At 64.5% G+C, this 230686-nt stretch carries 193 protein-coding genes, 1 tRNA gene and 2 pseudogenes (2 of these 196 only partly in view); 72 read left to right on the top strand and 124 right to left on the bottom strand.

Going from position 1 to position 230686, the window contains the following annotated elements; all coding sequences use genetic code 11:
• From I6F33_RS05950 to I6F33_RS05940, 3 genes are all read left to right on the top strand, one after another.
• Nucleotides 1–517, top strand: partial view of an acetyl-CoA C-acyltransferase gene (locus tag I6F33_RS05950; protein WP_225141521.1) — the end only. It extends 674 nt beyond the left edge of the window; 517 of the gene's 1191 nt are visible here — the last part of the coding sequence; the start codon falls outside the window, past its left edge; the stop codon is at nt 515–517.
• Between the two features lie 110 nt (nt 518–627).
• A complete protein-coding gene (locus I6F33_RS05945) occupies nt 628–1917 on the top strand; it encodes an MFS transporter (protein ID WP_225141519.1) in 1290 nt (429 codons plus the stop codon).
• Nucleotides 1918–2038: 121 nt separating this feature from the next.
• Nucleotides 2039–2824: a DUF72 domain-containing protein gene (locus tag I6F33_RS05940; RefSeq protein WP_249789841.1), complete on the top strand. Its 786-nt coding sequence runs from the start codon at nt 2039–2041 to the stop codon at nt 2822–2824.
• Here the strand turns inward: I6F33_RS05940 and I6F33_RS05935 are convergent.
• Entirely contained in the window at nt 2804–2971 is a 168-nt protein-coding gene (locus tag I6F33_RS05935; protein WP_081494475.1) for a DUF2934 domain-containing protein, read from the bottom strand. The two genes, I6F33_RS05940 and I6F33_RS05935, sit on opposite strands and share 21 nt — an antisense overlap.
• A 182-nt stretch (nt 2972–3153) precedes the next feature.
• Here I6F33_RS05935 and I6F33_RS05930 point away from each other — a divergent pair, with 182 nt between their 5' ends.
• Complete coding sequence (locus I6F33_RS05930; RefSeq protein WP_225141517.1) at nt 3154–4623, top strand: FAD-binding oxidoreductase; 1470 nt, start codon at nt 3154–3156, stop codon at nt 4621–4623.
• 78 nt (nt 4624–4701) lie between these two features.
• Here I6F33_RS05930 and I6F33_RS05925 read toward each other — a convergent pair whose 3' ends face one another.
• The 4 genes from I6F33_RS05925 to I6F33_RS05910 all read right to left on the bottom strand — a co-directional run bounded on the left by I6F33_RS05925 (nt 4702) and on the right by I6F33_RS05910 (nt 9993).
• The gene (locus I6F33_RS05925; RefSeq protein ID WP_085974346.1) at nt 4702–5295 is read right to left on the bottom strand and encodes a hypothetical protein; all 594 of its coding nucleotides are present in this window, start codon (nt 5293–5295) and stop codon (nt 4702–4704) included.
• A 260-nt stretch (nt 5296–5555) separates the two neighbouring features.
• Nucleotides 5556–7253 (bottom strand): GMC oxidoreductase, encoded by a 1698-nt coding sequence (locus I6F33_RS05920; protein ID WP_225141515.1) that lies wholly within the window; start codon nt 7251–7253, stop codon nt 5556–5558.
• A gap of 276 nt (nt 7254–7529) precedes the next feature.
• Nucleotides 7530–9089 carry an acyl-CoA carboxylase subunit beta gene (locus I6F33_RS05915; RefSeq protein ID WP_036001111.1) on the bottom strand — a complete coding sequence of 520 codons (1560 nt, stop codon included), beginning with the start codon at nt 9087–9089 and terminating at the stop codon, nt 7530–7532.
• A complete protein-coding gene (locus I6F33_RS05910) occupies nt 9019–9993 on the bottom strand; it encodes an IclR family transcriptional regulator (RefSeq protein ID WP_036034277.1) in 975 nt (324 codons plus the stop codon). Before I6F33_RS05910 ends, I6F33_RS05915 begins: the two co-directional genes overlap by 71 nt.
• Before the next feature lie 95 nt (nt 9994–10088).
• Between I6F33_RS05910 and I6F33_RS05905 the strand changes: the two genes are divergently transcribed.
• The 4 genes from I6F33_RS05905 (at nt 10089) to glsA (ending at nt 15825) form a co-directional block, all read left to right on the top strand.
• Nucleotides 10089–10310, top strand: coding sequence for a biotin/lipoyl-containing protein (locus I6F33_RS05905; protein ID WP_109144075.1), 222 nt, complete (start codon nt 10089–10091; stop codon nt 10308–10310).
• A 167-nt stretch (nt 10311–10477) separates the two neighbouring features.
• Complete coding sequence (locus tag I6F33_RS05900) at nt 10478–11644, top strand: TAXI family TRAP transporter solute-binding subunit (RefSeq protein WP_036001123.1); 1167 nt, start codon at nt 10478–10480, stop codon at nt 11642–11644.
• Nucleotides 11645–11880: 236 nt separating this feature from the next.
• The gene (locus tag I6F33_RS05895) at nt 11881–13956 is read left to right on the top strand and encodes a TRAP transporter permease (RefSeq protein WP_225141513.1); all 2076 of its coding nucleotides are present in this window, start codon (nt 11881–11883) and stop codon (nt 13954–13956) included.
• Between the two features lie 21 nt (nt 13957–13977).
• Nucleotides 13978–15825 carry a glutaminase A gene (gene glsA / locus I6F33_RS05890; protein WP_036001126.1) on the top strand — a complete coding sequence of 616 codons (1848 nt, stop codon included), beginning with the start codon at nt 13978–13980 and terminating at the stop codon, nt 15823–15825.
• 131 nt (nt 15826–15956) lie between these two features.
• Here glsA and I6F33_RS05885 read toward each other — a convergent pair whose 3' ends face one another.
• From I6F33_RS05885 to I6F33_RS05820, 14 genes are all read right to left on the bottom strand, one after another.
• The gene (locus I6F33_RS05885) at nt 15957–16259 is read right to left on the bottom strand and encodes a nucleoside triphosphate pyrophosphohydrolase family protein (RefSeq protein WP_036022497.1); all 303 of its coding nucleotides are present in this window, start codon (nt 16257–16259) and stop codon (nt 15957–15959) included.
• 28 nt (nt 16260–16287) lie between these two features.
• Complete coding sequence (locus tag I6F33_RS05880; RefSeq protein ID WP_225141511.1) at nt 16288–16815, bottom strand: carboxymuconolactone decarboxylase family protein; 528 nt, start codon at nt 16813–16815, stop codon at nt 16288–16290.
• Nucleotides 16816–17455: 640 nt separating this feature from the next.
• Nucleotides 17456–17815: a Zn-ribbon domain-containing OB-fold protein gene (locus I6F33_RS05875; RefSeq protein ID WP_225141509.1), complete on the bottom strand. Its 360-nt coding sequence runs from the start codon at nt 17813–17815 to the stop codon at nt 17456–17458.
• A complete protein-coding gene (locus I6F33_RS05870; protein WP_225141506.1) occupies nt 17812–18948 on the bottom strand; it encodes a thiolase family protein in 1137 nt (378 codons plus the stop codon). The genes I6F33_RS05875 and I6F33_RS05870 overlap by 4 nt, the downstream gene beginning before the upstream one ends.
• Before the next feature lie 148 nt (nt 18949–19096).
• A complete protein-coding gene (locus tag I6F33_RS05865; RefSeq protein ID WP_225141503.1) occupies nt 19097–20296 on the bottom strand; it encodes a CaiB/BaiF CoA-transferase family protein in 1200 nt (399 codons plus the stop codon).
• 124 nt (nt 20297–20420) lie between these two features.
• Nucleotides 20421–20627, bottom strand: a complete 207-nt coding sequence (locus I6F33_RS05860; RefSeq protein ID WP_036001140.1) for a hypothetical protein — start codon at nt 20625–20627, stop codon at nt 20421–20423.
• A gap of 122 nt (nt 20628–20749) precedes the next feature.
• Entirely contained in the window at nt 20750–21919 is a 1170-nt protein-coding gene (locus I6F33_RS05855; RefSeq protein WP_027571779.1) for an acetyl-CoA acetyltransferase, read from the bottom strand.
• Between the two features lie 60 nt (nt 21920–21979).
• The gene (eda, locus tag I6F33_RS05850) at nt 21980–22630 is read right to left on the bottom strand and encodes a bifunctional 4-hydroxy-2-oxoglutarate aldolase/2-dehydro-3-deoxy-phosphogluconate aldolase (protein ID WP_225141501.1); all 651 of its coding nucleotides are present in this window, start codon (nt 22628–22630) and stop codon (nt 21980–21982) included.
• Between the two features lie 25 nt (nt 22631–22655).
• Nucleotides 22656–23630: a sugar kinase gene (locus I6F33_RS05845; RefSeq protein ID WP_225142029.1), complete on the bottom strand. Its 975-nt coding sequence runs from the start codon at nt 23628–23630 to the stop codon at nt 22656–22658.
• Between the two features lie 24 nt (nt 23631–23654).
• The gene (gene denD / locus I6F33_RS05840) at nt 23655–24641 is read right to left on the bottom strand and encodes a D-erythronate dehydrogenase (protein WP_225125793.1); all 987 of its coding nucleotides are present in this window, start codon (nt 24639–24641) and stop codon (nt 23655–23657) included.
• Between the two features lie 87 nt (nt 24642–24728).
• A complete protein-coding gene (locus I6F33_RS05835) occupies nt 24729–25664 on the bottom strand; it encodes a carbohydrate ABC transporter permease (protein ID WP_036022472.1) in 936 nt (311 codons plus the stop codon).
• Nucleotides 25657–26610, bottom strand: coding sequence for a carbohydrate ABC transporter permease (locus tag I6F33_RS05830; protein WP_156447097.1), 954 nt, complete (start codon nt 26608–26610; stop codon nt 25657–25659). The genes I6F33_RS05835 and I6F33_RS05830 overlap by 8 nt, the downstream gene beginning before the upstream one ends.
• A 66-nt stretch (nt 26611–26676) precedes the next feature.
• Entirely contained in the window at nt 26677–27996 is a 1320-nt protein-coding gene (locus tag I6F33_RS05825) for an ABC transporter substrate-binding protein (protein WP_036001174.1), read from the bottom strand.
• A gap of 52 nt (nt 27997–28048) precedes the next feature.
• A complete protein-coding gene (locus tag I6F33_RS05820) occupies nt 28049–29116 on the bottom strand; it encodes an ABC transporter ATP-binding protein (protein ID WP_036001178.1) in 1068 nt (355 codons plus the stop codon).
• A 201-nt stretch (nt 29117–29317) separates the two neighbouring features.
• On the opposite strand from I6F33_RS05820, the gene I6F33_RS05815 reads away from it, so the two are divergent.
• The 7 genes from I6F33_RS05815 to I6F33_RS05785 all read left to right on the top strand — a co-directional run bounded on the left by I6F33_RS05815 (nt 29318) and on the right by I6F33_RS05785 (nt 35718).
• Nucleotides 29318–30418 (top strand): LacI family DNA-binding transcriptional regulator, encoded by a 1101-nt coding sequence (locus tag I6F33_RS05815; RefSeq protein WP_225124260.1) that lies wholly within the window; start codon nt 29318–29320, stop codon nt 30416–30418.
• Between the two features lie 123 nt (nt 30419–30541).
• Nucleotides 30542–32371: an IlvD/Edd family dehydratase gene (locus tag I6F33_RS05810; protein WP_036001184.1), complete on the top strand. Its 1830-nt coding sequence runs from the start codon at nt 30542–30544 to the stop codon at nt 32369–32371.
• A 136-nt stretch (nt 32372–32507) separates the two neighbouring features.
• Nucleotides 32508–33239, top strand: coding sequence for an SDR family oxidoreductase (locus I6F33_RS05805; protein ID WP_036001186.1), 732 nt, complete (start codon nt 32508–32510; stop codon nt 33237–33239).
• Between the two features lie 18 nt (nt 33240–33257).
• Entirely contained in the window at nt 33258–34004 is a 747-nt protein-coding gene (locus tag I6F33_RS05800) for an SDR family NAD(P)-dependent oxidoreductase (protein ID WP_036022452.1), read from the top strand.
• A 7-nt stretch (nt 34005–34011) separates the two neighbouring features.
• Nucleotides 34012–34404, top strand: a complete 393-nt coding sequence (locus I6F33_RS05795; RefSeq protein WP_036022450.1) for a GFA family protein — start codon at nt 34012–34014, stop codon at nt 34402–34404.
• Nucleotides 34405–34551: 147 nt separating this feature from the next.
• Nucleotides 34552–35232 carry a site-2 protease family protein gene (locus I6F33_RS05790; RefSeq protein WP_036022448.1) on the top strand — a complete coding sequence of 227 codons (681 nt, stop codon included), beginning with the start codon at nt 34552–34554 and terminating at the stop codon, nt 35230–35232.
• 63 nt (nt 35233–35295) lie between these two features.
• On the top strand, nt 35296–35718 hold the full coding sequence (locus I6F33_RS05785; RefSeq protein WP_036034307.1) for a hypothetical protein: 423 nt from the start codon (nt 35296–35298) through the stop codon (nt 35716–35718).
• Here I6F33_RS05785 and I6F33_RS05780 read toward each other — a convergent pair.
• The 5 genes and pseudogenes from I6F33_RS05780 to I6F33_RS05760 all read right to left on the bottom strand — a co-directional run bounded on the left by I6F33_RS05780 (nt 35706) and on the right by I6F33_RS05760 (nt 38579).
• Entirely contained in the window at nt 35706–36530 is an 825-nt protein-coding gene (locus tag I6F33_RS05780; RefSeq protein WP_036001198.1) for a TonB family protein, read from the bottom strand. The two genes, I6F33_RS05785 and I6F33_RS05780, sit on opposite strands and share 13 nt — an antisense overlap.
• Nucleotides 36531–36542: 12 nt before the next feature.
• Nucleotides 36543–36998: a TonB system transport protein ExbD gene (gene exbD / locus I6F33_RS05775; protein WP_036001202.1), complete on the bottom strand. Its 456-nt coding sequence runs from the start codon at nt 36996–36998 to the stop codon at nt 36543–36545.
• A gap of 3 nt (nt 36999–37001) precedes the next feature.
• Nucleotides 37002–37934, bottom strand: a complete 933-nt coding sequence (gene exbB / locus I6F33_RS05770) for a tonB-system energizer ExbB (RefSeq protein ID WP_225112193.1) — start codon at nt 37932–37934, stop codon at nt 37002–37004.
• Nucleotides 37931–38158: pseudogene (locus tag I6F33_RS05765) on the bottom strand (PKHD-type hydroxylase); the annotation flags it as partial. The gene exbB and the pseudogene I6F33_RS05765, both read right to left, overlap by 4 nt.
• Before the next feature lie 126 nt (nt 38159–38284).
• Nucleotides 38285–38579 (bottom strand): annotated as a pseudogene (locus I6F33_RS05760) (hypothetical protein).
• 374 nt (nt 38580–38953) lie between these two features.
• Between I6F33_RS05760 and I6F33_RS05755 the strand changes: the two are divergent.
• The 3 genes from I6F33_RS05755 to I6F33_RS05745 are packed head-to-tail and all read left to right on the top strand — an operon-like array spanning nt 38954 to nt 43893.
• The gene (locus I6F33_RS05755; RefSeq protein WP_225141499.1) at nt 38954–40126 is read left to right on the top strand and encodes an efflux RND transporter periplasmic adaptor subunit; all 1173 of its coding nucleotides are present in this window, start codon (nt 38954–38956) and stop codon (nt 40124–40126) included.
• Nucleotides 40123–43266 (top strand): multidrug efflux RND transporter permease subunit, encoded by a 3144-nt coding sequence (locus I6F33_RS05750; RefSeq protein ID WP_036022406.1) that lies wholly within the window; start codon nt 40123–40125, stop codon nt 43264–43266. Before I6F33_RS05755 ends, I6F33_RS05750 begins: the two co-directional genes overlap by 4 nt.
• Before the next feature lie 60 nt (nt 43267–43326).
• The gene (locus I6F33_RS05745; RefSeq protein ID WP_036001398.1) at nt 43327–43893 is read left to right on the top strand and encodes an invasion associated locus B family protein; all 567 of its coding nucleotides are present in this window, start codon (nt 43327–43329) and stop codon (nt 43891–43893) included.
• A 10-nt stretch (nt 43894–43903) separates the two neighbouring features.
• Here the strand turns inward: I6F33_RS05745 and I6F33_RS05740 are convergent, their stop codons facing one another.
• Nucleotides 43904–44266 carry a DUF1428 domain-containing protein gene (locus tag I6F33_RS05740; RefSeq protein ID WP_128262118.1) on the bottom strand — a complete coding sequence of 121 codons (363 nt, stop codon included), beginning with the start codon at nt 44264–44266 and terminating at the stop codon, nt 43904–43906.
• Between the two features lie 515 nt (nt 44267–44781).
• Entirely contained in the window at nt 44782–45723 is a 942-nt protein-coding gene (locus I6F33_RS05735) for a LysR substrate-binding domain-containing protein (RefSeq protein WP_225141498.1), read from the bottom strand.
• Between the two features lie 110 nt (nt 45724–45833).
• Between I6F33_RS05735 and I6F33_RS05730 the strand changes: the two genes are divergently transcribed.
• From I6F33_RS05730 to I6F33_RS05715, 4 genes are all read left to right on the top strand, one after another.
• Nucleotides 45834–46703 carry a pirin family protein gene (locus tag I6F33_RS05730; protein ID WP_225141496.1) on the top strand — a complete coding sequence of 290 codons (870 nt, stop codon included), beginning with the start codon at nt 45834–45836 and terminating at the stop codon, nt 46701–46703.
• A gap of 131 nt (nt 46704–46834) precedes the next feature.
• On the top strand, nt 46835–47473 hold the full coding sequence (locus tag I6F33_RS05725) for a hydrolase (RefSeq protein ID WP_225112189.1): 639 nt from the start codon (nt 46835–46837) through the stop codon (nt 47471–47473).
• Between the two features lie 165 nt (nt 47474–47638).
• Entirely contained in the window at nt 47639–48379 is a 741-nt protein-coding gene (locus I6F33_RS05720; protein ID WP_225141494.1) for an SDR family NAD(P)-dependent oxidoreductase, read from the top strand.
• A 64-nt stretch (nt 48380–48443) separates the two neighbouring features.
• Complete coding sequence (locus I6F33_RS05715) at nt 48444–48959, top strand: nuclear transport factor 2 family protein (RefSeq protein WP_225141492.1); 516 nt, start codon at nt 48444–48446, stop codon at nt 48957–48959.
• Between the two features lie 404 nt (nt 48960–49363).
• Here I6F33_RS05715 and I6F33_RS05710 read toward each other — a convergent pair.
• From I6F33_RS05710 to I6F33_RS05690, 5 genes are all read right to left on the bottom strand, one after another.
• Nucleotides 49364–49437: transfer RNA gene (locus tag I6F33_RS05710), tRNA-Gln, on the bottom strand.
• 158 nt (nt 49438–49595) lie between these two features.
• On the bottom strand, nt 49596–50498 hold the full coding sequence (gene rnz, locus I6F33_RS05705) for a ribonuclease Z (RefSeq protein WP_225141489.1): 903 nt from the start codon (nt 50496–50498) through the stop codon (nt 49596–49598).
• Nucleotides 50499–50550: 52 nt separating this feature from the next.
• The gene (locus tag I6F33_RS05700) at nt 50551–51534 is read right to left on the bottom strand and encodes an antibiotic biosynthesis monooxygenase (RefSeq protein ID WP_225141487.1); all 984 of its coding nucleotides are present in this window, start codon (nt 51532–51534) and stop codon (nt 50551–50553) included.
• A gap of 15 nt (nt 51535–51549) precedes the next feature.
• Complete coding sequence (gene guaD / locus I6F33_RS05695) at nt 51550–52947, bottom strand: guanine deaminase (protein ID WP_225125813.1); 1398 nt, start codon at nt 52945–52947, stop codon at nt 51550–51552.
• Nucleotides 52948–52962: 15 nt separating this feature from the next.
• Nucleotides 52963–54180: a multidrug effflux MFS transporter gene (locus tag I6F33_RS05690; protein WP_225141485.1), complete on the bottom strand. Its 1218-nt coding sequence runs from the start codon at nt 54178–54180 to the stop codon at nt 52963–52965.
• 509 nt (nt 54181–54689) lie between these two features.
• Here I6F33_RS05690 and I6F33_RS05685 point away from each other — a divergent pair.
• Nucleotides 54690–55274: a DUF1349 domain-containing protein gene (locus I6F33_RS05685; protein WP_225112182.1), complete on the top strand. Its 585-nt coding sequence runs from the start codon at nt 54690–54692 to the stop codon at nt 55272–55274.
• 44 nt (nt 55275–55318) lie between these two features.
• On the opposite strand, the gene I6F33_RS05680 is transcribed toward I6F33_RS05685, so the two are convergent.
• Entirely contained in the window at nt 55319–55948 is a 630-nt protein-coding gene (locus tag I6F33_RS05680; RefSeq protein WP_225141483.1) for a TetR/AcrR family transcriptional regulator, read from the bottom strand.
• A gap of 199 nt (nt 55949–56147) precedes the next feature.
• On the opposite strand from I6F33_RS05680, the gene I6F33_RS05675 reads away from it, so the two are divergent.
• Together I6F33_RS05675 and I6F33_RS05670 are read left to right on the top strand one after the other, a co-directional pair.
• Entirely contained in the window at nt 56148–57392 is a 1245-nt protein-coding gene (locus I6F33_RS05675) for an efflux RND transporter periplasmic adaptor subunit (RefSeq protein ID WP_036001246.1), read from the top strand.
• A gap of 182 nt (nt 57393–57574) precedes the next feature.
• Nucleotides 57575–60763 (top strand): efflux RND transporter permease subunit, encoded by a 3189-nt coding sequence (locus tag I6F33_RS05670; RefSeq protein ID WP_225141482.1) that lies wholly within the window; start codon nt 57575–57577, stop codon nt 60761–60763.
• A 36-nt stretch (nt 60764–60799) separates the two neighbouring features.
• Here the strand turns inward: I6F33_RS05670 and I6F33_RS05665 are convergent, their stop codons facing one another.
• The 6 genes from I6F33_RS05665 to I6F33_RS05640 form a co-directional block, all read right to left on the bottom strand.
• Entirely contained in the window at nt 60800–61312 is a 513-nt protein-coding gene (locus tag I6F33_RS05665) for a hypothetical protein (protein WP_036001249.1), read from the bottom strand.
• Between the two features lie 86 nt (nt 61313–61398).
• A complete protein-coding gene (locus I6F33_RS05660; protein WP_036001252.1) occupies nt 61399–61845 on the bottom strand; it encodes a MaoC family dehydratase in 447 nt (148 codons plus the stop codon).
• 484 nt (nt 61846–62329) lie between these two features.
• Nucleotides 62330–62752 carry a hypothetical protein gene (locus I6F33_RS05655; RefSeq protein WP_036001255.1) on the bottom strand — a complete coding sequence of 141 codons (423 nt, stop codon included), beginning with the start codon at nt 62750–62752 and terminating at the stop codon, nt 62330–62332.
• Between the two features lie 12 nt (nt 62753–62764).
• Nucleotides 62765–62986 (bottom strand): hypothetical protein, encoded by a 222-nt coding sequence (locus I6F33_RS05650; RefSeq protein ID WP_007592399.1) that lies wholly within the window; start codon nt 62984–62986, stop codon nt 62765–62767.
• A gap of 113 nt (nt 62987–63099) precedes the next feature.
• A complete protein-coding gene (locus tag I6F33_RS05645) occupies nt 63100–63918 on the bottom strand; it encodes a lytic transglycosylase domain-containing protein (protein ID WP_036001257.1) in 819 nt (272 codons plus the stop codon).
• Between the two features lie 40 nt (nt 63919–63958).
• Nucleotides 63959–65812, bottom strand: a complete 1854-nt coding sequence (locus tag I6F33_RS05640) for an NAD(P)/FAD-dependent oxidoreductase (protein WP_225141481.1) — start codon at nt 65810–65812, stop codon at nt 63959–63961.
• Between the two features lie 171 nt (nt 65813–65983).
• Here I6F33_RS05640 and I6F33_RS05635 point away from each other — a divergent pair, with 171 nt between their 5' ends.
• Both I6F33_RS05635 and I6F33_RS05630 read left to right on the top strand, forming a co-directional pair.
• Nucleotides 65984–67609, top strand: coding sequence for a long-chain fatty acid--CoA ligase (locus I6F33_RS05635; RefSeq protein ID WP_225141479.1), 1626 nt, complete (start codon nt 65984–65986; stop codon nt 67607–67609).
• 31 nt (nt 67610–67640) lie between these two features.
• A complete protein-coding gene (locus tag I6F33_RS05630) occupies nt 67641–68852 on the top strand; it encodes an acyl-CoA dehydrogenase family protein (protein WP_225141477.1) in 1212 nt (403 codons plus the stop codon).
• Between the two features lie 21 nt (nt 68853–68873).
• On the opposite strand, the gene I6F33_RS05625 is transcribed toward I6F33_RS05630, so the two are convergent.
• From I6F33_RS05625 to I6F33_RS05605, 5 genes are all read right to left on the bottom strand, one after another.
• Complete coding sequence (locus I6F33_RS05625) at nt 68874–69782, bottom strand: amino acid ABC transporter substrate-binding protein (RefSeq protein WP_225141475.1); 909 nt, start codon at nt 69780–69782, stop codon at nt 68874–68876.
• 136 nt (nt 69783–69918) lie between these two features.
• A complete protein-coding gene (locus I6F33_RS05620; RefSeq protein ID WP_225141473.1) occupies nt 69919–71352 on the bottom strand; it encodes an amidohydrolase family protein in 1434 nt (477 codons plus the stop codon).
• Between the two features lie 16 nt (nt 71353–71368).
• On the bottom strand, nt 71369–72394 hold the full coding sequence (locus tag I6F33_RS05615; protein WP_225141471.1) for an ABC transporter substrate-binding protein: 1026 nt from the start codon (nt 72392–72394) through the stop codon (nt 71369–71371).
• A gap of 39 nt (nt 72395–72433) precedes the next feature.
• Nucleotides 72434–73210 carry an ABC transporter permease gene (locus I6F33_RS05610; protein WP_036001283.1) on the bottom strand — a complete coding sequence of 259 codons (777 nt, stop codon included), beginning with the start codon at nt 73208–73210 and terminating at the stop codon, nt 72434–72436.
• Nucleotides 73210–74067 (bottom strand): ABC transporter ATP-binding protein, encoded by an 858-nt coding sequence (locus tag I6F33_RS05605; RefSeq protein ID WP_036001404.1) that lies wholly within the window; start codon nt 74065–74067, stop codon nt 73210–73212. Before I6F33_RS05605 ends, I6F33_RS05610 begins: the two co-directional genes overlap by 1 nt.
• Before the next feature lie 194 nt (nt 74068–74261).
• Here I6F33_RS05605 and I6F33_RS05600 point away from each other — a divergent pair, with 194 nt between their 5' ends.
• Nucleotides 74262–75020: a GntR family transcriptional regulator gene (locus I6F33_RS05600; protein ID WP_025035646.1), complete on the top strand. Its 759-nt coding sequence runs from the start codon at nt 74262–74264 to the stop codon at nt 75018–75020.
• Here the strand turns inward: I6F33_RS05600 and I6F33_RS05595 are convergent.
• Nucleotides 75017–75433 (bottom strand): nuclear transport factor 2 family protein, encoded by a 417-nt coding sequence (locus I6F33_RS05595; protein WP_225125826.1) that lies wholly within the window; start codon nt 75431–75433, stop codon nt 75017–75019. The genes I6F33_RS05600 and I6F33_RS05595 overlap by 4 nt on opposite strands.
• A gap of 150 nt (nt 75434–75583) precedes the next feature.
• Between I6F33_RS05595 and I6F33_RS05590 the strand changes: the two genes are divergently transcribed.
• Together I6F33_RS05590 and I6F33_RS05585 are read left to right on the top strand one after the other, a co-directional pair.
• Nucleotides 75584–76819: an amidohydrolase family protein gene (locus I6F33_RS05590; protein ID WP_225141469.1), complete on the top strand. Its 1236-nt coding sequence runs from the start codon at nt 75584–75586 to the stop codon at nt 76817–76819.
• A gap of 196 nt (nt 76820–77015) precedes the next feature.
• The gene (locus I6F33_RS05585) at nt 77016–77339 is read left to right on the top strand and encodes a hypothetical protein (protein WP_085968782.1); all 324 of its coding nucleotides are present in this window, start codon (nt 77016–77018) and stop codon (nt 77337–77339) included.
• On the opposite strand, the gene I6F33_RS05580 is transcribed toward I6F33_RS05585, so the two are convergent.
• The 6 genes from I6F33_RS05580 to I6F33_RS05555 form a co-directional block, all read right to left on the bottom strand.
• Nucleotides 77340–78263: an NAD(P)-dependent oxidoreductase gene (locus I6F33_RS05580; protein ID WP_109144107.1), complete on the bottom strand. Its 924-nt coding sequence runs from the start codon at nt 78261–78263 to the stop codon at nt 77340–77342.
• Complete coding sequence (locus I6F33_RS05575; RefSeq protein WP_225141467.1) at nt 78263–79141, bottom strand: hypothetical protein; 879 nt, start codon at nt 79139–79141, stop codon at nt 78263–78265. The genes I6F33_RS05580 and I6F33_RS05575 overlap by 1 nt, the downstream gene beginning before the upstream one ends.
• Entirely contained in the window at nt 79138–79851 is a 714-nt protein-coding gene (locus tag I6F33_RS05570) for a PIG-L deacetylase family protein (protein ID WP_225141465.1), read from the bottom strand. Before I6F33_RS05570 ends, I6F33_RS05575 begins: the two co-directional genes overlap by 4 nt.
• Before the next feature lie 75 nt (nt 79852–79926).
• On the bottom strand, nt 79927–80811 hold the full coding sequence (locus I6F33_RS05565; protein ID WP_225141463.1) for an amidohydrolase: 885 nt from the start codon (nt 80809–80811) through the stop codon (nt 79927–79929).
• Between the two features lie 31 nt (nt 80812–80842).
• On the bottom strand, nt 80843–81553 hold the full coding sequence (locus I6F33_RS05560) for a TetR/AcrR family transcriptional regulator (RefSeq protein ID WP_225141461.1): 711 nt from the start codon (nt 81551–81553) through the stop codon (nt 80843–80845).
• An 84-nt stretch (nt 81554–81637) separates the two neighbouring features.
• Complete coding sequence (locus I6F33_RS05555) at nt 81638–82780, bottom strand: mechanosensitive ion channel family protein (protein ID WP_036001308.1); 1143 nt, start codon at nt 82778–82780, stop codon at nt 81638–81640.
• 126 nt (nt 82781–82906) lie between these two features.
• Between I6F33_RS05555 and I6F33_RS05550 the strand changes: the two genes are divergently transcribed.
• Nucleotides 82907–84154, top strand: a complete 1248-nt coding sequence (locus I6F33_RS05550) for a DUF763 domain-containing protein (RefSeq protein ID WP_225141459.1) — start codon at nt 82907–82909, stop codon at nt 84152–84154.
• Between the two features lie 35 nt (nt 84155–84189).
• On the opposite strand, the gene I6F33_RS05545 is transcribed toward I6F33_RS05550, so the two are convergent.
• The 8 genes from I6F33_RS05545 to I6F33_RS05510 form a co-directional block, all read right to left on the bottom strand.
• On the bottom strand, nt 84190–84432 hold the full coding sequence (locus tag I6F33_RS05545) for a hypothetical protein (protein ID WP_036001316.1): 243 nt from the start codon (nt 84430–84432) through the stop codon (nt 84190–84192).
• 24 nt (nt 84433–84456) lie between these two features.
• Complete coding sequence (locus I6F33_RS05540) at nt 84457–84720, bottom strand: hypothetical protein (protein ID WP_036001319.1); 264 nt, start codon at nt 84718–84720, stop codon at nt 84457–84459.
• 15 nt (nt 84721–84735) lie between these two features.
• Complete coding sequence (locus I6F33_RS05535; RefSeq protein ID WP_036001323.1) at nt 84736–84963, bottom strand: hypothetical protein; 228 nt, start codon at nt 84961–84963, stop codon at nt 84736–84738.
• Between the two features lies 1 nt (nt 84964).
• Nucleotides 84965–85165, bottom strand: a complete 201-nt coding sequence (locus tag I6F33_RS05530; protein WP_036001325.1) for a hypothetical protein — start codon at nt 85163–85165, stop codon at nt 84965–84967.
• Between the two features lie 14 nt (nt 85166–85179).
• Nucleotides 85180–85365, bottom strand: a complete 186-nt coding sequence (locus I6F33_RS05525) for a hypothetical protein (protein WP_036001413.1) — start codon at nt 85363–85365, stop codon at nt 85180–85182.
• A 147-nt stretch (nt 85366–85512) separates the two neighbouring features.
• Nucleotides 85513–86784 (bottom strand): cytochrome P450, encoded by a 1272-nt coding sequence (locus I6F33_RS05520; protein ID WP_225141457.1) that lies wholly within the window; start codon nt 86782–86784, stop codon nt 85513–85515.
• A 101-nt stretch (nt 86785–86885) separates the two neighbouring features.
• On the bottom strand, nt 86886–87209 hold the full coding sequence (locus I6F33_RS05515; RefSeq protein ID WP_036001330.1) for a hypothetical protein: 324 nt from the start codon (nt 87207–87209) through the stop codon (nt 86886–86888).
• Nucleotides 87210–87400: 191 nt separating this feature from the next.
• The gene (locus tag I6F33_RS05510; RefSeq protein ID WP_225141455.1) at nt 87401–88174 is read right to left on the bottom strand and encodes a ferredoxin--NADP reductase; all 774 of its coding nucleotides are present in this window, start codon (nt 88172–88174) and stop codon (nt 87401–87403) included.
• Nucleotides 88175–88331: 157 nt separating this feature from the next.
• On the opposite strand from I6F33_RS05510, the gene I6F33_RS05505 reads away from it, so the two are divergent.
• Nucleotides 88332–89528 carry an amidohydrolase family protein gene (locus tag I6F33_RS05505; RefSeq protein WP_036001335.1) on the top strand — a complete coding sequence of 399 codons (1197 nt, stop codon included), beginning with the start codon at nt 88332–88334 and terminating at the stop codon, nt 89526–89528.
• 124 nt (nt 89529–89652) lie between these two features.
• The gene (locus I6F33_RS05500; protein WP_225141454.1) at nt 89653–90354 is read left to right on the top strand and encodes a hypothetical protein; all 702 of its coding nucleotides are present in this window, start codon (nt 89653–89655) and stop codon (nt 90352–90354) included.
• A 4-nt stretch (nt 90355–90358) separates the two neighbouring features.
• On the opposite strand, the gene I6F33_RS05495 is transcribed toward I6F33_RS05500, so the two are convergent.
• The 9 genes from I6F33_RS05495 to I6F33_RS05455 all read right to left on the bottom strand — a co-directional run bounded on the left by I6F33_RS05495 (nt 90359) and on the right by I6F33_RS05455 (nt 99117).
• Nucleotides 90359–90748, bottom strand: a complete 390-nt coding sequence (locus I6F33_RS05495; RefSeq protein WP_225171382.1) for a hypothetical protein — start codon at nt 90746–90748, stop codon at nt 90359–90361.
• Nucleotides 90749–90908: 160 nt separating this feature from the next.
• Nucleotides 90909–91364 carry a MarR family winged helix-turn-helix transcriptional regulator gene (locus I6F33_RS05490; RefSeq protein ID WP_036001344.1) on the bottom strand — a complete coding sequence of 152 codons (456 nt, stop codon included), beginning with the start codon at nt 91362–91364 and terminating at the stop codon, nt 90909–90911.
• Nucleotides 91365–91388: 24 nt separating this feature from the next.
• On the bottom strand, nt 91389–92093 hold the full coding sequence (locus I6F33_RS05485; RefSeq protein ID WP_036022338.1) for an ABC transporter ATP-binding protein: 705 nt from the start codon (nt 92091–92093) through the stop codon (nt 91389–91391).
• Nucleotides 92090–92881, bottom strand: coding sequence for an ABC transporter ATP-binding protein (locus I6F33_RS05480; protein WP_109144118.1), 792 nt, complete (start codon nt 92879–92881; stop codon nt 92090–92092). Before I6F33_RS05480 ends, I6F33_RS05485 begins: the two co-directional genes overlap by 4 nt.
• A complete protein-coding gene (locus I6F33_RS05475; RefSeq protein WP_225141450.1) occupies nt 92878–94767 on the bottom strand; it encodes an ABC transporter permease in 1890 nt (629 codons plus the stop codon). Before I6F33_RS05475 ends, I6F33_RS05480 begins: the two co-directional genes overlap by 4 nt.
• A 164-nt stretch (nt 94768–94931) precedes the next feature.
• Entirely contained in the window at nt 94932–96134 is a 1203-nt protein-coding gene (locus tag I6F33_RS05470) for an ABC transporter substrate-binding protein (protein WP_225140161.1), read from the bottom strand.
• A gap of 32 nt (nt 96135–96166) precedes the next feature.
• Nucleotides 96167–96751, bottom strand: coding sequence for an amino acid synthesis family protein (locus tag I6F33_RS05465; RefSeq protein ID WP_025035619.1), 585 nt, complete (start codon nt 96749–96751; stop codon nt 96167–96169).
• 15 nt (nt 96752–96766) lie between these two features.
• Nucleotides 96767–97663 (bottom strand): UPF0280 family protein, encoded by an 897-nt coding sequence (locus I6F33_RS05460; protein WP_225141448.1) that lies wholly within the window; start codon nt 97661–97663, stop codon nt 96767–96769.
• A complete protein-coding gene (locus tag I6F33_RS05455) occupies nt 97660–99117 on the bottom strand; it encodes a 6-hydroxynicotinate reductase (RefSeq protein WP_192893441.1) in 1458 nt (485 codons plus the stop codon). Before I6F33_RS05455 ends, I6F33_RS05460 begins: the two co-directional genes overlap by 4 nt.
• Before the next feature lie 265 nt (nt 99118–99382).
• Between I6F33_RS05455 and I6F33_RS05450 the strand changes: the two genes are divergently transcribed.
• Together I6F33_RS05450 and I6F33_RS05445 are read left to right on the top strand one after the other, a co-directional pair.
• The gene (locus tag I6F33_RS05450) at nt 99383–99865 is read left to right on the top strand and encodes a (2Fe-2S)-binding protein (RefSeq protein WP_225141445.1); all 483 of its coding nucleotides are present in this window, start codon (nt 99383–99385) and stop codon (nt 99863–99865) included.
• Nucleotides 99865–103389, top strand: coding sequence for a molybdopterin cofactor-binding domain-containing protein (locus I6F33_RS05445; protein ID WP_225141444.1), 3525 nt, complete (start codon nt 99865–99867; stop codon nt 103387–103389). The genes I6F33_RS05450 and I6F33_RS05445 overlap by 1 nt, the downstream gene beginning before the upstream one ends.
• Before the next feature lie 116 nt (nt 103390–103505).
• On the opposite strand, the gene I6F33_RS05440 is transcribed toward I6F33_RS05445, so the two are convergent.
• Nucleotides 103506–104471, bottom strand: coding sequence for a catechol 2,3-dioxygenase (locus I6F33_RS05440; protein ID WP_225141443.1), 966 nt, complete (start codon nt 104469–104471; stop codon nt 103506–103508).
• A gap of 369 nt (nt 104472–104840) precedes the next feature.
• Here I6F33_RS05440 and I6F33_RS05435 point away from each other — a divergent pair, with 369 nt between their 5' ends.
• The 3 genes from I6F33_RS05435 (at nt 104841) to I6F33_RS05425 (ending at nt 107889) form a co-directional block, all read left to right on the top strand.
• A complete protein-coding gene (locus tag I6F33_RS05435) occupies nt 104841–106580 on the top strand; it encodes an ATP-binding protein (RefSeq protein ID WP_036001369.1) in 1740 nt (579 codons plus the stop codon).
• Nucleotides 106581–106793: 213 nt separating this feature from the next.
• A complete protein-coding gene (locus tag I6F33_RS05430; RefSeq protein WP_057029295.1) occupies nt 106794–107375 on the top strand; it encodes a peroxidase-related enzyme in 582 nt (193 codons plus the stop codon).
• A gap of 10 nt (nt 107376–107385) precedes the next feature.
• Nucleotides 107386–107889 (top strand): MgtC/SapB family protein, encoded by a 504-nt coding sequence (locus I6F33_RS05425; protein WP_036001373.1) that lies wholly within the window; start codon nt 107386–107388, stop codon nt 107887–107889.
• On the opposite strand, the gene I6F33_RS05420 is transcribed toward I6F33_RS05425, so the two are convergent.
• The 3 genes from I6F33_RS05420 to I6F33_RS05410 all read right to left on the bottom strand — a co-directional run bounded on the left by I6F33_RS05420 (nt 107886) and on the right by I6F33_RS05410 (nt 110980).
• Nucleotides 107886–110438 (bottom strand): cation-translocating P-type ATPase, encoded by a 2553-nt coding sequence (locus I6F33_RS05420; RefSeq protein WP_225141440.1) that lies wholly within the window; start codon nt 110436–110438, stop codon nt 107886–107888. The genes I6F33_RS05425 and I6F33_RS05420 overlap by 4 nt on opposite strands.
• Nucleotides 110435–110602 carry a hypothetical protein gene (locus I6F33_RS05415; RefSeq protein ID WP_167361653.1) on the bottom strand — a complete coding sequence of 56 codons (168 nt, stop codon included), beginning with the start codon at nt 110600–110602 and terminating at the stop codon, nt 110435–110437. The genes I6F33_RS05420 and I6F33_RS05415 overlap by 4 nt, the downstream gene beginning before the upstream one ends.
• Before the next feature lie 234 nt (nt 110603–110836).
• On the bottom strand, nt 110837–110980 hold the full coding sequence (locus I6F33_RS05410; RefSeq protein ID WP_167361652.1) for a hypothetical protein: 144 nt from the start codon (nt 110978–110980) through the stop codon (nt 110837–110839).
• 262 nt (nt 110981–111242) lie between these two features.
• Here I6F33_RS05410 and I6F33_RS05405 point away from each other — a divergent pair, with 262 nt between their 5' ends.
• Nucleotides 111243–111398 carry a hypothetical protein gene (locus I6F33_RS05405; RefSeq protein ID WP_165637160.1) on the top strand — a complete coding sequence of 52 codons (156 nt, stop codon included), beginning with the start codon at nt 111243–111245 and terminating at the stop codon, nt 111396–111398.
• Nucleotides 111399–111409: 11 nt separating this feature from the next.
• On the opposite strand, the gene I6F33_RS05400 is transcribed toward I6F33_RS05405, so the two are convergent.
• A complete protein-coding gene (locus I6F33_RS05400) occupies nt 111410–112039 on the bottom strand; it encodes a ParB-like protein (protein WP_225112808.1) in 630 nt (209 codons plus the stop codon).
• A 324-nt stretch (nt 112040–112363) separates the two neighbouring features.
• Between I6F33_RS05400 and I6F33_RS05395 the strand changes: the two genes are divergently transcribed.
• The 6 genes from I6F33_RS05395 (at nt 112364) to I6F33_RS05370 (ending at nt 117150) form a co-directional block, all read left to right on the top strand.
• Nucleotides 112364–112705 (top strand): hypothetical protein, encoded by a 342-nt coding sequence (locus tag I6F33_RS05395; RefSeq protein ID WP_036001385.1) that lies wholly within the window; start codon nt 112364–112366, stop codon nt 112703–112705.
• Between the two features lie 234 nt (nt 112706–112939).
• A complete protein-coding gene (locus I6F33_RS05390; protein ID WP_007592476.1) occupies nt 112940–113227 on the top strand; it encodes an acyl carrier protein in 288 nt (95 codons plus the stop codon).
• 10 nt (nt 113228–113237) lie between these two features.
• Nucleotides 113238–113708, top strand: a complete 471-nt coding sequence (locus tag I6F33_RS05385; protein WP_036001387.1) for a 3-hydroxyacyl-ACP dehydratase FabZ family protein — start codon at nt 113238–113240, stop codon at nt 113706–113708.
• Nucleotides 113705–114910 carry a beta-ketoacyl-ACP synthase gene (locus I6F33_RS05380; RefSeq protein ID WP_225112806.1) on the top strand — a complete coding sequence of 402 codons (1206 nt, stop codon included), beginning with the start codon at nt 113705–113707 and terminating at the stop codon, nt 114908–114910. The genes I6F33_RS05385 and I6F33_RS05380 overlap by 4 nt, the downstream gene beginning before the upstream one ends.
• A 21-nt stretch (nt 114911–114931) precedes the next feature.
• Nucleotides 114932–116209, top strand: a complete 1278-nt coding sequence (locus tag I6F33_RS05375) for a beta-ketoacyl-ACP synthase (RefSeq protein ID WP_036001392.1) — start codon at nt 114932–114934, stop codon at nt 116207–116209.
• Nucleotides 116210–116217: 8 nt separating this feature from the next.
• Complete coding sequence (locus tag I6F33_RS05370; protein WP_225141438.1) at nt 116218–117150, top strand: lipid A biosynthesis lauroyl acyltransferase; 933 nt, start codon at nt 116218–116220, stop codon at nt 117148–117150.
• A 99-nt stretch (nt 117151–117249) separates the two neighbouring features.
• Here I6F33_RS05370 and I6F33_RS05365 read toward each other — a convergent pair whose 3' ends face one another.
• The 7 genes from I6F33_RS05365 to I6F33_RS05335 form a co-directional block, all read right to left on the bottom strand.
• Nucleotides 117250–118362, bottom strand: coding sequence for a polyamine ABC transporter substrate-binding protein (locus tag I6F33_RS05365; protein ID WP_225141436.1), 1113 nt, complete (start codon nt 118360–118362; stop codon nt 117250–117252).
• Between the two features lie 6 nt (nt 118363–118368).
• Nucleotides 118369–119550, bottom strand: coding sequence for an aminotransferase (locus I6F33_RS05360; protein ID WP_042336240.1), 1182 nt, complete (start codon nt 119548–119550; stop codon nt 118369–118371).
• Between the two features lie 7 nt (nt 119551–119557).
• Nucleotides 119558–119884 (bottom strand): rhodanese-like domain-containing protein, encoded by a 327-nt coding sequence (locus tag I6F33_RS05355; protein WP_036001486.1) that lies wholly within the window; start codon nt 119882–119884, stop codon nt 119558–119560.
• A 173-nt stretch (nt 119885–120057) separates the two neighbouring features.
• Complete coding sequence (locus I6F33_RS05350; protein WP_225141434.1) at nt 120058–121992, bottom strand: potassium transporter Kup; 1935 nt, start codon at nt 121990–121992, stop codon at nt 120058–120060.
• Between the two features lie 140 nt (nt 121993–122132).
• Complete coding sequence (locus I6F33_RS05345) at nt 122133–124031, bottom strand: potassium transporter Kup (protein WP_036001442.1); 1899 nt, start codon at nt 124029–124031, stop codon at nt 122133–122135.
• Nucleotides 124032–124204: 173 nt separating this feature from the next.
• Entirely contained in the window at nt 124205–125035 is an 831-nt protein-coding gene (locus I6F33_RS05340) for a flagellar motor protein MotB (protein WP_036001445.1), read from the bottom strand.
• A gap of 23 nt (nt 125036–125058) precedes the next feature.
• Nucleotides 125059–125832: a motility protein A gene (locus I6F33_RS05335; protein ID WP_036001447.1), complete on the bottom strand. Its 774-nt coding sequence runs from the start codon at nt 125830–125832 to the stop codon at nt 125059–125061.
• Nucleotides 125833–126128: 296 nt separating this feature from the next.
• On the opposite strand from I6F33_RS05335, the gene I6F33_RS05330 reads away from it, so the two are divergent.
• Nucleotides 126129–126422, top strand: coding sequence for a hypothetical protein (locus I6F33_RS05330; RefSeq protein WP_036001448.1), 294 nt, complete (start codon nt 126129–126131; stop codon nt 126420–126422).
• 117 nt (nt 126423–126539) lie between these two features.
• On the opposite strand, the gene I6F33_RS05325 is transcribed toward I6F33_RS05330, so the two are convergent.
• From I6F33_RS05325 to I6F33_RS05310, 4 genes are all read right to left on the bottom strand, one after another.
• Nucleotides 126540–127259 carry an RraA family protein gene (locus I6F33_RS05325; RefSeq protein ID WP_036034447.1) on the bottom strand — a complete coding sequence of 240 codons (720 nt, stop codon included), beginning with the start codon at nt 127257–127259 and terminating at the stop codon, nt 126540–126542.
• A gap of 123 nt (nt 127260–127382) precedes the next feature.
• Complete coding sequence (locus tag I6F33_RS05320; protein ID WP_036001453.1) at nt 127383–128264, bottom strand: phosphatidylcholine/phosphatidylserine synthase; 882 nt, start codon at nt 128262–128264, stop codon at nt 127383–127385.
• Between the two features lie 86 nt (nt 128265–128350).
• A complete protein-coding gene (locus tag I6F33_RS05315) occupies nt 128351–129073 on the bottom strand; it encodes a phosphatidylserine decarboxylase (RefSeq protein ID WP_225112817.1) in 723 nt (240 codons plus the stop codon).
• A 55-nt stretch (nt 129074–129128) separates the two neighbouring features.
• A complete protein-coding gene (locus I6F33_RS05310) occupies nt 129129–131087 on the bottom strand; it encodes an ABC transporter ATP-binding protein/permease (RefSeq protein ID WP_225141432.1) in 1959 nt (652 codons plus the stop codon).
• Nucleotides 131088–131287: 200 nt separating this feature from the next.
• On the opposite strand from I6F33_RS05310, the gene I6F33_RS05305 reads away from it, so the two are divergent.
• A complete protein-coding gene (locus tag I6F33_RS05305) occupies nt 131288–131893 on the top strand; it encodes a TIGR00730 family Rossman fold protein (protein WP_025035586.1) in 606 nt (201 codons plus the stop codon).
• A gap of 108 nt (nt 131894–132001) precedes the next feature.
• On the opposite strand, the gene I6F33_RS05300 is transcribed toward I6F33_RS05305, so the two are convergent.
• The 4 genes from I6F33_RS05300 to cysS all read right to left on the bottom strand — a co-directional run bounded on the left by I6F33_RS05300 (nt 132002) and on the right by cysS (nt 136105).
• On the bottom strand, nt 132002–132379 hold the full coding sequence (locus tag I6F33_RS05300; protein ID WP_157282317.1) for a VOC family protein: 378 nt from the start codon (nt 132377–132379) through the stop codon (nt 132002–132004).
• Nucleotides 132380–132520: 141 nt separating this feature from the next.
• Nucleotides 132521–134119, bottom strand: coding sequence for a citramalate synthase (cimA, locus tag I6F33_RS05295; RefSeq protein ID WP_225141430.1), 1599 nt, complete (start codon nt 134117–134119; stop codon nt 132521–132523).
• Entirely contained in the window at nt 134116–134607 is a 492-nt protein-coding gene (locus I6F33_RS05290) for a GNAT family N-acetyltransferase (protein ID WP_036001471.1), read from the bottom strand. The genes cimA and I6F33_RS05290 overlap by 4 nt, the downstream gene beginning before the upstream one ends.
• 115 nt (nt 134608–134722) lie before the next feature.
• Nucleotides 134723–136105 (bottom strand): cysteine--tRNA ligase, encoded by a 1383-nt coding sequence (gene cysS / locus I6F33_RS05285; RefSeq protein ID WP_225141428.1) that lies wholly within the window; start codon nt 136103–136105, stop codon nt 134723–134725.
• A 288-nt stretch (nt 136106–136393) separates the two neighbouring features.
• On the opposite strand from cysS, the gene I6F33_RS05280 reads away from it, so the two are divergent.
• Together I6F33_RS05280 and I6F33_RS05275 are read left to right on the top strand one after the other, a co-directional pair.
• Entirely contained in the window at nt 136394–136687 is a 294-nt protein-coding gene (locus I6F33_RS05280; RefSeq protein WP_225141425.1) for a hypothetical protein, read from the top strand.
• A gap of 140 nt (nt 136688–136827) precedes the next feature.
• Entirely contained in the window at nt 136828–137997 is a 1170-nt protein-coding gene (locus tag I6F33_RS05275) for a DUF2865 domain-containing protein (protein ID WP_225112797.1), read from the top strand.
• 52 nt (nt 137998–138049) lie between these two features.
• On the opposite strand, the gene I6F33_RS05270 is transcribed toward I6F33_RS05275, so the two are convergent.
• Nucleotides 138050–138955 (bottom strand): DUF2189 domain-containing protein, encoded by a 906-nt coding sequence (locus I6F33_RS05270; RefSeq protein WP_036001493.1) that lies wholly within the window; start codon nt 138953–138955, stop codon nt 138050–138052.
• 526 nt (nt 138956–139481) lie between these two features.
• Here I6F33_RS05270 and I6F33_RS05265 point away from each other — a divergent pair.
• The 5 genes from I6F33_RS05265 (at nt 139482) to I6F33_RS05245 (ending at nt 144006) form a co-directional block, all read left to right on the top strand.
• Nucleotides 139482–140315, top strand: coding sequence for a cytochrome c oxidase subunit II (locus tag I6F33_RS05265; protein WP_109144140.1), 834 nt, complete (start codon nt 139482–139484; stop codon nt 140313–140315).
• 73 nt (nt 140316–140388) lie between these two features.
• A complete protein-coding gene (locus tag I6F33_RS05260) occupies nt 140389–142167 on the top strand; it encodes a cbb3-type cytochrome c oxidase subunit I (RefSeq protein WP_036001499.1) in 1779 nt (592 codons plus the stop codon).
• Nucleotides 142164–142868 (top strand): cytochrome c oxidase subunit 3, encoded by a 705-nt coding sequence (locus I6F33_RS05255; protein ID WP_225141423.1) that lies wholly within the window; start codon nt 142164–142166, stop codon nt 142866–142868. The genes I6F33_RS05260 and I6F33_RS05255 overlap by 4 nt, the downstream gene beginning before the upstream one ends.
• Before the next feature lie 13 nt (nt 142869–142881).
• Nucleotides 142882–143604: a heme-copper oxidase subunit III family protein gene (locus I6F33_RS05250; RefSeq protein ID WP_036001504.1), complete on the top strand. Its 723-nt coding sequence runs from the start codon at nt 142882–142884 to the stop codon at nt 143602–143604.
• Nucleotides 143605–143613: 9 nt separating this feature from the next.
• Nucleotides 143614–144006 (top strand): cytochrome C oxidase subunit IV family protein, encoded by a 393-nt coding sequence (locus I6F33_RS05245; protein WP_036001507.1) that lies wholly within the window; start codon nt 143614–143616, stop codon nt 144004–144006.
• 25 nt (nt 144007–144031) lie between these two features.
• Here the strand turns inward: I6F33_RS05245 and I6F33_RS05240 are convergent, their stop codons facing one another.
• The 3 genes from I6F33_RS05240 to I6F33_RS05230 all read right to left on the bottom strand — a co-directional run bounded on the left by I6F33_RS05240 (nt 144032) and on the right by I6F33_RS05230 (nt 147750).
• Nucleotides 144032–145789 (bottom strand): NAD+ synthase, encoded by a 1758-nt coding sequence (locus I6F33_RS05240; RefSeq protein ID WP_225141421.1) that lies wholly within the window; start codon nt 145787–145789, stop codon nt 144032–144034.
• A gap of 214 nt (nt 145790–146003) precedes the next feature.
• The gene (locus I6F33_RS05235; protein ID WP_036001513.1) at nt 146004–146357 is read right to left on the bottom strand and encodes a diacylglycerol kinase; all 354 of its coding nucleotides are present in this window, start codon (nt 146355–146357) and stop codon (nt 146004–146006) included.
• A 4-nt stretch (nt 146358–146361) separates the two neighbouring features.
• Nucleotides 146362–147750, bottom strand: coding sequence for a class II 3-deoxy-7-phosphoheptulonate synthase (locus I6F33_RS05230; RefSeq protein WP_225141419.1), 1389 nt, complete (start codon nt 147748–147750; stop codon nt 146362–146364).
• A 181-nt stretch (nt 147751–147931) separates the two neighbouring features.
• Between I6F33_RS05230 and I6F33_RS05225 the strand changes: the two genes are divergently transcribed.
• Nucleotides 147932–148828 (top strand): alpha/beta fold hydrolase, encoded by an 897-nt coding sequence (locus tag I6F33_RS05225; protein ID WP_225112793.1) that lies wholly within the window; start codon nt 147932–147934, stop codon nt 148826–148828.
• Nucleotides 148829–148835: 7 nt separating this feature from the next.
• On the opposite strand, the gene I6F33_RS05220 is transcribed toward I6F33_RS05225, so the two are convergent.
• From I6F33_RS05220 to I6F33_RS05200, 5 genes are all read right to left on the bottom strand, one after another.
• On the bottom strand, nt 148836–149099 hold the full coding sequence (locus I6F33_RS05220) for a hypothetical protein (RefSeq protein WP_036001521.1): 264 nt from the start codon (nt 149097–149099) through the stop codon (nt 148836–148838).
• A gap of 201 nt (nt 149100–149300) precedes the next feature.
• Nucleotides 149301–149885 carry a TIGR00645 family protein gene (locus I6F33_RS05215; RefSeq protein WP_036022249.1) on the bottom strand — a complete coding sequence of 195 codons (585 nt, stop codon included), beginning with the start codon at nt 149883–149885 and terminating at the stop codon, nt 149301–149303.
• Nucleotides 149886–149916: 31 nt separating this feature from the next.
• Nucleotides 149917–150564: a TerC family protein gene (locus tag I6F33_RS05210; RefSeq protein ID WP_036022248.1), complete on the bottom strand. Its 648-nt coding sequence runs from the start codon at nt 150562–150564 to the stop codon at nt 149917–149919.
• Entirely contained in the window at nt 150561–150923 is a 363-nt protein-coding gene (locus tag I6F33_RS05205; RefSeq protein ID WP_036022245.1) for a hypothetical protein, read from the bottom strand. The genes I6F33_RS05210 and I6F33_RS05205 overlap by 4 nt, the downstream gene beginning before the upstream one ends.
• A gap of 2 nt (nt 150924–150925) precedes the next feature.
• A complete protein-coding gene (locus tag I6F33_RS05200; RefSeq protein WP_109144143.1) occupies nt 150926–151393 on the bottom strand; it encodes a TerB family tellurite resistance protein in 468 nt (155 codons plus the stop codon).
• A 359-nt stretch (nt 151394–151752) separates the two neighbouring features.
• Between I6F33_RS05200 and I6F33_RS05195 the strand changes: the two genes are divergently transcribed.
• The 4 genes from I6F33_RS05195 (at nt 151753) to I6F33_RS05180 (ending at nt 155544) form a co-directional block, all read left to right on the top strand.
• Complete coding sequence (locus I6F33_RS05195) at nt 151753–152580, top strand: class II glutamine amidotransferase (RefSeq protein ID WP_225142027.1); 828 nt, start codon at nt 151753–151755, stop codon at nt 152578–152580.
• 18 nt (nt 152581–152598) lie between these two features.
• A complete protein-coding gene (locus I6F33_RS05190) occupies nt 152599–153828 on the top strand; it encodes a carboxylate-amine ligase (RefSeq protein WP_225141417.1) in 1230 nt (409 codons plus the stop codon).
• Nucleotides 153829–153893: 65 nt separating this feature from the next.
• Nucleotides 153894–154079: a hypothetical protein gene (locus tag I6F33_RS05185; protein ID WP_225141415.1), complete on the top strand. Its 186-nt coding sequence runs from the start codon at nt 153894–153896 to the stop codon at nt 154077–154079.
• 325 nt (nt 154080–154404) lie between these two features.
• Complete coding sequence (locus I6F33_RS05180; RefSeq protein ID WP_225141413.1) at nt 154405–155544, top strand: glucuronate isomerase; 1140 nt, start codon at nt 154405–154407, stop codon at nt 155542–155544.
• A gap of 212 nt (nt 155545–155756) precedes the next feature.
• On the opposite strand, the gene gor is transcribed toward I6F33_RS05180, so the two are convergent.
• The 3 genes from gor to rpiA are packed head-to-tail and all read right to left on the bottom strand — an operon-like array spanning nt 155757 to nt 158463.
• Entirely contained in the window at nt 155757–157145 is a 1389-nt protein-coding gene (gor, locus tag I6F33_RS05175; protein WP_225141411.1) for a glutathione-disulfide reductase, read from the bottom strand.
• A 47-nt stretch (nt 157146–157192) separates the two neighbouring features.
• Nucleotides 157193–157735: a DUF2059 domain-containing protein gene (locus tag I6F33_RS05170; protein WP_036022233.1), complete on the bottom strand. Its 543-nt coding sequence runs from the start codon at nt 157733–157735 to the stop codon at nt 157193–157195.
• The gene (gene rpiA / locus I6F33_RS05165; RefSeq protein WP_036001558.1) at nt 157732–158463 is read right to left on the bottom strand and encodes a ribose-5-phosphate isomerase RpiA; all 732 of its coding nucleotides are present in this window, start codon (nt 158461–158463) and stop codon (nt 157732–157734) included. The genes I6F33_RS05170 and rpiA overlap by 4 nt, the downstream gene beginning before the upstream one ends.
• Before the next feature lie 183 nt (nt 158464–158646).
• Here rpiA and I6F33_RS05160 point away from each other — a divergent pair, with 183 nt between their 5' ends.
• From I6F33_RS05160 to I6F33_RS05140, 5 genes are all read left to right on the top strand, one after another.
• The gene (locus I6F33_RS05160) at nt 158647–159354 is read left to right on the top strand and encodes an HAD family hydrolase (RefSeq protein WP_074447936.1); all 708 of its coding nucleotides are present in this window, start codon (nt 158647–158649) and stop codon (nt 159352–159354) included.
• A 266-nt stretch (nt 159355–159620) separates the two neighbouring features.
• On the top strand, nt 159621–160640 hold the full coding sequence (gene moaA, locus I6F33_RS05155) for a GTP 3',8-cyclase MoaA (protein WP_036001562.1): 1020 nt from the start codon (nt 159621–159623) through the stop codon (nt 160638–160640).
• Nucleotides 160641–160809: 169 nt separating this feature from the next.
• Nucleotides 160810–161391, top strand: a complete 582-nt coding sequence (locus I6F33_RS05150; protein ID WP_036001566.1) for a TRAP transporter small permease subunit — start codon at nt 160810–160812, stop codon at nt 161389–161391.
• A 27-nt stretch (nt 161392–161418) separates the two neighbouring features.
• Nucleotides 161419–163074 carry a TRAP transporter large permease subunit gene (locus I6F33_RS05145; protein ID WP_036001569.1) on the top strand — a complete coding sequence of 552 codons (1656 nt, stop codon included), beginning with the start codon at nt 161419–161421 and terminating at the stop codon, nt 163072–163074.
• 118 nt (nt 163075–163192) lie between these two features.
• Complete coding sequence (locus tag I6F33_RS05140; protein ID WP_225141409.1) at nt 163193–164482, top strand: M20/M25/M40 family metallo-hydrolase; 1290 nt, start codon at nt 163193–163195, stop codon at nt 164480–164482.
• A 90-nt stretch (nt 164483–164572) separates the two neighbouring features.
• Here I6F33_RS05140 and I6F33_RS05135 read toward each other — a convergent pair whose 3' ends face one another.
• The 4 genes from I6F33_RS05135 to I6F33_RS05120 form a co-directional block, all read right to left on the bottom strand.
• Entirely contained in the window at nt 164573–164767 is a 195-nt protein-coding gene (locus I6F33_RS05135; protein WP_346657201.1) for a type II toxin-antitoxin system RelE/ParE family toxin, read from the bottom strand.
• Nucleotides 164768–164858: 91 nt separating this feature from the next.
• Nucleotides 164859–165134 carry a type II toxin-antitoxin system ParD family antitoxin gene (locus I6F33_RS05130; RefSeq protein ID WP_036022224.1) on the bottom strand — a complete coding sequence of 92 codons (276 nt, stop codon included), beginning with the start codon at nt 165132–165134 and terminating at the stop codon, nt 164859–164861.
• Between the two features lie 103 nt (nt 165135–165237).
• A complete protein-coding gene (locus I6F33_RS05125) occupies nt 165238–166611 on the bottom strand; it encodes an ATP-binding protein (protein ID WP_225141407.1) in 1374 nt (457 codons plus the stop codon).
• A 1-nt stretch (nt 166612) separates the two neighbouring features.
• Nucleotides 166613–167287: a response regulator transcription factor gene (locus I6F33_RS05120; RefSeq protein ID WP_036034504.1), complete on the bottom strand. Its 675-nt coding sequence runs from the start codon at nt 167285–167287 to the stop codon at nt 166613–166615.
• A gap of 251 nt (nt 167288–167538) precedes the next feature.
• Here I6F33_RS05120 and I6F33_RS05115 point away from each other — a divergent pair, with 251 nt between their 5' ends.
• Nucleotides 167539–167748 (top strand): hypothetical protein, encoded by a 210-nt coding sequence (locus tag I6F33_RS05115; RefSeq protein WP_036001583.1) that lies wholly within the window; start codon nt 167539–167541, stop codon nt 167746–167748.
• 438 nt (nt 167749–168186) lie between these two features.
• On the opposite strand, the gene I6F33_RS05110 is transcribed toward I6F33_RS05115, so the two are convergent.
• From I6F33_RS05110 to I6F33_RS05095, 4 genes are all read right to left on the bottom strand, one after another.
• A complete protein-coding gene (locus I6F33_RS05110; protein ID WP_036001586.1) occupies nt 168187–169275 on the bottom strand; it encodes a TRAP transporter substrate-binding protein in 1089 nt (362 codons plus the stop codon).
• 165 nt (nt 169276–169440) lie between these two features.
• Entirely contained in the window at nt 169441–170529 is a 1089-nt protein-coding gene (locus I6F33_RS05105; protein ID WP_036001589.1) for a TRAP transporter substrate-binding protein, read from the bottom strand.
• A 207-nt stretch (nt 170530–170736) separates the two neighbouring features.
• A complete protein-coding gene (locus I6F33_RS05100) occupies nt 170737–171873 on the bottom strand; it encodes an Mrp/NBP35 family ATP-binding protein (RefSeq protein WP_036001591.1) in 1137 nt (378 codons plus the stop codon).
• A 53-nt stretch (nt 171874–171926) separates the two neighbouring features.
• On the bottom strand, nt 171927–172364 hold the full coding sequence (locus I6F33_RS05095; protein WP_036001594.1) for a VOC family protein: 438 nt from the start codon (nt 172362–172364) through the stop codon (nt 171927–171929).
• Nucleotides 172365–172546: 182 nt separating this feature from the next.
• On the opposite strand from I6F33_RS05095, the gene I6F33_RS05090 reads away from it, so the two are divergent.
• The 5 genes from I6F33_RS05090 (at nt 172547) to I6F33_RS05070 (ending at nt 177559) form a co-directional block, all read left to right on the top strand.
• Nucleotides 172547–173419 carry an NAD(P)-dependent oxidoreductase gene (locus tag I6F33_RS05090; protein WP_225141405.1) on the top strand — a complete coding sequence of 291 codons (873 nt, stop codon included), beginning with the start codon at nt 172547–172549 and terminating at the stop codon, nt 173417–173419.
• Nucleotides 173420–173545: 126 nt separating this feature from the next.
• Nucleotides 173546–174970, top strand: a complete 1425-nt coding sequence (locus I6F33_RS05085) for a sodium:proton antiporter (protein WP_225126023.1) — start codon at nt 173546–173548, stop codon at nt 174968–174970.
• Between the two features lie 162 nt (nt 174971–175132).
• On the top strand, nt 175133–176728 hold the full coding sequence (locus I6F33_RS05080) for a HAMP domain-containing sensor histidine kinase (RefSeq protein WP_036001601.1): 1596 nt from the start codon (nt 175133–175135) through the stop codon (nt 176726–176728).
• A gap of 44 nt (nt 176729–176772) precedes the next feature.
• Nucleotides 176773–176976 carry a DUF1289 domain-containing protein gene (locus I6F33_RS05075; RefSeq protein WP_036022214.1) on the top strand — a complete coding sequence of 68 codons (204 nt, stop codon included), beginning with the start codon at nt 176773–176775 and terminating at the stop codon, nt 176974–176976.
• Between the two features lie 28 nt (nt 176977–177004).
• Entirely contained in the window at nt 177005–177559 is a 555-nt protein-coding gene (locus I6F33_RS05070) for a TIGR02281 family clan AA aspartic protease (RefSeq protein ID WP_036001607.1), read from the top strand.
• Between the two features lie 105 nt (nt 177560–177664).
• Here I6F33_RS05070 and dusA read toward each other — a convergent pair whose 3' ends face one another.
• The 4 genes from dusA to I6F33_RS05050 form a co-directional block, all read right to left on the bottom strand.
• Entirely contained in the window at nt 177665–178651 is a 987-nt protein-coding gene (dusA, locus tag I6F33_RS05065; protein ID WP_225142023.1) for a tRNA dihydrouridine(20/20a) synthase DusA, read from the bottom strand.
• Between the two features lie 1250 nt (nt 178652–179901).
• A complete protein-coding gene (locus I6F33_RS05060) occupies nt 179902–181200 on the bottom strand; it encodes a lysine N(6)-hydroxylase/L-ornithine N(5)-oxygenase family protein (protein WP_225141403.1) in 1299 nt (432 codons plus the stop codon).
• A 22-nt stretch (nt 181201–181222) separates the two neighbouring features.
• Nucleotides 181223–182284, bottom strand: a complete 1062-nt coding sequence (locus tag I6F33_RS05055; protein WP_225141401.1) for a GNAT family N-acetyltransferase — start codon at nt 182282–182284, stop codon at nt 181223–181225.
• A 177-nt stretch (nt 182285–182461) separates the two neighbouring features.
• The gene (locus tag I6F33_RS05050) at nt 182462–184159 is read right to left on the bottom strand and encodes a cyclic peptide export ABC transporter (protein ID WP_225112786.1); all 1698 of its coding nucleotides are present in this window, start codon (nt 184157–184159) and stop codon (nt 182462–182464) included.
• Nucleotides 184160–184453: 294 nt separating this feature from the next.
• Between I6F33_RS05050 and I6F33_RS05045 the strand changes: the two genes are divergently transcribed.
• Together I6F33_RS05045 and I6F33_RS05040 are read left to right on the top strand one after the other, a co-directional pair.
• Nucleotides 184454–185515 (top strand): siderophore-interacting protein, encoded by a 1062-nt coding sequence (locus I6F33_RS05045; RefSeq protein WP_225141399.1) that lies wholly within the window; start codon nt 184454–184456, stop codon nt 185513–185515.
• Nucleotides 185512–186366 carry an ATP-binding cassette domain-containing protein gene (locus I6F33_RS05040; RefSeq protein ID WP_225141397.1) on the top strand — a complete coding sequence of 285 codons (855 nt, stop codon included), beginning with the start codon at nt 185512–185514 and terminating at the stop codon, nt 186364–186366. The genes I6F33_RS05045 and I6F33_RS05040 overlap by 4 nt, the downstream gene beginning before the upstream one ends.
• A 6-nt stretch (nt 186367–186372) precedes the next feature.
• Here the strand turns inward: I6F33_RS05040 and fhuB are convergent, their stop codons facing one another.
• From fhuB to I6F33_RS04975, 13 genes are all read right to left on the bottom strand, one after another.
• Nucleotides 186373–188379: a Fe(3+)-hydroxamate ABC transporter permease FhuB gene (gene fhuB / locus I6F33_RS05035; protein ID WP_225141395.1), complete on the bottom strand. Its 2007-nt coding sequence runs from the start codon at nt 188377–188379 to the stop codon at nt 186373–186375.
• Nucleotides 188366–189202, bottom strand: coding sequence for an ABC transporter substrate-binding protein (locus tag I6F33_RS05030; protein ID WP_225141393.1), 837 nt, complete (start codon nt 189200–189202; stop codon nt 188366–188368). The genes fhuB and I6F33_RS05030 overlap by 14 nt, the downstream gene beginning before the upstream one ends.
• Before the next feature lie 177 nt (nt 189203–189379).
• A complete protein-coding gene (locus I6F33_RS05025) occupies nt 189380–190360 on the bottom strand; it encodes an alpha/beta hydrolase (protein WP_225141381.1) in 981 nt (326 codons plus the stop codon).
• Nucleotides 190361–190364: 4 nt separating this feature from the next.
• The gene (locus I6F33_RS05020) at nt 190365–206801 is read right to left on the bottom strand and encodes a non-ribosomal peptide synthase/polyketide synthase (protein ID WP_225141379.1); all 16437 of its coding nucleotides are present in this window, start codon (nt 206799–206801) and stop codon (nt 190365–190367) included.
• Complete coding sequence (locus tag I6F33_RS05015; protein ID WP_225142021.1) at nt 206794–213279, bottom strand: non-ribosomal peptide synthetase; 6486 nt, start codon at nt 213277–213279, stop codon at nt 206794–206796. Before I6F33_RS05015 ends, I6F33_RS05020 begins: the two co-directional genes overlap by 8 nt.
• A gap of 50 nt (nt 213280–213329) precedes the next feature.
• Nucleotides 213330–223061 (bottom strand): non-ribosomal peptide synthetase, encoded by a 9732-nt coding sequence (locus tag I6F33_RS05010; protein ID WP_225141376.1) that lies wholly within the window; start codon nt 223059–223061, stop codon nt 213330–213332.
• A gap of 56 nt (nt 223062–223117) precedes the next feature.
• Nucleotides 223118–224086, bottom strand: coding sequence for a TauD/TfdA family dioxygenase (locus I6F33_RS05005; protein ID WP_225112780.1), 969 nt, complete (start codon nt 224084–224086; stop codon nt 223118–223120).
• Entirely contained in the window at nt 224055–224810 is a 756-nt protein-coding gene (locus I6F33_RS05000) for a thioesterase II family protein (protein ID WP_081494622.1), read from the bottom strand. The genes I6F33_RS05005 and I6F33_RS05000 overlap by 32 nt, the downstream gene beginning before the upstream one ends.
• Before the next feature lie 21 nt (nt 224811–224831).
• Nucleotides 224832–225059, bottom strand: coding sequence for an MbtH family protein (locus I6F33_RS04995; RefSeq protein WP_036013449.1), 228 nt, complete (start codon nt 225057–225059; stop codon nt 224832–224834).
• 349 nt (nt 225060–225408) lie between these two features.
• A complete protein-coding gene (locus I6F33_RS04990) occupies nt 225409–227784 on the bottom strand; it encodes a TonB-dependent siderophore receptor (protein ID WP_225141374.1) in 2376 nt (791 codons plus the stop codon).
• Nucleotides 227785–228033: 249 nt separating this feature from the next.
• The gene (locus I6F33_RS04985; RefSeq protein ID WP_225112778.1) at nt 228034–229182 is read right to left on the bottom strand and encodes an amidohydrolase; all 1149 of its coding nucleotides are present in this window, start codon (nt 229180–229182) and stop codon (nt 228034–228036) included.
• Nucleotides 229183–229453: 271 nt separating this feature from the next.
• Nucleotides 229454–229885 (bottom strand): RidA family protein, encoded by a 432-nt coding sequence (locus tag I6F33_RS04980; RefSeq protein WP_225112777.1) that lies wholly within the window; start codon nt 229883–229885, stop codon nt 229454–229456.
• An 18-nt stretch (nt 229886–229903) separates the two neighbouring features.
• Nucleotides 229904–230686, bottom strand: the 3' portion of a protein-coding gene (locus I6F33_RS04975; protein ID WP_225141372.1) for an acyl-CoA dehydrogenase family protein. The gene runs 396 nt beyond the window's last position; the window shows 783 of its 1179 coding nt (coding positions 397–1179); its start codon lies off the right edge, out of view — the gene reads right to left on this strand; it ends in the stop codon at nt 229904–229906.

The raw sequence follows: 230686 nt of genomic DNA, 5'->3' as shown, positions 1-230686 counted from the left end.
CAAGGTCGACCCCGCCAAGATCCCCGGATTGAAGCCGGCGTTCCGCGCCAACGGCACCATCACGCCGGCCGCCTCCTCCGCCAATGCCGACGGCGCCGCCGCGCTGGTGCTGACGAAGCGCGCGCTTGCCGACCGGGGCGGCCTGCCTGTTCTCGCCGAGATCAAGGGCCACGCCACCCATAGCCAGGAGCCGCAATGGTTCACCACGGCGCCGATCCCGGCGATCCGCAAGCTGCTGGACAAGGTCGGCTGGAGCGCGGGCGACGTCGACCTGTTCGAGATCAACGAGGCCTTTGCCGTGGTGGCGATGGCGGCGCAGCGCGACCTCGGCATTCCCCGCGACAAGCTGAACGTCAATGGCGGCGCCTGCGCGCTGGGCCACCCGATCGGCGCCACCGGCGCGCGGCTGATCGTGACGCTGCTGCATGCGCTGGAGGCCAACAACCTCAAGCGCGGCATCGCCGCACTCTGCATCGGCGGCGGTGAAGCCACGGCCATCGCGGTGGAACGCCGCTGACGCGGACGTCCGGAAACGAGGGAACTCTGTCATTTGCGACAGATACATCCCGTGTCATTCTCTAGACTGACGCAGGTCTGTCTCGGCCTGCCCATCAATGTTGAGGCCCAATGATCTCGAACTGGCTCGCGGCAGCACTGTCCCGCCGTAACATTCATTACGGTTGGGTGATGGTCGGCGTGACTTTCCTCACCGCGCTGATCAGCGCCGGCACGGTCGGCGCGCCCGGCGTGTTCATCGTTCCCCTGCAGAAGGAGTTCGGCTGGAGCACGGCGGAGATCTCGTCCGCGCTGTCGATCCGCTTCATCCTGTTCGGACTGATGGCGCCGTTCGCGGCCGCCCTGCTCAACCGCTATGGCCTGCGCAACGTCACGCTGGCCGCCCAGCTGATCGTGGTCTCGGCGCTCGTGCTCTCGCTCGGCATGACGGAGGTCTGGCAGCTCATTGCCCTCTGGGGCGTGGTGATCGGGATCGGCACCGGCATGACGGCCTTGGTGCTCGGCGCGACCATCGCCACGCGCTGGTTCGCGGCACGACGCGGCCTCGTCATCGGCATCATGACGGCGAGCGTTGCCACCGGCCAGCTCGTGTTCCTGCCGCTGCTGGCAAGCCTCACCGAGCGCTATGGCTGGCGCCTCGCGCTCGGTCTCGTCTGCATCATGCTCGGTGTTTCCGCGCTGGCCGTGCTGCTCGCGATGCGTGACCGCCCCAGCGACGTCGGCCTGAAGCCGTTCGGCGACGAAGGCACCGCACCCTTGCCCGCGCCGCCCGTCAGCCACGGCTCGATCACGGGCGTTGCACTCGGCACGCTGCGCGACGCCTCGACGTCGATGACGTTCTGGATCCTGTTCGCGACCTTCTTCATCTGCGGCGCCTCCACCAACGGGCTGGTGCAGGTGCACCTGATCCCGATGTGCCTCGATTTCGGCATCCCGCAGGTGCAGGCGGCGAGCCTGCTGGCGGCGATGGGCATCTTCGACTTCTTCGGCACGATCATGTCGGGCTGGCTGTCCGACCGCTACGACAATCGCTGGCTCCTGTTCTGGTACTACGGCCTGCGCGGGCTCTCGCTGATCTTCCTGCCGTTCAGCGATTTCTCCTTCTACGGCCTCTCGGTCTTCGCGATGTTCTATGGTCTCGACTGGATCGCGACGGTGCCGCCGACGGTGCGGCTCACCGCGCAAAAGTTCGGGCCCGAGCGCGCCAATCTGGTGTTCGGCTGGATATTCGCCGGCCATCAGCTCGGCGCCGGCGCCGCGGCGTTCGGCGCGGGGTTCTCGCGCACAGTCTACCAGAGCTACCTGCCCGCCTTCTTCATCGCCGGCGCGCTCTGCGCGTTCGCGGCCCTGATCGTGCTGGCGCTGTCGCGGCAGCCGAAGCCGCAAGTGGCGATGGCGTGAGAAGGAACCACGTCTTCTGCCTTCCGGTTTGACAGAAGAAACAGAGCCCCGCAGTGTCGTGAAGGCGGGCCAAATCGTTCCGACATGACCACGCCGCAAAGATGCCTCCTATGCTGTGGCGATGACAGACAGGCCTGGACGGACGCGCAAGCATGCCCTTCGGATTGGCACGGCGGGATGGAACGTGCCGTCCCAGCATGCGGATGCGTTCAAGGCCGAGGGCTCCCACCTTGAGCGCTACGCCTCAGTGCTGAACTGCACCGAGATCAACACGTCGTTCTATCGTCCGCATCGGCGCACGACATATGAGCGATGGAGCGCTGCGGTGCCGGCCGGCTTCCGTTTTGCGGTCAAGGTCCCGCAATCGATCAGCCATGCGCCGGAGCTGAGGTTCGATCGCGCGGACGTCGATCGGTTCTGCGAGGAGATTTCCGGCCTTGGGCAAAAGCTCGGCGTGCTGCTGCTGCAATTGCCTTCGTCGACAATCTTCGCAAGGCGCGGCGCCGGGAAGCTCGTAATAGCGCTGCAGAAAGGGGGGCAGGTGCCGGTGGTTTGCGAGCCACGGCACGCGAGCTGGTTCACCAGGCCGGCCGACGACTGGCTGGCGCAACGAGGCGTCGCGCGGGTGGCCGCGGATCCACCGCGTGCCGCCAATGGCGCTGCGCCCGGCGGCTGGACCGGGCTGGCCTATTTTCGGCTTCACGGTTCACCGAGGGTCTATTATTCCAGCTATGACGCGGCTGCCTTGGCGGCGCTCAAGGTGCGGCTGGCCGGAGCGCGGCGGCCTCGGTCTGGTGCATTTTCGACAACACCGCTTCGGGCGCAGCCATGGCCAATGCCCGCCAGCTGGTTGAAGCCCGATAGCGCGAGACCGTTCGCTCGCGGATTACTCCGTGAAAGTCTTTGAGGATTCTTCGGCATTTGCGCCGGCGTCGTTTGATAATTCGCGCTCGGCTTCTCGCCAGAACTCGTCCTGGCGGCCCTCCGGCTTGCCTGCGAGTTCCCAAAGCTGGTGGGCTCTCACCCGGATGAGCTCCTCGTCAACCTTCGCCATGCGGCTCTCCTGTTGTGCCGAGAAGCAAACGTCGTGCTGCTGCGGACCGTTCCAAGCGGTCAGGCCGACCCAAACTCCCCACACGCGTGGCGCATTGCCGTTAGACTCGGCAGCCTAAACGTGGACAATGGCTGCGGCGCTTCGCGCGCTCAGTACACACAAAGATGTGCCAGAGGAAACAAATGCCGCTCCCGACGTCCCTGCCCACCATCCCGACCGCTCCCGTGACCGAACCATTGCGCGATGCGTTGCGCGCGATCGTCGGCGACAAAGGCCTGATCGAGGACGAGCATGGCAAGCAGCCGTTTGTGACGGATTGGCGGGGATTGCTGGTCGGCAACGCCGGAGCCGTCGTTCGCCCTGGCAGCACCGAGGAGGTCTCGAAAGTGGTCCGGCTCTGCCACGAGCACGGCGTCGCGATCGTGCCGCAGGGCGGCAACACCGGCCTGATGGGCGGGGCGACGCCCTGGCCTGCGCACACCGGCATCGTGCTGTCGCTCGGCCGGATGAACCGCGTGCTGGATGTCGATCCCGTCGGCTATTCGATGACGGTCGAGGCCGGCTGCGTGTTACAGACGCTTCAGGAGACCGCAAGCGAGCACGACCGCTTCCTGCCGCTGAGCCTCGGTGCCCAGGGCTCCTGCATGATCGGCGGCAATCTCTCCACCAACGCCGGCGGCGTGCAGGTGCTGCGCTACGGCAATGCCCGCAATCTCGTGCTGGGGCTCGAGGTCGTGCTGCCGAATGGCGAGGTCTGGGACGGATTGCGCGCGCTCAAGAAGGACAACACCGGCTACGACCTCAAGCACCTGTTCATGGGCGCCGAGGGGACGCTGGGCATCATCACCAAGGCCGTGCTCAAGCTGTGGCCGGCACCGAAGGACGTCTGCACGGCGTGGCTGGCAATCCGCGATCCCCGCGCGGCGCTGGAAATCCTGTCCGAGGCGCACGCGGCATCCGAGGACAATGTCGGCTCCTGCGAGCTGCTCAGCCGGGCGGCCATCGACCTTTCCCTGCGCCACATTCCCGGGACGCAGGATCCGCTGAAGGCGGATACGCCCTGGTACCTGCTGCTGGAATGGTCGTCGGCGCGCCCGCGGCAGGACGGAACCGAGGGCATGTCCGGCAAGATGGAGCAGTTTCTCGCCGATCAACTCGAGGCCGGCCGCGTGCTGGATGCGGCGATCGCGCACACATTCGGTCAATCGCGCAACATGTGGCGCATCCGCGAAGCAATGGCGGAGGCCTCACGCGCCGAGGGACCGGGGATCAGTTTCGACGTGTCGGTGGCGATTTCAGGGATTCCGGAGTTCATCGACAAGGGCCTCAAGGCCGTGCTCGACATTCTCCCGACCATCCGGCCCTATCCGCTCGGCCATATCGGCGACGGCAATCTGCATTTCTCGTTCATGGGACCGAAGGGCATGGACCAGCAGACGCTGAACCAATACGCGCCCGCCATCACGCGCGCCGTGAACGATCTCGTCACCTCCATGGGCGGCTCGATCTCGGCGGAGCACGGCATCGGCATCGACAAGCTCGACGAGCTCAGCCACTACCGTTCCAAGACCGAGCTCGACATCATGCGCACCATCAAACGCGCGCTCGATCCGCACAACATCATGAATCCCGGCAAGGTGCTCCGGCTGTGATCGGCTCGGCGTTCGGCGTTGGCGGGTCGCAAAGATGTTGCGACCCGTCCGCCGTTTTTGGAGCGCTATCCGCTGCCCTCAAGCCACCGAGCCGCCGCGCGGGTTGACAATCGTATACCCTCGCAGCGAACGCGCGTGGATTCGCGTCGCGCGCCCACCCGAGTTGGCGTCATAGGCCATCCAGACGTCGCCTCCGAGGTGCTGTTCAAGGACGAAAACGTGTCCTCGTCGCGCAGCAACCATTCCCGGTGCGGGTGATGTCCTGGGAAAGCGGAGCCAATTGGACGCAAGATTCAATTCCGGCACGATACGGCCGAACACGCGCAGAGCCGCGCCGCAGCCGCAGAACGACGAAGGGCAACCGGCCGGACGGCCACCGACAATGCGAGCGCCGTGGGCACCGGAGACGGCCGCCGGCGTGGTCGTGCTCCCAGCATCAGTCACCGTCAGTTGTGTCGAGCGGTACGCTTGCAGTGTGGACCTGGAAATCAGCGAAGATCTGGAAGCCAGTGAGGGCCTGGCAACCCGCTCGCGTCGCGTCTGCGAATACGAGAAGTCGCAGGGCATGGTGACGTTGCATTCAGGAGCTTGATGAATGCGATAAGGGCGCGCTTCCGAAGCGACAGAACCCAGGGCAACGAAGACGCACGCAGAAAATACTCGCTTGAACATTGCAGGACTCCAAATGAGAGACCCTGCCCCGGGCAAAGAGACCAATAACAGTTTGGCTGAAATGGGCCTAAAGCGCGGCTGAAACTGGCTGCGATCGCGCGCCACGACTGCACGATCTCATAGCCTACACGTAGCGCCTGAGATGATTAACTCGCAGCGCTCGAATGCTCGATCAGCGCGTCAAGCTGGCGGCATGCAACCAAGTATCCATCAGCGCTCCTCCTCACCGCACTGCCCGGATCGCCAGAACTCGCTGCCGCTCATTGCATCATTGCGGCCGCGATCTTCTCCGCCGACATCAACACCGGAAAGTTGGTGTTGGCGCATGGCACCACCGGGAAGATCGAGGCATCGACGACGCGCAGGCCCTGCACGCCCTTGACGCGGCCCTGATTGTCGACCACCGCCATCGGATCCTCAGTGCGGCCCATGCGGCACGAGCACGAGGCGTGCCAGACGCCGATCGTCGCCTTGCGCACGAAGGCTTCCAGCGCCTCGTCATCGTTCATCACCTGATCGAAGGTGAAGCCTTCGACGACGAAATTGTCGATCATGTAGTGACGCAGCGCCGCCGGCCCGTCCATCAGGGCCGCGGCGATCGTGGTGAGAATCTTGTTCCTGGTGTTGACCACGCCGATCTTGCGGACGCGATCGGTATAGGCGGCCGGAAACGGCTTGTCCGTCACCTTCCTGACTACCTCGCTCATCTGGATCGCTGCCATCTTGCGGAAACCGCTCATCAGGCGATCGAGATCGCGGCGGTCGGACAGCAGGTTGAACTCGACGATCGGCTCTGCCGAGGGATCGCGCGAGGCGAGCTTGACCTGTCCGGTCTCGGAATAGGTCTTGTTGACGAAGGTCAGGAGCGAGCCGATCTGCGCGCCGACGGCGTGCCAGGCTGATTTGCTGATGACGACGACGAACATGTCGCCCTTGGGCACATCAGGCAGCCCGGAGGAGTAGCGCAGGCCCAGCTGCATGTGCCGCCTGGTGTGCTCGTTCATGCGCGCGCCGCGGCGGACAAAGGAGGACAGCGAGATCGAGGGATGATCCATCAAGCGTTGGCCCACCCCCGGCAAGGCCGCCAGCACGGGAATGCCCAGCTCCTTGAGGTGACCGACGGGGCCGATGCCGGCGCGGAGCAGATGCGCCGGCGAATGAATGGCGCCGCTGGAGAGGATGATCTCGCGTCCGCGGAATTCCTGCTCGCGGCCGTCGACCATCGCCTTCACGCCGACGCAGCGCGTGCCTTCGAACAGCAGCTCTCGCACCTGCGTGTTGGTCGAAATCGCAAGGTTCGCACGCGCGCGGGTGTCGCGATCGAGATACCCCATCGCGGCCGAGACGCGCTGCTCGGCCTGATTGGAATGCGTCACCGGGAAGAAGCCGTCGACGAATTCGCCGTTCTGGTCGGCCACGAATTGATGGCCGGCCTGCTGGAAGGCCTGCGCGAACGCCTCCGAATGCCGCGTCCAGTGCTCGCGCGGGATGCGGCGGACAGGGATCCTTCCGTCCTTGCCGTGATACGGTCCGTCGAAATCGAGGTCGCGCTCCACCTTCTTGAAGAACGGCAGCACGTCAGCCCACGACCACCCCTCGGCGCCGCGCGCCTCCCATTCATCGTAGTCGGTCGGCGCGCCGCGGTTGGCCATCTGCCCGTTGATCGACGAGCCCCCGCCCAGCACGCGCGCCTGCTCGTATTTGCGCAAAGGAGGCCGCGACTCCTCGGGATTGTTGTGGCTGACGACCTGGGTCGTCACCTTGAGCTCGGTCCAGTGAAAGCGCGGATCGAAATAGGCGGTGCCGGGATAGCTGTCCCTGATTTCGGCTGGCTCGTTGCCGGGTGGCGTGTCCTGACCGGCTTCGCAGAGCAGGACCTTGTTGGCGCTCCTGGCGGAGAGCCGGTGGGCCAGCACGGACCCCGCCGAGCCGCCGCCCACGATGATGAAGTCGTACACGATTGGCGCTTCCTCTTGTTCTTGTTGGCGGAGCTTAGCGCGTTATTGTTTTGCCGTGGAAGTGTCTTGGATTGTGTCGATGCCGCACCTCGTGTCCCGGACGCACTGCAACGCTTCAAGCGTTGCGGCGCTGAGCCGGGACCCAGGAGGCTCCAGATTCGCTGTGGCATGGGCCCCAGCTCTGCAGCGCACCGCTGAACTGGACGATGCTTCGCATCGCCAGGGCAGCGGCGCGCTGCGTCCGGGGCACGAGCGTCATGACTTGGCACAAGGATGCTACGGCCTGATCGTCATATTCTCCGGCGGCCCCGGCTTTCGCAGCGGCTCCGCGAGCCGGGCAAACTCGCACAGGAGCGATCGCGTCTTCCTCGGATCGATGATCTCCTCGACCCAGAATTTTTCGGCCGAGCGGAACGGCGAGCGGAGCTTGTTGAGCCGCTCCTCGATCTCCTTCAGCTTCGCCGCCTTGTCTTCCGCCGCGTCGATGTCGGCGCGGTAGGCGGCTTCGATGCCGCCTTCGAGCGGCAGCGAGCCCCAATAGGCCGAGGGCCAGGCATAGCGGATCGAGAAGCGGTCGGCCGGCTGGTGCACGACACCGGCGACGCCGAACGCGTTGCGCAGGATCACGGTGCACCAGGGCACGGTGGTCTGGTTCACCGCCGCCATGGCACGCACGCCGTGGCGAATGGTGGCCGCCTTCTCCGCATCGAGGCCGATCATGAAGCCGGGGCAATCCATGAGATAGACGACCGGCAGGTGGAAGGTCTCGGCGAAGTCGACCCAGCGCACCACTTTCTGGCAGGCATCCGCGGTCCAGGATCCGCCATAGTGGAAGCTATCGCTGGCGAGCAGCAGCACCGCCCTGCCCTCGAGCCGCGCGAGGCCGACGATGATCGGCTTGCCGAAGTTTTTTGCGACCTCGAAGAACGAGCCCTTGTCGACGACGGACTCGATGATGGGCCGCATCTTGTAGACCTGCTTGCGGTTGCGCGGCACCGCGTTCATCAGCGCTTCGTCGCTGCGTTCAGGACTGTCCGTGCAGGGCAAGGTCGGCGGCAGCTCGTAGACCGATGACGGCAGGTAGGAGAGGAAGCGCCGCGCGCAGGCGAACGCCTCCTCCTCGGTGTCGACCGCATGATCCACCGCGCCGGCGCGGGTCTGGATGTCGGCGCCGCCGAGCTCCTCCTTGGTAAGGTCCTGCCCCAGCGCCTTCACCACCGGCGGACCCGCGACGAACATCGCGGACTTCCGCGTCATGATGGAATAGTGGCTGGCGGCAAGACGCGCGGCGCCCAGGCCCGCCACCGAGCCGAGGCCGAGCGCGACCACCGGCACGCGCGACAGATTCTCCGTCGTGAAGCGATACCAGCGCGTGCCGCCGATGCCGCCGGGCAGATTGGCCGCGCCCTTGGTCTCGATGGTCTTGACCGAGCCGCCGCCGCCGGAGCCTTCGATGATGCGGACGATGGGCAGCCGGAAATCGTGCGCCATCTCCTCCGCCATCAGCGGCTTGGCCGAGATCGACGCATCCGCCGAGCCGCCGCGCACGGTGAAATCGTCGCCGACCACGACCAATGTGCGGCCGTCGACGCGCGCGCGGCCGAACACGCAATTGGCCGGCGTGAGCTTCTTCAGATCGCCGCTGGAATCGTACTCGCCGATGCCGGAGACGGCACCGATCTCGTGAAAGCTGCCTTTGTCGATCAGCTTGTCGATACGCTCCCGAACAGTCAGCCGGCCCTGGTCATGCTGTCGCTTGACCTTGTCAACGCCGCCCATCTCCCGCGCGAAGGCTTCGCGCCGGGCGAGCTCGTCGAGTTCCGGCTTCCAGTTCATTCACTCCCTCCGAATGGATCGGCTTGTTATTGTTGTGCACGGCCATGGCGACCGGCTTACGCGAGATACGGTTGTTGAAGGCGTCGCCTTCCGCGCCTTCCATCAGGCTGCCGAGCGAGCGGCCAAGCTGGAGCATCAGCGGTGCGACTTCGTCGTGCAGACGCTGCTCGTCATACATCGCCGACAGAAGACCGATCGTGATGACCACGAAGGTCTGGTACTGCGGCGACCAGATCGGCACCGCGAGACCGTTGATGTGCGGGCTCCAGAGGCCGCAGGCGACGACATAGCCGCGCTCGCGCAACATCTGCCGGTTGGCCTCGATGCGGGGCTTGAGAATCTTCGCAGCTTCGGGGGCTTCCCGCTCCATGTCCGCGACGAAGGCATCACCGACTTCCGGCGCGAGCGCCGCGGTGTAGGCCGCGCCCGCGGCGGTCGAGGCCATCGAGATGCGGCTGCCGGTGCCCTCGTGCAAGCCGAGCGCCGTCGCCGAACGCGCGAACTGGAGATAGACGAGATGGAAGCGGTCGGGGACGACGAACCCGACCGTGCCCGGCAGCTGCTCGGCGACTTCCTGCAGCCGCTGGCGAATCATGCTGCGCAGCTGCGCGCCCTTCATCATCGAAGCACTCATCGCCACCGCGCTGGGGCCGATGCGATACTTCTGGTCGCGCGGGAGATACACGAGCTGGCCCATGCGGGTCAGCGTATGCGTGAGCCGCGATACCGTCGAGCGCGGCAGACCGCAGCGATTTGAAATCTCGAGATTGCCGAGTCGCGCCTCGTGGCCCTCGAAGCATCGCAATACGTCGAACGCGCGCGACACCACCTGGATCACATCACCCTCACCGGCTTCGCCAGCGAGCGCACCTTGCCTGCTCAACCGCTCCGAACGTCGTCCCATGATCCCTACCGTTGTGTTCCGCTATGCGGAATTAAATTCCACTTGCAGACGACGCTACCTCAGGCATTTTGCGACGACAACAAAAAGGCGATGGCATGCCAGAAATTAAGATCGTCACGGAGGTCGCGGGACGCATCTGCGCAACTCCCGTGCAAGTTGGAGGAACCGTCGCGGATGGCGATGACGTTGTGGTGGTCGAAGCGATGAAGATGGAGATCCCAGTGCCCTCGCCCGCAAACGGCACCATCACATCGCTTCTGGTAAAGGTCGATGACTTCGTTGCGGAGGGACAGGCGATAGCGATCGTCGCGAGCTGAGCGTCTTATCCGGTCTTTTCCGCGACAATGTGTCAGTCGCATTCCCACGCGCGCTGTATGGCGTTGCCATCGCTTGATCGCGGTGACATGATCGGTTTCAAACAAAACGTTGTTTCAAACAAAGAATGAAAATCTTCGCGGCAAAGCGAAGATCATTGGAGGGAAACATGCTTCGTGGGCTGCTCGTGCTCGCGCCTGCTCTGGTGGCGGGCATTTCTTTTGCGTCTACACGCTATTCGTTCGCCGAAGACATCAAGCTGCCGGCGACATTGACCTTCACCGCCTATGACACCGGCACCGCCGGATTCAACATCGCGGTCGGCGTCGGCAAGATGATGAAGGACAAGTACGGCACCGACGTGCGCGTGCTCCCCGCAGGCAACGACGTCGCGCGCCTCGCGCCTCTGCGCGCCAAGCGCGCGGTTTCCGCGGCGATGGGGTCGGGCACCTACTTCGCGCAGGAAGGCGTGTTCGAGTTCGGCTCGAAGGAATGGGGTCCGCAGCCGCTGCAGACCCTGCTCTCGACCGTCGACTGCAATTGCGCCTCGCTTGCGGTGGCCGCCGACACCGGCGTGAAGGAGCTGAAGGACCTCAAGGGCAAGCGCGTCGGCTTCGTGGTCGGCTCACCCGCGCTGAACCAGAACTCGCTCGCGGTGCTCGCCTTCGCCGGGCTGACGCAAAAGGACGTCAAGGCTGTCGAATTCGCCAGCTACGGCGCGATGTGGAAAGGGCTGATCAATAACGACGTCGATGCCGCCTTCGGCACCACCATCACCGGTCCCGCCAAGGAGGCCGAGGCTTCGCCGCGCGGGTTGATCTGGCCGCCGCTGCCTGCCAAGGACAAGGAGGGTTGGGCGCGGATGCAGAAGGTCGGCTCGTTCTTCTTCCCGCAGCTGGCGACCTGCGGTGCCGGCATCTCGCCGGAGAAGCCGATCGAGCTCGGCAATTATCCCTACCCGATCTTCGTCGCCTACGCCTCGCAACCGGCCGACCAGGTCTATGCGATCACCAAGGCGATGATCGTCAACTACGACGCTTATAAGGACTCCGCGCCCGGCGCCGGCGGACTCGCGGCCAACCGCCAGACCAAGAACTGGGTGGTGCCGGTGCATCCCGGCGCGGTGAAGGCGTTGAAAGAGGCCGGCCAATGGAGCGACGCTCAGGAGGCACACAACAACCAGCTGATCAAGCGGCAGGAGGTGCTGGCGGCCGCCTGGGCCGATTACGGCAAGTCCAATCCGCCGTCGGACGACAAGGCGTTCCTCGAAGGCTGGACGAAGGCGCGTGCCGCGGCGCTAGCGAAAGCGGGCATGCCGAACGGGTTCGAGGAATAGAGCGAGGTGTTGTTAGGCGTGATCGTTGCCTCGCGAGAAGTGCGCCCCCTCTCCCGCTTGCGGGAGAGGGTTGGGGAGAGGGTGCCTCCGCGGTGGGATTCCCCCAGAGGAGAAAGCCCTCACCCGGCGCTTCGCGCCGACCTCTCCCGCACGCGGGAGAGGTTGAGCGCGCGGCCAGAGCGGTTCAAACAACTGCCGTTTGCCTGATTGCGTTCACCAGCCCACGCGCGGGATCGATGATGTCCTCTCCCACTTCCACCGTCCCGCAAGACGAGCCCAAGCGCGTCGTGTTCGATGATCCCCATGGCGCCGCCGGCAACATGCAGGAAGCGGAAGTCACGCGCGTTCGCACGTTGCGCGGCGCGTGGCGCTGGACGCTGATCGTTGCGACCGCCGCGACGATCCTGCTCTGCATCAACCAGCAATTCTCGCTGCGCTTCTTCGTCGGATACACCCAGCTCAACACGGAATATTTCTATCTCCTGATCGCGTTGATGCTGCCGTTCACCTTCCTGATCTTTCCGGGCACCGAACGCGCGCCGCTCGACCGCATGCCCTGGTATGACCTCGTCCTGTTCGTCGTGACCTTCGCGGCGGCGATCATACTGATGGTTAACGTGCGCAAGGCGGCGGAGGCCGGCTGGGAATTCGGCGGCGCGCCCAACACGGTGATCGCCGCAGGCCTCGTGATGTGGGTGATGCTGATGGAAGCGTTGCGCCGCACCGGCGGCTGGAGCCTGCTCCTCAGCGTTCTGCCCTTCACTGTCTATCCCCTGTTCGCCGAAGCCCGCTGGCTCGGGCCGTTTCGTGGCACGCAATCGACGCTCGAACAGGCGACCGCCTATCACGTGCTCTCGGGCGAGAGCCTGCTCGGCATCCCCATCCAGGCCTTCGCCGACACCGTGATCGGCTTTTTGGTGTTCGGCACCGCGCTGATGATGACGGGCGCCGGAAAGTTCTTCATCAACCTGGCCTTCGCGCTGTGTGGCACCTTTCGCGGCGGCGCGGCAAAAGTCTGTATCTTTGCCAGCGGCCTGCTCGGCATGATGTCGGGTTCGATCATCTCCAACGTGCTCACCGCCGGCACCATGACCATCCCGGTGATGAAGAAGAGCGGCTTTCGCGCCTCCTATGCCGCCGCGATCGAGGCCTGCGCCTCGACCGGCGCCGTGCTGGCGCCGCCAGTGATGGGTGCGACCGCCTTCGTGATCGCCCAGTTCCTCAACGTCAGCTACGCCGATGTCGCCCTCGCCGCAATCATTCCGGCCGTGCTCTACTACGTCGGCCTCTTCATGCAGGTCGACGCTTACGCGGCGCGCCACAAGCTGAAAGGTATTCCCCGCGCCGAGCTGCCGCGGATCATGGATACGATCAAGGACGGCTGGTACTACGTCTTCGTCATCGCGCTTCTGATCGTGATGCTGCTCTACTTCAAGCGCGAGAGCCACGCGCCGTTCTACGCCACCGCGCTGCTTCTCGTGCTCAACCAGTTCTTCTCGAAGGACACGCGCTGGACATTTGCGACGATCGGCAAGTTCCTGGAGGTCAACGGCCGCACCTTCGTCGAGCTGGTCGGCATCCTCGCCGGCTGCGGCCTGCTGATCGGCGCGTTCTCGATGACGGGCGTGGTGTCGAGCCTTGCCAACGACCTCCTGCACATCGCCGGCGACAATGCCTTCCTGCTGCTCGGCATGTGCGCCCTCACCAGCCTCATTCTCGGCCTTGGGCTGACGACGACGGCCTGCTACATCTTCCTCGCCATCCTGGTCGCGCCTGCGCTGGAGAAGCTCGGGCTCAACCGCATGGCGGTGCACATGTTCATCTTCTATTGGGGCATGCTGTCGTCGATCACCCCGCCGGTCGCGATCGCTTCCTTCGCAGCTGCCGGCATCGCCGGATCGCCGGCCATGAAGACCGGCTGGGAATCGATGTGGGTCGGCAGCATCATCTATTTCCTGCCGTTCTTCTTCGTGCTCAATCCGGCGCTGGTGCTGCAGGGTTCGAGCCCATACCTCGCCGGGCTCGGCCTGATGGGCCTCGCCGCCTTCGGTACGCTGTTCATCTGCGGCGGCATCCAGGGCTACCAGCCTTTCGTCGGGGACTTGCGCGGCACAGGCAGCCTGGAATGGCCCATCCGTGTGCTGCTGGTGATCGGCGGCTTCGTGGTGGCGACCCCCGGCGGCGGCATCATGCCGCTGTCGCAGATGCAAGTGACGCTGCTCGGCCTTGGCATCCTGCTGCCGACGATCCTGATCGCGCTTCTCTTGGTCCGGCGCCCGCCTGTGATGCCGGACGGGTTGCGCGTGCTCTGATTGCGTTGCACAAGGGAGGCGATGAAACCGCTCTCGCCTCTCGCCACCGCCTGGACTCGCTCGAAGCCGCCCTTGCTGCGGTTTTTGGACAATTGCCTCAGCGAATTCTCCGCCGAAACGTCGGGCCATGTCGCCGATTACATTCCCGAGCTCGGCAAGGCGGACCCTGCCTATTTCGGCATCAGCCTGGCGACGCTTGACGGCCATGTCTATGAAGTCGGGGACAGCCGGGTGCCCTTCACCATCCAGTCGATGTCGAAACCCTTCGTGTTCGCGCTGGCGCTGGACCTGCTCGGCGCCGGCAAGGTCGAAGGTGCGATCGGCGTCGAGCCCTCCGGCGATCCGTTCAACTCGATCCGGCTCAATTCCGAGAACCATCCGTTCAACCCGATGGTCAATGCCGGCGCGATCGCCTGCACCGGGTTGATCTACGACAGCAAGGGCGCGGAGGCTTTCGAGCAGATCCGCCTTGCGCTCAGCCGTTTTGCAGGCCGCGACCTTTCCGTCGACGACGCCGTCTATTCTTCCGAGAGCCAGACCGGCGACCGCAACCGCGCCATCGGCTATCTGCTCAAGACCAACGCGGTGATCTCGGACAACGTCGCCGGCGTGCTCGACGTCTATTTCCGGCAATGCGCCGTGCTGGTGACCGCGCGCGATATCGCGGTGATGGCAGCAACGCTCGCCAATCGCGGCATCAATCCGGTCACCGGCGAGCAGGTGCTGAGCGCCTACGCGATCTCGCGCACACTTTCGGTGATGACGTCGTCGGGCATGTACGACTATGCCGGCGAGTGGATCTACCGCATCGGCATCCCCGCCAAGAGCGGCGTCGGCGGCGGCATCCTGGCCGCGCTCCCTGCCCGCCTCGGCCTCGGCAGCTATTCGCCAAAGCTCGACAAGCACGGCAACAGCGTGCGCGGCATCAAGGTCTGCGAGGCGCTGTCCTCGCATTACGACCTGCACATGCTCAACCGCAGCGACGACGCACGCAACGCCGTCATCGCCGACTACGACATCGGCAAGAGCCCGTCGCGCCGCGTGCGCCGCCCGCAGGAGCGCGAGATCCTGGCGGCCCACGAGCAGGAGGTGCGCATCATCGAACTGGTCGGCACGCTGTCGCTGTCGGCGGTGGATTACGTCTCGCGCCGGCTCGCGGGACGACCGCGGCCGCAATTCGTGATCTTCGATCTCCACCGCGTGACCTCGACTACGCGGGCCGGCGCACGACTTGTGGCCGAAGCGTTCGAGGAATTGGCCGCGCTGAATGTCACGGTGGTCTTGTCGGGCGTCCGGCGCGCCTCCAAGGAATGGAATACGTTACGCGAATGGACCGCTGAGCTGAAGAACGTGCGCGATTTCTATCTGCTCGACACTGCGATCGAATGGGCCGAAGACCAGATCGTCTATCGCTACGGCGGCTCGATCGATTTTCACGAGACCACCGAGCTAGCCGAACAGCCGCTGTTGACCGGGCTGAGCGAGGAAGAGCTGACGGATCTCGCCTCGCTCTGCACCATCAGGACCTATCAATCCGGCGCCAAAATCCTCACGGCCGGCGACCCCGCCGATGCCCTGTACTTCCTGCGCAGCGGCGCTGTGCACGTCACCTTGCCCGATGGCGTCAGGCTGGCGACGCTCACCGCCGGCATGGCGTTCGGCGAGATGGCGCTGCTGGAACAAACCCGCTCCGCCGACGTGTTCGCCGACATGGCAGCGACGGCATGCGAGGTCCCGCTGAAGGATTTCGAGCGCTTCCGCAAGCAGCACCCCCGCGCCAGCGAATGCATCATGCGTAACCTGGCCCAGCTTCTGGCCGATCGCCTGATCGTCGCCAACGCCAAGGTGGATATTCTGACCTCGACGTGAGCGGTTCATGCGCAACAGATCGTCATGCCCGGGCTTGTCCCGGGCATCAACGTTCTTCGTGCTGCGCGGCAAGTCGTGGATGGCCGGGACAAGCCCGGCCATGACGCCGGAGCTCCCAGCTTTCACTTGCTCTACCGGCTCGCCGCTTCGCTGATGCGTCGCCTGATCTTGGCGGCACTGGCGTTGAGCAGCGCGGACGGCTGCTGGCCGGTGGCGGCGCACAGGCAGGCCCAGTAGTAGACGACATCGCCAAGCTCTTCGACGAGACCGGCCTTGTCGAGCCAGTCGTCGCGCAGGAGCTTCTTGATGTGCTCGGCGACCTCGCCCGCCTCAGCGGCAAGGCCCAGCCCGAGATAAGACAACCGCTCGTTCGACGGATGCTCGTCGACTTTGGCAATGGTTGCGGCCCAGGCCGCATATTCATCGATTGTCATGAGCATCCCTCGCAAGCCGAGCTTTGGATCAGCCCACCACTTCGGTGACGGGCTGGAGGTCGATCTCGAACGTCTCCAGGAATTTTGACGTCATGATGTAGAAGCCGACCGAGAGCTGGAGCTCGACCAGCGCCGCTGGCGTCAGCTTCGATGCGATCGCCTTGAAGGTCGCATCCGTCGGCTTCGTCAGCTTCACGATCTCGTCGGTGAAGGCGAGCGCGGCGCGCTGCACCTCGTTGAAGCAGGATGCGGCCTGCCAGTTCTCGAGCGCCTCGTTCTGCTCGTCGGTGACGCCGACATTCTTGCCGATGCGCTTGTGCGCGACGATCTCATAGGGTGCCTCGCACAGAATGCCGGTACGGGTGATCGCAAGCTCGCGCACGACGGGGTCGAGCTCGCCCTTGTGCCTGATTGCGCCCCCGAGGCGGCAATATTGCTCAAAGTAACTCGGCGAATGCGCCATCATCCGGAAGATGTTGGCATGGCGGTTCTTGTCGAGGATTTCGCGGGTGCGGTCGGATGCCTTGGACGGGTCGCTGTACTGAATGCGGGCCATGATTTTCCTGAAGTTTTCCCTGATCTTTTGATGCTTTTTGTCGCCATTGGCGAAGGTTCCCGAAGACTCTATTCGCGTGGGGACGCACGAGCAACATCATCGAGTCAAATTGCCGCCGCATTGCTGATCGACCCTGGCACAGTCGATATTCGCCGCGGGGGGACAAATCGCGGCGGATACTCGCAAGGGGTGTTCCGAGTAAAAACAATTGGCCGGCGTATGCGCTCACCGCGCAACGATGAGTCATGCCCAAGTCTAGGGAGAAAACGGCATGAAGGAAGCCACCAAGGGGGCAGCCTCGGGAGCGCTCGCGCATATGCTGGCGGTGACGGCGATGCTCGTCATCGCCAGCATCTTGTTCTACGGGCGTTAGAGTATTTCGATTGCGCATGATCTTTTCGGAAAACCGCTTCACACTTTTCCGGATCAGGCGCTCAGCGTTCTCGTCATTCCGGGGTGGCTCTCGCACAAGCCAAGCCCAGAATTCCCGTTCCAGGCTCGGTCGCATGACCGCCCCCGAATGACGGATCCCTCGGTTGGCGTGTAGCCCGGATGAAGCGCAGCGCAATCCGGGAAGTCTGTCCGCGAGGTGCGAATCCCGGATTTCGCTGCGCGCCATCCGGGCTACATTCACGTTTCCCTATTTGGTTTTGGCAAAGAACGGCACCAGCTTGCCGGCAAAGGGCTTGAAGCTCGCAATGACCGAATCGCCGATGGCGAGGTCATTCTCGCCGTGGGCCATCATGCGAAAACCCTCGGCGCAATCGACCAGCAGGATGTTGTAGGGCACGTGCGCGCGCGTCTCGGGCGTTGCCGCGCGGCAGACCAGCGAGGTCGCATACACCCTGCCCTTGCCACTGGCGCGCTGCTCGCGCGTGTCCGATTCGCCACAAGCTGCGCAGAAGGCCCGATGAAAATACTGCACATGCCCGCATGCGGTGCAGGCCTGGTAGGTGATGCCCGCTTCGCCCTTGATCCAGTCCGCTAGACGCTCACTCATCGCACCCGCTCCAGGAACATGCTGACGTGAGACGACAGCACGCCGCCATCGCCGTGCAGCAGTACAATCGAGGCGTCGCGCACCTGGCGGGTGGCCGCCCGTTCCGTCATCTGCAAATGCGCCTCGACGAGATGCGCCATGGCGCCGCCGACGCCGCAATGGCCGTAACTGAGCAGACCGCCATGGGTATTCAGCGGCATCGCGCCATCACGGCTGAAATGGCCGGCGCGCACGCGCGCGGCCGCCTCGCCGCGGCCGGCGAGACCGAGGTCTTCCAGCAGCATCGCGAGCGTGATCGTAAAGCTGTCATAGATCGCGGCGTAGCGCACGTCGGAGATCGCGAGACCCGTGGCCGCCTTTGCACGCGCGATGGAGATCTCGGCGCCAAGCTCGCTGAGGGCGGGCGCTGCCGTGACATGCTGATGCGTGTGGGCCTGGGCGCAGCCGCGGATACGCACGCCCGCTTCCCCGGTTCGCTCGCGGCTGACAACGAACGCCGCGCCGCCGTCGGAGACCGGGCAGCAATCGAGCAGCTTGAGCGGCAGCGCCACTGGCTTGGAGGCCATGACGTCGGCGACATTGATGGGATCGTGGAATTGCGCGCCGGGATGGGTGCAGGCGTGGGCACGCATCAGCACCGCGAATTCGGCGAGATCCTCTTCGGTCACGCCGTATTCGTGCATGTATCGGTTGGCAACGAGGCCGTAATAAGCGGGAATGGTCGGTCCTAACGGCACCTCGTAGTCGGGATGGCCGACCTGCGCCAGCGCCTGGATCGAGGCATCGCGGCTCTGCCCGGTGAGCCGGTTCTCGCCAGCGACCACCAGAACGTTCCGGCAGACACCTGACGCGACGAGATGATGTGCAAGCATCGTCATCGCAAGACCCGTGGCGCCGCCGACCTGCACGGCATGAGCGTAGGACGGGCGGATGCCGAAATGCTCGGCAAAGACGGTGGCGAGCATGATGTGCGGGGAGACCGTGGAATAGCCGCAGAGGATGCCGTCGATGTCGGTGCGCTCTAGGCCGGCATCGTCGAGCGCGGCTTGCGCGGCCTCGCTCATCAGGTCGAGCGAGGACGAGCCTTCATGCTTGCCGAACGACGTGAGGCCGACGCCGGTGATGAAGCTCATGGCGTTCTCTCTCCACTGTCATTCCGGGGCGGCCCTAAGGGCCGAGCCCGGAATCCATAACCACCATCGTGAGTATGGATTCCGGGCTCGCGCCAAGAGGCGCGATCCGGAATGACGGATGAGAGAAGCGTGGTCATCTCCACTCTCCCTACTCCGGCGCCACGCGCGTGACGCCGTCGCGCACCATGGCTGCGATCTCGTCAGCGGAATAGCCGATCTCGCGCAAGATCTCGGCGCCGTGCTCGTTGAGCCGCGGCGCCAGGCGTACCGGCTCGGCTTCGGTCTCGGACCAGGTCGCCGTCACTTTCATGCTGCGGATCGGACCTTCGGTCGGATGGGTCACCACCGGGAAAAAGCCGGTCGCCTCCAGATGCTCATCGTGCAGGATCGAGGCGAGATCGTGCATCGGCATGACAGGCACGTCGGCTTTCGTCAGCAGGTCGATCCATTCCGCCGTGGTCCGCGTCTCGAAGATGCGGGCGAGCTCGGCATACACCACATTGATATTGGCGGCCCGGCCGGCGAAGGTTGCAAATTTGGGATCGGCGCGCAGGTCGTCGCGCCCCGTGGCCTGGAAGAAGTTCTCCCACTGCTTGTCGTTGTAGACGATGACGCTGAGATAGCCGTCCGAGGTCTTGTAGGGCCTGCGGTCGCGCGAGAGATGGCGGGCATAGCCGCCCTTGTCGAGCGGCGGCTCGAACGTGAGCCCGCCCATGTGATCACCCATGACGAAGCCGGCCATGGTCTCGAACATCGGAATGTCCAGACGCTGGCCGCGGCCGGTGCGGTCGCGGTGCACGAGGCTGGCGCAGATCGCGCCGACCGCGGTGAGGCCGACGATACGGTCGACGAGCGCATTCGGCACGTAGCGCGGCACGCCGTCGCCGGTCTGCGCCATCAGCGCCGGCAGCGCCGTGGCGCCCTGGATCAGGTCGTCGTAAGCGGGTTTTGCGGCATAGGGCCCGTCCTGGCCGAAGCCGAACACGCCGGCATAGACCAGGCGCGGGTTGATGGCGGAGACGACGTCGTAGCCGAGCTGAAGCCGCGCCATCGCCTGCGGGCGGACGTTGTAGACCAGGACGTCGGCGTCCTTCAAAAGCCGCAGCACGGCTTCGCGCCCCGCAGCCTTCTTCAGATCGAGGCAGATCGAGCGCTTGCTGCGGTTGGTGTTGAGAAACACCGGCCCCATGCCGGCGTGACGCATCGGGCCGATCAGGCGGGTGACGTCGCCGTCCAGCGATTCCACCTTGACGACGTCGGCACCGTAATCGCCGAGCATTTGGGTCGCATAAGGGCCCATCAGCACGGTGGTCATGTCGACGACCTTGATGCCTTTCAGCGGCCCCATCGTTCGCTCCCGATTGCGCCGAGCCCAACTGCCCACGCGATTTCGGTCCAGCTAACGGCAGTGCCGCCGCTCGCGCAAGGGCGGGCGGCGTATGGCGGCATGCGCCGCGGGGCGACGTCGGCCGCTATTTCTTCTGACGGGATTCCCGGATCTTCAGGAGCCGGTCGAGTTCGTCATTCTGCTGATTGATCCGGTCGGCGATGCGCGACTCGTTCTGCTCGCCGGAGGCGGCAGCGGCCTGCTCGATGAGCTGGCGGATATTGTCTTCGAGGATCGCGATACGATCGTTGAGTGCGTCCATCGACAGTGAATCTTCGTAGTTAGTGCTCATGATGCATTTCCCGCAAAATCAATCAGAGCATTAAGGGGGGCCGCGCGAGCCCACCATGATCTAACGCAAAGAAATAAGGCGGGCATGGCGTATGGCGCCTTTGCCCACCCTACAGGATCAAACTACTTCAGCGGCTCCAGGACGGAGACGTAGTTGGCGACGGCCGCACCACCCATGTTGAAGATGCCGCCGAGCTTGGCGTTCTTGAGCTGCATGCCCTCGGGCGCCTGGCCCGCGAGCTGCATCGCGGTCATCACATGCATTGAGACGCCGGTGGCACCGATCGGATGGCCCTTGGCCTTGAGGCCGCCGGACGGATTGACCGGCAGCTTGCCGTCCTTGAGCGTCCAGCCTTCTTTGATGGCGCGGGCGCCCTGCCCCTTCGGCGTCAGACCCATCGCTTCGTACTCGATCAGCTCGGCGACGGTGAAGCAGTCATGGGTCTCGACGAAGGAGAGATCGGACAGCGTGACACCGGCCTTCTCCAGCGCCCGCTGCCAGGCGACCGTGCAGCCCTCGAACTGCAGGATGTCGCGCTTACTCATCGGCAGGAAGTCCTGGGCGTGCGCAGTGGCGCGGAAGCCGATCGACTTGGTCATGCCCTTGGCCGTCTCGGCATCGGCCAGCACCAGCGCAGCGGCGCCGTCGGAGACCAGCGAGCAGTCCGTCCGCTTCAGCGGGCCGGCGACATAGGGGTTCTTCTCGCTCTCGGCGCGGCAGAAGTCGAAGCCAAAGTCCTTGCGCATCTGGGCGAAGGGATTGGCGACGCCGTTCTTGTGGTTCTTGGCCGCGATCAGCGCCAGCGCATCGGACTGGTCGCCGTATTTCTGGAAGTAGGAGCTGGCGATCTTGCCGAAAACGCCGGCGAAACCGCCGACCGTGTCGCCGTCCTCAGGGAGGTAGGAAGCCTTGAGCAGGTTCTTGCCGATCTCGGCGCTCGGCGTGCGCGTCATCTGCTCGACGCCGACGACCAGCACAATCTTGGCCGCCCCTGCGGCAATCGCGCGCAGGCCCTGATGCACGGCGGCAGATCCCGTGGCGCAGGCGTTCTCGACACGGGTCGCCGGCTTGAAGCGCAGCTTGGGATCGGCCTGCAGTACCAGCGACGCCGTGAAATCCTGCGGCGAGAAGCCGGCGTTGAAATGGCCGAGCACGATCTCGTCGACATCACCGGCCGAGATGCCGGCATCCGCCAGCGCCTCATTGGCGACGCGGGTGACGAGGCTTTCGACGGTTTCGGTGTCGAACTTGCCGAACGGCGTATGCGCCCATCCGACGATGCTGGCGGTCATGGTCATTTCTCCCTGGAGGCCTCTTCCTGAGCTAAGTCTTAGCCCAGGGATGGCAAGACTTCACGCGGCTTTCAGCGCCTTGAGGGTCCGCTCGCAGATGGCAGTTATGCCGGCCCAGTTCCCGGCCCGGATTTCCGCCGTCGGGCACAGCCAGGACCCGCCAACCGCAACGACATTGGGTTCAGCCAGCCAGGTCGCGGCATTGGCCTCGCCCACCCCGCCGGTCGGGCAGAACCGCACGTTCGGGAACGGCCCGCCGAGGGCGCGCAGGCCCTTGATGCCGCCGGCCTGCTCCGCCGGGAAGAGCTTTGCGACGTCGAAACCGTAGGACAGCGCCATCATCAGTTCCGAGGCCGTGGCAATCCCCGGCGCGAACGGCAATGAGCTGTCGGTCGCGGCCTTGAGCAGATCGGGGGTCAGGCCCGGGCTGATGCCGAACGCGACGCCGAGCTTCTCGACGCGGCTGAAGTCGGACGGGTTGAGAATGGTCCCGATGCCGACGACCGCCTCGGGGACCTCGGTCATCATCGCGCGCGCCGCCTCGATCGCAACGGGGGTGCGCAAGGTCACCTCCAGCGTGCGGACCCCGCCGGCAACCAGCGCGCGCGCCAGCGGCACCGCATCCTGGATGCGCTCGATGGTGAGGACGGGAATGACAGTCGCAGCCTTGAACAGCGCGACGAGGTGGTTCTGTTGGGCAGCCGTGGTCATGGGTCTCGATTCATTTGGTCGCTGTCTAATTGTTGGCCTGGCGGGACGCCGCCGGCCGGTGCCGCTTCTTCGGCGGCATGGCATAGCCCGGAATGATGGCGCCGGGATAGCAGATCACGAGGCTGGCGAGCCGATGTCCTGATAGGGCCGCCTCCACCGGCTCGGCGCCGGCGAGCCGGGCCGCGATATAGGCCGCGGCGAAGCTGTCGCCGGCGGCGGTGGTATCGACCACGGGCTTGGTCATGGGCTCGGCGCGGACCTCGCTGGCGCCGCCGGGGTAGCGCAACAGGCTCACCGGCTCGGGCAGACGGAACACCAGTTCCGGGGTTGGGATGCGCGCCATCAGCTGGTCGTGACTTTCGCCGGGATGGAGCGCGAGCAGATCCTCAGTCGAGGTCAGCACGATGTCGGCGGCCGCGAAGGCGGTCGCAAACACCTCCCGCGCGATATCGCGGTCCGGCCAGCCGCGCGCGCGGAAATTGGTGTCGAACACGAAGCGAGTGCCGAGCAGGCGCGCGCGCTTGATGGCGCCGAACAGGCGCTCGCGCCCGGCCGCGTCGTAGATCGAGAGCGTGATCGCAGAGAGATAGACGACGTCGTAGCTCATCAGCGAGTTGAGCAGCTCGTCCGTCTCCGGCAGGCTCATCAGCTGGCGCGCGGCCGCACTGTCGCGCCAATGGAAGAACTGGCGCTCGCCCTCCGCATCCGTCTGGATGATGTAGAGGCCGGGCAGCTTGCCCGCGAGCCGCACGACACGCCGCGTGCCGACGCCTTCCGCATTCCAGGCCGCGACCATCTCGTCGCTCAGGGCGTCATCGCCGAGCGCGGTGAGATAATCGACCTTGACGTCCAGCCGCGCCAGATACACCGCCGTGTTGAGGGTGTCGCCGCCGAAGCCGCGTGAGTACAGGCCACCGCCCTGCCCCTGCCCGGCGGACGCGCCGCCCTGGGCCTGCCGCAGCTCGACCATGCATTCGCCGATGCAAGCAACGCTCGCCATCATCAGGGCCCGCTCAGTCCGAGCTCAGGCGACGAAATTGCCGCCGAGCTCGTCTTCGATGTGAATGCGGATGATATCGTCGAACGTCTTCTCGGCGGTGGTGAAGCCGAGTTCGCGCGACCGCCTGGCATCGAAATTGCGCGGCCAGCCGCCGACGATGCCGACGATGAAGGGATCGGGCTCGCGCTTGATGCGCGCGGCGACCTTCTCGCCCGCAACCCGCTTCAAGGCGGCGATCTGCTCGCCGACCGTGGCCGACAGGCCCGGCATGGTCAGGTTGCGGCGCGGGCCGACAGTGGCGAGATCCATGGTGCCGGCGTGAAGCAGGAAGCCGACGGCCGAGCGAGGCGTCGCGTGCCAGTGGCGGACGTCCTCGGAGACCGGGAGGATCGCTTCCTTGCCGGCGAGCGGTTCGCGCAGAATGTTGGAGAAGAAGCCCGATGCCGCCTTGTTAGGCAGGCCCGGCCGGATGCAGATGGTCGGCAGGCGGATGCCGATGCCGTCGAGGAAGCCGCGGCGGGAATAATCGGCGAGCAGAAGTTCGCCGATCGCCTTCTGCGTGCCGTAGCTGAGCAGCGGGGTATGGAAGAACTCGTCGCTGATCGCATCGGGAAACGGCGCGCCGAACACTGCGATCGAGGACGTGAACACCACGCGCGGCTTGTAGCCGCCGCCCGCAAGGCGGATCGCATCGAGCAGCATCCGCGTGCCGTCGAGATTGATGCGATAGCCCTTGTCGAAGTCGAGCTCGGCCTCGCCGGAGACGATCGCGGCGAGATGGAAGATCACGTCGGGGCGACCTGCGATCAGTTTCTCGGCCGCGCCCGGGACGGCGAAATCGCCCGAGACGGTCTCGACGGCAAAACCGGCCTGCTCCGGCTTCTTCGGCTCGACCACGTCATGCATGGTCAGCTTGGTGATATCGCTCTTGCCGAGCCGGCCGTCGCGCAGCAGCCGTTCACAGAGCTTGCGGCCGACCATGCCGGCGGCGCCGAGAACCAGAATGTGCAAGAGCTCAACTCCTTCTTATTGGCCGGACTTATTGGCCGGAGCGCGCCGCTCTTGAAACCATTGGCGCGCCCTCGGCAAGCCCCGCGATCATTCCTTCACGGCGCCGGTCATCGCCGACACATAATGCTCCACGAAGAAGGCGTAAAGGATCACGAGCGGCAGCGAGCCGGCCAGCGCGCCCGCCATCAGCGAGCCCCAGCGGTAGATGTCACCGTCCACGAACTCGTTCACGATCGCGACCGGCACCGTCTTGTTGCTGGTCGATTGCAGGAAGGTCAGGGCGTAGATGAACTCGTTCCAGCACAGCGTGAAGCAGAAGATGAAGGCCGAGATCAGGCCGGGAATGGCCAGCGGCACGACGATCTTGATCAGGATCTGCCAGCGGCTCGCCCCGTCGATCAGCGCGCATTCCTCGAGCTCGAAGGGGATGGTCTTGAAATAGCCCATCAACAGCCAGGTCGAGAACGGGATCAGGATGGTCGGATAGGTCAGGATCAGCGCCAGCGGCGAATCGAACAGGCCGTACTGATACACGACCGTGGCGAGCGGAATGAACAGGATCGACGGCGGCACCAGATAGGCGAGGAAGATCAGCCCGCCGACGAGATTGGCGCCCTTGTAACGCAAGCGCACGATGGCGTAGGCGGCGAACACCGAGGCGATGATCGAGAGCACCGTCGCGCAGATCGCCACATACATCGTGTTCCAGAGCCAGTACGGATAGTAGCTCTCGAACAGCAGCTTGTGGAAGTGCTTGAAGGTCGGATTCCAGGTCCAGAACGGATTGTACTTGTCGAGGTCGAGCAGCTGCTCGTCGGGTTTCACCGAGGTCAGCGCCATCCAGTAGAACGGGAACAGCAGGACGACGACGATGATCGCGAGCGGCAGATACAGCGTCACCAGCCTGCGCGGCACCGACTGCAGATAGCTCATGCCCTCGCTGTGATCATCCTTCGCGACTGTCGGAGCCGAGCTATGCAGGACGGCCTTGAGATCGATCCGCGAGGTGGGGAGATCAGTCATTGTTTTCTCCCTGCTGCCACTTGCGGCGCTGCAATCCGAACCAGGACACCATGATCGCGGCGAGCAGGAACGGAATCATCGCGCTGGAGATCGCGGCCCCCTCGCCGAGCTGCCCGGCGATGATCGCACGCTGATAGGACAGGGTCGCCATCAGATGAGTGGCGTTGACGGGGCCGCCACGCGTCATCGCCCAGATCAGCTGGAAATCGGTGAAGGTGAACAGCACCGAGAAGGTCATCACGACGGCGATGATCGGCGTCAAGAGCGGATAGGTGATGTAGCGGAAATTCTGCCAGCGCGTGGCGCCGTCGAGCGTCGCGGCTTCATAGAGCGACGGCGAGACGGTCTGGAGGCCTGCGAGCAGCGTGATCGCGACGAACGGCACGCCGCGCCAGATATTGGCGAAGATCACGCAAATGCGTGCCCAGGTCGTGTCGCCGAGGAAGTTGATGTTTTGGTTGATGATCCCGAGATGCTTCAGCGACCAGGAGATGATCGAGAATTGCGAGTCGAAGATCCACCAGAAAGCGAGCGCGGAGAGCACCGTCGGAACGATGAAGGGGATGAGCACCATCGCGCGCAGCATCGCCTTGAACGGCATGTGCTCGTTGAGCAGCAGCGCAAGGTAGAGGCCGATGCCGAATTTGAAGGCGCTGGCGACGAAGGTGTAGAGCAGCGTATTGAACACCGACAGCCAGAAGATGGAATCGTCCCACAGCCACTCGTAGTTCTCGAAGGCGATGAACTGTCCGACCCTGCCGATGCGCGTGTCCGTGAAGGACAGCCAGATGCCCAGCCCAAGCGGATAGGCCAGGAAGAAGATCAGGAACACCATGGCCGGCACCATGAACCAGAAGCCGAGCCAGTTGCGATTGTATTTGAGCTGGGTCCAGGCGCCAGCCTCGGTCATCTGAGGCTTGGCCCGGGGAATTGCGACATCAGCCATGCCCGATATCCCTGATCGAAATGTTGACGAGCGGGCGACCCCAAGAGCCGCCCGCTCCGTGACTGTTCAGCGATAGATGCGCTTCAGCTGGCGCTCGGCTTCCGCCATCGCGCCCTTCACATCCTTGGCGCCGGTGCAGTAATTGGCGAACATGTCGACGACGATGAAGTCGGCGATCGCGGTTGCCGCCTTCTCGCCGACGGTGCCGATGCCGGACGCCGGTAGCGTGCGCTTGGAGGCCTGCGAGAACACGGCGTTCTTGGGATCGGCCGTCCAGATCGGCGCCGATTCATAGGCGTTCAGGGTCTGCGTCAGATAACCTTGCGCGCCGGCCAGCCACTTCTCGTAGTTCTCCTTCTCCAGCATGAAGGCGACGAAGGCCTTTGCCGCATTCGGATATTTGGTGAAGTTGAAGGCGAGGATCGGCAGCGCCAGCTGCAGCTCGGTCGGCTTGCCGACAGGACCGACCGGCCAGAGCGCGTGATAGGTGTCCTCGGTGAGCTCCTTCTTGCTGGCATCGGTCTTGGCGGCAACGTAGATCGAGATGCCGTTCGCCGTGCAATAGAGCTCGCCGGCGAGGTACGCCTTGTTGTTGGAGGAATCGTTCCAGGACGCCGTGCCCGGAATGAAGCTGTCGTACAGCGCCTTGCAATATTCCAGCGCCTTCGCCGTCTCCGGCGAATTGATGACGATCTTGTCGTTCTGGTCGACCGTGTAGGCACCGTGGCCCCACAGCACCCAGTGCAGCCAGGAATTGCCGTCGCCCGAGGCGTGACCGAGCGCAAAGCCGGCCGGCGTATTGTTGGCCTTGAGCGCCTTGCACATCTCGAGGAAGCCGGGAAAGTCCTTCGGGAATTCCTTGAAGCCAGCCTTGTCGAGCGCCGACTTGCGGTAGGTCATGTAACCGCCGTTGGTGGCGACGGGAATGCCGAGCCAGTCGTTGCCGAGCTTGCAGGTCTTGGCCGCCGCATCGGTCCAGCCGCCGTATTTGTTGCCGAGATAATCGGCGACATCGTTCATCTTCAGCACTTTGGTCGGGAACAGCTGCGGCAGGGTGTGCAGACCCCAGGCGAGATCGAGGCCGGAGCCGGTGTTGGCCGCAACCGAGGCCTTCGGCTGCACGTCCTCGAAGGACTCGCTGAAGGTGTTCATCTCGGTGCCGGTCGCGGCCTTGAACGCCGCCACCATCGCGTTGAACGCATCGTCCTCCGCCGGCACGAAGCGCTTCCAGCGCATCACCGTCAGCTTGGCGCCGGGCTCGGCCTTCCAGGGCGCGCTCTGCGCCCAGGCCTTGGCGAAGTCGAACAGTGCCGGCCCCGTCAGCATGCCGGTCGCAGCCAAAGCGGTGCCGCCTTGAAGCAGAGACCGGCGGGTAAAGTCTTGCATGTTGTCCTCCCTGTGATGCTTTTTGTCGTCTTATGCCTTGTCGTCTGATGCGTTAGGCGTTCATGCGTTTGCCCGTCGCATCGTCGAACAGATGGACCAGCGATGGCTCGGGCTTCAGCCGCACCTTGTCGCCCGGATTGAACTGGTGACGCTCGCGGAAGACCGCGACGACCTGCTCGCCGCCGAGCTTGGCAAACACCTGCGTCTCCGAGCCGGTCGGCTCGACGACGATGATCTCGGCCTCGGCGCCGTCATCGGCGATGGTGAAGTGCTCCGGCCGCACGCCATAGACCGCAGGACGGCCGTCGGAATTGGCGGGCGCGGTCTTGAGCGGGAGCTTGACGCCGTTCGGTCCTTCGAAGCTCGCAACGCCGTTGACGCGCACATGGCCTTTGAGGAAGTTCATGGCAGGCGAGCCGATGAAGCCGGCGACGAACTGGTTGTCGGGCTTGTCGTAGAGCTCGAGCGGGGTGCCCATCTGCTCGACGATGCCGTCATGCATGACAACGATCTTGTCGGCCATGGTCATGGCCTCGATCTGGTCGTGGGTGACGTAGACGGTCGTCGTCTTCAGCCGCTGGTGCAGCTCCTTGATCTCGGTGCGCATGGCCACGCGCAGCTTGGCGTCCAGGTTCGACAACGGCTCGTCGAACAGGAACACCTGCGGATCGCGCACGATGGCGCGGCCCATGGCGACGCGCTGGCGCTGACCGCCGGAGAGCTGTCGCGGATAGCGGTCGAGCAGCGGCGACAGCGCGAGGATCTCGGCGGCGCGCTTGACGCGCTTGTTGATCTCGTCCGAGCTGGCATTCCGCAGCTTGAGCGAGAAGCCCATGTTGTCGGCGACCGTCATGTGCGGATAGAGCGCGTAGTTCTGGAAGACCATCGCAATGTCCCGCTCCTTGGGCTGGACATTGTTGACGACGCGGTCGCCGATCGAGATCGTCCCGGAAGTGATGTTCTCGAGGCCGGCGAGCATGCGCAGAAGCGTCGACTTGCCGCAGCCGGAGGGGCCGACCAGGACGACGAACTGGCCGTCCTCGATCGGAATCGTCACGCCGTGCAGGACTTCAAAATTGCCGAACGATTTCCGCACGTCGCGGATTTGCACAGACGACATCTAGCTCCCTCCTCGAAAGTCCACGGCGCCTCTCGCGCCGCGACCGTCTTGTTTTTCGGACTTTACCGAACCAGGCCCGATATTAGCGGGCAACATTGTCGGTAGTTTGTGCGGTTTTGGCAATTTGTCTTTGGTTAGTCGTTGCTGGTAGCGCTGTCAACGTTCCTTTGTTTGCGGGACTGACTGTGTTAAGAGCAGCAAATGGGTCGAAAACGCACCAAGTCAGGCAAAATCCGGCTGGCCGAAGTGGCCGAGCTCGCCGGCGTCAGCCCGATTACCGCGTCGCGCTTTTTCCGCAATCCGGAGGCCCTGTCGGTCGCCAAGCGGACGCGGGTCGAGAGCGCCGCCAAGGAGCTCGGCTATGTGCCCAACCTTGCCGCGCGCGCCCTCGCCTCGCAACGCACCGAGGTCATCGGTGTCCTGATCCCATCGCTCACCAACAACGTGTTCTCGGACGTGCTGCGCGGCATCTATGACGCCTCCGAAGGCAGCCGCTACTCGATCCAGTTGTCCAACACGCGCTACAGCATTCTCCAGGAAGAGAAGTTGCTGCGTCTGTTTCTGGCACAGAAGCCGGCCGGGCTGATCGTCACCGGCATCGACCAGACCGCGGAGTCCCGCGCGATGCTTCAGGCCGCGGACTGTCCGATCGTGCAGATCATGGAGATCGGCCCGGACCCGGTCGACATGATGATCGGCTTTTCGCACTATGATGCGGCCCGCGCGGCGATCGCGCATCTGTTCGAGCAAGGTCACCGCAAGGTCGGCTTCGTCGGCGCGAGGATGGATCCCAGGGTGCAGCGGCGGCTGGACGGATATGTCTCGGCCATGAAGGACGCCGGATCGTTCGACCAGCGCCTGGTGGTCACGACGGCGACGCCGACCTCGGTGACGCTCGGCGGCGCCCTGTTCACCGATCTGCTGGCGCGCGAGCCGGACATCGATGCGGTGTTCTGCGCCAACGACGACCTCGCGCTCGGCGTGCTGTTCGAATGCCGGCGCCGGGAGATCACAGTCCCCGGGCAGATCGCGATCGTCGGCTTCAACGATCTCGAATTCATGGCCGCCGCCGTCCCCACCCTCACCAGCGTCCGCACCAACCGCTATGAGATGGGCAAGACGGCCGCCACCATGCTGATCGACGCGATCGAGGGCCGCCGCCCGGAGCAGCCGGTGCTCGATCTCGGCTTCAAGGTGATCGAGCGGCAAAGCTCGTCGGCGCGACGTTCGGACAGCAGGCCAGCCGTATCAGGCGCGGGCGCGGCGAACAAAATGATAGCGTTACCAAGCAGCCACGACTAGTATCGGAATCGTGAGGAAACGACCCGCCAGCGGGAAGGCAGATCATCGCGCGCGCCGTTGGGCACCGCACATGCCGACACCATGAGACGGACGGTAGTCGCGTTTGCATTGCAGGAGAAACCAATGACAAAGAAACCAACCAACGGGCATGCCGCCGGCAGCAACGGTACCCGCCGCCATCTTCGCTCGCAGGAATGGTTCAACAACCCGCACAATCCGGGCATGACCGCGCTCTACATGGAGCGTTACCTGAATTACGGCCTCACCCGCGCCGAGCTGCAATCCGGCAAGCCGATCATCGGCATCGCCCAGACCGGCAACGATCTGTCCCCCTGCAACCGCCATCATCTCGAGCTCGCGCACCGCGTCCGCGAAGGCATCCGCGAGGCCGGCGGCATCGCGATGGAATTCCCGACCCATCCCATTCAGGAGACCGGCAAGCGACCGACCGCGGCGCTCGACCGTAACCTCGCTTATCTCGGCCTCGTCGAAATTCTCTACGGCTATCCGCTCGACGGCGTGGTGCTGACCACCGGCTGCGACAAGACCACGCCGGCCTGCATGATGGCGGCGGCGACGGTGAACCTGCCCGCGATCGTGCTGTCGGGCGGCCCGATGCTGAACGGCTGGCACAATGGCGAGCGCACCGGCTCCGGCACCATCGTCTGGAAATCGCGCGAGCGGCTCGCGGCCGGCGAGATCGACTATGAAGAGTTCATGGAGATCGTGGCCTCCTCGGCGCCCTCGGTCGGCCATTGCAACACCATGGGGACGGCCTCGACCATGAACGGGCTTGCCGAAGCGCTCGGCTTCTCGCTGCCGGGCTGCGCGGCGATCCCGGCGCCCTATCGCGAGCGCGGCCAGATCGCTTACGAGACCGGAAAACGCATCGTCGAGATGGTCTGGGAGGATTTGAAGCCTTCCGACATCCTGACCCGCAAGGCGTTCGAGAACTGCATCGTGATCAATTCGGCGATCGGCGGCTCGACCAACGCGCCGATCCACATCAACGCCCTCGCCCGCCATATCGGCGTCGAGCTGTCGATCGAGGACTGGCAGAAGTTCGGCCACGACGTGCCGCTCCTGGTCAACATGCAGCCGGCCGGCTTCTATCTCGGCGAGGAATTTCACCGCGCCGGCGGCGTGCCCGCCGTGGTGCGCGAGTTGATGAAGCACAAGCGCATCCATGAGGACGCGGTCACGGTCAACGGCCGCGGCATCGGCGAGAACTGCAAGAACGCGCCCGCTCCCGACAACGACGTGATCTGGGCTTACGACAAGCCGCTGGTGAAGGACGCCGGCTTCCTGGTGCTGAAGGGCAATCTGTTCGATTCCGCGATCATGAAGACAAGCGTGATCTCCAAGGAATTCCGCGACCGCTACCTCAGCAACCCGAAGGACCTCAATGCCTTCGAGGGCCGCGCCATCGTGTTCGAGGGGCCGGAGGATTATCACGAGCGGATCGACGATCCCTCGCTCGACATCGACGAGCGCTGCGTGCTGTTCATCCGCGGCACCGGCCCGATCGGCTACCCCGGTGGCGCCGAGGTTGTGAACATGCAGCCGCCGGCGGCGCTGATCAAACGCGGCATCCTGTCCCTGCCCTGCATCGGCGACGGTCGCCAGTCCGGCACCTCGGGCTCGCCCTCGATCCTGAACGCCTCGCCGGAAGCTGCCGCCAATGGCGGTCTTGCCGTCCTAAAGACCGGCGACAAGGTGCGCATCGACCTCAACAAGGGCAGCGCCAACATCCTGATCTCGGACGAGGAGCTGAAGAAGCGCCATGCCGAGCTCAAGGCCAGCGGCGGCTTCAAGCATCCGCCGAACCAGACGCCGTGGCAGGAGATCTATCGCAACACCGTCGGCCAGCAATCGACCGGCGCCTGCATGGAGCTCGCCACGCGCTACCAGAACGTCGCCGGTACGTTCGGTGTGGCGCGGGACAATCACTGACACGGTCATTCCGGGGCGCGACGCAGTCGCGAGCCCGGAATCCATTCATCCACCGGCGCTGTGGCGCGATGGATTCCGGGTTCGCGCCAAGAGGCGCGCCCCGGAATGACGAAGGAAAATTCGCAGGAGAAACAACATGGCAGACCGCCTCAAGGGAAAGCGCGCCGTCGTCACGGCTGCCGCGGCAGGCATTGGGCGCGCTTGCGCCATCGCGTTCGCGCGTGAAGGCGCAACCGTCATCGCCACCGACATCAACGAAGCCGGCATCGCGAGCCTGACGAAGGAAGGCATCGCCGAGGTCGCAAAGCTCGACGTCCGCAACACCGCCGACGTCAACGCCTTCGCCAAGCGCGTCGGCAAGATCGACATCCTGCTCAACGCCGCCGGCTTCGTGCATCACGGCACCATCCTGGAATGTTCGGAAGAGGACTTCGACTTCTCGTTCGACCTCAACGTCAAGTCGATGCACCGGACCATCAAGGCTTTCCTGCCCGACATGATCGCCGGCGGCGGCGGCAGCATCGTCAACATCTCGTCCTGCGCAGCCTTGCGGCCGCCGGCGAACCGCTACGTCTACAGCTCGTCGAAGGCGGCGGTGTCGCTGCTGTCGCGCGCGGTCGCGCTCGACTTCATCACCAAGGGCATCCGCTGCAACTCGATCTGTCCCGGCACCGTCGAGACGCCTTCGATGCTCGACCGCGCGGCAGCCCAGGGCCCGCAGGGCAAGGAGATGTTCATCTCGCGCCAGAAGATGGGCCGGCTCGGCACCGCCGAGGAGATCGCCGCGATGGCGGTCTATCTCGGCAGCGACGAGAGCGCCTTCACCACCGGCGTCGATCTCGTCGTCGACGGCGGCTACATGCTCTGACGCAGGAAGGCCTCCGGCATGAACAAGATCGATCTCAACGGCCGCATCGCTATCGTCACCGGCGGCGCGCAGGGCTTTGGCCGCGCCATCACCGAGCGCTTCGTCGCCTCCGGCGCCAAGGTCGCGATCTGGGACTTTGACGCCGCGCTGGCCGAGAAGACGGCAAAGGAGATCGGCGGCGAAACGAAAGTCTTCAAGGTCGACGTCACCGACACGGCGGCCGTCGAGCAGGCACGCGATGCGACGCTCAAGGCCTTCGGCAAGATCGACATTCTCGTCAACAACGCCGGCATCGCCGGCGTCAACAAGCCGGTCTGGGAGACCGACCTGGAGGAATGGCGCAAGGTGCTGCGCATCAACCTCGACGGCCCCTTCATCGTCTCCAAGGCGATCGTGCCCGAAATGCTCAAGCAGAAATACGGGCGGATCGTGAACATCGCCTCGATCGCCGGCAAGGAAGGCAACCCGAACGCCGCGCATTATTCGGCGTCCAAGGCCGGCCTGATCGCGCTGACGAAGTCGCTCGGCAAGGAGCTCGCCGCCCATGACATCCTCGTCAACGCGGTGACACCGGCGGCGGCGAAGACGGCGATCTTCGACCAGATGACGCAGCAGCATATCGACTTCATGCTGTCGAAGATCCCGAAGGGGCGCTTCGTGCTGGTGGAAGAGCTCGCCGCGATGGTGAGCTGGCTCGCATCCCAGGATTGCGCCTTCTCGACCGGTGCGGTGTTCGACATCTCGGGCGGGCGCGCGACCTATTGAGGACATCATGATCCGGGAAGGTGGTTGCCTGTGCGGCGCGGTGCGTTTTAAGGCGGAGGGCGAGCCGCTCAACGTCCGCATCTGCCATTGCCGCATCTGCCAGAAGGCGATGGGCTCGCCCTACTTCGCCCGCGCCCAGTTCGACCAGCGCGCGCTCAGCGTCGAGGGCGAGACTGCACGCTACGCCTCCTCGGAGAATATCGATCGCGTGTTCTGCAAGCGCTGCGGCACGCGGCTTTTCGCCTGGCGCCGCAACGGCACGCTAGCGGGCGTTGCGCTCGCCACCTTCGATGATCGTAACGCCTTTGCGCCGACCGAGCACATCTGGGTGTCGGAAAAGCTCGCCTGGGTGAAGCTCGACGACGGCTTGGTGCAATATCCCGGGACGATCCCGGCGTGACTTTGCGCGACTGCACGGCGGCCGGCCGAAGCATCCATCTGCAGCGTGGCAATTCGGAACCGGCCACCCTATGTTGAGCCGAAGCGTTGCTGCGCCGGTTTGGTCAGGACGGTTGCAAGGCCGCTAGCTAACCGAAATGGATGAGCTGTGAACATTTCCTTGTACGACCTGTCGGTGTGGGTGCTTCCCCTCGTGCTCGCCATCACCTTCCATGAGGCCGCGCATGCCTTCGTCGCGGACCGGCTCGGGGACAACACGGCCGCGCAGCTCGGCCGCGTCAGCTTCAATCCTATCAGGCATATCGACCCGTTCGGCACCGTCATCCTGCCGGCGATGCTGCTGTTCGCGCATTCGCCGTTCCTGTTCGGCTACGCCAAGCCGGTGCCGGTAAACTTCCGCAAGCTGAACAATCCCAGGCTCGACATGGTCTGGGTAGCGCTGGCCGGACCCGCCACCAACATCCTGCTGGCGCTCGCCACCGCCCTCGCCTTCCATGCCCTGCCGCTGGTGCCCGCGAGCGCGGCGAAATGGGTTGCCGACAACCTCAAGAATGCCCTCATCATCAACGCCATCCTGGCCGTCTTCAACATGATGCCGATCCCGCCGCTGGACGGCGGCCGCGTCGCGGTCGGGCTGCTGCCGCGCCCCCTGGCCTTGCCGCTCGCCCGGCTCGAGCCGTTCGGTATGTTGATCCTGATCGGGCTCTTGATCCTGCTGCCGCTGGCGGGCTCGCAGTTAGGTCTAAATCTTGATGTTATTTCAGCAATACTGCGGACGTTGACCGGTTATGTGATTCAGGCTGTTCTCTTCCTGACCGGCAATGCGTAGTTGAACCGGAACACCCGAACACGAGCCGAAAGGCCAGAGGCCGACTTGGTCAAAGCTGCCGATATGCTGATCGCGCGACGCGCCGACACCCGCGCCCGCGCCGATTTTGCCACCTGGAAGATGATGGCTAAGCTCAACGGGGCGTCCGCGCTGCCTCCGGAGGCCCAGGAGTTCCTGAGCAGCTACAGGAACCTGCTGGCGCAGATGAGCGAAGGCGAAGCCACCGAGGCCACCATCGGTGCGATCTACAAGGCCTATTACGTCGAGATGGGTGGCGCTGGAACGCCGCCCGACGTGCGTCCGCGCGAGGCCGAGCCGGCAGCGGATAATGTTACCGCTTTCCGGCGCCCGGCGCCGAAGCCGAAAAGCGCTGGTTTCTTCGGGACAGGCGCGGCCAGCGGAGCCCAGAAACGGCCCCTGCCCGTGGCGCTGATCTTCGCCTGCCTGGTGGTGGTCTATGTCGGGATCCGGCTCTACTGGCGTTGAGCCGACTTCTTGTTGGCGGTCTTCTTCGATTTCTCAGGGGCGAAGCTGATCTCGAGGGTGCGCTCGAAACGCTCCTCGGTCAGTTGAACCGGAGGCGGCTCGAAAGGATCCGCCTTGCGAACCATCGAGATCGCAGCTGCATCGTAGGCGGCGTCGCCGGACGACGCGATCACGTCGACCGAGACCACATTTCCCTTTCGGTTGAGCGCGAAACTCACCGTGACCTTCTGATTGGCGTTCTCTCTGCCTTCCGGATTGATCTGGTGCTGCTTGATACGCGCACTGATTTTCTTGTTCCAGTCCACCGTGATCTTCAGGATGTCCTTGCCGAGCCCAACCACCGGCGCCAGGGCCTTTTCGGCCTCGCGCGTTGCGTCCTCGAACGTTTGCCGGGCCATATCAACCTGCTTTGGGGCAGCCTCCATGGCGGGCGTTTCAACGGCAGCCGCCTTCGGATCGTCGTCCTGCTCCTTCTTCGCAACCTTTTCGCTGACAATGCGATCGGGATCCTCGGCCTCTTGCGGTCGATCTTGAGGAAGTTCCGTCTCCTTCAGTTCGGCCTTCTGCTCTGGAAGCTCCGGGCGCTCCTCTTGTGCCGCGGAGTCGTTTGGTCCGGTCGGCAAATCGGATTCCTGAGCCTCCGGCGAAGCCATCTCGACGGCGAACTCGGCTCCGGCCGCGCCGAGACCATCGCCGTCGTCGTCGCCGTGCAAATGCGCCAGCGCGAGCGCAGCACCGCCGAGATGCAGGGCGAGCGCGGCCGCCGCCGCCAGGATCCAGAGCTTCCGGGATGGTCTCGGTTCGTCCGCCATCGTTCCGTCTTCTTAAGGCTGGGCGGCGCCTGCCACAGGCGCCCCCGGTGCGCCTTCCAGCGCGACCAGCTTCACCCGCGTATAGCCGCCCGAGCGCAAGAGCTCCATCACGCCCATCAACTCGCCATAGGGCACCGAGCGATCAGCGCGCAGGAAAACGTACTTATCCTTGCTCATCTCGGAAAGGCCGTCGAGGGTTCCGATCAACTCGGCCCGGTGAACGGCGTTCTCCCCGATCGCGAGCGTCAGATCGGGCTTGATGCTGAGATAAGTCGGCTTGTCCGGCTTCTTCTGCGGCGTCGCACTCGACGTCGGCAGATCGATCGGCAGGTCGACCGTGGACAGCGGCGCGGCGACCATGAAGATGATCAGCAGCACCAGGATGACGTCGATGAACGGCGTGACGTTGATGTCATGCGTTTCCGAGAAATCGTCGTCGTCATCATTGTCAGCGAGCGAAACGGCCATGGTCTACTCCGCCGCGCGCGAATGCACGCTGCCGTGGCTGCGGTCGAGATCACGCGACAGCAGTCGCCCCGCCGCGCCCGAGGCGCGGCTGACGAGCTCGAGATAGCCTTTCGTCACGCGCGAGAAGTGGTTGTAGATGATGACGGCGGGAATGGCGGCGACGAGGCCGATCGCGGTGGCGAGCAGCGCCTCGGCGATGCCGGGCGCGACCACGGCGAGGTTCGTGGTCTGCGACTTCGAGATGCCGATGAAGCTGTTCATGATGCCCCAGACCGTGCCGAACAGGCCGACGAAGGGCGAGGTCGAGCCGATGGTCGCGAGCACGCCCATGCCGATCCGGATGCGCCGTTGCTCCGCGCGCACGATCTCGGAAAAGCTCGAGGCGGCGCGTTCCTTGATGCCGGCATCGCTGGACAGGCCAGCCGACATCCGCGCTTCGCGCAACGCCGCCGCAAGGAACGACGGCAGGATGCCCTCCTTGGTGCCGAGCGCCATCTGCGCTTCGGCAAGCGAGCGCGCCTCCGCAATCTTCTTCAACGCCGCACGCAGCTTGCCGGAGGCGACCGACAGCTCGATCGACTTGGCGATGAAGACGGTCCAGGTCATCAGCGAAGCGAAGGCGAGCCCGATCATCACCGCCTTCACGATGACGTCCGCCGACATGAACATCACCCAGGGCGACAATTCCTTCATGGCCGCAGCCTCGGGCTTCGCACCCGCGGGATTGGCGGCCACCGGGGCGGCGCCCACGACGGCGGGAGCCGTCGAGGCCGCAGGCGCAGCTGCCGGGGGGACGGTCCCGGCAGCGGACGGCTGAGCCGTCGATGGGGCCGGTGCCGGCGGGCTCTGCGTCTGGGCGGAAACGGGGGATGCGAGCCAGGCAGACGCCAGCATCAAGGCTGCGGCAAGGCTTGCTTGGAAGGAGATGGTCTTCATACTTCGGCCCAGTAGCGAATGAGATTGTGATAGATACCCGTCAATTTGACCGTTTCGGGATCGTCACGCCCGAGCCGTTCCACCAGCGCCTGTATCGCGGTGTCGAGGCCATAGATCATGCTCCGGGCTTGATCGTCCCGTATCATGCTCTGAAGCCAGAAGAAAGACGCAACCCGCGTCCCCCTGGTCACGGGGGCGACGAGAGGTGCTGGAGGATAGAGCACAAGGCCCTCCAATTCCTGTCGTTCACACGCGTCGAACGAATGTCGCCTGTTGGTATCGGCCACACAATTGCGGGTCAATGCGTGCCGTTCGCGAGAACCCTTGAATAGATCAAGATCAAAACGATTCTAAACTGCCCCGCTCTCTGAGCGAAGGATGCGTCCTAAACGCAAATCGATTGCTGGCCACTCGATCGCCGCTCTGGGTTTCATCAGCCACAGCAACTCGTCGACGGTCTTCGCAACGGCGCGCACGCGATCGGTGCTGTCCATGCCGGCGATGTTGGCGCCGTTGACAACGGCTTTGATCTCGTCGCGAAAGTCGGTGAGGAAGCACAAGGGATCGCGCTGCTCGTTGGTGACACGCGATCAATCCCTCGATCAGCATCTGGCACGCGATCAGCTTGCCGTTCAGCTCGTCCATGCTTTGCTCCGTCGCTGCGGCGCCGAAATGGACGATGCCGAAATCCATGGTAACCGAAACGGCTACGAGGCGACTTAGAACCGTTCTTGCGGCAGATCCGAAAGGCAGCGCGGCGCGGGGCCGATCGGTCCCGAGCACACTGCTCCGCGTGCTACGCAAGACTTGCACGCCGGCCGATCGCGGCGGGAAAACGCGGCATTGCACGTCGCCGCGCCAACGAGCTGCCTACACGGTGCAAAGCTTTCCAATTGTTTAGGATTCTCACCCGATAGTGCTGTTTACTCTGGAAGTTGGCGTGTATTATACATCATGCTGGAACCGTACGATTGCCCCGATATTCGTAGCCGAGGGCATACGAGCCGACACGAGACGACATGAACAAGTCCCGGCCGATCCTTTGGCTTCTGATCATCGCGGCCGTGGCTTCTGCGAGCTATTATGGTTGGCAGAAATTCGGCACGTCCGAGGCGGGAAAAACCCAGACCGCACAAAAAGGCCCGCCTCGCCCCTCCGCCGTCCCGGTCAGCGTTGCGCCGGTTCAGAAGACCGACTTTCCGGTCTATCTCACTGGTCTCGGCACGGTTCAGGGCTTTAACACGGTCCAGGTCCGAAGCCGTGTGGATGGCCAGATCGACAAGCTCGAATTCAGGGAAGGCCAGATCGTCAAGCAGGGCGATCTCCTGGTTTCGATCGATCCCCGTCCCTATCAGGCCGCGCTTGACCAGGCCAAGGCCAAGAAGGCGCAGGACGAGGCCAGTCTCGCCAACGCCAATCTCGAGCTCCAGCGCGCCACGAAGCTCGGCGAATTCGCCACCGCCCAGCGCGTCGACACACAGCGCTCCACCGTCGCTCAGCTCACCGCCCAGATCGCCGCCGACGATGCCGCGATCTCCAACGCCCAGACCCAGCTCGATTACACCCAGATCAAGGCGCCGATCACCGGCGTGGCAGGCCTGCGTCAGGTCGACATCGGCAACATCGTCAACGCTTCGTCGCAGACCGCCATCGTCACGATCTCGCAGGTCGAGCCGATCGCGGTGATCTTCACCGCGCCGGAAGACCAGCTCCCCTATATCAGCGAAGGCCACAAGGCCGGCGCGCTCAAGGTGATCGCCTTCACCACCGACGGCAAGAGGACGCTGGCCGAGGGCAAGCTCGCGGTGATCAACAACCAGGTCGACGCGACCAGCGGCACGATCCGGCTCAAGGCGGTGTTCGACAACAAGGAAAGAACGCTGTGGCCGGGGCAATCGGTCTCGACGCGGCTCCTGGTGCGAACGCTGAAGGATGCGACGGTCGTTCCGGATGACGCGGTCCAGCGCTCCACCAACGGACTCTATGCCTATACGGTCAACCAGGACAACAAGGCCGAACTGCACAAGATCAAGGTCAGCTATGGCATCGACGGTCATTCGGTCATCGAGGAAGGATTGAGCCCCGGTCAGCAGGTGATCGTCGGCGGACAGTTCAAGGTGCAGCCCGGAAGCCTGGTGTCGACGGCGGTAGCAAGCTCGGATCCGACCCAGAACAAGGTTCGACAGCAATGATCGGGGGCGGGATTTCGGCGCCTTTCATCCGATATCCCATCGGCACCTCGCTGCTGATGGCCGGCATTCTCTTCGTCGGCCTGGTCGCCTATCCCCTGCTCCCGGTCGCGCCCCTGCCGCAGGTGGACTTTCCGACCATTCAGGTCACCGCCAATTTGCCCGGCGGCAGCCCCGAGACCATGGCTTCGTCGGTGGCGCAGCCGCTCGAGCGGCAATTCGCCCAGATTCCTGGCATCGCGCAGATGACCTCGACGAGCTATCTGGGCACGGCGTCGATCACCATCCAATTCGACCTCAACCGCAACATCGACGGCGCCGCCAACGACGTACAGGGTGCCATCAACGCGGCCAGCGGCCAGTTGCCGAGGAACCTGCCGTCGCCCCCGACCTACCGCAAGGTCAACCCCGCCGACGCGCCGATCCTGCTACTGTCGGCGACATCGGAGACGCTGCCGCTGACCAGCGTCAGCGATGCCGTCGACACCCAGCTCGCCCAGCAGATCAGCCAGCTCTCGGGCGTCGCCCAGGTCTTCATCGGCGGCCAGCAGAAACCCTCGATCCGCATTCAGGTCGATCCCGCAAAGCTGGTCGCCAAGGGCTTGTCGATGGAGGATATCCGCAGCCAGATCGCGATCACCACGGTCGACAGCCCCAAGGGCAATATCGACGGCGAGAAGCGGGCCTATACGATCTACGCCAACGACCAGCTCACCCACGCGAAGGACTGGAACGACGTCATCATCGCCTATCGCAACGGCGCTCCGTTGCGAATCCGCGATATCGGCCAAGCGGTCACCGCTGCCGAAGACGCCAAGCAGGCGGCGTGGGCCAACGGCAAGCGCGGCGTGTTCCTGGTGATCTTCAAGCAGCCCGGCGCCAACGTCATCGAAACCGTCGACAGGATCAAGGCGACCCTCCCTCGTCTCGTGGCGGCGATCCCGCCCGCGATCAAGATCGAGCTCATCAGCGACCGCACCGCGACCATCCGTGCCGCGGTCGAGGACGTCCAGTTCACGCTGCTCTTGACCATTGTGCTCGTGGTCATGGTCATCTTCATCTTCCTGCGCAGCTTCTGGGCGACGGTCATTCCCACCGTCACGGTTCCGCTGGCGTTGCTGGGCGCGTGCGCCCTGATGTGGCCGGTCGGCTATTCGCTCGACAATCTGTCGCTGATGGCACTCACCATCGCGGTCGGTTTCGTGGTGGACGACGCCATCGTGATGCTCGAGAACATCACGCGCTACATCGAGGAAGGCGACTCGCCGATGGAGGCCGCCTTCAAGGGTTCCAAGGAAATCGGCTTCACGATCGTCTCCATCAGCATCTCGCTGGTCGCGGTGCTGATCCCGCTGCTCCTGATGGGCGGCATTATCGGGCGCCTGTTCCGCGAATTCGCCGTGGTGCTGGCGATGACGATCTTCGTTTCGATGTTCGTATCGCTGACGCTGACGCCGATGATGGCCTCACGCTTCCTGCGCGCCCATGGTGAGGTGCAGCACGGCCGCTTCTATCAATGGAGCGAGCGCGCCTTCGACGCGATGCTGCGCGGCTACGAATATGTGCTCGATCACGCCCTCGCCTGGCGGCGCACCACGCTCGCGATCTTCTTCGTCACGCTCGGCCTGTCGATCTACCTGTTCGTGCTGATCCCCAAGGGCTTCTTCCCGCAGCAGGACGTCGGCCTGATCACGGCCACGTCCGAAGCCTCGCAGGACATCTCGTTCAAGGAGATGGTGAGACGCCAGGAGCAACTCGGCAAGATCATCCTGGCCGATCCCGACGTTGCCAGCGTTGCCATGTCGATCGGTGGCAGCGGCCGTGCCGGCAACAACGGCAACCTGTTCATCACGCTGAAGCCGCGCAATGAGCGTGACGCTTCGGCCCAGCAGATCATCGCGCGTCTGCGTCCGCAGTTCGACAAGGTCCAGGGCGCCCGCCTCTACATGCAGGCGGCCCAGGACGTGCGGCTCGGCGGTCGACCCACGCGCACTCAGTTCGAATTCACGCTGCAAGACGCCAATCTGGACGAGCTGAACGAATGGGCGCCGAAGATCCTTGGCAAGATGCAGACACTGCCGGAGCTGCGCGACGTCGCGACCGACCAGCAGACGCAGGGCACGACGGTCCAGCTCAAGATCAACCGCGACACCGCCGCCCGCTACGGCATCCAGCCCCAGCTGATCGACGATACGCTGTATGATTCCTTCGGACAGCGGCAGGTCACGCAATATTTCACGCAGCTCAACACCTACAAGGTGATCCTGGAAGTCCTGCCGGAGATGCAGGGCGATCTCGAGACGCTGAACAAGCTCTACGTGAAATCGCCGCTGACCGGCGACCAGGTGCCGCTGTCGACCTTCGCGAGCTGGACCACCGATCCGGTCCGCCCGCTCTCGATCAGCCATCAAGGCCAGTTCCCGTCGATCACGATCAGCTTCAATCTCGCGCAAGGCGTCGCGCTCGGCCAGGCCACCGAGGCCGTGCAGAAGGCGATGGCGGAGCTCGGGACGCCGCCCACGCTGAATTCGAGCTTCCAGGGCACCGCGCAGGCGTTCCAGCAATCGCTCGGCACCGTGCCGCTCCTGATCCTCGCCGCGCTGGTCGTGGTCTATCTGATCCTTGGCATTCTCTACGAGAGCTACATCCATCCGATCACGATTTTGTCGACGCTACCCTCGGCCGGCGTCGGCGCGCTCGCGATCCTGATGGCGGCCGGATTCGACTTCAGCCTGATCGCGCTGATCGGCATCATTCTCCTGATCGGCATCGTGAAGAAGAACGGCATCATGATGGTGGACTTCGCGATTGCCGCCGAGCGCGACGAGCACAAGACGCCGGAGGAATCGATCCGCCAGGCCGCACTGCTGCGCTTCCGCCCGATCATGATGACGACGATGGCGGCCCTGCTCGGCGGCGTGCCCCTCATGCTCGGCCACGGCACCGGCGCCGAAATCCGCCAGCCGCTCGGCTACGCCATGGTCGGCGGCCTGATCGTCAGCCAGGCGCTGACGCTGTTCACCACGCCGGTCGTCTATCTCTACCTCGACAAGCTCAACAACTGGTTCTCGACCTGGGGCCGTTCGGACGACGAAGGCGAGGAGACGCCCGAGCACGGCAGCGTCAAGGAAGCCGCCGAGTAAGCTTGCGCCGCGCCTGCCGCGACGCTACAGCGAGACCCCGGTTCGCAAATGCGGTTTCCCATGCCTGTGCAATCCAGACTTGTCGCCCTTGTCGCTGCTGTCCTGTTGTCAGCGGGCGCAGCACACGCCCAGCAGGGCGCCAAGAAGAACGCCGCGCCCGCCCCGGCCGCGCAGCCCGCGCCTGCCCCGACACAGGCGCAGGCTGACGGGGCTTCCGGACAGCCCGGCTGGATCGTCCGCTGCACCAGCGCAAACCGCGACGCGCCGCTCGAATGCGCGATGGAGCAGAACGCGGTGCTGACCAAGACGGGCCAGACCGTCGTCCTGATCAACATCCGCATCGCGCCCGACACCCGCACGCCGATCGCGCTTCTGCAATTGCCGCTCGGCCTCAACCTTCCGGTCGGGGCCAAGCTCCAGATCGACGAAGGCAAGACGTTCGATCTCCAGATCCAGACCTGCGAGAATCGCGGCTGCTACGCCTCGACCCCGGTTGCGCCGGACCTGCTCGCCGCCTTGCGGTCGGGCAAGCAGCTGAAGGTCTCTTTTCAGAACATGGCCAAGGAGACCATCGCGATCCCGATGCCGCTCGGCGATTTCGCGGCGGCCTACGACAAGATCAAGTAGCGGGCACGCCTCACGTCACGATGTCACTCGCCCGAAGCAGCGTTGTGAAGCCGCCATAGATCATGCGCTTGCCGTCGAACGGCATGCCCTCGAATTTGATGCGCGGGTCCGCCATCACCTTCTTGTTGATGGCATCGCGGCTCTCGCGGTCCCGATAGACGATCCAGGCGAACACCACGATCTCGTCCTCCTTCGCGATCACCGCGCGCGGAAACGAGGTGAGCTCTCCATAGGGAACGTCGTCGCCGATGCATTCGACGTAGTCGAGCGCGCCGTGCTCCATCCAGATGGCGCAGGCTTGCGTCGCCAGCGCCTTGTAGGCCTCGATATTGTCCTTCGGCACGGCGAGAACGAAACCATCGACATAGGGCATTTGCGGATCTCCTTGGGTTGTCCAGCCCAAGGACGATACAGCGCGCGGCGTTCCGACATTGAAATGCAAATGTCAGGTGAGGCAAACCGCCGCGTGTGGTGAGATGGCGATGCATGCCCCGAACGCCTCGCAAGCAAACCCTGGGAACGCGCTCGGAACTGGCTGCCCTTCGTGGATGATTGCGGATATCGGCTGCCCCCATCTCAATATTGACCTTGACCGTGCCACGTCGCTCCGCTGCTGAGCGAGCGCGGCGGTTCATAGCCCGCGAGGTGGAACCTGCGGAAGAACTCAATGGACTCCGCGCGCTGCAGTGACGTGCCCAGCATCGGGGGATCAGGCCTGATGACCTGCGAATTCCGGCGCTTGACGCGGAGCAAACAGGCCGGCCTGGGCGGCGCGCAGATAGCGCATTTCGCGGGGCCCGACAGCTAAAAATATGCCGATGACGGGCTTCTCGATGCGGGCAGCGTGTGAAACCGCGCCTGTGCTCGACCGTTGCCGGCGCCCGGCGCTCAATCCAGCCTGTCGCTGACGATTGGCGGGACGATCTTGTCGGCCTGGGCGCGTTGGATCGCGCATTCGCGGACGAAAAAGTCGATCAGCGCGCGAACCGAGGGGAGAAGTCCCCGGCGCGACGGGAATACGGCGTGCACGATGCCCGAACGGGGCCTCCAGTCAGGAAGGACGTGGACGAGGCGTCCCGCCTTGATGTCGTCGGCGACAAAGATGGTCGGGAGTTGGACAGCCCCTGCGCCGGCAATCGCCGCATCGCGGAGGACTGACATGTCGTCGGTGATCAGGCGCGGTGTATGCGGCACCAAGGTCGCTAGGCCATCTGCATGGTGCAGGTCCCAGGCATGGACCCGATCCGGTCGCTCCTGGTCGAGGCTGGGAAGGCCGTGGAGATCCGCGGGCGATTTTATTGCGCCGTGGATGAGTGAGGATGCAGCCACGAGACACTGGCTGCTTTCATCGAGCCAGCGCATCACGAGATCGCTGGTCTCAAGCGGCGGAAATCGCACACGGATCGAGAGGTCGAATCCTTCGGCGATCACATCGACGCGGCGGTTCGTGCTCTCCAGCCGCACCTGCACGCCGCGCTGCTGCATCATGAAGCGCGCGATCAGTTCGCCGAACTGGAAGGAGAGCAGGCCGCTCGGGCAACTCATGCGCACCACGCCGCGCGGCTCCGCCTGCACCGCGGCGACAATCTGCTCGGCCGCCTCGGCTTCGACGATCATCGCGACGCAGCGCTCATAAAAGTCCTGCCCGATGTCGGTCACCGAGAAGCGACGCGACGAGCGATTGAGGAGGCGAACGCCAAGGCGCTCCTCAAGCAGAAGGATACGGCGGCTCAGTTTCGATTTCTGAATCCCGAGGGCACGGCCCGCCGGCGCGAAGCCCCCATGCTCGACGACGGAGGCGAAATAGTAGAGGTCATTGAAGTCCTGCATCGTCCTAAGCATAGGACGCGGCGTCCCGTATGGCAATCTTTGAGCTTCATCGTCGCGCTTTTAGTCTTTTGTGGTGAAGCGACGCAGCTCGACCGCGTCAGGAGGGCAACATGGCCAAGACGGTACTCGGCCGGTACGGCAATGACCGGCAGCATTGGGTGGGCGACGGTTTTCCAGTGCGCTCGCTCTTTTCGTACAACACACTGGGCGCGCATATTAGCCCGTTCCTCCTGCTCGACTATGCGGGACCGTATACCTTCGCGCCGACCATGCATCGGCGAGGCGTGAGCGAGCATCCCCATCGCGGCTTCGAAACCGTCACCATCGTTTACGAAGGCGAGGTCGAGCACCGTGATTCCGCCGGCAATGGCGGGGTGATCGGGCCCGGCGATGTGCAATGGATGACGGCCGCAGGCGGCATTCTCCATGAGGAATATCACTCGGCGGGCTTTGCCAAGGCGGGTGGACCGCTCCGCATGGTGCAGCTCTGGGTCAACCTGCCGGCCAAGGACAAGATGGCACCGGGCGGGTATCAGGGCATCGCGAAGGCGGACATTCCCAACGTCTCGCTCCCGCATGGTGCGGGGAAGGCGCGGGTCATCGCCGGCGCGTATCGCGGCATCAAAGGACCGGCCCGCACGTTCACGCCGATCAATGTGTGGGACCTGAGCCTGAAGGCCGATGCGGACCTCACGCTCGACCTGCCCCAGGGGCATACCGCGATGATCGTGGTGTTGACCGGGCATGTCACGGTCGGCCGCAGTCTGGACGCGGGTGCGGCGGAAATGCTGCTGCTCGACCGCAAGGGCAGCGATGTCGCCATTCACGCGAACGGAGTGGCGAAGCTGCTGGTCCTCACCGGCGATCCGATCGACGAGCCGATCGTGGGCTACGGGCCATTCGTCATGAACAGCGAGGCGGAAATCCGCCAAGCCATCGACGACCTCAACAGCGGGCGCTTCGTCACCGCCGCGGCGTGACTGTGGGGCCGGACTCACGTGTGGGTCCGGCCCCTTTTCCTTGCGGAAGGGTGTGCGCTCACTCGTCCGCGCGATCCCGGGCTCCGGCCCATTCCCAGCGCAGAACCCCGACCGATAAGAGAGGCCCAGCAATGGCCAGTGAACCGATCCGCAATCCGCAGACCGACCATCTTCTGACGCCGCAGAACGCGGCATTCATCATCATCGACTATCAGCCGATTCAGGTGTCCTCGATCCGCTCGATTCCGCGCGACGAGCTGGTGTTCAACATCGTGAGCACCGCCAAGGCGGCCGTGCATTACAAGCTTCCGATCGTCCATTCGACGGTCAATGTTGCAACCGGCCGCAACAAGCCACCCATTCAGGAACTGCAGGCCGTCCTCGGGCACCTGCCGACATACGACCGGACCTCGATCAACAGCTGGGAGGACACAGCGTTCAAGCAGGCGGTGAAGGCGATCGGCCGCCACAAGCTGATCATGACCGCGCTCTGGACCGAAGCCTGCCTGACGTTCCCGGCGCTGGACGCAATCCAGGAGGGCTATGAGGTCTATGTGCCGGTCGACGCGGTCGGCGGGACGTCGCTGGCCGCGCATGAGGCGGCGCTGCGCCGCATCGAGCAGGCCGGTGCCAAGCTGATCAGCCGGGTGCAGATGTATTGCGAGCTCCAGCGCGACTGGGCGCGCGAAGCGACCGTCCCGGGATTCATGGGCGTCTTCGAAAGCTTCGACGGGTTCAACCCCGAGAAAGCTGCGGGAGCAGTTCGATAGCAGGCTACGACCAAGGGGCTTCGCCCTCAAGGGCCCGTGTCGCAGAGAGACACGGGCCGCGCCTGGACGGGACCAGATGAGCCGCCCTGCCCATACAAGGCGGAGCATATCGGGCGCCTGATATGAGGCCGTGCTCAAATTCGAAGATGAAAGAAAAGGACAACGATGATCCATCTGGACGGGAAGCGTGCGTTGGTGACTGGCGGGGCGCGGGGCATCGGAGCCGCAATTACCTTGGCGCTGGCTGAGAACGGCGCGCACGTGGCGTTCACCTTTCAGCGTTCGGTCGAACAAGCCAACGCGGTGGTCAAGTCCGTGGAGGCGACAGGACGGCGCTCGGTCGCAATCCAGGCCGACAGCGCGGACCCGGGCGCCATCGTACGCTCCGTGCAAGAAGCCGTCTCGGGGCTCGGCGGACTCGACATCCTCGTCAACAATGCGGCGATCGGTCAGTACGGACTGATCGCTGATCTTGACGTGGCCAAATACCAAACTCTGATGGACGTCAACGTGCGAGCGCCAGTTCTGTTTGCCAAGGCTGTCATTACCCATCTTTCCGCAGGAGGTCGCATCATCTCGATCGGATCGGATCTCGGCGAGCGCGTCCCGTTTCCCGGAGTGACCGCCTATGCGATGTCCAAGGCTGCCTTGATCTCCTTTACGCGCGGCTTGTCGCGTGAACTTGGCCCTAGGGGCATCACCGTGAATCTTGTCCAACCCGGGTCGGTAGACACGGATGCCAATCCGGCGGACGGGCCGACTTCCGCTGTCCAGAAGAGTCTTACATCGCTGGGGCGATTCGCTGAGCCGCGCGAAATCGCGAATGCTGTGGTCTTTCTGGCCAGCCCTTCGGCAAGCGTGATCACTGGCGCCACCCTGACCGTTGATGCAGGCGCAATCGCGTAAGGGAGGTCAATTGAAGCAACACTGACGCCTCGATTCCTAGAATTTCCTAAAGGAGGAACCCACCATGTCCACTCGTGCGCCCGCTCTTGCCCAGAGGTCGTCTACAGCCGAACCCGCCTCGACGGCATCGCCTTTGGCGGTACTGCGGTCGATTTTGTCGAATCCGACCGATCTGGATTTCGTCAAACAATTTACGACTGATGACTTCATCTATGTATCGCTCAACTATGAACACGCGGAACTGAAGCAGATCATGCCTTGGGCCGGAACAAACAAAGGCACCGAGGGACTGGTTCAGACCTTTATCGACGTCAGTCGTTATTGGACGATAGACGACTTCCAAATTCAGGACAGTTTTGAAAATAAGAACGGCGCCGCGATCTTTGGCTCCTTTACTTACACGTCAAACATTCTGGGTAAAACCGTCACATCACCTTTCGCGGTTCTGGCGCGCGGCGAGAACGGCAAGCTGTCCTACGTGCAGTTTATGGAAGATACCTTTGCAACAGTTCGCAGTTTCAGAGAAAGCGGCGAGTATCTCATCAAAGCAAGTCCAGACGGATCGGAAACCCTCGTCTGACAGCTTATAGCTGCCTACGCGACGTGATCATCGCATTCCCGTTCAGCTGGCGCGCCAAGCGGCGGGCGCCCCGGCGTCGATCGGGCGATTCTTCCTGCCGAGCTAGGCCGAGCATGTGAGCCAGCACGAGCGGGCGACGAAGCACGATCATGATGTTCACGCCCGGACGCACCGATTTCGCGGTCAACTCCTCCATCGCGCAGATGTCTAGTCCGGTTTGGCAAAGCTGCCATTCGCGCGTCGAGCGAACCTCTCCGCGAGGGCTCGGATTGGCTTACGCTTGGCTCTTGGCTGTCCCCATCCGGAGAAAATTGTCGGACAGATCGCTGAGGTCATCTCAAAGTGAGCAGAATCGACCGGGTGCCGGGAATAGTAGATCGTAGATGTGCGTACGTGGGAGTGCGTGGCTGGGGAACCTGGATTCGAACCAAGACAAACAGAGTCAGAGTCTGTTGTGCTACCGTTACACCATTCCCCAACGGAATAGTCGAGCAAATTCAAAGACTTAACCGATTTGCTCGACTGTGGCCGGGAAGCGCATCGCGCCAATCGCGGCTCAGGCGTGGCAGCCTTCTACCCGCTCGCATCTGGGCTGGCAAGCGCTGCGGTGGACGGATCGGGTCAGGGCGCGTTTGATCAGACGACGATGTGGTCGAAGTCTGCGGCGATCCGGGTGTTCGGGAAGATTTTTGCCGCCTCGGCGAGAATCTCTGCGTCTTCGTAGCGTCCCGACATATGCGTCAGCACGAGCTGTCCGACCTCGTTCGCGGCGGCAAAGGAGGCCGCTTCTGCCGCGGTGAGATGGCCGTAATTCCGCGCGGTCGGCGCGTCGCGATCGAGGAACGTCGCCTCGATCATCAGCATGTCGGCGCCGGCCACGTATTGCGACAATCCATCGGTGGTCTCGGTGTCGCCGATCACGACGAGCTTGCTGCCGCCGCTCGGCGGACCGAGGACGTCTTCCGGATCGATAGTTCGGTCGGCAAGCACGATCGGTCGGCCGGCGGCCAACTCGCCGCGCAACGGACCGTCGGGGACACCCAGCGCGATGAGGCGATCAGGCCGCAGATGACGGCGCGCGGGGCTTTGGAAGATGAAGCCGAAGCTGTCGGTGTCGCGGTGGCGGACCGGAAAACAGTCAACGGCGAATTCACCGGTATCGATAGCTCGTCCCTCGGTCAGCGCTTCGAACTGGACGGCGATCGGCGCCCTCCCCGCGCCCCACAGGCCGGCGAGCATGCGGGTGACGAGGTCGAGCGTGCCCGCGCCGCCGTGAACGGTCATTATCTCGGACGTCTGCCGCAAGCCGAGGGTCGAGAACAATCCGGGGATGCCGAGCACGTGGTCGAGATGGGCGTGGGTGAGCAGGATGCGGTCGAGCCGCCGGAAGCCGGCGCCGCTGCGCAGCAGCTGGCGCTGCGTGCCCTCGCCGCAATCGACCAGGACGCGCTTGCCTGCGGCTTCCACAAGGAGTGCCGGATGGTTGCGCTCCGCCGAGGGAACGCTCGCCGATGTCCCGAGAAACGTCAGGGCGAACATGGTCGTCGATGTCCAGCGACCGTCCTTCTCCGCGTCGATACGGTTGACGGTCTCACCGTCCCCAATGCCACGCGAGCAGCAGCGCGTACAGGCCCATCGACGCGGCATAGAGCACGGCAAGCAGCACGTACCCCGCGATCTGGCGACCGAGCGTCGCCTTCGGCGTCACCCACCAGTCGAGCGCCTTGAAGGCGGCGGGCACCAGCCACCAGCCGAGCAGCTGCGTGCTGACGAGATTGCCGATGAACAGCGACAGCCAGACCGGCACGCCGTTTCTGTCGATCAGGGGCGCGCTGATGAAATAGCCCCAGAGGTAGACCACGGGATAAAGCACCAGGAGAACGATCAGGTTGCTCTTCCAGATGAAACCGGACCCTTGCTCGGGCGCCGACGTCTTGCCGGCCGGGAACCAGAAATTGAAGCCGTAGCTCGCCCGTTTCACGTTCATGCCGGCGTTGAAGCGCGCGCCCTCCTTCAGCAGCGTCTGCCGCAACGGCGAGTCGAGCCAGGCATTGAGGTTGGCATCAGAATCGAACGACAGGATGATGATCCATTCGTCATGAAGGCCCGGAATCGGCCGCTCGATCTTGTGCCGCAGAAATCCCTTGAACTCGGCCTCCGCTGCCTGGATGCGCTGCTGCCATTTCAGGAACGCGTCCTCGAGTCCATCAGGGACTTTGAATGAGATGACGGCCGAGACCGCGCTGTCGCGCGGGACGCCGGTGTCGGGCAGGATATGGACGTCCTCCGAACCGACGAAGAAGCGCTGCACCTCCGCGATCAACTTCGCCCGCACCTCGCTCTGCAGCCAGGCACGTGCCGCAGCCGGGCTCGCGAAACGCAGGATCGTCACCCAGTCCACATGCGCCGGCGGTTGCGGCGGCACCACTTCAAGGCTGAGGAAGCCTGGCCAGGCCTTGAGCACCTCGCCGACCTCACCGTTCCACCGGGCGAACGCAGCAAAGCCGTCGTCGGCGATGCGGCGCTGAATGACAAGAGCGACCGGCTGGCCGGTTGTTTCAGGAGATGCGCTCATTGGCAGCGGTCCGCCTCAGCCTTTCTTGTAGAGCCGCTTGCCCATCACCCAGGTCTCGTCGACGCAGCGATCGTCGCCGACCATCATGACGGCGAACAGCATGCTCGCGGCCTCGTCCATCGTGCGCGGGCCGGCGCCGTCGGCGATCAGCGATTGATGCCACGCTTGCGCGACCTGCCCGCCGTTCGGATCGAGCGCGACGAAATCGGCCTCCTTGCCCGGCTCGAAGTTGCCGAGCTTGTCGTCGATGTAGAGGCCTTCGGCGCCGCCGAGCGTGATCGACCAGAAACCGCGATAGGGCGAGAGCTTGTTGCGCTCGGCTTCCGCGAGGTCCTTGCGCGCGGGATCGATGCTGCCGTCGAGCAGCGTGTTGTTGCACATGCCGACCTTGTAGGCGTCGTCGAGCACGGAGATCATCGAGAAGCGGTTGCCGCCGCCGACATCGGTGCCGAACGACATCTTGACGCGATGCTCGGGATCGGTGGCGCGGCCGAGGCGGAACAGGCCACTGCCGAGGAACAGATTCGAGCACGGGCAGAACACCACCGCCGCGCCCTTCTTCGACATGCGGCGGAACTCGTTGTTGGAGAGATAGACGCCGTGGCCGCCGGAGAATTTCGGACCGACCAGGTCGAACTTCTCGTAGACACCGAGATAATCCTGGCAGTCCGGATGCTCGACCAGCACGCCGCTGCATTCGGCCGGATTCTCGGAGATGTGAGTGTTGACCCAGCAATCCGGATGCTCGTGCTTGAGGCGCTGACACGCTCTCAGCAATTCCGGCGAGGCACCAAAGGCGAAGCGCGGCGTGATGGCGTAGAGATTGCGGCCCTTGTTGTGGTACTGCGCGATCAGCCGCTTGCTGTCGCGATAGAAATTCTCCGGTGTATCGATGAAATCGGCCGGCGCGTTGCGATCGATTCCGGTGAGGCCCGCGATGACGCGCATGTTGCGCCTGCTCGCTTCCTCGAACAACTCCTCGGTCGAAACGGGCGAGGAGCTCGTGAAGGCCTGGCAGGTGGTGGTGCCTGAGGCGAGCAGCGCATCGAGGAAACGCTTCACGCCCTCGCGCGCGTAATCGCGATCCCGGTATTTGAGCTCTTCCGGGTAGACCCATTTCTGCAGCCACGGCAGGAGCTGCTCACCATAGGCCCCTAACACGCGCGTCTGCGGCAGATGGATGTGTCCGTCGATGAAGCCGGGAACGATGATGCGGTCCTTGATGTGGGTGACCTCGACGCCCGGATGGGCGGCGGCAATCTTGTCATAAGGACCGAACGCCTTGATCACGCCGTCAGTGACGACCATGAGACCATCCTGGTGAAAGCGCGCGGCGGCCGGCTCGTTGCCGACGTGCTTCCAGGGATCGTCGACGAAATCGAAGAACGTGCCGCGAATTCCGACCGTGGTCATGATTTGGTTCCTTATTTAACTATGTGTCGCTTGCCGCGCCGACGGCAGCGAGATCGCGAGCAGCGTCCCCGCAATGGCGCAGAGCCCGAGATAAAGCCATCCGATCGGCGCCTGCGTCGCTTCGGGCAACACCGCCGTGATCGCCATGGCACCGCTCACGGCGAGATAGCAGAGCGCGCTGATGAGGCCGCCAACCAGGCCATGGTCGCGTTCGAACAGGCCAAGCGCCATGCCGTACATCATCGGGCACAGCACGCCGCAGCCGCCGAGCACCAGCGCGCCGCCGATCGTGATCGACGTAAAATCCAGACCTAGGGTCATGCCCGTTACGCTCAGGACCGCAGAGCCGGCGAGGAACAGCGCGAAGGCGCCGAAGCCCAGCATGCGCGCCGGCATGAAGCGTGCGAAATGCGCGCAGCCGAGCTCGCCGGCGAGATTGACCCCGCCAAGGCCGAGTGCGACGAGGCCGTAGATGGCCGCCGAATAGCCGAGCCCAGTCTGGTAGAAGAACGGCGCGACGACGCCGAACGCCAGCTGCGCGCTGGCCGCCGCGGCAAACACCAGCACGAAGGCGAGGAAGCCCGGGCGGACCAGCGCATCGCGCAAGATACCGGCAGTGCGGCGCGGATCGAACGGCGCGCGCCGCTCTGCCGGCAATGTTTCGGGCAGAAGAAATGCGACGATCACGGCGACGATCGCCGCGGCGACGGCAATGACGACGAAGACGCCGCGCCACGAGGTCAGCTCGACGATGAAGCCACCGGCTGCCGGCGCCAGCACCGGCGCAAGGCCCCAGGCGGCACCCAACAAGCCGGAGATCGCGGTGAGCTCGCGGCCGCGGAAACAATCGGCTGCGACCGCATAGGCGACGACGAGACAAGTGCAGCCGCCGATGCCTTGCAGGAAGCGCAAGCCGAGCAGCAGCGAGGCGCTGGTGGCCATCGCACAGGCGATGCTCATCGCGATCAGGACCGACAGGCCTGCGAGCAGCACGTTGCGGCGGCCGAGAGTGTCCGAGGCGATACCGACCGGCACCAGCGCCAGAGACATGCCGAGCATGTAAGCGGTGACGGTGTTCTGCATCGACGCCGCGTCAGCTGCGAGATCCACCACCATCTGCGGCAGGCCCGGCGTATAGGCATCGAGCGGAATCTGGCTGAACGGCACGACGCACAACAGGATCGGCACGATCCCACTCCTGGCGCGACCGGCGTCCGAAGCAAGTGCAGTCATGGCTTACGGCCCCTCGACTCCCGCCGGCTCCGTCTTTTCGTGCGCGCAATGAGACACGATGCAGGCTGCGGATATTGACGCGCGGAACGTGCCAGAACTGTATGTAAAAACTCTTAGGGGTTCCCGTATCGATACGGTTTGCGGCGCTGGATGATCAGGCTCCGGGCACGCTCAAACAAAAATGCGAAAACAACCCCATGCACAGTACGAATCATTGAAGAATTTCGCGCCGCATGGTGCGGGTCCTGCCGGCGAAGGCCGTTTGACACGTCGGGCAGAACAGGCGCAAAGTTGCATGATCGCCGATCGTGAATCCGCAACTCGCGCCGACGCCGTTAACCGGTCGGAAGCCATGGCTGCTATGAAACGTGAGCCGGCCTCGACATCGGCACCACTGTCGATGGCGCGAGGCTGAACTCTATGCACGCGCCCGATCGCAGTTTGCACGAGGCCATGCTTGTCCGGCAGATGGATCGAGCCACGGCAGGCATCGGCAATCGAGGTTGGAAATGACTCTCCTCAGAAGTGACGGCGTGTGGTTGAACGAACCGAAACGATGGACGGCAGAGGACGATCGCCTCCAGGTCGTGACGGACAAAGGCACCGATTTCTGGCGCGAAACCTACTACGGCTTTAATCGTGACAGCGGGCATTTCCTGGGCTTTCCAACCCGCGAGGCATTCACCGCCAGCTTACGTGTACAGGGCGACTTCCAGACGCTCTACGATCAGGCGGGCATCATGGTGCGCATCGACGCGCGACATTGGGTCAAGGCCGGCATCGAACTGTCGGACGGCCGCGCCATGCTTGCAAGCGTGCTAACCGACGGGCGATCGGACTGGGCAACGGCACCCTATGAGCATGATGCCGGAGACTTCTGGGTCCGCGCAACCGTCGCCGACGGCGTCCTTCGTCTACAAGTCTCGGCCGATGGCAAGACCTGGCCTCTCATGCGGCTAGCGCCGTTTCCGGCAGCAAGCTCCTATCTTGTGGGCCCGATGGCCTGCACGCCCGAGCGGGCGGGACTGGAAGTCGTGTTCTCGAACTTTCGTCTGACACCGCCGCTTGGAAAGGACCTTCACGATCTGAGCTAAGCGGCCTTGCGATCTATCGCGCTCCCGAGCGGGCAGATCGTCGTTCAGCGCAGCGCCCTGCCACTCGTCTCTATCGCCTCCGCCGACTGCGCCTCGACCGCCTGCACGGCGACATCAGCGACCTGCCGCAGCGCTTCACGATCCGCGCCCGAAGATGCCATCACGCCCATGCCGACCGACACCGCCGAGATATAGCGCGCGAGCGCGGCCGGATCGGCGCTCTCCTTGAGATCGCCCTCCGCCTTGGCGCGGATGAAGCGGTCGCGGAGCTGGTCCTCGTTCTGGGCGCGGCGGGCGGCGAGCTCGAAGGGGACGTTTTCTGAGCCGGTGCCGCAGGCGATGCCGCCCTGCACGAGCAGGCAGCCGGGCGGATTGGCGGGATCGGTCTGCTTGTCGGCGATGCCCATCAGCATCCGCTCCGCCACCTGGCGAGCGGTGGGCGCTGCGACCACCTCGTCCATCCAGATGTTGCGCAGCGTGGTGTAGCGGTCGAGCGCAGCCTTCAGCAGGCCTTCCTTGTTGCCGAAGCAGGCGTAGAGACTGGGCGGATTGATGCCCATGGCCTCCGTGAGCTGGGCAATGGTCGCGCCCTCATAGCCATGGCGCCAAAACACTTCCATCGCCTGGTCCAACGCCGTTTCGGCGTCGAATTCGCGGGGGCGTCCCATGCCCATGTGCCTGTCTCCTCGGATTCGGCGTGCTGTCTCAGCCTAACGCCGGATCCTATCTATTTGTTCTAGCTTTCTTTTTCTTGTGTCTTCCAATCGTCGCGGTATCGGCGTACAATTTTCTTAGTGATTGGTACATAAGTATCTTGCACTGCGGTATCCAGCTCCACATCTGTAGTGAACACTACATATCTGGAGCGCGCAAATGCATCCCTCCCAAAATACCTCCCGCACCGGCCATTTCCGCCGCCTTCTGGGCGGCGTCGCCATCGTGGGCGCCCTCGCCGCGGCCGGCTCGATCGTGACCGGCCGCTATTTTCATGCGGCGCAAGCGACCGCACCGGCGGCCGCAGCTGAACAAGCCGTTTCCGTCACCGTCGCGATGATCGAGCCGCGGCAGACCGTGCTGTGGGACGATTTCTCCGGCCGGCTCGAGGCGATCAACCGTGTCGAGCTCCGCCCCCGCGTTGCGGGTGCGATCATGTCGGCGAACTTCACCGAGGGCGCGCTGGTGAAGGCCGGCGACGTGCTGTTCAAGATTGATCCCGCCCCCTATGCGGCCGAGGTCGACAAAGCTGCCGCCCAGCTCGAGGCCGCCAAAGCGCGCGTCGTCTTCACCCAAAGCGAGCTCGAGCGTGGCGCACAGCTCGTCGGCAACGCCGTGGTCACCCGGCGGGACTACGACCAGCGCGACAACGCCAATCGCGAAGCAATCGCCAACGTCAAGGCGGCCGAGGCGACGCTGCAGACCGCAAAGCTCAATCTCGACTACACCGAAGTGCGCGCCCCCGTGGATGGCCGCGTCGGCAAGATCGAGGTCACCGTCGGCAATCTCGTCGCCGCCGGCACCGCCTCGCCGGTGTTGACCTCGCTGGTCTCGGTCAATCCGATCTACGCCTCGTTCGATGCGGACGAAGAGGTGGTGCTGCGCGCGCTGAACTCGATCGCCGATGCTTCCGGCCAACGCGGCAAGCTCGACCAGATCCCGGTCGAGATGACGACCTCGGGCGGCTTGTCCGCGAAGGGCAACATCCAGCTCATCGACAACCAGGTCAACGGCCAGAGCGGCACCATCCGTGTCCGCGCGGTGTTCCGCAACGACGATGGGCGTCTCATCCCCGGCCAGTTCGCGCGCGTGCGCATGGGCCAGCCGAAGCAACAGGCGCTGGTGATGATCGACGAGCGCGCGATCGGCACCGACCAGGACAAGAAGTTCGTGATGGCAGTCGGCGACGACAGCCGCGCCGTCTACCGGCCGGTCACGCTCGGCGGCGCGGTCGATGGGCTTCGCATCGTCACCTCGGGCCTGAAGTCCGGCGACCGCATCGTCGTCAATGGTCTGCAACGCGTGCGTCCGGGAGCCCTGCTCAAGACGGAGGTGGCGGCGATGGGCGCACGGGGGCCGCAGCAGGCGTCGAACCACAGCAACCAGGACGTGGTGCAGCGTTAATGCACCCCGTCATCCCGGGGCGCGCATCGCGCGAACTACGGTGCGCAATTGCGCACCTGAGAATCTCGAGCGTACGAAACTCCGAACACATCACCTCTGGATTCCGGGTTCGCGCTTCGCGCGCCCCGGAATGACGAGTGGCGGTCTCGGAGAACATCAGGATATTGCCCAGGGGCAAGGCCATGAATCTGTCAAAGTTCTTCATCGATCGTCCGATTTTCGCCGGCGTGCTGTCGGTCCTGATCTTCCTTGCCGGCCTGATCTCGCTGTTCGCGATGCCGATCTCGGAATATCCGGACGTCGTGCCGCCCTCCGTCGTGGTGCGCGCAACCTATCCCGGCGCCAACCCCAAGGTTATCGCGGAGACAGTGGCGACCCCGATCGAGGAGCAGATCAACGGCGTCGAGAACATGCTCTACATGTCGAGCCAGGCGACCACCGACGGCGCGATGACGCTGACGGTGACGTTCCGGCTCGGCACCGATCCCGACAAGGCGACGCAGCTGGTGCAGAACCGCGTGCAGCAGGCCGAGCCGCGCCTGCCGGCCGTGGTGCGCCAGCTCGGCATCATCACCAAGAAGTCCTCGCCCGACCTCACCATGGTGGTGCATCTGTTGTCGCCGAACGGCCGCTACGACATGACGTATTTGCGCAACTATGCCGTGCTCAACGTCAAGGACCGGCTGGCGCGGATCGACGGCGTCGGCGACGTCCAGCTCTATGGCGCCGGCGACTATTCGATGCGGGTCTGGGTCGATCCGCAGAAGGCGGCCGAGCACGGCCTGACCGCAAGCGACATCGTGCGCGCCATCCAGGCGCAGAACGTCGAGGCTGCCGCCGGCGTGGTCGGCGCCTCTCCGAACGTCAAAGGCATCGATCTCCAGCTCTCGGTCAATGCCGAAGGCCGGCTCGCCAACGAGGAGCAGTTCGGCGACATCGTGGTCAAGACCGGCCCGCGCGGCGAGGTCGTTCGTCTGCGCGATGTCGCGCGCATCGAGCTCGGCGCGTCCGAATACGGCCTGCGCTCGCTGCTCGACAACAAGCATGCGGTGGCAATCCCGATCTCCCAGGCGCCCGGCTCCAACGCGCTGCAGATCTCCGACAACGTCCGCGCCACCATGGCGGAGATCAAGAAGAACATGCCGGAGGGCGTGTCCTACCAGATCGTCTACGACCCGACTCAGTTCGTTCGCTCCTCGATCGAAGCCGTCATCCACACGCTGTTGGAAGCCATCGCTCTCGTGGTGCTGGTGGTGATCCTGTTCCTCCAGACCTGGCGGGCTTCGATCATCCCCCTGCTGGCCGTGCCGGTGTCGATCGTCGGCACCTTCGCCGTGATGCACGTGTTCGGCTTCTCGATCAACGCGCTCACCCTGTTCGGCCTGGTGCTCGCCATCGGCATCGTCGTCGACGACGCCATCGTCGTGGTCGAGAACGTGGAGCGCAACATCGAGTCCGGGCTGTCGCCGCGCGATGCCACCTATCAGGCCATGCGCGAGGTCTCGGGCCCGATCATCGCGATCGCGCTGGTGCTGATCGCGGTGTTCGTGCCGCTCGCCTTCATCTCCGGCCTCACGGGACAGTTCTACAAGCAGTTCGCGCTGACGATCGCGATCTCGACGGTGATCTCGGCCATCAATTCGTTGACGCTGTCTCCGGCATTGTCGGCGCTGCTGCTCAAGGGCCACAACGAGCCGAAGGACCGGCTGACGCTGATCATGGAGAAGAGCCTCGGCTGGTTCTTCCGCGGCTTCAACAAGGCGTTTACGCGGTCCTCGGAGAACTACAGCGGCAGCGTCGGCAAGGTGATCTCGCGTAAGTCCGCGATGATGGGTCTTTATGTGGTCCTCGTCGGGCTCACCGCATTTCTGTTCCAGCAGGTGCCGAGCGGCTTCGTGCCGGGCCAGGACAAGCAATATCTGGTCGGCTTCGCCCGCCTGCCCGACGGCGCCACGCTCGACCGCAGCGAAGAGGTGATCCGCAGGATGAGCGACATCGCGCTGACCCAGCCCGGTGTCGAGAGCTCGGTAGCCTTCCCGGGCCTGTCGATCTCCGGTTTCACCAACTCATCCAATGCCGGCATCGTGTTCTCGACGCTGAAGCCGTTCGACGAGCGCAAGGATCCCTCGCTCAGCGGCCCTGCGATCGCGGCCGAGCTGAACAAGAAATATGCCGGCATCCAGGAAGCCTTCATCGCCATGTTCCCGCCGCCGCCGGTCAACGGCCTCGGCACCATCGGCGGCTTCAAGCTGCAGATCGAGGACCGCGCCGGTCTCGGCTATGACGCCCTGAATGAGGCCACCAACGCCTTCATGGCGGCGATGCAGAAGGCGCCGGAGATCGCCGGCGTGTTCTCCAGCTTCCAGGTCAACGTGCCGCAGCTGTTCGCCGACATCGACCGCACCAAAGCGCTGCAGCTGGGCGTGCCCGTCACCGAGGTGTTCAACACGCTGCAAATCTACCTCGGCTCCTACTACGTCAACGACTTCAACAAGTTCGGCCGCACCTATTCGGTCCGCGTCCAGGCCGACGCACCGTTCCGCGCCCGCGCCGACGACATCAGGCAGTTGAAGGTGCGCTCGTCGTCCGGCGACATGGTGCCATTGTCGGCGCTGCTCAACATCCGCCAGAGCGCGGGGCCGGAGCGCGCGATCCGCTACAACGGCTTCCTGTCGTCCGACATCAACGCGGCGGCTGCGCCGGGCTTTTCATCGGGCCAGGCGCAGGAAGCGGCGACGCGGATCGCGGCGGAGGTGCTGCCGCCGGGCTTTGCCTTCGAATGGACCGACCTGACCTATCAGGAGTTCATCGCCGGCAATTCCGGCATCTGGGTGTTTCCGCTGGCGATCCTGCTGGTGTTCCTGGTGCTGGCCGCGCTCTATGAGAGCCTGACCCTGCCGCTATCGATCATCATGATCGTGCCGATGGGCTTGCTCGCCGCGATGTTCGGCGTCTGGATCTCCAAGGGCGACAACAACGTCTTCACCCAGATCGGCCTCATCGTGCTGGTCGGCCTCTCCGCCAAGAACGCGATCCTGATCGTCGAATTCGCGCGCGAGCTCGAATTCGCCGGGCGCACGCCGATCCGGGCTGCGATCGAAGCCAGCCGCTTGCGGCTACGCCCGATCCTGATGACGTCGATGGCGTTCATCATGGGCGTGCTGCCGCTGGTGCTCTCGACCGGCGCGGGCTCGGAGATGCGGCGCGCCATGGGCGTTGCCGTGTTCTCGGGCATGATCGGCGTCACCGTGTTCGGCCTGTTCCTGACGCCGGTGTTCTATGTGCTGCTTAGAACCGTCACCGGCATGAAGCCGCTGGTTCATCACGGCAGCGACATCAGCGCAGCGCCGGTCCAGGGGCCTGCCGAGTGAACAGCGTCCCGCCGCGGCACGCCCCCGGCGGGACCATCATTTCCGGTTCTCCTCGCAGAATTTCAGCGCCGCCAGCGCCTCGCCGGCCCGCGGGATCTGCATCTCGATGCTGTCATCGTCGTCGTCCTCGAAGTCCAGCGTGAGGCGCTTGGCCTTCGCGAGGCGGTCCATGATCGACTGGTCGTAGGCGAAGATGCCGCGCACCGTCGTCTTGTCCATGACCTCCCACTTGGCCTTCTTCATGATGTCGGCATCGTCGGTGCCGACATCGGCCCGGAGGATCTCACCGGCCTTGTCCCATTCCCAACCGTCGTAGATCATCACGATCACGATCGCCTGCTCGGAATAGGTGATCACGATGACGTAGTCGCGGTTCTCGTCATCCTTGTCCTTGTAGCCGCGGCTGGCATTGCAATGGGTGTCCTGCGCCCGCTTCTCGATGGTCCAGTCGCCGACTTTGGATTGTTGCGCAAGCGCGGGCCTCGAGCTCGAGGCGGTTGCGCTCAAGACGCAAGCGAGAATTCCGGCGGCAAGAAGAGATCGTTTCATGTCGGCCTCCAGCGCGTTCCCCGCGCCGAGATGACCACCTCTCCCGGCGGCTCGCAAGAGGGCGAGGCGAACGGCCGGCGGCCGTCCTATCCCCGCCGCGGCACGATCGCGATCGGAGTGAAGGTGTAAACCTCCTCGCCGTTCTGGTTGAACATGGTCCATTTCACCAGCGCGATGCCTTGCGGCTTCGATTTCGACGGCGTCAGGCTCATGACCTCGCCGACCAGATGCAGGCGGTCGTTGGGCCGCACCGGCATGGTCCAGCGCAGGCCGTCCACACCGGCGCCGATCAGCGGATGCGGGCCGAACGGACGGGTCTGGATCGCAAGGTTCATCGCGATCGCGGCGGTGTGCCATCCCGAGGCGGCAAGCCCCTTGAACAGGGTCTGCTTCGCCGCCTCGTGGTCGAGATGCATCGGCTGCGGATCGAACTCGGCGGCAAAGCGCTTGATGTCGGCCTCGGTGACCACGACTTCGGGGGATTTGAACTGCATTCCGATGGTGAGATCGTCGAACCACTCGACCTGCGCCATGATTTTGCCTCGCAAAATGACGTGCCGCTCCCGAAGAGACGGCTCAAAATCGACTGAGCCATGAGGGATATAGCGGGCCCGCAGCGCACAAACCAGCGCAAGGTTCCTGACGAAACCCCTTTCCCGATGCGACGAAACACGCCTGAAACAGATGGCCGCTTAAGTAGTTGTCAAAATAAATACAGGGACGGCCACCATGCAGTTCATCCTCGACCTGATCTACGAATATTCGTGCTGCCAGAATCTCGTTGCCCAGCCGCTGCGGGAGGACGAGCTATGATCGAGCTGATCTCAGCCCTGCTCGCGCTGTGCAGCATCGGCGTCTTCGCGGCGCATGCGTTCGACGCTTACCGCACTACGCATTCCTGACCGTTCTGACGCTAAAGCGCGATGCGATTAGGATAAATCGTCATCGCGCTTTAGGCTGTTGTTTGAGCATGATCTTTTTGGAAAACCGCTCCGCACTTTTCCTCCGGATCATGCTCTAGAAAGGTCGCCGGTAGAAGTGCTCGGAATGCGTCGCCGGCGGAAACCGGTTGGCGAGCGCAAGCGCCCCTCTCTCGTCCGTCTCGAGCGCGATCTTCTGCGCCAACATCACATCGCCCGGTACCAGGAAGCCTGACGGGACGAAGCACCACCCCATCGTCGCGCGCCCCTCACTATCGACCTCGTGGACGTTGGCGGCTGTGCCGTAGTGGATGCGATAGGTCCGGCCGGTGTCGCAACCGACGACGTCGAAATACCGAAACTGCTCGAATTGAGCGCGCTGCGCCGGTGACAGCCATTCGGCCAGAAGCCGGCGGCCGCGCGCATCCGGCGTGTTCTCGCCGAAGAAGCGGCGATAGAGTTCACGCAGCGCATGCAGGCGCGCACGCGCCGGCGCGCGGAGCCAAACTGCCGCGATCATGAGCAGCTCAGATCAACCGCCGACCAGGCGGGGATAGAACAGCGTTTCCTGCGCGGTCGGATCGAACGATCGGATCCGGGTCACTTCGCCGGGTCCGGTTCGAAGCGCGGCGGTAAAGCCCGCTCCGGTCAGCTCACGAAAGCGCCGTTCGGCTCGCGCCAGCGCCTCGGCGTTGCCAGGATCAAACTCGTGGCGCGTATCGCCAGTTTGGTCCATCACGATCTGGGTAGCCATGTTGAGTCTCCTCATGCCCAGCCCTGAACTTGATCAAAGCAAACCTCGTGCCGTCGGTTCCAGAAGGCAACAACTTTCTCTCGCCGTCGCATCACACGTCGCTGAGCAAGAGCTCAGCGTGAGGCCGCGGCACTCCCGCCCTCGTCGATCTGCCGGCCCATCAGCGCGATCGCCTTTTGATAGACACCAGCGGCATTCCAAGCCTCGATGGCAGCGAAATTGGGCTCGCCCGGCTGGTATCCGGCTCCCGCACGCCAACCATGGGCTTTGAGGAAATTCGCGGTCGAGTTCAGCGCATTGGCCGCAACTTCGAGATTGCCGGTGCCGTAGGCCAGAATGCTCTTGGGCATGAACTGGGTCTGGCCGACCTCGCCATGCATGGAGCCGCGGGTCGATCCCGACAGCGTACCGCGGTCGATCAGCTTCAGGGCGGCATAGAGCTGGTCGGTGAAGAATTCGGGACGGCGGCAGTCATAGGCGAGGGTCGCAATCGACGACAGCATGTTCTGGTTGCCGCGCTGGCTGCCGAAGCCGGTCTCCATGCCCCAGATCGCGATCAGCGGCCCGGGCGGGACGCCATAGCGCTGCTCGATCGAGGCGAACAAAGCGGCCTGCGACTGCTTGAGCTGCCGGCCCTTGGCGACGATGGTGGTGGCGCCGCGCTTGGCCAGGAACTGGTCCAGCGTCAGCGAGAAGCTGCGCTGGCCGCGGTCGGCCGCGATCGTGGCGCTGGCATAGTTCGTTTGCATCAGCGCCGACAGCGCGGTGGGGCCGATGCCCTTGCCCTGCGCCTCCGCGCTGAACTCGCGCTTCCAGGCCTCGAAGCCGGCCGGCGAGCTGCCGCATTGCGCAGCCTCGGCGGAGGATGCCAGGCAACCGAGCAGCGTCATTGCGCCAAGAACCGCTCCCGCAACAGCCCTGCCCCTGATCATGCCCGACCTCTCCTGTCCTGTACCGCTCGGCGGCGCAATCTTACCCGCTGGAATGCGCCGACTCCATGGCCCGATCATAGGACAATTCGAGGCCTTCCAGGTTGCCCTCTTTGCGCCATTTGTCGAGCAGCCGCAGGAATGCCACCGGCCCGCGCCAATATTGGCTGTTTCTTGCCGCGATCGGATCGAACACGCCTTCGTTATTGTAGTAGCCCGGCGTGCATTCGGCGAGATAGGTCTGCCGACCGAGCGCGGCCTTGACGACCTCCTCGACCCAGGCGTTCTCGGCCGCAAGCGTCGGCTCCAGGGTGCGTGCGTTGCGCTCGCGCGCCTGCTTGATGACATAGGCGATGTGCTGCGACTGCTCGTCGATGATGTGCGGAAAATTGGCGCTCTGGCCGGCCTGCACGGTGACGATCAGGAAGCAGTTCGGAAAGCCGCGGCTGTAGAAGCCGTGCAGCGTCTTGACGCCGTCCTGCCAGCGCTCGGACAGGCTCATGCCGTCGCGGCCATAGACCTCGAAGCCCATTCGGCGCGCGTAATCGGTGCCGACCTCGAAGCCGCTGGCATAGATCAGGCAGTCGAGCTCGTAGGCCTTGCCGCCGGCGACGACGGCATTCTCGGTGATGCGTTCGACGCCCTTCCCCCCGGTATCGACGAGATGCACATTGGGACGGTTGAAGGTGTCCAGATATTCGTCGTGGAAGCAGGGCCGCTTGCAGAACGCCTTGTACCACGGCTTGAGCGCAGCCGCGGTCGCCTCGTCCTTGACCACGGTGTCGACGCGCGCGCGGATCTCCTCCATCTTGCGGTAGTCGGCCTGCTCGATGACCTTCAGCGCTTCCTCAATCGAGGTCACCGGCTGCTTTTGCCGGCGCGGTGCCAGCAGGATTTCGCCGAGCAGGCCGGTCCAGCCGTCCTGCACCAGGTCCTGCTCGAACGGCTCGCCTGAAATCACGGCGGTAAAATTGTCCATGCGCTCGCGCTGCCAGCCTGGCTTGAGGCTCTGCGCCCAGGTCGGGTCCGTCGGACGATCGTCGCGAACGCCGATTGCGGACGGCGTGCGCTGGAACACATAGAGCTCCTTGGCGGAGCGGCCGAGATGCGGCACGCATTGCACGGCGGTGGCGCCGGTGCCGATGATGCCGACGCGCTTGCCGGCAAGACCGGTAAGGCCACCATCCGCGTTGCCGCCGGTGTAGCCGTAATCCCAGCGGCTGGTATGAAAGCTGTGACCTCTGAACGTCTCGATGCCGGCAATCCCCGGCAGCTTCGGACGGCTCAGCGGACCGCCGGCGAGGATGACGAAGCGCGCGCGGATCTGGTCGCCCCTGTTGGTCTCGACCAGCCACCGCGCCTCATGCTCCTGCCAGGTCATCCGCGAGATGACGGTCTGAAACAGCGCGCGCTCGTACAGGTCGAAATGACGGCCGATGCGGCGCGAGTGCTCGTAGATCTCCGGCGCCCGGGCATATTTGCGCACGGGCATGTAACCGGTCTCTTCCAGCAACGGCAGGTAGATATAGCTCTCGGTATCGCAGGCGGCGCCGGGATAACGATTCCAGTACCAGGTGCCGCCGAAGTCGGCGGCCTTTTCCACGATACGAAAATCCGCGATGCCGGCCTCGCGCAATCGCGCGCCACACAGCAGGCCGCCGAAGCCACCGCCGACGATGAGCACTTCGGTCGCTTCGTTGACGGCCGCGCGCGCAAATCCGGGATCGGCCCAGGGGTCGTCGAGATAACGGCCGAACTCGCCCGCAACCTCGACATACTGCGCCTTGCCCTCGGCGCGCAGACGGCGGTCGCGCTCGTCGCGATAACGGGCACGGAGGGCGGAAATATCGACCGTAGAAGCGCCGCTTGCATCGGTCTTGTGTCTTTCCGCTGACATTCGATTCCTCCCGGGCATGCTGCTTCGCCGGCAGCTCACCGCACGTTAGCGCCGAAAAAGCGCGGCATGCAATCACGCTGATTGTTTTTTGCGTGAACGCTGCGTGACGTTCCGCTAACCTCGAGCGCAAATCACGAGCCACGCAACGACGTGACCATCCGGAGGGAGACCATGCAGGGATTGATGATGGACATGCCGCTGCTGATCAGCGGCCTGATCCAGTATGCGGCCGATTATCATGGCGAAGCCGAGATCGTCGCACGCGAGATCGAGGGCGACATTCATCGCTACACCTACGCCGACGCCCATCCGCGCATCAAGCGCATGGCGCTGGCGCTGAAGCGGCTAGGCATGAAGCAAGGCGACCGCGTCGGAACGCTGGCCTGGAATACACACCGGCATTTCGAGATGTTCTACGCCGCGCCGGGCATGGGCTACGTGCTGCACACGGTCAATCCCAGGCTGTTTCCCGAGCAGCTCGTCTACATCATCAACCATGCCGAGGACCGCCTGCTCTACATCGACCGCGCCACGCTGCCGATCGTGGAGGCGATCGCGCCCCAGCTAACGACGGTCGAAGCCTATGTCGTGATGTCCTCGCGCGAGCGGATGCCGGAGACGAAGCTCGCGAACGTGCATTGTTACGAAGAGCTTCTGGAACGCGAGAACGATGCCGGCTTCGCCTGGCCGGAGTTCGACGAGAAGTCTGCCTCGACGATCTGCTACACGTCGGGCACGACGGGCAATCCAAAGGGCGTAATCTACTCGCACCGCGCCGCGATCCTGCAGACCATGACCTGCTGCAATTTCGACTTCCTGCCGGGACATGTCGAAGGTGTGCGCGAGGTGATGATGCCGATGGCGCCGCTCTTCCACGGCAATGGCTGGAACATGCCGTTCACAGCGCCCTATACGGGATCGAAGCTCGTGCTGCCCGGCCGCAACTACGAGCCGGACAAGCTCTATGAATTGCTGGAAGGCGAGAAGGTGACGCTGTCGGCGGGCGTGCCGAGCTTCTGGCTGATCCTGCTCGATTGGCTCGGGCGGACCGGCAACAAATTCTCGACCTTGCGCGCGACGTTGTCGTCGGGCTCGGCCCCGCCGCGCGCGATGGTGGAGAAGCTCAAGCGCGAGTACAATGTCGATTACATCCAGGCCTGGGGCATGACCGAGGCGCTGGGCTGCTCGATGCCGGGCCTGCGGCCGGGCTCGGAGCATCTCAGCGAGAAGGAGAAATTCGACCGCCGCCAGGTCTCCGGCCGCGCCTGCTTCGGCACGCATTTGCGCATCGTCGACGACGCCGGCATTGAGCTGCCACGCGACGGCAAGACGGTCGGCCATTTGCGCGCCCGCGGGCCCTGGGTTGCCTCCGGCTACATGAAGCTGGACGAAGGCCTCGACCGCGACGGCTGGCTGATCACCGGCGACATGGCCGTGATCGACCCACAAGGCCACGTCACGCTGACCGACCGTTCCAAGGACGTGATCAAGTCCGGCGGCGAGTGGATCTCCTCGATCCAGCTCGAGGACATCGCCCTGTCCCACCCCGACGTGCTGCAAGCGGCCGTCGTCGCGATCAGCCACGAGAAATGGCAGGAGCGCCCCCTGCTCCTCGTCGTCCGCAAGAAGGGCGCGACCGTCGACGGCAAGGCGCTGCTCGAGCACATGCGTCCGAAGATCGCGAGCTGGTGGCTGCCGGACGCCGTCGAATTCCTCGACGAATTCCCGATGACCGGCACCGGCAAGGTGCTGAAATCCGCTCTGCGCGATAGGTTCAAAGAGTACCGGGTCGCGTGACCCGCTCGCCGTCGATCAAGGAGACCAGAAAATGCTCTATCCGATGTCGCCGAAAGTCGTCGAGCTCAAGCGCAGGCTCGAAAGCTTCATGGACCGGCACATCTATCCGAACGAGGAGCGCTTCTACCGCGAGGCTGAAGAGCTCGGGCCGTGGAAGGTCTATCCGGTCGTCGAGGAGCTTAAGCCGCTGGCGCGCGCGGAGGGGCTGTGGAATCTGTTTCTGCCCGAGAGCGATCACGGCGCGGGCCTCTCCAATCTCGAATACGCGCCACTGTGCGAGGTGATGGGCCGTTCGCACCTTGCTCCTGAAGTCTTCAACTGCTCGGCGCCCGACACCGGCAACATGGAGGTGCTGGAGCGTTACGGCAGCGAGCAGGACAAGGAGCGCTGGCTGAAGCCGCTGCTCGCGGGCGAAATCCGCTCCTGCTTCGCCATGACCGAGCCGGCGGTCGCATCATCCGATGCGACCAACATCGAGAGCTCGATCGTACGCGACGGGGACCATTACGTCATCAACGGGCGCAAATGGTACACCACCAACGCGACCGACCCGCGCTGCAAGATCTGCATCTTCATGGGCAAGACCGACCCCGACAATCCCGACCGTCACAAGCAGCAATCCATGATCCTGGTGCCGATGGACACGCCGGGCATCGAGGTCAAGCGTCCCCTGCCCGTGTTCGGCTTCTACGGAGTGCCCGACCGCGCCTCCGAAGTGGTGTTCACCAATGTGCGCGTGCCCAAGGAGAACATGCTGCTCGGCGAGGGCCGCGGCTTCGAGATTGCGCAGGGCCGTCTCGGGCCCGGCCGCATCCATCATTGCATGCGGCTGATCGGCCTTTCCGAACGCACGCTGGAGAAGATGTGCCGCCGCGCGCGGAGCCGGGTCGCCTTCGGCAAGCCGGTCTCGGAGCAGACGGTGACGCAGGAGCGCATTGCGGAGGCGCGCATCATGATCGAGCAGGCGCGGCTACTGACGCTGAACGCGGCCCATGCGATGGACACGGTCGGCAACAAGGTGGCGAAGGCAGAGATCGCAATGATCAAGGTCGCCGTGCCCAACATGGCCTGTCAGATCATCGACTGGGCCATTCAGGCCCATGGCGGCGGCGGCACCTCGAACGATTTCGGCCTGACGCAGGCCTACGCCACCGCGCGCTTGCTGCGACTTGCCGATGGACCCGATGAGGTCCATCGCAACCAGATCGCGCGGCTCGAGCTGAAGAAATACTCGAACGCCTAAGAAAGGCGCTCTTCCTTCGCTTCAGTTCACCACATAGACGTCAGGATCGGCGCTCGAGCTCGGTTTCTTGAAGGCGTTGCGCAAGGCTGATGACATCGGGACGTTGTAGTTGAGGCCGTTCGGCGGCGTCGGCGATTGCAGCCACTTCTTGTAGAGCACCTCGATCTCGGGGCTGGCATAAAGCTCCGCGGTGGCGCGATCGGCGAGCGCCTTGAACGGCGCATCCTCCCGCCGCAGCATGATGCCGTAGGGCTCAGGCTTGGAGAACGCTTCTTCGCTGATCATGTAAGCTTGCGGCTCCTTCGACCGCGCGATCGCGACCGCGAGCTGGACGTCGTCGAGCGCATAGGCCTGGGCGCGGTCGGTCTCCAGCAGCAGGAAGGCCTCGGCCTGGTCCTTGGCCGGCATGATGTTGATGCCGAGATTGCGCTCGGTGTTGACCTTGGCGAGCTGCGTCAAGTTCACGGATCCCGCGACCGCCGTGACCGCCTTGCCCTTGAGATCGTCGATGGTCTTGATGCTCGCCGCCTTCCTGGCCGCGAACCGCGTCGCGCTGAGGAAGTGCGTGTTGGTGAAGGCGACCTGCTTCTGGCGGTCGGCATTGTTGGTGGTCGCCGAGCAATGCAGGTCGAGCGTGCCGTTGACCATCAAGGGAATCCGGTTCGACGACGTCACCGCGAGCGTCTCGACCGAAATGTCTGATATGCCGAGCTGCTTCTTCACAGCATCGACGATACGGAGGCAGATGTCCATGGCAAAGCCGACCGGCTTCTGGTTGCCGTCGAGATAGCTGAATGGGACGGAGGCCTCCTGATAGCCCAGCGTGATCTTCTTGGTCTCCTTGACCTTCTGAAGCGTGCCCGTGAGCTCTTCGGCCGAAGCTGCGCCGGCAAGACATGTCAGGGCCAGGAGAATGGTCGGTAGGCGCATCAGGGGCTCCTCGAAGGGGATGGGTCTCGAGCTATCGAGGAGCTGATAGCCGACGGGCCGGTCAAGCGCCAGACGAGGCTGCGTCTACCTGCTATCGCTCTTTGATATGCGTTCCGTCGCGGCGCCCACCGGCACGTCACTCGCAGGTCAGCTGCTGCTCGAACCAGCCGCTCAACCGATCCGACAGGGACGGCCACATCCGCCGGAAGCTGTCGAGCTTGCCGACATTGGCGCGGTACATCGCCCGCAATTCCCGCTCGACGGCCACCAGGTCGACGCTCGTGCAGCCCCCTTCCCTCACGATGGTCTTGCCGGCGACGACGACCTCCTTCACCAGCGACGCATTGCCGCGCGCGAACAGCAGCGCCATGGGATCGACCGGCATGATCTGGTCTCGATCGAGCCGGTCAAGATCGATCACGACGTAGTCGGCGGGATTGCCCGCCGCGAGCTCACCATTCCCGGGCGCCCCGGTCGCATGGCGTCCGTTGCGGATGGCGAGCGAAAACATCTCGGCCGGCGTCCATGTCGCCTTGAAGCCGAGGCCGCCGTGGACCATCTGCACCAGCCGCATCTCGCGCAAAATGTCGTCGTCCTCGTCCAAAGCCAGCCCGTCGACGCCGACGGCGATGGCACAGCCGCATCCGTGCGCGGCGGCGATCGGGGCGAGGCCCGAACGCAGGTGCATGTTCGAGCTGAAATTGGTGACGATGCGCGCGCCGGAGGCCGCGATCATCTCGAGCTCTTCGGGACGGGCGTGAATGCAATGCGCCAGCGTCAGCCGCTCGGAGAGAAAGCCGACGTCGCGAAGCCAGCGCACCATGTCCGGAAAGTGCTGGTCGGCCCAGGCGCGCTGATAAACTGTTTCCAACAGATGCATGTGAATGCGGCGACCGGTCCGCGCGGAGTTCTCCGCGACGGCCTCCAGCAGCGGCTTCGAGCACCATTGCACACCGGCCGGCCCGAGCTGCACGTCGACCATCGGTCCGGCGATGGCTGCGGCAATTGCGTCGGTCAGCTCGATATAGACCTTCGGCGACAGCGGCGCGCGAACGAAGAGATCCTCGATCGTCTTGCGATCGTCCCCGGGAAGCCCTGAAAGCACCGGCTCGGCATCACCGTAGACGATGGGGTTCTGGTCGCGCACCGCCATTGCAAACGCCATGCGAATCCCGACGTCGGATGCGGCCTTCGCGATGGCCTTGGCCTCGTCCAGCAGCGGCATCGTCCCGCTCGGACGCGTGTAATGGACCATCATCGCCGCGCAGCCTGCCTTGGCGGAACGGGCCAATGCCGAGACGGCTGTCAGATAGGGATCGACCGGCGAGCCCAGCGCGGTGCGCAAAATCCAGCTTTCCAGGGGCATGCCGACCGCACCGAAGGACGACGCCGTGGCACGGGCATGATCATGGGCGTTGACGAAGGCGGGGATGACGAAGGAGCGAGGCGCCGGCCCCGCTCCTTCCGAGATTTCGGTGATGACGCCCTCGTCGTGCCGCAGCACGACGTTCTCGCTGACGCCACGGTCAGGGCCACGGAACAGGCTGGTTGCCGAGATCTCCGTGGCCATGGCTGTTCCTCCAATCTCAGTTGGCAGTGTACACCAGTTCCCGCTCCGCGCGCGGCGGCAGGAATTCGCGCGAGAACACCTCCGCCGGCGTCGGCGCACGGGCGAGCTGGTAGCCCTCGACCACGATGCCGATCGCGCGCGTCATCCGGTCGTCCTTGATGTCGCCGATGCCGATCTCCTTCATCTCGGACGAGACGATCAGCTTCTCGAAGGAATATTGCAGCCGGCGCTTCTCCACCTCGGCGTTGATGAGGTTGTCGTAGTTCAGTGCCGCCTTCATGCCGGCATTCTGGTCCTTGGCGATCGCGATCGCACCCTTGTTGACGGCGCGCACCAGGCCCGCCACGGCCTTCGGATTCGAGGCGATCAGCTTGCGGGAGACCATCACGCCGTTGGAGTAGAGATCGAGGCCATATTCACCGAAGGAGAACCATTTGAAGTCCTTGTCCGGATCCTGGCGGTTGAGCACCAGATTGAAATAGCTGGTGATGTTGAAGACGAGGGCCGCATCGATGTCGCCCTTGATCAGCATCGGCTCCTGCAGGTTCGGCGCCATGTTGGAGATCTTGATCTTCTCGCCGTCGAGCCCGTTCTTGCGGGTGAACACCGGCAACAAGCGCGTGGTCGGCGTGCCCTGCGCACCGCCGAGCGTGCGGCCTTCGAAATCCTTGATGGTGTTGATGCCGCTGCTCTTCTTGGCGACGATGGCAAACGGCGGCTGATTCCACATCATGTAGACCATGACGGGCGCCTCCTGCGGCTTGGTCGAGGCGTTCTGGATGATGGCGTTGACGTCGCCGAAGCCGGCGTCATAGGCGCCCGACATCACGCGCGTGACGGTGGCGCCGGAGCCCTCGCCCTGATCGATGACGACGTTGAGGCCTTCCTCTTTGAAGAATCCGTTGTCCTTGGCATAGAAGAAGGCAGCGTCGCTGCCCTGGGTTTTCCAGCCTAGCGTGAACTTGATCGTGGTCTCCTGCGCGGTGGCAGCGCCTGCGGACAGCGCCAATCCCAGCAGCGCGGCGGTTAACTTCCTCAACATCGAGACCTCCTCAGCTTCGTTGCGTGACGGTTCAAGAAATCAGGTGGCGATCACGTCGTTCTTGCGCGTGGCCCAGCCGGTGACCTGCCCTTCGATCAGCGAGAACACGACGTAGAGCGCGACACCGAGCCCGGCGAGCACGAACAAGCCCGCGAACACCAGCGGCACGTTGAAATTGGAGGACGCGGTCATCATGACGTTGCCGATGCCGCGGTTGGAGGCGACCGTCTCCGACAGCACCGCGCCGACGAAGGCGTAGGAGATCGCGACCTTCAGCGAAGCAAAGAAGAACGGCATGGTGCGCGGCAGACCGACATTCCAGAGGATGTCGAGCTTGCTGGCGCCGAGCGCCTTCAAGACGTCCTCGAGCTCGGGCTCGGTGGTGGCAAGGCCGGTCGCGATGTTGACCACGATCGGGAAGAAGCAGATCGACAGCGCGGTCAGCACCGCCGGCACCGTGCCGGAGCCGAACCACAGCACGAAGATCGGCACCACCGCGACCTTGGGGATCGAGGAGAAGCCGATCAGCAGCGGATAGCAGGTGTCGTAGGCCGTCTTCGACACGCCGATGATCGCGCCGAGGGCGACGCCGAGCGCGACGCCAAGCACGAAGCCGAGCATGGTGGTGGCGAGCGTCTGCACGATGTGCGGCCACAGCACCGGGAAGCGCTGGACCAGCGTCACGAAGACCTGCGAGGGCCGCGGCAGCACCAGGTCGGACATGCCGGTCATCAGGCAGAACAGCTCCCAGGCGACGAAGAACAGCACGATCAGCCCCGCCGACCACGCTTTCTGCCTGACATCGATCCCGAACATCAGCCTGCCCCCTGCTCAGCGGCGCTGCGCGCATCCTCGATGAAGGCGCGCAGCTTCTGGTTCAGCGCGACGAAATCCGGCTCGAACGTCATCGCGACCGTGCGCGGCCGCGCGAACTCCACGCGGCTGTCGTCGAGGATGCGGCCGGGACGCGCGCTCATCACACAGATGCGGCTGGCAAGGAAGCCGGCTTCGCGCAGATCGTGCGTGACCAGCAGCACCGTCGGCTTGTGCGTCATCCAGAGATTCTGGAGGATCGCCCAAAGCTCCTCGCGCGTGAACTGGTCGAGCGCACCGAAGGGCTCATCCAGCAGCAGCATGCGCGGCTCGTGGATCAGCGCACGGCAAAGATTGGCGCGCTGGAGCATGCCGCCGGAGAGCTGCCAGGGATAGCGGTTGCCGAACCCTTTGAGGCCGACCTGCTCCAGCAGCGCATTGGCCTTGTCGCGGAATTCGGTCTTGCGCAGCTTGCGGAACTTCGAGCGGAACGGCTCGACGATCTTCAGCGGCAGCATGATGTTCCGCTCGATCGTCATCCACGGCAGCATGGTCGGGTTCTGGAAGGCCATGCCGACCCGCATCGCCCGTGCCGCCACCTCGCGGCCGCCGACGATGACGACGCCGCTGGTCGGCTGCACCAGGCCGCTGACCAGCCGCAAAATGGTCGATTTGCCGCATCCGGATGGGCCGACCAATGCGACAAACTCGCCGTCGGCGATCTTGAGCGTGGTCTTCGACAAAGCAGGCACGGCGCGGTCGCCGCGCCCGAAGGTCACCGAGGCCTCCGACAGCTCGATCGCGATCGTCGCAGAGCCTTCGGGAACGGGCTGGCCGTCGAACTGGGCGTTGGGTTGCATGCGCATCACGGAAAAAAGTGCATGCAAGCTGGATGCCAGCGATCGAGCCCCGCGAAATCAAAGGCCTAGCCGAAACCCGCGCCAAACCGCCGGATTCGATTTAGGCAGTCCGAAGGCCAAACTGCATGCAATTGGAGCGCTGAATCGGCGCGAGCCTGTGCTAAAGAGAGATATCACTCCCATGGGATTCGCCGATGGCGGCGCGCGCCAGCAGCAAGACTTCTGAATCGTCGGACAAGGTCAGCGTAATCTGCCGCGCGCTCCGGCGCGCCATCATCGAGCAGGCGCTGGAGCCCGGCGCCAAGCTGCCGGAAGATGCGCTCGGCGAACGTTTCGGCGTCAGCCGCACCATTGCCCGCCATGCGCTGGGTCAACTCGCCGCCGAAGGCCTGGTCGAGCTCCGCCGCAACCGGATCGCCGTGGTGGCGACGCCGAGCTGGCAGGAGGCGCGCGATGCCTTCGACATCCGCATCGAGCTCGAACGCCTCGTCGTGCGCCAGCTCGCGGGCAAGCTGACCAAGGCGCAGATCGCCGAGCTGAACGCCCATGTCGACGCCGAGGATCGCGCCCGCGGCGGCACGGATGCGGTGTCGATCCGACTCGCGACCGAATTCCACATTCTGCTCGCCCATATGACGAACAGCCCGATTCTGGTGCGCTATGTCAGCGAGGTCGCCTATCGCTGCTGCCTGACGCTGTCGCTGTACAGCCGGCCGCATTCCACCGAATGCGCCATCAACGAGCACCGCGCCATCATCGCGGCGCTTGCCAAGGGCGATGCGGCCAAGGTGATGGAATTGATGCATCATCACCTGGATTCGGTGGCCAATCGTGCGCTGGTCGCTCCCACTCCGCAGCGTGGCCGCGATCTGCTCGACATCCTCGCACCCTATGCGGACGAGGTGACGAGCAATCGCGTCGTCAAGCTGCCGAAAATCGCGCGGAGGGGCTAAGCCTCGATGCCGCGCTGGACGAGGATGCGCTCGGCGCTGTCGTTCCAGACATCCATCTTCACGATCTGCCCGTCCCTCACGACGAAGCGATCGACGTAGCGGTTGCCCTCGAACGGCGTGCCGTCCATCCACTCGCCATAGAGCGTGCCGACGCTGTAGACGACGGTCTCGTCCGCGCCCGGGCAGACGTCGAACCGGTCCATCTTCTTCTTGACCCAGCGATAGCGTTTCGCGTTGAAGCCGGTCGGCCCGCGCGGATGGTCGAACGCGCGCCCGCCGGTGAACGTGATCACCGTGCCCGGCTTCATATAGGCCGCAGCGGCGTCGGGATCCGGTATCATCGAAGCGGTGAGATAGGCTTCGACAATCTCGGCGTCGGTCATCGGGCTTTCGGCTTTTGCGGCAGTAGACATCGCGGGATTCTCTCCGGATGCCGCTATCTTACAATCTGGGCCTCGAAGTGCATGCACAATTTTTGGACAATCCAGCCCCAACCTTGCACACAATCTGGAGCTGCCCGCCCCCACGGCTTCCGCTAGGCTGCCACGGCTGAATCCAACGCCATGACCACCCAAGCCACCTTCGACCTGGTCTTCCGCAACGCGCTGTTGCGCTCTTCCGCCGCACCGGTCGATATCGGGGTGAAGGACGGCCGCATCGCCGCGATCGCGCCAAAGCTGGCCTGCGAGGCCGCCGACGTCGATCTCGGCGGCCTCCTCGCCCTGCCCGGCTTCGTCGACACCCACATCCATCTCGACAAGGCCTGCCTGCTCGGCCGCTGCGGCCACGATCACGGCAGCGTCTCGGAGGCGATCCGCGCCGTCGCCGCGATGAAGAAGGATTTCACGATCGAGGACGTCTACGCACGCGGCGCAAGAGTGCTCGAACGCGCCATCGTCAACGGCACGACGCGCATGCGCACGCATGTCGAGATCGACCCTCGCATCGGCCTCCGCGGCTACGAGGCGGTCAAGGCGCTGAAGCGCGATTACGCCTGGGCGATCGATCTCGAGCTCTGCGTCTTCCCGCAGGAAGGCCTCACCAATGATCCCGGAGCGGAGGAGCTGCTGATCCAGGCGCTTCGCGAGGGTGGTGAAGCCATCGGCGGCTGCCCCTACATGGACACCGACCCGAACGCGCACCTTGCGCGCATCTTCGACCTTGCCGGGGAATTCGACATCGACGTCGACCTCCATCTCGACTTCGACCTCGATCCCTCCTGGTGGCATCTCGACGAGGTCTGTCGCCAGACCGAGCAGCGCAATTATGGCGGACGCGTCGCGATCGGCCATGCCACGAAACTGTCGGCCTTGCCCCGCGAACGGATGAAGGCGGCCACTGCGCAACTGGCAAGGTCAGGCGTTGCGGTCACCGTCCTGCCCGCGACCGATCTCTATCTGATGGGGCGCGAGGCCACGCACAACGCGCCGCGCGGGCTGACCCTCGCCCACAAGCTTGCCGGCGACGGCGTGCTCTGCTCGGTCGCGACCAACAACGTGCTCAATCCCTTCACGCCGTTCGGCGATGCCTCGCTGCTGCGGATGGCGAACTTCTACGCCAACGTCGCGCACGCCTCTGTCAGCGACTTCGACACCTGCCTGGACCTCGTGACCGAGCTGCCGGCCCGGCTGATGAACCTCGCCGACTACGGCATCGAGGTCGGCAATCCCGCCGATCTGATCGTGCTCGATACCAGGGACAGCCGACTCGCGATCGCCGAGCTGCCCGACGTCCTGATGGGCTTCAAGCGCGGCCGGCAGACATTTGCACGGCCGCGGCCGACCCTGTTCAAGAGCTGAGCGCGTTTCGCGGCCGATATTTCGGGCATCGCGCGCACGACCTGATCGGCCGCGGGGCCACGGCAGTTCGATTTTACCGCCGGTCCGCGCCGACCCGAGTTCGGTAGAATCCCGGACCGTAGCTCAACGCATTGCGAGGCAGGCCGCGCCGCCGTAACTAGGACGTGCACTGACAATCTGCGTTCAGTGGGGAAGTATGAGTCTGTTCAGCGCATTCAGCAGCATCGATGATTCCGTCCACGCCCGAACGCCGACCGATACGGCGGTGAAGCGGCTGGACGGCATCGGCCACGTTCTCTCGGGCCTCGACATCTCGGCCATCCAGACGCAGGCCGACGTGAACCGTACGCTCTGGACGCTCGATGCCGCCAGCAAGTGCGTTCGCGCCGTGCTGGCGGAGTTCCGCACCCAGCCGGCCACCGAGCAGCTCGTCCGTAAATCCCGCAATCTGATCGACCTCATCGAACGCGCGCGTGACCAGGTCGGGAGCTTCGAATCCCGCGACCCGGTCCTGAGCTGACTATTTCGTCCGATTGATCTTCGCCAGGATCCGGTCCGCCTCGGTGCGCCAGTCCGCACTGCGGGCGAATTCGCTGCTGCCCCTCAACCCGAACAGCCCCTCATCGGCGAGATCAGCCATCCAGGCCTGCCGCTCGGCCGTGCCTTGCGCCGACCATGGCGTCAGCCCCGCCTCGCGCACGGTCTCGGCAACCTCCCGCACCTCTTCGGCCCGGCGGCGGCCGTGCTCGATCACGCGCTGGAAGCAATAGGCGCCCAGCTCCTCCCAATCGATCCCGGGGAACGTTTCCGCAAGCGAAGGCAGCACCGCATCCTCGACGCCATAGGCACGCGCCGTCGTGAAGCTCTCGATGACCATGGCCTCCAGGCCCTTGATCATGATGCTGCGGCACATTTTGACGGCCGAGGACACGCCGAGCTTGTCACTGGCAACCTTGGCCGCGAAACCGATCGTATTCAGAAGCGGCTCGAGCTCCCTCGCGCCGGGTCCGCCGAGCAGCAAAGGCACCTTGATGCGATAAGGCGGCACCGAGGTCATCACCGCGCCCTCGACATAACGCCCGGCGGCACCGTCGATCAGCCCTGCCGCGCGCTGCTTGGCGCCGGGAGAGGCCGAGTTGAAATCGAGAAACCAGGTGCCCTGATTGATCGCTGCCGCACAGGCCTTTGCGACCGGCACGGCCTGGCTCGCCGTGACGGCGGAGATGATGAAGTCGGATTTCGCGGTCAGCTCCGCGTGGGAAGTTGCAAGAGCGACACCGAATTTCGCCGCATGCTCTTGCAGCGACGCGCCCTGCTCGCCTCCGAGCTTGATGTCGTAGGCTGAGACCTTGATGTCCTGCTGGCGCAAATCCTCGGCCAAAATCCTGCCGACCTCGCCATAGCCGACCAACCCGATCTGCCAGCGCCTGGGATCACCTGCCATCAGTTCAGTCCTCGTGTCGTCTCGTCAAAGAGCTCATCGACCGCATAGCGGCGCGGGATCAGCGCCTGCTGGAATGCGTAGTCGATGATCAGCTCGAGCGGTTTTCTGTTGGCCTCGATCCCGAACGGAACGAGGTCGGGCGTTGCCGCCGGCCCTGCCTGCGCCTTGCTCCGCTTCAAGAGATCATAAACGCCGGCGACCACGTCGGGGCGCGCCTTCGCGAGCTGCTCGGTCACGACCACGAGATGGTTGACCGGGACCACGCCACGTCGCGCATACCATCTGGCGGCCTCCGTGGCCGGATCGGGAAACAGCGGCTTCAGCTTGGGATCATCGGAGGTCTCGCCGAGGACGGCATCGAGCTCGCCGTCGCGCAGCATCTGCAGGATCTTCTTGTCCTTCGGCGCGCGCTCCGTGGTGTCGACATATTCGGCGACATGCGGATCCTCGAAGGTGATCCAGCGGATCCTGTCGAGATCGACGCCGTAGTCGTTGGCGAGGATACCCCTGATCCAGGCGCCCGTCGTGGTCGTGAAGGAGCGGATACCGACGCGCTTGCCTTCGAGATCGGTGGGCCCGAGCGTCCCATGCGCGGGATTATAGAGAGCGTAGGAATGCTGGAAGCGGCCGAGCATGGTCGCCGGCAGCAGCACCAGCGGCTTGCCGTGCGCTTTCGCCATCAAATAGGTGACGATCGCCATCTCGCAGACGTCAAAGGCCCGTTCGCGCACCATCGGCTTGAACGCCGTGTTGGTCGGCGTGTATTCGATGAAATCGAGATCGAACAGGTCGGAACGGAGCGCCCCGCTCTTCACCGCCTGCACATGGTGGTGACTGCCGAGTACGGCTTTCAGCTTGATTGTGCGGACCGGCTTCATGCCAGCTCGTCCGCAACCGTCGGGAATAGGCGCTGATAGGCCTCGCCATAGGTCATGGGAACACCGGTGTTGCGGCTGCCCTGGATGCCGCGGTTGAGCGCGACGCGCTCGTAATAGCCCCAGAGATGTTTTTGCGCGGCGAGAATCTGGAACGCCTCGTGTTTCTCCTTCCAGACCTCGTCGATCTTGAGAATGGTGTCGGGCTTGTAGTTACACTGCTCGGGCTGGTGCGGCTCGAACAGGAACACCGGCGGCGCCGAATATTTGTACGGCACGCCGGGCTTGTGGCCCATGGCCTGCGCGACCACGCGCGTCTCCTGCGCGAAATGCGCCGCGTTCGGATGGTCGAAATTATAGGGGTCTTCCAGCGCATGCGTCAGGACGAAGCTCGGATTGAGCTCGCGGTAGATATCCACCATGCGGTCGAAATGCGCCTCGGTGAGCTTCAGCGGATAGTCACCGCAATCGAAGAACTCGATTTCGGCGCCAAGCAGCCTGGCCGCCCGCTCCGCTTCGTCCTTGCGGCCGGCCTTGACCGATTCCAGCGTCGCACCCTGCTCCTTCCAGGCGAACTGGCTCTCGCCGCGCTCCCCGAAGGACAGGCACACGATCTTCACGCGATAACCTTTGTTCGCATGCAGCGCGATGGCGCCGCCGGCGCGCCAGACGAAATCGCCGGGATGGGCGGTGACGACGAGGCCTGTTTTCATGGGCTACTCCTTTTTGTTTCGTATGCATGCGTCCACAGCACATGTCCTCCCAGCGTGCCGGTCGCGATGACGTCGTCACGCCTCGAACCCGAACAGGCGCGCGGGATTGTCGACCAGAATCTTCGTCTGCAGCTCCGGCTCCGGCGCGAACAGCGGGATCAAATCGACGAGATCGCCGTCATTCGGCATCACCTTGACGTTGGGATGCGGCCAGTCCGTACCCCAGATGACGCGATCCGGCGCGGTCTCGACGATCTTTCGCGCGAACGGCACCGCATCGGTGAACGGCGGACCGATAGAGGACACCCGCTCCGAGCCGCAGATCTTCACCCAGCACTTGTCATCGCGCTGCATCAGCTTGATCAGGATCTTGAACGGCAGCTGGTCGAGCCCGTCCCCTGCCTTCACCCGGCCCATATGGTCGATGGTGTAGCTCAGCGGCAGGCTTGTCAGCATGTCGGCATATTCGGGCAAATCGACCGCATCGAAATGCAGGTCGACGTGCCAGCCGAGCGGCGTGACCATCGCGACGATGCGGTCGAACACGCGCTTGTCGGGGACGCCGCCGAGATGGCGGACGAAATTGAAGCGGCAGCCGCGAAAACCGCCCTCGTGCAGCACGCGCAGGTCGGGCTCCGTGATGGTGCCATCGATATTGGCGACGGCACGGTAGGCGCCATTGCTCTCAGCGATCGCATCGAGCGCCACCCTGTTGTCGGTGCCGTGCACGCTGGCATTGACGATGACGGCCCGCTCCACGCCGAGCTTGGCATGCAGCGCGCGAAAATCCTCCAGCGGCGCATCCGGCGGCGTGTAGGAACGCTCCGGCGCGTAAGGGTATTTCGCGCCGGGCCCGAAGATGTGGCAATGCGCGTCACACGACAGCTTCGGCAGCCTGAACTTCGGCGTGCGCGTGTTCGGGTCGGGCGGTGGAATGGTCGGCGTGTACATCATCGTCATGAGGTGAACCGCCGAGGCGAGATTTCTTGCTTCACGCCTTGCCGGCGACGACGGGCCGCCGCCGCGCCGGCGCGGCCTGGTCCAGCGCCGGCGCCTGGAAAGCCGCGACGGTGGCCTGCACCAATTGCTCGATGGCGCAAGCGGCATCGCTGCCGTCGGCCTCGCCGCGCGACAGGCGCGACACGCGCTCCGGCGTCACCAGCGAATAATAGAGTGCGCCGAGCAGGAAGTGACTGCGCCAGACGATGTCCGTGCGCGGAATGTGCGGCAGGCTCTCGTGCACCGCGTCGATGAAGGCGTGGCTGGTGTCGTCGAAGGTCTGCGCGATGATCTTTCGCGCGACCTCGTTACCTTCCGCCGACATCACCGCGCGCAGCCGCGTGAAACGCGCCCCGCCGCCGGCGAGATCGCTGCCCGAGGTGAAGGCCGGCACCACATAGGCCCGAACGATCGCCTCCAGCCGGTCCTGGAGATCGCGCACGCGCTTTGCGGCCGCGAGCAGCTCGGAACGGCGCAGATTCATCGGCCCGCAATGACGCCGGTAGATCTCCAGCAGCAAACCGTCCTTGGTCTTGAAATGATAGGTCACGCTGCCCGGATTTGCCCCGGCAGCTTGCGCAATGTCGCGCACCGATACGGCATTGAAGCCGTTGGTGGCGAACAGCTCCTCCGCGGCGGCGAGGATCGCCTCGCGCATGTTCGGCTTGCGGGCCGCTTCCTTGCTGGTGGGCTTGCGTACCATGAGATTTGTACTATCGTACAAAAGATCAGGTCTCGTCAACAAGAACGTGGCAATGGCGGGACGGCGCAGGCGCGTAAGCGCCGTTCAGTGACTGGCGCTCGCCCGCATCTTCTCCGGCGGTGCGGGACGCAGTCCGAGATCGCCCTCTCCGTCTCCCGACGGGATCAGGATGGCGCGGTCGCGCGGCAGCGCCTCCGGCATCTCGTCGCGGATGAAGGCGATGAGCTTCTCCCTGATCTCGCAGCGCAGGTCCCACGACTGCGGTGCGTTCCTGGCACTGACCAGCGCCCGAAGCTCGATGGTGCGCGAATCGGCATCGATCACCTGGAGATTCACCACCTCCCCGTCCCACAGCTTCGACTGCTTCACCGCCTCCTCCAGCCAGCGTCGGATGCGCGGGACGTCGGCGCGATAGTCGACATGCAGCGCGACGACGCCGATGAGGGATGCGGTGTCGCGCGTCCAGTTCTGGAACGGCTTTTCGATGAAGTAGGACAGCGGCACCACCATGCGGCGCCAATCCCACAGCCGGATCACGACATAGGTCGAGGCGATATCCTCGATCCAGCCCCATTCGTTCTCGATGATCACGGCATCCTCGATGCGGATCGGCTGGGTGATCGCGATCTGCAGGCCGGCGATCAGATTGCTCAGCAGCGGGCGCGCGGCAAGGCCGACGATGATGCCGGCAGCACCTGCGGAGGCGAACAGGCTGACTCCGTATTGCTTCACGGAGTCGAACGTCATCAGCGCGGCGGAGACCGTGATGATGACGATGATGGTGTCGGTGACGCGCTTGAACACGCGCACCTGCGTGACGTGCTTGCGCGCGACGAAATTCTCGGTGACATCGCGAAAGTTCTGCAAGTAGCGCGCCGCGCTCATGTCGACGATCCGGATCGAGATCCAGCCGATCAGCGCGATGAAGGCCACGACGAACAGCCGCGTCAGGGGGGTGCGGATCGTATCGTCGAGCGGCGCCAGCGGCAGCACCATTGCGACGGCGGCAAGGCAAAGCGCCATTTGCGCGGGACCTGCCGTGCGCTCGATGAACACGCTCAAGAGCGGAAGCCGCGTTCCGAAAGCGCGGTTGAGAAGCCATGTGGCAACCCGGTAGACGAGCAGGGCAAGAAGGATCGCGCCGGCAACCAGGGTGAGGCCGATGAACCATGACGGTATCCAGCCGAACATCCTGTCGATATCGGCCGTCAGAGCCTGCCAATCCATGGATCGTCCCCATCATTGCACTCACGCAACCCGCACAACGCATCCCGGCCGGCTTCGCTCCCCCGCCCCGTGCAATGCAGCATCCCGCAGGTGCAACCGTCGCTGAGCTGCGCTAGGCTTGTCGCCATGACTCGACGAACCGGCAGCGCCGATCTTCCTCTTCACACCGGGCGGGTTCCGCCCTGGCTGGCAAGTCGCATGTCCTCGCTCGGGGCGATCGTCACCCAGGCGATCGTGCATCATTACGGCCGCGACGCATTTCTACAGCGCCTGTCGCATCCATTCTGGTTCCAGTCGTTTGGCGCCGTGATGGGAATGGACTGGCACTCCTCCGGCATCACCACCTCCGTGATCGGCGCGCTGAAGCGCGGGCTCGGACCGCTCCAGGACGAGCTCGGGATTTACGTCTGTGGCGGTCGCGGTCAGCATTCGCGCAAGACGCCGGACGAGCTGTTGCAGCTCGGCGACCGCGTCGGATTCGACGGCGTCAAGCTGACCCGGGCCAGCCGTCTGGTCGCCAAGGTCGACAGCGCCGCAGTCCAGGACGGCTTTGACCTTTACCTGCACGGCTTCTTCGTCACCACTGAGGGCAAATGGACGGTGGTGCAGCAGGGCATGAACGGCGACAAGCGGCAGGCGCGGCGCTATCACTGGCACTCCGAGGCACTGAAGAGCTTTGTCGATACGCCGCACAGCGCAATCGACGGGCCGCAGCAGGGGGAGATCGTCAATCTCACCGATCATCGCGCCGATCTATCTCGGACGGCACAGCTCGAGCTGCTCTCCGACCTCGGTCCGGATCGCATCGTCTCCGAATTCGAGCGGCTCACGGGGACCCCGTCCACGCCGGCGCAAGGCATGCTGCCGCATCTGATCATGCCTGCGCATCATGATGTGCGGCCGAAGGACGTGTTCGCGCGCCGCCTGCACGGCACACTCGCCGCTGCAGCCGAACGCGGCCCGGCGGATTTTCCGGAGCTGCTGCTGACGCCGGGCGTCGGCGCGCGCACGGTGCGCTCGCTCGCGATGGTTGCCGAGGTCGTGCACGGCGCGCCCTATCGCTTCACCGACCCCGCCCGTTTCTCGCTCGCCCATGGCGGCAAGGACCGGCATCCCTACCCCGTTCCGATCAAGGTCTATGACGAGACCATCCGGGTGCTGAAGGGCGCGATCCACAACGCGAACCTCGGGCGAGAGGAAGAGATGCAGGCGATCAAGCGCCTCGACGACCAGGCGCGGCGGTTGGAGCGGACCGCGCGCGGGCCTTCGGTCGAGGCTTTCATCGCCGGTGAACGAGCGGCCTCACCGGATCTCGACGGCCGCTCGGTGTTCGGCTGGGAGCGCCTTGCGCCCACAAAAAAGCGGACCGGCTGAACACCGGTCCGCAAGTCGGCGGAAGGAACGCCCTCTCAGGTCTCGTCGGCCTCCGGCTTCTCATCGAGCCGGTTTGCTGCGTGGTCCTGATATTGTTCGGTCTGGATGGACTTGCCGTCCATGCCGCGAATGTCCGAATGCTGTTTCTTGTCTCGGTTGGACAGGACCATGTTGTCGCCGATCATCTCCTTCGGCACGTCGGTCAATGCGCCGGTGCCGTCGCCCTTGCCATGCATGCCCGATCTGAAGTGCGTCTTGCTGCCATGCCCACCAGGCATCAGTCTCTCCTCTCTTCCGATGATTTAGTGCTTCTGTTGTGCCGTCGTCGGTTTGGGCGGCTTGTGGCCGCTCTGGCCGGGATCGTTGTGCTTGTTGTGATCGCTCTCCTGGTTGAGACCGCCGCGGCTCACTGGAAACTCGCTGTGACGAGCTTCGGGGTTGGCACGATGGACGCGCGTGTCTTGCGGGTTATGACCGGCGGCCTGCTCGAGTTCTCGCGCATCCGGAACATCTGGCTTCCGCTCGAGGATGCGCACTTGCTGTTCGTGAGTCTTCTTGCCCTGCATTGTGGGCCTCCAATCTTACCGGCCTCTTCGAGGCGAACCGCTCCGCGCGACATCCTTGTCGATACCGCCACCGGCGTTCACGTCGTTTTCGACGTCGCCTTCGATCGTGTTCTCGCCCAAGACGTCCTCGAGGTCGTCAGGCGAAACGCCTGCCCTGTTCACGCCCTTGGATCCGCCGATCAGGGGGTTGTCATGCAGGTCCTTCTCGGTCGGCGCGTACAGCTTGGGTTGCTTGTTGGCCATGTCACCTGCCTCCGCCCTTTCCGGCCTCGTCGTGCGTGTGATGGGAATCGCGCTCGCCACCGCCGCCGGAAACCCGGCTGTGGCTGCGCTGCGGATCGTCCGCCGGCGGCTTCTTCACCTGAAGCGGTGCCTTCGCGTTCTCATGCGAGGCGCCGGGTCCGCCCTGTCGAATGCTGTTCGGTGTCTTCGTGGATGTCGACATGAATGTCGTCCTCCTCAGCGATCTTGCTGATAGCCTTGGTTGGTCGTGTTCTGCTTGATGTTGCCCTGCTGTCCCTGCTGATCTGGATTCTGTACACGCTCCTGACCGTGCGGCATCTGATCGGCGGACATCTGCTTGCGATCGCCGGTTCCCTTGCGGCTCTGATTGTCCGGTGGAACAGGTGGCATCTTGCTGGCCATGATCTGGTCTCCCGTTAAGACGTCGATCTGCGACATGCGCCCCAAGGAACTCCCCTCCGCGTCATGTCGGGATGACAACAGCACGAACGGCACACCGTTCCTGGCCGATCACAACAGGCAAATATTTTCCGAAGGGCGCCGCCAACGTCAGTTTGCCGCGGTGAGGGAACGATCGCCCCTCGTTCCGCTGCGTGCAGTCGCCTCTGTTCCGCGGCCCTCTGCCGTGACAGGAAGCTTCGCGATCGCGCGCAAGCCCGGCCGCTTGCGCCAGCGGATTTCAGCGGCATCGACGGCAAGACTCAATTTCGGCCAACGCACGAACAGCGCCTCCAGCGCGCAGGCCGCCTCGATGCGCGCGAGCTGATGGCCGAGGCAGAAGTGGATTCCCGTGCCGAATGAGATATGGCGGTTCGGCTTGCGTTCGAGATCGAGGGTCTCGGGACGATCATGTACCGCGGGATCCATGTTCGCAGCGGCGAGCATCACCATGACGCGATCGCCCTTCTTCAGGCGCACGCCCTCGACCTCGACATCGCGCCGCACGTAGCGTGGCTTGGAGAATTGCACGGGCGAGACGAAGCGCAGAAACTCCTCGACCGCGAGCCCGACGCGGCTCCAATCCTGTTCCAGCCAGTCGCGCAGCTCGGGATTCCTGAGCAGCTCGTAGATGGAACCGCTGATGAGATGGGTGGTGGTTTCCGATCCCGCCCCGAGCAACAGAAACACCATCGAGACCATTTCATCCGGCGTGATCTGGCCGCCTTCGCGCTCGACCTGAATCAGCTCGGCAATCAGGCCCTCGCCGCCCTGGACACGCGCGATCTGCAACTGCTGCTCGAGGTAGGCGCGCATCTTGCGCACCGCGAACAGCAGGCGGAAGAAGCTGACGACATTCGTCAGCGAGGATATCGCGTTGGCCCAGGCGATGAACTTTGGACGATCTGCGAGCGGCAGGCCGAGCAGCTCCGAGATCACCGCGAGCGGCAGGATGCGCGCATAGCGCTGGACCAGATCGGCCGGGGATCCTTGCGCGAACAGCTCGTCGGCCAGACCGTCAGCGATGGCCCGGATGCGCGGCTCCATCGCAACGATCGCGCGGCGGCGAAACGCTTCGTCCACGATGCTGCGCAGCCGCGTGTGATCCGGCTCGTCCATCGTCAGCATGTTGTTGGCGATGGTCCTGACGAACCTCGGCATCCACCAGCGCAAGCCCGCGATATCGCCATCCTCCTTGCGCAAGGTGAAGGTCGCGCCGTCCTTCAGGACCTGCGCGGTGGCGTCATGGGTCGTGGTGATCCAGACATTGCCGACGATGGGAAACCGCGTCGCGACCACGGGTGCGGACATGCGCAATTTCGCGATCGCCTTGGGCGGATCGCGAAAGAAGGCCTCGCTGGTGAAATCGAGGCGCACTGTCATGGGATCACCGGAACGATTGGTGGCGTATCACCGAGATGGTGCGCGGCGCGGCCGGCGCAAGGGCGCGTCTGCTCGTCGGCCGCGGGCGTGGCGAGCCGCGGCTATCCGCGCCCGGAGGAGCGCTGGCCGCTCTTGCGCTGCTGTTGGGTGTAGGCGTCCCAATGGCTCCAGCTGCCGTTGCTGAGGCTCTGCAGGTCGGTTGCGAGTGGACGGCGCGTCCGTTTGTCGTGATCGGCGATAGCGCGCTCCGACTGTGCGATCTTGCGCTTGAGTTCCGCGATCGTCTTCTGCGTCTGGCCGTTGCGCTTCGAGGTGGCGATCTCGCCCATCGTGAAGCGCGCGGTCTCCAGCGCCTTCAGCTCGGCGCGGTTCTTCTTCAACTGAACCCGGTGCCAGGCGATGTTGCTGTCGCTGTCCGCAACCATGTGGGAACTCCGCTGATTCGGTCCCACATAGTATCGTGCGCCGAATCGGCGCCGCAACGCCCCGGCGGTGGCGAAAATGCGATCTTCTCGCGCAGAAATTCCGGATCTGGAGCCCCCGCAACGGGGCCCTAGATTCTTATTTGGGCGGGTCTTCTTGACGCGAACCGGTATCCACTTCGCTCGAAAACGCTTCAGCGCTCGGCGAAGGCCTTCTCTACCACGAACTGGGCAGGCTCGCCGTGATTGCCCTCGACGAAGCCGCGCTCACCCAGGAGGACACGGGTGTCCGCCACCAGGGCCGGGCTGCCGCAGATCATGACGCGGTCATGGGCGGCTTCCAGCACCGGCAGGCCGATATCGGCGAACAGCTTGCCTGAGGTGATGAGATCGGTGATGCGGCCGCGATTGCGGAAGGGATCGCGCGTCACGGTCGGATAGTAGATCAGCTGGTTCTGGATGTACTCGCCGAGCAGCTCGTCCTTCGGCAGATGCTCGGTGATCATCTCGCCATAGGCGAGCTCCTTGACGTGCCGGCAGCCGTGCAGCAGCACCACCTTCTCGAACCGCTCATAGGTCTCGGGATCCTTGATCACGCTCAGGAACGGCGCAAGGCCCGTGCCGGTGCCGACGAGGTAGAGGTTGCGGCCCTCTTCCAGATTGTCGATCACCAGCGTGCCGGTGGCCTTGCGGCTGACGATGATCTCGTCGCCTTCTTTCAAATGCTGGAGGCGCGAAGTCAGCGGGCCGTCCGGCACCTTGATCGAGAAGAACTCCAGCGTGTCCTCGTAATTGGCGCTGGCGACGCTGTAGGCCCGCAGCAGCGGCTTCTCGCCGACCTTGAGCCCGATCATGGTGAATTCGCCGTTGCGGAAGCGGAAGGTCGGGCTGCGGGTGGTCTTGAAGGAGAACAGCGTATCGGTCCAGTGGTGGACGCTCAAAACGCTTTCCTGATTGAAATTGCTCATTTCACCTTCCCTGTCGCGTCAATTGCGGTTCCGAGGCCGGCAGCTATGCGTCGTTTGTACACGATCATTCGTATACTAATGAATAATCCGGCTTGATCCCGCGGTCAAGGCTGCCCAAGATCGCAAGCGTTGCAGCTAGGAATAAGGAGCCCCTTCCATGGCGCATGACGCACCCCAGGCCACCGGACCCTCGAAGCTGGTGATCCGCAATATCGGCCTGATCCTGTCCGGCGCTTTGGAAAAGCCGATCCTGGACGGCGACACCATCGTCGCCGAGAACGGCAAGATCAGCGCGATCGGCCGCTTCAAGGAGGTCAATACCGAAGGCGCCACCACCATCGTCGACGCCAACGGCACCACGGTGGCGCCGGGCCTGATCGACAGCCACGTCCACCCTGTCGCCGGCGACTGGACGCCGCGGCAGAACCAGATCAACTGGATCGACAGCTATCTCCACGGCGGCGTCACCACCATGATCTCCGCCGGCGAGGTGCACATGCCTGGCCGCCCCCGCGACGTCGTCGGCCTCAAGGCCATGGCCGTGTTCGCCCAGCGCGCATTCTGGACCTTGCGTCCTGGCGGGGTGAAGGTTCACGCCGGCGCGCCGGTGATCGAATGCGAGATGGTGGAAGAGGACTTCAAGGAGATGGCGGCCAACGGCGTCAAGCTGCTCGGCGAGGTCGGCCTCGGCGGCGTCAAGGACGGCCCGACCGCGCGGAAGATGGTCGGCTGGGCGCGCAAATACGGTATCCAGAGCACCATCCACACCGGCGGCCCGTCGATCCCCGGCTCCGGCCTGATCGACAAGGACGTGGTGCTTGAGGCCGACACCGACGTGGTCGGCCACATCAACGGCGGCCACACTGCTCTGCCCGACGACCAGATCCGCTGCATCTGCGAGGGCTGCAAGCGCGGCCTCGAGCTCGTGCACAACGGCAATGAGCGCTCGGCCCTGTTCACGCTGCGCACCGCCCGCGAGATGGGCGACCTGCATCGCGTCATCCTTGGTACCGACGCGCCCGCCGGCTCCGGCGTGCAGCCGCTCGGCATTCTGCGCATGGTCTCGATGCTGTCCTCGCTCGGCGACCTCCCGGCCGAGATCGCATTCTGCCTTGCCACCGGCAACACCGCCCGGATGCGCCAGCTCGACTGCGGCCTGATCGAGGTCGGCCGCTCCGCCGACTTCGTCATCATGGACAAGGCCCAGCACTCGCCGGGCAAGAACATCCTTGAGAGCGTTCAGCTCGGCGATCTCCCCGGCATCGGAATGACCATCATCGACGGCATCGTGCGCACCCAGCGCAGCCGCAACACGCCGCCCGCCGGCAAGGTGCCGGAGGTGGTGGCGAAGTGATGCAGCCGGAGCGGCCCGCCGCTCGCACCGTCCCTCGAAGGCATTGAACAAGTCGCAAGCCTGTTGCGTCTAACGCAGGCAGCCCTCGGCGGCGGCAGTTCATTGTTCGACCATCGAGGCAGACATGAAGGACCCATCACGGATAGCCGTGGGCGTCGCTGGGGCGGTGGCGGGCTATATCGCGATCTTTGTGCTGTTTTCTCTGCTCGATGTCGGCAACCGTGCGGACCCGATCACATCGGGTCTGCTGGGACTGTTCGTCTACTCGCCCACCGGTGCAATCGCCGGCGCGGTCCTCGCCAATTGGCTCGTGACGCGTTCAGGCAAAAATGCAGGGCAGGACGCAGGCGTCGGCGGCGTCGCGCGGAACAGCTTGAAGTCGCTCGGCATCGTCGCCCTGCTCTGCACCGCCGGCCTCGGCGCCTACATTGCGTACGCATACGCGACCGCAACGCCCTGGCTCAACCGCAACGGCGCCAATCCCCTGCTCGTGTTCGAGGTCCGCTTTCCGGCGGGAGTAACGGTGCCAACATCGGCGCAGGACATCACCATCGAACTGCAAACCGACATCAACACCATGCCGGGCGAAGTCAGTCCGGCCGCGTTCTATTCCGATGGCGACCAGGCGGTTATCGCCGGCGAAGTCGAGCTGGCGTTTCGAACCTCGCACCGGCAGCTCGCCATCACCATCCAGGGCCAGCCGAGCCGGATCTATCCGATCGATTTGACGGCCCGGGCGCCGCATACGCCGGAATTCGGAACGTGGCGGCGGCTTGGTGACGGCAGCGAAATCCGCTACCGCGCCAAATGGCCGGGAAAGACGTAAGAGATCAGCGCTTCTTCGCAATCTCACAGCGCACATAGGTCTGGCGCTTGGCCCGCCCAACCGGACCGTTGTCCATCACCAGCCTGCCATCCGCAGCGACAGAGACGCGAGGATTGGAGCGAAATTTTTCGCCCTCGCCTTCGCAGGCCAGCTTCATTTTCCAGCCGAGCCTTCCGTCGGCCGTGATCTGGCTGGCGCGGCACCGCGTCTCATACCAGTACAGGCGATTGCCGCCCTCGATGCTCATGCGGTTGGGACTGTCGTCGTCGCGACAGTCCTTTTTGGTCGAGGCCCAGAAGCCTTCGTAAGGCTGCGCCGCCAAGGCGGGAGCGCATTGGCCGGCGAGCACGGCACCAAGACTCAAGACAACCGCAAAGCGCGTCGCAACTCTCATGACCAAAACCTCGATAAACCCTTCATCAAGGTTAGTCGCCAGTTCCGGCACCTTGTTCAACTGCCGTACGGTGGTCAACGCGCGAAGTGCCGTGCCCACGATTTTTGCGACTCGAGAAAGGATGGCGGGCACGCTTCGCATTGCCCGCCCTACGAAACCTTCACCTGAGCTTGTTCAGCAGCATCATCAGCGTCTCGCGCTCTTTCGCCTCGAGCGGCGCCAGCGTCTCGCGGGTGATCGCCAGCGCGTTCGGCGCCAGCTTTTCGGCAAGCTGCTGTCCGGCGCGGGTCAGGCTCACCAGCAGGCGGCGGCCGTCCTCGGGATCCTGGCTCGTCTCGGTGAGGCCGCGCGCGGTGAGACGATCGATCACGCCCTTGATGGTCGCGACGTCCATCGCCGTCAGGCGCCCGAGCTGATTCTGCGAGCACGGCCCGGTCTCGGCCAGTTTCGACAGCGCCGCCCATTGCGTCGGCGTCAGATTGGTGCCGATGTCGCGGGCGAAGATCGAGCTGTGGCGCTGCCAGACCTGGCGCAGGATGAAGCCGACCTGTTCGTCGAGCACGTAAGGCGGTTTCGCTGGTTTGACACTTTTCTTTGCCGCAACGCTTCTCGCCATCCGTTCGCAGCCCTTCCCCTTGCCTCACAACGACAGATGCGCGTCGCGGATATCCGGGCGCGCGTCGAGCTCGGCCATGGTGCCGCCGAAGCAGATGCGGCCGCGCTCGATGATGTAGGCGCGATCCGAAATCAGCCGCGCGAAATGCAGATTTTGCTCGGAGACGACGATGCTGACGCCTTCCTTCTTCATGGTCAGGATGGCGTCGACCATCTGCTCCACGATCTTCGGCGACAGGCCCTCCGACGGCTCGTCCAGCAGCACCAGCGAGGGATTGCCCATCAGCGTGCGCGCGATGGTGAGCATCTGCTGCTCGCCGCCGCTCATGCGTCCGCCCGGGCGGTTCTTCATCTCGCCGAGGTTAGGAAACAGCGCGAACAGCTTTTCGCGCGTCCAGTGCGGCGCGTTCGGACGCTTCGGCTGGCGGCCGACTTCGAGGTTTTCCTCGACGGTCAGGTCCGTGAAGATGCGACGCTCCTCCGGCACGTAGCCGAGGCCATCGCGCACGATCTCGTGTGTCGGCTTCGACGAGACGTCCTTGCCCTCGAACGTGATGCGGCCGGAGCGCTGCGCGACGAGGCCGACGATCGACCGGAACGTCGTCGACTTGCCGGCGCCGTTGCGTCCCAGCAGTGCCACCACCTCGCCCTCGCCGACCTCGAAGCCGATGTCGAACAGGATATGCGCCGGACCATAATGGCTGTTGAGGTCCTGCACCGTGAGCTTCATGTGGAGGCTCCCTCGCGGTGGCGGGAATCGTAGACCAGGCCCTCGCCGAGATAGACCGCCTGCACCTGGGGATTGCCGCGCACTTCCGCCGGCGAGCCCTCCGCGATCAACGTCCCGCGGTTGAGCACGAGGATGCGATCGGCATGCTCGAACACCACGTCCATGTCGTGCTCGGTGAAGAGCACGCCGATGGATTTTTCTCGGGCAATGCGCGCGGTCAGCCGCATCAATTCGACGCGCTCGCGCGGTGCCATTCCGGCCGTCGGCTCGTCCATCAGCAGCAGTTTGGGCTGGTTGGCGAGCGCAACCGCAAGCTCGAGCCGCTTGAGATCGCCATAGGCAAGCTCGCCGCAGGGCCGGTCCGCATAGCCGCCCATGCCGACCAGCTCGAGCAGGCGGCCGGCCTCGTCGCGATCGAACTTCGGCGCCGAGCCGAACAGATTGAACAGCTGCTTGCCGTGCGAGATCAGCGCGACCTGCACGTTCTCGCGCACGGTCATGGTGGCGAAGGTCGCGGTGATCTGGAAGGTGCGGCCGACGCCGAGCCGCCAGACCTCACGCGGCTTCCGGCCGGTGATCTCCTCGCCAAGCAGGCGAACGTGGCCGCTATCAGGCATGTTCTGGCCGTTGAGCATGTCGAAGCAGGTGCTTTTTCCGGCGCCGTTCGGCCCGATCAGCGCCAGGATCTCGCCGGCCCGCAGCGAGAACGAGACGCCTCGCACGGCATGGATGCCGCCATAAGATTTGGTCAGGCCTTCGACCGCGAGAAGTGGAGGTGCGACGCTCATTCGGCAGACTCGATCGGCTTGGCGAGCAAAGGTGATCCCGGCGGCGATGCTTTCTTGCGGCGCTGCGCCAGCATCTCCAGCGTGCCGACGATGCCCTTGGGGAAGACGACGACGATCAGCATGATGAAGCCGCCGAGCACGAGCTTCGACAGATCGGTCTGGCTCACCAGCCAGATGTTCAAAGCCTTGTAGACGATGGCGCCGATCACCGCGCCCGACACCGTCTCGACGCCGCCGAGCAGCACCATGACCAGCGCGTCGACCGACAGCGAGATGCCGAGATTGTCGGGGAACACGCTGCCCTTCAGGTAGGCAAACAGCGCACCGCCGATGCCGGCGGTCGTGCCGGCGATCACGAAGGCGGTCCACTGGATCCGCTTGGCATCGATGCCGATGGCTTCGCTGCGCAGAACCGAGTCACGCGTGGCACGAAGCGCGTAGCCGAACGGCGAGAACACCATGGCCCGCAGCGCGACAGTCACCAGCGCCGCGACGCCGAGCGAAAGCCAATAGAAGCGCGACGGACTTGCCACCCAGCTCGATGGCCAGAGGCCGAGAATGCCGTTGTCGCCGCCGGTCACGTCCACCCACTGGAACGCGATCGACCAGACGATCTGCGCGAAGGCGAGCGTCAGCATCGCGAAATAGACGCCGGAGAGCTGCACCGCGAAGAAGCCGAACACGGCCGCGCCCATGCAGCCGAGCAGCGGCCCGAGCAGGAGGCAGACGATCATCGGCAGTCCCGCCATCTTGGCGAGGAAGGCGATGCCATAGGCGCCCAGGCCAAAATAGGCGGCGTGACCGAACGATGCGAGGCCGCCGACCGACATCAGGAAGTGCAGGCTGACGGCGAAGATCACGAAAATCGCGATCTCCGAGCCCACGGTCAGCAGATAGTTGCCGGCGAACAGCGGCAGCATGGCCGCGACGATCAGCGCCGCAAGCGCCATCAGCCGCTCGTTCGAGGTCAGCGGCCGCCAGGGATTGACGGTGAGACCCGGCGTCTTGCGCGCGGCCGCCTCCGGCTTGCCGAACAGGCCCCAGGGACGCACGATCAGCACCACGGCCATCACCAGGAATACAAGGATGATGGAGATCTTCGGGAAGATCAGGATGCCGAAGGCATTCAGCTCGGAGACCAGCACCGCCGCGACGAAAGCGCCGACGATGCTGCCGAGGCCACCGATCACCACCACGACGAAGACTTCGACGATGATGCGCAGGTCCATGGCGTGGTGCACGGCATCGCGCGGGATCTGGAGCGCGCCGCCGAGCGCTGCCAGGAAGACACCGACAGCGAACACCGACGTGAACAGCCACTTTTGGTTGACGCCGAGCGCGGCCACCATGTCGCGATCCTGCGTCGCCGCGCGCACCAAGACGCCCCAGCGCGTGCGCTGGAACAGCAGCCAGAGAATGCCGAGCACGACGGGACCGAGCACGATCAGGAACAGGTCGTAGCTCGGAATGTTCTGGCCGAAGAAATCGATCGCGCCCCTGAAGCCCGGCGCGCGGCGGCCGACGAGATCGTCGGGCCCCCAGATCAGCACGACGAGATCCTCGACCATCAAGGTCAGGCCGAAGGTCGCGAGCAGCTGGAACAGCTCGGGCGCATGATAGATGCGCCGGAGCAGCACCATCTCGACGATGACGCCGATCAGCGCCACCGCTAACGCGGCCAGGACGATGCCGCCCCAGAAGCCGAACGCGCCGGACAAGCGCTCGGTCAGCGTGAAGGCGATGTAGGCGCCGATCATGTAGAAGGCGCCATGCGCGAAATTCACGATCCGGGTCACGCCGAAGATGATCGACAGGCCCGAGGCCACCAGAAACAGCGACGCTGCGCTGGCGAGACCGGTCAGAAACTGTACGACGTAAAAGGCCATCGGCGGTCCGGGTTGGGTTTGAAGTCACCTCTCCCCGCTCTTGCGGGGAGAGGTCGAATTGCGGAGCAATTCGGGTGAGGGGCTCTCTCCACCAGCGCGGGGCGTGGAGAGAGCCCCTCACCCCAACCCTCTCCCCGCGAAGAGCGGGGCGAGGGAGAAAGAACTCAATCCTTCGGACGCAACTTCGCGACTTCGGCATCGCTGGGCAGATAGTCCGCGCCTTTCTTGTAAGACGAGTCCACCATCACGCCCTTGCCGTCCTTCAGCGCGGTCTTGCCGACGAAGGCCCCGAGCGTCGACTGGTGATCGATCTTGCGGAAGGTGATCTCGCCGAACGGCGATGGCATCGTAAGCCCCTCCGCCGCGGCAATCAGCTTCTCCGGATCGGTCGATCCTGCCTTGGCCAGGATCGCGGCGGCCGACTTGATGGTCTGGTAGCCGACGATCGAGCCGAGACGCGGATAGTCGTTGTACTTGGCCTGGTACGCCTTCAGGAACGCGTCATGCTCGGGCGTCTTGATCGAGTACCAGGGATAGCCGGTGACGATCCAGCCCTCCGGCGTCTCGTCCTTGAGCGGGTCGAGATATTCGGGCTCGCCGGTGAGGAAGGAGACGACCTCACGCCCCTTGAACAGGCCGCGGGTGTTGCCTTCGCGCACGAGCTTGACGAGATCCGCGCCGAACGTGACGTTGAGGATCGCTTCCGGGTTGGCCGCGGCAACCGCCTGCACCACCGGGCCGGCGTCGATCTTGCCCTGCGGCGGCCATTGCTCGTCGACCCACTGGATGTCGGGCCGCTTCTCCGACATCAGCTTCTTGAACACCGCGACCGCCGACTGGCCGTATTCGTAGTTCGGCGCGATCGTCGCCCAGCGTTTCGCCGGCAGCTTGCTGGCAGCTTCCACCAGCATCGCCGCCTGCATGTAGTTGGAGGGACGCAGGCGGAAGGTGTATTTGTTGCCCTTGGACCAGGTGATGGCGTCCGTGAGCGGCTCGGCGGCCAGGAAGAACACCTTCTTCTGGTTGGCGAAGTCAGAGACCGCAAGACCGATGTTCGACAGGAACGTGCCGGCGAGCATCGCGACGCCCTCGCTCGAGACGAGCTCGTTGGCCGCGGTCTGCGCGTCCGCCGGCTTGCCGCCGTCGTCCTTGGAGATGACGACGAGCTTCTTGCCGTTGATGCCGCCGGCCGCGTTGACTTCCTCGACCGCAAGCTGCCAGCCCTTGCGATAGGGCTCGGTGAACGCCGGCAGCAGCGAATAGCTGTTGATCTCGCCGATCTTGATGTCCTGCGCCAGGGCCGAATGAGCCATGCCGCCTGCCAGAAGCGCGAAGGCCGCGCCGACGATAGTATTTCTTGCTCGCATCCCAACCTCCAATTTGAACTTGCTTACGACTTCTATCTCAGACCGTCTTCGCCCTTGATCTCCGCGACCGTGAGCCCGCCGACGCGCGGCAGCGGACGGCCGCTGTCGGTGACGGCGACCGCGACCATGATCTCGTTAGCGCGCGGCGCATCGTTGATCTGTACCTCCATCCCGTCGAAATGGCTGCGGACGAAGGCTGCGTCCTTGTGCCCCAGCGGAATGTCCAGGGTCGTGCCGGGGCCGCTGCGCTTCTTCGAGGACGGGATCAGCGCCGCGCCCTTGCCCAGAACTTTACGCACCGGCGCGCCCATCTTGGGGTGGAGGATGGCGGCGGCGTGCTCCAGCTCGCCGTTCTCGCCGACGGCCGCGGCCTTGCCGTAGCTGTGCGCCTTGGCACCATCGATGCCGAGCGCCGCCACCGCGCGCTTCGACAGGAGCTCGCCCAGCTCCTCGCCGATCGCGATCAGCGGCGAAAGATCCTCGACATATTTTCCGGCGAAAGGATTTTCGATCACGGCGATCGCGGCGGCACGCCGGGTCGGCGGCGACACCTGGCGTCCCATCTCCATCTGCGTCTCTTCGACGACGGTGACGATCTTGCGGATGATCGCGCTCATGTTTCGCTTCCCTGTTCAGGCATGGACCGCGTTCTCCAGCATACGCGGGCGCGATCGTTGCTCTTCTATATCCTTTGTTCCGATGACAAGCATATCACCACAAAGCCGCAGCACGGCACCTTCGATCAGTCCGCGATCGAACAATTGCCGTGCACATTCCGCGCCAGATTCAAGCGCGGCTGCGATCTCATCGTGAGACAGCTCGCCGACACCGCGCGTCACAAGGCGTGCGCCCAGATCGCTGTCGGGCTGAAGCTCGTTCGCAGGCTGTCGGATGATTGCGGGATGCCCGGGCAGATCGACGGCATTGGCGATCACGGTCGCGGCCGCATCGGCCTGCGAAGCGGTTGCGGCCAGCACGGTCACGGCATCGGCGATCCCGAGCGAAAAGCTGCGGCCGTGCCGACCGCTGGTCGCGACGCCCCGCACCGGATCGTCCGCATCGATCCGCATCCTCCGCATCACGCCGTCGTGGTCGGGACGATCCATCAGGCCGACCGAAAAATGCTCGCCCACACCGAGATGCAGCGCGATGTCGCCACCATTGTTGACGTAAATCCGATCGAGCGGTGCAGCGCGCAGCATCGCGGCCAGAATCTCCTCCGCGACGCTGCCGGCAACGGCCGCCATCGGCGTGATGAAGCAATCGGCGGCATAAGGCGCGACGGCAGCGTGCATGCGGCGGGCGACAACGCCCTTCAGCGAGGTCTTCTCCTCGACCGCCGTACGCAGCCCTGGCAATTCCGCGCAAAGCTCGTCGAGCAATCCAGTGAACCGCAGCGCCGCAGCCTCATAGGCGACGCGCACCGCATCCGTACGTCCCCTCGCCTCCACGATCAGATCGATCGGTCCATCCTGCAAATGCAGCCGCCGGCCATCAGACAGCAATGCGATTTGCGGGCGCCTGGTCATGTGCGAGGCCCCGGAATCGGGTTCTGCCAGGGCAATTGGCGGACATCGTCGCCGCTCTGCACCTCGGAGAGCGGCTTCACATAATCCATGTGGCCACCGAGCGCGGCATAGTCGGACAGCTTCATGGTGAATTCGATCGGCGCGACCAGGGCCGGTGTCGGCACATAGCCGAACGCGCCTGACGGCATCTGCGTCACGTCGACCATGTAGGTGATGCCGCCGCCGGGCCAGACATAGACCGGCGCGCCGCCGCTGGTGACGCGCGTCAGCGCATCCTTCACCGAGCGCGTCAGCCGCACCGGGTTGTCGGTGACGCCAGCGCGCAAGGAGCCGCCCGCGCCCGCCATGAACAGCACCGTGCACAGCGCGGGCTCGCAATTCTCCTGGATGCGCTCGACCGAGAACTTCAAGTCGTCAGGCATCTCGGTCTCGACCGGCTTCAAGGCCTCATCGAGCACGTAATAGGACGAATGCTCTCCGGTGGTGGAGACCATCAGCATGGTCAGACCGGGCTTTGCTTCCTTGGCATCGAACGGGCCAAGGATCGACAGGGGATCTGAGATGTTGGTGCCGCCCCAGCCCGTGCCTGGATCGGCCACCTGGAAATAGCGGCCGGGCGTCGAGCGACGGCCCTTCATCTTGATGCCGGTGTCGGCGATGTCGAGCAGCTTGCCCGCTTGATGCTCGCTGAGCACGCCGGTGATGTGGTCATCGACCACGACGACTTCGTCCACCTTGCCGTGCCATTGCTTGGCGAACATGCCGATCGTCGCCGAGCCGCAGCCGACGCGCATGCGCTCTTCCTTCACGCCGTTGACGATCGGCGGCTGCCCGGCCTGCACCACCACGGTGGCGCCGCCATCGATGGTGAGCTCGACCGCCTTGCAATTGGCGAGGTCCATCAGCGTGTCGCAGGTAACGCGGCCCTCCTTCTTGGAGCCGCCGGTGAGATGATGCACGCCGCCGAGCGAGAGCATCTGCGAGCCGTATTCGCTGGTCGTGACGTGGCCGACCGCCTCGCCCTGCGCGCGCACGGTCGCGGTCTCCGGGCCGAGATAGCGGTCGGTGTCGATCTTCACCTTGATGCCGCAATAGGAGAAGATGCCCTCGGTGACGACCGTCACCATGTCGACGCCGTCGACCTCCGCAGAGACGATGAACGGCGCCGGCTTGTAGTCGGGATAGGTCGTGCCTGCCCCGATCGCCGTCACGAAAGTCGAGGGCTCATGGACGATCTTGCCGTCCCAGTCCTCGGTGCGGCTGAACGGGACGAGCTTGCCGCCATGAGAAACGGTACGCTCCAGGATGACATGCGGATCGACGCGGACGAGCTTGCCGTCGTGATTGGCATAGCGATCGCAGGCGCCCGCCGCGCCCGGCTTGATGTAGCACATCACCGGACAAGCATCGCAGCGGATCTTGTCGATGACGGCGCTCGTCGTTTCTGTCACCATGTCGGAGCCGGCGGACATCGCAGTTATCATTCGTATACGAACGATGTTGCGCGCGCTGCCCCGGGGCTGTCAAGCGGCGGTGCAGCGCAAAAGATGCCACTGCCGCATAAAACCTCATTTGCCTATCCGCACTGTCCACAAAGAAGGCACCCGCGCTGCAGTGCGGCATGCACCGCTTGCACGTTTGTGTACAAACGGTATCGTCGCGGCGTCCGATTTTCGCGATTGCATGATCTTGGATATCGTCTTGGGCTTGGAAACGAGGATGACGCAGACACCGATCCGCCTCACCGTGAACGGCAGGATCCACGAGGTCACGGCAGCGCGCGACACGCCGCTGCTCTACGTGCTGCGCAATGATCTCGCGCTGAACGGCCCGAAATACGGCTGCGGCTTGGGGGAATGCGGCACCTGTACTGTCCTGATCAACGGAGTGGCGGCACGCTCCTGCGTGATTCCGGTGAGCGGCTGCGCCGGGCGCGACATCGTGACGCTCGAAGGCCTCGGCACGCGCGACAAGCCCGACGTCGTGCAGCAGGCCTTCATCGACGAGCAGGCCGCACAATGCGGCTATTGTCTCAACGGCATGATCATGACCACCAAGGCGTTGCTCGCGATCAACCCGCGGCCGACCGAACAGGAGGCGCTGGCGGCGCTGCGCTACAATCTCTGCCGCTGCGGCACGCATGTCGAGATCCTTCGCGCGGTGATGCGCGCATCGGGCCAGCTCACCGAGGCCGCAGATTGATGGCGTCCTTTGTTACGAACGGAGCTGAGCGCGGGGGTTCGCTCGTCGTCGCGCGCAGCGTGGACGAGGTCACGTCGGAGACCTTCGTCCGCATCACCGCGGACGGTTCGGTCACGGCCTATAACGGCCATGTCGATCTCGGCACCGGCATCCGCACTGCGCTGGGCCAGATCGTCGCCGAAGAGCTCGACGTCTCCTTTGCGCGCGTCGTCGTCGTGCTCGGCGACACGGCATTGGTGCCGAACCAGGGCGCGACGATCGCGAGCGAGACCATCCAGATCACGGCCGTGCCGCTGCGGAAGGCCGCGGCGCAAGCGCGGCACTTTCTGATCGCGCGCGCGGCGGAACGCCTGGACTTGCCCGAAGCCGAGCTCAAGATCGAGGACGGACTCGTTCGCGGCCACGACAATCGCAGCGTCAGCTATGGCGAGCTCATCGGCGACGAAGCGATCCGCCTCGAGCTCGCCGATGACGTCGAGCTCAAGCCTGTCGGCGATTACGCGATAGTCGGCCAGTCGGTGCCGCGCGTCGATCTACCTGCTAAAGCCACGGGCGAGCTGACTTTCGTGCACGACGTCCGAGTATCAGGAATGGTGCATGGCCGCGTGGTGCGGCCGCCCTATGCTGGCGTCGATGCCGGACCGTTCGTCGGCACCAGCCTCATTGCGGTCGACGAATCCTCCGTGCGCGACATTCCCGGCCTTGTCGCTGTCGTGCGGATCGGCGATTTCGTCGGCGTCGTCGCCGAGCGCGAGGAGAATGCGATCCGTGCGGCAGAGCAGCTCAAGGTGAGCTGGAAGCCGACGCCGACGCTGACCGATCTTGGCGATGTCGAGACCGCCCTGCGTGCCAATCCATCGACGCCGCGCACGCTGATCGACAAGGGCGAGGTCGACAAGGCGATATCAGCCGCGGCCAAGCCGATGCAGCGCACTTACCTCTGGCCGTATCAGATGCACGCCTCGATCGGCCCCTCCTGCGCCGTCGCCGACTTTCAGGACTGCAGCATCCGCGTCTGGTCGGGCACGCAGAACCCGCATGTGCTGCGCAACGACCTCGCGTTGCTGGTTGAGCGTCCCGAGAGCGAGATCGAGGTGATCCGGCTGGAGGCGGCCGGCTGCTACGGTCGCAACTGCGCCGACGACGTCACCGCCGATGCGCTGCTGCTGTCGCGCGCCGTCGGCCGTCCGGTCCGCGTGCAGCTGACGCGTGAGCAGGAGCATGCCTGGGAGCCCAAAGGCACGGCACAACTCATCGACGTCAATGGCGGCCTCGACGCTGACGGCGGCATTGCTGCTTACGACCTCGCCACGCGCTACCCCTCGAACGCCGCTCCGACGCTGGCGCTGCTGCTGACCGGTCGCATCTCCCCCGAGCCCACCGTGCTCCAGATGGGCGACCGCACCGCGATCCCTCCTTACGATTACGAGCACATGCGCGTCGTCGCCCACGACACGCCGCCGATCGTGCGGGCCTCCTGGTTCCGCGGCGTCTCGGCATTGCCGAACACCTTTGCGCATGAATCCTATATCGACGAGGCTGCAACCGAAGCCGGCGTCGATCCGATCGAATATCGTCTGCGCTATCTGAAGGATCAGCGCGCTGTCGATCTCGTCAATGCTGTGGCCGAGCGCGCGGGCTGGACGCCCCGCCCCGATCGCGAGGAGAAGGACGGCGACGTCTTGCACGGCCGCGGCTTTGCCTACGCGCTCTACGTCCACAGCAAGTTTCCGGGCTATGGCGCGGCGTGGTCGGCCTGGGTTGCCGACGTCGCGGTGAACAAGACGACCGGCGACGTCAGCGTGACGCGCGTCGTCGCGGGGCAGGATTCCGGGTTGATGATCAACCCGGACGGCGTGCGCCACCAGATCCAGGGCAACGTCATCCAATCCACCAGCCGCGCGCTGATGGAAGAGGTGTCGTTCGAGCGCGGCACGGTGGCCGCGCGCGAATGGGGCGCCTATCCCATCATCCCCTTCCCCGACGTACCCAAGATCGACGTCTTGATGCTGCCGCGGCAGGACCAGCCGCCGCTCGGCGTCGGCGAGTCTGCTTCGGTGCCGAGCGCAGCGGCGATCGCGAACGCCATCTTCGATGCCACCGGCGTGCGCTTCCGCGAGCCGCCGTTCACGCCTGAGCGAATCCTCAAGGGTCTGCGCGGCGATGCGGCGGTGACGCCGCAGGCTCTGCCCGCACCGGCGGCATCGCGGCCCTCCCGGGTCTGGGCGAATCCGTTCGCCAGGCGCGCCGGTATCGCTGCAGCGATCGCAGCCGTCTGCACCGCTGCCATCGGCATCGGTGCGGCGCTCCTTCCAGGTCGCGCGATTGCGCCGATCGCACGGCCCGACGCGTCGGTCTATTCCGCGGCGACCATCGCCCGCGGCGAGCAGCTTGCAGCGCTTGGCAATTGCGCGGAGTGCCATACCAGCATTGGCGGCGCGCTCAACGCCGGCGGCCGCGCATTGGAGACGCCATTCGGCACGATCTATTCGACCAACATCACGCCCGACGTCGAGACCGGGATCGGTGCCTGGTCCTATCCGGCCTTCGAGCGCGCCATGCGCGATGGCTTGCATCGCGACGGACGGCAGCTCTATCCCGCTTTTCCCTACACGCATTTTGCAAAGACCAGCGACGCGGACATGCAGGCGCTCTATGCGTATCTGATGGCGCAGCCTTCAGTGCGTGCGACGGCACCGCCGAACGAACTCGCCTTCCCTTACAATCTCCGCTCGTTGCTCGCGGGCTGGAATGCGCTGTTCCACGACACGAAGGAGTTCAAGCCTGATCCTGCCAAGTCCGATCAATGGAATCGCGGCGCCTATCTGGTCGAAGGTCTCGGCCATTGCAGCGGCTGTCATTCGCCGCGCAACGCGCTCGGCGCCGAGCAACGCAACGCTTATCTCGCCGGCGGCTTTGCCGAGGGCTGGGAAGCGCCGGCGCTGACCTCGCTCTCGCACGCGCCGATTCCGTGGAGCGAGGAGGAGCTCTACGCCTATTTGCGCACCGGCCATTCGCGTTACCACGGTGTCGCGGCCGGCCCGATGGCGCCTGTCGTCAGGGATCTCAAAGCCCTGCCCGACCAGGACATCCGCGCGATGGCGGTCTATCTGAACTCCTTCAACGACACGGCCGATACACCAGCGCCGGATGCGCTCGCCGCCAAGCTCGAGAGCGCAACGCAAGTGACCGTCGCCTCCTCCGCGGGCGCCCGCCTCTATCAAGGCGCCTGCGCCGTGTGCCACGAGGTCGGCGGCCTGCCGCTGTTCGGCACGCGGCCCTCGCTCGCGCTCAACAGCAACGTTCACAGCACGAAGGCGGATAATCTCGTGCAGGTGATCCTGCACGGCATTGCAGACCCAGTCTCCAGCGATCTCGGCTACATGCCCGCGTTCAGGAATAGCATGAGCGATGCACAGGTCGAGGAGCTCGTGACGTTTTTGCGCAAGCAGTTCGCGCCGGACAAGCCGGCCTGGACCGGCGTGCGCGAGACGATCTCGCGGGTGCGAAGTTCGACCCACTAACGTCATTCCGGGGCCCGAGCATAGCGAGGGAGCCCGGAATCCATAACCACCAGCCGGGGTTATGGATTCCGGGCTCGCCGCTTCGCGTCGCCCCGGAATGACACTGCGTGAATACGCTAGTCGTGCTTCACCTCCACCGGCGGCGTGCCGTGGGTGTGGAAGGACTCGATCGTCTTCAATCCCCAGGCCTGGCCCTTCTTGCGCTCCTCCTCGGTCCACACGATCGGCTTCCAGTCGGGCGCGAGAATGAGGCGCGCGCCGGCATTGGCGACTTCGACGCGGTTGCCGCCGGGCTCATAGACATAGAGGAAGAAGGTCTGCTGGATCGCGTGCTTGTGCGGGCCGGTCTCGATGTGCACGCCGTTCTCTAGAAAAATGTCGGCGGCGCGCAGAATCTCCTCACGGCTGTCGAGCGCGTAGGTGACGTGGTGGAAGCGGCCCGGCACGCCCGAATGATCGAGCGAATAGGCAAAGTCGTAGCTCTTGTTCGACATCGTCAGCCACATCGCCGCCTCACGGCCGTCGTTGAGCACGATCTGCTCGGTGAGGCGGCAGCCGAGGTAATTCTCGAAGAACTCGCGGTTGGCCTTGATGTCGACGGCGAGGCAATTGAGATGATCGAGCCGACGGACGTTGGCGCCGCGCGCCGGAAAGCGCTGCGCCTGGTTCTTTAGTGCGGGCTTGAGCTCCGGCGGCGCCTGATACCATTCGGTCTCGTAATAGAGCTCGACGATGTGGCCATCGGGGTCGCGGCAGCGGAAGGTCGGCCCCTGCCCCATGTCGCCGTCGATCCAGCCGATGTCGAAGCCGGATCCCTTCAGCGCGGCGACGCGCCGCTCCAGCGCCTGCTGGCTGCGCGCACGGAGCGCCATGTGGCCCATGCCCGAGGTCTTCGACGCCGTGAGCTTGAGCGAATAGCGCTCGTAATCGTCCCAGCCGCGCAAATAGACCGACTCGCCCTTCTGTCCGCTGACGGTCATGCCCATGACATCGACGAAGAACTTCAGGCTCTCGTCGGGCTTCGGCGTCAGCAGCTCCATGTGGCCGAGGTGGGCAAGGTCGAGGATCGGTTCGGGCTGCATGTTTTCCTCCTGGATCGGACGCGGGGCTTTCGGCGCGGCGCCTCATTTGTACTAATGTACAAATCATTAGGTCCAGTCAACAAAGCAGCCGGTATCCTGCTGCGATCGGCGCCTGACCGCCGGCCTCCGGACGAGACGGGCAGCCTGCCCGAATGGTAAACTCTTCCTTAAGGACCATCTCACCTGAAAGGTCCGGAAAATGCAGCATTTTCCCGGCGATTTTGCCAATAAGCAGGCATTGGCGGCGAGGCTCCCGACCGAATTACCGCGGATTTAACGGAGCCGGCGCGTCCGGCGTTTAACCGTTTGTGCAGCGACGGCCGCGCATAGTCCGGGCAACTCCCCTTGCTCTTGCCAGGTTCATTCATCGTGACATCCTTTGGACGCGTGATTTCGGTTCGCGGATCGCTCGCCCGGGTTGGGCTTCTGGCGGAAAGCCGGATGCCGATCTCGGAGGTGCGGGCCACCGTCGGCCGGTTCGTCAGCATTCGCTGCGCCAGCTCGGTCATCGTTGCGATGATCACGGAGGTCTCCTGCGAAAATCTGTCGAGCTCCGACAATTACATTGCCATCGCCTCAGTCGACCTGCTCGGCGAGATCCTCAATGCCGCGGACAAGGCCAAATTTCAGCGCGGCGTCACCAACTATCCGACCATCGGCGATGCCGTCGACCTGATCACGAGCCAGGAGCTGCGCACGATCTACGCGCCGACCGGCTCGGACCAGATCAATGTCGGCTTCCTGCAGCAGGACCGCTCGGTCATCGCCTATGTCGACGTCGAGGAAATGCTGTCCAAGCATTTTGCCGTGCTGGGATCGACCGGCGTCGGTAAATCGACCGGCGTCTCGCTGCTGCTCAACGAGATCCTGAAGGCGCGGCCGAACCTGCGCATCTTCCTGCTCGACGTGCACAACGAATATGGCCGCTGCTTCGGCGACCGCGCGCTGGTGCTCAACCCGCGAAACCTGAAGCTGCCGTTCTGGCTGTTCAACTTCGAGGAAATCGTCGACGTGCTGTTCGGCGGCCGCGCCGGCGTGCCGGAAGAGCTCGACATCCTCGCCGAGGTGATCCCGCTCGCCAAAGGCGTCTACACCCAGTACCAGAACGCCGACCGCATCGGCCTCAAGCGCATCGATCCCAAGCAGATCGGCTATACCGTCGATACGCCTGTGCCCTATCGCCTGGTCGACCTGTTGTCGCTGATCGACGAGCGGATGGGCAAGCTCGAGAACCGCTCCTCGCGCATCATCTATCACAAGCTGATCTCGCGCATCGAGGCCGTGCGCAACGACCCGCGCTACGCCTTCATGTTCGACAACGCCAATGTCGGCGGCGACACCATGGCCGAAGTCATCAGCCATCTGTTCCGCCTGCCCGCCAACGGCAAGCCGATGACGGTGATGCAGCTCGCCGGCTTTCCGGCGGAGGTGATCGATTCCGTCGTCTCGGTGCTCTGCCGCATGGCCTTCGATTTCGGCCTGTGGAGCGACGGCGTCTCGCCGCTGCTGTTCGTCTGCGAGGAGGCGCACCGCTATGCCTCCGCCGATCGCAACATCGGCTTCGGCCCGACCCGCAAGGCGGTGTCGCGCATCGCCAAGGAAGGGCGCAAATACGGCGTCTATCTCGGGCTCATCACCCAGCGCCCGGCCGAGCTCGACGCCACCATCATCTCCCAGTGCAACACGCTGTTCACGATGCGTCTCGCCAACGACCGCGACCAGGCGCTGCTGCGCGCCGCCGTGTCGGACGCCGCCGCGAACCTGCTCTCCTTCGTGCCGTCGCTCGGCACCCGCGAGGTGCTGGCGTTCGGCGAAGGCGTGGCGCTGCCGACCCGCTTGCGCTTCAAGGAGGTGCCGCCGCACCAATTGCCGCGCGGCGAGGCCACCATCTCGAGCGTGCCCTCCGTCACCTCCGGCCACGACATGCATTTCGTCAGCGCCGTGCTCGAACGCTGGCGCGGCGCCACCTCGCAGCGCGACGTGCCGAACGACCCCGTGTTCTCGGCACCGCCCGCGAAGACGATGTCCAGCGTCGAAGCCCCGATGCTGCAGCCCTCGATGGGCCTCGATCCGGACCGCTTCTCGCTGCTGAAGAAGCCGCTGCGGTAAGGCTTCGCTCCATCCACATCGTCATTGCGAGCGCAGCGAAGCAATCCAGAGTCTTTCCGCCGGGGGGACTCTGGATTGCTTCGCTGCGCTCGCAATGACGGAGGATGGAACGTCGTTCCCACCTGACACCTTCGTCGCGGCCGCTTCGGACCGGCAGATTGAGCCCGCCCCACGCATCGACTATGGTTCCCGCCCCAAGCTGGAACCATGCCCATGACAAAGACCGCCGCGCAACGCTTTCCCGCACCCGCCCTCGACACCCTGCCCGACGACATTCGCACGCGCCTCCTTGCCGTGCAGGAGAAGAGCGGCTTCGTCCCGAACGTGTTCCTGACGCTGGCCTATCGCCCCGACGAGTTCCGCGCCTTCTTCGCCTATCACGACGCGCTGATGGAGAAAGACGGCGGCCTCACCAAGGCCGAGCGCGAGATGATCGTGGTGGCGACGTCGGCGGCCAACCAGTGCCAATATTGCGTGATCGCCCATGGCGCGATCCTGCGCATCCGCGCCAAGAACCCTGTGATCGCCGACCAGGTCGCGATCAACTACCGCAAGGCCGATATCACGCCGCGGCAGAAGGCGATGCTCGATTTCGCCATGAAGGTCTCGGCAGACGCGCAGCGGATTTCCGAGGATGATTTCGTAGCGCTCGCGCCGCACGGCTTCAGCGACGACGACATCTGGGACATCGCCGCGATCTCCGCCTTCTTCGCGCTGTCGAACCGGCTGGCGAATTTCACGGGCATGCGGCCGAACGAGGAGTTCTATCTGATGGGCCGCCTGCCGAAGACGTAGTCGAGGCGCCATGACCGAGCTCGATTGGCCCGAAATCCTGCTGCGCCTCGGCACGGCCACGCTTGCCGGCGGCGCGATCGGCCTCAACCGCGACCTGCACGGCAAGCCGATCGGGCTGAAGACGCTCGGCATCGTCGGGCTCTCCACCGCGAGCGTGGTTCTGCTCGCATTGCAGCTCGCCGAACCGGCCAGGGTCGTCGACGCCGCCAGCCGTGTCATCCAGGGCATCCTCACCGGCATCGGCTTTCTCGGCGCCGGCGTCATCGTGCACCAAAGCACCGGGTTTCGCGTTCGAGGCCTCACCAGCGCCGCCTGCACTTTCCTTGCCGCCTGCCTCGGCATCGTCTGCGGCGCTGGACAATGGAAGATCGTCGTCGTCGCCCTGGCGCTGGCCTTCGTGCTGCTGACGATTGGCCGCCGCCTCGAGCGCCGGCTGCATCGTATGCTTGGCGGCAAGGAAGATCCTCAGCGGACGGAGACCTCGCCGAGCTCGGGTCAGCGGGAGAGCGATTAGAATCGCAACCGTCGGCCCCAAAACGGCTTCAGCAGTTCGAGCGCCGTGAGCACCAGCACTCCCGCGCCGAGCGTGATCATCAGATCGTCAACATGCAGCGGACCGAAGCGAAACAGGCCGGAGGCCGGCGGCCAGAACAAGGCTGTGGCGAGAACGAGCGCAATCAAGAGGAAGATCCAGAGCAATGCCGCGTTCGGACGGAAGAAGGCAGACAAGAAGGATGCGCTGAAGGATCGATTGACCAGCACCAGCGCGAGGACGCAGACGACGAGCGCGATGAATGCGAGGGTGCGAGCCTCCTCGGGCGGAAGGCCGGAACGAAGCGCTGCGACGAAGATCACGGCGATCAAGGCGAAGGCCATCGTGCCTTGCAGAACGCTCCAGGCGATCAGGGGCCACGAGAACAGCTCCGCATCGGCACGCCGCGGCGGACGCTTCATGACGTCGCGCTCCTCCCGCTCGGCCTCGAACACCAGCGAGCAGACGGGATCGATGATCAGCTCCAGAAAGGCGATGTGCACCGGGCCGAGCACCAGCGGCAGCCCGAACACCAGGGGAAGCAGCGCAAGACCCGCGATCGGCACGTGGACGGCAAAGATAAAGGCCATGGCCTTGCGCAGATTGTCGTAGATCCGGCGACCGAGGCGGATGGATGCGACGATGGAGCTGAAGTCGTCGTCGAGCAGGACGATCGAGGATGCCTCGCGAGCGACGTCGGTGCCGCGGCCACCCATCGCGATTCCGATATGGGCGGCCTTCAGCGACGGCGCGTCGTTGACGCCGTCGCCCGTCATCGCGACGATCTCGCCGCTGCGCTTCAGCGCCTGCACGATCCGCAGCTTCTGCTCCGGCAGAACCCGCGCGAAGACGTTCACCTTCCTGACGAGTGCCTCGATCTCGCGGTCGTCAGCGAGCTTGACCTGCTCCCCGGTCGCGACCTCATCGACGTCGAGCCCGGCTTGCGCGGCGATCGCCATGGCGGTCGCCGGATAGTCGCCCGTGATCATGATGACGCGGATGCCGGCCGAACGGCATTCGCGAACCGCCTCCGGAACATGAGGCCGCAATGGATCGGCAAGCCCGACCAGGCCGACGAAGCGAAATACAAAAGCCTCCTGGGATGCCGGCAGGGAAGCCTCATCGCAAACGGCAACCGCCATCCCCAGCACCCGGAGCCCGTCCTTCGCCATGGCCCCGACGGCAGCTTGCACGGCCTCCCGATCGGCCTCGTTCAGCCTGCACAGGCGCGCAATCGCTTCCGGCGCGCCCTTGGCGCATGCGACGAGGTCCGCCCCTCCGGCTGTCCGCCAAACCTGGGTCATGGCCAGCAGCTCGGGGCGCAGACCATAGGTGCGCACCAGCGTCCGCTCGCCATCCATCGCGTCGCCGTCCCGCAGGACACCACGCGCGAACGAATGCAGCGCCTTCTCCATCGGATCGAACGGCTCCGGAGAGCTTGCCAGTGCCCCGCAGCGCGCCAGCTCTGCGAATTCGCGCCCGACCTGATCCGGTCCGGACGCCTCCGCGCGCAGGCGCGCGCCGTCCAGCAGGCGCAGCTCGGCGACCGACATCTGATTCTGCGTCAGCGTTCCGGTCTTGTCGGTGCACAGGACTGTTGCTGAGCCGAGGACCTCGATGGCGGCGGCGCGCCGCGTCAGGACGCGGGCCTGCGAAATCCGCCACGCACCCATGGCCATGAACACCGTGAGCACGACACCGAATTCTTCCGGAAGCATCGACATGCCGATGGCGACGCCTGCCAGCAGCGCCTGCAGCCAGTCGCCGCGCGAGACGCCGTAGAGCACAATCGCGGCCAGGCTGATGATGGTGCCGCCGAGGAAGCAGAGCCGCACCAGCCTTGCGGTCTGTTGCTGAAGCCGCGGCGGCTCGGCCTGCAAGCCGCGAAGCGACAGCCCGATCTTCCCGATCTCGCTGCGCGGCCCGGTGGCCTCGACCAGCGCCAGCCCCTCGCCGCGCACGACGAGCGAGCCGGAATACACGAATGGCTGATCCTCGCCGCCGGGCCGGTGAGCGGCCGCTGTGATCTTGTCGGCGGTCTTCTTGCGGACGGGTACCGACTCGCCCGTCAGCAGGGACTCGTCGATCTGCAGGTCCCGCGCTTCGACGAGCGCGGCGTCGGCGGGAACGCGATCGCCTTCACCGAGGACGAGAAGGTCGCCCTGCACGACCTCGCGGCCGGCAATTGGCCGGCGCGCACCGTCACGCACCACCAGCGCCCGCGGGCTGGTCAGGTCGCGCAAGGCTTCCAGCACGCGTTCGGTTCGGGTTTCCTGCACCACCGTGATGACGATGGACATCGCCCCGAACGCCAGCAGAATCACCGCCTCCTTGAGATCGCCGAGCACGAGGTAGATCAGCCCGCCGCAGAGCAGCAGCAGCAGCATCGGCTCGCGCAGCACTTCCACCACGATACGCAGCGGACTGCGTCGTTCCGGCCGAGGCAGTTCGTTGGGGCCGTCTGCCGCGAGCCTCGCCCGCGCCTCGGTCTCACTCAGACCGGCCGCACCTCCGCGTTGCACCTCGCTCACGGTTTCCGCCGCAGGCTCCAGAAGCTGCCGGCACCGACGATTGCGGTGGCGAGCAGGACGGCGACGAAAGTCTGGATGATGGTGAAGTTCAGCGCGTCACGCGCAACGAACAGCGCCGTGATCGCGCCGGCGAGGACAAAGAGGATGCGAAAGATGACGCTCATGGTCGTGCCTCCAAGATCTGCATGACAAGATCTGCATGACTTGGAGCCCGGGGCCCTCCCATCGGGGCGCAACGCTGTCTCTGCAACCATGCTGGCAGACCTTAGCCGGTCAGGGCGAGGCAGGTTTGCGACAGGTCAAGCCTGACCCGGCCATCATCGGTCGGCGACTGCGACGTGATGTCCGCCCAGCAGCGAACAGCCGCTGCATCGCTCACGGCTGCGAGGCGTATGCGGCTAGCGCTTCGCCATCAGCTCGAGCGCCGGAGCAAAGCGCTCCGCGAACGTCAACGTCTTGGCGTGGTGGACTGCGGCGAAGGATGCAGAGATTCCCGCCGAAGCGACCGCGAGCAAGCCAACTACGAAAGCCAGACGGCGCATGTTCGCCTCCTGTGTGAGCTCGACTACCCCATAGAGATGGGACGGCTCTGTTTCAGGACGGTTTCGTGGGCGCGGAAATTGATTTCGCTCAAGCGGCTGTGATGAGATCCGGCTTATCTCGGCACATTCCGTAACCAACTAACAAGGGTGGACGTGTTTTGCAGCGCCGGCCGTATTGGGAATTTGATACCCGCGAGCGCTATCCTAGGCACTGCGGTGACGAGCAACATTCGTGAAATGGGAGTCATCGAGGACTACGCAAATGAAGATCGTGATCCAGAAGCTCAATGGCCTGTGGCACCTCATCGTCGGATCGAGCCAGATCCGAACGCCCTTCCTGGATACCCAGGACCGCGCGCTGGTGGTAACTTACGCCCGCCGCGCCTATCCCGGCGCCAGGATCTTCCAGCGCGACTGACGTGAATACCCTCAGTCGTCGTCCGCCGGGCCGCACCAGCCGGGCAGATAGATCGCATTCTTGCTTCTGGCCGCGGCCATCGCCTTCTCCAGCGCATTATCGAAATCGGCCTCCACCGCCTTGCGCGAGACCTGCCGGCGCAGGAAGTCGGCCCACAGGAATTCGGAGAACGGTGTGGTGTCCTTGGCGAAGCCGCCCATGCGGCGCAATTCGCCGGCAAGACTGCGGAACGGATCGTCCTTGAGGTCGGCCACCGATTTCGGCAGGTCGCGGAACGAGCGCCGCTCACCCTTGGCGTCGTAAGGATAGACCCAGCGCTTGTTGTCCATGACGCCCCAGAACGCCTCGCGCTCCACCATCCTGAGATCGCCGACGACGGTCACCAGCACTTCCTTGACGCCTTCATCGTGCAGCGCGCGGCCGAGGTGATGATGGTCGATCACGTAGTAGCGCGCGTCGGGGCCGTAAACGACGGGGATCATGTGCTTGCCGAGCAGATCCGCCTGCTTCTTCTTGCCATGCTCGCGCCAGCGCTTGCGCTTCTCCTTGACCTCGCGCATGCCGACCGTCATCTGCGTCGGCCGGAGCGACAGGATCGGAACCGGATGCACTCTCGGCTCGCGCGCGTTGGTCGTGGTCATGATCGAAGGCCCCTGGCAGCAACGAACGGTTCGGGTTCCCGCGACTATGCCACGGGTCCCGCGGTGGCAAAATCCGTTCGGAAGACGCGCAGATCACAAGTCGATGCCGACCGGTAAAAAAGACGTCCTCAATGGCTGTCGCTATGCCCGCGTTGCAGCGCAACGCTCGCGACGGACACGATGGCCCGTTGCTGGATCGCGGCACACCGGTCCATGCGCAAAATAGTACGAACGCACAAATGCATCCTGGCATTGCAAAGATTTACTGCAACGCGTGCCTCACCTATGCTATCTAGATCGCTGCTTCGGAGTGATCCCCGCCCCATGAACAATCAGCGGCCCATAAGCTCTGATGAGGAGCACCGGGTGCTCCAGTTCAGGCCGCGCACCCCGCCTTCTCCAAGGGTCCAGCGCGGCAATGGCTCCGTGCAACCGCTCCGCGGCACGCCCGAACGGCTGGACCTGTCACGCTACGAGCAGCCGCGTGCCGAGCCCGACAATTACCGGCAGCGCATGCTTGCCAACATCGCAGCGCTCGCCTTCACCATCGCGCTGACGGCGATCGGGATCTGGCTCGCGGTCAGCATCGCCGACCTGCGCCGGACCCAGGATTGCGTGCTGATGGGTCGCCGCGACTGCGTCAAGATCACGACGCCGCATATTTAAGGCCCGGCCCGGCACGGACCTCGCGGCGGAAGGGTCCAGCGGGCATCCCCAGCCGCCTCCGGTGCTGTCCCCCGGCGCCTGCCCGGCTCCATTGAACTCAGGGCGGCGCTCCGATATACGGGCTTTCGACCCGGCCAGAGGGGGGTTTGAGGGCGTCATCAGGGGCGCGATGCCCAGCCACCGTGCCACTCTGGACAATCTGACAAATACCTACAATATATCAAAGGCTTAGTGATGTCCTCCACATTCGATCAGGTCGCCACGATCATCGCTGAAACCTGCGACATCCCGCGCGACACGATCACGCCGGATAGCCATGCCATCGATGACCTCGGCATCGACAGCCTCGATTTCCTCGATATCGCCTTCGCGATCGACAAGCAGTTCGGCATCAAGCTGCCGCTGGAGAAGTGGACTCAGGAGGTCAACGACGGCAAGGCGACCACCGAGCAATATTTCGTGCTGAAGAACCTGTGCGCCCGCATCGACGAATTGGTTGCGGCCAAGGGCGCGAGCGCCTAAGGGCGCAGTCATGCAACTCGAATACTTCCACATGATCGATCGCATCGTCGACCTCAAGGTCGACGAGAAGACGATCGTCGTCGAAGCGCAGGTCCCGCAGGAAAGCACCATCTTCGAGGGGCACTTCCCGGGTTATCCCTTGATGCCCGGCGTGCTCCTGATCGAATCGATGGCGCAGGCCTCGGGCTGGCTTCAACTCGGCGTGTTCCGATTCGAACGCATGCCGATCCTGGCCGCCGTGAAGGAGGCCAAGGTCCGCGGCTCGGTCTTCCCCGGCGACCTCATGAGCATCGAGGCGAGCCTCACCCATGAAGGCTCCGGCTATGCCATGACCGAGGCCAAGATCCGGGTCGGCGGCAAGCTGCGCGCCAATTCGGCGCTGACCTTCACGCTGATTCCCTTCCCCAATGCGGATATGCGCGGATACATGGCGAAGGTCGCCGAGCGCGTCGGCTTTCCGCAACAGGCCGTATCGTCATGACTGACACTCCCGCTTTGAAGCCGGGCCAGACCGAGGTCTGGATCACCGGCATTGGACTCGCCACCTCGCTCGGCGAGGGCCTCGATGCCAATTGGGCCGCGCTTTCCGAGAAGCGCATCAATGTCGACGAGAAGGGCTTTGCGCCCTACATCGTGCATCCCTTGATGCCGGTATCCTTCGACAGCCAGATCCCGAAGAAGGGCGACCAGCGCCAGATGGAAGCTTGGCAGCGCATCGGCACCTATGCCGCCGGTCTTGCGCTCGATTCTGCCGGCATCAAAGGCAACAAGGACATCCTGTCGAAGATCGACATGGTCGTCGCCGCCGGCGGCGGAGAGCGCGACATCAACGTCGACAGCGGCATTCTCACCGCCGAGGCCAAGGGCGCTAACGCGCCGGGCTTCCTCAACGAACGGCTGATGAGCGATCTCAGGCCGACGCTGTTCCTGGCCCAGCTCTCCAACCTGCTCGCCGGCAACATCGCCATCGTGCACGGTCTGGGTGGCACCTCGCGCACCTTCATGGGCGAAGAGGTCGCCGGCGCCGACGCCGCCCGCATCGCGCTCGCGCGCATCGCCTCGGGCGAGAGCGACATCGCGCTGGTCGGCGGCTCGTACAACGGCGAGCGCAAGGACTTGCTCGTCCTCTACGAGTTCGGCGACTTCAACCTGAAGGACAAGTTCGCGCCCGTGTGGGCGCGCAAGGACCATCCCGGCTTCGCGCTCGGCTCGGCCGGCGCCTTCCTGGTGCTGGAATCGAAGGCGCATGCGGAAGCGCGCGGCGCCAAGCCGTTCGCAAAGCTGTCGAGCGTCGTCGCCGACCTCGCCAAACGCAAGCAGCCCGGCGACATGACCGCGACGCTCGAGAAACTGTGGGACAAGCTGCCCAGGCGCGAGGGCAAGGGCGCGATCATCACCGGGGCGACCGGCGCGGAGCCTGCGACCTCGGACGAGCGCGACTTCCTGAAGAACCATGCCGACTTTCCGGTGCGCTCGACCGGCACGGTGTTCGGCCACGCCATGGAAACGCAATTCCCGCTCGGCATTGCCCTCGCCGCATTGTCGATCTCGCGCGGCGCGCTGTTCCCGCCGAATGATTCCACGGGGACCGAGATTGAAATGCAGGGCGCGCCCACCCAGATCGTGGTGGTGGGAGCCGGACACTGGCGCGGCGAAGGCATGGCGCTGGTCGAGGCGATTTAATCAGCTCAAGCGGGGATCGACATGACTGCACCACGCGACAAACTCGGGCGTCCCGTCGTCGTCGTCACCGGCATGGGCATCATGACCTCGCTCGGCGCCGGCAAATCCGACAATTGGGCAAAGCTCGTCGCCGGCGAATCCGGTATCCGCACGATCACGCGTTTTCCGATCGACGGCCTCAAGACCACGATGGCCGGAACGGTCGATTTCGTCAGCGCCGATCCGTTCTCTTCCACCGCTCTGTCCGAGCGGATGGCCGAGCTGGTGACGCAGGAAGCGCTGGAGCAGGCCGGCATCGGCGCCAAGGCCGATTTCCCGGGTCCGCTTTTCCTCGCGGTGGCGCCGGTCGAGGTTGAATGGCCGCAGCGTCGCGAGCTCGGTCGCGCCGTCGGCCAGCAAGACATCACCTATGACGATCTGCTCCGCATCTCCGGCGGCGGCAAGTTTAGCGCCTATCATCATCGCTTCATGTTCGGCTCGGTTGCCGCCTATCTTGCCGAGACCTTCGGCACCAAGGGCTCGCCGATCTCGCTGTCGACGGCGTGCGCGTCCGGAGCCACCTCGATCCAGCTCGGCGTCGAGGCGATCCGCCGCGGCGAGACGGACGCAGCGCTCTGCGTCGCGACCGACGGCACCGTGAACCCGGAAGCGCTGGTGCGCTTCTCGCTGCTCTCGGCGCTGTCGACTCAGAACGATCCGCCGCAGGCGGCCTCCCGTCCCTTCTCCAAGAACCGCGACGGTTTTGTCATGGCGGAAGGCGCCGGCGCGCTGGTGTTGGAGAGCTATGAAGCCGCCACCGCGCGCGGCGCAAAAATTCTCGGCGTGATCGCCGGCTGCGGCGAGCTCACCGATTCCTTCCACCGCACCCGCTCCTCGCCCGACGGCAAGCCGATCATCGGCTGCATGAACAAGACGCTGGCCGATGCCGGCATGACGCCGGATCAGATCGACCACATCAACGCGCACGGCACCGCGACGCCCGAGAACGACAAGATGGAGTTCAACACGACGTCGGCCGTTTTCGGCGAGCTCGCGCAGAAGATTCCGGTCACCTCCAACAAGTCGATGGTCGGCCACACCATCTCTGCCGCCGGCGCAGTCGAGGCGATCTTCTCGCTGCTCACGCTCGAGCATCAGCGCATTCCGCCGACCATCAACTACGACAATCCGGATCCCACGATCCTGTTCGACGTCGTCGGCAACAAGGCGCGCGATGCTCGCGTGACCGCGGTGATGTCGAACTCGTTCGGCTTCGGCGGCCAGAACGCTTCGCTGATCCTGACCCGCGAACCGGCCTGACCGGACGCATGGCGCTGCTTCCTGCGAGCACGAAGGCCCGCGCGCGGGAGGCTGCCAAATCGCTCGGCGGCAGCCTGATCGGCGCCGCGACTGTCGCGATGCTGCGCACCACGCGCTATTTCGATCCGGCCAAGACCTCGGACTTCTTCGCGCGTGCCGTCAAGCTGATCGGGCCGCGCCTGCGCGAGCACCGCATCGGCCGCGCCAACCTCACCGCCGCCTTCCCCGAGAAGTCACCGGAGGAGATCGAACGGATCCTGATGGGCGTCTGGGACAATCTCGGCCGCGTCGGCGCCGAGTTCGCCCATATCGACCAGGTCTGGGACTACGCCCGCGATGTCCCCGAGAAGAGTCGCATCGAGATTTCCCCGCGCAGCATCGAGCTGTTCGACCAGGTCCGCGACGACGGCAAGCCGGCGCTGATCTTCGCCGCACATCTTGCGAACTGGGAATTGCCGGCGCTCGCCGCGGTCGCGCATGGCCTGGACACCGCGATTCTCTATCGCCGCCCGAACATCGCCTCGGCCGATCGCATCATCCAGGAGATGCGCCAGGTCAACATGGGCACGCTGATCCCGGCCGGCCGCGACGCGCCGCTGCGGCTCGCGCAAGCGCTGAAGGACGGCAAGCACGTCGCCATGCTGATCGACCAGTATCTGACGGCCGGCGTCGAGGTCACGTTCTTCGGCCGCAAGACCCGCGCCAATCCGATGCTGGCGCGCCTCTTGCGCCAGGTCGAGTGCCCGATCCACGGCGTGCGCATCATCCGCCTGCCCGACGGCCGCTTCCGCGGCGAGCTCACCGAAGAGATCCAGCCGGTGCGCGATGCCGATGGCAAGATCGACATCCAGGGCACGACGCAGGCGATCACGAGCGTCGTGGAAAGCTGGGTCCGCGAGCATCCCGAGCAGTGGCTATGGCTGCACAGAAGGTGGCGGTAAATACTCCGTCATTGCGAGCGCAGCGAAGCAATCCAGAATCGTTCCACGGAAGCAGTCTGGGTTGCTTCGTCGCTTCGCTCCTCGCAATGACAGGCGCTACTACCGCCCCGTCTTCACCTTCGTCCAGAGCCGGTTGATGATCCGTTGCGTGGCCGGCTCGCGCGCCGTGATCACGAACAGTTTTGCGAGCGTCGCTTCGTCCGGATAGATGTTCTTGTCGTTCAGGATTTTTGGATCCACTAGCTTCTGGCTGGCGAGGTTGCCGTTGGCGTAGGACAGGAAGTCCGAGTTCTTGGCGGCAACGTCCGGGCGATAGAGATAGTTGATCAGCTCGTAGGCTTCCCTAACATTCTTGGCATCCGCGGGGATCGCGAGATTGTCGAAGAACATCTGCGCGCCCTCCTTCGGAATGGTGTAGCCGATCTCGACGCCGCTTTTGGCTTCCGCGGCGCGGGCGCGGGCCTGCATGATGTCACCGGACCAGCCGACCACGAAGCAGATCTCGCCGGTGGCGAGCGCGCTTAGATATTCGGACGAGTGAAACTTGCGTACGGAGGGGCGGACTTTCGCCACGGCATCGGCGGCCTTTTCCAGGTCCGCCTGCTTGGTCGAGTTCGGATCGAGCCCGAGCCAGCTCAGCGCCGCCGGGAAGATGTCGTCGGCGGAGTCGAGCATGTGGACGCCGCAGTCCTTGAACTTGGCGAGGTTCTCCGGCTTGAAGACGATGTCCCAGCTGTCGATCTTCGCATCAGCCCCAAGGATCTGCTTCACTTTGGCGATGTTGTAGCCGATGCCCGTCGTGCCCCACATGTAGTTGGCGGCGTAGACATTGCCGGGGTCGTAGGTGGCGAGGCGCTGCGTCACCACCGGCCAGGCATTGGCGAGGTTCGGGAGCTTCGACTTGTCGAGCTTCTGGAAGATATTGGCCTTGATCTGGCGCTGCAGGAAATAAGCGGTGGGCACCACGACGTCATAACCGGACTTGCCGGCCATCAGGCGCGTCTCCAGCGTCTCGTTGGCGTCGAAGGTATCGTAGACGACCTTGATGCCGGTCTCCTTGGTGAAGGCCTCAAGGACGTCAGGCGCCATGTAGTTGGACCAGTTGTAGAAATTGACGACCCGCTCCTCGGCACCTGCGGGAGCGGAGAGCAACGTCAGCGCGGCGGCGATCGCGAAACCAAGGCCAAAGCCGGAGCGGCCGACGTTCGTCATCTCTGTCTACCTCTTGCGTCCACGCACCGCGTCCGACAGCCGCTCCAGTGCGGTGTCGAGCGTCTCGTCCTTCTTGGCAAAGCAGAAGCGCACCACTGATGTGACCGGGTCCTGCTCGTAGAACGCCGAGACCGGGATCGCCGCGACCTTATAGTCCTTCACGATGCGCCAGCAGAACTCGGTGTCGCTCTCGTTGAGCCCGAGCGGCGACAGGTCCACGGTGAGGAAGTAGGTGCCTTGCGACTTCAGCACGGGGAAGCCGAGGCTCTCCAGTCCCTTGGTCAGCCGGTCCCTGCTCCGCGTCAGGTCCTTGCGCATCGACAGGAAGTAGTCGTCGGACTTGCCGAGCCCATAGGCGACCGCGGCCTGCAGGTTCGGCGCGGTGGTGAAGGTCAGGAACTGGTGCACCTTGGCCGCGACGCGGAGCAGCGGTGGCGCCGCGCAGACGAAGCCGATCTTCCAGCCCGTCAGCGAGAAGATCTTGCCGGCCGAGCCGACCTTGATGGTGCGCTCGCGCATGCCGGGAATGGTGATCAGCGGGATATGCTTGTGCTCGTCGAAGGTGACGTGCTCCCAGACCTCGTCGCAGATCGCGATGACGTCGAACTCCTGGCAATAGCGCGCCAAGAGCTCGAGGTCCTCGCGCGGATAGACCACCGCGCTGGGATTTAAGGGGTTGTTGAAGAGCACCGCCTTGGTCTTTGAATTGAACACGCTTTTCAGCATGTCCTCATTCAGCCGCCAGTGCGGCGGCTCGAGCCGGACCAAGCGCGGAATGCCGCCGGCCTGGCGGATGATCGGCAGATAGGAATCGTACACCGGCTGGAAGCAGACCACTTCGTCGCCGGGCTGGACCACCGCGAGGATCGCCGAGGTCAGCGCCTCGGTCCCGCCGGAGGTCACCATCACTTCGCTCATCGGATCGAGCTTGAGGCCGTGCCAATGGCCGTAATGGGTCGCAATCGCCTGGCGCAGCTCCGGCAGGCCCATCATCGAGGGGTACTGATTGTAGCCGTTCAGCGAAGCCTCGGCCGCGGCGCGGCGGATGTCCTCGGGGCCGGGATCATCCGGAAAACCCTGGCCGAGATTGATCGCATTGTTGTCGCGCGCGGCCTGCGACATCGCCTCGAAGATGGTGACGGGAAGGTCGGCGAAGACCTTGTTCAGCGAAGAGCTCTTGGTCGTCATTGCGCGGTTAGCCACCGACCTTGCTGGGAAGCCCAGCCGCCTTCCAGCCCAGCATGCCGCCGGCCAGATGCTTGTCGTAAGGCAGGCCCGCCGCCTGCGCCGCCAGCGAGGCGGTCACCGAACGCTTGCCCGAGCGGCAGGCGAACACGACCTGCTTTCCTTGCGGATCGGGGATCGCCTTGGGATCGAAGGTCGAGAGCGGAACCACGACGCCGTAAGGGTAAGCCTCGGCCTCGACCTCGTTCGGCTCACGGACGTCGACGAGCAGATAACGCCCTTCCGCGACACCCTTGGCGACCTCGTCCGGGGTCAGATCCTGCACTTGATTTGCCACATCATCCTCCAACGTCGCGGGCCGCATGCCGGGGTGATCCCGGCCGGCGGCAACCTCGCCTCTCGGGAGACGAAAATCAAGCGCCACAAAGGCTTGAGCCGCGCGGCGCAAGTTAAAGCTAAATCGCAGCGACTTGAAGTCCGCTTTGAATCCCAGGCCCTGAGGTCGCTGCCCTAGATCGTCACCTGCGTACCGACCTCGACCACACGGCCGGACGGGATCTGGAAATAGTCGGTGGCGTCGTTGGCGGAGCGGCTGAGCGAGATGAACAGCCGGTCCTGCCAGCGCGGCATGCCGGAATGGGCGGCGGGCTTGAGCGCCCTGCGCGACAGGAAGAACGAGGTCGACATGATGTCGAACTGCCAGCCCAGCTTGCGGGCGATCGCGAGCGCCTTCGGCACGTTGGGCGATTCCATGAAGCCGAACTTCAGCGTCACCTTGGAGAAGGTCGGTGAAATCTGCTCCAGCTTCACCCGTTCGGCCGGATCGATCCGCGGGGTCTGCGCGGTCTCGATGGTGAGAATGACGTTCTTCTCGTGCAGCACCTTGTAGTGTTTCAGACTATGCATCAGCGCGGTCGGCGCGCTGAGCGGGTCCGAGGTCAGGAACACCGCAGTGCCGGGCACCCGCTGCGGCGGCCGCTTCTCCAGCATCGCCACGAGATCGGCGAGCGGGAACTCGAGCTTGCGCGATTTCTCGAACAACAGCCGGCTGCCGCGCCGCCATGTGTACATCAAGATGATCATGACCGCACCGAGCGCCATCGGCACCCAGCCGCCCTCGAACACCTTCAACAGGTTCGCGCTCAGGAAGGTCAGATCGAGGAACAGGAACGGCGCAATCAGCGCCCCGGCGGCAAGCGCTGACCAGCGCCAGCCCTTCCAGACCACGACGAAGCCCATCATCGCCGTGACCACCATGGTACCGGTGACGGAGATGCCATAGGCGGATGCAAGCGCGCTCGACGAGCGGAACAGCAGCACCAGCAGCACCACCGCGACCAGCAGCAGCTGGTTGATGCGCGGAATGAAGATCTGGCCGGAATGGGCTTCCGACGTATGGCGAATTTCAAAGCGCGGCAGCAGCCCGAGCTGGATCGCCTGGCGCGTCAGGGAATAGGCGCCGGTGATGACGGCCTGGCTCGCGATGACGGTCGCCATGGTGGCGAGCACGACCATGCAGCCTCGGACGAAGCCTTGCGGGAACAGCTGAAAGAACGGGCTCACGATCGCGCCGGGGTCGCCGAGCACCAGCGCGCCCTGCCCCAGATAGTTCAGCGCCAGCGAGGGCAGCACGATGGTAAGCCACGCGGTCTGGATCGGCCGCTTGCCGAAATGGCCGAGATCGGCATAGAGCGCCTCGGCGCCGGTCACCGCCAGGAACACCGCGCCCAGCGTCACGAAGCCGACGATGCCATGGTGCAGCATGAAGTTCACGGCGTAGAGCGGGTTGAGCGCAAGCAGCACCTGCGGCTGCTGGGCGATCTGAGGGATCGCCGCCACCGCCAGAACCGTGAACCAGACGCACATGATCGGGCCGAAGAAGGCGGCAACGCGCGCCGTGCCGCGGGACTGCACGGCGAACAGGCCGACCAGGATCACAACCGTCAGCGGAACGATGTAGGGCTCGAACCTTAGCGTGACGTCCTTCATGCCCTCGATCGCCGACAGCACGGAGAGCGCCGGCGTGATCACGGCATCGCCGTAGAACAAAGCTCCGGAAATGATGCCGAGCAGGACGATGGTGGCCCCGCCGCGGCCGGTGCCAACCGCCCGCTGGGCCAGCGCCATCAGTGCAAGCGTGCCGCCCTCGCCGTTGTTGTCGGCGCGGAGCAGGATCACGACGTATTTGAGCGTCACCACCACGATGAGCGCCCACAGGATCAGGGAGAGCACGCCGAGCACGGCGGCCGGCGTCGGCAACCCGTCCGCGCCCGAGGCCGCCATCACCGCCTCGCGGAACGCGTAGAGCGGGCTGGTGCCGATGTCGCCGTAAACGACGCCGATGCTGCCGAGCGTCAGCGCGCCGAAACCGGCGGTGGTATGGGCATCGCCATGCCCATTTGCCGCCACCGTTTCCGGGGCGGGAACTGCTACGTCGCTTGTCATGGGAGAGCCCGATGGCCTCTACAATGCTTCACTGCACAACGGCGGAAGAGCGCGCGGCTTATAGTCCTGCGCCACCGGCATGGCCTAGCCCGATTCCGGGCCATAGCCATGCAAATCTGCATGGCTTCGCCAGTTGCATTCTAGATGGTGACCTGGGTTCCGACTTCGACCACGCGGCCGGTGGGGATCTGGAAGTAGTCGGTGGCATCGTTGGCCGACCGGCTCAGCGCGATGAACACATGATCCTGCCAGAGCGGCATGCCCGACTGTGCCGAGGCCTTCAGCGACCTGCGCGAGACGAAGAACGAGGTCGACATGATGTCGAACTGCCAACCCTGCTTGCGCGCGATGGCGAGCGCCTTCGGCACGTTCGGCTGCTCCATGAAACCGAAGCGCAAGCGGACCTTGGAGAACTTTTCGCTGATCTTCTCCATCCTGAACCGCTCCGACAGATCGACCCGAGGCGTCTGCGCGGTCTCGATGGTCAGAATCACGTTGTGCTCATGCAGCACCTTGTTGTGCTTGAGATTGTGCAGGAGCGCGGTCGGCACGAACGCGGGATCGCTGGTCAGGAACACCGCGGTGCCCTTGACGATGTGCGGTGGCCGCTTCTCCAAACTGCGGATCAGATCGTCCAATGGCACCTCGATCCGGCGGGTCTTCTGGATCAGGATTGCGGAGCCCTTGCGCCAGGTCCAGATCGTCCCTGCCATGACGATGCCGAACAGCAGCGGCACCCAGGCACCTTCGAGCAGCTTGAGCAGGTTGGCGCTGAGGAAGCTCAAATCGACGATGACGAAGGGGACGATCACGGCTGCGGCCGTCGCGGCGCGCCAGTTCCACAACTTCCAGATCACGACGAAGCCCATGATGCCGTCGGCGACCATGGTGGTGGAGACGGCAATACCGTAGGCGGAAGCCAGATTGCTGGGGGTGTGGAACAGCAGCACCAGCAGCATCACGCCGATCAGCAGCAGGCGGTTGACGCGCGGCAGATAGATCTGGCCGGCATGGGATTCGGAGGTGTAACGCACCTCAAAACGCGGCAGGAGCCCGAGTTGCACGGCCTGGTGGACCAGCGAATAGGCGCCGGTGATCACCGCCTGGCTCGCGATCACGGTTGCGGCCGTCGCGAGTCCGACCAGCGGCAGGACCAGGCTCTCGGGCACCATGCGATAAAACGAATGCTCGATCGCGCTGGGATCGGACAGCACCAGCGCACCCTGCCCGAAATAGTTGACTAGAAGCGCCGGCAGCACGAAAAACATCCAGGCCGACTGGATCGGCTTGCGGCCGAAATGGCCGAGATCGGCATAAAGCGCCTCTCCGCCCGTCACCGCCAGGAACACCGCGCCGAGCGTCACGAGGCCGATCACACCGTGCGACAGCACGAACTGCACCGCATAGTACGGATTGATCGCCGCCAGCACCGTGGGATCGTCGGCGATGTGGACAGCCCCCATCACGGCGATGACGGTGAACCAGACCACCATCACCGGCCCGAAGGCCGAGGCGACCAATGCGGTTCCCTTGCTCTGCACGGCGAACAGCAGCACCAGAATGAGCACGGTGAGCGGCACGACATAGTGCTCGAGCGCGGGGGTCGCGAGCTTGAGGCCCTGCACCGCCGAGAGCACCGAGATCGCCGGCGTGATCATGGAATCGCCGATGAACATCGAAGCGCCGATCACGCCGAGCGCGAGCAGGACCCAGCTTCGCCGCCCGAGCGCGCGCTGGCCGAGCGCCATCAGCGAGAGCGTGCCGCCCTCCCCGTTATTGTCGGCGCGCAGCAGCAAGAGGACATATTTGGCGGTGACGACGATCAGGAGCGCCCACAGGATCAGCGAGAGCACGCCGAGCACGATGACGCGCGAGACGGGCTCGCCATGGGCGGCGGCCTTGACCGCCTCGTGGAATGCATAGAGCGGCGAAGTGCCGATATCGCCAAAGACGACGCCGACACTCCCGAGCGTAAGGGCCCAAAAACTTGCGGTGGGCCGCCCGTCCTGGGTCTCGGCCTGTGTGATGCTCGCCGTCATGAAGGTGGAGAACGCTTCGTTCCTGAAATTGATCCGGCGCCTTTTGACGCTTCCGGTGCACCTGTCAATCGGCGCACCATCATAGCAGGCGCCGAGCCGGATGCTGTGACGCCACAGCCACGCTCATCGCCCGCGCGACGACATGCCTCAGGTAAGATGGTAGCGCAAGGGGGTTACGGCCTCAGATTCGGCGGCAGCGGCGGATCTTCGCGCATCAAGGTGATGGTCACCCGCCGGTTGGCTGCCAGCGAGGGATCGTCCGGAAACAGCGGCTGGGTATCGGCCTTGCCGGAGACGGCGAAGATGTGCGACGGCGGCAGGCCCTGGCGCTCGAGGATCTGGCGCACGGCGTTGGCGCGATCGGCCGACAGATCGAAGGCGCCATAGTCGCTGCGGGTCGGCACGAACCCCGCCGCGGTGTGGCCGGCGATGGAGACGCGGAGCGGCGTCGCCTTGAGCGGGATCGCGAGCTTCTCGACCAGGCGGCGGGTGCGGTCATAGGGCACCTTGGAGCCGTCGGCGAACATCGAGCGGCCGTCCTGGTCGACGATCTCGAGGTTCAGGCCCTGCTTGGTCTCCTCGAACATGATGTGCTTGGACATCTCGGTCAGTTCCGGCATGTCCTGCAACGCCTGGCGCAGCGAGGCTGCGGCCAGCGCGAAATTGCGGTCGACCTTGATCTTCGCGCCGGAGGTCTTTTCGCGGTCTTCCTGATCTGGCGTCGGCGTGTTGGAGGCATCTTCCGGCTGGATGTGGTCGACGTTCTTGAGCCGCGGGCGCGTCGGCAGGCCGTCGGATTCGACGATGCCGGAGTAGCGCGCCTCAGTCTGCACGCCGAACGCCTCGCGCATCGAGCCCGCGACGATCTTCAGCTTGTTGGCGTCTTGCGTGGAGAACGCGACCAGCATCACGAAAAACGCCAGCAGCAGCGCCATCAGGTCGGCGAAGGTCACGAACCAGCCGTGGCCGCCACCGTGAGCATTGCCGCGCTTCTTCTTGGCCATCTCTCAAAATCCAGGCGGCGGCCTCAAGCCGGCACCGGCTCGCCTTCGGTGTGACGATGCTTCTCCGGCAGATAGGCCAGCAGCATTTCGCGCACCAGGGTCGGGCTCTTGGAGTCGCGGATCATCAGGATGCCGTCGATGATCAAGGTGCGGTTGGTCTCTTCGTCCAGCAGCTTGCCGTGCAGCTTGTCCGCGATCGGCAAGCAGATCAGGTTGGCGACAACGGCGCCGTACAGGGTCGCCAGCAGCGCGGTGGCCATGAACGGGCCGAGCTTGGAGGGATCCGACATGTTGGAGAACATCTGCACCATGCCAAGCAGCGTGCCGATCATGCCGAACGCCGGGGCGCAGTCGCCGACGGCGCGGTAGATCTTGCTGCCTTCGTCGAGGTGCATCAGGAAGTTGTCCCGGTCGCGCTCCAGATTGTCGCGAATGAAATCGAGGTCGTAGCCGTCGGCAACATAGCGAATGCCCTTGGCGAGGAAGGGCTCGTCGGTCTCGACCTTTTCGAGTCCGACCGGGCCCTGCTTGCGGGCGATTTCCGCGATGCGGGCGAGCTCGTCGACAAGGTCGTGAGCCGACAGGCGGCTCAGGGTGAAAGCAAACTTCGCGCCCAGCGGCACGCCGTGGATCATCGCGGACAAAGGAAAGCGGATCATCGTCGCTGCGAACGAGCCACCGAAGATGACGATGACGGCGTGGATGTCGTAGAACATCCCGAACGTACCGCCCATCAGGATCAGCGACGACACAACAATGGCGCCTGCGACGAGGCCGACAAGTGTTGCGATATCCATGATCGACTCCAACGCCTACGCAACAACGGCCGTCCTGGCCGCTGGCGCGGCTCAACCCCGAACCGCATCGCAGACCCTAGAGCGCCGCCCTTAAAGGCGCGTAAAGGTTAAGTCTCGACGATGTGCCGCCTGCCGCCGCAATTTGTCCCGGTTGCCGTCCAGCGATAGGAATTTCAACCTTTCGCTAACCATAAGCAGGCGCCCACCACGTCACGTCGGCTGCGGCCCTCCGCCACATCGTGGACGGGGATCAGCTGGTGTCTGCTAGCGACAGGGCCAATCGCGGAGCCAGCGCGATGTTGATGCTATTCGGTCTACTCACGGCGCTGCCCGCGGCGCTGGCGTTCCACCTGCTCGAGCCGGAACTCGTGCTTCCGGCGTTCAGCGTGCTGCTCTTTATCGAGGCCGCCTTCGCCGTGCTCGCGGCGCGGTTGATGCGCAGCGCCAACAGCGCAGACGATATCACCCTCTGGGACCTTGCCGGCGGCTTCACCCTGATCGGATGCGCAGCCGCCGTGCTCGGAGAACCGGATCAAGTCGCCCTGCTTCTGACCGAGCAAGGCGGCATTCGGCCGTCGTCCGGGCCGTAGATTGCCCTAAAGCGCGATGCGATTAGGATCAATCGTCATCGCGCTTTAGGTTATTGTTTGAGCATGATCTTTTCGGAAAACCGCTACACGCTTTTCCGGATCACGCTCCAGCAGCCGTCAATGGATCTCCGCAGAGCGCTTCAGCGCGGCCTTGAGCTTCTCGAGCGAGAAGTCGGGACTGCGGGCGATCTCCAGGATCGGCGTCTCGCGGCGGCCGCACAGTTCGGCCGCCTCCGGCAGCTTTGCGGCAAGGTCGAGCGGGATCACGATGGCGCCATGCCGGTCGGCGTGGATGAGGTCGTCCGACTTCACGGTCATGCCGGCGACGCGCACCTCGCCGCCAAAGCTTTCCGCGTGCACCCAGGCGTGCGACGGGCCGATCGAGCCGGCCAGCGCCTGGAACCCGGGCGCCCATTGCGGGATGTCGCGGATCGAGCCGTCGGTGATGACGCCGAGGCAGCCGAGCGCCTTGTGCACGTTGCTCTGTACCTCGCCCCAGAACGCGCCATAGCCGACGTCGGGTCCGTCGATGTCCTGGATCACCGAGATGCGCGGGCCATGGCCGGTGCCGACATATTCGTAATATGCGATTCGGCGCCTGGACTGCTCCTCGGCCGGAAGCGATGATTTCAGAACCGAGCGGATCGTCACCGTGCGGGCATAGCCGACGATCGGCGGCAGGTCGGGAAACGGACAGACCAGCTGCTTGGTGGTGTAGCCGATCAGCCGCCGCTCGGGCGCCACGATCTCCATGGCGTTGCAGATCGTCGGCGTATCGTAACGGCCCAGCGCTTCGAGGACGGAAGCGGGCAGCGGCCCGGTCGCGGAATTGGTCACGGCGTTCTCTCCCAGGTTGGCGGCGATTGATTGCGCGATGCCGCCGGCACAGGGCGATATAGCCGAGATCGGATCTCGACCCAACTCAGGCGGGCTTCATGGCAGATATCCGCGAGGAGCGCTTTAGTGCAGTCGTCCGGGCCGATCGTCGTCTTGCGGCGGCTCCGACAAATTCGCCAGCGTCGGCGCCGAGGGCGGTGACGGGACCTCGCCTCCCGCCGGCGCGGTGGCTTCCATCGCGCGCGCCTGGTCGCGATAGGATTTGTAGCCGAGCGGCAGCGCGAGAAGGTACAGCACCGTGCCGATCGACAGCACGTGCCAGGGATAGGCGATCAGGAGCGCGATGAAGACGATCACGGCGACGAACGCCGGCAGCACCAGCTCGGGCGGCACGCGCATCCGCTTGGTCTTGCCGGAGAACACGGGCAGGCGCGACACCATCAGAAACGCGATCAGAAGCGTGTAGGCCGCGGTCACCGCCGCAGGTGTGCGCCCGACGTCGAGGAACGCGACATAGATCGGCAGCAGCACGGTGATCGCACCGGCGGGCGCCGGCACGCCGGTGAAGAAATTGGCGGCGAAGGCCGGCTTGTTCGGATCGTCCATGGTGGCATTGAAGCGGGCGAGCCGCAGGCCGCCGGAGATCGCGAACACCATGGCGGCGATCCAGCCGGCATTGCCGAGCTCATGCAGCTGCCAGAAATACAGCATCAGGCCGGGCGCCACGCCGAAATTGACGAAGTCGGCGAGACTGTCGAGCTCGGCGCCGAACTTCGACTGCCCCTTGATCATGCGCGCGATGCGGCCATCGATGCCGTCGAGCGCGGCGGCGAACACGATGGCATAGACCGCGAGCGTCATCCGTCCTTCGATCGACAGGCGGATCGAGGTCAGGCCGGCGCAGATCGCTAGCAGCGTGATGACGTTGGGCACCAGCATCCGCACCGGGATCGGTCGGAACCGCCGGCGGCGGACGTCGGGATCCTTGAAATCGTAAGGCGTCATGGCTCGTCCTTATCTCGAGGCGAGATATAGCAAGCCGCGCCGCCCTCCGCCATTGCGGCGGAACGCCTGCGAGCACCGACTATTGGTTAATTGGCGCGGAACGCGCGGCCCGGGTCGTCGCCGGCAAGGTCGGCCAGGATCGTCTCTCCGGCGATCGCGGTCTGCCCTTCCGAGACCAGCGCCTTGGTACCCACGGGCAGGTAGACGTCGAGGCGCGAGCCGAAGCGGATCAGGCCGAAACGCTCGCCGGCGCCGATCGCCTGCCCCTCCTTGACGAAGCAGACGATGCGCTTGGCGACCAGGCCGGCGATCTGGACCACGCCGATCCGCGCCGTCGGGGTTGTGATCACCAGCGAGTTGCGCTCGTTGTCCTCGCTCGCCTTATCGAGCTCGGCGTTGATGAAGAGGCCGGGCCGGTAGGCGATACGATCCACCCTGCCCGCCACGGGCGCGCGGTTCACGTGGCAATTGAACACGCTCATGAAGATCGAGACGCGCGGCAGCGGCCGGTCGCCGAGCCCGAGCTCGGCCGGCGGCAGCGCCATGGTGATCATGGAGACACGCCCGTCGGCCGGCGACACCACGAGACCCTCGCGCGCCGGCGTCACACGGACGGGATCGCGGAAGAACAGCGCGCACCAAACGGTCAGGATCGTGCCGATCCACCCCAGCGGCGACCACAGCCAGAACAGGAGCAGGCTCGCCAGCGCAAAGGCGCCGATGAAGGGATAGCCCTCCTTGTGGATCGGCGGGATCTGACGCTGGATCGAATCGAGAATGGACATTGCTTTTTGCCGGTCGGGGTTAATGCCACGGGGTCGTCGCGCGGGCTTGTTTAGGCCAGAGTTGGGACCGGAGACAAGGTCACTCCGCCGCCGCGGGCGTCGTCAGGCTATCATCGACCGGCGGCGGCTCCCGGTTGGGCGCGGCATTGGTGTCGGCCATCTTGGCCAGCTTCTCGCGGGCCTCCTCGGCCTCGCGCTGCCTGTTCCACATGCTGGCATAGAGCCCGCCCTGCGCGAGCAGGCTCGCGTGAGTGCCGCGCTCGGCGATGCGGCCCTGGTCCAGCACGATGATCTCGTCGGCGCCGACGATGGTGGAAAGTCGATGCGCGATCACCAGGGAGGTGCGGTTCTTCGCCACGCGGTCGAGCGCCCCCTGGATCTCGTGCTCGGTATGAGTGTCGAGCGCCGAGGTCGCCTCGTCGAGCACCAGGATCGGCGGCGCCTTGAGCACCGTGCGCGCGATCGCGACGCGCTGCTTCTCGCCGCCCGACAGCTTCAGGCCGCGCTCGCCGACCTGGGTTTCATAGCCCTTCGGCGCCATGCGGATGAAGTGGTCGATCTGCGCCAGCCGCGCCGCCTCCTCGACCTCGGCATCGGTCGCATCCCAGCGGCCGTAGCGGATGTTGTAGCGGATGCTGTCGTTGAACAGCACGGTGTCCTGCGGCACCATGCCGATCGATGCGCGCAGGCTGGCCTGCGTGACCTCGCGGATGTCCTGGCCGTCGATCAGGATCCTGCCGCCGGAGACATCATAGAGGCGAAACAGGAGCCGCGAGATGGTCGATTTGCCGGCGCCGGAGGGGCCGACGATGGCAACCGTCTTTCCGGCCGGCACTTCGAAGCTGATGCCCTTGAGGATGGGGCGCGCCGGCTCATAGGCAAAGCGCACGTCCTCGAAGCGCACCGTGCCGGCGGAGATGACCAGCGGCTTCGCGCCAGGCGCGTCCTTGATCTCGGCCTCGCGGCTGAGCACGCCGAACATCTTCTCGATGTCGATGATCGCCTGCTTGATCTCGCGATAGACCATGCCCATGAAGTTCAGCGGCTGGTAGAGCTGGATCATCATGGCGTTGACCAGCACGAAATCGCCGACGGTGTTGGTGCCGTTGCGCACGCCGATCGCGCACATCAGCATGGTCGCGGTCAGGCCCAGCGTGAAGATCACCGCCTGGCCTGTGTTGAGCACCGCAAGCGAGGTGTAGGTGCGGACGCTCGCCTCCTCGTAGCGCTCGACCGATCTGTCGTAGCGCTGCGCCTCGCGTGCCTCGGCACTGAAATACTTCACCGTCTCGTAGTTGAGCAGCGAGTCGATCGCCTTGGTGTTCGCCTCGGTGTCGGAATCGTTCATCTTGCGGCGGATGCCGATCCGCCACTCGGTCGCGACGTAGGTGTAGTACATGTAGAGCGTGACCGTGATCAGGGTCGCGACCACGTAGCGCCAGTCGAATTGCCAGAGCAGCACCGCCAGCAGCAGCGAGACCTCGACGATGGTCGGGATCAGCTGCAGGATCACCATGCGCACGATGACCTCGATGCCCTCGCGGCCGCGCTCGAGCACGCGCGTGAGGCCACCGGTCTTGCGCTCGAGGTGAAAGCGCAGCGACAGCTCGTGCATGTGGATGAAGGTGAGGGTCGCGAGCTTGCGCACCGCATGCATGGCGACGCGGGCGAAGATGCCGTCGCGCCATTGCGTCAGCACCGCCATCAGGATGCGCATCACGCCGTAGCTCGCGGTCAGCAGCAAAGGCGAGGCGATCACCCAGAGATGCCAATTGTCGGCCGCTACCGGCGCGGTGTTGGCGCCGGTCAGCGCATCCGTCGCCCATTTGAAGCTGAACGGCACGGTGAGCGTGATCAGCTTGGCGGCGAGCAACAGCACCAGCGACCAGACCACCCTCATCTTCAGGTCGAAACGGTCGCCCGGCCAGATGTAGGGCCACAGATGTGCCAGCGTGCCCATCAGCGTGGCCCCGGCCTGCGGTCCTGCCACGGAAGGATCAGGAACGTCGGCGCCGTCGAACGATTGAGGTTGGTCCATCAACAAACCCGAAGCCCGCCGGGTGCGGGCGCAACTGCGATTAACGATTTTCGCCCGTCATATAGAGCCTTCCCGATGCCCGCGCACCCCGCCAGATGGCGAATCTTCGATTGTTTGTCGCGATTTACCGGTAAATTCCCGGACGTATCGAATCACCGTTTGGGCTTGACGCCACTTCGCTGCAATGCATCATGGCACCAATGAGCACGATCAAAACCGTCTGTGTCTATTGCGGCTCCGGCCCTGGAACAAATCCCAACTTTATTGAAGCGGCGAAGGCGCTCGGCAAAGCGCTGGCGGAAAGCAAGATCCGCCTCGTCTATGGCGGCGGCTCGCTCGGCCTGATGGGCGCGGTTGCGACCTCCGTGCTGGATCACGGCGGCATGGTCACCGGCATCATCCCCGACTTCCTCCGGATGCGCGAGAATGCGCTGACGCGCGTGCAGGAGATGGTCGTCACGCCCGACATGCACGAGCGCAAGCGGCTGATGTTCGAGCGCTCCGACGCGTTCGTGGCCCTGCCCGGCGGGCTCGGCACGCTTGAGGAGCTGGTGGAGCAGCTGACCTGGCAGCAACTCGGCCGGCACGCCAAGCCGGTGCTGCTGGCCAATGTCGACGGCTTCTGGGAGCCGCTGTTCTCCCTGGTGGCCCACATGCGGCAGACCCAGTTCATCCGTGCCGGCCTCACCGTCGATATCCTGAAGGCGGACAAGGTCGAGGAGATCATCCCACGGCTGCGCGCCGCGGCGGCGCAGATCCCTGACGACCAGCGCGATCTCGCGCCCGACGTGGCCCGGCGGCTCTAAAGCATGATCCGGAAAAGTGTGAAGCGGTTTTCCGAAAAGATCATGCTCAAACAACAACCTAAAGCGCGATGACGATCCATCCTAATCGCATCGCGCTTTAGACCGACCCTATTCCTGCGGAAACGTCACCGCCTCGATCCGGTTGCCGTCGGGATCGGTGACGAAGGCGGCGTAGTAGCGCACGCGATCGTGCGGGCGGAGGCCCGGTGCGCCGTCGGAGGCGCCGCCAGCGGACAGCGCAGCTGCGTGAAACGCATCGACCTCGGCCGCGGTTTTCGCCCGCAGGCAGATGTGCACGCCGCTCTCCGGCGCGACACGCGGCATGCCCTCGCGCAGATTGATCCAGAACTCCGGATAGGCCTTGCCGAACCCGATCGTCCGCGGCCGCGTGACGAGGCGTGCGAGGCCGAGGGCGGCGAGCGCGGCTTCGTAGAATTTTGCAGCGCGGTCGAGATCGCTGACGCCGACGGAGATGTGGTCGATCATGGCCGTGCCCTTTCCCCATCCTCGGTGTCATCGCCCGGCTTGACCGGGCGATCCAGTACTCCGTGACAGCAGTAGATAAATCGATGGGCCGCAGCGTACTGGATTGCCTGCCTTCGCGGGGAATGACAGTCGTCGTGGGGGTTACGCCGGCGCGTCCGACTTCACGAGCTTGTAGATCACCGAATCCATCAGCGCCTGGAACGAGGCGTCGATGATGTTCGGGGACACCCCGACCGTAGTCCAACGATCGCCGTTCTCGTCCTCGCTCTCGATCAGCACGCGCGTGACCGCGCCGGTGCCGCCATTGAGGATACGGACGCGATAGTCGATCAGTGTCAGGCCCTCGATGAACTTCTGGTACTTGCCGAGGTCCTTGCGCAGCGCGACGTCGAGCGCGTTGACGGGACCGTTGCCTTCGGCCGCCGAGATCAGATGCTCGCCGGCGACGTCGACCTTGACCACCGCGAGCGCCACCGTGACGCGTTCGCCGAGCGCGTTGTAGCGCTGCTCGACGTTGACGTCGAACTGCTCGACCTCGAAATAATGCGGCACCTTGCCGAGCGTGCGGCGCGCCAGGAGCTCGAACGAGGCGTTGGCGGATTCATAGGCATAGCCGGCCGCCTCGCGCTCCTTCAATTCCTCGACGAGACGCGTCAGCTTCGAATCGCTCTTCTCGTAAGGGATACCGGCGCGGTCGAGCTCGGCGATGACGTTGGAGCGCCCGGCCTGGTCGGACACCAGCACCTTGCGGTGATTGCCGACCAGCTCCGGCAACACATGCTCGTAGGTCTGCGGATCCTTCAGCACGGCGGAGGCATGGATGCCGGTCTTGGTGACGAAGGCGCTCTCGCCGACGTAAGGAGCATGCCGGTTCGGCACGCGGTTCAGCATGTCGTCGAGCGTGCGCGACACCTTGACGAGCGTCGCCAGCTTCTCGGTGGTGACGCCGATCTCGAAAGCATCGGCAAACCCCGTCTTCAGCTTCAGCGTCGGGATCAGCGAGCAGAGATTGGCATTGCCGCAGCGCTCGCCGAGGCCGTTCAGCGTGCCCTGGATCTGCCGCGCGCCGGCACGCACCGCGGCGAGCGAATTGGCCACCGCCTGCTCGGTGTCGTTATGGGCGTGGATGCCGACGTGATCGCCGGGGATGTGCCTGGTCACGTCTCTGACGATGACCTCGACCTCATCAGGCATGGTGCCGCCGTTGGTGTCGCACAGCACCACCCAGCGCGCACCGGCATCGAAGGCGGCCTTGGCGCAGGCAAGCGCAAAGGCGGCGTCTTCCTTGTAGCCGTCGAAGAAATGCTCGCAATCTAGCATCACCTCGCGGCCGGCCGCCTTCGCCGCCGCGACGCTGTCGCGGATCGAGGCGAGATTTTCTTCCTTCGTGGTCTCCAGCGCGACGCGGACCTGATAGGCCGACGCCTTCGCCACGAAGCAGATCGCGTCCGCCTTCGCTTCCAAAAGGCCCGCAACGCCCGGATCGTTGGACACCGACCGTCCCGCCCGGCGCGTCATGCCGAAGGCGGTGAAGCGCGCATGATTGAGCTTGGGCTTGGAGCCAAAGAACTCCGTGTCGAGCGGGTTGGCGCCGGGATAGCCGCCCTCGACATAGTCGATGCCGAGATCATCGAGCATCGCCGCGATGACCTGCTTGTCCGCCAGCGTGAAGTCGACGCCGTTGGTCTGCGCCCCATCGCGCAGCGTGGTGTCGAACAGATAGAGACGCTGCTTGCTCATTGCCCCGCTCCGAGCGTCTTCTTCATGGTGGTGTTGGCGAGCCACTCATCGTTGATGGTGACGCTGTTGCGCTGCTGGGCGGTGTAGCCGCGCTTGGCGAAGAAGCCCTCCGCGGTATCGCTGGCGTCGACCGAGAGGCTCTTGGCGCCGCGGCCGCCGGCGAGCTTCTCCAGCGCGTCGACCAGCATGGTCGCGATGCCCTGCCCGGCCACGGCCGGATGCACATAGAGCATGCGGATGTGATCATTGCCGCGCAGCGAGGCGAAGCCGACAGGCGAGCCTTCCAGCGTCGCGATCAGCGTCAGGTCGGACGCAAGCCGCTTGCCGAACTCCTCGTCCTCGGCCGCCGCCATCCAGGCTTCCTGCTGCGCCTCGCTATAATCGTCGCCGGTCAACTCCTCGATGCTGGCGGCGAAGATCGCGGCGAGCATCGGCACATCCGCCGGCAGGAAGGGCCTCAGTGCGGGCTTTGGCAAAGTCTGTCCCATCGTCCTTACCACATCCCATAAAGCTTGAGCACGATCGCCACCGCGCCGGCGAGCAGCGCGATTTTCAGCGCGATGTAATAGAGCCAGTGCCGCGGGAAAGGCGTCTCGGGGCGCTTCATCGGGCGATCTCCCAGGTGGTGCCTTCCTTGGAGTCCTTGATCGCGACGCCCATCGCAGCGAGCAGATCGCGAATGCGGTCGGACTCGCCAAAGTCCTTGCGGCTACGCGCAGCTGTTCGCTCCGCGAGCAGGCGCTCGACCTCCTTGGCGTCGATCCCGCTCGCCTGCTGCTTGCGCCCTTCCCACTGCGCCGCGCTCTCGGAGAGGAATCCGAGCAGCCGCAACGAGCCCGCAAGACCTGCGATATCGTTGCCGCGGAGGCCGTGCAGCGCCGCGATCGCCTGCGGCGTGTTGAGGTCGTCGAGCAGCGGTTCGACCACCGACGGAGCCGGCTCGCCGGACACGACATCGGCCGCGACGCGATACCAGTCGTCGAGCGTCCTGGCGCTCTCCTCCAGCGACTTCATGGTCCAGTCGATCGGCGAGCGGTAATGCGTCTTGAGCATGTTGAGGCGCAGCACCTCACCCGGCCAATCCCTGAGCAGCTCGTGGATCGTGATGAAGTTGCCGAGGCTCTTCGACATCTTCTCGCTCTCGACCTGCAAGAAGCCGTTGTGCATCCAATAATTCGCCATGCGCTCGCGATGGAAGGCGCAGCAGGTCTGCGCGACCTCGTTCTCGTGGTGCGGAAACACGAGATCGATGCCGCCGCCATGGATGTCGAAATGCTCGCCGAGATGCTTCCAGGCCATCGCTGAGCACTCGATGTGCCAGCCCGGACGCCCCTCCGCCTTGATGCCGGATGGCGACGGCCAGGACGGCTCGCCCGGCTTCGACGGCTTCCACAGCACGAAGTCGGTCGCATCGCGCTTGTAGGGCGCAACATCGACCCGCGCGCCGGCGATCATCTCGTCGAGCGAGCGCTTCGACAGCGCGCCATAACGCGGCAGCGCGGAATTGGCCGCGTTCATCGCCTGCGGCGAGAACAGCACGTGGTCCTCGGCGACATAGGCAAAGCCGCCGGCGACCAGCTTCTCGATGATCTCGCGCATCTCGCCGATATGCTCGGTGGCGCGCGGCTCGACGCTCGGCCGAAGCGCGCCGAGCGCATCGACGTCGGCATGGAACTGCTTGCCGGTCTGCTCGGTGACCTTGCGAATGGCCTCGTTCAGCGGCAGGCCGGGAAAGTCGCGCGCGGCGCGGTCGTTGATCTTGTCGTCGACGTCGGTGATGTTGCGGACATATTTGACGTGCGCCTCGCCGTAGATGTGGCGCAGCAGCCGAAACAGCACGTCGAACACGATCACCGGCCGCGCATTGCCGATATGGGCGAAGTCATAGACCGTCGGTCCGCAGACATACATGCGGACGTTGTTCGGATCGAGCGGCACGAAGGTGCGCTTTTCCCGGCTCAGCGTATCGTAAAGACGCAATTCCATGACAACCCATCCCTCTCGGCCGGGCGTCCAAGGCTCTCAATGTGTTTGAGAAAAGACGGCTCCAGCCAGCGAATCGCTAGCTCGTAATCTCGCGGCAAATGGCGCAAATGGCGAGGAGACCGTTCATGCGGCCACATATGGGCCACCACGGGCCCCGGCGTCAAGGGCCGCGAAAATGCCGTTTTTGCCTCCGCAAGGGGCGCGGCCTGCCTTAAGGCTTCATGATCCCCTAACCATTTGAGGCCATTCTGGAACTGCAGTTCCCTGATTTTTTGCTCCGGTATTTTCATGCGATCCCTGCTCGCGCTCATTTTCGGCGCCTCGCTCCTTGCAGCACCTCAGGCGTGCGCCGAGACCCGCGTCTTCATCATCGCCGACCAGTGCCTGGCCAAGAACGACACCAAGGGCGACACATGCGGCGCCTCCGCCGCGCGCACCTATTGCCAGTCACGAGATTTTGCAAAGGCATCAGGCTATCGCCGGGTCGATCCCGACGAAATTACCGGCTCCGTCCCCAAAACCGGCACAAACTGCTCCCATGGCCATTGCGACGAATATGTCGCAATCACCTGCCAGCGCTGAATTCCCTCGGAGCTGGCGGACCTTAGGACCAGTTCGGCCCCTGAAACGACGTGACGATGCCGCGGGAAGCGGCTATTGGGAGGGCGCGCTTCGGCCCCCACCTCACTTGGATGATCACGCTGGGCCGTGACCTCGCTAGAATGGCGGATATGCCTGAATTCTTCTCTCTCCTCCGTGCCCGCTCCCTCCTTGCCTGCACCGTGCTCCTCGGCACACTCGTGCTCGCCGATGGCGCTTTGGCGCAGGCCGGCCCGCCGCCCCAGCCCGGCCAGAACGGGCTCGGACCGAACCCGATGTGCGTGCGGCTGGAAGCCCAACTCGCCGCGCTCGATCGCGGCGGAGGTGATGCCGCGCGCGAAGAGCAGATCCGCCGCTACCAGGATTCCCAGGCCAAGCAGCAGGCCGAGCTCGACCGTGTCACCATGCAGGCCAAGCGCATGGGCTGCGATTCCTCCGGCTTCTTCTCGCTGTTCAACGGCCAGTCGGCGCAGTGCGGCCCGGTCAACACCCAGATCCAGCAGATGCGCGCCAATCTGGACCAGATTACCGGCAGCCTCGAGCGGCTGCGCGGCGGCCCCGGCGCCAACCCGGAGCGCGACAACCAGCGCCGCTCGGTGCTGATGGCGCTGGCGCAGAACAATTGCGGCCCGCAATATGCCAATGCCGTGCAGCAGCAGGGCGGCGGCAACTTCCTCAGCAATCTGTTCGGCGGCAACAACCCGAACAATCCGCAGGCCATGCCGCCCTCCGATCTCGGCCCGCAATCCGGCACCTTCCGCACCGTCTGCGTGCGCACCTGCGACGGCGCTTATTTCCCGATCTCCTTTGCCACCGTGCCGGCGCGCTTCCCTGACGATGAGAAGACCTGCAAGGCGCTGTGCCCGGCGGCGGAAGCCGTGCTCTACAGCCATCGCAATCCCGGCGAGGATATGAACGCTGCGGTCTCGATCGGCGGCCAGCCCTACACGGCGCTGCCGACCGCATTCAAATTCCGCAGCGAGTTCAACCCGTCCTGCTCCTGCAAGGCGGCGGGACAGACCTGGGCGGATGCGCTGAAATCGGCCGACGACAAGGCCGCGGCCGAGCAGCAGGGCGACATCATCGTCACCGAGGAAAGCGCCAGGAAGATGCAGCAGCAACGGCTCAACAAGGGCGCGCCGCAGCCTGCCAATGCCAAGAAAGGCGCGGCTCCTGCGCCAGCAACTGCTGCCGCACCGGTCGCCACGCCACCCGCGGACGCGAGCCCCGCGCCGGAGAACAAGCCGATCCGCTCGGTCGGCCCGACCTTCCTGCCGCAGCAGCAGAAGTAGGCCGTCGCTCTGTCATGCTCCGCGCGGGCGTCCCAGCGCGGCCGTTCCGCTGTTACGGCTCGCCCTCGCGGCTCCACGGGAAGAGATTGGCCGGAAAGTCTGCTGCGTAGCGCCTGCCCTTCCGGGGCGGAAGCGGTGCATCCGGTGGGTTCGGATTGGGCTCGACCACCCGCCGATAGAGGTGCCAGGTGGCATGACCGAGCACCGGCAGAACGACGGCGAGACCGACGAAGAGCGGCAGCGAGCCGATCACGAGCAGAGCCGCCACGATGAGGCCCCATCCGGCCATCGCAACCGGATTCGCCGCCACCGCTCGGAGCGACGTGCGGATCGCGTCGATCGCCGTCGCATGACGGTCCAGCATCAACGGAAATGACACGACGCTAACGCACAATGCCACAACCGCAAACAGGAAGCCGACACCGCAACCGATGATGATGAGCGACCAGCCTTCGGGTGTCGTCAGCACGCGCGTTGCGAAGTCGGGTATGCTTGCGGCCGCAGCGTGACCGAAGATCGCGACATAGATTGCGTTCGCGGCACCGATCCAGGCCCCGAACAGGACCAGCAGGAGCACGCCGAGTTCGACCATGGCGCCGAACGACGGTGCGCGCAGCACCTTAATCGCATCCCATGCTTCGACCTCTTCACCGCGCTCGCGACGACGGCTGAGTTCGTAGAGACCGATCGCGGCAAAAGGACCGATCAAGGCAAAGCCGGCGGCCAGCGGAAACAGTAGCGGCAGCACCGAATAGCCGAGCACCATCCTGAACAGGACGAGACCGAGAACGGGATAAATCAGGCACACGACGATCGCGTGACTCGGCATCGCCTGGAAATCACCCCAACCCAGGCGCAGGACCTCGGTCAGGTCGGACAAGCTGATCTTGCGAATGGGATAGGAGGTCGCTTCGCCGAATGCGCGCCGCCTGATGTCGTGGGAGTACAGAGTGGCCATGTACGGACCCTCCCGTGCTGAAAATCGCGGTTTTCGACAACACGCGCTCTTCAGCGACGCGTGTCCGCCTGACGAGCAGGAAACGCGATGGGTCTGGTACGGCAACCCAGGTTCAGTAACCGAGCCTGGCCGGACGGAACCCGTCGCGACCTGCCCGGCAAGCTTAGCGCGCGCGGAGCACGACTGCACTCACGGTTGGGTGAATTGCGCACCAGCACGGATTTGTGCGTTGCATCACCCAAACCGAACAATGGGCACCGGATGCTTGTCGGTTTGCCAGCACCGGCAATCACACCAATTCGGGCACCTCTATTGCTCTATTGACGCCGGATTAGGCTGGGATCATTTTAGACGCAGACGCCCTTAGAGTTGAAGGTCGCGAGCGTTCTCTTGATTTCGCGATCGGTGGACTGGGCGAAGCAAGAGGCCGGCGATGGCATATGCCAAGAAAGGCCAGCCATCGCGACAGACATGAGCTCCGCCCGGGATTCGTATCCGTAGCCTTCGATGGCAAGGATGGATCAGGATGGCTGTCGCACTGATACTGCTTCTGGTCGCGATCGGCTCGGTGCTGTTTCACATCTACAGCCCGTGGTGGTGGACGCCGATCGCCACGAACTGGGCCTATATCGACCACACCATCAACATCACGTTCTGGATCACGGGCTTTGTTTTCGTCGCCGTGATCGCCTTCATGGCTTACTGCGTCTTCCGCTTTCGTCACAGAGAGGGAAGAAGGGCTGACTACAATCCGGAAAACAAAAGGCTCGAATGGTGGCTGAGCGTCGGGACCGGCGTCGGCGTCGCGGCCATGCTGGCGCCTGGCCTCGTGGTCTGGCACCAGTTCGTGACGGTGCCTGCGGATGCCACCGAGCTCGAGGTCATGGGCCAGCAATGGCAGTGGAGCTTCCGCCTTCCGGGCAAGGATGGGCAGTTGGGCACATCCGATGTCCGCAACATCGCTTCCGACAATCCGATGGGGCTCAATCGTGACGACCGGCACGCGCAGGACGATGTCGTGATCGAGAGCGGCGACCTGCACCTTCAAGTCGGAAAGCCGGTCAAGGTTCTCCTCCGCTCGGTTGATGTCCTGCACGATTTCTACGTGCCCGAATTCCGAGCCAAGATGGACATGGTTCCAGGCATGGTGACCTATTTCTGGATCACGCCGATCCGAACCGGAACGTTCGATGTCCTCTGTGCGGAGCTTTGTGGCACTGCTCACTATCAAATGCGGGCCAAGGTCATCGTCGACGAAGAGCGTGAATATCACGCTTGGCTGGAGCAACAAAAAACGTTCGCAGAATTATCGCCGGCAAAAGCCGTCGTGAAGACGACGTACCAATCCGGCAGCAAGTAGCAAGCTGCCGCCGAAGATAGATCGGGCGCAAGAGGCCAGCGCCTCCCCCCGATGGAACGACCGAGGAGGTTCTATGGTCGATGTTCCATATGAAGGGATCCCCGGCATCCCGCCTGCCGAAGTACCTGACGTCGAGCTCTATCATCCGCGGAGCTGGTGGACACGATATGTGTTCTCGCAGGACGCCAAGGTGATCGCCATTCAGTATTCGCTGACGGCCACGGCCATCGGGCTGGTGGCCCTGGTGCTGTCGTGGCTGATGCGGCTGCAACTGGGATTCCCCGGCACATTCTCTTTCATCGATGCCAACCAGTACCTCCAGTTCATCACCATGCACGGCATGATCATGGTGATTTACCTGCTAACTGCATTGTTCCTGGGCGGCTTCGGCAACTATCTGATCCCGCTAATGGTCGGCGCAAGGGACATGGTCTTCCCCTATGTGAACATGCTGAGCTACTGGATTTACCTGCTCGCAGTCCTGGTGCTTGCCTCGACATTCTTCGTGCCCGGTGGCCCCACCGGCGCCGGTTGGACGCTGTACCCGCCGCAAGCAATCCTTTCAGGAACGCCCGGGCAGGATTGGGGCATCCTTCTCATGCTCGCGTCCCTGATCCTGTTCATCATCGGCTTCACCATGGGCGGGCTGAACTATGTGGTCACTGTGTTGCAGGCGCGCACGCGCGGCATGACCTTGATGCGCCTGCCCCTGACGGTGTGGGGCATTTTCACGGCGACCGTTATGGCGCTCCTCGCGTTCCCTGCATTGTTCGTTGCCTCGGTCATGCTGCTGTTCGACCGTCTCTTGGGAACCAGCTTCTTCATGCCCGCTCTCCTCGAGATGGGCACGCTTTCGAAACATGGCGGCGGCAGCCCGTTGCTCTTCCAGCACCTGTTCTGGTTTTTCGGTCATCCCGAAGTCTACATCGTCGCCCTGCCCGCCTTCGGCATCGTCTCCGATCTGATCAGCACGCATGCGCGCAAGAACATCTTTGGTTATCGCATGATGGTCTGGGCGATCGTAGCCATCGGCGCGCTCAGCTTCATCGTATGGGCGCACCACATGTATGTGAGCGGCATGTTTCCGCAATTCGGGTACTTCTTCGCCACCACGACGCTCATCATCGCAATCCCCACCGCGATCAAGGTCTACAACTGGGTGCTGACCCTGTGGCGCGGCGACATTCATCTCACGGTGCCGATGCTGTTCGCCCTCGGCTTCATCGTCACCTTCGTGAACGGCGGGCTCACCGGCCTCTTCCTCGGCAACGTCGTCGTGGACGTGCCCCTCTCGGATACCATGTTCGTGGTCGCCCATTTCCACATGGTGATGGGCGTGGCGCCGATCATGGTCGTGCTCGGCGCGATCTATCATTGGTACCCAAAGGTCACGGGGCGGATGCTGAACGAGGCCATGGGCAAGTTTCACTTCTGGGTCACCTTCCTCGGCGCCTACCTGATCTTCTTCCCCATGCACTATCTTGGACTGCTCGGGGTCCCGCGCCGGTATTTCGAACTCCTGGATACGACGTTCATCCCGTCCTCGGCCCATTCACTCAACGCCTTCATCTCCGTGGTGGCCTTGATCGTCGGCTTTAGCCAGATGGTGTTCCTGTTCAACCTTGTCTGGAGCCTGTTCAAAGGTGAGGCCTCAGGCGGCAATCCGTGGCGGGCGACGACGCTGGAGTGGCAGACGCCGGAGACGCCCCCGGCGCACGGCAACTGGGGCAAGGAGCTCCCTGTCGTGTACCGCTGGGCCTATGATTACAGTGTGCCCGGTGCCGCGGAGGACTTCATTCCGCAGAACCAGCCGCCGCGCGCGACTCAGCTCGTTCAGGGAGCTGCTTCGTGAGCGCCATCATCCTGTTCCTGGCTGTGCTTGCGGTGATCGCCGGATGGTGGCTGTCGCAGCAGCGCCTGACGGCCAAGCCCTGGCTGGAGGAAGGCCCGGCCGGTGACTTCCCCGGCGGCGATGCCATGACCTGGCCGGCAGCGAAGATCGGACTTGGCGTGTTTCTCGCGGTCGCGAGCGCCTTGTTCATCCTCTTCATCAGCGCCTACTCGATGCGCATGAGCGTGGTGGACTGGCGGCCGCTGCCGGTGCCGCGGCTGCTGTGGGTCAACACGGGCGTCCTGGTCCTGAGCAGTGTCGCGCTGCAATGGTCTTACGTGGCCGCGCGCCGACACAATACCGAAGGCGTCATGATCGGTCTGCTCGCGGGCGGAGCATCTGCCGTGATCTTCCTCGCCGGGCAGCTCCTGGCCTGGCAACGGCTCGGGGCTGCGGGATATTTCGTGGCGTCCAATCCATCGAATTCCTTCTTCTACCTGTTGACCGCAGTGCACGGGCTGCACCTGACGGGCGGTCTGGTGGCCTTGGGCCGAACCTCGGCCAAGATGTGGCGCGGCGCCGAGATCGCCGACATGCGCTTGAGCGTGGAGCTGTGCGCCATCTACTGGCACTTCCTGCTGTTGGTCTGGCTTGTCCTGCTCGGTCTTCTCACCGGCTGGACCGACGATTTCATCGACATCTGCCGCCAATTGCTGAGCTAGGAGGCGAGACCAGATGGCTGAGACCGTGCTGACAAATCCGGGCCAATCGCCTGCGCGGCTTGAAGGCTGGCGCGGCATCGCCGCCGACTGGGCGTCCGATCAGCGCGCCTTCAAGAACGTGTCCTGGGGCAAGGCCATGATGTGGATCTTCCTCCTCAGCGACACCTTCATCTTCAGTTGCTTCCTGCTCTCCTACATGACGGCGCGCATGTCGACGACCGTGCCGTGGCCCAATCCCAGCGAAGTCTTCGCCCTCGATATCGGGGGCAACCACATGCCCCTGATCCTGATCGCCATCATGACCTTCGTGCTGATCAGCAGCAGCGGTACGATGGCGATGGCCGTCAATTTCGGCTACCGCCGCGATCGCGTGAGAACCGCAATCCTGATGCTGGTCACTGCAGCCTTCGGCGCGACCTTCGTCGGAATGCAGGCCTTCGAATGGACCAAGCTGATCATGGAGGGCGTCCGGCCCTGGGGCAATCCATGGGGCGCCCCGCAGTTTGGTGCGAGCTTCTTCATGATCACCGGCTTCCACGGCACCCATGTGACGTTCGGTGTGATCTTCCTGATCGCCATCGCGCGAAAGGTCTTTCGTGGCGACTTCGACGTCGAGAGGCGCGGCTTCTTCACGAGCCGAAGGGGGAATTACGAGATCGTCGAGATCACGGGCCTATACTGGCACTTCGTCGATCTCGTGTGGGTGTTCATCTTCGCATTCTTCTATCTTTGGTGAGGTCGGCGCATGACAAACGCGGCGGTACACATGGAAGAGCGGCTCCACGCTCCGGCGCACGGCGCAGTCGCAACGGAAGCCGTTCACGCCGAGGGGCAACAGCACCCGATCAAGCTCTACCTCGTGGTCTGGGGCTGGTTGTTCGTCCTCAGCACGTTCTCCTACCTCGTCGACTACTTTGGCCTGCATGGCTATCTGAGGTGGTCGCTGATCCTGCTGTTCATGATGTTGAAGGCCGGCCTGATCGTCGCCGTCTTCATGCACATGGCCTGGGAGCGGCTGGCCTTGACCTATGCCATCCTGCTGCCGCCGGTCGTGGTATTCGTATTTGTGGCGATCATGGCGCTCGAATCCGAATACACGCGCTTCCTGAGGGTGCTGTTTTTCGCAACCCCGTCATAGCGCCTGCCGTCGCTCAGGCTAGGCTTCACCCCTCGAATGCGTCGATTGACGCCGTGCTTCCACGTGACACCAGCGCCTCATCCGTCGCCGGCAACGGCTGGCCCTTGTCGCGAAAACGGTTGGTGATGGGATAACGGCGGTCGCGGCCGAAATTCTTCGGTGTCACCTTCACCCCAGGCGCGGCCTGGCGGCGCTTGTATTCGGCGACGTTGAGCAGATGATCGATCCGGATCACCGTCTCGCGGTCGAAGCCGGCGGCGATGATCTGGTCGAGCGGCTCCTCGCGCTCGACCAGGCGCTCCAGGATGGCATCGAGCACGTCGTAAGGCGGCAACGAGTCCTGATCGGTCTGGTTCTCGCGCAGCTCCGCGGTCGGCGGGCGCGTGATGATGTCGGGCGGGATCACCTCGCCGGCAGGGCCGAGCGCGCCCTCCGGCTTCCAGGAATTGCGCAAGCTTGCCAGGCGGAACACCTGCGTCTTGTAGATGTCCTTGATCGGGTTGAAGCCGCCGTTCATGTCGCCATAAAGCGTGGCGTAGCCGACCGACATCTCCGACTTGTTGCCGGTCGTCACCACCATCAGCCCGGTCTTGTTGGAGATCGCCATCAGCAGCGTGCCGCGGGTGCGGGCCTGGAGGTTCTCCTCGGTGATATCGGGCGGCAGGTTCTTGAAGATGCCGGACAGGATCGTCTCGAACCCGGTCACGGCTTCGGCGATCGGCAGCACCTCGTAGCGGATGCCGAGATGGCCGGCGAGCTCGCCGGCATCCGCGATCGAATGCGGCGCGGTGTAGCGGTAAGGCAGCATCACGCCATGCACCTGGTCGACGCCGAGCGCGTCGACAGCGATCGCCGCGCAGAGCGCCGAATCGATGCCGCCGGAGATGCCGAGCAGCACGCCTGGAAAGCCGTTCTTGGTGACGTAATCGCGTAAGCCCAGCACGCAGGCGGCGTAGTCGGCCTTGTCGCCCTCGGGCAGCTCGGCGATCGGCCCGCTGCAGCGCCAGTCGTCGCCGTTTCTGCTGAAGCGCAGCGTGACGATGCCCTCTTCGAAGGCCGGCAGCTGCGCCGCAAGCGAGAGATCGCCATTGAGCGCGAAGGATGCGCCGTCGAACACGAGCTCGTCCTGGCCGCCGACCTGGTTGAGATAGACCAGCGGCAGCCCGCTCTCCGTGACGCGCGCCACCGCGACCGACAGGCGCACGTCGTTCTTGTCGCGGGCGTAAGGCGAGCCGTTCGGCACCAGGATGATCTCGGCGCCGGTCTCGGCCAGCGTCTCGACCACGTTCTCGTAATCCTCGGACTCTTCCAGCCAGATGTCCTCGCAGATCGGCACACCGATGCGCACGCCGCGCACAGTGACGGGACCGGCGGCAGGGCCGCGCGAAAACAGCCGCTTCTCGTCGAACACGCCGTAATTCGGCAGGTTGCACTTGAAACGCAGGCTCGCGATGCGCCCGCCGTCGAGCAGCGCACAGGCATTGTAGAGCATGCCCTCCTCGACCCAGGGCGTGCCGACCAGCATCGCAGGCCCGCCATCGGCGGTCTCGCGCGCGAGGCTTTCGATCGCGGCGCGGCAGGCGGCCTGGAAGGCGGGCTTCTGCACCAGGTCTTCCGGCGGATAGCCGGCGATGAACAGTTCTGGAAACAACACGAGATCGGCGCCGCCGGACTTGGCCTGCGCCCGCGCCGCGCGCGCCTTGGCCGCATTGCCCTCCACGTCGCCCATGGTCGGATTGAGCTGGGCGAGCGTGACCGCGAATGTCTCGAGACGTTCGGTCATCGCGCGCTCGCTTTCACCTCTCCCGAAGGGAGAGGTCGAATTGCGTCGGAGATGCAATTCGGGTGAGGGGTTACGGTATCTCGTGGGAGCTGAGCTCCCTCACCCGATTTGAGCTCGACGATGCTCCGCATCGCGAGACACAAATCGACCTCTCCCCGTTGGGGAGAGGTGAAGGGACCTCGGACACCCACGCGCAATGGATTGTCTCCGCGCTCTAGAGGAACCCCAATCGCTCGATGATGGCAATGATCCAGAACGCGCCGGTCATCAAGAGCGCAACGCCAACCGCGGCCGAGCCCATGTCCTTGACTCGGCCGATCTGCTTGTCGTGATCCAAGGTCAGCCGGTCGGCGAGCTTCTCGATCGCGGTATTGAGCAACTCGACCGTCAGCACGAAAGCGACAGAGCACACCAATTCGACCGCGCGCATCGCGGTGGCGCCGATGAACCAGGCGAGCGGCACCGACAGCAGCAGCGCAAAGATCTCCTCGCGGACCGCCTGCTCCGACCGGAACGCAAAGGCCAGCCCGTTGCGAGAATTGATCGTGGCCTTCCAGATCCGCAGCAAGGTCTTACAGCCCCGCTGCGGCCGGAATCGGCTGAGCCTTGCCGGCGCGCTCCTGCTTGAGCAGCTCCGCGACCAGGAACGCCATATCGATGGATTGCTCGGCGTTGAGGCGGGGATCGCAGACAGTGTGGTAGCGATCGTTGAGATCCTCATCCGTGATCGCGCGGGCGCCGCCGAGACATTCGGTGACGTCCTGGCCGGTCATCTCCAGATGCACGCCGCCGGCATGGGTGCCCTCGGCGGCGTGGACCGCGAAGAACGACTTGACCTCGGACAGGATGCGGTCGAACGGGCGAGTCTTGTAGCCGGACGTCGAGGTGATGGTGTTGCCGTGCATGGGATCGCAGGACCAGACCACCACCCGGCCCTCGCGCTTCACGGCGCGGACCATGTTCGGCAGATGCTCGCCGATCTTGTCGGAGCCGAAGCGGCCGATCAGCGTCAGCCGGCCCGGCTCGTTGTCGGGATTGAGCACGTCGATCAGCTTCAGCAGCTCGTCCACCTTGAGCGAGGGGCCGCACTTCAGCCCGATCGGATTCTTGATGCCGCGGAAATATTCGACATGGCCGTGATCGAGCTGGCGGGTGCGGTCGCCGATCCAGATCATGTGGCCCGAGGTCGCGTACCAGTCGCCGGTGGTGGAATCGACGCGGGTCATGGCCTGCTCGTAGCCGAGCAGCAGCGCCTCATGGCTGGTGTAGAAATCGGTGGCACGCAGCTCCGGATGGCTCTCGAGGTCGAGGCCGCAGGCGCGCATGAAGTTGAGCGCGTCCGAGATGCGGTCGGCCAGCTCCTTGTAGCGGCGTGACTGCGGGCTATCCTTGAGGAAACCCAGCATCCATTGATGCACGCTGCCGAGATTGGCGAAGCCGCCGGTGGCGAACGCGCGGAGCAGGTTCAGCGTCGCGGCGGACTGGCGATAGGCCATCAGCTGGCGCTGCGGATCGGGAATGCGCGCTTCGCTGGTGAAGGCGATGTCGTTGACGATGTCGCCGCGATAGCTCGGCAGCTCGACGCCATTCACCTTCTCGGTCGCCGACGAGCGCGGTTTGGCGAATTGGCCGGCGATGCGGCCGACCTTCACCACCGGCACCGCGCCGGCATAGGTCAGCACCACCGCCATCTGCAGCAGCACGCGGAAGAAGTCGCGGATGTTGTTGGCGCCGTGCTCGGCGAAGCTCTCGGCGCAGTCGCCGCCCTGCAGCAGGAAGGCCTCGCCGGCCGCAACGCGGCCCAAGGCCTTCTTCAGATTGCGCGCCTCGCCTGCGAACACCAGCGGCGGAAAGGTCGCAAGCTGCGCCTCGACGTCGGCCAGAGCCTTGGTGTCGGGATATTCGGGCACCTGTAGCACCGGCTTGCTGCGCCAGGACTCGGGCGTCCACCGCTCGGACATCGCAATCTCTCCGTGAAGCAAAAACCGCAACCTGATCTAGGGGTTGCGAGGGCCGCCTTATACACAGGCCGGCCACGCCCCGCCAGTTGTAAATCCATTTCGCAGCGCAAACCCTTGCGGCCAAAGCCGAATTCGCATTTGCTTGGGCAGGCTTGAGGAATCCGACAGGACACCGACCGCCATGGGCGCGGCACTGGATGACGTTTTCATCGACGAGATCAGCTTCCCGGCAGCCGACGGCTATGCCCTGACCGGCACCCTGTTCCTGCCGCGCGGCGCCAAGCGCCATGCCGTCCTGATCAATTCGGCGACCGCCGTGCCGCGAAAGATCTATCGGGGCTTTGCCTCCTACCTCGCCCATCGCGGCTGCGCGGTGCTGACCTACGATTATCGCGGCATCGGCGATTCCCGCCTGCCGGCGATGGTCGGCTACAACCAGCCAAAATCGCTGGTCGGCTTCAAGGCCTCGATGTCGGAATGGGCTGCGCTCGACGTCACCGCCGCGGTCAGTTGGATGCGCGAGCGCTATCATGCCCTGCCGCTCGCCTATATCGGCCATTCCTTCGGCGGCCAGGCGCTCGGGCTGATCGCGAACAACAGCGAGATCTCGCGCGCAGCCTTGGTGGCCTCGCAGGCCGCGACATGGCGGTTGATGACCTCGCCGGAAAAATACCGGGTCTACGCCTTCATGAATTTTGTCGGCGTTCCGCTGGTCCATGCACTCGGTTACGCACCGGGCTGGGCCGGCGTCGGCGAGGATTTGCCCAAGGGCGTCTTCCTGCAATGGACCGAATGGGTCTCGAGCCCGCGCTATCTGTTCGATTCAAAGCTGCCGGCACTCGAGAACTTCGCCAGGTTCAAGGGCGAGCTGCGCTCGCTATGTTTCTCCGACGATCCCTGGGCGACGCGGCCCGCGGTCGAGCTGCTCGCGAGCGGATTCACTGCGATCAAGCCGGAGGTGCTGATGGTCAAACCGTCCGACGTCGGCGCCAAGGGAATAGGCCATTTCGGCTTCTTCCGCCCCGAGCACCGCGACACGCTGTGGCGCGGCGTCGCGGAATGGATTCAGGGGGAATGAGGCTGCGTCAGCGGATGATCGTCGTCAGCGACGAGTAGCGCCGGTTCGGCTTGGCGTCGCTAGGTGCGAACTGCGCGAAGGCGTCGCTGACGCGCACCGCCGGCGGCGTGTCGCTCGCGAACCGAAACTCCTTCGGCCGCGGTGCGTAGAAGCTTGCGCGGTAATAAGCGTCGTCGAAGCGCGCCTCGCCGACGCCGAACAATGCGTCACAGACCAGCAGGAGCGCGTAGACTCCCGCGACCGCTGCGACGATCTCCCTGAGAATTGTCATGCCGATGCCCTGCCCTTTGCGGGCAGGATGCAGATCGGTTCCAAAGGCCTGGTTTAAGGCGCCCGGCTTCTTGTCGGCAGCGTTTGCCGGCACTGAACCGATTGCAGACAATTTTATCGATCTCGAAAGAGAGCCCGCCCAACCGGACGATCAGGCGGGCTCCAGGATTGGCCGCTCGGGAGGTATTGGGCGGCCAGCTTATCAGCCGTGCTCGGCCGCCTTGCGATGGCCGCTCTCGCTGAGGCGGTCGACCCAGGCGATGCCGACCGCCGAGACGATGAAGGTCATATGAATCAGCACCTGCCACATTACCCCGCTCTCGGTGAAATTGCTGCGGGTCGTGCCGAGATTGCCGGCCTCGATGAAGGTCCTGAGCAGCGAGATCGAGGAGATGCCGATGATCGCCATTGCGAGCTTGATCTTGAGCACGCTGGCATTGACGTGACCGAGCCATTCCGGCTCGTCCGGATGGCCGCTGAGGTTCAGCCGGGAAACGAAGGTCTCGTATCCACCCACGATTACCATGATCAGAAGGTTCGAGATCATGACGACGTCAATCAGCCCGAGCACGACCAGCATGATCTGCTGCTCGCTGGCGTCGAACGAATGCAAGACGAGGTGCCAGAGCTCCTTCAGGAACAACAGCACATAGACGGACTGGGCGACAATGAGGCCAACATAGAGCGGCAGCTGCAGCCAGCGCGAGCCGAAGATCAGCTTCGGAAGCAGGCCGACCGGTGGCAACGGCGCGGCCCGCGCCGAAGGTGCTTTGGGTTCAGACGTCATTGATCACTCCGGACTGCGGTAGATTGTCGCCTCAGAGACTCGCAATCACCGGTGCAAGTTCCAGCGTGCCGCGATAGATCATCTCAAACGAGACGTAAAGGATGATGGCGAGGCCGACATAGGCCACCCAGCGCTGCTTCTGGAGCAAACGGCCAAGCAGATCCGCGGCAACGCCCATCATCCCAACCGACAAGAGCAGGCCGAAGGCCAGGATGTAGGGATGCTCCCGCGCGGCGCCCGCGACCGCGAGCACGTTGTCGAGCGACATCGACACGTCGGCGGCGACGATCTGCACCGCCGCTTGGCCGAAAGTCTTCTGCGTTACCGGCTGCTGTACCGGCGCAGCACCTGCGCCGTTACTATCGAATGCGAGTTCTTTCGAATGCGCGGCCTGCTCGCGCAGCTCGCGCCACATCTTCCAGCAGACCCAGAGCAGCAACACGCCGCCGGCGAGCAGAAGGCCGATCACTTGCAGAAGCTGGGTCGCAACGCCGGCGAAGGCGATACGCAGTGCGGTGGCAGCGGCGATACCGACGATGATGGCGCGGCGGCGCTGCTCGGCCGGCAGGCCGGCAGCCGCAAGGCCGATGACGACGGCATTGTCGCCGGCGAGCACGAGATCGATCAGGATGACTTGAAACAGCGCGGACAGCGCTTCGGCGGTGATGAGTTCAGTCATGATTGATCATTCCTAGAGGCAGACGGATCGAGCCAATGCGGCTTGCGCCGCTCGATCCAGTCGAAGACTTTTGAACGGGAGGAGCGCAGCGCAGGCACGTCCTCGGCGAGCAGAGCAAGGCCGAGCGGCAGCATCCAGACGCCGAGCACCGGGAGGATGGAGAGCACACCGCCGACGACCAGCAGCGTGCCCGAGGGGATCCTGACCCAGCGGCTGGACGGCTTGAGCAGATAGGTCAGGGTGTCGCTCATGCGCGGCGGCAGGCGGTCGACGAGCTTGGCCAGGCGCGGGTCTCCACCAGCGATCTGCTCGGTGTTCCCCTCGGTTTGCCTGGCGCGCTCGTTCGAAATCGTGCTCATGCTTACCCCTTCGAGGCGGCCTGCAGCTTGGGGCCCGGCGCACTCGCCCCGACCGGCTTCGCGCGCGGCAGCACCAGCGTCAGCAAGCGCAACAATTTAATCGCCTGGACTTCGTGGGGATGTACGTCCTCGTCTGCGGCAGCAACGCGCTCCGACAGCTCCACCAGATGCGACGACAGCGGCAGGTTCGAAACCGGTCGCAGGGTATCGATCACGACGTTGGCAAAATCCGGCTCTTCGAGCCGTTCGGCGAGTTCGTCGAACATCGCACGGAGCCGTTCGTCGCCGATGTGCGGCGCCAGCTTGCGGTCTCTGATGAAACGGATCACCTCGTCGCGTTCGACGGGTGAGACGCGCCGGTCAGCAACCGCTACCAGGGCGCCCACGATCACCACGGCCGCCGCGGCCTGCTCATTCAGGCTGGACGGTTCCGTGATCTCGATCGAATTTGAGGACTTGGTTCCGGACATCGTAGCTCCCTTAACTTGCGAAATAGCCGCACGGAGCTGCGATGGGGACGAATGGTCGGAGAAAACGAAACAGGGGGCCCGACAATCGGCCGATCCATCGCATTCGCGCGGGACTGGTCATCCGACATCGCGAGGTTTGCCGACGAACGTCGACGTCCTCGCCAGAGGGGCCCGGATTCTTGTTCGCTTCAGAATTATAGGTACACCTGTCGGAATCAAGGCGGACCGGCTGCGACCAGCCGCCGCATCCGTTCGGCGTTGCGGGATCGGTCATGCAACCCTTTCGCAGCTGGAACCATGCGTCCGTGACAGGTGTTGATGCACCTCGCGAGGCATCAAACCGCCTGGCAGGAACCCGCATGTGCCGCTGGATCGCATACCGGGGCGAAACCACCTCGTTCGAGCCTTATGTCACCGAACCCGAGCATTCGCTGATTGCGCAGAGCATCCGCTCGCTTCAGTCCACGGCGGGCTCGAACGGAGACGGCTTTGGTCTCGGCTGGTATGGCGAGCACCCCGAGCCGGGCCTTTATCGCGAGACGCGCCCGGCGTGGTCGGACGAAAACCTGCGCTACCTCTGCCGGCATCTGCACTCGCATCTGTTCTTCGCTCATGTGCGTGCCGCAACCGGCACGGCCGTGACGCGGCAGAATTGTCACCCCTTTGCCTGCGGGCACTGGATGTTCATGCACAACGGGTTCGTCGGGAGCTGGAATCGGCTGCGGCGCAAAGTCGAGGCGCTGATTCCCGATGCCTACTATCCGTCGCGGCTGGGCACGACGGATTCGGAAGCCGTGTTCCTGGCCATGATGGGGGCCGGTCTCGAGCACGATCCGCTCGGCGCGACACAGTCCGTGCTGCAATCCCTCATCGGATTCGTCAATGAAGGCCGGCTTCGCGAACCGCTGCGCTTTACCAGCGCGATTGCCAACGGCCGCGACCTCTACGCATTTCGGGTCTCGGTGAACGATGCCGCGAACACGCTCTACTTCCGCGAGGACGGCGGGCAAGTCATCGTCGTCTCCGAGCCGTTCGATAAGGAATCGGACTGGGCGGAAGTCCCGCCGAACCACGCCCTGATCGCGCGAGCGTCTGAAGCCGTCAAAATTGTTCCGTTCGACCTTGCAATTTCCAGTACATCGGGTGCGGAACCGGCCACAATCAGACGGATTATCGCCCGCAGGTAGTGACCGCGCCGGTGGCCAATGACATTTGCTTCAGACGTTTCAAAGCTGCTGCGTCTTGCCCCCTCCGAGGACAAGCAGCATGTCGTCATCCGTTCTGCCGGCGGCGGCGGTAATCCGGCGGAATATTCCTTCGGCATCGAGGAGGAATACTTCCTCGCTGACCGCCGCAGCTTCGAGGTCGCGATCCGCACGCCCAACGAGCTGTTCGAATCGGCAAACTGGTCGACCGGCGGCCAGGCCATGCGCGAGATGCTGCAATCGCAGCTCGAGGTCGCAACCAACGTTCATGTCGACGTGAACGACGCGCGCGAGGAGCTGCGCTTCCTGCGACGCGAGGTCGCGAACGTCGCTGCGCAATACGGCTTCGTGATCATGGCCTGCGGCACGCACCCGAGCGCAGTCTGGCGCATGTCGCAGCCCAGCCCGAAATCGCGCTACGAGGAGATGATCGAGGATCTGCGCAGCATCGGCCACCGCAACATGATGTGCGGCATGCATGTGCACGTGCAGCTGCCGGATCCCGAGAAGCGCATGGCGGTGATGCGGGCCATGCTGCCGCATCTGCCGCTGTTCATCGCGCTGTCGACGTCCTCGCCGTTCTGGAATTCGCACAAGACCGGATTGAAGGGCTACCGCCTCGCGGCTTATTCCGAGCTGCCGCGCACCGGCCTGCCCGAATTGTTCGAAGGCAAGCAGGATTTCGACGCTTATGTCGGCGCGTTGCAGCGCTCCGGCGTGATCCCGGACGAAAGCCACATCTGGTGGGCAATGCGCCCCTCCATGAAGCATCCGACGCTGGAGCTTCGCGCGCCCGACACCTGCACCTTCGTCGACGACGCGGTTGCCATCGCCTCGCTCTACCGCTGCCTGACGCGGCATCTCTATCTGCGCCCTCAGCTGTCCCGGGAGGTCACTGCGGTCGAGCGCGCGATCGCGGTCGAGAACAAATGGCGCGCCCAGCGCTACGGCACCGACTGCATCTTCGCCTCCACGGACGGGCCGGTGACGATCTCGGAGCTGCTCACCGGGGTGATCGACGACATTGCGGAGGACGCAGCCGCACTGAACTGCTCCGCCGAGATCGAACACTGCCGCACCATCGTCGCGCGCGGCAGCTCGGCGGAATTCCAGCTTCGCGCCTATCGCGAAAGCGGCGACGACATCGCAGCCGTGTCACAATGGATCGCTACCTCTACGCTGTCGGGAACGAGCGCGCCTGTGCATCGCAGCGCTCCTGCGCCGTCATAGCGCCCCGCGCAAGCTTGTGCGACGAAAATGCCATTCCTGAGTTACGGAGATCGTTGGAGAAGCGCATGAATCGCACCACACCCTGCACCGGCTGCGGCCATGCGCTTGTCCCGATGCTGACGGCCCACGGCCACACGGAGCCGAGCTGCCTCTGGTGCGAAGGCTTCGACGCGCGCGCCATGGACATGGCGAAATGGGCAGGCAGCCCGTCCGGCAAGCCCGAGCCGGCGCTCCCGCGATCATTCGACTGAACCGTGCCGGGCGCCCGTCGCGGGGGCCGGCTGCATGCGCTTTTGCAGGGCATGCCGACAAATTAGACAAGACAAGCCGCTGCGCCCACTGACGGCTTGCCAGGACAGGTCGGGCGAGTTCGGCGCCACCCATTGCCTAACCTCAGGTGCAATCTCGATTATTTGCGCGTCGCGTGCAGCCGGCAGACCAGCGCGCCGCATTGCGCTCCGGCTGGCCTGAAATTCGCAAGACAGTATCAGGCCAAGTCCCTGCCCGGCCACGATGAGGAGCGGTCAGTCACGGCGCTCGGCTTCCGGGATAAATGGCCTCAGATCGGAGAATGCCATGAACGTGCATGCTGCCGGAAACATCAAATTCACCGGTCTCACCCATCCGAACGGCGCCCGGCTGCGCCTCAACGATCAGGACTTCGTGGCGATCGATCGCGACAAGAATGCGAATTTCGAGGCGACCTACCGGCCGCAGGCGCTCTACAACCGCGCCAACGAAGGCTTCCACGCCAACAACGAAACCTTCCTGCTGCACGAGGTGGCCACCAATCTGCCGATCTACCGGCCCGACACCGGCCCTACCGACTTCCATTTGCATCTGCCGCCGGGCGGCTTTCAGCTCGTGCTGGTCACCTCGGGCGCGTTCACCTTCGATTATGACGGCCGCTGGTACAATGTCGGCCCGGGCGCGGTGATGCTGCAAAGCGCGATCGTGCATCGCCAGCTGTTCTACACCTGGTCCGGCCTGTCGACCGAAGAGAATTTGAAGACGCCGCAGACGGTGGTGCCCGATCCGATCTCGATGGGCTATTCCGGCAAGTTTCTCGAAGCCTTCATCACCGATCCCACCACCTTTCCGAACCCGACCATTGTCGGCCCGGATCAGATCAATGAGGACGAAACGCCGCGCGTGGCCTGGAGCCATCCGCTGCATGACCGCCCGGCCGATGCCGGCTTCTGGCTTCAGGATCCCCTGGCGCTCGACGCACTGTTCAAGCCGCTCACCGATGGTTCTGTCAGATCGGCGATGCCGGTTTACGTACGCGACATCGGCATCGAGATTCCGAGCGGGCATCTCGTCACCGGCTACATCATCGCGACCGACCCGCGTGGCCACGCGCTCTTGCCGAAGAGCACGTCTGCCGCGGCGGACGCGACCCGCTTTGCCAAGGGCGAGGTCGTGATCTATCGCGTCATTCGCGGCACGGCCGAGTTCAAGAAGAAGTCCGGCGAGAGCTTTGAACTCTCTGCCGGCGACGTGGTGACGGCGGGCAAGGATTCCATCAGCCTGATCGGCGTCGGCGAAAACACGCAGGTCCTCCGCCTCGGCCTGCTCAAGGGCATGAACGAGCTGCGCAGCTGGACGGCGACACAGCGCGACGAGATCGACGGCCTCGCCGGTCAGATCATCACGCAAAAGGACGTGCGTCCCCTGCGCACCGAGGGCAAACCGGTAGGATATCTGTACGGCTAGGCGGCTCGCAGCTAGGGTCTTCTTCCCTTCTCCCCTTGTGGGAGAAGGTGGCGCGAAGCGCCGGATGAGGGGTTCTCTCAGCTCGTAACACTGTTCGTGAGGAGAGAGACCCCTCACCCGTCTCGCCGCTCCGCGGCGATCCACCCTCTCCCGCAAGGGGAGAGGGTAAGCGCGCACCAACTTATTCGGTTGAGTGTGCTCGTGCCCCCGCCCTACTCCGCCGCCTGGCGCACGTGCCGTGCGCTCGGGGTGCGCATGGTGACGAGCTCTTCGGCCGCGGTCGGATGCAGCGCGATGGTCGCGTCGAAATCGGCCTTGGTCGCCTTCATCTTCACCGCGATCGCGACGGCTTGCGTGATCTCGGCGGCGGCATCGCCGACGATGTGACAGCCGAGCACGCGGTCGGTCGCGCCGTCGACCACGAGCTTCATCAGCACGCGGGTGTCGCGGCCGGACATCGTCGCCTTGATGGGCCGGAACGTCGTCTTGTAGATGTCGACGTGGCTGAATTGCGCGCGCGCCTCGGTTTCCGTCAGGCCGACCGTGCCGACCTCCGGCTGCGAGAACACCGCCGTCGGGATGTTGGCATGGTCGACCTGCACCTCGCGCTTGCCGAACACCGTGTCGGCGAAGGCATGGCCCTCGCGGATCGCGACCGGCGTCAGGTTGAAGCGATGGGTGACGTCGCCGATGGCATAGATGCTGTCGACCGAGCTCTTGGAGAAATGGTCGACCGCGATGCCGCCGTTCGCGGGATTGATGGCGACACCGGCATTCTCCAGGCCGAGATTGGCGACGTTCGGATGGCGGCCGATCGCGAACATCACCTGGTCGGAGGCGAGGCTCGAGCCGTTCGACAAATGCGTGGTGAAGTCCTCGCCGTGGCGGTCGACCTTGGTCACGGTGCAGCCGGTGAGGATGGTGATGCCATGCTTCTCCATCTCGGCGCGGACATGGGTCCGGACATCCTCGTCGAAGCCGCGAAGAATGTTGTCGCCGCGATAGATTACCGTCACATCGGAGCCGAAGCCGGCGAAGATGCCGGCGAATTCCAGCGCGATATAGCCGCCGCCCTGGATCACGATCCGCTTCGGCAGCCTCGCAAGATGAAACGCCTCGTTGGAGGAGATCACGTGCTCGATGCCGGGGATCGCCGCGCCATGGTTGGGCGCGCCGCCGGTGGCGATCAGGATGTACTTCGCCGTGACCTTCTTGTCGTTCTCGAGCAGGCGGACGGTGTGCTTGTCCTCGATCACCGCGCGGCTCTTGACGATCTGCGCGCCTGATTTCTCGACGTTGGCCGTGTAGGCCGCCTCCAGCCGCGCGATCTCCTTGTCCTTGTTGGCGATCAGCGTCGGCCAGTCGAAGCTGGCGGGCGGAACGGTCCAGCCGAAGCCGGCGGCGTCCTCGAGCTCGTGACGGACATGCGAGCCGATCACGAACAGCTTCTTCGGCACACAGCCGCGGATCACGCAGGTGCCGCCCATGCGGTACTCTTCCGCGATCATGACGCGGGCGCCGTAGCCGGCCGCGATGCGGGCGGCACGGACGCCGCCCGAGCCGCCACCAATGACGAAGAGGTCGACGTCGAAATCAGCCATTATCCACTCCGACCCCTTATCAGGAACGACCTTTCAGATAGGTGCGCTCAGATCTCCTTGCCACGCTTGCGCATCTCGGCACGGAAGGCGCCCATCACGGTTTCCGAGAAGTTTTGGGCCCAGCTGTTCATGAACGCCATGCTCTGCCCGATCGCGCGCGGCTCGGCATCGATCAGCTTCTTGCCCAGCGGCGACTTGTAGAAGGTGACGAGGTCCTTCAGCTCCTGCTCGGTGAACTCGCTGGCATAAATCTGCGCCATGCCTTCGCCGATCTCGCTCTGGCGGCCGTTGAGCTGCTGGGCCACGATCGGCGCGACCTCGTTGAGGTCCTTCTGGTAATTCAGGTTCTGCTGGATCAGCGCGCCCTTGGTCTTCTCGACCATGCCCGGCACGGCGCCCGCATACATCCCGGCGGCGTTCTTGATCTGCAGAATTTCCTTCGCTGCCGCAATCGCCGCGGGCGACGCCTTCGGCAGGGCCGGCGCCGCGGGAGCCTTCTGGCCCGCCTGCTGCGCGGCGACCGGGGCGGCCGAAAGGGCCAATCCCGCAGCGAGAGCCGCAGCCGGCAAGATTTTCAACACGTTCTTCATTCCTGGTCTCCTTTCGGCTTGCGCCGTTCAATCACGCGGATTCCGCCGCCGCCCGCCAGAACGGCCGAGCTGGCCAAGCCGATGAACAGCCCGTGCTCGACCACACCGGGAATGGCGCTCAACGCCTTGGCGAGACCGGGGGGATCCGTAATACGTCCAAGCTGGGCATCGACGATCCAGTGGCCGCCATCGGTGACGAAAACGTGGCCGTCCTTGTCCCCGCCTTTGGCCTTGCGGACCGCCATTTGCCCGGAAACGCCGCATTCGGCAAATGCCTTTTCGATCGCGCGGCGCGTCGCACCGAGCCCGAACGGGATGACCTCGATCGGCAGCGGAAACTTGCCGAGCGTCGGCACCCATTTGCTGTCGTCGGCAATCACGATCATGCGGTCCGAGGCGGCCGCCACGATCTTCTCGCGCAACAGCGCGCCGCCGCCGCCCTTGATCAGATTGAGCTCGGGATCGATCTCGTCGGCGCCGTCGATCGTGAGGTCGAGATGGTCGATCTCGTCCAGCGTCGTCAGCTTGACGCCGCAGCGTTCCGCATCGGCCCGCGTCGCCTCGGAGGTCGGCACGCCGATCACCTTGAGCCCGGCGGCAACGCGTTCGCCGAGCAGCTCGACGAAGTGCTTGGCGGTCGAGCCGGTGCCGAGCCCGAGCTGCATGCCGTCGCGCACCTCCTCCAGCGCACGCGCCGCAGCCTGCCGCTTCAACTGGTCCATGGTCACGTGTGCGCCTGCCTTGTGAAGTCTCGAACATGCGGCCGATTCCGGCCGGTTTCGGGCGCCTATGTAGCCTCGTTTTTCCCAGGAGAACAGGGCCTGGAACAGGGTCTGGGAACAGGCCTATAAGGTGATCTTATGGGCCCGCCCCTTGCGCGGATAGGACCAGGCCGGTAGCGCTTGGAAATCATGACCTTCTTCAAGACGACTTCCCCTCACACCATCGTCTTCGATCTCGACGGCACGCTGGTGGATACGGCACCCGACCTGATCACGGCCCTCAATTACGTGCTCGACCGCGAAGGCCTGCCGCCGGTGCCGATGGCCTCGGCCCGCAACATGATCGGCGCCGGTGCCCGCAAGCTGATCGAGCGGGGGCTGGAAGCGGAGGGCCGCACCGTCACGCCCGCGGACATGGACCGGATGACTGCGGATTTCATCGCGTACTATGCCGACCATATCGCGGTGGAATCCCGCCCCTTCGAGGGTCTCGAGGCCGCGCTGGACCAGTTTGCCGCCCAGGGCCATCGCCTCGCGGTCTGCACCAACAAGCTGGAATGGCTGTCGAAGCGCCTGCTGGACCAGCTCGACCTCAGCCGCCGCTTCGCGGCGATCTGCGGCGCGGACACCTTTGGCGTCCAGAAGCCCGATCCGACCATTCTTCGCGAGACCGTGGCCCGGGCCGGCGGCGAGGTGAAGGCCAGCATCATGGTCGGCGACGCCGGAACCGATGTCGGCGTCGCCCGGCGGGCCGGCGTGCCGGTGATCGGGGTCAGCTTCGGCTACACCGACGTGCCGATCGCCGAGCTGAAGCCGGACCGCCTGATCCACCACATGCGCGATCTGCCGGCGGCCGCGATCAGCCTGATGACGGCAAGCAACACAGCAACGCTTTGATAGGATTGCCATTTTCGCCGCCTCACATCCCGAATGGATGCATAGAGGGCTGACTTCACCGGCGCCGCGGGCGTTGCCGGTCGTACGCGGAACCCAGCTGCGAGCCGCACCGAACGAGCCGAAATCCCGCGCCGAGGGGGTCACATGCGTCAGTGCTGCACTCACGTATACCACCCGATTGTCCTTGCCGCGTCCGATGCTTAGATTGCGTCGACCGCACCGCTGCAGCAAAGGTGCGCCCGTCGCCATAAGTGAAGGCCTCTCGCATGACCGGATCCGCCGCATTGTCGACCCCGATGACCGATCCGTTCGGGCGGACCATCACCTACTTGCGCGTCTCCGTCACCGACCGCTGCGACCTGCGCTGCTTCTACTGTATGTCCGAAGACATGACGTTCCTGCCCAAGGCGGACCTGCTGACGCTGGAGGAGCTCGATCGGCTCTGTACGGCCTTCATCGCCAAGGGCGTGAAGAAGCTGCGCCTCACCGGCGGCGAGCCCTTGGTCCGCCGCAATGTGATGTCGCTGGTGCGCTCGTTGTCGCGGCATCTGTCGAGCGGCGCGTTGAGCGAGCTGACGCTGACCACCAACGGCACCCAGCTTGCGAAGCACGCGCGGGAGCTCGCCGATTGCGGCGTCCGCCGCATCAACGTCTCGCTCGACACCCTCGATCCCAAGAAGTTTCGCGAGATCACCCGCTGGGGCGAGATCGACAAGGTGCTGGAGGGCATCGAGGCCGCGCGCGCCGCAGGGCTCGCCGTGAAGATCAACGCCGTGGCGCTGAAGAACCTCAACGAGGACGAGCTGCCTTCGCTGATGCGCTGGGCCCACGGCAAGGGCATGGGCCTGACGCTGATCGAGGTGATGCCGATGGGCGAGATCGGATCGGGCCGCATTGACCAATATCTGCCGCTGTCGCTGGTGCGCGCCCGCCTCGCCCAGCAGTTCACGCTGACGGATCTGGCCGAGAGCACCGGCGGTCCGGCCCGCTATGTCGGCGTCGCCGAGACCGGCGGCAAGCTCGGCTTCATCACGCCGATGACCCATAATTTCTGCGAATCCTGTAATCGGGTACGCATCACCTGCACCGGAACGCTGCACACCTGCCTCGGCCATGAGGATGCCTCCGATTTGCGCAAACCTCTGCGTGCATCGAGCGACGATCTATTGCTTGCGGATGCGATCGACCGCGCCATCGGGCTGAAGCCCAAGGGCCACGATTTCATCATCGACCGCCGCCACGACCGGCCCAGCGTCTCCAGGCACATGAGCGTCACCGGCGGCTAACTCCGTATAGTTGCGGCCCTATTCCCCTTAACTATCAACAAACTTCCGATTGACTGGCGGCACGCCCGCTGGTTTGGTGCGGCGGCCTCATGCCTGCGCGGCGAGATAAGCCACGCGCCATCTCGGCGCAGTCAAGACGGCCGGGGCACAATCGGGGGAGGACCTATCGTTGCAAGCGCTCCTTAAGCTGAGCAGCAGGATCGACGCGTTCACGCGCTGGACCGGCAAACGTATTGCGTGGCTGATCGTGCTCGCCGTTGTCATTTCGGCGGTCAACGCGATCATCCGCAAGACGTTCGACACCTCGTCCAATTCGTGGCTCGAGCTGCAATGGGTGCTGTTCAGCATCGTCTTCCTGCTCTGTTCGCCCTGGACGCTGCTCGACAATGAGCACATCCGCATCGACATCGTAAGCAACACGATGCCCAAGAAGGCGCGCAACGTCATCGACATCGTCGGTCACGTGTTCTTCCTCATTCCGATCTGCATCGTCATGATCGTCACGGGCGTGCCGTTCTTCCTGCGCTCCTTCCAGATCAACGAGCAATCCGGCAATGCCGGCGGCCTGCCGCAATGGCCCGCCAAAGCCCTGATCATGGTGGGGTTCGCCTTCCTTCTGGTCCAAGGCATCTCCGAGCTGATCAAGCGGATCGCGGTGATGCGCGGCTTGATACCGGACCCGCACGAATCGCAGGTGTCGGCGCTCGAAGCGGAAGTCGAGCATCTCGTTGAAGCGATCGAGAAGAAGTAGCCGTTGGCGACGGTGTAGGGGGAATCCATGACCGCATTCATCATCGCCAATATGGCGCCCATCATGTTCGTATCGCTGGTCGTCATGCTGCTGCTCGGCTATCCGGCGGCATTCTCGCTCGGCGCCGTCGGCCTGTTCTTCGCCATCATCGGCGTCGAGCTCGGCCAGTTTCACCCCGACTTCCTCCAGGCCTTGCCGGAGCGCGTCTATGGCGTGATGAACAACGACACGCTGCTCGCGATCCCCTTCTTCACCTTCATGGGATTGGTGCTGGAGCGGTCGGGCATGGCCGAGGACCTGCTCGACACGATCGGCCAGCTGTTCGGCACGATCCGCGGCGGCCTCGCCTATGCCGTGATCTTCGTCGGCGCGCTGCTCGCTGCGACCACCGGCGTGGTCGCGGCGTCCGTGATCTCGATGGGCCTGATCTCGCTGCCGATCATGCTGCGCTATGGCTATGATCGCCGCGTGGCCGCCGGCGTCATCGCCGCCTCCGGCACGCTCGCGCAAATCATTCCGCCCTCCCTCGTCCTGATCGTGATGGCCGACCAGCTCGGCAAGTCCGTCGGCGACATGTACGAAGGCGCCTTCATCCCGGGCCTCGTGCTTGCCGCCCTCTACGCCGGATACGCTTTCCTCGTCAGCATGATCTGGCCGAAGGCGACGCCCGGCCTGCCGAAGGACGCCATCGGCTTCCGCGAAGAGAACGGCGATCGCGGCCTTGTATCGCTCGGTGTGCTGTTCCTCGCGAGCTGCGCATTCGGATGGCTCATGATGCGCAATTCCAGCACTCGTGGCGCCGATTACGTGGTGCTCAGCATGTTCTACGGCATCATCTTCGCATTCGCCGTCGCCGTGCTGAACTGGGTGGTGGATAAGCTGACCGGATTCCGTTTCCTCTCGAAGATGGCGCAGCAGACCACCTTCGTGATGGTGCCGCCGCTGTTCCTGATCTTCCTGGTGCTGGGCACGATCTTCATCGGCATCGCCACGCCGACCGAAGGCGGTGCGATGGGTGCCGCCGGCGCCCTCATTCTCGGTGCCGTGAAGCGGCGGCTGAGCTGGGACCTGATACGGCAGGCCACGGAATCGACCGCCAAGCTGTCGGCCTTCGTCGTGTTCATCCTGGTCGGCGCCCGCATCTTTTCGCTCACCTTTTACGGGGTCAACGGTCACGTCTGGGTCGAGCACCTGCTCACATCGCTGCCGGGCGGCCAGATCGGCTTCCTGATCTTCGTCAACGCGCTCGTATTCGTACTGGCCTTCTTCCTCGACTTCTTCGAGCTGGCCTTCATCGTGATCCCGCTACTGGGACCGGCCGCCGAGAAGCTCGGCATCGACCTGATCTGGTTCGGCGTCATTCTCGGCGTCAATATGCAGACCTCGTTCATGCACCCGCCGTTCGGATTCGCGCTGTTCTATCTCCGGTCCGTCGCGCCGAAGGAGCGATACACCGATCGGGTCACTGGCAAGCGGATGGACCCCGTCACCACCGGCCAGATCTATTGGGGTGCGGTGCCCTTCGTCGTCATCCAGATCATCATGGTCGGCCTCGTGATCGCGTTCCCGTCGATGGTGATGCACTACAAGGGCGTGCAGACCAACATCGATCCCAGCACGATCAAGATCGAGGTGCCGCAGATCGAGCTGCCTCCGCTGGATCTCGGCCCTCCGCAGAAGTAGTGGGAACGAGGCTCGCCGTCATGCTCCGCTGAAGCGGCGCATGACGCGCCTCGGCGCGTGACAAGCACCGAAATCGGAGGCATACCGGCCGTCCCCCCACTCGCATGGATGGCCGCTCATGCCCCGATCGCACCCCGCTTCCACGTTCTTTGGAACGTTGATCGCCTCACTCTGGCTGGCATCTGCCACAACGCTGGTGCACGCCGAGCCGATCGCCAACGTCCATGCGCTGGCGCAGAAGGAACAGCAGCCGCTGCTCGACACGCTGCGCGATCTCGTCAACATCGAATCCGGCAGCAAGGACATCGAAGGCCTGAACCAGATCGCCGAGCGCATTGCCGGTCAGCTCAAGCAACTCGGCGGCACGGTGGAGATCCTGCAGCCGACTGACATCTATCGCCTCGACGACACCCCCGAAAAGATCGGGCCGGCCGTGCACGCCGTGTTCAAGGGCACGGGGTCCAAGAAGATCATGCTGATTGCTCACATGGACACGGTGTACCTGAAGGGCATGCTGAAGGACCAGCCGTTCCGCACCGACGGCGACAAGGCGTACGGGCTCGGCATTGCCGACGACAAGCAGGGCATCGCGCTCATTCTCCATACCGTGGCATTGCTGCAGAAGCTGAACTTCAGGGATTACGGCACGCTCACGGTGCTCACGAACGGCGACGAGGAGATCTCCTCGCCCGGCTGGCGCAGCACCATCACCAAGCTCGCATCGGATCAGGACGTGGTGTTCTCGTTCGAAGGCGGCGGCACCGACGGCACGCTGCGCCTCGCCACCAGCGGCATCGGCTCGGCCTATCTCACCGTGCATGGCAAGTCGTCACATGCCGGCGCACGGCCCGAAGGCGGCGTGAATGCGCTGTACGAGCTCTCGCACCAGGTGCTGCAGATGAAGGACTTGTCCAAGCCCGAGCAGGGCCTGAAGCTGAATTGGACGGTGTCCAAGTCCGGAACCAACCGCAATGTGATCCCTGCCGAGGCGACGGCCCAGGCCGACGCGCGCGCCCTCAAGGTGTCCGACTTCGACGAGTTGCAGAAGGCGCTGCAGGACAAGATCAAGAATCGCCTGCTGCCCGATTCCAGAGTCGAGCTGAAGTTCGAGGTGCGGCGCCCGCCGCTCGAACCCAGTGAGGCCTCGCGCCGGGTGGCGGCCTATGGCAAGACGATCTATGGGGAGATCGGACTATCCCTCAAGGTCGACGAGAAGGCCATCGGCGGCGGCACCGACGCGGCTTTCGCCGCGCTGCAATCCAAAGGAGCCGTGGTGGAAGGCATGGGCCTGTCGGCCTTCGGCGCGCACTCCAACGATGCCGAATATGTGCAGGTGGGCAGCATCGTGCCGCGGCTGTATCTGACGACACGCATGATCATGGACCTGTCCACCGGCAAGCTGAAATAGCGGCTCGGTCGCCGCGTTTCACTTTCAGGCTTGCCGCTCTCCACGGCGAACGAGACCGAGCGAAGCTGTTCCGTCAGGAACAGGAAGCGTTCAGAGATCGTCTTCGAAATGACGTCCGGCATATGCGATTGTGACGATCTCGACCTCTGTCTTCAGGACACGGAACGCGATCGTCACGCGCCGCTCGAATCCGACGGTACGCAGACCTGGAAGAAGATCGTCGCGACTGGTCCCACGTTTGGGAAAGGTGGCGAGAGCCATGCATGCCTTCTCGATACGGTCGATATAGCCGCCTGCAATTCAGTAGCCGGCACGTTCTGCGATGTACTCGTAAAGGCCGACCAGATCGGCCTCCGCCTCCGGTCGGAATACGACCTTAAGTGCCACGCTTGGCTGCCTTCACGTTTCTGGCGTGACGAGTCCGCAGGCGCTTGAAAACGTCGCTCGCAGCAACGCTTGGGCGGGGATCCTGGACCGAAGCTTGGACCTTGGCGGCCAGATATTCGTCAAGCGCGGCATCCTGACGATCGAGGGCGCGGAGGGCCGAGCGCATGACTTCGCTGGCAGAGGCATATTCGCCTGACTTCAGGCGGGCTTCCAGGCTCGCGCGCTGCGGGCCAAGAGTCACGGTGATCGGCTTGCTGGTCCGCATGTGGTTCCCCTTCAGTGCTCTACAACGCAAGATATGACAGTGTCATACATCCCTCAAGCGCCATCCGGGCCTCCCTGCTCCGCGCACGGGAAAAGGTGCATTGTCATTGCCGGGCCAGTTCCTCCCCCATCGTGACCTTGTCCGCCAGCCGAAACCGCAGCGTGAACTCCGCACCGCCGCCGGGCAGGTTCTCCACCGACACCGTGGCGGCGTGATCATCCGCCACGGCGCGCACGATCGAGAGCCCCAGCCCCGCGCCGTCACTGCGCCGGCGGTCGGCGCGCCAGAAGCGCTGGAAGATCAGCTCGCGCTCAGCCTCCGCGATCCCAGGGCCGGAATCGCGCACCCGCACCGAACCGTCCTCCCCCACCTCGACCTCGACGGTGGTGCCCTCCGCCGTGAACTTGATGGCGTTTTCGGCAAGATTGAACACCGCGCGCTGCAGCATCTCCGAATTGCCGTGGATCAGGACTGGTGCGTCGGTGCCCTTCAGCGCGATGTCCTTGCGTTGCGCGATCGCGAACGGAGCGATCGAGCCGACCACCTCGGCACAGACGGCGCGCAAATCCGCGGTCTCGCCGGGATCGAGCACCAGGGTGTCGAGCTCGGCGATCTCAAGCAGCTGGGCGACGATCCGGCTCATCGCCTCGATGTCGGCATGCAGCGCCCGCCGTTCCGCGCCGTCGCCGAGCGTCTCGATCCGCGTGCGCAGGATCGCCAGCGGCGTGCGCAATTGATGCGCGGCATCCGCCGTGAACTGCCGCTGCACGCGAAAGCCGGCCTCGAGGCGGTCGAGCGCCTGGTTCACGGCGGTGACCAGCGGCACGATCTCGCGCGGAATCTGCTCGGTCGGCAGGCGAATGTCGGTGCGTGCAGGGCCGATGTTGCTGGCCTCCTGGGAGGCCTTCCACAACGGCGCGATCGCGCGGCGGAAGATGATGATGTCGATGGCAAGCAGGACCAGGAGGATCGGGACGGTGATCCACCCGACCCGCCGAAAAAAGTTCGAGACGATATCGTCGATGATGACGTCCCGGTGGGCCAGATCCTCGGCAACCTGGATGCGCACCGTCTTGCCGGCAACGTCTCGCGTGACGCTGGCGCCGGAGACGGTGTCGGAGAAACGGGAGGGCGCCGTCGCGGCGGAACGCCGGTGGGAGGAGAACAGCAACCTTCCGTCGGCATCGCGAATGTCGAACTGGTAGCGGCCGTAGGCGTCCGAATAAAGCCCCTTGAGGCTGTCGGGCAGGTTGAAGGTCAACGTGCCGTCCGGCTGCGCGACGATGCGCTCCGCCAGCACCTCGGCCTGCGCGCGCATGGCATCGCGATGCAGCTGGTCGATCTCGGAGTTGAGCAGCCAGAACAGCACCAGCGGCAGGAAGATCGCGACCACCGCGACCGCGACGATGTGCAGGAACACGATGCGCGAGATCAGCGATTTGAAGGTCAGCGATCCGGCACGGCCCGCGGCGGGCACGTTATTTCTCCTCGGTCATGAGATAGCCGACGCCACGGATCGTATGGATCACGACCTTGGCGCCGTGCTCGGTCAGCTGCTTGCGCAACCGCGACACGTAGACCTCGACCGCGTTGGAGGCGACCTCGCCGTCGAGGCCGAAGATGTGGTCCTCGACGTTCTTCTTCGGTACCACCCGCCCCTGCCGGCGCAGCAGGATCTCGAGCACCGAGGTCTCGCGCGCGGAGATGATCCGCGGCTGGTCGTCGACGAAGATCTGCCGGCTCTCGGTGTCATAGACGAGGTTGGCGAGAGTGAGCGAGCGGCCGAGCAACTGGCCGGGGCGGCGCAGGATGGCCTCCAGCCGCGCCACCAGCTCCTCCATCGCAAACGGTTTTGCCAGATAATCATCGGCGCCGCTGCGCAGGCCCGTGACACGGTCCTGCAAGCCGCCGCGCGCAGTCAGCACCAGAACCGGCAGCGGCTCCATCTGGTGACGCAACTCGCGCAGCACCGACAGGCCGTCGGCATCAGGCAGACCGAGGTCGAGGATCATCGCAGCATAGCTGACGCTGTTCACCGCCTCACGCGCCTCGGCCGCGCTGCCCACGATGTCGCTCTCATAGCCGGCTGCGGCCAGCCCACCGGCCACGAGCCGCGACAGCTCGGCATTGTCCTCGACGATCAGAAGCCGCATCGCATATCCGCTGGACGTTCCTGATACCGCACCGCTCGCGCCGCATCTGCGCTCTTTTCCAGCATTCGGGGCGCCGCGGCCAGCGAAAAAGCGCCGAATAGCTCTCCTTGTCAGGTCGGTGTAAGCCAGCGCTGCGCATGAACCCGGTCATCGACCACATGATCATCGCCGGCCGAAGATTGACCCACGGAACATTCGTTTTGGCGTGTCGTTAAATCCAAGCGCTCAGGATGAGCGCCTGGAGGAGCCCGATGTCGTATTTTCCATCTGGCGAAGACCAAGCCTTCCGCATTTGCAAGGTGCTCGCCGACGTCTTCTGCGCGATCCTGCTCGGCACCTTTTCGATCGTGTTCTTCGGCTGGATCGGCGGAATTGTCGCCTTCGTCATTCTCGAAGCTGCCCTGCTCGGGCTCGACTGGCTCATGCCAAGCGCAAGAGACGCAGCAGGCGTCGTTCGCTAGCCGCGCTTCCGATGCTCGGCAGCCGACCGATGGTCCGCCTCTGGCGGCAAATAAGCTCGGCTGCTACGACTCAGCTTGCCCCAACGCGCGGACCTTTCCATTACGACGCGCGCCGGCACTAACGGAAAAGGACACCGACCAGGCCTTGCGCAGCGCTCTTTGAATTTCATCGGGATCGAAGCGCATCGGGGGCATCGTTCAGCGCCACGATTTCGGATCGGGCGATGATGCATGTCTACCACTGTTTTGCCCGACGGGTCAAAAATTTCGGTAATTTCGCAATCGCTCGTGGTAACGAAGTCAAGTCATTGATATCGCTGCCCCTGTCTACTGTGCATGGGGTTGTTTTCGATGTTTTGGTTGGACGCCCTCCCAACAGCAGCGACAACGCCCCGGAGTCTTTCGCTCCGGGGCGTGCCGCATTCGATCGGGACGCGATCAGCTCTGCGAGCGCCGCGCCATGAAGATGTCGTAGCCGACCTCGGCCACCTGGAACCAGGAATAGCCGTCGCTCGTGAACTTGGCGAGCGAGTCGTTCACCTTCTTGAAGTTCGGATTGGTCGCAGCGACTTCGGCGTGCAGCTCCTTGGCCGCCTTGTAGCAGGCATCCATGATCGCGGGCGAGAAGGCGTGCAGCTTGGTGCCGCCCGCGAGCAGCTTCCTCAGCGCCAGCGGATTGGCGTTGTCGTAGCGCGCCATCATGTAATTGTTGGCGTAGTGGCCGGCCTGCTCCAGCACGCTCTGGTAATATTTCGGCAGCGCGTTCCACTTGTCGAGGTTGACGAAAGCCATCAGCATCGGACCGCCTTCCCACCAGCCGGGGTAGTAGTAGTGCGGCGCGATCTTGTAGAAGCCGAGCTTCTCGTCGTCATAGGGCCCGACCCATTCGGCGGCGTCGATCGTGCCCTTCTCCAGCGCCGGATAGATGTCACCGCCGGCGAGCTGCTGCGGCACCACGCCGAGCTTCTGGAGCACGCGGCCGGTGAAGCCGCCGATGCGGAACTTCATGCCTTTGAGATCGTCGGGCGTGTTGACCTCTTTCCTGAACCAGCCGCCCATCTGGCAGCCGGTGTTGCCCGCGAGCAGCGAGACGACGTTGTAGCTCTTGTAGAACTCGTTGAGCACGTCGCGGCCGCCGCCCAGCATGTACCAGGCCTGGTTGATGCGCATGTTGGGACCGAACGGCACGGCCGAGCCGAAGGTGAAGGTCGGGTCCTTGCCGAAATAATAATAGGACGCGGTGTGGCCGATCTCGCAGGTGCCGTTCTGCACGGCGTCGAGCACCTGCAGGCCCGGCACGATTTCGCCGGCCGCGAAGATCTGGATCTGGAATTTGTTGTCGGTCGCCTCGGCAACCATCTTGCACATCATCTCGGCGCCGCCAAACAGCGTGTCGAGCGATTTCGGCCAGCTCGTCGGCATGCGCCATTTGATTTCCGGCATCGACTGCGCGATCGCGGGAGCCGCGAGCGTGGCGGCGCCGGCCGCACCAAGTCCTGTGACCTTGATGAAGTCTCTTCTCTTCATGATTTCCTACCCTAATGGATCTGATTGTGGAGCCTTCTTTGCGAGGCTTGCCGACAGAATGGAGCATCACGGGACCGAATGCCATCCCGATCGCACTGCGGCAAAGAAAAAGCCCGGCCTCGCGAGCGAGGCCGGGCTTTCCGGTCTTACTACTTAAGCAATAAATCAGCCGCGAGTGCGCGAGCGGATCATGAAGCTGTCGTAGGTATATTCGGCAACCTGCCACCACAGATATTCGTCGGAGCGGTAGGCCTGCATGGAGTCAATGGCCTTTTTGAAGTCGGCGTTCTTGCCGGAAACCTCGGCCCACAGCTCGTTGGTCGCCTTGAGGCAGGCTTCCAGCACCTCGTTGGTGAACGGACGAAGCTGGGTGCCGCCGGCGACCAGGCGCTTCAGCGCCGCCGGGTTCTGCATGTCGTAGCGCGCAGCCATCCAGCTGTTGGCATTCGCCGTCGCGTTGGTGAGGATCGCCTGATAGCTCTTCGGCAGCGCATTGAACTTTTCCAGGTTGGCGAAGGCGTGGACAGTCGGACCGCCCTCCCAGAAACCCGGATAATAGTAATACTTGGCGACCTTGGCGAAGCCGAGCTTCTCGTCATCGTAGGGGCCGACCCACTCGGCGGCGTCGATGGTGCCCTTCTCCAGCGCGGGATAAATGTCGCCGCCAGCGAGCTGCTGCGGCACCACGCCGACCTTCTGCAGCACCTGGCCGGCGATGCCGCCGATGCGCATCTTGAGGCCGGAGAGGTCGGCAACAGTCTTGATCTCCTTGCGGAACCAGCCGCCCATCTGGGTACCGGTGTTGCCGCATGGGAAGCCGATCACGTTCGACTTCTTGAAGAACTCGTTGGCGAGCTCGTTGCCGCCGCCCTGATAGAGCCACGAGTTCTGCTGGCGCGCGTTGAGGCCGAACGGCACCGAGGCGAAGATCGCGAAGGTGGGGTCCTTGCCGACGTAATAGTACGAGACGGTGTGGCACATATCGACCGTGCCGTTCGAGGTCGCATCGAGCGCCTGGAGGCCGGGGACGATTTCGCCGGCGGCGAACACCTGAATCTGGAACTTGTTGTCAGTCATCTCGGCGACGTACTTCGCCACCTGCTCGGCGCCGCCATAGATGGTGTCGAGCGACTTCGGGAAGCTCGAAGTCAGGCGCCACTTCACCTCGGGCGAGGACTGTGCGATCGCCGGCGAGGCCACCGCGGTCGCCGCCGCGCCTGCTGCCGACACTTTGAGAAAATCACGACGCTTCATCTTCAGGTCTCTCCTTGCTGGGGCGTTTCCCCTTGACTTCTCTTCTTGCCGCCGCTCGTTCCGGCGACGCGTTGAGGTCGCGTCGAACCGAAGGGGCTTGACTGCGGGGGGCCTTTAACACGGCCAGCCCGGTTTCGGAACGCGACAATGACATGACGGGGCTCTACGAAAGTCGCATGCCCCGGAGCCTGCCGCGGTGCCCCCCATTCAGGCCGCGGCGATGACACCCTTGAGCTGGTCCCGGACCTGGCCGGCAATGGCGCGGTAGATCGCCGCATGAGGGCCGTCCGGCTCGCTGTCGACCACGGGATTGCCGGCGTCCGAGGTGGCGCGAATCGCCATGTGCAGGGGGATTTCGCCCAGGAATGGGACGCCGAGCTTCTCGGCCTCGTGCCGCGCCCCGCCATGGCCGAAAATATCCGACTTGGTGCCGCAATGCGGACATTGGAAGTAGCTCATATTCTCGACGATGCCGAGCACGGGCACGTTGACCTTCTTGAACATGGCAAGCCCCCGCCGCGCATCGATCAGGGACAGGTCCTGCGGGGTCGAGACGATCACGGCGCCCTTGAGCGGCACGTTCTGCGCCAGCGTGAGCTGGGCATCGCCGGTGCCCGGCGGCATGTCGACGACCAGCACGTCGAGCTTGCCCCATTCGACGTCGCGCAGCATCTGCGTCACCGCCGACATCACCATCGGACCGCGCCAGATCATCGCGGTCTCCTCCTCGACCAGGAAGCCGATCGACATGATGGCGAGCCCGAAGCGCCGAAGCGGAATCATCTTGCGCTCGTCGTTCAGCTCCGGCTTGTCGCGCAGGCCCGTCAGGCGCGGCACCGAGGGGCCGTAGATATCGGCGTCGAGCAGCCCGACCTTGAGGCCGAGGTCGCGCAGGCCGAGCGCCAGATTGAGCGCCGTGGTCGACTTTCCGACGCCGCCCTTGCCGGAGGCGACCGCGATTACGGCGGCAACGCCGGGAATTTCCGATTGCCGCGCCATCGGCGACCCCCCGCCCTGGGGCGGCTTGTGGGCATGGGCCGGCTGCACGCCGGGCGTGCCGCGGCTCGGCTGCGGGGGTGGCGGCGGCGCGGAGCCCGGCTTGCGCTCGGCGGTCAGCGCCACCATGACGGTGGTGACACCGGGAATGCTGCGCACGGCGGCTTCCGCTTCGGCCCGGACGGATTCCCAGGCTCTTGCCTCGGCGGCGTCGACATTGATCGAGAAGAATACCTTGCCGTCGGAGGCGCTGATCGCGCTCAGCACATTGGCATGGGGGAGCGCGACCCCGCGGGGCGACTGGACCCTGGCGAGGCTATCGAGAACCTGTTGCTGCGTCACGCTCAAAGCGCATCTCCTGCAGTTGAGGATGCCCCATTAGAGCGGAAACGCCCAAAAGGCTACTGTCTGCCGATATCGTCCGCCTTTTCGGCCGGCGCCGCCCCCTGCTCCAGGGCGGCCTCGTAGTTCAGCTCGATCATGACCCCGTTGGGGTCGTGGACGAAGATCTGCCAGAGATCGCCACCGGGCACCTGGCGGGCCTCGAACTTGATCTTCTTTGACGCCAGCCGCTGTTTCATACCGTCAAAGCCGCGACTGGCGAAGGCGACATGGTGGACAACGCCGGAATCCGGCTTTTGTGGCTCGTCGGTCGGGGAAATGTCGACGAGGTGAACCACCGGCCTGCCCTCGCTGTACATCCAGGCGCCCGGGAAGGCGAAGTTCGGCCGCGCACCTTTTTCCAGGCCCAGCACGTCTTCGTAGAAGCGGACGGTCTCGGCCAGATTCCGGGTCCGGATGTTGAAATGATCGAGGACGCCTACGCTCACGCCGCCCATGCTCTCGCTCCCTTGTTTTGAAGTCCTTGGGTCGCCACCCTAGCACGGCAGGCCGCCAAACGAAGCCGTTGCCCTCTGGCCTCAAGGGTTTATGGTGCGCCTCCGGTCCGCCCTCCCCGCGGAACCCAGGCATCCCTCGCTTGGCAAGAACCGTAAACCCGAACTACGGACAAGGTACCACTATGGCTAAAGTCGCTTTCCTCGGTCTTGGCGTGATGGGCTTCCCCATGGCCGGACACCTCGTGAAAAAAGGGGGCCATGAGGTCACCGTCTACAACCGCACCGCGGCGAAGGCGAAGGAATGGGCGGACAAGTTCGGCGGCAAGACCGCGCCGACCCCGAAGGCCGCCGCCGAGGGTCAGGATTTCGTGATGTGCTGCGTCGGCAACGACAACGATCTGCGCGCGGTCACGATCGGCCCCGACGGCGCCTTCGCCGGCATGAAGAAGGGTGCGACCTTCATCGACCACACCACTGCCTCCGCCGAGGTCGCCCGTGAGCTCGACGCGGCCGCGACCAAGGCCGGCTTCAAATTCGTCGACGCCCCCGTGTCCGGCGGCCAGGCCGGCGCCGAGAACGGCGTGCTGACGGTGATGTGCGGCGGCGCGCAGGACGCCTATTCCGGCGCCGAGCCGATCATCACGGGCGCCTATGCGCGGATGTGCAAGCTGCTCGGGCCCGCCGGAAGCGGCCAGCTGACCAAGATGGTCAACCAGATCTGCATCGCCGGTCTGGTGCAGGGCCTCTCCGAGGGCATCCATTTCGCCAAGAAGAGCGGCCTCGACGTCGCCGCTGTGATCGAGACCATCTCGAAAGGGGCCGCCCAGTCCTGGCAAATGGAGAACCGCTACAAGACCATGAACGAGGACAAGTACGATTTCGGCTTCGCGGTCGAATGGATGCGCAAGGACCTCTCGATCGCGCTGGCCGAAGCCCGCCGCAACGGCGCCAATCTGCCGGTGACCGCGCTCGTCGATCAGTTTTATTCCGAGGTCGAGAAGATGGGCGGCAAGCGCTGGGATACGTCGAGCCTGCTCGCACGCCTGCAACGCTGACGCTCTGTTGCGGCCTGGTTCGGCGTAGCCGGCTTTGAACGTCGTCGCGACATCCGTCGCGACGGCGTTCCGTAAAGCGCGCCGACCGAAACAATCATAGACTTCCGGGGGGAAGCCTTGCCTAACGTGATCGCCGCCGTCCTTGCTGTTGTTGCGCGCCTGTTCCCGGTCGCGCTCCTGGCCCTGCTGGCATCACCTTCGCAGGCGCTTGCCGCATCGCTCGATGGTGCCAGCATTGGCCCGCAATGGGCGCTTCCATTCGCGGGGATGCTGCTCTCGATCGCCATATTTCCGCTCGCCGCGCCTCACTTCTGGGAGCATCACCAAGGCAAGATTGCCGCGATGTGGGCCACCCTGATCGCGCTGCCGCTTGCAATCTGGTACGGCCCGCTTCCAACCGTCCAAGCGCTCGTTCACACGGCGCTGCTCGAATACGTCCCGTTCATTCTGCTGCTCCTCGCCCTGTTTACCGTCGCCGGCGGAATCGTGGTGCGCGGCAATCTTCACGGCTCCCCCGTCCTGAATACGCTGCTGCTCGCTCTCGGCACTCTGATCGCGAGCGTCATCGGCACGACCGGCGCCTCAATGGTCATGATCCGACCGGTGATCCGCGCCAATGACGATCGGCGGCACAACGCGCACGTCGTGATCTTCTTCATCTTTCTGGTGTCCAACATCGGCGGTTCGCTCTCCCCCTTGGGAGATCCCCCGTTGTTTCTGGGGTTCCTGCGCGGCGTGGATTTTTTCTGGACGACGACACACCTGCTTCCCCAGACCACGTTCGCGGCCTGGATTCTGCTCGCCCTGTTCTTTTGCATCGATACTTATCTCTATCGCAAGGAAGGCCGCGTCAAACCGGACCCAACTCCGGACAATCCCTTGCGGATCAGCGGCGGCCTCAACTTCGCTTTGATGGGAGTCATCATCGCTGCGATCCTCTTGAGTGCCAAGCTCGACCTCGGCGGATTTGAAGTTCTCGGCACGCATCTCCAGGTGCAGAATCTCCTGCGCGATGCCGTGATGATCGGAGTCGTGTTCGCATCTCTCGCCGTCACCTCGAAGGAGGACCACGACGCGAACGGCTTCTCTTGGGGCCCGATGATCGAAGTGGCAAAGCTGTTTGCCGCGATCTTCATCACCATCATTCCCGTGCTCGCGATTCTCAACGCCGGCAAATCCGGCGCGTTTGCCTCCGTCGTAAACATGGTCACCAACGCAGACGGCACGCCGAACAATGCCGCATATTTCTGGTTGACCGGCCTGCTCTCATCCTTTCTCGACAATGCGCCGACCTATCTGGTCTTCTTTGAACTTGCCGGAGGCGACGCCAAGCATCTGATGACGAACGGCGCCTTGACCCTTGCCGCGATTTCCGCCGGTGCGGTGTTCATGGGCGCAAACTCCTACATCGGCAACGCGCCCAATTTCATGGTGTACGCAATTGCTCGAGCGAGTGGTGTCGCAATGCCCGGCTTCTTCGGATACATGGCCTGGACCTCCGTCCTGCTGCTGCCGGTCTTCGGGTTGGTCACGCTCGTTTTCTTCAGATGATTGAAGCGCGGGTTGATGAAAGCGGCCGCCCGGACTGCGTATGAATTAACGTTCGGTTAACGTAATTCTTTAGCTCCTTAAGTCAGCTCTTAAGGATTTCTTGCCAGAGATAGACAATGCAGAAAGCCCGCGTCCGGCGTGGGCAGGAATCCGTGTTGCTTGATGAGTAACCCCGCTGAAAAGCCCGAGGTCGTGCAGCTTCCGGCCGAGCCGGTGAGCGCGCCATCGGCGAGCAGCCGAAGGGCTGCGGCGCAGCGGGTGCGCGAGGCGCGCGACAAGTTAACGTCGACCAGTGGAACCCGGCCGGCTTTCGACGCCGAGATGCTGCGGCAATACGCCCAGACCCGGCTGTCGGCCTCCTATGTCGTGATGCTCCTGGTGGTGGCGACCGGCGTGCTGTTCGGGCTATGGATGCAGCCGATCCCGGCCGCGGCCTGGACCGCGGGCATGCTCTGCATCCACAGCGCCATGATCCGCAGCTGCCGGCGCTTCCTGACCGAGCCCGCCTCGCCGGCCGCGACACGCGCATGGCGGACGCGCTTCGTCGTGCTCGACCTGCTCTATGGCCTGTGCTGGATGGCGATCCTGATCCATCCCGTGCTCGACATGGTCACGGAAACGCTGATGATGTTCTTGATGCTGCTGGTGATCGCAGTATCGAGCATGCTCGCGGCCAATCTGCCGATCGCAGCCCTCGCCGCCACGGCGCCGGTCGCGGTTGCGATGGCGCTGAGCTTCGTGACGACCGGATCGCTGGACAATTACATCCTGGCAGCGCTGTCGCTCGCCGCCGAAGGCTATTTCGTGCTGCTGGCGCACCGCCTGCACTCCTCCACCTTCGCCACGCTGGAAGCACGTGCGGAAAAGGACGCGCTGATCGGCGAGCTGGAGCAGGCCAAGGCAATCTCGGACGAAGCGCGCCACCGCGCCGAAGCCGCCAACGTCGCCAAGTCGCGCTTCCTCGCGCAGATGAGCCACGAGCTGCGGACGCCGCTGAACGCCATCCTCGGCTTCTCAGAGGTCATGAAGAGCGAGATTTTCGGCGCGCATGCGGTACCGGTCTACAAGGAATATTCCGCCGACATCCATAATTCCGGCGTGCACCTGCTCAACCTCATCAACGAGATCCTCGATCTGTCGCGGATCGAAGCCGGCCGTTACGAGCTCAACGAGGAAGCGGTGTCCCTGGTCGGCATCGTCGCCGATTGCCATCATCTGATGAAGCTGCGTGCCTCGAGCCGCGGCATCACCATCCACGAAGTGTTCGAGCAGGCGATGCCGCGGCTCTGGGCCGACGAGCGCGCGATCCGCCAGGTCGTGCTCAACCTGCTCTCCAACTCGATCAAGTTCACCCCGCAGGGCGGCGAGATCTGGCTCAAGGCCGGCTGGACCGCCTCCGGCGGACAATATCTCTCGGTGAGGGATTCCGGCTCCGGCATACCCGAGGACGAGATCCCGGTCGTGCTCGCCTCGTTCGGCCAGGGCTCCAATTCGATCAAGTCGGCTGAACAGGGCGCCGGCCTCGGCCTGCCGATCGCCAAGAACCTGATCGACCTGCACGGCGGCACGTTCACGTTGAAATCGAAGCTGCGCATCGGCACCGAGGTGATCGTCACATTCCCGCCGGAGCGCGTGATGAGCGCGCTTGCCCCACTCTCGGACGATTCTCCACCGCTCCAGCCGGAGAGCTCCGTCGTGCCGGACGAGAAACGCCGGCCGCGGCACAAGCCGATCATGAGTGCCGGCACAGGCTCTTAACGAGATGCTTGCAGACATGCCCGATCATCCCTCACTATGTCCGTATGAGCAAAGAAACGCCGTGCGTCGCCGTGTGCATGATCGATCCCAAGACCAAGCTGTGCTTCGGCTGCGGCCGCACCTTGCCGGAGATCGCACGCTGGCACGCCATGGAGAGCGCGGACCGGCGCGCGATCATGGCCCTCTTGCCGGAGCGCATGACGGAAGCCGGACTAGTGCCGATCGCTGGATCCCCAAAGCACGTCTGATCCGCCTGCGTGCCCTTGGAGGCGCGCGATGATCCGCTTCCTGCTCGTCCTGATCATGCTCGCCGGCACGGCAGGTGCCGTCGTCGCCTATGGCGATCCCGACCAGATCGCGCGCGCCAGCCACAAGGTCTCGCATATTTTTCGCGCACAAGCCGCCTCTCCGGCGCCGGCCGTGCAGATCCCGCGTGGCCAGGGCGGCGAATTCACGCTGCGCGCGAAGATCAACGGCGTCACTGCGCCGATGGTGATCGATACCGGCGCGACGTCGGTGGTGCTGACCTGGGAAACCGCAAGGGCGATCGGGCTGCCGCTCGAGATGCTTGAATACGACGTCGATCTCGAGACCGCAGGCGGCCACACCAAGGCAGCGCGGCTCACGCTCGACCGTCTCGCCGTCGGCAAGCTGGTCGAGAAGTCGGTGCCGGCCCTTGTCGTGCAGCGCGGCCAGATGAAGACCAATCTGCTCGGCATGAGCTTCCTCGACCGGCTGGAAAGCTGGGGCGTGCGCGCCGACACGCTGATGCTGACAGGGTATCCGGAGCAGCAGCGCAGTCCCCGCCGCGCGCGTACGGCGGTCGACTAAAGCGCGATGCGATTAGGATGAATCGTCTCGCGCTTTAGGCTGTTGTTTGAACATGATCTTTTCGGAACACCGCTGCGCACTTTTCCGGATCATGCTCCCGCTCATTTAGGCCGCCTCAGCCGGCGCGCGGGCCCCGACACACGTGATCGCCTCGCGCAGCACGTCGAGACCGGCGCCGGGCTTCACACCCTGCTCGGCAAGATGCCGGCGGAACGCACGCGCGCCGGGCACAGCATGAAATGCGCCGACGAAATGCCGCGTGATCGCGTGCAGCCGCGTGCCGTGCGCGAGCTGCTCTTCGATGTAGGGCATCATCGCCTCGAGCGCGTCCTGTATGGTGGCGTGCGGCGCCGGCCCTCCAAAGATTTCGTGGTCGACCGCGAGCAGCCGCCACGGCTCCTGATAGGCGGCGCGGCCGAGCATCACGCCGTCGACATGGGCAAGATGCGCCTTTGCCTCGTCGATGCTCCGAACGCCGCCATTGATGATGACGGGCACATCGGGCATCGCGCGCTTGAGCCGGTAGACGCGATCATAGTCGAGCGGCGGGATATCGCGGTTCTCCTTCGGCGACAGGCCGTTGAGCCAGGCCTTGCGGGCGTGCACGATCAACGCATCGCCGCCCGCGGCGACCACCGCACGCGCGAGCGCATCGAGCGCGACCTCCGGATCCTGATCATCGATGCCGATGCGGCACTTCACCGTGACGGGAACGGCGACCACGCGCTTCATCGCGTCGACGCACCTCGCCACCAGCTCCGGCTCGGCCATTAGACAGGCGCCGAAACGGCCATCCTTCACACGATCGGACGGGCAGCCGACATTGAGATTGATCTCGTCATAACCGAAGTCCTCGCCGATCCGTGCCGCCGCCGCGAGCTCGCGCGGATCCGATCCGCCGAGCTGAAGCGCCACGGGGTGCTCGACCGCGTCGAACCCAAGCAGCCGCACCCGGTCGCCGTGAATGATCGCGCCGGTCGTCAGCATCTCGGTATAGAGCAATCCCCGCCGCGTCAGGTGACGGTGGAACACCCGGCAATGCCGGTCGGTCCAATCCATCATGGGTGCCACGGAAAAGCGATGAGACAACATATGGATCATATAGACTTTCGAGCCCCCGACGGGAATAGCGGATTTCATGACCGTGCCGGGCCCGATGGCACGCTCTGCGAGCCAATCGGCGCGGGGAAAGCCGGCGCCAGACCAGACGGCAAGCGGTTCGCGGCAGCACGGCGCGGCGCCGCGCTCGAACGCGTACACGTCGAACGCGACCAGTCCGCTGCCAGCGAGTAGCGCGCGAAGAGCATGCTCACTCACGTGGGCCGTCGGAAGATTTGCCTTGATCTCCCGGTGCACATGTCGTGGACACGATAGCCCCTAACCAACATGAGAGATCGAAAGCGAAATCAAGCACGCTATTGCAGCGCAGGCTGCTCCAAGCACGTCGCCATGCAGCAAATCTGTGCAGCGTGGTTGCGCCTGATCAGATCAGGCTTCGCCACTCGGCCGTCCTTACCTCGCTTGTTGCGGGCCGCGAGGATTGGCGTACGCCGCGGCGCTACACCAAGCTCAAGCAGTAGCTCGCCTGCGAGCACTCGGGCGAGCTCGCTGGCTTCGACAGGGAGCGCCGGTCCAATGCTCAAGCTCGTGAGACAGCGTCTGAAAACAATCGACCTGCTTGTGCCGACGCATGTACCGCCTTAGCCACCAGCTGCCCGCGTGAAACGCGAGGGCGACGCCGATAAGGGGAGAGAACGAACGTTTCCTTTCCGAACGGAAGAACGTCGGAACGCAAAGCGGCAGATGACGCTATCGAGACTCTCATTCACGTCGCGCATGCGGTGTCCGTGAGAGGCCATCCAGTTCTCGATGCGACGCACGCCTGAACGTCCCAAGCCCGGCTGCGCCAGGAGCTCGGTCTTGGTGTGAAGCGACGCAATCTCGAGGAGGTAGTGCATGCGCGTCACGGGCTCTTTGCCAACCAACGCTGCAAGCGGACTGTGAACCAGAATGCCTGCAATTCGCTCAGGGAGAAGGCTTTGCCCCTGCTTGGGAACGAGAGCTTTCCTCACGGTCAATTCCAGCTAGACTTTCAGACGTTCCAAGATCGTTCTAAGAACTCCTCTAGCAAAGCCAATCGGCGTTGTCTCACATGTACACGCTGCGGTTGATCTCGATTAGACAGGTTCTAGATCGGGGAACCCCAAAGCGATAGCGGAACACGTTGCAGGGTGACCGCGAGAACGCCGGCTATTGTGTAATGAGAACGGGACGATTCGTGATGCGTTTCAATCTCGATCCGCGCAAGGCTTTTGGAGCTGCGATCTCTCCCGGATCGTGTTCTAGGCGATGAGTTCCCGGCGCGAGATTGTCGAGAGCAGAGACTCCGCAATCTCCTGCGACCGCACGGCAATCACCGAAAGCAGCGTGTCGCTCAGACCGTGAGAGGATTCCGAATAGCCCTGGAGGTGGATCTGCGGCCGGAACGCCGGATTGGTCACGAGCCGGTAGTTGCGATCCAGCGCCGCATCGCGAATGTAGCGGCGGATCGGTTCGAGAAACCCGTGCGGCGTCTCCCTGTCGTATCCCGTCGCCAGCACGACCACGTCATAAGTCGAACGACGGTTTTCGCCGCGGAACTTGTCAATCACGCCGATCTCGATGCCGTCCGGTCCCGCATTCACATTGGAAATCTCGCTGCGGGGACGCAACATGACCCTTGTGTCGCCACCGACGCGCTGCTGGTAGAGCAGCCGATAAAGCTGGTCCAGCAGGTCGGCATCGACGACGGCGTAGTTGGTGTTCCGGAAGTTGCGGACGATCGCATCCCGCCGCTCGTCAGGCTGCGCGTAGACGAAGTCCGTATAGTCCGGGTTGAAGATCTCGTTGACGAAGGGACTGCTGTCGGACGGCTTGAGAGCATGGCCGCGGAAGATCAGATCGATATGCGCTTCGGGACATCGGCCATGAAGATCGACCGTTACCTCGGTCGCGCTCTGTCCGCCACCGACGACGGCCACGCGCACGGACCGGCCGCGCGGGACAACGCGCTCTATCAGGTCGAGATAGCGGCTGGAATGCAGCAGCCTGCGATCGTCGGTAGCCTTGGCAAACACCTGCGGAACATAGGGCTGGCCTCCAACCGCGACCACGAGATTTCGCGCCAGCCGCACGGTCTCCCCGCCGGCGAGCGAGCGCGAATGCACCCTCAACGACGTCACCGTCTGCCCGGCCGTCACCGGCTCGACGGCGACGATGGTCTCGCCGTAAGCGGCCTGCGACTTGAAATGGCTCGCCACCCACTGCAGGTAATCGTTGAACTCGACCCTGCTCGGATAGAACGTCCGGCAGTTGATGAAATCCAGTAGGCGGCCGCGCTTATGCAGGTAGTTCACGAAGGTGAAGGGACTGGTCGGATCGCGCAAGGAGACCAGATCTTTGAGAAACGATATCTGCATGTCGCTGCCCGGAAGCAGCATGCCGCCATGCCAGGTGAAGTGCGGCTGCTTCTCCACGAACAGCGGCGTGCATTTCAGCCGTGATCGCTTCGCGCATTCGTCCAATGCGATGGCGAGCGCGAGATTGGAAGGCCCGAATCCGACGCCAATGACGTCGTGCTCGATCGCAAGTTGATGGGACATGAAGCCGCGCTCCGCTTGCGCTTTAAGACGAGACCGTTGGGCCGGCGGCTGCCGGAAGCCAAAGCCGATCGCCGAAGAAGCGCTCGCGCAACAGCATGACCAGGGTCGCGCGCTTATGGGGAAAGTCGAAATTCTTGATCTTCGCAAACCCCGAGCGCTCGAGATTGCGAACCTGCTGGGAGTGCGCGGCCGCCGGCTCCCCGACGATCCGCTGCGTGCGGCAATCTTCGAGAAACATGTAGTGCATCAGAGACGGCAGCCACGCGCTGATGTAACGACCGCCGCGAAAAGCGTCCTCGCCCACGACCACGTGCCATCCCCGGTCATAGTCGTCGGCATCATAGAACGGCGCAATGCGATTTTCCTTGGCCCAATAGAGCTCGAAATAGCCGAACGGCTGCTCGCCGAAGCAGCCGATCAACGGCAGCATATGAGGATCGGCCAGAATGCCGGCCAGATATCGCCGATGCTTGTCGAGATCGCCCGCCTCGTTCCAGAATGCATCGACGCGAGGATCGTTCATCCAGCGGTGCAACAAATGGAGGTCATTCTCGAGATCGGCCACGCGAAACGAGATGACCTCCGACAGCCAGGGAATGAAACGACCGTACACCTTTCCCGCCGGCTTTGCGGCGCGGCGCGGATGGCGCTTGCCGTCCGTCATGACGTGGAGTTGCGGCAATGGCGGTCGCCCGGGGTTGACCAGCCAGTTGTCCCGCCGCTGCATCACCAGTTCGGGCAGCAGCACCAGTCGCCCCTCGGACATGATGGCAAGACCACTCTCGGTCAGCTCTCGTGCAAGCGGCGCTCTTCCAGCGAAGTCCAGAACAAGTCGATCGGCGCCAGGTCGCCAGGCAAACAGCGCCTCGGCGGACGCCGACACCGCCCGTGCCGCAACCTCGCGGTCGTCCGAGGCATTCAGGATATCGAGGTGATCGACGCGCTCGCGCAGACGCAGTTCCAACGCGGTCACATCGGCGGCGACGACGCGAAGGCGATCGCCCTCCTGGAAAACGGTCTGAGAGGAATATGGGCCGACCGGGAACGCACGAGGTCCGGTCCCGGAATCCGAAGCCTTGTTCATCCGGCCCTCGCATCTCGATCATCGCTGAGGCGTGGTGTAGATCACTCGCCTACAGGCTGACAAGGAATGCGCGCACACGCAGATTAGATTCTCTACAAATCTGACGGCCTGTCGCAAAACGGGATCGTATGCCGTCATTTGTGCGACAGATGGCGCCAGCGGCTCGCTACATTGTGTCTAAAGCGGCGCATCGGTTGGAACTGCGGAAGGCCCAGCGACGTTGCTGGCCCTTGCCTCGCTTGCGACGATCTTGCCGTCGCGCAGCCGCACCAGATGATCCGCAATCCCGAAATAGCGATCATCGTGTGAAATCACGATGATGGTCTTTCCGAGACGCTTCAGATCGGGCAGCAGCTCCGTATAGAAGATGTGCCGGAACGCCGGATCCTGATCCGCGGCCCATTCGTCAAACACGAGCACGGGTCTTTCCTCCAGCCATGCATTCATCAGCGCCAATCGCTTGCGCTGTCCGGTCGACAGGTCCGTCGTCGTGAACACGCCGTTCTCGACCGAGACCTTGTGCGCGACCTCCAGCCGCTGGAGATAGCGTTCCGCCACATCAGGAACCACGCCCTCTCCACGAATGAGATCCTCAAACAGATAATAGTCGGAGAAGATGGTCGTGAAGAGCTGGCGGTAATCGTCGCGTGTCTCCGTCAGGACCGGCGAACCGTCGCGCAGCACGGCGCCGCCATGCGGAGCATAAAGGCCCAGCAACAACTTGATCAGGGTCGTCTTTCCACTGCCGTTCTGCCCCACGATGAAGACGATGTCGCCTTGCCGAACGAACAGATCAACCGGCCCGAGGACAAAGGGATCGCTGCCCGGCACGGCGCGAAAAGCATAGGTTACGCCGCGGAGCTCGATGGATTCGATGGCGGTCTTGCCGGGTGCAGCGGGCGCACTGGCCAGCAGATCGTGCTCGGGGCTCGAGAACTGCCCCGAGAGCTCCGCAATGCGGCGCATCGCGACCTGGGCGCGACCGAGCGCCGGCAGGATGCCGATGACCTGGTCAATAGGCCCGCGCATAAAGAGCAGCACCAGCACGAACCCGCTGGACACCGCAGCGGGACTGTCGGGCCACAGGAACGGTCGCAAGGTCAGCGCCACGCCGATCACGACGAAGAACAGCATCGTCCCGAACGCCCGCGCCGTCACGAACAGATTGATCGACCTGATCTGCACCGAGCTGATCCGGTCGACGGTCTGCTGGAGCTGCTCGACATAGACGCGCCGACGGCGCACCCGATTGAGGCGCAACTCCTTGGCACCTTCGGCGATCGCGCGATATTGCTTGTGCAGCTGATCTTCGGCCTCTCGCGCGGTGCTGAAGCCGCGAACACCGCGCGTCCTCGCATATCCATGCGCCAGCGATCCCAGCACGATGACGACTCCCGTGATCAGGAAAAGCTGCCAAGACAGCACCGCCAGGTAAACCATGCAGCCGAGCGCGATCACGAGCGACACGAAAAAGGACGAAAAGAAGAACGCGAAATCGCTGATCGTGTCGACGTCCTGCGTGAGAACCGGGATCAGGCGATGCGTCCGGTAGATTTCGAGCTGATCGATCGGCGCAGCCAGGATTTTGGCGGCGAGCGACTTACGAAGCTCGGCGATGATCCGCTGTCCGACAAAATTGGCGCTGATGTCGGCGCCAATGGAACCGATCAGGATCAGAAGGCACAGGCCAGCGAAGGCGAAAAACAGCGTTACCACGTCGGCCTGCGTGGCATAAAGCCCATGATTCACGACCGCGAGCAACGCCGCGACGGAGGCACCGCCGACCACTCCGAGAACGCTGCCGCCGAGCACGAGTGGCCAGTAGGGCCGCAGGAGCTGCAGGATCTGCGTCGTCAGGCCGCTTCGTGAGTTCATGATGAGAGCCGCGCTGGAGGAGACCTGAAGCGAACCTATATGGCCGGACAAGCCGTGCCGAAGTGATGCGAATACATGATGGCAGCACCGCAACTCCAGCGGTTATTTTCGCTGCTCTTTCGATGGATTCTAATTTGGGATCGGCAATGCCTTTAATATGATGCGGGTAGTATCGCTTTTGCATCGCAGCCGGCGAGCGAGCAGGATTTTTGATCCAGAGCCGTGCCAGGCCGCGACATCCGGACATTTGAAGCGCTTGCAGGCTGGCATCGGACAGGCCGGTGGAGAATGAGTTTGGACTTGCTGATCTCCGAAACCCGCATCGCGCTTCCCGACGCCGCCGGCCTCGCCGCGCGGATGATCGATCATCTGGCCGAGCATGACATCGCCTTCGAGGACCGGGACGGTCTCATGGTGGCGAAACTGCCGTTCGGCATCAGTTCCCTCGCCGTCGAGGCCGAAGCGCTCAAGATCCGCGTCGAGGCCAACGACAAGGGCAATCTGGAAATGCTGCGCTCGGTCGTCGCCTCGCATGTGATCGAGTTCGCGGGCGACATTGCCCCAACCATCATTTGGTCCGGTCATGAATCCAACGGCGGCACGCTGGCTAATTTCCGTGAAGTGCGGCTGAAGGCCGCGATCACCCTGACGCCGCACATGCGGCGGCTGACCTTCACGGGCGACGATATCGCCCGTTTCGTGAATGACGACGATCTGCACGTGCGGCTGTACTTCCCGCCCGAGGGCCTCGCCAAGCCCGAATGGCCGTGGCCCGCGCCCGACGGACGTATCCTGTGGCCGGAGCCCGACCGCAGGCCCGTCACCCGTTATTACACGATCCGTCGCATCGACTTGCAGAGCCGCGAGATCGACATCGATTTCGTGGTCCATGATCATGCCGGGCCGGGCTCGGCGTTCGCCGTGAACGCGACGGCCGGCGCCATCTGCGGCATGGCCGGCCCGCTCGGCCGGGGCATTCGTCCGGCGCGCTGGGTGCTGCTGGCGGGCGACGAAACCGCCCTGCCCGCCATCGCGCGAATTCTGGAGACGCTGCCCGCGACGGCGACGGGTGAGGCCTTTATCGAGGTCGCGGATCGGCGCGAGGAAGTTCCGCTGGTCGCCCCGGCCGGGGTAGCAATCCGCTGGTTGCATCGCGAGGGCCGTCCAGCCGGGACGACGCAGCTCCTGGTCGACGCCGTCAAGGCGGTGCGATGGCCGCACCATCAGGACGTCTTCGCCTGGATCGCGTGTGAGGCGCAGGCGCTGAAGGCCCTGCGCAACCATCTGCGCGATGAGCGAAAGCTTTCCCGCGACCAAGTTCTGGCCGTCGCCTATTGGAGCCTGCGCCAACCATGACGATCCAACACGCGCAGACGAGCGAAAGAACGCTCGCCTTGCCAACCGACGTCACGCAGGCCTCGCTGGAAGCGCCCGCGCCCTTGTTCCAGCTCGACCAGGTCGGCTTCGCAGTGGCCGGGCGCGCGCTGCTCGAACCGCTGACGCTATCCTTTCCCGCACGCAGCGTCGTCGGGCTGATCGGCCATAATGGCTCCGGCAAATCGACCTTGCTGAAATTATTGTCGCGCCAGCAGCCAAGCTCGTCGGGAACGATCCGTTTCGAAGGCCGCGCACTGCGCGCCTGGAGCGATCGGGACTATGCCCGCAAGGTCGCCTACCTGCCGCAGCAGACGCCGCCCGCCGCGGGCATGCTGGTCAAGGAGCTGGTCGCACTCGGACGCTATCCCTGGCACGGCGCGCTCGGACGGTTCGGTGACATCGACCGCGAGAAGGTCGCAAACGCCATGGCGTTGACCCATATCGAACCCTTTGCGGATCGCCTGGTCGATACGTTGTCCGGCGGCGAGCGCCAGCGGGCGTGGATCGCCATGCTGGTTGCGCAGGATGCCGAGTGCCTGCTGCTCGACGAGCCGACCTCGGCGCTCGACATCGCTCATCAGATCGAAGTGCTGTCGCTGGTCAGGCAGCTCGCCCGCGAGCGCAATCTCGGCGTGGTCGTGGTGCTCCACGACGTCAACATGGCCGCCCGCTTCTGCGACGAGATCATCGCGCTGCATTCCGGGAAGCTGATCGCGCGCGGCACACCGGACAAGATCATGACGCCGGCCGAGCTCGAAACCATCTACGGCATCCCCATGGGCGTGATGCCGTCGCCGGACCATGGCCATCTCATCAGCTTCGCGCGGTGAGCGCCGTCAACCGCGCTGCGGGCGCAGCAGCCAGATGAGATAGGGTCCGGCAAGCATCATGGCGAAGATGCCGGCGGGCATCTGGAACGGGAAGATCACCATGCGTCCGGCCCAATCCGCCGTCACCATCAGGATCGCCCCGATCAACGCGGCCAGCGCCGCCTGATGCAGCGCGCGCTGCGCCCCCATCATCCGTGCCATATGCGGCGCGATGAAGCCGACCAGGCTCAGAAGACCAACCATCAGCGTGGCCGTCGCCGTCAGCAACGCCGTCAGCAGCATGATGATGACGCGGCTCCGCGTCAGCGAGATGCCGATCGAACGCGAGGTCGCAGGTCCGAGCGGCAGGATATCAAGCCAGCGGGACAGCATTGGCACCATGATCAGCAGAACGAGCGCCGCGGCGGCGAGGATTGCGGCCTCGGCCGGGCCGATCTGGTAGAGCGAGCCTGTCAGCAGCGACAGCAGCGTGCCGATGCGGGGATCGCCTGTCGCCAGCGCCATGGCAATGATCGCGCCGAATGCCGCGCTCATGGCGACGCCTGCCAGCAGCACGCGCTCCGGACTGAACTCGGACCGCCGGCTGAACAGCAGCACCAGCGCCAGCACAATGAAGGCGCCGATCCCGGCCGCTGCAATCTGCTCCAGCCGGGTGTGGGCGGGAAAGAGATAGAGCAGAACGATCACGCCCATCGCGGCGCCATAGCTGATGCCCATGACCTCCGGCGCGGCCATCGGGTTTCCGGTCATCCGCTGCAGCAGCGTGCCGGCGACCGCCAGCGTCGCGCCCGCGGCCAGCGCCGACACCACGCGCGGCCAGCGCCACGGCCAGAATTCCTGCAAGCCCGACAGGCCGCTCCAGCGCCAGCCGTCGGAGCCGACGCCGAGGGCCAGCGCGATCCAGACGGCGAGCAGCAGCAAGACTAAGGCCAAAAGGATCACGCACCAGGGATGATCGAGCCGCGCCGGAGCGGATGGCGTGAGGTTTCCCATCGGCATGGTGGCTCGCAGCCGTGGCAGCAGCACGAGCAACATTGGCGCGCCGATCAGGGCCGTCACCGCACCGGCCGGCATTTCGCGATAGCCGGGCGGGATCAGAAGCACGAGCTGATCCGTCAGCCACAGCAGCAGGGCGCCGCAAAGTGGCGCCCAGATCAGCCGGTCGCGAAAGCGGCGCGCGCCTGACAGCATGACGATGGCCGGCGCGGACAAACCGACAAATCCCATGACGCCGACCACGCTGACGACCGACGCGCTGAGCGCGATCGCGATGACGAGCGCGAAGACCCGGGCCCTCGTCAATCCGAGGCCGAGATTGCGCGCGGTCTCGTCGTCGAAGCCGAGCAGGGTCAGCGGACGAACCATCGCCGCGATCAGCACGATCGAAATCAGCAGCCGCGGCGCCAGGAAGGTGACGTTGCTCCAATCCTGCTGATTGAGGAAGCCGGCGCCCCAGATGAACAGACCGATCAGATATTCGTGGTTGAGCAGCACCAGCGCCTGGGTGGTCACCGCACAGTAGTAGCTGACGATCAATCCAGCGAGCACCAGGACGACGGGCGACAGCGCACGCTTCCAGGTCAGCCCGAACACGCACAGGAACGCAGCGAACCCGCCGCACAGCGCAATCCACTCGCGGCCGAAGGCCAGCAGCGACGGCGCCCACAGGGTCGTCACGGCCAGCGCAAGATAGGCGCCGTTCAGGACGCCGATGGTGCTCGGCTCCGCAAGCGGATTGCGCAACACCTGCTGAGAGACCGTGCCGGCAAGACCGAGGGCTGCGCCGGCCAGCAGCGCCACTGCGATGCGCGGAAACACGGTGTAGTGCACCAGCATCTGCTGGGGATCGGTGACCTCGGGCCGCCACAACACCGGCAGCCAGGCGCCTGCGGGCAGATATCCGGACAGGTTCCGCCAGGTCAGCGCGGCCGCGGCTGCCAGCAGCAAGCCGATCAGCACCGCCGGATGCATCTCCAAGCCGGACCGGGCCGGCAGTGCCTCAACCTTGCTCATGGCTTTCCCGCGGCAGACGTTCGGCGAGAAGGCGGGCGAAACGTTCGGCCGCCGGCACGCCGCCATAGAAGAACTGGTTACCCAGGACCGTCAGCCGATGCGACCGAAGAGACGGCAGGGTTTGAAGCACAGGGCTTGCCTTCAGCAGCGCTTCGACATCGGCGACCCGCGAGGTCATCAACACCAGCCGCGCGTCCGGAACCGCGGCGAGCACTTCGAGCCCAACACTGGTATGGCCCCATGGGCCGCTCTGTCCCGTCCAGGCATTCTTCAATCCGCACCGATCGAGCACCTCCTGATAGAGGCTGTTCGGTCCGAACACGAGCGCGCGGTTGCGCGCGATCTCGCTGACGAGATAGAGCGGCTTGCCGCCGCGACCCTGGAGCCGCTCACGATAGCCGGCCATGGCGACGTCGAAACGGGCGAAATAGGCTTCGCACGCCGACTGCACTCCGAGACGTTTGGCAAGCTCCAGCGTCGAATGGCGCGCCGTGTCGAGAGGATGCCCGCCGGGTCTGAAGATCGTAAACGTTTCGACCGGCGCGATCAGCTTGAGCCGGGGGACGGCGGCCGCAATGCTGGGGTCGATGACGATGATGTCGGGCGCGAAGCTCTGCAGCAGTTCGAGATTTGGCTCCGAACGCAGACCAATTTCCTGAACCGCGGACGGAACGGGCGGCTCGACGACGAGCCGGCCATAGCGCTCGATCTCCGGAATCACCAGCGGCACAACGCCGAGCGCCAGGATCGTCTGGGCACAGGCCCAGCCGAGCGCGGCAATTCGGAGCCCAGATTGCGGTCCACTGGTTTGGGCAAATGCCATTGGCCATCTACCCGCAATGGCCGTGCCTCCGATCGCTGCGCCCACGCCGAGGAGCGCACGGCGGGACAGCCTATGGTCTGGAATAGTCGTGCTCATGGGATCCGTTCAGGCGCCTCTCGCACAGAAGCGCGAGAGATGATGATCATGACATACTCTCGTTCACGCTGCATTGCCATATCAGGCCGCCTTTTCACCAGCGGCGAGAAAGGCCTTGGCCAGCGCCCGCCCGATCGTCGCCCTCGCCTGCAAGGCATCGGCCACGACATTCCCCATGCGCAGGAATTCATGGATCATGCCGGGATAAACGTGCAGATCGACGGGAACGCCGGCCGCCGCCAAGCGGGCTGCATAATCGTGCCCCTCGTCCACCAGGGGATCGAACTCGGCGAGGACGATGCATGCGGGAGCAAGGCCCGACAAATCATCCGCTGCGAGCGGCGCAAAACGCCAATCGTCGCGATCCGACTCGTCGCGGAGATATTGCCGGAAGAACCAATCGACGGTGCTACGCTCCAGAAGATGGCCGGTACCGTAGCGCTCGTAGGATGCGGAGCTTTGTCGGGAGCTGAGACCGGGATAAGCGAGAACCTGAAGCACCGGCGGCGGAAGGACCGTGTTTGTCCTCGCTTCGATCGCGAGCGCGGCGGCAAGCGTTCCGCCGGCGCTGTCGCCGCCGACGGCGACCCGGCGGGGATCGAGCCCGATCGCGCGGCCCTCGAGGCCGATCCAGGTCAGCGCATCGACTGCATCCTCGAAAGCGGTCGGAAACTTGTGCTCCGGTGCGAGCCTGTAGCCGACCGACAGCACGGCCGCACCGCTGTCCTCGGCGAGGCCGCGGCACAATGGCTGATGCGAATCGAGGCTGCCGACGACGAAGCCGCCGCCGTGCATGTAAAGAAGAACAGGAATGGGAGTGCGTTCGCTCGGCTGCGCGCTCGCATAGAGCCGCGCCTCGATGATCGCGCCATCCCGCACCGGCAGCGACAAACGCCGCTCGTAGGCGAGCGCCGGCGGATCGACGTCGAGCAGCGGCGAGGACGCATCGAAATCGGCCCGCGCCTGCGCAGCAGTCAATTGCGGAAACGGAACGCGCGCGCCGCTTTCGGTGCCGGCCTGCACCATCTCGAGCAATGCCGCGATATCTGGATCAAGACTCAAAGACTTACTCCGCTGGCTCCGGGACCGTATCCTGCGCGATCGTCGACGCCTCCGCCGGCACGAGCAGACCGCAGATCTCATCGAGCAGGCCGGCATCCCTCAGGATCGTGAAATGGTTGTCGCCGACGAAGCCGCGATCGACCGCCTTCGGCATCTGCGATTCCAGCCGATCACGCTGTGCCAGACGGGTCGAGGTCCACCAGCAGAGCGGCGTGGCTTCCAGGCCCCGCGGCAGCGCTGTGTTCTGCGCCAGCCTGTTGAGGTGCCGTCCGACTGCGAATGCAGCGGACAAATCATCGGCGCCGAGCGAGGCGTCGTTCGCTCTCACGCTCCTGCTCTGCTCCACAACAGAGGCGACCAGATCGCGGATGCGCTCCGGCGTCTCCGGCAAATCAGCGCGTTTCGCTGCCTCGACCTGCGCCTTGATGCGAGAGGCCGCAGCGCTCGGAAGAACCGCCGACAGCAATCCTGCGAGATCGTCGGCCCAGTGTGCCATCGACTCCTGCCGGTTCGGTCCGTCCGGCTGCCGCAGCACGAAGCTGTCGACCAGCGCGAGACGATCGACGCGCTCACCGCCGCGTTCGAGCTCGGCCGCGACGAGACCGACCAGCAGTCCTCCCAAGGACCAGCCGACCAGGCTATAGGGACCGCGCGGCTGCATCCGCCTGATCTCGGCCGCGTAGTCCACGGCCATGGCTTCGAGGGAGGCGTCGGTCCACGAGGGATCGACCAGCATTCTCGATTGCAGCCCGATCAGCTGCCGGTGCCCTTCGAGGCGGCGCGCCAGCGGCCCGTAGTCGAACACTGTGCCGAAGCCGCCATGCACAGCGAAGACCGGGTTCACGCCGCGAACCGCGGCATTCAGCGGCAGCAGCGCCGATGGCGCGGATGCGACGGCGGACGCCGCGGTGGCGCTGCCGGCGAGCAAGGCGCGGATCGTCGGCTTCTGAAGCAGATCGCGCAGCTTGATCTCGATCCCGAACGTCTTGTCCTGACGGACCCGCGCCACGACCTTGAGGCACAGGATTGAATTGCCGCCAAGCTCGAAGAAATTGTCGGTGACGCCGACCTGCGGCACCTCCAGGATCTCGGACCACAGGCGCGCCATTGCAATCTCTGCCGGGGTTCGCGGGGGGACGAAGCTCCGCATCGACGCATCGGGAGCCGGCAATGCACGCCGGTCGATCTTGCCGCTCGACAATGTCGGCAACCGCTCCAGCACCACGATCCGAGCCGGCACCATATAGGCCGGCAGGACGAGCTTCAGGAAACCGGTCAAGCGCTCGACCAGCGTCTCGGCCGCATCAGGCGCGGCGTCATCTGCCGCCTTCGGCGCGACATAGGCAATGAGCTGATTTCCGGCTGCACCCGGCACCGCCACCACCGCGGCCTGCGCGATTGCCTCGTGACGGAGCAGTGAGGTCTGGATCTCTCCGAGCTCGATCCGGAAACCGTTGACCTTGACCTGGTCATCGCTGCGGCCGAGATATTCGACGGTGCCGTCCTCGCGCCATCGCGCCAGATCGCCGGTGCGGTACAGCCGCGCTCCCGGGGCCGACGAGAATGGGTCAGGCACGAAGCGCTCTGCGGTCATACCGGCCTTGCCGTGATAGCACCGTGCCAGCCCAAAGCCGCCGAGATAAAGCTCGCCGGCGACGCCGGCGGGAATAATGTCGAGCGCGGCATCGAGAATGTAGGCACGGCGATCTCCGACCGGCACGCCGATCGGCGCGTAGGGCGTGTCGCATTCCGACGCGCCATCGACTTTCCAGACCAGCGGCGTGACGACGGTTTCGGTCGGACCATAACCATTGATCAGAATGCGTGGCTTGAGAACGCGCCTGACCTTGTCGAAGCCCGCCTTCGGCATCGCCTCGCCGCCGAACGAGTAGAGCTTGACCGGCGGTGGATTGCCGCTCTGCTCGACGCAATCGGCGACCTGCTGGAGGTAGGCCGGCGGCAATCCGATATGGCTGACGCGATGGGCGTGCAGGTTCTCGACGGTCTGTTCCGGCGTCCACAATTCGGCGTCACGCATCAACAGCCGTGCGCCATGCGACAGAACTGTGAGCCAGCGCTCATGAGCGCCGTCGAAGGCCAGCGATAGGAAATGCAGCTCGCAGGAGCTTTCGTCGATCTCGTAGAGGCTGCCCGTGACGCGACAGTGCATCGCCAGCGGACCGTGGGCGACAGCGACGCCCTTCGGCGTCCCCGTCGAGCCCGAGGTGTAAATCAAATAGGCAAGGTTTTCCGGATGCAGTTCGGGCTGCGGCGGATGGTCCGGTCCCGCGTCGAACTCGAACGAAGACAAGGAAATTCGCTCCATGCCGTCCGGGCTGCCCTCGATTTCGAGCGGACCCGTCAACAGGAACGCGATTGCGGCATCGCGCATGACGAACGCGCGCCGCTCCGAGGGCAGCTCGGGATCGAGTGGAACGTAGGCCCCACCCGCCTTGAGCACGGCCAGCAGCGCAATCATCGTGGCAGCAGTTCGCTCGACCACCACGCCGACGCGCTGCTCGGGCTTGAGCCCCCGGGCGATCAGGTGATGCGCCAGGCGGTTGGCCCTGCGCTCGAGGTCTCCGAACGAGAGCACCGAGCTGCCGATGGTCAGCGCCGTCCGCTCCGGATGACGATGCGCATGGCTGCTGATCGCCTCATGTACCAGCGGCAGCGGAGCGCTCGACGTCGCGTGGCGGTTGCAACGATCCGCAAGAGCGGCGTCGAGCTCTGTGACGGGATGGATGCTGCCAAGCACGACCGTGGCATCCCGCGTCAGCTCCGCCAGCAAGAGCTCGAACTGCGCCTTGATCTGCGCCGCCTGCGCTGCGGTGAAATGACTCGGCATATAGGTGTATTCGACCTGGAGCGTGTCTTCGACCAGCACCGAGAGGTCCATCGGATAGTTCGTCACGTCGACACTCTTGAGGCCGCTGAACTGCAATGCGCCTGCGCCGCGGTGCATGCTGCGTTCGATCGGATAGTTCTCGAAGACGATGATGCTGTCGAACATGGTCTGACCGGCGCGGCCGGCCCAGCCCTGGATGTCATAGAGCGGCGTGTGCTCGTAGTCCCGGATCGCCGAATTGCGGTCCTGCAGCGCGCGGAGCCATTCTCCGATCGGGCTTTCGGGCGGAATCGTATCGATCACGGGCAGCGTGTTGATGAAGAGCCCGAGCATCTGCTGCGATCCGTCGAGACCGGCCGGACGACCGGCCACGGTTACGCCGAATGTGACTGTGTTCTGGCCCGTATAGCGTTGCAGCAACAGCGCCCACACGCCCTGGACGACGGTGTTCAGCGTGATCCGTTCGCGGCGCGCGAACGCCTTCAGCTCCGCGGTCGCGGCCTCTCCGAGACGCGTGTAACAGCGTTCGTGGCCGGATGCCTGATGGCGGCGCGCGCCGAAGGCGTCGGCGAGCTGCGTTGGCTGATCAAAGCTCCTGAGTTGTTCACGCCAGAAAGCTTCGGCAGCCTTGGCGTCCTGCGCCTGCAGCCAGGCGATATAGTCGCGGTAGCGCGTCGCGTTCGCGGCAGCAGCGCCGCCGTAATAGCACTCCAGGACTTCTCCGACGAACCTTGCCGAGCTCCAGCCGTCCATCAGGATGTGATGATAGGTCCAGATCAGCCGATACAGGTGGTCCTGGAGGCGCAACAGCCGCACCCGCTGGAGCGGCGGCCTCTGGAGATCGAACTCGGCGGCGCGCTCATCGGCAAGAGCCGCCGCAATTCTTTCATCACTGATCGCCTGCCCTCGCCAGTCCTCCTCTGCGAACGGCACGATGGCGTCGCGATAGACGGCTTGCAGCGGGGAGCCGGAGAGCTCACGCCAGAGGAAGCCGGTCCGCAGCATCTGATGACGCGCGCTCACCTCGCGCCACGCTGTGCCGAGCCGTTCCGGGTCGAGGCCCCGGATCTCGACACTGACCTGATTGACATAAACGCCGCTGCCAGCATCGCGCAGGCTGTGAAACAGCATGCCCTGCTGCATCGGCGACAGCGGATAGACGTCCTCGACGCGGCTCCAGTTCAGACCGAGCCGTTCGAGCTGCTCGCTGGAGAGTCCCGCCAGCGAACCGCGCTCCGATGCGCGGTCTTCCTTGTCGGGCTCGACATCTCGGGACGACGCAATCAGCGCCTCGATGGTTTGATGCCGGAACACGTCGCGCGGCTCGATGAGCACGCCTTCGCGCCGCGCGCGGCTCACCATCTGCAGCGAGATGATGGAATCACCACCGAGCTCGAAGAAATTGTCGGTGACGCCGATGGTGGGCTGGCGCAGCAGATCGGCCCAGATCGCGGCCAATGCAGCCTCCGCCGGCGTGCGCGGCGCCACATGCTGGGCGGACGCCGCGAGCTGATCCGGCGCCGGCAAGGCCTTGCGGTCGATCTTGCCGTTCGGCGTCAGCGGCAGGCGCTCCAGCACCACGATCCGCGCCGGGACCATGTAGTCGGGCAGCACCGAGGACAGCGCCGTTTTGAGCGCCGTCCCATCCAGCGCTTCGGCACTGACATAGCCGACCAGCTGGCGGCCGGTGCCGGCCTCGCGCGCCACCACCACGGCCGCGCGGACGCCCGGCTGCGCCTGCAGCCGCGCCTCGATCTCGCCGAGCTCGATGCGGAAGCCTCGGATCTTCACCTGGTGGTCGGCTCGGCCAACATAGTCGAGCACGCCGTCGGACCGCCATCGCGCCACGTCACCGGTGCGGTACAGCCGCGCGCCCGGCGGACCAAACGGATCGGGGATGAAGCGCTCCGCCGTCAGGGCGCCGCGCTGCCAATAGCCGCGGGCGAGCCCGCTCCCGCCGATATAGAGCTCGCCGGCGACGCCGACCGGCGCGAGGTTGAGGTCACCGTCGAGAACGTAAAGCGTGGTGTTGCCGATCGGGCGGCCCAGCAGCGGACGATCATCCATCGCATCGAGCCGATGGCGCGCCGACCACACCGTGGTCTCGGTCGGACCGTACAGGTTCCAGACTTCGCCGGCTTGCGCCACCAGCCGCCGCGCCAGATCCGGCGGCAGCGCCTCGCCGCCGCACAGCACCCGGCAGCTCGCCGGCAGCGCAGGGCCGTCATGATCGAGCAGCATCCGCCAGGTCGACGGCGTTGCCTGGATCAGGGACACGCCATGCCGCTCCACGATCGCCTTGAGCTTGGCAGGATCATGCGCGGCCGCGCGATCCGCCAGCACGACGCAGGCGCCAATCGTCAGCGGCAGCCAGAGCTCAAGCACTGCGATGTCAAAGGACAGCGAGGTCAGGCCAAGCACCCGGTCGGCGGCCGTCATGCCGGGCTGCTCCGCCATGGTCGCGAGGAAGTTTGTCACGGCGTCGTGGCGAACCATCACGCCCTTGGGCAGACCGGTCGAGCCCGAAGTGTAGATCACATAGGCGAGGCTCTCACCGTGAACGGCGACATCGAGATTGCCGGCATCGCTGCCCTCGCCGTCCTGTCCATCAACGAGCCAGGCCTCTGCGCCAGTCTCCGCCAGGATGGCTGCCAACTGATCGTGCAATCTCTCCTGCGTCAGCACCAGCGCCGCGCCGCTGTCGCCCAGCATGTGCGCCAGCCGCTCCGGCGGGTAATCCGGATCGAGCGGCAAATAGGCCCCGCCGGCCTTCAGCACTGCCAACAGCGCGACCAGCATCCCGACGCCGCGGTCGAGCGCCAGCCCGACCACGATTTCGGTCCCGACGCCGCGATCGCGCAATCGCCGCGCCAGCCGGTTGGCGCGTGCATTCAGCGCGGCATAGCTCAGCTCCGCCTCGCCGAACACCAGCGCGATCGCCTGCGGCGACTTCCGGACCTGTGCCTCGAACTGCGCAATGATCCCCTCGCGCGGTTCATCCCGGCGCGTATCGTTCGCCCGTGCAAGCAGGACGTCATCCGCGGCGTCGCGGGCTGCGATCATGCCGACCGGTCGATCGGCATCGATGGCCAGCGCCTCGATCAGCCGCACAAAGGTTCGCTGCAGCCGTGCGATCTGGGCCTCGTCGAAATATTTGCGCTGATAGTTGAAGACGAGGCGCAGGTGCTCATCGACGCCGATGCTGGCGAACAAAGGATAATTGCTGGTCTCGACGATCCGGGTTTCGCCGACCTGGATCTGCCGGTTCTGTCCGATTAGCGCGCGGTCGACCGGGTAATTCTCGAACACCAGGATGCTGTCGAACAACGGCCGTCCGGGACGCCCTGCCAGCCGTTGGATCTCATAGAGCGGCGTGGCGCCGAATTCGCGCAGGGCCAGATTGCGATCCTGCAATTCGCGCAGCCATGCACCGACGGCCTGCTGCGGGCTGACGCCGTCGATCACGGGCAACGTGTTGATGAACAGGCCGACCATCTCTTCGGCGCCGGCGAGCTCGGGCGGCCTGCCCGACACGGTGACACCGAAGCAAACCGTCCCCTGCCCGGTATGCTGCCGCAGCAACTGCGCCCATGCCGCCTGCACCAGCGTGTTCATCGTGATCCGCTCGCGCGCCGCAAATTCCTGCAACCGTCCGGTCATGGCAGGATCCAGCTCCAGCGCAAGCATGCCATGGCCGGACGTTTCCACGTCCCCCCCTTCGGCCAGGCTGCCTGCGAGGAAGCTCGGCTCGACCAGCCCAGCCGTCGCATTGCGCCAGAACGCCGCCGATGCGTCGCTGTCGCGGCTCTTCAGCCACGCGATGTAGTCGCGATAGCGGTGCCGCAACGGCGGCAGGCGCCCCTCGCCGTTATGTTGCATCACTTCGGCGATGAACCGCGCCGAGCTCCACCCATCGAGCAGAATGTGATGATGCGTCCAGATCAGCCAATGCCTGTCGTTGCCGAGCCGGATCAACCGAACGCGCTGCAAGGGCGGCCGCGACAGGTCAAAGCCGGCGGCCTGCTCCTGCCGCGAAACGTCGGCCAGCGCCGCATCCAGTTGCGCCTGGTCCCAGGTCGCACTCCGTGCTCGCCAGTCATCCTCGATAAAGGGCACTTCGGCCCGTCGATAGACGACCTGTTGCGGCGCGCCGGACAGGTCACGCCAAATAAATCCCGTCCGCAGCACCGCGTGACGATCGCTGGCTGCCTGCCAGGCGCGGCGCAGCTTTCCGGCGTCCAGCCCACGGATCTCCGCCGCGACCTGGTTGACGTAGAGCCCGCTCTCGCCGTCATGCATCGCATGGAACAACATGCCTTGCTGCATCGGCGACAATGGATAGATGTCCTCGATCTCGCGCCAATCAAGCGCAAGCCTGTCGAGTTCGGTCTGACCCAGCCCCGACAACGCCACGTCCGATGGTGTCAGGCCGCAAGCGCCGCCGGTGCAGTGATCGACCAGCTCGCGCAACGCAGCCTCGTACAACGCAGCCAACCGCTCGACCGTCTCGCGCCGATAGCGCTTGCGGCCGAACCCGAACGATAGAAACAACCGACCATCGCGCACCGTGCCGTTCACGGTCAGCCAGCGTCGCAGCGGGCTCGATGCATCCCGCGATCGGCCGGCGCTTTCCGCTGCCATCTTGAACAGCGCCGCCTCATCGCCTCCGTCGATCTGGCCGAGATAGTTGAACGCAATCTTCGGCTCGCCGGCATGCGATAGCGCCAAACGTTGTTCTTCGGAGCCAAGATAGCGCAATACGCCGTAGCCCAGTCCGCGGCCGGGAACGCCGCGAAGCTCCTCCTTCACGGTCTTGATCAATGACGAAGGAACTTCCGAGCCACCGGCCAACCGCACGGGAAAGGCCGTCGTAAACCAGCCGACCGTGCGCGAGAGATCGAGATCGCCAGCGAGAGGCTCGCGGCCATGCCCCTCCAGCTCGACGAGAACGTCGTCCTGCCCACTCCACTGCCAGACGGCGCGTGCAAGGCCGGCAAGAAGGAGATCATTGATCTGCGTACGATAAGCCGACGGCGCATCCGTCAGCAGGCGCCGCGTCCATTCACTTTCGAATGACAGCAGGACCTCATCGGCATCGGCGATGCGATCGTTGCCCGCGTGGTCCTCGTCGCAGGGAACGTCCGCGTTTGCACAGCGGCTGGTCCAGTAGGGTAACTCCGTCGCCAGTTCTGGCGAGGTCGCGTAAGCCCGCAAGCGCTGACCCCACAGCGCGTGAGCATGAGTCTTGGGCGGAAGCGCGGCCGCGGCGTCACCCTTCGCAAGCTGCCTGTAAGCGGACGCGACGTCCTCCAGCAGAATGCGCCATGACATCCCGTCGACCACGAGATGGTGGATCACCATCAGAAAACGCTGGCTGCCATCAGCGACATCGATGCCGACGGCCCGTAACAGCTCCCCGCCGGAGATCGACAGGCTTGCTTGCGCCGACGATGCCAGCGCCGTCACGGCATCGCGGCCGGCCGCCTGCCGGACCCAGAGCAGTTCCTCCGCGCCAACAGCAGCGCCGTGCTCGGCATACCAGCTTCCTTGCTTCTGCTCGAAGCGCAGGCGTAGCGCATCATGATGATCGACCACGGCGGCGAGCGCGCGCCGCATCACGTTCCAGTCGAGGCGCTCTCGCGGATGCAAGAGCACAGCCTGGTTCCAATGATCCCGATTCTCCATGTCCTCAGCAAAGAAGCGGGACTGAATCGGCAAGAGCGGATGCGGGCCGATGACCTGCCCCTGATCGGCGAGCGTCCCCGTGCGCTGCTCGGTCCGCGCCGCGCGCGCCAGAGCTTCGAGCGTCTGATGCTGGAATACGTCGCGGGGCTCGATCAGGTATCCGGCGCGCCGGGCGCGGCTCACCATCTGGAGCGAGATGATGGAATCGCCCCCGAGCTCGAAGAAATTGTCGGTGAGGCCGACGGCCGGCCGGCCGAGCAGCTCGGCCCAGATCGCCGCAAAGGCGATCTCCGCAGGCGTGCGTGGCGCCTGATGATCCACATGGCCATGGGCCATGTCGGGCGCCGGCAGCGCCTGGCGCTCAACCTTGCCGCTCGGCATCAAGGGCAGCCGCTCCAGCACGGCAATTCTCGGCGGCACCATGTAATCCGGCAGGACGGCCGACAGCGCTGTCCGCAGCGCAGCCTCTTCCAACTCCGCCGTGCCGCTGACGTAGCCAACGAGCTGCCGGCCGGCGCCGATCTCTCGCGCCACCACGACCGCGGAACGAACACCGGGCTGCTCGAGCAGCCGCGCCTCGATCTCACCGAGCTCGATGCGGAAGCCACGGATCTTGATCTGGTGATCCGCGCGTCCGACATAGTCGATCGCGCCATCAGCGCGCCAGCGCGCCAGGTCTCCCGACCGATAGAGCCGCTCGCCTTGCTCCCCGAAGGGATCGGGAATGAAGCGCTCCGCCGTCAGCTTCTCGCGCCGCCAATAGCCCCGCGCCAAACCGGCCCCGCCGATGAACAACTCGCCGGTCACGCCTGCCGGAACCATGTTCAGATCGGCGTCGAGGATGCGGATCGTCACGCCGGGAATGGGCTGGCCGATCGGCACGCGCGTCCCATCCTCGTCGCGACAGGTCCAATACGTGGCGTTGATGAGAGCCTCGGTCGGACCGTAGCGATTGTCGAACCGCACATGGGGGAACGCCGCACGCACACGCGTCATGAGATCGAGTGACAGCGCCTCGCCGCCAGCAAACAGGCGCCTCAGCGAGGTGCAGCGCGGCGCGCCGGGCTCGGTCACGAAATGCTCGAGCATCTGCGGCACGAAGTGCAGCGTCGTCACGTCATGGGCGATGACGGCGTCCACCAGGAGTCGCGGCTCGCGATGCGCGCCTGGAGGCGCGATCGCCAGCCGCGCGCCGGTTGCGAGCGGCCACAATATCTCCCAAACCGAGACGTCGAAGCTGAACGGGGTCTTGTGCAGCAAGGTCTCGGCGGGATCGAGACCATACTCCGCCTGCATCCAGCCGAGCCGTGCCGCGAGTGCGCGATGCGAGCAGGCGACGCCCTTGGGCACGCCGGTCGAGCCGGACGTGTACATCACATAAGCCAGGCTGTCCGGATGAAGCGCCGGGTCGGGATTGCCGGCAGGCGCGCCGATCCGAGCTTCAGCCTCGCCGTCGATTGTCCAGGCCTCGACGTCCGCATCCGTGATCACAGACGCCAGATGCGGAAGCAGCCGCTCCTGGGTCAGCACCAGCGCCGTTCCGCTATCACGCAGCATGTGGAGCAGGCGATCGGACGGGTAGTCGGGATCGAGCGGCAGATAGGCGCCTCCGGCCTTCAGCACGGCCAGGACGCCGACGATCAGCTCGATGCTGCGCTCGAGCGCCAAGCCGACCAGCCGGTCGCGACTGATCCCGTGCTCCCGCAACCGCCATGCCAGGCGATTGGCACGCGCGTTCAGCTCGCCATAGCTGATCTGCCGTTCACCGAAGATCAACGCGATCGACGATGGCGAAGCCGCGGCCCGGGCTTCGATCTGCGCGACGATAGTGTCGCCAAGCTTCGGTGCCCGCTCGGCGCTGCCGCCCCAGCCGAGCAATCTCTGCTCCTCATCGGCATCGAGGCTGTCCAGCGCGCCCAGCGGCCGCGAGGCGTCCGCCACGATCCTGGCCAGCAGTTGCGACAGCGAGGCTTGCAGATATCTGATATGATCGTGGTCGAGGCGGCTGCGATCGTAGCGAAAGCCCAGATTGATGCCGTCGGGCTTGGCGAAGACCGCCACCGTCAGCGCATAGTTGGTGATCGAGACCTGCTCGACCCGGCCGAACCGGCGTCCGCTTTCGCTCTCGCCCCGTAGCGCCTGATCGATCGGATAGTTCTCGAACACGAGGATGTTGTCGAACAACGCGCGTCCGGAACGGCCGGCAAGACGCTGGATTTCGTACAGCGGCATCCAGCCGTGATCGCGCAGATCCGTGTTGCGCGCCTGGAGATCGCGCAGCCACGCTCCGATCTCGGTTTGCGGGCTTGCCTGATCGACGACGGGCAGCGTGTTGATGAACAGGCCGACCATCTCCTCGGCCCCGCTGATCTCCGCCGGCCGGCCCGAGACCGTCGCACCGAAACAGACCGCGCGCTGACCGGTGTGGCGGCGCAACAGCTGCGCCCAAGCGCCTTGCACCAGCGTGTTCAGCGTGACGCGCTCGCGCCGCGCAAAGGCTTGCAGGCTTGCCGTCAGGTCGGCCGTGAGCAGCAGGTCCGACGAGCCATGGCCGGAAGCACCGTTGGCCGCAGGTCCTCCCAGCGTGTCCGCTAGGAAGCTGGGCTCGTCCAATTCGGCCAAGGCCGATCGCCAGAACGACGCGGACGCGTCGCGGTCCTGCCTTTGCAGCCACGCGATGTAGTCGCGGTAGCGGCCCTTCACGGCCGATAGTCGCGCACCGCGTTCGTGCTGCAGGATCTCAGCCATGAGACGCGCGGCGCTCCAGCCGTCGAGCAGGATATGGTGATGGGTCCAGATCAGCCAGTGGCGTGCCTCGTCGAGCCGGATCAGCCGGACCCGCTGCAATGGCGCCTGAGACAGATCGAATGCCCTGGTACGTTCGGCTTGCGCAATACCCGCGAGCGCAACCCGCAGCTCCTCCTCTTCCATGGCGGCCGCCCGCGAGCGCCAGTCTTCTTCCTCGAATGGCAAAGGCGCAGAGCGATAGACCACCTGCTGCGCGGCCCCCGACAGCTCGCGCCACGCAAATCCGGTTCGCAACACGGCGTGGCGCGAGCTGATCTCGTGCCAGGCTGCGCGCAGCCTGCCGGCCTCGAGACCACGGACCTCCAGGCCGATCTGGTTGACGTAATTGCCGCTCTCGCCATCACGAAGGGCATGGAACAGCATGCCCTGCTGCATGGGCGACAGCGGATAGATGTCCTCGATCTCGCGGCAGTCGATCGTCGCGACCAGCGCGTCGAGATCAGCCTGCTTGAGGTTCGACAAGGCGAAGTCCGACGGCGTAATGCCGCGGGCGCCGCCCGTGCAATGCGCGACGAGTTCGCGCAAGGAAGCCGCGTAATGCTCGGCGAGACGTTCGATCGTTGCGCGCCGGTAACGCCTGCGGCCATAGCTGAACGACAGGCGCAACTGTCCTTCGCCGACCTGACCGTTGATGCTGACCCAGCGGCCGAGTGGCGCGCTTTCGCTGCGCATCGGCCCCGAGCTCTCGGGCGCGAGGCGGAACGGGGCACTCTCTCCCATGCTGGAATCGAACTGGCCGAGATAGTTGAAGACGATGCGCGGCTCAGGGCGTGTCGCCAGGGCGCTCCGCTGCGCCTCGGTGCCGAGATGGCGCAGGATGCCGTACCCCAGCCCGCGGTTGGGAACGGCCCGAAGCTCCTCCTTGATGGATTTGATCAGAAAGGCATCGTCCTCGGAGTTACCCGACAGCCGCACCGGAAAAGCAGTGGTGAACCAGCCGATGGTGCGGGACACATCGGCGCCCGCAAAGACGTCCTCGCGGCCATGGCCTTCGAGCTCGACGACGACGTCCTCGATCCCGCCCCAGCGCGACACGGCTCGCGCAAGTGCCGCCAGCAGGAGATCATTGACCTGGGTGCGGTAGGCGGACGGGGCTTCTTTCAGCAGCCGCGTGGTCAATCCGGCGTCGAACGCCAGCAGGACCTCCTCGCCGTCTGCAACCCGGTCGACCCCGCCATGATCGTCATCGCAGGGAAACGCCGCATGCGATCCCCGCTCCAGCCAATAGTCGAGCTCGGCTGCCAGCTCGTCGGTTGCAGCATAGGCCTGCAATCGCGCGCCCCAGGATGCATAAGAGTCGCTCCTCGCCAGTGCGACTGAAGCCGCGCCCTGGCGGAGCTGATCGTACGCCGTCGCAAAGTCTTCGAGCAGCACACGCCATGACACGCCGTCGATGACGAGATGATGCACCACCACCAGAAGCCGCTGGCTGCCGTCCGCGAGATCCATGCCGACCACACGCAACAGCGGCCCGGCCAGCGACAGGCTGGCCTGAGCTTGTGAGGCGACCTTCGTGACTGCGGCGGCATCCTGGAGGTCACCAAGAATCCACAGCAGCTCGGACGTTGGCGGTGTAGCGCCGTAGGTCGCGCGCCAACCGCCATCAATCTCCTCGAAGCGCAGGCGCAGGGCCGCATGATGCGCGACAAGAGCGGCAAGCGTGAGCTCGACGAGCTTCCAGTCGAGCCGCGACTTCGGCATCAGCAGGACGGCCTGATTCCAGTGATGACGGTCCCCTGCATCCTCACTGAGGAACCGCAACTGGATCGGCAGCAGCAGGTGCTCGCGGCCGTCGAGATCGATCTCAGCGGCGACGATCTCCGCTTTGTCTTCACCCCGCGCCACGCGCGCCAGATCCTGCAAGGTCTGATGCCGGAAGACGTCACGCGGCTCGATCAGCAGGCCCGCCTGGCGCGCGCGACCGACCAGCTGCAGCGAGATGATGGAATCGCCGCCGAGCTCGAAGAAATTGTCGGTGGCGCCGATGGCGGGCTGGCCGAGCAGCTCGGCCCAGATCGCAGCGAGCACCGTCTCGGCTGCGGAGCGCGGCGCGACATGCGCGGTGGTTGCGGCCGGCATCTCGGGCGCCGGCAGGGCGTCGCGATCGACCTTGCCGTGCGCGGTGAGCGGCAGCCGGTCCAATCGCACGATGCGGGCCGGCACCATGTAGTCGGGCAGCTCATCCGAGAGCGCCGCACGCATCGCCGCTTCGTCGAACGGCCCATCGCCGGCGACATAGCCGACCAGCTGACGGCTGACGCTGGCTTCAAGGGCAACGACCACGGCCGACCGCACGCCGGCCTGCCGCATCAGCCATGCCTCGATCTCGCCGAGCTCAATCCGGAAGCCGCGGATCTTCACCTGATGATCGGTCCGGCCCACATATTCGATGACGCCATCGGCGCGCCACCGCGCCAGATCGCCGGTGCGATACAGCCGCGCGCCCGGCGCGCCAAACGGATCAGGGACGAAGCGGTCGGCCGTCAGCTCGGCGCGCTGCCAGTAACCGCGCGCCAAGCCCTCGCCGCCGATGAACAGTTCACCGGTCACGCCGACCGGGACGATGTTGAGATCTTTGTCCAGGATGTAGGCCGAGCGGCGGCCCACCGGGCGACCGATCGGGGCATAATTGCCGTCGATCTCCTCGCTCGCATCGACCTTCCAGACCAGCGGCGTGACCACGGTTTCGGTCGGCCCGTAGCCGTTGATCAATGCCCGCGGCTTGAGCGCGCGCTTGACCTTGTCGAAGCCGGCCTTTGGCATCGCCTCGCCGCCGAACGAGTACAGCTCGACTGGCGGCGGATCGCCACGCCACATCGCGAAATCAGCGAGCTGTTGCAGGTAGGCGGGCGGGAATCCGGCATTGGTGACGCGCTGCCGGCGCAGAACCTCGATAGTCTGTTCGGCGGACCACAGGTCCGCATCCCGCATCACGAGCGCCGCGCCGCAGGTCAGTGCGGTCCAGAGCCGCTCATGGGCGCCATCGAAGGTGAAGGACAGGAAGTGCAGCTCGCGCGAGTGCCGATCCATGTCGTAGAGCCCGGCCGTCACCTCGCAGTGCATGGCGAACGGACCGTGTTCGACCGCGACGCCCTTGGGGATGCCGGTGGAGCCGGAGGTGTAGATCACATAGGCAAGGCTGGTTGGCACCACCGCGATCTCGGGATCGCTTTCGCTCTCCTTGGCGAGATCGATCGCACCGAGCGGAACGACCACAACGCCAGCTGGCGGCGGCGTTAACGCCGAACTATCTGCGTCGACCAGCACGACACGCGCGCCGGCATCGCGCAGGGTGCCGACCTGTCGTCTGGCCGGATGCTCGGGATCGAGCGGCAGATAGGCTGCACCCGTCTTCAAGATGGCGAGCAGCGCTGTAATGAGGCCTGGCGAACGCCGTGCCGAGACACCGACAAGGTCGTCGCGCCCGACACCGAGGCGGATCAGGTGGTGCGCGAGCCGATTGGCGCGGCGGTTGAGCTCGGCATAGCTGATTTCATCGTCACCGAAGACCAGCGCCGGCGCGTCGGGCGTTTCGGCGGCCAGCCGTGCAACCGTCCGATGCACCGGTGTGAACGATGAGCTTGCCGTTTCGTCGGCGCGATTCCATTGCCGCAACTGCCCCAGTTCCTGTTCGGACAGCAACGCCACATCGGCGATCCCTTGCGCGTCGTCGGCGACCATGGCCTTCAGGAGCGTGGTCCAATGCGCGGCAAGACGCTCGATCGTCGCCGCCTCGAACAGCGCCGTCGCATAGGTAAAGACGGCGCGGATTTCGCCTGACAGCCCCTCTTCGGTGTCGAGCGCGAGGTCGAACTTGACGGCATCGACCTCCGTATCGATCGTCTCGATCTGGAGGCCGGTCCCATTGGGCGGACTGCTGGAGACCCGACGGCGTTGGTGATTGTAGAGGACCTGAAACAGCGGATTCTGACTCAGGCTGCGCGTGGGCTGGAGGATCTCGAGCAGACGTTCGAACGGAAGGTCCTGGTTTTCCTGTGCCTCGACAGTGGCCGCATGAACCGCCGCAATGAAGTCCCTGATCGCCGCGCGGCCGTCGATCTGCGTACGAAGCACCTGGGTATTGACGAACAGACCGATCACGCCGCGCGCTTCGTCGCGATGCCTGTTGGCGACGGGCACGCCGATGTTGATGTCGGACTGCCCGGTGTAGCGATAGAGCAGCAGCTTGAAGCTCGCCAGCAGGACGGCGAACAGGGTCGTGCGCTGCCGCCGCGCGAGCCCGCGCAAGCCATCGGCTAGCGCCGGGTCGAGCGGGATGCGATGTGCCGATCCCGCCAGATCCGGGACCGCCGGGCGCGGCCGGTCGATCGGCAGCTGGAGCACCGCCGGATCGGCGAGACGCCTGGTCCAGTAGCCGACCTGCCGTTCGCCATCGACCGCACTCATCCAGAGCCGCTGCCATTCGGCGTAGTCGGCATAGTCAATCTCCGGCTCCGGCAGCGCCGGTTCTTCACCGCAAGCGAATGCCGCGTACAGTTTCCAGAACTCGTCAACCAGCACGCCCATCGACCAGCCGTCGGCCACGATATGGTGCAGGCTGACGACGAGGAAGTGATCGCCCTCGTCCAGCGTCAGCAGCGTCGCGCGCATAAGCGGGCCGGCCTCGAGATCGAACGGCAGCGAAGCCTCCTGCCGCGCAAGCTCGCGCGCCTGCCGTTCGCGGTCGTCGCCATCGAGGGCCAGGTGCCGCAATGCGGCCGGCTGCGGAACCTGGATGACTTGTTCGGCCTGCTCCCCTTCCTGCCGAACGACGGTGCGAAGCGCGCTGTGGCGGGCGACAAGCATATCGAACGCCTGTTGCAATGCGCGTGGTTGCAGCTGGCCGCGCACGCGCACCGTCGCTGATATGTTGTAGGCCGCGCTGGACGGATCCATCCGCCACAGGAACCAGAGGCGCGCTTGCGCAAAGGACAGCGGCGCCCGCTTTCGCCCCTGGCGCACGATCGGCAGCATGGCGAGGTTGACGCCCTTCGCCGCGAGCTGCGACACGAACGCGTGCTGCTTGCCGGAATCGAGACGCATCAAGCGCCGTGAAATGTCGCGCAGCTGCTGCTTTTGCGTGGTTGCCGTGTCACTCATGGGACAGTTCGACTTCCTTCAACAGGTCGAGCATCGCTACGATGTCGTCGCTTCGCTTGTCGATCTCGCTCTCCAGGCCCAGCGCAGCAGCCATGGTTTCAACGGTCGTCAATTCAAACAGACGATTGAGCGGCAGGTCGTGGCCGAGATCCCGCTTGATGCGGCTGACGAGCTGGACCGCGATCAAGGAATCGCCGCCGAGCTCGAAGAAATTGTCGGTGACACCGATATTGGGCTGGCGCAGCAGATCGGCCCAGATCGCGGCCAATGCAGCCTCCGCCGGCGTGCGCGGCGCGATGCGTTCTGACTCCGCGAGCTGATCCGGCGCCGGCAATGCCTTGCGGTCGATCTTGCCGTTCGGCGTCAGCGGCAGACGCTCCAGCACCACGATCCGCGCCGGGACCATGTAGTCGGGCAGCACCGGGGACAGCGCCGTTTTGAGCGCCGCCCCATCCAGCGCTTCGCCGCTGACATAGCCGACCAGCTGGCGGCCGGTGCCGGCCTCGCGCGCCACCACCACGGCCGCGCGGACGCCCGGCTGCGCCTGCAGCCGCGCCTCGATCTCGCCGAGCTCGATGCGGAAGCCGCGGATCTTCACCTGGTAATCGGCACGGCCGACATAATCGAGCACGCCGTCGGATCGCCACCGCGCCACGTCGCCGGTGCGGTACAGCCGCGCCCCCGGCGGACCGAACGGATCAGGGATGAAGCGCTCCGCCGTCAGGCCGCCGCGCTGCCAATAGCCGCGGGCGAGCCCGCTCCCGCCGATATAGAGCTCGCCGGCGACGCCGACCGGCGCGAGGTTGAGGTCACCGTCGAGAACGTAAAGCGTGGTGTTGCCGATCGGGCGGCCCAGCAGCGGACGATCATCCATCGCATCGAGCCGATGGCGCGCCGACCACACCGTGGTCTCGGTCGGACCGTACAGGTTCCAGACTTCGCCGGCTTGCGCCACCAGCCGCCGCGCCAGATCCGGCGGCAGCGCCTCGCCGCCGCACAGCACCCGGCAGCTCGCCGGCAGCGCAGGGCCGTCATGATCGAGCAGCATGCGCCAGGTCGACGGCGTTGCCTGGATCAGGGACACGCCATGCCGCTGCACGATCGCCTTGAGCTTGGCAGGATCATGCGCGGCCGCGCGATCTGCCAGCACGACGCAGGCGCCAATCGTCAGCGGCAGCCAGAGCTCAAGCACTGCGATGTCAAAGGACAGCGAGGTCAGGCCAAGCACCCGGTCGGCGGCCGTCATGCCGGGCTGCTCCGCCATGGTCGCGAGGAAGTTTGTCACGGCGTCGTGGCGAACCATCACGCCCTTGGGCAGACCGGTCGAGCCCGAAGTGTAGATCACATAGGCGAGGCTCTCACCGTGAACGGCGACATCGAGATTGGCGGCATCGCTGCCCTCGCCGTCCTGTCCATCAACGAGCCAGGCTTCTGCGCCAGTCTCCGCCAGTATGTCTGCGAACTGATCGTGCAATCCCTGTTGCGTCAGCACCAGCGCCGCGCCGCTGTCGCGCAGCATATGCGCCAGCCGCTCCGGCGGGTAATCCGGATCGAGCGGCAAATAGGCCCCGCCGGCTTTTAGCACCGCCAGCAGCGCGACCAGCATCTCGACGCCGCGGTCGAGCGCCAGCCCGACCACGATTTCGGTCCCGACGCCGTGATCCCGCAATCGTCGCGCCAGCCGGTTGGCGCGCGCATTCAGCGCGGCATAGCTCAGCTCCGCCTCGCCGAACACCAGCGCGATCGCCTCAGGTGACTTCCGGACCTGTGCTTCAAATTGCTCGATCAACGACTGTCGCCGATCATGCGCCTGCGTCCGGTTCCACGTCTCCAGCAACAGCTGCCGCTCGTCGGGGGGCAAAATGTCGAGCTGCCGGACCGGCGCACGCGGCGCGCGATCCAGCGCATCGGCCAGTTGATCGAGTGCCTGCTGCATCATGGCGCAAATGCGATCGGCCGAGAACGGATGGACGATCTGGGCGGTCAGGCCAAGCGCCTGGCCATAATCCTCGACCGACAGCATCAGGGGATAATTGGTGCGTTCCTCGCCCCCGAGCCATTCGATGCCGGTGCTCTCCCTGTTGGCAGCCAGATCCGCCGGCATTGCATTGTGCCGATAGTTCAGGACCGCGCTGAACAGAGGCGCAGGTGCCGTGACGCCGCTGCATCGCTGCGCGAGCGCCAGGGAGGCGTGCTCGTGTGCCATCAGTTCGGTCAGCCGGCGATGCGCATCACGAACGCTGTCCTCGACCGCAGCGTCACCAAGATCCAGCCGCAACGGCAAGGTGTTGATGAACAAGCCCATGGTGCGATCGCCGCCCGCGCCGGCGTGCATGCGGCCGAACAGGACGGTCCCGAACACCACGTGCTCGCGCCCGCTGGTTCGCGCCACCACCTGCCCCCAGGCGAGATGGCAAAGGCTGGCGAGGCTGACGCCCAACCGCCGCGCCTGCACACGAAGCCTTGCGTTCAACCCTTCAGGCAGCATTCGCCGGGCTTCCACGACGCCACCGCCGTCGCCGTGCACCCGGTCCAGTCCAAACGGTGTGGTCGGCTCGTCGATGTCGGCGAGCATGCCGCGGAAGAAACGCTCATGCTCCACGGTCGCCGCCGATCCGCGCGCCTGTGCCACCAGATTCCGGAACGGATAAGGCGGCGGCAATTCGTGGCTCCGCCCGGACAGGATCTTCCCGACCTCGTCGTGCATCACTTCGAGCGTGGAGTGGTCGCCAATCAAATGATGCAGCAGGACCAAAAGCAGCCAGCGCTCTCCACCCGGATCGGCCGCGACCGCAAATCGCAAAAGCGGCGGCCGTCCGAGATCGATCCGATGCAAACGCGGATCGAATCGTCGCGCGAGCTGCTCATCCCCAGGGCCTTCGCCATCCAGCACGACCTCGTCGACGACCAAGGACGCCTGCCGCCAAACCACCTGTGCCGGCGTGGACAGTCCGCTCCACACGATAGACGTTCGCAGAATGTCGTGACGGGCGACCACCTGCCGGACCGCGTCGAGATAGCGATCGAGCAGGTCGCGGCTGGCAAATGCCATTCGGCCGACCAGCAGATAGGGATCGCCTTCCTTCGACAGCAGGTGGTGGAAGAGAATGCCATCCTGAAGTGGCGAGAGGCCGTAGACATCCTGGATGTTGGCGACGCCGCCAGGAACGTCGGCCACGATGCTGTCGATGTCGGATTGCGTCAACGTGATCAGCGGCAACAATTCCGGTGTGATCGCCGTCGTCTGCCGGGTGATCTGATTGACCGGAACGTCGGCTTCTACGCCGCCATCGAGGCTGGCGGCAAATTCCGCCAGCACCGGCTTCGCGAACAGCATGCGCGCATCCGCCCTCAGCGCATGCCGCTGCAATCGCTCCAGCATGCGCACTGCGAGCAGCGAGTGGCCGCCGAGCTCGAAGAAGTGGTCACTGCGTCCGATCCGATCGACGCCCAAGAGCTCGGCCCAGATATTTGCGACAATCTGCTCGACCTCGCCTCGCGGCGGTTCGAAACGGCGCCGCGCATATGCATCGTTCTCCGGCGCCGGCAGCGCCTTGCGGTCCACCTTGCCATTCGGCGTGAGCGGGAGTGCATCGAGACTTACGAACGCTGACGGCACCATGTAGTCCGGCAGACACGCACGCAGGTGATCGCGCAACGCGCTGGCAAGCTCTCCGCCATCGCGCCTTACGCCCCCCCTAGCGGCCACATAGGCGACCAGCCGCATGTCGCCGCCATGATTGCGCTGCACCAGCACGATTGAATCGGCAACGTCGGCGTGCTCGTTGAGCCGAAACTCGATTTCAGCGAGCTCGATACGAAAGCCACGGATCTTGACCTGGTGGTCGTTGCGGCCGAGAAACGCAATATTGCCGTCCGGGAGATAGCGGCCGAGATCGCCGGTGCGGTACATGCGTGCATCCGCATCGCCGCAGAAGGGATCGCGCACGAAGCGTTCCGCCGTCAGATCGGCGCGATTGAGATAACCGCGCGCGATGCCGACCCCTCCGATATGGATTTCACCGACCGCACCGAGCGGAACGGGCGCACCGAACCGGTCCAGAAGATAGATCCGCGCATTCGGCAGCGGTCGACCGATCGGAGCCGCGTCGCCATCAAAGCCCCGATGCCGCAACCAGCTCGTGGCGCAGACCGTTGCTTCCGTCGGCCCATAACCGTTGAAGACGGCAATATCAGGAGGCAATCCCTTGACCAGCTCGGCCCTGGGCAATTCACCGGCAAGAACGAGAACCCGCAACGAGGCGAGCCGTTCGAGATCGGTCCGCCCGTGCAGCATCGCCGGCGGCAAGGTCGCATGCGTGATCGCATTGTCCGCGAGATAGCCGAACAATGCCGCGGTGTCCTGATGCTCGCGCGTGCCGGCCAGAAACAGCGCGGCGCCCGAGCACAGGGCCATGACGATTTCCCAGATGCTGGCATCGAAGTTGAGCGAGGCAAACTGCACGACGCGACTGCTCGAATTGATGTTGAACAATGCCCGCTGCGCCAACGCCAAATTCACCAGGCCACGGTGCTCGACCATCGCCCCCTTCGGCCGACCGGTCGAGCCGGACGTGTAGATGATGTAGGCGAGGCTTCGCGCAGTCAGGCCTTCGAGGAGAACACTCGGATCCGACGTCGCCAGCCCTGCGTCTGCGTCGGGGTCGACCATCTCGCAGGTCCCATCTGGAATGATCGCGCGTCCTGTGGCGTCTGCGATCAGCAGGCGCGGCCTGGCATCGTCGACAATCTGACGTAGCCGCTCCGCAGGATAAGCGGGATCGAGCGGCAGATAGGCGCCGCCCGCCTTCAGCACGGCCAGCAGGCTCACCACCATTGCGATGCCCCGCGGCAGGCAGATCGCAACGGGCTGATCCGGCACCACTCCCAAGGTGATCAAGTGCCGCGCAAGCCTGTTCGCCCGCGCATCGAGCTCGCTATAGCTCAGACGAACGTCCTCGTATGCCAGCGCAATGGCGTCCGGCGCCCTTCTCACCTGCTCCGCAAACAGATCTTGAATGCAGCTTTCGGAGGGAAACGGCGTGGCCGTCTCGTTCCAAGTGTCGAGAACGCGCCTGCGCTCATCGGCACCAATGATATCGATCCGGTCGACCTCCTGGTCCGCATCGGAGATCATCGCCCGCAGCACGGTCAACAGATAGCCCCGATGGCGCGTGATCGTCGCTTCGTCGAATAGCGACGTCGCATAATTCAGGGAGCCGACAATGCGCCCGTCCATCTCGCCGAGATTGAGCTCGAGATCGAACTTGACCTGTTGCAGCGGAATATCAGCGACCTCGGCTTTGAGGCCGGGCAACTCGAGAGGCCCCCTCTCGTTGTTTTGCCAGGCGAACACGGCCTGGAAGACCGGTGTCTGCTCCGGCCGTCGCAGCGGTTGGACGATCTCGACGACCTGCTCGAACGGTAGGTCCTGATGATCCTGCGCCGCGAGCGCCGCCGCGCGCACGCGGCGGAGCAGTTCGGCCACGCTGGGCTCCGCCGAGAGATCAACGCGGACAGCCAGCATGTTGACGAAGAATCCGATCAGGCCCTCGATCTCCGGCCTATTTCGGTTGGCCGTCGGAGTCCCGATGACGATATCGGTCTGCGAGGAGAGTCTCGACAACACCACTGCCCAGGCCGCCAGCACCGTCATGAAAGCACTGGCGCCATGCGACTGACTCAGTCGCCTGATGCCGGAGGCCAGCTCCACATCGATCTCGATCGGCAGGGACGCCCCGGCGAGCGACCTGATTGGCGGACGCGGCCGATCCGTCGGCAATTCAAGCACGGCAGGAGCGTCCGCGAGTGCTTTTCGCCAATAGTCGACCTGCCGCTGCAAGCGTTCGCCGGACAGCCATTGCCGCTGCCAGACGGCATAGTCCGGATACTGGATTGCCAATGGCGGCAGAGGATCGTCCTTGCCGGCGGCGAATGCCCGGTAGAGAGCGCCGAGCTCGCGCATGAGCACGCCGATCGACCAGCCATCGGAGACGATGTGATGCTGGGTGAGCAAGAAGAGATGCTCTCCCTCCGCCATCCGGATCAGGCGACCGCGGACCAACGGTCCTGCGGCGAGATCGAACGGCGTCGCGGCCTCCTCGCGGCAGAGGCGCGCCAGCTCCTGCTCGCGATCGTCCCGGCCACTCAGATCATGTTCGAGCAGCGGCACACGCTCATCCGTGGGCAGCAGCACTACGCGCGGCTGTTCGTCCAGTACGCGAAAGACGCTGCGCAGCGCTTCGTGGCGCGCGAACACACGGTCGATGCTGCGACGCAAGGCTTCGAGATCGAGCTCGCCCGTAAGCCGCAATGCTCCGCGAATGTGATAGCTGGAATTCGTACCATCGAGCTGCGCCAGCAGCCAGAGCCGCTGCTGCGCAAAGGACATTTCCAACGATCCGCTCCGCGCCACCACCGGAATGGCACTGGCGTCACTCCGGCCACGATTCCTGGCCAGCGCGACGAGCTTTCTCATCTGCTGGGGATCCAGATCGCGTAAGCTCGGCTTTGCCGTGTCAGCCATGCTCACTGCTCCGTTCCCACCAGTTCCTGGAGCTCTTCGGCATCGAATTCTTGCTCGATGAGCCTGATCGACACGACCCGGGCAAATGAGGCAAGATCGGGATGAGCGAACAGATCCGAGACCGCGATTGACACGCCGATCTCCTGCGACACCCGGCTCAGCACCCGCACTGCGAGCAAGGAATGTCCGCCGAGCTCGAAGAAGTGATCGTTGCGTCCGACCTGATCGACGTCGAGCAGCTCCGCCCAGATCCCGGCCAGCGCCAGCTCGATCTCGTCCTCGGGTGCCTCGTAGGTGCGACTCGCCAACGCATCCTCGCCCGGCGCCGGCAGTGCACGCCGATCGATCTTACCGTTAGCGGTGAGCGGCAACTGCTCCAGCACCGTCACCGACGACGGCACCATGTAGTCAGGCAGAACGGCGGACAGTGCATCGCGCAAGGCGCGGCCGTCGAGCGACGGCCCGCCACTCGCATAGGCGAACAATTGGCGCCCGGTCCGGCCTTCGCCCGCCACAACGGCCGCCGCACGCACGCCACGCTGCTCGAGCAGACGCGCCTCGATCTCTCCGAGCTCGATACGGAAGCCGCGGATCTTCACCTGCTGGTCGGCGCGGCCGACATATTCAATCACGCCGTCGTTGCGCCAGCGCGCGAGATCGCCGGTGCGATAGAGGCGCGTGCCATCGTCGCTGAACGGATCGGGGACGAACCGCTCCGCGGTCAGTGCAGCCCGGTTCAGATAGCCGCGGGCCTGGCCAACACCACCGATGAACAGCTCGCCGGTGACGCCGGCGGGAACGATATTGAGGTCGGAATCGAGAATGTGCGCCGACCTCGCACCAACGGGCCGTCCGATCGGTGCGGGCTGGTGAGGTGTCAACGCGGCGGCGTCGACGATCCACGCCGTCGGCGCGATCACCGTCTCGGTCGGGCCGTAGGCGTTGACCAGAAGATCGATAATGAAAGCTTCTCGAAATGCCCTGACCCCGGTATCGGACCAGGCTTCGCCGCCGACGATACAGGCCCTGATCGCCAGCCTGCGCCCACCCTGCCGCAATGCCGCGCTCAATTGATCCGCATAGGCCGGCGGCAGGAAGATCGAGGTCACCGCATTGCGGGTCATCTCGCTGACGAGATCGTCAATCAGGAGACCGGGCTTCGAAGGCAGGACGAGCGAACCGCCCGTCATCAGCGGCACCAGCCATCGCTCGTGGGCGATGTCGAAATTGATCGATGCCGTCTGGAACTCGCGGTCACGCGAGGTCATGCGGTACAGCCGGCCGATGGCTTCGCAATGCATCGCCAGCGGTCCGCGCGCAACCGCCACGCCTTTCGGCGCGCCGGTCGACCCGGACGTGTAGATGACATAGGCCAGGCTGTCCGGATGGATTTCGATGTCGAGGTTCCCGCCGTCCTCGCCGGCACGCGGCGATGGCTGGTCGATGCAGAGCGCCTCGACCCCGGCTTCGCGCAGCACCGGTGCAAGCGGCTCGAGCAGCGCGCCTTGCGTCAGGACCAGCGCCGCGCCGCCGTCACGCAGCATGTAGGCAAGCCGCTCGGCCGGATAATCCGGATCGAGCGGCAGATAGGCGCCTCCGGCCTTCAGAACCGCGAGCAGCGCGATGATCATGTCCGGGCTTCGGCTCAAGGCAATGCCGACCAGCCGATCCGGACCGACGTTCCAGAGGCGAAGGCGTCGTGCGAGCGCGTTCGCACGCGCGTTCAACTCGCCATAGGAGATGCGCTGGTCGCCGCAGACGATGGCAATGGCAGACCACGCCTGTGCGGCCTGTGCTTCGATATGCATCACGACGTCGGGGCAGGATGATGCGGAGGTCAGCCGCGCTGCGCCACTCCATTCGAGAGCTCGTCGCGCGTCCCGCTCGACTGCCGCAGAGAGATCACCGAGCGCACGTTCCGAATTCGCCGCAATCCGTTCCAGCAGGGCGTGGAGAATGTCGCGAAGGCGCAGGATCGCCGCCTCGTCGACCCGGCTCCGGTCATAGTTGAATTCAATGTTCAGCCGATCGCCGGCGGCGAACACCGCGACCGCCAGCGCATAGTTCGTCGGCGTCACATGCGCCACACGTCCCAGCCGCGGACCACCTTCCCCGCCTCGCAGCACCCCCTCGTCGATCGGATAGTTTTCGAACACCAGGATACTGTCGAACAGCGGCTGCCCGGCACGGCCGGCGAGGCGCTGAATGTCGTAGAGCGGCGTCCAACCGTGCTCGCGCAGCGCCAAATTCTGTTCCTGCAACTGGCGCAGCCAATCGCCCACGATAGCTTGCGGGCTGGTCGCATCGACGATGGGAAGCGTGTTGATGAAGAGGCCCACCATCTCCTCTGAACCGGGCAATTCGGCCGGACGACCCGAGATGGTCACGCCGAAAGAGACCGCGGACTGCCCCGAATGACGCCGCAGCAGCTGCGCCCATGCTCCTTGTATGAGCGTGTTGAGTGTTACCCGTTCATGCTTTGCAAAGGACTTCAATCGCTCGGTCAACGCTGCGTCCACCGCAAGCCCGACGCTGGCATGGCCTTCGGCGAGGGATGTTTTGGGGGGCGTCAGTGTGTTCGCGAGCAATGTGGGCGCCTCAAGCCCTGCCAGAGCCTCGCGCCAGAACCTCTCGGCGCTCTCGCGATCGCGGCCCTGCAACCATGCAATGTAGTCGCGATAGCCGCCCTGCACGGCCGGCAGCGGGCGGCCGCTCGCCTGCTCCAATACCTCGGCCACTAGCCGGGCCGAGCTCCAACCATCGACGAAGATGTGATGATGGGTCCAGATCAGCCAGTGCCTCTCGTCGTCGAGACGGATCAGACGGATACGCTGAAGCGGCGGCTGCGAAATGTCGAAGCCCATCTCGCGCTCACGCCGGGATATCTCCGCCAGCGCGGCTTGCAGATCCGGAGGCGCGCTGCCGCGCCAGTCCTCCTCGACGAACGGCACCGTCACATGACGATGCACCATCTGCTGCGCTGCGCCCGACAGGTTCTGCCAGACAAACCCGGTCCGCAGGGCCGCATGCCGGTCGCTGACTATCTGCCACGCGGCTTTCAGCTTGCCCGCATCGACGCCGAACAGTTCGAGCCCGACCTGATTCACATAGGCGTCGTTGGCACCGTCGCGCAGCGCATGAAACAGCATGCCCTGCTGCATCGGCGAGAGCGGATAGATTTCCTCGATGCCGCGCAGATCCAGGTTCGCAGCCAACCGGTCGAGGTCGGCTTGAGCGAGCCCAGACAGCGGGACATCCGATGGCGTGAGGCCGAACGCTCCATTGCAGCAGTGGGTGATCAGTTCGCGCAGTGCGTCTTTGTAATGTGCGGCGAGCCGCTCGACCGTCGCGTCCCGGTAACGCTTGCGTCCGTATCCGAGAGATAGTTCCAATCGGCCGTCACGCACGAGGCCAGTGATGTTCAGCCAACCGCGCATGGGTGCCGTGGCGCTACGCGAGGGACCTGCACTCTCCGCTGCGAAGGAGAAGCGCTGGTTGGTGCCTATGTTGGCGTCAAAGCGGCCTAGATAGTTGAAGACGATCTGCGGCTCCGCCAATTGAGCCAGAGCATGGCGCTGCTGCTCGGAGCCGAGATGGCGCAACACGCCATAGCCGATCCCGCGATTCGGAATCGCGCGAAGCGTCTCCTTGACCGCCTTGATCAGCGACGCCTCGTCGCCTGCATCTTTCAGCCGGACCGGGAAGGCCGTCGTGAACCAGCCGACGGTGCGGGACACATCCGCATCTGGGAAGATCTCCTCGCGGCCGTGGCCTTCGAGCTCCACGGTGATCTCGTCGTGCTGGCTCCAGCGCGACGCCGCGCGCACGAGACCGGCGAGCAGGAGATCGTTGGCCTGGGTCCGATAGGCAGCCGGCGCCTGTTCGAGGAGCTGTGACGTCAGATCGGCATCCAACACCAAGGACACCTCGCCGCCATCACCGACGCGATCGACATCGCCATGGTCGTCGTTGCATGGCAGGCGTGCGCCGGCGCCACGATCCAGCCAATACGGCAATTCGGCCGCGATCTCCGCCGTTCCCGCATAGGCATGCAGCCGCTCGCTCCACGAGGCAAAGGAGTCGCTCTTCGGCGGCAGCGCGACGGGACTGCCACGCTGCAGCTGGTCATAGGCCAACGCCAGGTCTTCCAGCAGGATACGCCAGGACACGCCATCGACGACGAGATGATGGATCGCAAGCAGCAAGCGTTGGCTACCGTCCGCCAGGTCCATGCCGACCGCGCGCAGCAGCGGTCCCGAAGACAGTGAGAGGCTTTCCTGCGCGGCGCGGGCGAGCGCCGTGACCTCCATCGCGCCGCCGACGCCCGCATGAAGCCATAACAGTTCGGTTGAACCCGGCGCCGGTCCCTGCTCCCCCCGCCAAGCACCATCCACCTGCTTGAACCGCAAACGTAACGCATCGTGATGGTCCGAGATGGCCGCAAGCGCGCGCCGCAGCGTCTCCCAGTCGACCTGCATACGGGGCAGCAGCAGAACCGTCTGGTTCCAGTGATCCCGGTTGGCAATGTCCTCGGCGAAGAAGCGCGTCTGAATCGGCATCAGATGGGGCATGCCAGATGCGGTGTCGCCGACTGACGCCTTCGCCGCCGGTCTCTCCTTCTTGGTCGTCCCCGCCGATATCACGGCGACCGTCGCCAACCCGGCAATCGTCTGCTGGCTGAAGATCTGCTTCGGAGTGAGCCGGATGCCGCGCTTGCGCAAGCGGGCGATGATCTGCAGGCTCAGAATCGAATCGCCGCCGAGTTCGAAGAAATTGTCATTACGGCCGACGCGCTCGCGAACGAGCACCTCGCACCAGACCGCCGCGATGGCAATTTCAATATCCCCCGCAGGCGCGGCATAGCCGGCCGACGCCCCCTCTTCGGCCGGTTCGGGCAAGGCGCGACGATCGACCTTTCCATTGGGCGTCAGCGGCAATTGCGCCAACATGACGATGTGTGACGGAACCATATAGTCCGGCACGATTGCAGCCAGCTGTTGCTTGATCGCATCGGCCTGTGGAGCGGCGCCGCTCTCAGCCACGCAATAGGCGATCAGCTCCTGGCGCTCACTTTCACCGATGGCGCGTGAAACGACCACCGCGTCACCGATCCCCTGCAGCGCCTTGATAACGCGCGCGACCTCGCCCAACTCGATGCGATAGCCGCGCAACTTGATCTGGTCATCAGAACGACCCAGGAATATCAGCCGGCCCTCGCGGTCGCAGCGGACACGATCCCCGGTTCGGTAGAGGCGCCCGCCCGCGGCGCCGAACGGATCCGGCACGAAGCGTTCCGCGGTCAGGCCCGCCGCGCCGCGATAGCCCCGCGCCAGCCCAGCGCCGCCGACATAGAGCTCGCCAACGACTCCGATCGGCACCTCGTTCAAGGCGTCATCGAGGACATGGACGCGCAGATTGGCAAGAGGCAGACCGATCGGAACCGAACCGTCCCCGCGGCCTGCCGCGCACTCATGCGTCACCGCGCCGACGGTCGTTTCCGTGGGCCCGTAATGATTCAGGATCCGGCATTCCGGCCGCAAACGCCGGACGTCGTCCAGCAGCGCGCCATCGCACGCCTCGCCGCCCAGGATGAGCGCGTCGCGGGGGAGCAGATCGGCCGAGTGCGAGGCCTGAAGCAGCCCTCGCAGATGGCTCGGCACGATCTTGAGAATGTCGACCTCGCCCTCGCGCATCGCTTGTGCAAACGCATCCGCGTCGAATACGGCCTCCGGTGACAGCAGATGCAGCGTGCCGCCGGATGCGAGCGCACCGAACAGGACAGTGTGGCCGAGGTCGGCCGCCACCGTCGAAACCATCGCCATGCTCGCCGACGGGCGCGGCTTCAGACGTTGCAGCAGAGCCTGGACATAATTGGCCAAGGCCCCGTGCGAGACGCTGACGCCCTTAGGCGCGCCGGTCGATCCGGAGGTATAGATGACGTAAGCGGTCTGCGTTGGATGAATGGTCGTGTCGAGCGGCAGGCTCGATACCTCGGCGCGCGCCGCTTCCGCCTCCGCGTCGAGCACCAGGCAGCCCAGCTCGCGCGCATCCGCCAATTTGTCGCCCGCCGCAAGCATGATGTCGATGCCGCCGTCGGTCAGGATACGGCGGACGCGCTCCAACGGCCATTTCGGATCGAGCGGGACATAAGAGCCGCCCGCCTTCAGCACACCGAGCAAGGCGACGACAAAGGCCGGAGAGCGCTCGATCCACAGCGCAACCGGTGTCTCGCGTGCCACGCCCTTCGCGATGAGGGCGTGTGCGATACGATTTGACCGCTGCTCGAGCTCCGCAAAGGTCAGTCGCCCCCGGCCGCATCGAATGGCGATGGCGGTCTGTCGATCGACTGTCGCCGCGCGATGAAGGCTCACCACATCGGCGAAGCCGAACGCCGCAGCCTCACTCGGCACGGTCTGCCGGTGTCCGTCGTCGATGACGAAGTCCGATATCCGCCGCTCGGCGTTGTCGGCAATCTGGCGCAGCATCGAACCGAATTGCGTCGCCAATCGCGCGATAGTCGGACGCTCGAACAGATCGGTGGCGTAGTTGAACGTGACCTTCATGCCGACGCCATCGATGACGTCGAGGGCGACATCGAAATGCGAACCAGCGAGATCGACAATGTCGATGTCGGCAGTGAGCCCCTCGACGCCGGAGAAACCGCCCGGCGCCGTCATGTAGTTGAACTTCGCCTGGAACAGGGGATTTTGCCCACCGCTGCGTTCGGGCTTGAGGCCGTCGACCAGCATTTCGAACGGAAGATCCTGGTGCGTCAGCGCCTCGACCACCGACTCCCTGACCTGACGCAACAGGCTGGTGAAGCTCGCTTCGGCGGTCATCTCGGCCCGCAGCACCAGCGTGTTGACGAAACATCCGATCAGTCGTTCGAGCTGCGTATGCCGGCGCCCGGCGACCGGCACGCCGACACGCAAATCACTCTGCCCGGTGTAGCGCTGGAGCAGCGCGTAATATGCGCCGAGCAGCAGCATGAAGACGCTGACGCGCTGCTTGCCGGCGATCTCCCGGAGCCGGGACGCAAGCACGGCGTCGATGGCCAGACCGATCGTATCGCCGGCATGGCTCTGGATCGTCGGGCGCGGCCGATCATGCGGCAGCGCCAGCACCGGGTGAACATCGCCGAGCTTGGCGCGCCAATAGGCGAGCTGCCGATCGCCCTCGCCGCCCGCAAGCCAGCTTCGCTGCCAAGCCGCAAAATCAGCATATTGAATTGCCGGAACCGGCGGCACGCCTGCGTCCTGACCGGTACCGGCTCGATAGAGAGCGGCCAGCTCTTCGAGTAGCACATCAAGCGACCATCCATCGACGATGATGTGATGGGCCAGCAACAGCAGTTCATACGCATCGTCCGCAAATTGAAGCAGCACGGCGCGCAACAATGGCCTGTTCACGAGATCGAATGGCTTGCCGAGCTCGGATCGCCTGACCGTCTCCGCGCGCTCGGAGCGCTCCCGCACAGAATAGGCGCGGAGATCCTCGTGCCGAACGCCGATGCTCATGACATCGTGGACGAGCTGCGTCCCACGGCCGTCTCTGGCGATGAACGTGGTGCGCAATATCTCGTGACGACGGACGATCTCGCCGAAAGCACGCGAAAGCACTGCACGGTCGAGCCGTCCCTTCAGACCGATTGTGCTCGCAACGGTATAGGCTGTCCCAGCAGGATCCATGTTCCAGAGGAACCAGAGCCGCTCCTGTGCGTGCGACAGCATCGTGCGATCGGCCGCGACGGCCCATGGGATCGGCGGGAGCGCTCGGCCAGCGCCGGTGCCCGCCAAAACATCGATCCGGCCAGCGAAGGCCGCAAGCGCCGGCGCGTCGAAGAAGGTGCGCAGCTCCACTTCCACGTTCAGGCGGTCGCGGATCGCCGCGGCTACTTGGCCAGCCGCGATCGAGTTTCCGCCCAGCACAAAGAAATCGTCCTCGCGATGCACCGCCGCGACGCCAAGCGCCTCGCACCACATCGCAGCGACGGCGCGCTCGGTATCAGTCGCCGGCACCGTCAGGGATGCAGTGCCGCGGCGACGCCCTCTCTCGAACACCGCGAAGCTGTCGAGCGTGTTGTCGGCGAGACGCGTTGCGCAGGCCGACCGCTGCAGCTTGCCGCTCGTCGTCAGCGGCATCGCTTGCGGGTTCAGCAGAACGATCACGGCCGGATATTCCTGCGCCTGCCGGAGCACGGCTTCGCCGATCGCATGTGCGAGCGCTTCCGGATTGCTACGCTTGAGCACGGCGCGGCTGAACTCCACCGCCACTCCGATGGCTTCACGCCCCTCGACCTCGATGGGAAAGGCGGCAACCCGTCCGCTGCGGACGGATTCGACCTCGGCTTCGACCGCCTGCTCAACATCCGTCGGATAGACGTTCTGCCCGCGAACGATCAGCAGGTCCTTGAGACGACCGGCCACCACGAGTGCGCCGTCGCGAAGGAAGCCGATGTCGCCGGTCCGCAGCCAACGCGCACCATCTCGCTCGACGAAGGCTTGATGCGTGGCCTCGACATTGTTCCAGTAGCCGAGCGCGACACTGGGACCGGTGACCCAGATCTCGCCCACCTCATTCGCCTCGGCCACCGCCGATTCGTCGACGCGCATGATGCGCACGGCGTGACCAGCAGCAGTTCGACCACATGCCACGAGGTCCGTGCCTTCGCTGGCGCTCGCGATGCGGCCGGCGGCGAGTTCCGCGGTGTCGAGCGTGTAGCTGACGGTCTCGGCGGTGATGTCGCTGGCCGTGACCAGCAGCGTCGCCTCCGCAAGTCCATAGCAAGCCGTCAACGCCCGTCGATCGAACCCGGCCCGCGCAAACCGGTCGCCAAATTTCTCGAAGGTGGTGCGGCGGACGAACTCCGAGCCCGAGAACGCAAACCTCCACCGGCTGAGGTCGAGCCGACGGATGGTCTCTTCCGAGATGCGATCGGTGCAGAGTGAGTACGCGAAGTCGGGGCCACCGCTCAACGTGCCGCCGTGACGGTCGATGGCCTCGAGCCAGCGCCGTGGCCGCTCCAGGAAGTTCCGTGGCGACATCAGGACGCCGGTAAAGCCCGTGAACAGCGGGTTCAGAAGTCCGCCGATCAGCCCCATGTCGTGATAGAGCGGCAGCCAGCTCACAAACACGTCGTCCGGCGTTCCGCCACAAACCGCTTCGATGGCACGCTCGTTGGCCGCCAGATTGCCGTGAGAGACGCAAACGCCCTTCGGCTGCGAGGTCGAGCCGGATGTGTACTGGAGGAACGCGATCCCATCGGCCGCAGGCCCCGTCTCGCGCCAGTCCGCCGCGAGATCGGGCGAAATCGTGTCCACCGCAACGATCTGCACGTCGGCGAGCTCGGGCAATGCCGCCTCGATGAGGCCGCGCAGCCCCGTCTCCACCAGGATGAAGCGCGGCGCGGCATCTCGCAGGATACCGTTGAGTCGTCCCGCATAGCGCTCGGGGCCGCCCTCAGGCGGATAGGCCGGCACGGCGATTACGCCCGAATACAGGCAGGCATAGAATGCGACGGCATAGTTGATCCCGCTCGGAAGCAGGATCACCGCCCGCTCGCCCGTACCGCCCATCTGCTGAAACCAAGCCGCAAGCGCCCTGATCCGAGCGTCGAGCGCGGCGAACGTCAGCTCGTCGGCGACGTCGTCGCCTTCGAGGAACCGCAAAGCCATCTTCTGCGGTCGCAAAGCGGCATGCTCTCGCAAGCGTTCGACGAGGTTGGATCTATCCATCTTCGAAAATTCCTGTCCGGCCGCGCGCCGGAAATCCCCACGCCGAGTGCCGCCGATCACCCCTGCCGATGAGCTTCGGCCATGGCGACGATCACCTTGCGCGGCCCCTTGAACGGGGCACGCGCGTGCGCGGTGAGCATGTTGTCGAGCATCACGACGTCCCCAGCCTGCCAGGGAAAGCTGATCTTGTGCCTCTCCAGAACGGTCCGGACCGTTGACAATGTTTCGTCCTCGATCGTCGAACCGTCGCCATAGAAGACGTTGCGCGGCAAATCGGCTTCGTCGTCGACCACGTCGAGCAGACTCTCGCGCACCTCCGGGTCGAGATTGGAGACGTGGAACAAATGCGCCTGGTTGAACCAGACCCGGTCACCGGTGACCGGGTGCTGCGCCGTGCCCTGACAGATCTGGCGCGTGCGGAGCTCGCCGTCTTCCTTCCACTCGCATTCGATGTCGTGGCGAGCGCAGTAAGCCTCCACCTCCGATCTGGAGTCGGTGCCGAACACCTGCTGCCAGTCGACGTCGAGCCCGTTGCCGTAGTTCCGCACATACATCACGCCCTTCTCGGTAAACCGCTCGCGAATGGCCGGCGGCATGTCGCGATAGATGGCGCGGCTGTCGGCGATCGGCGTCTCGCCGCCTTCCAGCGCCGGCTGCATGCAGTAGAACCAGATCTTCATCGGCCAATCGCGGGTATAGGCCTGCTCGTTGTGCAGCGGGATATGCTGGTGCGGCGGATACTCCGTGGACGTGTAGACGCCTGAGGTCACCTGCGAACGCGGCGTCGACCCGAACTCGTAGGTCAGCAGCGGGTGGCCGAAATCGGCCGCGAAGGCTCGAAACGCATCGGGACCATCGAGCGCGAAATCGCGAAACACGATGCCGCCGCTGTCGGTGAGGTACCGGTCGATCGTTGCACGCAGCATGGGAAGGGATTCGCCGAGCGGCTGCCCGGCCTCACCTGCCCTAAGCAGCATGGGAAGAGCCTTGCCCTCAATGAGTGGCTGGACGGAGAACGCGCTCATGATCCTCGCTCCGATGCAAACCGGTCGATCGCCCCGATTGCCGGGCCAGCGCCCAGCCGATCCGGTCGATCAGTTCGGCCTGCTGTGTGTGAATGAAGAAGTGATGCCCGGGCAGAATATCGAGCGTGAATGCCGCCGAGGTCTCCAGCCGCCAAGCCTCGAGTGCTTCGCGGCTGGTCTCGTCGTCCGCTCCGCCAAAAACGTGTACGGGGCACGGCAATGGACGCCGCGGCCGGTAGGCATAGGCTCCGCACATCAGAAAATCTGCGCGCAGTACCGGCAGCGCGGATCGCATCAACTCGGCATTCGACAGCGCCTCGTCGGGTGTGCCCTGAAGATCACGCAGCTCCTGCATCAGCGCCTGGTCGCTCAGGGGATGGCGCCACTTGCTGCCGTCCCGAACCGCCGGCGCTTCCGCACCCGAGGCGAAGAGAATGGCCGGCGCAGGCACTCCGCTATCGAGCAGGCCATGTGCGAGCTCGAACGCGATCACGGCACCGAGGCTGTGCCCGAACAACGCATAGGGCCCGTCGAGCTGTGCCGCGAGTTCACCAGCCAGCTGCGCCGCCAGCACGCCCGGATCGGTCGCCAGCGGCTCGTCCATGCGCGCACCACGCCCGGGCCATTCGACCGGCCGAACGTCGATCCATGACGGCAGCAGCCTGCGCCACCGCGCATAGAACATGGCACTGCCGCCGGAATAAGGCAGACAAAGAAGCCGCATCGGACGACCAGACTTCGCTGACTACGTCGTCTGCTGAGGCGACGCGCCGTCCATGAACTTGCGCAAGCTGAGCGGGCGCATGTCGGTCCACACCTGCTCGATATGGTCGAGACATTCCTTCTTGCTGCCGGACTTGCCCACCGCCTTCCAGCCGGCCGGAATCTCCTTGAACGTCGGCCAGATGGAGTATTGCTCTTCGTGATTGACGACGACGGTGAAGGTGACATCGTCTCTGTCGAACACCATCATGGCGCGATCCCCTTTTCGGAAAGCGAAAGCAGAGACGTTTGACTAGGTGAGAAGCCGACGAGGGTCAAAGCAATATCGACGCGACTTTTTGTAAGACCTCAAAATTGGCGACGGGCGGACACAATGCAACCTCCGCGCTTGCGCGCCAATACGCGGAAAACTATTGGGATTTCAGGACGCGACGAAGATTGCTGCAATTCTAACTGCGCAAGGAGGAACTTTTCCGATGTGGCGTGATGGTGCGCAATTTCATTGCACTGTCATCAGCTGCATTGAATAGGTCATGACAAGACAATGCCGCCGCGGACCAACCGCGGCGGCATCAACTCCGTTCGTCCATGAAAGCGGTCTAGAAATTGAAGGTGGTAGAAAGCAGATAGGTCCGAGGCGCGCCGAGCGTGATGACCCCACTATAGGCCGAAGCCCAGTACGCCTTGTTGCCGACGTTTTCGATATTTGCGCGCACCACGATCGGCTTTCCGTTCCAGGGCGACGTGAATGTATATCGCGCCCCGATATCGACGCGCGTCCACTCCGGCAAAGTCAGCGTATTCGCGGCGTTAACGTACTGCGATCCGGTATAGATGACCTTGCTCGTGAACGTGAGACCACGAACAAACGGCGTATCCCATTCCGCGCCCATATTGACGTTGACGACCGGCACGCCAACTGCCGTCCTTCCGTCGGTGAGCCCGCCTTGAGTTCTCTCCTGCACCCCGTCGATCAAGGCGACACCACCGAGAACACGGATGTCGGGCGTGACTTCGCCGAACACGTTTAGTTCCACGCCGCGGTTTCTCTGTCTGCCGTTGAGTTGTTGAGACGCTGAGACGCCCGATGCCACTGAGATAATGCTCGGTTGGCTTATGTCGAACACGCTCAGTGTCGTCGTGAAACGCCCTGCATCGATCTTCATGCCCACTTCAGCCTGTTTCGTCTGCGCCGGCGGGAATACGGTCCCGACGTTGCTAAAGTTGCCGGAAACGACGACCGGCGTCTGGAGACCTTCGATGTAGTTTGCGTAGAGCGCGACGTTCTCGACAGGCTTCACCAGAACTGCGTATGCCGGGCTCCAGACCGACGTGTCCTGCTGTGGTCGGCTCGAGGCTGGCGTGAGGAAGTTCGCCACTTCCGAGCCCGCGGTCTGACGACGAACGCCAAGCGTGACTTGAACGCGATTGTTCAGAATCGACATGGTGTCGGAGGCGCCGACGCTCGAAAGGGTCACGCCCGTCTTCTGATTGGCAGATACTATCGAGAAATTGGGTTTCGCTATGTTGGTCGGTTCTGTGTACAGGTTCCAGAAAATCAGATCCGCGAGAGCATTGTTCGATCGCGTCAAAACCCTCTGATTGTAGGTCCGGTCGTTGATCGAGTAGTTGACGTTTAGCGCATGGTTTACGGGACCAGTGTCAAACGTTGCTCGGATACCAGCCTCACCTGCGAGCGTCTCGAACGTTTCCTTGCCGGCAAACGGCCGCGACCACAGACCTCCTAACTGGGAGACGCCGGGTGGAGATGTCAATGCGCCGGGCGCGACATTGGAGATGTTCGGCGAGGGATAGGCGTAGTTGATGTTGCTATCGTGATAGCCGAACGCTCCGTAGGCGGTCATCCAGTCGGTGACATCCACCTCGCCTCGGGCGGTGGTAAAGAAGTCGGTCGGCGCATAATAGGCCCACGGAACCTGGAAATTCAGTCCGGCTTTTGGTGGCGGAGGAATAACTGTCGTCGTGGCAGGGACATTGAAGAAGCGTAACGGCGGATTTAGGTTGTCAGCCTGATAACCGATATCGACCGCCGCGCGTACGCGTTCTCCGCGGTAATCGAGGCCCAGAACCGCGTTTCCAAATTCATCCGTCTGTCTATTCCAAGGGGTATTTCCGTTCGAGTACGTGCTGTTCAGCCGAACACCCCACTCCTTGTGTTCCCCATAGCGGCGACTGACATCAACGATCCCGCCAAACTGCGATCTTGAAGCGTAAGTTGCTGTGAGCTGGGTAATATCGAAGTCGGGCGCATGCTTGGTGATCAGATTGACGCTTCCGCCGACCGCACCTCCGCTCGAAACGCCGGTACCGCCGGCAGTCATCCCATTGAGCAATGCGCTCGGGCCCTTCAGCACTTCAACGCGCTCCACGAAATTTGCGCCCGAAGAATAGTATGGTGCGATTCCATAGAGGCCGTTCAGCCCATAGTCGCCGCTGTCGTAGTAAAAGCCACGAATAAAGAGACTGTCCGCACCGCCACCGGCTGCCTGAACGACCCTGACCGAGGGATCATTCGCCAGGACATCACGGATCGTGCGCGCTTGCTGGTTCTGTATCAGCTCCGCCGTATAGCTCGTCTGGTTGAACGGCGTGTTCATCACGCCGCGATTGCCGAGCAGACCGAGACTCCCGCCGGTTGCAACCTGGCCGCCTGCGTAGGCGGGCGGCACCGTGCCGACCGTTCCGGTCGAGGGCACCACATAGGGAACGGGTGCAGCCTGGCGCGGAGGCGCCGCGGCGACTGATCGCTGTCCACGCGAGGCGCGCGTCGACTGTGATCTCTGGACCGGCTGACGAGCTCTTGGCTTGGGGGCATCCACGGTCACGGGCGGCAGATTGGATTGCGCAACCGCATGCTGAAGGTCACCCGAAGATTCCATCGACAGTGCGAGATAACTCACCGCGCCCAACGATAGTGTACGCACGATTTTCCTGGCCGAGAGTTCACGCATCATTCCTGCGCCCCAATTCCACTTGCAAGCACGTCCCCGTCGCTTCCTAACATACGACGGTGCTGCGAGAAGGAATTGGGACCTAGAAATTATCTAAGGTTGCACGACGAAACCGTCGTGATCGGAGAAGCGATTTCCTGCTTCGAACTTCACTGAAAATTTTCGAAAGCTTCTAGTTTCAAATCGTTCTAAGCGCCGATCCAACATGTGACATGCAGGCGATACGCTGTCACTCCGTCCGGAATTCTCTATTTAGCCAAGCAGGTTGCGTATGGTGCGCACGAATATTCTTGCACCAATTTCTATCAACTGATCCGGAAAGTCGTAGTTCGACTCATGCAGCCCGGGATGCTCTTTGCCGGCTCCCAGGAAAAACATCGCCGACTTCGAACGGGAGCCAAAACGTCCGAAGTCCTCGGAGCCACGCAGTGGAAGGCCCTCCGCCGAATGTCGCACCCCCTCTGCGTCCAGCGCGCTTCTAAGCTGGGCAACAGCATCGACGTCGTTTGCGCAATGATTGAAGACGTCGCGATAAGCGATTTCCGTGCTCAGCCCCTCACCGGCCGTCACGCGCCGAACCAAGTCTTCCGCCTCCAGGCGGAGCCGTTCCATCATCACGTCGGTGCATGTTCTCAGTGTCGCCCACAATTCGCCGAAGCCCGGCGCGATACCGAACGCAGGCTCCCCAAGTCTTGCGTGGGTGACCGTCAGCATTGAGAAGTCGTCGTCTAGCTCCGTCCCGCGCCCGAGCGCGGGTATCTCCAGCAGAAGCCTGGCGAGCGCGTCTTTCGGGGAGATACCGAGCGCCGGCTTCGACGCGTGCGTCGTTCGTCCTGATAATCTGATCTGCATTCCTTGCGAGGCGCAATTCACCAAACCTTCGGCAAGAGAGACCTGTCCAAGACCGAGGCCGGGAAGGTTATGCAGCGCGAAGACAAAGTCGGGCCGCACCTGCTCAAACTTCGCATCAGCCAGAACGGCGGCCGCACCGGACCCGTCCTCCTCGGCCGGCTGAAACAGGAGTGCTACGCGACCTCGGCTTGGACGTTGCTGGCTCAGATTTTGCGCTACGGCCGCCAGAATTGCCATATGACCATCATGACCGCAGAGATGGGCCTTTCCTGCTATCAGCGATCGATGCTTGAGTTGTGATTTTTCCTGAATCGGCAGTGCATCCAGTTCGGCCCGAAGCATGATCGTCGGGCCAGACTCACGTCCATCATAGATTCCAAGCACGCCGTGACCACCGAGGCCCGAAACGATCCTGTCGGCACCCGCCGCCTGAAGACGGGCCCGCACGGCTTCCGCGGTTTTTGCCTCTTGCCCCGACAGTTCTGGCACGGCGTGAAGATGGCGTCGCCATGTCACCAATTCATTCAGATCGTTCTCGGTCAGGAACATTGGGCTTCTTTCTCACTCATGACCGGCGGCGAAACGCCTGTTGTAGTCGCTGCACTGCTCTCGTCAATTCGATCGCGCGGAAGCCGAGCTCAGTATCACGCCTCAGACCGTCTGCTCAAATTTGCAGTCGATAGATTTTTGTGCATCTCCCGGTGCACACATCGTGCACACGCCGCCCCTTAGCCGATTGAAAATATTGAGCTCTCGCTCCAATCCATCATGGGCGCCGTAGAGAGCTTTCCATCGTGCGAGCCTGCGGCCGACGCCTTCGTCAGCGCGGCACGACGGCCGTCGCCTCGATCTCGACACGCGAGGATGGCTCGACGAGACGCACGATCTGCACCAGCGCCATGCTGGGGTAATGGGTGCCAATGACCTCGCGATAGACTTTGCCGAGCGCCTTCAGGTTCGACACATATTCGTCCATATCCACGACGTACCAGGTCAGGCGCACGAGATGGTCCGGCCGCGCGCCGCCCTCTGCCAGGATCGCGACGATGTTTTCGAACGTCTGGCGGACCTGCGCAACGAGTCCGTCGGCAAATCGCCCGGCTGCGTCCCAACCGACCACACCACCCGTCACGATGAGTCGTCCTTCAGCCATGACGCCGTTCGCATACCCCTTCGGCTGCGGCCAGCCGCTGGGCTGAAGCAGTTGCAGACCACGCGTCGCGGGAACTTCCGGCTTGCTGATCGTGCTCATGCGTCGCTCTCAATCCTCTCAGCGCGGCTTCAACAGCTCGCGTGCGACAATCAATTTCTGGACCTCGGTCGCGCCCTCGTAGATGCGCAGCGCGCGGATTTCGCGGTAGAGACTTTCGACGACCTCTCCCTTGCGCACGCCGCGGCCGCCGAACATCTGGACGGCACGGTCGATGACGCGCTGCGCGGTCTCGGTGGCGGTCAGCTTCGCCATGGCAGCTTCGCGCGTCGTCGGAAGCTTCTGCACATCGCGGCGCCAGGCCGCGCGGTAGGTCAGCAACGCCGCGGCATCGGTGTCGGTCGCCATGTCGCCGAGCGCGGCCTGGGTCAGTTGAAGATCCCCCAGCGTCGCACCGAACATGTTTCGGCTGCGGGCATGCGACAATGCCTCGTCGAGCGCGCGACGGGCAAAGCCGAGGGCTGCGGCGGCGACCGATGCGCGGAAAATATCCAACGTCTGCATCGCGAGCTTGAACCCGCCCCCGGGCGCGCCGAGCCTACGGCTCGCGGGAATCCGGCAATTAGTAAAGCGCAACGTCGCCAGCGGGTGCGGCGCAATGACGTCGATGCGCTCGGCAATGCTAAAACCGGGATCATCCGGAAAGACGACGAAGGCCGAAATGCCGCGGGCGCCCGGCGCCTCGCCCGTTCGCGCAAACAGCGTATAGACGTCGGCAATGCCGCCGTTCGAGATCCAGGTCTTCTCGCCGTCGATGACGTAGTTGTCGCCGTCGACCCGCGCCGTGCAGGATATCGCCGCGACGTCCGACCCCGCCTCCTTCTCGGAGAGCGCGAAGGCCGC

This window comes from Bradyrhizobium sp. BRP20 (assembly GCF_020194215.1).
In the GTDB taxonomy this organism is placed as follows: domain Bacteria; phylum Pseudomonadota; class Alphaproteobacteria; order Rhizobiales; family Xanthobacteraceae; genus Bradyrhizobium; species Bradyrhizobium yuanmingense.
The sequence above is the reverse complement of the archived record's forward strand: the minus strand, read 5'-3'. Positions and strand labels throughout refer to the sequence as shown.

Bases quoted from the DNA above. Each gene is read 5' to 3' on its own strand.
- I6F33_RS05945 (WP_225141519.1), top strand. From the start codon at position 628: ATGATCTCGAACTGGCTCGCGGCAGCACTGTCCCGCCGTAACATTCAT.
- I6F33_RS05940 (WP_249789841.1), top strand. From the start codon at position 2,039: ATGACAGACAGGCCTGGACGGACGCGCAAGCATGCCCTTCGGATTGGC.
- I6F33_RS05935 (WP_081494475.1), bottom strand. From the start codon at position 2,971: ATGGCGAAGGTTGACGAGGAGCTCATCCGGGTGAGAGCCCACCAGCTT.
- I6F33_RS05930 (WP_225141517.1), top strand. From the start codon at position 3,154: ATGCCGCTCCCGACGTCCCTGCCCACCATCCCGACCGCTCCCGTGACC.
- I6F33_RS05925 (WP_085974346.1), bottom strand. From the start codon at position 5,295: ATGTTCAAGCGAGTATTTTCTGCGTGCGTCTTCGTTGCCCTGGGTTCT.
- I6F33_RS05915 (WP_036001111.1), bottom strand. From the start codon at position 9,089: ATGAACTGGAAGCCGGAACTCGACGAGCTCGCCCGGCGCGAAGCCTTC.
- I6F33_RS05910 (WP_036034277.1), bottom strand. From the start codon at position 9,993: ATGGGACGACGTTCGGAGCGGTTGAGCAGGCAAGGTGCGCTCGCTGGC.
- I6F33_RS05905 (WP_109144075.1), top strand. From the start codon at position 10,089: ATGCCAGAAATTAAGATCGTCACGGAGGTCGCGGGACGCATCTGCGCA.
- I6F33_RS05900 (WP_036001123.1), top strand. From the start codon at position 10,478: ATGCTTCGTGGGCTGCTCGTGCTCGCGCCTGCTCTGGTGGCGGGCATT.
- I6F33_RS05895 (WP_225141513.1), top strand. From the start codon at position 11,881: ATGATGTCCTCTCCCACTTCCACCGTCCCGCAAGACGAGCCCAAGCGC.
- glsA (WP_036001126.1), top strand. From the start codon at position 13,978: ATGAAACCGCTCTCGCCTCTCGCCACCGCCTGGACTCGCTCGAAGCCG.
- I6F33_RS05885 (WP_036022497.1), bottom strand. From the start codon at position 16,259: ATGACAATCGATGAATATGCGGCCTGGGCCGCAACCATTGCCAAAGTC.
- I6F33_RS05880 (WP_225141511.1), bottom strand. From the start codon at position 16,815: ATGGCCCGCATTCAGTACAGCGACCCGTCCAAGGCATCCGACCGCACC.
- I6F33_RS05875 (WP_225141509.1), bottom strand. From the start codon at position 17,815: ATGAGTGAGCGTCTAGCGGACTGGATCAAGGGCGAAGCGGGCATCACC.
- I6F33_RS05870 (WP_225141506.1), bottom strand. From the start codon at position 18,948: ATGAGCTTCATCACCGGCGTCGGCCTCACGTCGTTCGGCAAGCATGAA.
- I6F33_RS05865 (WP_225141503.1), bottom strand. From the start codon at position 20,296: ATGGGGCCGCTGAAAGGCATCAAGGTCGTCGACATGACCACCGTGCTG.
- I6F33_RS05860 (WP_036001140.1), bottom strand. From the start codon at position 20,627: ATGAGCACTAACTACGAAGATTCACTGTCGATGGACGCACTCAACGAT.
- I6F33_RS05855 (WP_027571779.1), bottom strand. From the start codon at position 21,919: ATGACCGCCAGCATCGTCGGATGGGCGCATACGCCGTTCGGCAAGTTC.
- eda (WP_225141501.1), bottom strand. From the start codon at position 22,630: ATGACCACGGCTGCCCAACAGAACCACCTCGTCGCGCTGTTCAAGGCT.
- I6F33_RS05845 (WP_225142029.1), bottom strand. From the start codon at position 23,630: ATGGCGAGCGTTGCTTGCATCGGCGAATGCATGGTCGAGCTGCGGCAG.
- I6F33_RS05835 (WP_036022472.1), bottom strand. From the start codon at position 25,664: ATGACTGATCTCCCCACCTCGCGGATCGATCTCAAGGCCGTCCTGCAT.
- I6F33_RS05830 (WP_156447097.1), bottom strand. From the start codon at position 26,610: ATGGCTGATGTCGCAATTCCCCGGGCCAAGCCTCAGATGACCGAGGCT.
- I6F33_RS05825 (WP_036001174.1), bottom strand. From the start codon at position 27,996: ATGCAAGACTTTACCCGCCGGTCTCTGCTTCAAGGCGGCACCGCTTTG.
- I6F33_RS05820 (WP_036001178.1), bottom strand. From the start codon at position 29,116: ATGTCGTCTGTGCAAATCCGCGACGTGCGGAAATCGTTCGGCAATTTT.
- I6F33_RS05815 (WP_225124260.1), top strand. From the start codon at position 29,318: ATGGGTCGAAAACGCACCAAGTCAGGCAAAATCCGGCTGGCCGAAGTG.
- I6F33_RS05810 (WP_036001184.1), top strand. From the start codon at position 30,542: ATGACAAAGAAACCAACCAACGGGCATGCCGCCGGCAGCAACGGTACC.
- I6F33_RS05805 (WP_036001186.1), top strand. From the start codon at position 32,508: ATGGCAGACCGCCTCAAGGGAAAGCGCGCCGTCGTCACGGCTGCCGCG.
- I6F33_RS05800 (WP_036022452.1), top strand. From the start codon at position 33,258: ATGAACAAGATCGATCTCAACGGCCGCATCGCTATCGTCACCGGCGGC.
- I6F33_RS05795 (WP_036022450.1), top strand. From the start codon at position 34,012: ATGATCCGGGAAGGTGGTTGCCTGTGCGGCGCGGTGCGTTTTAAGGCG.
- I6F33_RS05785 (WP_036034307.1), top strand. From the start codon at position 35,296: ATGCTGATCGCGCGACGCGCCGACACCCGCGCCCGCGCCGATTTTGCC.
- I6F33_RS05780 (WP_036001198.1), bottom strand. From the start codon at position 36,530: ATGGCGGACGAACCGAGACCATCCCGGAAGCTCTGGATCCTGGCGGCG.
- exbD (WP_036001202.1), bottom strand. From the start codon at position 36,998: ATGGCCGTTTCGCTCGCTGACAATGATGACGACGACGATTTCTCGGAA.
- exbB (WP_225112193.1), bottom strand. From the start codon at position 37,934: ATGAAGACCATCTCCTTCCAAGCAAGCCTTGCCGCAGCCTTGATGCTG.
- I6F33_RS05755 (WP_225141499.1), top strand. From the start codon at position 38,954: ATGAACAAGTCCCGGCCGATCCTTTGGCTTCTGATCATCGCGGCCGTG.
- I6F33_RS05750 (WP_036022406.1), top strand. From the start codon at position 40,123: ATGATCGGGGGCGGGATTTCGGCGCCTTTCATCCGATATCCCATCGGC.
- I6F33_RS05745 (WP_036001398.1), top strand. From the start codon at position 43,327: ATGCCTGTGCAATCCAGACTTGTCGCCCTTGTCGCTGCTGTCCTGTTG.
- I6F33_RS05740 (WP_128262118.1), bottom strand. From the start codon at position 44,266: ATGCCCTATGTCGATGGTTTCGTTCTCGCCGTGCCGAAGGACAATATC.
- I6F33_RS05735 (WP_225141498.1), bottom strand. From the start codon at position 45,723: ATGCAGGACTTCAATGACCTCTACTATTTCGCCTCCGTCGTCGAGCAT.
- I6F33_RS05730 (WP_225141496.1), top strand. From the start codon at position 45,834: ATGGCCAAGACGGTACTCGGCCGGTACGGCAATGACCGGCAGCATTGG.
- I6F33_RS05725 (WP_225112189.1), top strand. From the start codon at position 46,835: ATGGCCAGTGAACCGATCCGCAATCCGCAGACCGACCATCTTCTGACG.
- I6F33_RS05720 (WP_225141494.1), top strand. From the start codon at position 47,639: ATGATCCATCTGGACGGGAAGCGTGCGTTGGTGACTGGCGGGGCGCGG.
- I6F33_RS05715 (WP_225141492.1), top strand. From the start codon at position 48,444: ATGTCCACTCGTGCGCCCGCTCTTGCCCAGAGGTCGTCTACAGCCGAA.
- rnz (WP_225141489.1), bottom strand. From the start codon at position 50,498: ATGTTCGCCCTGACGTTTCTCGGGACATCGGCGAGCGTTCCCTCGGCG.
- I6F33_RS05700 (WP_225141487.1), bottom strand. From the start codon at position 51,534: ATGAGCGCATCTCCTGAAACAACCGGCCAGCCGGTCGCTCTTGTCATT.
- guaD (WP_225125813.1), bottom strand. From the start codon at position 52,947: ATGACCACGGTCGGAATTCGCGGCACGTTCTTCGATTTCGTCGACGAT.
- I6F33_RS05690 (WP_225141485.1), bottom strand. From the start codon at position 54,180: ATGACTGCACTTGCTTCGGACGCCGGTCGCGCCAGGAGTGGGATCGTG.
- I6F33_RS05685 (WP_225112182.1), top strand. From the start codon at position 54,690: ATGACTCTCCTCAGAAGTGACGGCGTGTGGTTGAACGAACCGAAACGA.
- I6F33_RS05680 (WP_225141483.1), bottom strand. From the start codon at position 55,948: ATGGGCATGGGACGCCCCCGCGAATTCGACGCCGAAACGGCGTTGGAC.
- I6F33_RS05675 (WP_036001246.1), top strand. From the start codon at position 56,148: ATGCATCCCTCCCAAAATACCTCCCGCACCGGCCATTTCCGCCGCCTT.
- I6F33_RS05670 (WP_225141482.1), top strand. From the start codon at position 57,575: ATGAATCTGTCAAAGTTCTTCATCGATCGTCCGATTTTCGCCGGCGTG.
- I6F33_RS05665 (WP_036001249.1), bottom strand. From the start codon at position 61,312: ATGAAACGATCTCTTCTTGCCGCCGGAATTCTCGCTTGCGTCTTGAGC.
- I6F33_RS05660 (WP_036001252.1), bottom strand. From the start codon at position 61,845: ATGGCGCAGGTCGAGTGGTTCGACGATCTCACCATCGGAATGCAGTTC.
- I6F33_RS05655 (WP_036001255.1), bottom strand. From the start codon at position 62,752: ATGATCGCGGCAGTTTGGCTCCGCGCGCCGGCGCGTGCGCGCCTGCAT.
- I6F33_RS05650 (WP_007592399.1), bottom strand. From the start codon at position 62,986: ATGGCTACCCAGATCGTGATGGACCAAACTGGCGATACGCGCCACGAG.
- I6F33_RS05645 (WP_036001257.1), bottom strand. From the start codon at position 63,918: ATGATCAGGGGCAGGGCTGTTGCGGGAGCGGTTCTTGGCGCAATGACG.
- I6F33_RS05640 (WP_225141481.1), bottom strand. From the start codon at position 65,812: ATGTCAGCGGAAAGACACAAGACCGATGCAAGCGGCGCTTCTACGGTC.
- I6F33_RS05635 (WP_225141479.1), top strand. From the start codon at position 65,984: ATGCAGGGATTGATGATGGACATGCCGCTGCTGATCAGCGGCCTGATC.
- I6F33_RS05630 (WP_225141477.1), top strand. From the start codon at position 67,641: ATGCTCTATCCGATGTCGCCGAAAGTCGTCGAGCTCAAGCGCAGGCTC.
- I6F33_RS05625 (WP_225141475.1), bottom strand. From the start codon at position 69,782: ATGCGCCTACCGACCATTCTCCTGGCCCTGACATGTCTTGCCGGCGCA.
- I6F33_RS05620 (WP_225141473.1), bottom strand. From the start codon at position 71,352: ATGGCCACGGAGATCTCGGCAACCAGCCTGTTCCGTGGCCCTGACCGT.
- I6F33_RS05615 (WP_225141471.1), bottom strand. From the start codon at position 72,394: ATGTTGAGGAAGTTAACCGCCGCGCTGCTGGGATTGGCGCTGTCCGCA.
- I6F33_RS05610 (WP_036001283.1), bottom strand. From the start codon at position 73,210: ATGTTCGGGATCGATGTCAGGCAGAAAGCGTGGTCGGCGGGGCTGATC.
- I6F33_RS05605 (WP_036001404.1), bottom strand. From the start codon at position 74,067: ATGCAACCCAACGCCCAGTTCGACGGCCAGCCCGTTCCCGAAGGCTCT.
- I6F33_RS05600 (WP_025035646.1), top strand. From the start codon at position 74,262: ATGGCGGCGCGCGCCAGCAGCAAGACTTCTGAATCGTCGGACAAGGTC.
- I6F33_RS05595 (WP_225125826.1), bottom strand. From the start codon at position 75,433: ATGTCTACTGCCGCAAAAGCCGAAAGCCCGATGACCGACGCCGAGATT.
- I6F33_RS05590 (WP_225141469.1), top strand. From the start codon at position 75,584: ATGACCACCCAAGCCACCTTCGACCTGGTCTTCCGCAACGCGCTGTTG.
- I6F33_RS05585 (WP_085968782.1), top strand. From the start codon at position 77,016: ATGAGTCTGTTCAGCGCATTCAGCAGCATCGATGATTCCGTCCACGCC.
- I6F33_RS05580 (WP_109144107.1), bottom strand. From the start codon at position 78,263: ATGGCAGGTGATCCCAGGCGCTGGCAGATCGGGTTGGTCGGCTATGGC.
- I6F33_RS05575 (WP_225141467.1), bottom strand. From the start codon at position 79,141: ATGAAGCCGGTCCGCACAATCAAGCTGAAAGCCGTACTCGGCAGTCAC.
- I6F33_RS05570 (WP_225141465.1), bottom strand. From the start codon at position 79,851: ATGAAAACAGGCCTCGTCGTCACCGCCCATCCCGGCGATTTCGTCTGG.
- I6F33_RS05565 (WP_225141463.1), bottom strand. From the start codon at position 80,811: ATGACGATGATGTACACGCCGACCATTCCACCGCCCGACCCGAACACG.
- I6F33_RS05560 (WP_225141461.1), bottom strand. From the start codon at position 81,553: ATGGTACGCAAGCCCACCAGCAAGGAAGCGGCCCGCAAGCCGAACATG.
- I6F33_RS05555 (WP_036001308.1), bottom strand. From the start codon at position 82,780: ATGGATTGGCAGGCTCTGACGGCCGATATCGACAGGATGTTCGGCTGG.
- I6F33_RS05550 (WP_225141459.1), top strand. From the start codon at position 82,907: ATGACTCGACGAACCGGCAGCGCCGATCTTCCTCTTCACACCGGGCGG.
- I6F33_RS05545 (WP_036001316.1), bottom strand. From the start codon at position 84,432: ATGCCTGGTGGGCATGGCAGCAAGACGCACTTCAGATCGGGCATGCAT.
- I6F33_RS05540 (WP_036001319.1), bottom strand. From the start codon at position 84,720: ATGCAGGGCAAGAAGACTCACGAACAGCAAGTGCGCATCCTCGAGCGG.
- I6F33_RS05535 (WP_036001323.1), bottom strand. From the start codon at position 84,963: ATGGCCAACAAGCAACCCAAGCTGTACGCGCCGACCGAGAAGGACCTG.
- I6F33_RS05530 (WP_036001325.1), bottom strand. From the start codon at position 85,165: ATGTCGACATCCACGAAGACACCGAACAGCATTCGACAGGGCGGACCC.
- I6F33_RS05525 (WP_036001413.1), bottom strand. From the start codon at position 85,365: ATGGCCAGCAAGATGCCACCTGTTCCACCGGACAATCAGAGCCGCAAG.
- I6F33_RS05520 (WP_225141457.1), bottom strand. From the start codon at position 86,784: ATGACAGTGCGCCTCGATTTCACCAGCGAGGCCTTCTTTCGCGATCCG.
- I6F33_RS05515 (WP_036001330.1), bottom strand. From the start codon at position 87,209: ATGGTTGCGGACAGCGACAGCAACATCGCCTGGCACCGGGTTCAGTTG.
- I6F33_RS05510 (WP_225141455.1), bottom strand. From the start codon at position 88,174: ATGAGCAATTTCAATCAGGAAAGCGTTTTGAGCGTCCACCACTGGACC.
- I6F33_RS05505 (WP_036001335.1), top strand. From the start codon at position 88,332: ATGGCGCATGACGCACCCCAGGCCACCGGACCCTCGAAGCTGGTGATC.
- I6F33_RS05500 (WP_225141454.1), top strand. From the start codon at position 89,653: ATGAAGGACCCATCACGGATAGCCGTGGGCGTCGCTGGGGCGGTGGCG.
- I6F33_RS05495 (WP_225171382.1), bottom strand. From the start codon at position 90,748: ATGAGAGTTGCGACGCGCTTTGCGGTTGTCTTGAGTCTTGGTGCCGTG.
- I6F33_RS05490 (WP_036001344.1), bottom strand. From the start codon at position 91,364: ATGGCGAGAAGCGTTGCGGCAAAGAAAAGTGTCAAACCAGCGAAACCG.
- I6F33_RS05485 (WP_036022338.1), bottom strand. From the start codon at position 92,093: ATGAAGCTCACGGTGCAGGACCTCAACAGCCATTATGGTCCGGCGCAT.
- I6F33_RS05480 (WP_109144118.1), bottom strand. From the start codon at position 92,881: ATGAGCGTCGCACCTCCACTTCTCGCGGTCGAAGGCCTGACCAAATCT.
- I6F33_RS05475 (WP_225141450.1), bottom strand. From the start codon at position 94,767: ATGGCCTTTTACGTCGTACAGTTTCTGACCGGTCTCGCCAGCGCAGCG.
- I6F33_RS05470 (WP_225140161.1), bottom strand. From the start codon at position 96,134: ATGCGAGCAAGAAATACTATCGTCGGCGCGGCCTTCGCGCTTCTGGCA.
- I6F33_RS05465 (WP_025035619.1), bottom strand. From the start codon at position 96,751: ATGAGCGCGATCATCCGCAAGATCGTCACCGTCGTCGAAGAGACGCAG.
- I6F33_RS05460 (WP_225141448.1), bottom strand. From the start codon at position 97,663: ATGACCAGGCGCCCGCAAATCGCATTGCTGTCTGATGGCCGGCGGCTG.
- I6F33_RS05455 (WP_192893441.1), bottom strand. From the start codon at position 99,117: ATGGTGACAGAAACGACGAGCGCCGTCATCGACAAGATCCGCTGCGAT.
- I6F33_RS05450 (WP_225141445.1), top strand. From the start codon at position 99,383: ATGACGCAGACACCGATCCGCCTCACCGTGAACGGCAGGATCCACGAG.
- I6F33_RS05445 (WP_225141444.1), top strand. From the start codon at position 99,865: ATGGCGTCCTTTGTTACGAACGGAGCTGAGCGCGGGGGTTCGCTCGTC.
- I6F33_RS05440 (WP_225141443.1), bottom strand. From the start codon at position 104,471: ATGCAGCCCGAACCGATCCTCGACCTTGCCCACCTCGGCCACATGGAG.
- I6F33_RS05430 (WP_057029295.1), top strand. From the start codon at position 106,794: ATGACAAAGACCGCCGCGCAACGCTTTCCCGCACCCGCCCTCGACACC.
- I6F33_RS05425 (WP_036001373.1), top strand. From the start codon at position 107,386: ATGACCGAGCTCGATTGGCCCGAAATCCTGCTGCGCCTCGGCACGGCC.
- I6F33_RS05415 (WP_167361653.1), bottom strand. From the start codon at position 110,602: ATGAGCGTCATCTTTCGCATCCTCTTTGTCCTCGCCGGCGCGATCACG.
- I6F33_RS05410 (WP_167361652.1), bottom strand. From the start codon at position 110,980: ATGCGCCGTCTGGCTTTCGTAGTTGGCTTGCTCGCGGTCGCTTCGGCG.
- I6F33_RS05405 (WP_165637160.1), top strand. From the start codon at position 111,243: ATGAAGATCGTGATCCAGAAGCTCAATGGCCTGTGGCACCTCATCGTC.
- I6F33_RS05400 (WP_225112808.1), bottom strand. From the start codon at position 112,039: ATGACCACGACCAACGCGCGCGAGCCGAGAGTGCATCCGGTTCCGATC.
- I6F33_RS05395 (WP_036001385.1), top strand. From the start codon at position 112,364: ATGAACAATCAGCGGCCCATAAGCTCTGATGAGGAGCACCGGGTGCTC.
- I6F33_RS05390 (WP_007592476.1), top strand. From the start codon at position 112,940: ATGTCCTCCACATTCGATCAGGTCGCCACGATCATCGCTGAAACCTGC.
- I6F33_RS05385 (WP_036001387.1), top strand. From the start codon at position 113,238: ATGCAACTCGAATACTTCCACATGATCGATCGCATCGTCGACCTCAAG.
- I6F33_RS05380 (WP_225112806.1), top strand. From the start codon at position 113,705: ATGACTGACACTCCCGCTTTGAAGCCGGGCCAGACCGAGGTCTGGATC.
- I6F33_RS05375 (WP_036001392.1), top strand. From the start codon at position 114,932: ATGACTGCACCACGCGACAAACTCGGGCGTCCCGTCGTCGTCGTCACC.
- I6F33_RS05370 (WP_225141438.1), top strand. From the start codon at position 116,218: ATGGCGCTGCTTCCTGCGAGCACGAAGGCCCGCGCGCGGGAGGCTGCC.
- I6F33_RS05365 (WP_225141436.1), bottom strand. From the start codon at position 118,362: ATGACGAACGTCGGCCGCTCCGGCTTTGGCCTTGGTTTCGCGATCGCC.
- I6F33_RS05360 (WP_042336240.1), bottom strand. From the start codon at position 119,550: ATGACGACCAAGAGCTCTTCGCTGAACAAGGTCTTCGCCGACCTTCCC.
- I6F33_RS05350 (WP_225141434.1), bottom strand. From the start codon at position 121,992: ATGACAAGCGACGTAGCAGTTCCCGCCCCGGAAACGGTGGCGGCAAAT.
- I6F33_RS05345 (WP_036001442.1), bottom strand. From the start codon at position 124,031: ATGACGGCGAGCATCACACAGGCCGAGACCCAGGACGGGCGGCCCACC.
- I6F33_RS05340 (WP_036001445.1), bottom strand. From the start codon at position 125,035: ATGGCCAAGAAGAAGCGCGGCAATGCTCACGGTGGCGGCCACGGCTGG.
- I6F33_RS05335 (WP_036001447.1), bottom strand. From the start codon at position 125,832: ATGGATATCGCAACACTTGTCGGCCTCGTCGCAGGCGCCATTGTTGTG.
- I6F33_RS05330 (WP_036001448.1), top strand. From the start codon at position 126,129: ATGTTGATGCTATTCGGTCTACTCACGGCGCTGCCCGCGGCGCTGGCG.
- I6F33_RS05320 (WP_036001453.1), bottom strand. From the start codon at position 128,264: ATGACGCCTTACGATTTCAAGGATCCCGACGTCCGCCGCCGGCGGTTC.
- I6F33_RS05310 (WP_225141432.1), bottom strand. From the start codon at position 131,087: ATGGACCAACCTCAATCGTTCGACGGCGCCGACGTTCCTGATCCTTCC.
- I6F33_RS05305 (WP_025035586.1), top strand. From the start codon at position 131,288: ATGAGCACGATCAAAACCGTCTGTGTCTATTGCGGCTCCGGCCCTGGA.
- I6F33_RS05300 (WP_157282317.1), bottom strand. From the start codon at position 132,379: ATGATCGACCACATCTCCGTCGGCGTCAGCGATCTCGACCGCGCTGCA.
- cimA (WP_225141430.1), bottom strand. From the start codon at position 134,119: ATGAGCAAGCAGCGTCTCTATCTGTTCGACACCACGCTGCGCGATGGG.
- I6F33_RS05290 (WP_036001471.1), bottom strand. From the start codon at position 134,607: ATGGGACAGACTTTGCCAAAGCCCGCACTGAGGCCCTTCCTGCCGGCG.
- cysS (WP_225141428.1), bottom strand. From the start codon at position 136,105: ATGGAATTGCGTCTTTACGATACGCTGAGCCGGGAAAAGCGCACCTTC.
- I6F33_RS05280 (WP_225141425.1), top strand. From the start codon at position 136,394: ATGCGATCCCTGCTCGCGCTCATTTTCGGCGCCTCGCTCCTTGCAGCA.
- I6F33_RS05275 (WP_225112797.1), top strand. From the start codon at position 136,828: ATGGCGGATATGCCTGAATTCTTCTCTCTCCTCCGTGCCCGCTCCCTC.
- I6F33_RS05270 (WP_036001493.1), bottom strand. From the start codon at position 138,955: ATGGCCACTCTGTACTCCCACGACATCAGGCGGCGCGCATTCGGCGAA.
- I6F33_RS05265 (WP_109144140.1), top strand. From the start codon at position 139,482: ATGGCTGTCGCACTGATACTGCTTCTGGTCGCGATCGGCTCGGTGCTG.
- I6F33_RS05260 (WP_036001499.1), top strand. From the start codon at position 140,389: ATGGTCGATGTTCCATATGAAGGGATCCCCGGCATCCCGCCTGCCGAA.
- I6F33_RS05250 (WP_036001504.1), top strand. From the start codon at position 142,882: ATGGCTGAGACCGTGCTGACAAATCCGGGCCAATCGCCTGCGCGGCTT.
- I6F33_RS05245 (WP_036001507.1), top strand. From the start codon at position 143,614: ATGACAAACGCGGCGGTACACATGGAAGAGCGGCTCCACGCTCCGGCG.
- I6F33_RS05240 (WP_225141421.1), bottom strand. From the start codon at position 145,789: ATGACCGAACGTCTCGAGACATTCGCGGTCACGCTCGCCCAGCTCAAT.
- I6F33_RS05230 (WP_225141419.1), bottom strand. From the start codon at position 147,750: ATGTCCGAGCGGTGGACGCCCGAGTCCTGGCGCAGCAAGCCGGTGCTA.
- I6F33_RS05225 (WP_225112793.1), top strand. From the start codon at position 147,932: ATGGGCGCGGCACTGGATGACGTTTTCATCGACGAGATCAGCTTCCCG.
- I6F33_RS05220 (WP_036001521.1), bottom strand. From the start codon at position 149,099: ATGACAATTCTCAGGGAGATCGTCGCAGCGGTCGCGGGAGTCTACGCG.
- I6F33_RS05215 (WP_036022249.1), bottom strand. From the start codon at position 149,885: ATGACGTCTGAACCCAAAGCACCTTCGGCGCGGGCCGCGCCGTTGCCA.
- I6F33_RS05210 (WP_036022248.1), bottom strand. From the start codon at position 150,564: ATGACTGAACTCATCACCGCCGAAGCGCTGTCCGCGCTGTTTCAAGTC.
- I6F33_RS05205 (WP_036022245.1), bottom strand. From the start codon at position 150,923: ATGAGCACGATTTCGAACGAGCGCGCCAGGCAAACCGAGGGGAACACC.
- I6F33_RS05200 (WP_109144143.1), bottom strand. From the start codon at position 151,393: ATGTCCGGAACCAAGTCCTCAAATTCGATCGAGATCACGGAACCGTCC.
- I6F33_RS05195 (WP_225142027.1), top strand. From the start codon at position 151,753: ATGTGCCGCTGGATCGCATACCGGGGCGAAACCACCTCGTTCGAGCCT.
- I6F33_RS05190 (WP_225141417.1), top strand. From the start codon at position 152,599: ATGACATTTGCTTCAGACGTTTCAAAGCTGCTGCGTCTTGCCCCCTCC.
- I6F33_RS05185 (WP_225141415.1), top strand. From the start codon at position 153,894: ATGAATCGCACCACACCCTGCACCGGCTGCGGCCATGCGCTTGTCCCG.
- I6F33_RS05180 (WP_225141413.1), top strand. From the start codon at position 154,405: ATGAACGTGCATGCTGCCGGAAACATCAAATTCACCGGTCTCACCCAT.
- gor (WP_225141411.1), bottom strand. From the start codon at position 157,145: ATGGCTGATTTCGACGTCGACCTCTTCGTCATTGGTGGCGGCTCGGGC.
- I6F33_RS05170 (WP_036022233.1), bottom strand. From the start codon at position 157,735: ATGAAGAACGTGTTGAAAATCTTGCCGGCTGCGGCTCTCGCTGCGGGA.
- I6F33_RS05160 (WP_074447936.1), top strand. From the start codon at position 158,647: ATGACCTTCTTCAAGACGACTTCCCCTCACACCATCGTCTTCGATCTC.
- moaA (WP_036001562.1), top strand. From the start codon at position 159,621: ATGACCGGATCCGCCGCATTGTCGACCCCGATGACCGATCCGTTCGGG.
- I6F33_RS05145 (WP_036001569.1), top strand. From the start codon at position 161,419: ATGACCGCATTCATCATCGCCAATATGGCGCCCATCATGTTCGTATCG.
- I6F33_RS05140 (WP_225141409.1), top strand. From the start codon at position 163,193: ATGCCCCGATCGCACCCCGCTTCCACGTTCTTTGGAACGTTGATCGCC.
- I6F33_RS05130 (WP_036022224.1), bottom strand. From the start codon at position 165,134: ATGCGGACCAGCAAGCCGATCACCGTGACTCTTGGCCCGCAGCGCGCG.
- I6F33_RS05120 (WP_036034504.1), bottom strand. From the start codon at position 167,287: ATGCGGCTTCTGATCGTCGAGGACAATGCCGAGCTGTCGCGGCTCGTG.
- I6F33_RS05115 (WP_036001583.1), top strand. From the start codon at position 167,539: ATGTCGTATTTTCCATCTGGCGAAGACCAAGCCTTCCGCATTTGCAAG.
- I6F33_RS05110 (WP_036001586.1), bottom strand. From the start codon at position 169,275: ATGAAGAGAAGAGACTTCATCAAGGTCACAGGACTTGGTGCGGCCGGC.
- I6F33_RS05105 (WP_036001589.1), bottom strand. From the start codon at position 170,529: ATGAAGCGTCGTGATTTTCTCAAAGTGTCGGCAGCAGGCGCGGCGGCG.
- I6F33_RS05095 (WP_036001594.1), bottom strand. From the start codon at position 172,364: ATGGGCGGCGTGAGCGTAGGCGTCCTCGATCATTTCAACATCCGGACC.
- I6F33_RS05090 (WP_225141405.1), top strand. From the start codon at position 172,547: ATGGCTAAAGTCGCTTTCCTCGGTCTTGGCGTGATGGGCTTCCCCATG.
- I6F33_RS05080 (WP_036001601.1), top strand. From the start codon at position 175,133: ATGAGTAACCCCGCTGAAAAGCCCGAGGTCGTGCAGCTTCCGGCCGAG.
- I6F33_RS05075 (WP_036022214.1), top strand. From the start codon at position 176,773: ATGAGCAAAGAAACGCCGTGCGTCGCCGTGTGCATGATCGATCCCAAG.
- I6F33_RS05070 (WP_036001607.1), top strand. From the start codon at position 177,005: ATGATCCGCTTCCTGCTCGTCCTGATCATGCTCGCCGGCACGGCAGGT.
- dusA (WP_225142023.1), bottom strand. From the start codon at position 178,651: ATGTTGTCTCATCGCTTTTCCGTGGCACCCATGATGGATTGGACCGAC.
- I6F33_RS05060 (WP_225141403.1), bottom strand. From the start codon at position 181,200: ATGTCCCATCAACTTGCGATCGAGCACGACGTCATTGGCGTCGGATTC.
- I6F33_RS05055 (WP_225141401.1), bottom strand. From the start codon at position 182,284: ATGAACAAGGCTTCGGATTCCGGGACCGGACCTCGTGCGTTCCCGGTC.
- I6F33_RS05050 (WP_225112786.1), bottom strand. From the start codon at position 184,159: ATGAACTCACGAAGCGGCCTGACGACGCAGATCCTGCAGCTCCTGCGG.
- I6F33_RS05040 (WP_225141397.1), top strand. From the start codon at position 185,512: ATGACGATCCAACACGCGCAGACGAGCGAAAGAACGCTCGCCTTGCCA.
- fhuB (WP_225141395.1), bottom strand. From the start codon at position 188,379: ATGAGCAAGGTTGAGGCACTGCCGGCCCGGTCCGGCTTGGAGATGCAT.
- I6F33_RS05030 (WP_225141393.1), bottom strand. From the start codon at position 189,202: ATGGCATTTGCCCAAACCAGTGGACCGCAATCTGGGCTCCGAATTGCC.
- I6F33_RS05020 (WP_225141379.1), bottom strand. From the start codon at position 206,801: ATGAGTGACACGGCAACCACGCAAAAGCAGCAGCTGCGCGACATTTCA.
- I6F33_RS05015 (WP_225142021.1), bottom strand. From the start codon at position 213,279: ATGAGAAAGCTCGTCGCGCTGGCCAGGAATCGTGGCCGGAGTGACGCC.
- I6F33_RS05010 (WP_225141376.1), bottom strand. From the start codon at position 223,061: ATGGATAGATCCAACCTCGTCGAACGCTTGCGAGAGCATGCCGCTTTG.
- I6F33_RS05005 (WP_225112780.1), bottom strand. From the start codon at position 224,086: ATGAGCGCGTTCTCCGTCCAGCCACTCATTGAGGGCAAGGCTCTTCCC.
- I6F33_RS05000 (WP_081494622.1), bottom strand. From the start codon at position 224,810: ATGCGGCTTCTTTGTCTGCCTTATTCCGGCGGCAGTGCCATGTTCTAT.
- I6F33_RS04995 (WP_036013449.1), bottom strand. From the start codon at position 225,059: ATGATGGTGTTCGACAGAGACGATGTCACCTTCACCGTCGTCGTCAAT.
- I6F33_RS04990 (WP_225141374.1), bottom strand. From the start codon at position 227,784: ATGATGCGTGAACTCTCGGCCAGGAAAATCGTGCGTACACTATCGTTG.
- I6F33_RS04985 (WP_225112778.1), bottom strand. From the start codon at position 229,182: ATGTTCCTGACCGAGAACGATCTGAATGAATTGGTGACATGGCGACGC.
- I6F33_RS04980 (WP_225112777.1), bottom strand. From the start codon at position 229,885: ATGAGCACGATCAGCAAGCCGGAAGTTCCCGCGACGCGTGGTCTGCAA.